A 223,768-nucleotide genomic window follows, 5' to 3' on the forward strand; every position below is an offset into this window, starting at 1 on the left:
AGGTGTTGCGCAGGATCGGCAGCAGTGAATAGAGGAACACCGCAGTGATCGCCGGCAGCGGGCCGAGGCCCTGGCCGAACTTGGAATAGAACGGCAGCAGCAGGCCGAACAGGGCGATGGACGGGATGGTCAGCAGCACCGTGGCGCTGGCTTGCAGCGGGCCGGCGACGGCCGGGAAGCGGGTCATCAGGATACCCATCGGCACGCCGACGAGGATCGCCAGGCTGACGGCGACACCCACCAGCATGATGTGCTGCCAGGTCAGCTGCAGCACCTGGGCCCAGTCAAGGTGGGCGAACGTCTCGAGCAGGTTCATGGGGTCACCTCCTTGAGGGGATGCTCACGCAGGAAGGCGGCAGCCACGGTGGTCGGGTTCTGGTGTTCGACGTCGACCTTGGCATTGAGCTGGCGCATGGTTTCGTCGTCGAGCTGCTCGGCCAGGGGCTTGAGCAGGCCGACCAGTTTCGGGTTGGCGTCGAGCACCTGTTTGCGCACCACCGGGGCGGCGGTGTAATCGGGGAAGTAGTGCTTGTCGTCTTCCAGCAGCTTGAGGTTGAACGCGCTCAGGCGGCCGTCGGTGGTGTACACCAGGCCGGCGAACACCTGGTTGTTGTGCATGGCGGTATAGACCAGGCCGGCATCCATCTGGCGGATGTTGGCGCGGCCCACTTGCAGGTCGTACATCGCTTTCAGGCCGACCAGGCCATCCGGGCGGTTGGCGAACTCGGTGTCCAGTGCCACCAGGTGCTTGCGCTGGCTTTCGTCACGCAGCACCTGGTTGAGGTCGCTGATGGTGTTGACCTGTGGATAAGCCTCGGCCACCTGCTTGGGCAGGCCCAGGGCGTAGGTGTTGCTGAACTTCGACGGGGTCAGCCAGATCAGGTCTTTCTTCGCGTCCAGTTCCTTGACCTTGGCGTAGGTGGCCTCGGCATTGGGCATGCGCTCGTCGATGTGGTTGTACGAGACCAGCGATACGCCGGTGTATTCCCACATCAGGTCGAGCTGGCCGGTTTCCTGGGCCTGGCGCGCGATGCTGCTGCCAAGGCCGGTGGTGACACGCACGTCGAAGCCGTTGGCGCGCAGGTATTGCGCGGTGATTTCGGCGAGTACGGTCTGTTCGGTGAACACCCGCGCGCCGATGCGGATCAGGGGTTTTTCGGCTGCCTGGGCAAATCCTGCGAACAGCAGGGCCGCGCCCAGCAGCAAGGCGATTCTCTTCTTCATGGGGTCCCTCTGGTTATCCGGCCAGGCCACGTTCCAGCCAGCGTTTGCTGGAGAAACTCAGCGCCGCGTCGAGCACCAGCGCCAGCAGTGCGGTGCAGGCAGCACCGAGCAGCAGTTGTGGCTGGTTGTTCAGGGCGATGCCGGGGAAGATCAGGCTGCCCAGGCTGTTGGCGCCGATCAGGAAGGCCAGTGGTGCGGTGCCGACGTTCAGCGCCAGGGCTACGCGCACGCCGCCGACGATGATCGGCACGGCGTTGGGCAGTTCCACCTGCCAGAGTTGCTGGCGCGGGGTCATGCCAATGCCGGTGGCGGCTTCCTTGAGCGAGGCGGGGACGTTTTTCAGGCCCTCGTAGGTGTTGCGCACGATGGGCAGGAGGGAGGCGAGGAACAGCGCGAAGATCGCAGGCCCGGCGCCGATGCCCAGGATACTCAGGGCGATGGCCAGCACGGCCAGGGGGGGAATGGTGTTGCCAACGTTGAAGAACTGCATGAAGCGCTCGGCTTTGTCGACCCGGTGCGGTCGACTGAGCGCAATGCCGGCGGGGATGCCCACGGCCAGCGCCGCCGCCATCGAAGCCAGCACCAGTATCAGGTGCGCTTGCAGGTAGAACCCAAGATCGTCGCGATAACGCGCGATCGTGTCGATGCCGATCCAGTGGATCAGCAGGGCCAGGATGACGAGCACGGTGGCGCATCCCAACAGCCCTTTACCGTAGCGTGTAGCCACAGGCGGACTCCTTGTGTTGTCGGCGAGCACACTTCTTGGTAGCCGGCCAGTGCTGGCGGCGGGTGGTGTGTTCGCGAGTAGCAGCGTGAAGCAGCCGAAGGCTGCGATCAGGCCATGAGCCGAACCCCGTCGGGCCCGAAAATGCTGATGACACTAGCCCCCAACCGAAGCGGGTTGCAGGGGGATGGACGTCTCCGTGGGCGTAAAGGTTCCCATCTGAGGCGGCATTTGGCCAGCGTTAATCACTGGGTGGGGTGAAGCATGGCGAGAAAAAACAGCGGCTTAATGCGCTGCAGGCGTTGAAATAACTGCCCTGTGGCCTTTTGTCGTGATAAAGCGATTGTCTGATGGATTTCTTTGCATCTACCGGCCTCTTCGCGGGGCAAGCCCGCTCCTACAGGTTGACGATATCTTGTAGGAGCGGGCTTGCCCCGCGAAGAGGCCGGACCTGCAGCCGCTGATGCGGCCGATTTTGGTCCAGGCCCAACTTCAGGTATGATATCGCCCCTTTTAAATCCCCCAGTCAGGCGATTTCCCATGACCAACCAGGCCGCCGAAGTCGCGAAGCGCCGCACTTTCGCAATCATTTCCCACCCCGACGCCGGTAAGACCACCATCACCGAGAAGCTCCTGCTGATGGGCAAGGCCATTGCCGTCGCCGGTACCGTGAAGTCGCGCAAGTCCGACCGCCACGCCACCTCCGACTGGATGGAAATGGAGAAGCAGCGCGGCATCTCCATCACCACCTCGGTGATGCAGTTCCCGTACCGCGAGCACATGATCAACCTGCTCGACACCCCCGGCCACGAAGACTTCTCGGAAGATACCTACCGCACCCTGACCGCGGTGGACTCGGCGCTGATGGTGCTCGACGGCGGTAAAGGTGTAGAGCCACGGACCATCGCCCTGATGGACGTGTGCCGCCTGCGCGACACGCCGATCGTCAGCTTCATCAACAAACTCGACCGTGACATCCGCGACCCGATCGAGCTGCTCGACGAGATCGAAGCCGTCCTGAAGATCAAGGCCGCGCCGATCACCTGGCCGATCGGTTGCTACCGCGACTTCAAGGGCGTGTATCACCTGACCGGCGACTACATCGTGGTCTACACCCCGGGCCACGGCCACGAGCGCACCGAAGCCAAGATCATCCAGAAGCTGGACTCCGACGAGGCCCGCGCCCACCTGGGCGACCAGTACGATTCGTTCGTCGAGCAACTGGAGCTGGTGCAGGGTGCCTGCCACGAGTTCAACCAGGAAGAGTTCATCAACGGTCAGCTGACCCCGGTGTTCTTCGGTACCGCGTTGGGCAACTTCGGTGTCGACCATGTGCTCGACGCTGTCGTCGACTGGGCGCCGCGCCCGCTGGGCCGCGTGGCCCACGAGCGGACCGTCGAGCCTGTGGAAGAGAAATTCACCGGCTTCGTGTTCAAGATCCAGGCGAACATGGACCCGAAACACCGCGACCGTATCGCCTTCATGCGCATCTGCTCGGGCAAGTACGAGAAGGGCATGAAGATGCGCCATGTGCGTATCAACAAGGACCTGCGCGTCGGCGACGCGCTGACCTTCTTCTCCTCCGAGCGTGAGCAGCTGGAAGAGGCCTATGCCGGCGACATCATCGGCCTGCACAACCACGGCACCATCCAGATCGGCGACACATTCACCGAAGGCGAGGCGCTGGGCTTCACCGGTATCCCGCACTTCGCCCCGGAGCTGTTCCGCCGCGTGCGCCTGAAGGACCCGCTGAAATCCAAGCAGCTGCGTCAGGGCCTGCAGCAGCTGGCCGAAGAGGGCGCGACCCAGGTGTTCTTCCCTGAGCGCAGCAACGACATCATCCTTGGAGCGGTCGGTGTGCTGCAGTTCGACGTGGTCGCCAGCCGCCTGAAGGAAGAGTACAAGGTGGAATGTGCCTACGAGCCGATCACCGTCTGGTCGGCCCGCTGGATCGGCTGCGACGACAAGAAGAAGCTCGAGGAATTCCAGAACAAGGCCATGGAAAACCTGGCCATCGACGGGGGCGGTCACCTGACCTACCTGGCGCCGACCCGTGTCAACCTGGCGCTGATGGAAGAGCGCTGGCCAGACATCAAGTTCCGCGCGACCCGCGAGCATCATTAATCGCTGAATTGGGGCCGCAAAGCGGCCCCATTTTCAATTCCCGGCCTTGATACTGGTCCAGATCCGGGTCCTGATGCGGTCGATCTTGGCCGGCATCGCCTCCAGGGCATATAGCTTGCCCATCACATCCTCGCTCGGGTAAATCATCGTATTACCCTTCATCGCCGGCTCCACCAGCCCGTCCGCCTTGAGGTTGCCGTTGGCGTACTGCACATGGTTGCTGATGTTGGCCATCACCTCCGGCTGCAACAGATAGTTCATGTAGGCATACCCGGCCTTCTCATCCGGCGCATCGGCCGGCATGGCCACCATGTCGAACCACATCGGCGCACCTTCCTTGGGGATCGAATACCCCACCTTCACCCCGTTCTTCGCCTCTTCGGCACGATTCTTCGCCTGCAGCACATCCCCCGAGAAGCCCACCACCACGCAGATATCGCCGTTGGCCAGGTCACCGGTGTACTTCGATGAATGGAAGTAGCTGATGTACGGCCGCACCTGCATCAGCAGCGCCTTGGCCTTGTCGTAGTCGGCCGGGTTCTGGCTATGGTGCGGCAGGCCCAGGTAGTGCAGGGCGATCGGCAACAGCTCGGGGCCGTTGTCCAGCACTGCGACGCCGCAGCTCTTCAGCTTGCTCATGTACTCGGGTTTGAAGATCAGGTCCCAGGAATCCACTGGCGCATGGTCGCCGAGCACCGCCTTGACCTTGTCGATGTTATAGCCGATGCCGGTGCTGCCCCACAGGTACGGGAAGCCGTACTGGTTACCCGGGTCGTTGACCTCCAGCGCCTTCATCAGCACCGGGTTGAGGTTGTGCCAGTTGGGCAGCTGCGACTTGTCCAGCGGCTTGAGGGCCTTGCCCTGGATCTGCCGGGCCATGAAGTGGTTGGACGGGAACACCACGTCGTAGCCGGAGTTGCCGGTCATCAGCTTGCCATCGAGGGTCTCGTTGCTGTCGTACACGTCGTAGGTCGGCACGATGCCGCTGGCCTGCTGGAAGTTCTTCAGCGTGTCGGGCGCGACATAGCTGGACCAGTTGTAGATCTTCACTGTTTCGGCGGCACTGGCGACGCTGGCGGCCAGCATCAGGGGAGCGAGAAGGAGCGTGCGCATGTCGGGTTTACCTTGCTTTGTCTGTTGTTATCGAAGGCAGGCGATCAGCGGATCAGAAAATCAGAACGTAGGTCTTGCGCACGGTCTCCTGGATGTCCCAGATGCCGGTGCTGTTGGCCGGTAGCATCAGTGCGTCTCCGGCTTCTATGACCAGGGGCTCGCCACCGTCGGGGGTGAAGGTGCAGCGGCCCTTGATGAAATGGCAGAACTCCTGTTGCACGATCTGCCGCCGCCAGCGCCCGGGGGTGCACTCCCAGATGCCGGTTTCGACGCCGTCGCTGCGTTCCACGCAGGTGACCGAAGCCACTGCCACGGGTTCGCCAAGTGGCACTGCAACCGGGGTGGAGCTTTCGAGCACAGCGGTGTCTGTGTGTTTGAACTGGGTGATGCTCATGACCGGTGGATCCTGTGTCGGGGAAAGGGAAGTCAGTGCATGAAGCCTTCCATGAAGTCCGCTAGCGAGCTGGCCAGGCGCCGCCTCCAGGGCGCGCTGGCGGGGTTGGCGAGGGTCCGGTCCTCGTGGACGAAGCTCTGGATGATCGCGTTGTAGCCGAGCCAGCGGCAGGGCTCGGGCGGCCAGCTGGCCAGGCTCGCAACCGGGCGGTTGTCGAGTACCCAGGGTTGCGCGGTCAGTTCGTTGTGTTGGTTGAGGATCAGCGCCGCTAACGTGCGCCCGCCGAGGTTGGTGGCACCGACACCTTCGCCGCCGTAGCCGCCGGCCAGGGCGATGCCGCGCTGGCGGTCGCACAGCATGTGCGGGCGGAAGCGCCGCGCCATGCCCAGATTGCCGCCCCAGGAGTGGGTGATGCGTGCATGCTTGAGCTGCGGGAACAGTTCGCCGAACAGGTAGCGGCGCAGCTCGATTTCATGCTCCTCGAGGTTGAAGTTCTCGCGCAGCCGGCCACCGAAGCGGTAGCCACCGCGGGCGCCGAACACCAGGCGATTGTCGGCGGTACGCTGGCCGTAGGTGACCTGGCGGCTGCTCTCACTGAAGGCCTGGCCCTGGCTGAGGCCGATCTGCTCCCAGGTCGATTCCGGCAACGGCTCGGTGGCCACCAGCAGGCTCTGCACCGGCAACTGATGCTTGCCCAGCGGCGGCAGGCTGGCGGCGTACCCTTCGACCGCCGGCACCATCCACTGGCAGCGGATGCGTGCCAGCGGTGAGCGTACTTCGCCGGGCTGCCAGTCGACGGCCGGGGTGTTCTCGTAGATCGTCACACCCAGCGCTTCCACAGCCCGGGCCAGGCCACGGGCCAGCTTGGCCGGGTGAATGGTTGCGGTGTGCGGGCTGTAGATCGCGCCATAGGCATTGCTGACCCGCAATTGCGCGTCCAGCTGCTCGGGGCGCAACCAGCGGTAGTCGTCCTCGGTCATGCCTTGGCGATACAGGTCGTCGAGGTAGGCGCGCAGGCTGCGTTCCTGCTCCGGGTAACGCGCGGCGCAATACAGCACGCCGCCCTTGCGGTAGTCGCAGTCGATGCCTTCACGTTGCAGCACGCTGTGCACTTCATCGGGAATGCCATGCAGCAGGTCGATGCTGGCGCGGCGCTGCTGCGGCGACAGGGTGGCGAGCAGGCGGTCTTCACCGAGCAGGTTGCCCATCAGCCAACCGCCATTGCGCCCCGAGGCGCCGAAGCCGGCGATGTTGGCCTCGATCACCGCGATGTTCAGTTGCGGCGCCTGGCGCTTGAGGTAGTAGGCGGTCCACAGGCCGGTGTAGCCGGCGCCGATGATGCACACATCGACCTCGAGGTCCTGGCGCAGCGCCGGGCGCGCGCACAGCGGCTCGTCGAGCTGGTCCATCCACAGGCTGAGCGTGCGCAGGGGTTGCATCGGGTTTTGCTCCACATCCGTCAAGGTCTGTGGGCGATGCTAGTGGTGTCGGCCAGTGCCTGTCTTACGTGCGTGCACGCAGGGAAATTTGCTTGAGATAGGCCTTGGGGGTGAGGCCGGTGTGTTCACGGAAGCACTTGTAGAACGCAGACAGCGAGTTGAAACCGGCGTTGAAGGCCAGGTCGTCGATCGGCGCCTCGACGCTGTCGTCGTCGAGGCTGGCCATCAGGTGTTGCAGGCGCGCCTGGTTGACATAGCGGTAGAAGCTTTGCCCGAGCACCTGGTTGAGCAGGTAGGAGATCTGGTTGCGGCTGTAGCCGCTGGCGTCGGCCACCTGCTGCAGGTCCAGTTCCGGGTCGAGGTAGGGGCGCTGGCGCTGGAAGTAGTGCTCCAGGTCCTGGGCCATGGTCGACAGCTGCCGTGGCGACAGGCCCAGGCGGCTGGTGGCCGGGCGCGGGCCACCACTGACCAGACTGTTGCCGTTCTGGCGAACCAGGGTGGCGTACTCGTTGACCCGCCAGATCAGGCCGTCCTTGACGGTGATCGCTTCGCTGGACTGGAACGCCACCAGGCCGTCGCCGCCCTGCACCGTGACCTGGTACTGGATGAAGGCCGTGCAGCCGTCGACGCGGATGCGGTCGCTGTGGACGATGTCCTCGCCAGCTTCATGGGGCAGGCAGGCGCGCACGTAGTCGCGCAGCTCGCGGTAGCCGAGTACGCGGTTCTGGAAGAAGTCGTGGTACTGGATGTCGGGGTGGTACAGCGCGATGACGCCGTCGAGGTCGCGGTGCTTCCAGCACAGGTGGTAGCGCAGCACGGTGTCGGCGGTCAGCGGGGTCTGCTCGGGGCCGTCGGGGAGGGTGGTGGCGGTCATGGGGTCGATAGTGCATTGCAGAACACCCAGGTGCAAGGGTGTCGATCAGGCGTTTTGCATGGTTCTATCAAGCGGCTAATAACATAACCTTTTGATTTTATTGGAAGTAATTTTTTGATACGAGTGGCATGGCGAGTGCACGGCCTTGTTCACCATCGAACAAGGAGAAAGGCCATGCGCTCGATACTGCTGTGGATGATTGGGGTGCCGATTCCCGTGATTATCCTGATCTGGTTCTTTATGCATTGAGATTGCCGGGGCCGCAAAGCGGCCCCAGCGATCTAAACCCTAGAGAAACTGCTCGGCATAGTGGCAAGCCACCTGCCGCGTACTCACCTGCCGCAGCGCCGGCACTTCCTTGGCACAGCGCTCGGTCGCATACGGGCAACGCTTGTGAAACGCGCACCCATCCGGCGGATTGAGCGGGTTGGGCAGTTCCCCGGCAATGCGGATCTTCGGTTTCAGCGGGTCCGGGTGAATCGCCGGGGTCGCCGACAACAGCGCCTGGGTATACGGATGCAGCGGCTTGTCGTAGATATCCTCCTTCGGCCCCATCTCCGCCGGCCGCCCGAGGTACATCACCAGCACCTGATCGGCCACGTGCCGCACCACCGCGAGGTTGTGCGAGATGAACACGTAGGCGGTGTTGAACTCCTTCTGCAAGTCCATGAACAGGTTCAGCACCTGGGCCTGGATCGATACGTCCAGCGCCGAAGTCGGCTCATCCGCCACCAGCACCTTCGGTTGCAGCATCATCGCCCGGGCCAGGGCAATCCGCTGGCGCTGACCGCCGGAGAACATGTGCGGGTAGCGCTGATAATGCTCGGGGCGCAGGCCGACCTGCTCCATCATCTTCTGCACTTTCTCGCGCCGCTCGGCCTTGCTCAGCGAGGTGTTGATCAGCAGCGGCTCGGCCAGCTGGTCACCAATCTTCTGCCGCGGGTTGAGTGAGGCATATGGGCTCTGGAACACCATCTGCACATCGCGGCGCAGTTGCTTGCGCTCGGACTTGCTGGCGCCCTTCACCTCGGTGCCAGCAATCTGCAGCGAGCCGGAGGAAGGCTCTTCGATCAGCGTCAGGGCACGGGCCAGGGTCGACTTGCCGCAGCCGGATTCACCGACTACGGCCAGGGTCTTGCCGGCCTCCAGTTCGAACGACACGCCATTGAGTGCGCGCACCAGGGCGTGGCCCTTGAACAGCCCGCGGGAGACTTCGTAATGCCGGGTCAGCTCCCGGGCAGTGAGAACGACGGCCATCACGCCACCTCCTGGTTCAACGGGTAGAAGCAACGCACCAGGCTGTGGGCCTGCGGGTCGAGGGGCGGGCGCTGGTGGCGGCAGTTGTCCTGCACGTACGGGCAGCGCGGCGACAGCAGGCAGCCGGCCGGGCGGTCATAGCGACCGGGGACGATGCCGGGCAGGGTGGCCAGGCGCTCGGCGCCGACGCTGTGCTCGGGGATCGCCGCCAGCAGCGCTTCGCTGTAGGGGTGGGCGGGTACGTCGAACAGCTCCGGCACCTGGCCGACTTCCACGGCCTGGCCGGCGTACATCACGCACACGCGTCTGGCGGTTTCGGCGACCACGGCCAGGTCGTGGGTGATCAGGATGAGCGCCATGTTGCGCTCCTTCTGCAGGTTGACCAGCAGCTCCATGATCTGCGCCTGGATGGTCACGTCCAGCGCGGTGGTCGGTTCGTCGGCGATCAGCAGCTTGGGTTCGCCGGCAATGGCCATGGCGATGGCGACGCGCTGGCTCATGCCGCCGGAGAGCTGGTGCGGATAGGCGTCCAGGCGGCTTTCGGCAGCCGGGATTTCGACTTTCTTCAACAGCTCAAGGGCACGCTGGCGCGCAGCCTTGCCTTTCAGGCCCAGGTGCTGGCGCAGCACTTCCTCGATCTGGTAGCCGACGGTGTAGCTGGGGTTGAGCGCGGTCATCGGGTCCTGGAAGACCATGGCGATGTCCTTGCCCACCACCTTGCGCCGCTGGCGACCGCTGAGCTTGAGCATGTCGGTGCCATCGAAGGTGAGCGAATCGGCGGTGATGCGCCCGGGGGCGTCGATCAGGCTCATCAGGGCCATCATGGTGACGGACTTGCCCGAGCCGGATTCGCCGACGATGGCCAGGATTTCGCCGGCCTCCACCGTCAGGTCCAGGCCGTCGACCACGGGCACGGCATTGGCGTCGCCGAAGCGCACGTTCAGGTTGTTGATCTGCAACAGTGACATGGCGTTCTCCTCAGGCGGCGTTCTTGAGTTTCGGGTCCAGCGCATCGCGCAGGCCGTCGCCCATCAGGTTGATTGCCAGCACACTGAGCAGAATGGTCAGGCCAGGCAGGCTCACCACCCACCAGGCGCGCTCGATGTAGTCACGGGCCGAAGCCAGCATGGTGCCCCACTCGGGGGTTGGCGGCTGCACGCCGAGGCCGAGGAAGCCCAGCGCGGCGGCGTCGAGGATCGCCGAGGAGAAGCTCAAGGTTGCCTGCACGATCAGCGGTGCCATGCAGTTGGGCAGCACGGTGACGAACATCAGCCGTGGCAGCCCGGCACCGGCCAGGCGTGCGGCAGTGACGTAGTCACGGTTCAGTTCGCCCATCACCGCAGCGCGGGTCAGGCGCACGTAGGACGGCAACGACACGATGGCGATGGCGATCACCGTGTTGATCAGGCCTGGGCCGAGGATGGCGACGATGGCCACCGCCAGTAGCAGCGACGGCAGGGCCAGCATCACGTCCATCAGGCGCATGATCGATGGGCCGAGCACCTGCGGGAAGAAGCCCGCCAGCAGGCCCAGCAGGATCCCCGGGATCAGCGACATCACCACCGATGACAGGCCGATCAGCAGCGACAGCCGCGCGCCCTGGATCAGCCGCGACAGCAGGTCGCGGCCCAGTTCGTCGGTGCCGAGGATGAACTGCCAGCTGCCGCCTTCAAGCCACACCGGTGGGGTCAGCAGGAAGTCGCGGTACTGCTCGCTCGGGTCATGGGGGGCGACCCACGGCGCGAACAGGGCGCAGAACACCACCAGGCACATGAAGGCCAGGCCCATCACCGCGCCCTTGTTGCGCGAGAAGGCGTGCCAGAATTCTTTGTACGGTGAGGGGTAGAGCAGGCTCTGGTCCACCGGGCTGGCCGGTGTGACGGATTTCGGAATCGGGCTAGTCATGGCGAAGGCCTCAGCGCTGATGACGGATGCGTGGGTTGGCCAGGCCGTAGAGGATATCCACGACGAAGTTGACCAGGATCACCAGGCAGGCGATCAACAGGATGCCGTTCTGGACCACGGGGTAGTCACGGGCGCCGATGGCTTCGATCAGCCATTTGCCGATGCCCGGCCAGGAGAAGATGGTTTCGGTGAGCACGGCGCCGGCCAGCAGCGTGCCGACCTGCAGGCCGAACACCGTCAGCACCGGGATCAGCGCGTTGCGCAGGCCATGCACGAACACCACACGGGCGGGCGACAGGCCCTTGGCGCGGGCGGTGCGGATGTAGTCTTCGCGCAGCACTTCGAGCATCGACGAACGGGTCATGCGGGCGATCACCGCCAGCGGGATGGTGCCGAGCACGATTGCCGGCAGGATCAGGTGCATCACCGCGTCCTTGAACGCGCCTTCCTCGTCGCTGAGCAGGGTGTCGATGAGCATGAAGCCGGTCTTCGGCTCGATGTCGTAGAGCAGGTCGATGCGCCCGGATACCGGGGTCCAGCCCAGGCTCACCGAGAAGAACATGATCAGGATCAGGCCCCACCAGAAGATCGGCATCGAATAGCCGGCCAGGGAAACCCCCATCACCCCGTGGTCGAACAGTGAACCGCGCTTGAGCGCGGCAATCACCCCGGCCAGCAGGCCGACCACGCCGGCGAACAGCAAGGCGGCCAGGGCCAGCTCCAGGGTGGCGGGGAACAGGGTGAGAAACTCGGTCCACACGCTCTCGCGGGTGCGCAGCGATTCACCGAGATCGCCCTGGGCCAGCTTGCCGACATAGTCCAGGTACTGGACCGGCAACGGCTTGTTCAGGCCCAGGCGCTCCATGGCCTGGGCGTGCATTTCGGGGTCGACCCTGCGCTCGCCCATCATCACTTCCACCGGGTCGCCGGGGATCAGGCGTATGAGCGCGAAGGTCAGCAAGGTGATACCGAAGAAGGTCGGTATCAGCAGGCCCAGGCGCCGGGCAATAAAACTCAACATTGTCGGGGTTACCTCATCAGCAGGTCACGCAGTGCCGCCGGTGCCCGTGTGGGGTCCCGGCGATCGTTGTTGTTCTACTTCACCTTGGTGGTGGCGAAGTTGTTGTTGGTCAGAGGGTTGATCACGTAGCCCTCCACGTTGTCACGCATGGCGGTGAACATCTTCGGATGGGCCATGCTGATCCAGGGTTGATCGTCATCGTACACCTTCAAAGCCTCGGCATAGAGCCTGGCGCGTTGGTCGTTGTCGATCACTTCGCGGGCGCGGGTGATCAGTTCCTGGAATTTGGGGTTGCACCAGCGCGCATAGTTCTCGCCGCTTTTTGCGGCATCGCAACTGAGCAGCGGGCTGAGGAAATTGTCCGGGTCGCCGTTGTCGCCGGCCCAGCCGGTGGACACCAGGTCGGCCTCGCCGTTCTTGGCGCGGCGCAGCATCTCGGCCCACTCCATCACGCGGATGTCCAGCTTCAGGCCGATCTGCTTGAGGTCGGCCTGGAGCATTTCGCCGGACAGGCGCGGGTTGGGGTTGGTCGCGCCGCCGCCGTTGCGGGTGAACAGGGTGATCACCGTGCCTTCCGGCACCCCGGCCTGCTTGAGCAGCTCGCGGGCCTTGGCCAGGTCGCGGGGCGGGTTCCTGTTCTCGGTGTTGAAGCCGATCATGGTCGGTGGGTAGGGGTTCACGCCGACCAGTGCGTTGCCCTTGCCGAACAGCTGGTCGACGTGGGTCTGGCGGTCAAAGGCCATGTTGATGGCTTTGCGCACCCGCACGTCGCTCAGGTACTTGTGTTCGGTGTTCATGGCGATGTAGCCGGTGACCAGGGCTTCGATTTCGTCGACCTTGAGTGTCGGGTCCTGCTTGATCGACGGTATGTCATCGGGCTTGGGGTAAAGCGCCACCTGGCATTCATTGGCACGCAGCTTCTGCAGGCGCACGTTGCTGTCGGTGGCGATGGCAAAGATCAGCGCGTCGGCCGGTGGCTTGCCGCGGAAGTAGTCCGGGTTGGGCTTGTAGCGAACCTGGGCATCCTTGTTGTAGCGCTGGAAAATGAACGGGCCAGTGCCGATCGGCTTGCTGTTGAGGTCGCCGGTCTTGCCGGCCTTGAGCAGCTGGTCGCCGTATTCGGCAGAGTAGATCGAGGTGAAGGCCATGGCCATGTCGCGCAGGAACGGCGCTTCGGGGCGGGTCAGGGTGATCACCACGGTGTGGTCGTCGGTCTTGGCTACCGATTTGAGCAGGTCCTTGAAGGCCATGCTCTCGAAGTACGGGTAGCCGACACTGCTTTTGTCGTGCCACGGGTGGTGCGGGTCGAGTTGGCGATTCAGGCTCCACAGCACGTCGTCGGCATTGAAGTCGCGGGTCGGCTTGAAGTAGTCGGTGGTGTGGAACTTCACCCCCTGGCGAAGGTGGAACGTGTAGGTCAGGCCGTCGGGCGAAATGTCCCAGCGTTCGGCCAGGGCCGGCTGGATGTCGGTGGTGCCGGGCTTGAAGTCGACCAGGCGGTTGAACACCGTTTCGGCCGAGGCATCGGCGGTCACGGCGGTGGTGTACTGGACGATGTCGAAGCCTTCCGGGCTGGCTTCGGTGCACACCACCAGCGGCTTGGCCGCAAGATTGCCGGCGGCGCCGAGGATGACCGCTGCCAGGGCAGCGCGGAGCGGTAGCGATGTCATGGAAACTCCCTGCATGCATTGATTCCAGCGTAGCCGCCACGGCCCGGGTTGAAGCGGGCCATGGCGCCAGCGGTCAGAGAATGTTGAATGGAATGGTGGTGACCACGCGGAACTCGTCCAGGCTGCCATCACCCTGGGCCTTGCTGGCGCGGTGCGCGGTGTAGGTGGCGCGGATGCTGGTGTCCTTGAACGGCCCGCTCTGCACGGCGTAGCTGGTGCCGATGCCCCACTCGTAGTGGGTTTCACCGTCCAGGCCGTTCACGTCGTAGGCAGTGCCACGGTAGTGGGTGCCGTCGATGCCCCAGCCGCGGGCGTTGTACAGGTTGAATTTCAGGCCCGGCACGCCGTAGGGCGCCATGTTCAGCACATAGGAAAGCTGCAGGGATTTCTCGTTGGGGCCGTTGAAGTCCGACAGCAGCGAGTTGGCCAGGTAGATGCCGTTGGTTTCGTGCAGGTAGTCGAAGTATTCGTTGCCGTTGACCTGCTGCCATGACGCCGTGAGGGTGTGCGCCTGGTGGGTCAGGCCGAACGACAGGCTGTAGGTGTCGTTGTCGATCTCGCCCATCTTCTTGCTGCCTTCGTCCACCGTCTTGTAGTAGTTCAGGCCGGTGGTCAGGGCGAGCACGGCGTTGTCGCCGAGTACGTGGTTGGCGCCAAAGTAGTACTGGTTCCAGAAGTCGTCGACCTTGGTGGCGTACAGGCTGGTGCTCAGGCTCTTGAACGGCTGGTAGTTGACCCCGGCGGTGCTGGCGCGGTCGGTCTCGACGCCGGTGGCGCTGTATTCGCTGCGGAACTTGCTCAGGCTCTGTTCGGTGCGCGGCGAAACGCGGTCGAAGGTACCCAGGTCGAGCGACAGGTTGTCGAACTCGGCACTGTGCAGGAACGCGCCCTGGAAGCTCGACGGCAGCGCACGGTTGCCGATGTAGGCGATCATCGGCGTGTCCACTGACTGGCGGCCAACGGTGAGGGTGGTGTTGGAGACGCGGGCCTTGACGTTGGCCAGGCCCATCTTGCTCCACTGGTCGACCGGGTCGCCGTCGCTGTGGGTGAGCGTTCGGTTGTTCGGCCCGGCGATCGCGGCGCGGCCCTGCTGGAGGGCGATGGCGTTGTAGCCGGCGGCCTCGACGGCAAAGCCGACAGTGCCCTGGGTAAAGCCCGAGCTGTAGTTGAGGATGGTGCCTTGTACCCAGTTGTCGCGGCTGTGGGTGTCGTGGCGGGTACCGTCGGCCTTGTAGTACTTCCACAGCGGTGCGCGGGTGGCGCGTTCGTGGGCGTACCAGTTGCGGGTGCTGCCGGACAGGCTCTGGCCGTCGATGAAACCGTTGGCCTGGTCCTGTTCGCTGGTGGATTTCAGGGTGATCGGGACAAAGTCCTGGCTCTGGGTGTCGGCCTCTGTCACGGCGGAAAAGGTGCCGATGGACAAGGCCAAAGCGGTCAAGGTGAATAGTCTCAAGGTTAAAGCTCCCTTTCTGTTCTTTTAGTTATTGCCTGGCCTTGTGGGCCGGGTTGCTTGCTGCGGTGTTGCCAGGGTTGCCCGGGGTCGCCGGGCCAAGTCGGGGGAGTTGTGTTGGCTGTCCGGGCCTCATCGCCGGCAAGCCGGCTCCCACAGGTAGGCCGCAAGTTCCGAACCTGTAGTGATCTTGTGGGCGCGGGTTTACCCGCGAAGAGGCCCCGGAGGGCTAAAGGTCAGTCAACACTCACACCGGAAAAGTCATTGCGCCCGAACGGGCTGACCTTGAAATCGGCCACCTTGATGCTCAGCGGCTGGTTCACCGTGGAGTGCGCCACCGGAGTGATCGGCACCTGCTGCTTCAGGCGCTGCTGGGCCTGCTGGTACAGCGCCGTGCGCTGTTCGCGGTCGGTGACCTGCTTGGCCTGCTTGACCAGGCTGTCGTACTGCGGGTCGCACCACAGCGAGTAGTTGTTGCTGCCGATGGCGTCGCAGTTGTAGAGAGTGCCGAGCCAGTTGTCCGGGTCACCGTTGTCGCCGGTCCAGCCGATCAGGGCAATGTCGTGCTCGCCGCTCTTCATGCGCTTGAGGTATTCGCCCCACTCGTAGCTGACGATGCGCACCTTGAAGCCAAGCTTGCTCCAGTCGGCCTGGAGCATCTCGGCCATCAGCTTGGCGTTGGGGTTGTACGGGCGCTGCACGGGCATGGCCCACAGGGTGACCTCGGTGCCCGGCTTGACCCCGGCCTGCTGCAGCAGCTGTTTGGCCTTTTCCGGGTCGAAGGGCGCGTCCTTGAGGCTGTTGTCATAGGACCACTGGGTCGGCGGCATGGCATTGACCGCCAGCTGGCCGGAGTCCTGGTACACCGCCTGGAGGATGGCCTGCTTGTTCACCGCCATGTCCATGGCCTGGCGCACTTCCAGGCGGTCGAACGGTGGGTGCTGGGTGTTGTAGGCGATGTAGCCGAGGTTGAAGCCCGGCTGCTGCAAGACCTGCAGTTTGTCGTCGGCCTTGAGCGCGGCCAGGTCGGCCGGGCGCGGGTGCAGGGTGACCTGGCACTCGTTGCGGCGCAGCTTCTGGATGCGCACCGACGGGTCGGTGTTGATCGAGAACACCAGGTTGTCGATCTTCACCTGCTCCGGTGCCCAATAGTCTTTGTTCCCCTTGAAGCGGATCTGCGAGTCCTTCTGATAACGCTGGAACACGAACGGCCCGGTGCCGATCGGTTGCTGGTTGATGTCGCTGGGGCGCCCGCTGGCCAGCAACGTTTCGGCGTACTCGGCCGACAGTATCGAGGCGAAGCTCATCGCCAGGTTCTGGATGAATGCGGCATCGACCTTGTTCAGGGTGAACACCACGGTCAGCGGGCCGGTTTTCTCGACCTTGGCGATGTTCTTGTCCAGGCCCATGCTGACGAAGTACGGGAATTCGGTGGGGTAGGCCTTACGGAACGGCTGGTCCTTGTCGAGCATGCGGTTGAAGGTGAACAGCACGTCGTCGGCGTTGAAATCACGGCTTGGTTCGAAGGCCTTGTTGGCGTGGAACTTCACGCCCTCGCGCAGGTGGAAGGTGTAACGCAGGCCATCGTCGGATACCTCCCATTTCGTCGCCAGCGCCGGGTGCACGGCCGTGCCGCCGCGTTCGAACTCCACCAGCCGGTTGTAGATCGGCTCGGCGGCGTCATTGTCGGTGGCACTGGTGTACTGGGCGGTATCGAAGCCGGCCGGGCTGCCTTCGGAGCAGAACACCAGGTTCCTGGCCTGAAGGGCAGGGGCCTGGCTCAGCAGGCCGAGGGCAAGCAGGGTCGAAAGGCAGGTGACGTGGCGCATGGCGGTTCCTTTTCCAGCTGTTCAAGCCGCTTCGGGGTATGAATGGCGGCAACAGTTTCCCGACACCGTCGCGGGTAGCGTCGGAGCGGGCGTGCAGTGCTTGGTTGCGGTGAAGTGGCCCCCGCCGCGGTCTGGCGGGGGCCGGGATCTACCCTATTTGTCCACGCTGACGCCGTAGAAGGCGTTCAACGCGAACGGGCTGATCTTGAAGTCCTTCACCTTGGCACTCATCGGCTGGTACACCGTGGAGTGGGCGATCGGGGTGATCGGCACCTGCTCCTTGAGGATGTGCTGGGCCTTCTGGTACAGCTCGGTCCGTTTGGCCTGGTCGGACGTGGCCTTGGCCTGCTTGATCAGGTCGTCGTAGGGCTTGTAGCACCACTTGGAGAAGTTGTTGCCGTCGATGGCGTCGCAGCCGTAGAGGGTGCCCAGCCAGTTGTCCGGGTCACCGTTGTCGCCGCTCCAGCCGATCAGCATGGCGCCCTGTTCGCCGCCTTTGGAACGCTTGATGTATTCGCCCCATTCGTAGCTGACGATCTTCGCCTTGATACCGATCTTGGCCCAGTCGGACTGCAGCATCTCGGCCATCAGCTTGGCATTGGGGTTATACGGGCGTTGCACGGGCATGGCCCACAGGGTGATCTCGGTGCCTTCCTTGATGCCGGCTTCCTTGAGCAGTTGCTTGGCCTTCTCTGGGTCGTACGGTGCGTCCTTGATACTGGTGTCATAGGACCACTGGGTGGGCGGCATGGCATTGACTGCCAGCTGGCCGGCACCCTGGTAGACCGACTCGATGATTTTCTTCTTGTCCACCGCCATGTCCAGCGCTTCGCGGACTTTCAGCTGGGCCATCGGGTTGGGCTCGTTGCTGCCCTTGATCTTGTCCATCACGTTGTAGGCGATGTAGCCGAGGTTGAAGCCGGCCTGTTGCGGCATCTGCAGGTTCTTGTCGGCCTTCAACGGCTCGATGTCGGCCGGCCGCGGGAACAGGGTGACCTGGCATTCGTTCTTCTTCAGCTTCTGCATGCGCACCGAGGCGTCGGTGGTGATGGCGAAGATCAGGTTGTCGATCTTCACGTCCTCGGGCTTCCAGTAGTCCTTGTTGCCCTTGAAGCGGATCTGCGCGTCTTTCTGGTACTTGCTGAACACGAACGGGCCGGTGCCGATCGGCTTCTGGTTGATATCGGCGGCCTTGCCGTCCTTGAGCAGCTGGTCGGCGTATTCGGCGGACTGGATGGAGGCGAAGCTCATGGCCAGGTTCTGGATGAATGCGGCGTCCACTTCGTTCAGGGTGAATTTCACCGTGTGATCGTCGAGCTTCTCCACCTTGGTGATGTTCTTGTCCATGCCCATGTCGGTGAAGTACGGGAATTCGGTGGGGTAGGCCTTACGGAACGGGTGATTCTTGTCGAGCATGCGGTTGAAGGTGAACAGCACGTCGTCGGCGTTGAATTCGCGGGTCGGCTTGAAGTAGTCGGTGGTGTGGAACTTGACCCCTCCGCGCAGGTGGAAGGTGTAGGTCTTGCCGTCGTCGGCCACGTCCCATTTAGTCGCCAGGCCAGGGATGACCGCGGTACCGCCGCGTTCGAACTGGGTCAGGCGGTTGAATACGGTCTCGGCCGAGGCGTCGAAGTCGGTTCCGGTGGTGTATTGCCCCGGGTCGAAGCCGGCCGGGCTGCCTTCGGAGCAGAACACCAGGTTGGACGCGGCCTGGGCCAGCGGAGCGCCGGCGAGCAAGCCTGCACCGAGCAGGAACGGAATGACTGCGTGTTTGAGCATGGTGGCCTCATTGTTGTCATTTTTGGTTTGAGGTGGCCTCGTGAGCCGACCTGCGGATACTTATGCAGGGGGTATTCCCAATGCAACAGGCAGAAGGATAGTTGGCGTCAGAAAAGTAGTACGAGCGTACATGGATGTCGCATTCGTATAACTTTCCGCGAAGTTGAACGTTTGCGAGGGCTAAATGATGGCTTTTTGCTGGATGTTTCGGGGCGGGGGAGGGTGTAGGGCGCACCTCTATAGTGCGTAGGAAATATCTGAATTTGGCGAAAGGGGGCGCGAAGCGCCCCTGGCGATCTTCAGGGCATCTGCACTTCGATCAGGCCATCGGCATTCATGCTGACTTCACTGGTACCCGCCTCGATATCCGGCGCAGGCGCCGCCTCGTCTGCACCCTTCGCCATCATCGCCATCGGCGCGCTACGCAGGTAAGGGCGCGGGTAGCCGGAACTGTTCAGGTTCAGGCTGACCACTTTATAGCCCTTGCCCCCCAACGCTTCGGTGGCCAGCTGCGCCCGGGCCTTGAACGCATTCACCGCATCCTTGAGCAGCTCGTCTTCGCTGGCCTTGCGCGTGGCCGGGGCAATGGAGAAGTCCATGCCACCCATCTTCAGGTCCTGTAGCAGGTCGGCGGTGAGCTGGGACAGGGCCGGGAAGTCGGCACCTTCCAGGCGCAGCTCGGCGCGCTCGCGCCAGCCGGTGATCTTCTGGCCCTTGCTGTCATACACCGGGTAGCTGTTGCGGCTGCCCTGGCTGATCTTCACGTCCTTGACCTGGCGCGCCTGTTGCACGGCCTTGTTCATGGTTTCGGTGATCTGCTTGGCGAGCTTGCCCGGGTCGGTATTCTGCGCTTCGCTGTAGAGGGTCACGACCATCAGGTCGCGAGCCACTTCCTTGCTGACTTCGGCGCGCAGCGATACCTGGTTGTAGCGCGGCTCGTCGGCCGCCAGCGCCGGCAGGCTGGCGAGCAGGCCGCAGGACAGGATCAGGGCCGCGCCGCGACGTGGGATGTGCATGTGTAACTCCTTGGCAATAGTGGGCGTGGATTGTGTTCATCCATTCCACGCATGGCCCATCAGACCGGGACCAGTGTAGTGGGTTCAAAAGTGCCATCATGAACTTGTGACAAAGTGTGGCGCTTTGCCGCATCGCTGCAGTGGGGCGCCCGGCTTCGGTATACTCCAGCCGATTTTCCTGGAGCACTCATCGGGAGAGCGCATGCTCGCCGCCGCACAACCGTTGTCCGCAACACGTCAGAACCTCTGGCGCCTGACTGTCATTCGCGTTCTGGTCCTGGCCGCCCAGGCAGGCTCCGTGGGCGTCGCCTACTGGACCGACCTGCTGCCGCTGCCGTGGCTCTCGCTGGCCGCGACCCTGGCCCTGTCGTCGCTGCTCTGCGCCTTTACCGCCTTGCGCCTGCGCCTGTCGCTGCCGGTCACCGAGACCGAATATGCCTTGCAGCTCGCCTGCGACCTGCTGATCCACAGTGCCTTGCTGTACTACTCGGGGGGCTCGACCAACCCGTTCGTGTCCTATTACCTGGTGCCGCTGGCCATCGCCGCGGTGACCTTGCCGTGGCTGTATTCGCTGATCCTCTCGGGCATCGCCCTGACGGCCTACAGCCTGCTGCTGGTGCAGTTCTACCCGCTCGAGGGGCTGCCGATGGCGCGGGACAAGATGCAGGTCTATGGCATGTGGCTGAGTATCGCCCTGGCCGCTGCGGTGATTACCTTCTTCGCCGCGCGCATGGCCGAGGAGCTGCGTCGCCAGGAGCAACTGCGTTCCGAGCGCCGCGAAGAAAGCCTGCGTGATGAACAGCTGCTGGCCGTGGCCACCCAGGCTGCTGGCGCGGCCCACGAACTGGGCACACCGCTGGCGACCATGAGCGTGCTGCTCAATGAGATGCGCCAGGATCACACCGACCCCCTGTTGCAGGAAGACCTGCAGATCCTTCAGGACCAGGTCAAGCTGTGCAAGGAAACCTTGCAGCAGCTGGTGCGCGCCGCCGAGGCCAACCGCCGCCTGGCCGTGGTCGAACAGGACGTCACCGCCTGGCTCGACGAGGCGCTGAACCGCTGGCACCTGATGCGCCCGGAGGCCAGCTACCGCTTCCAGCGCCTGCGCGACGGCCAGGTGCCGCGCCTGACGCCGCCACCGGACCTGACCCAGGCACTGCTGAACCTGCTGAACAATGCCGCCGATGCCTGCCCCGATGACCTGCAGGTGACCCTTGACTGGGATGCCCAGGACATCCTGATCAGCATCCGCGACCATGGCCCCGGCGTGCCGCCGGCCATTGCCGAAGCGATCGGCAAACCCTTCATTACCACCAAAGGCAAAGGCTTCGGCCTGGGCCTGTTCTTGAGCAAGGCCAGCGTGACCCGTGCGGGCGGTTCGGTGAAACTCTATAGTCATGAACAGGGTGGCACCCTGACCGAACTGCGCCTGCCCCATGGCAAGCGAGGAGATGAATGATGAGCGAAGAAAACCAGGTCGAAAGCGAAGAGCTGCCGCACCTGCTGCTGGTGGACGATGACGCCACCTTTACCCGGGTCATGGCCCGCGCCATGAGCCGCCGTGGTTTCCGCGTGAGCACTGCCGGTTCCGCTGAAGAAGGCCTGATCCTGGCCCAGCAGGACCTGCCGGACTACGCCACGCTGGACCTGAAGATGGAAGGCGACTCGGGCCTGGTGCTGCTGCCCAAGCTGCTGGAGCTGGACCCGGAGATGCGCGTGGTGATCCTCACCGGTTACTCGAGCATCGCCACCGCCGTCGAGGCGGTCAAGCGTGGTGCCTGCAACTACCTGTGCAAGCCGGCCGACGCCGACGACGTGCTGGCCGCGCTGCTGTCGGAGCATGCCGACCTGGACTCGCTGGTGCCGGAAAACCCGATGTCGGTGGACCGCCTGCAGTGGGAGCACATCCAGCGCGTGCTGAACGAGCACGAGGGCAATATCTCCGCCACCGCGCGGGCATTGGGCATGCACCGCCGGACCTTGCAGCGCAAACTGCAGAAGCGCCCGGTCCGCCGCTGATTCAGCGTTGGCTTGTTCGCGGGTAAGCCCGCTCCCACAGGTTCTGCGCAGCCCTCGGGCCTGTAGCAATTCCTGTAGGAGCGGGTTTACCCGCGAAGAGGCCGGTGCAGACAGAAACATGTTTAAAGTCCTGCTCGATCCCCGCATTTCCTGACGCGTTGGCGTATCATCAGCCGCCTAACGGCAACCTCATCAGGACCGCTTGCGCATGCTCGCCCTTCTCATCCAGACGCTGAACATCACGGCGCCCGTCTTCGCCATGCTGTTCATGGGCGTGCTGCTCAAACGCATCCACCTGATCGACGACAATTTCAACCGCGTCGCCTCGCAGCTGGTGTTCAACGTCTGCATGCCGGCGTTGCTGTTCCTCGGCATCTACCACGCCGACCTGGCCACAGCGGTGCAGCCCAAGGTCATCCTCTATTTCGTCGCCGCCACCCTGGTCGGCTTTGCCGTGTCCTGGGGCATGGCCATCTGGCGCAGCCCGCTGGCCGATCGCGGCATCTACACCCAGGGTGCGTTCCGCGGCAACAACGGTGTGATCGGCCTGGCCCTGGCCGCCAGTCTCTATGGCGATTACGGCATCTCCCTGGGGGCGGTGCTCGCCGGCCTGGTGATCCTCATGTACAACTCGCTGTCGTCGGTGGTGCTGGCGGTGTACAGCCCGGACCTCAAGTCCGACCCCTGGAGCATCTGCAAGAGCATCTTCAGCAACCCATTGATCATCAGCGTGCTGGTCGCCACGCCCATGGCTTACGGCCAGGTGCCGCTGCCCAACTGGCTGCTCACCTCGGGCGACTACCTGGCGCAGATGACCCTGCCGCTGGCGCTGATCTGCATCGGCGGTACCCTGTCACTGGCGGCGCTGCGCGACAGCGGCAAGCTGGCCATCGATGCCAGCCTGGTGAAGATGGTCTGGCTGCCACTGATCGGCACCCTGGGTGCCTGGTTGTGCGGTTTCCGTGGAGCCGAGCTGGGCATCCTGTTCCTCTACATCGGCAGCCCGACGGCGGCGGCCAGCTATGTCATGGCCCGCGCCGCCAACGGCAACCATGAGCTGGCGGCCTCGATCATCGTGATTACCACGCTAATGGCGGCGATCACCACCAACATTGGTATTTTCATCTTGCAGTGGGGCGGATGGATCTAGATCCTTGACTGCAAAACAACAGCAACAAGACTGCCTCACTGAGCCAAAGGACATTTCATGCAAGACCAGAGCACGCCCGAGCCGCTGAAGCGCGGGTTGAAGAATCGCCATATTCAGCTGATCGCGCTGGGTGGTGCCGTGGGCACCGGGCTGTTTCTGGGCATCGCCCAGACCATCCAGCTGGCTGGCCCCTCCGTTTTGCTGGGCTACGCCATCGCCGGTCTGATGGCCTTCTTCATCATGCGCCAATTGGGTGAGATGGTGGTCGAGGAGCCGGTCGCCGGCAGCTTCAGCCACTTTGCCCACCAATACTGGAGCGAGTTCGCCGGGTTCGTCTCCGGTTGGAACTACTGGGTGGTGTACGTGCTGGTCGGCATGGCCGAGCTCACGGCCGTGGGTATCTATGTGCAGTACTGGTGGCCGGAGTTCCCGACCTGGGCCACGGCGGCGATCTTCTTCGTGGTCATCAACCTGATCAACCTGACCCAGGTGAGGGTCTACGGCGAGATGGAGTTCTGGTTCGCCCTGGTCAAGGTGGTGGCTATCGTCAGCATGATCGGCTTCGGTGCCTGGCTGCTCGCCAGCGGCCACGGCGGACCGGATGCCAGCGTAGCCAACCTGTGGCAGTACGGCGGGTTCTTCCCCAATGGCGTGACCGGGCTGGTGATGGCGCTGGCGGTGATCATGTTCTCGTTCGGTGGCCTGGAGCTGGTCGGTATCACGGCCGCCGAGGCCGATAACCCGCGCCAGAGCATCCCCAAGGCGACCAACCAGGTGGTCTACCGCATCCTGATCTTCTACATCGGCGCGCTGGCGGTGCTGCTGTCGCTGTACCCCTGGCAGAAAGTGGTGCAGGGTGGCAGCCCGTTCGTGATGATCTTCCACGAACTGGACAGCGACCTGGTGGCGACGATCCTCAACATCGTGGTGCTGACCGCCGCGCTGTCGGTGTACAACAGCTGCGTGTACGCCAACAGCCGCATGCTGTTCGGCCTGGCCAGCCAGGGTGATGCACCGCGTCAGTTGCTGAAGGTGAGCCGCAGCGGCGTACCACTGACGGCGCTGGGGGTTTCGGCCTTTGCGACCGGCCTGTGCGTGCTGATCAACTACCTGATGCCCGGTGAGGCGTTCGGCCTGTTGATGGCGCTGGCGGTGTCGGCGCTGGTGATCAACTGGGCCAGCATCAGCATTACCCACCTGAAGTTCCGCAAGGCCAAGCTGGCGGCCGGGATTACCCCGTTCTACCAGAGCTGGGGGCACCCGCTGACCAACTACCTGTGCCTGGCGTTCATCGTGCTGATTCTGGTGGTGATGTACCTGACCCCGCCGATCCGCATCTCGGTGATGCTGATTCCGGGGTGGATTGCAGTGCTTTGGGTGGCCTTCAAGCTGAAGAAGGCTCGCCAGGTTCGCCGTTAGATTTTGATCGCCAATGAGACCGAGCGCCGCCCGCGCGGCGCTCGATCTCACTGGCGATGTAAGGCTACAGGCATGCGCTTGGTGGCCCTCCCGCAATCCCCTGCATGGCACTCCTTAATGTTGCCTGCGCCAAGCCCGCGCAGTCGTGTACAGCAGCACCGCACCCAATACAGGCAAAACGTAGAACAGCATCAACTGCTCGAGGCGGCCGGCCAGCGGCATGCCCATGGTAAAGGCCGCCACATGCAGGCCATAGACCAGATACAGGCAGAGGAAAACCAGTCCCTCGACACGGGTAATACGGTAGCCGGAATAGAACACTGGCAGGCTCAGGGCCGCGACACCCAGCATGACCGGCAGGTCGAACGCCAGCGCATTGGGCGAGATGGTCAGCGGCTCGGGGGTGATCAACGCCGTCAGGCCGAGCACTGCCAGCAGGTTGAACAGGTTGCTGCCGATCACCGTGCCGACTGCAATCTCCCGCTCGCCTCGAATGGCGGCGATCAGCGCGGCGGCAAGCTCGGGCAGGGACGTGCACACGGCGACCACGGTCAGGCCGATGACGCGTTCGGACAGGCCGAGATCGGTGGCTACTTCAATGGCTGCTTCCAATAGCAGGTGGCCGGCCAGGCTCAGCAGGCCAAGACCGAACAGTACTTGTAGCAGCGTCCCGGACCAGAAGCGTCCGGCGCTGGCCGCCCCGGCATGCTGGGCGGGATAGGTGCGGGCATAGTTGCGAGACTGGTGCCACAGCATGGCCAGGTAGCCCGCCAGGGCGAGCAGCAGCAGCAGCCCTTCGGCCCGGCCCAGGTGGCCATTGGCACAGAGCGCATAGACCACGCCGCTGGCGACGATCATCAACGGGATGTCCAGGCGCACCAGTTGGCGTGATACCCGCAGCGGGATGATCAACGCGGCCAGGCCGAGGATGACCAGCACATTGAAGATGTTGCTGCCGATCACGCTGCCCACGGCCACGTCGGGCGCACCTTGATAGGCGGCCTGCAGGCTCACGGTCAGCTGCGGTGCGGTACTGCCGAAGGCCACCAGGCTGAGGCCGATGATCAGTGGCCGCACGCGCAGGCGCTGGGCCAGGCGCAGGGCGGCACGCACCAGGAGTTCGGCTCCGGCGATCAGCAGCAGCAGGGCAACGCCCATTTGCAGCAGGCTGAAGGTGGGGAGGGTGGCCAGGTCGAAAATGATCAGACTCCTGTCAGGTCAGTCGCTCAGACCTTGTACCCGGACGCGCGCCGTTCCGCTACGGAGCATGCCGATTTTTTCTGCTGCAGCGCGTGACAGGTCGATCAGCCGGCCACGGGTATGCGGGCCGCGGTCGTTGATACGGACCACCACACTGCGATCGTTGGCCAGGTTGGTGACCAGCACCCGGCTGCCAAACGGCAGGCTGCGGTGGGCGGCGGTGAGGCCGTGCTGGTTGAACGGTTCGCCGCTGGCGGTGCGTTTGCCGTGGTGGCGCGAGCCGTAAAAGGAGGCGGTGCCGGTTTCGTTGTAACCGCGCGGGTCGATGTCGTGGCTGGCGCAGCCGGCCAGGAAAGAGAAGAGGGCTAGCGTACCTAGGGATCGTTTTAGCAATTCGGATGCTCCGGTGCATTGGGGCCGCTGCGCGGCCCATCGCGGATAAATCCGCTCCTACAGGCGTGACGCGATTCCTTGTAGGAGCGGATTCATCCGCGATCGAGGGCAAAGCCCTCGCCGCCTTTTTCAGCTCACCCTTCGAGCTTGGCCTTGAGCAATTGGTTCACCTGCCCCGGGTTGGCCTTGCCTTTGGACGCCTTCATCGCCTGGCCGACGAAGAAGCCGAACATCTTGCCACGCTTGGCCTCATCGGCGGCGCGGTACTGTTCGACCTGTTCGGCGTTGGCAGCGAGCATTTCGTCGAGCATCTTGTCGATCGCACCGGTATCGGTGACCTGCTTGAGGCCACGGCTTGAGATGATGCTGTCGGCATCGCCTTCACCGGCGGCCATGGCCTCGAACACGGTCTTGGCGATCTTGCCGCTGATGGTGTTGTCGCGAATGCGCAGCAGCATGCCGCCCAGGTGCGCGGCGCTGACCGGCGCCTGGTCGATCTCGATGCCCAGTTTGTTCAGCAGGCTGCCCAGCTCGACCATGACCCAGTTGGCGGCCAGTTTGGCGTCGCCACCGATCTTTACTACTTCTTCGAAGTAGTCTGCCTGTTCGCGGCTGGAAGCCAGCACGTTGGCGTCGTAGGCTGACAGGCCGTACTGGCTCTGGAAACGCTCGACCTTCTGTGGTGGCAACTCTGGCAGGCCGGCACGGACGGTTTCCAGGAAGCTGTCCTCGATCACCACCGGCAGCAGGTCCGGGTCGGGGAAGTAACGGTAGTCGTTGGCCTCCTCCTTGCTGCGCATGGAGCGGGTCTCGTCCTTGTTCGGGTCGTACAGCCGGGTTTCCTGCACCACCTTGCCGCCGTCCTCGATCAGGTCGATCTGGCGCTGGATCTCGCTGTTGATCGCGCGCTCGATGAAGCGGAACGAGTTGACGTTCTTGATCTCGCAGCGGGTGCCGAACTCGGCCTGGCCTTTCGGGCGGATCGACACGTTGCAGTCGCAGCGCAGCGAGCCTTCGGCCATGTTGCCGTCACAGATGCCCAGGTAGCGCACCAAAGCGTGGATGGCCTTGACGTAGGCCACGGCTTCCTTGGCGCTGCGCATGTCCGGCTCGGAGACGATTTCCAGCAGCGGCGTGCCAGCGCGGTTCAGGTCGATGCCGGTGGAGCCGCTGAAGTCTTCGTGCAGGCTCTTGCCGGCGTCTTCTTCCAGGTGCGCGCGGGTCACGCCGATGCGCTTGATGGTGCCGTCTTCAAGGGCGATGTCCAGGTGGCCCTTACCGACGATCGGCAGGTCCATCTGGCTGATCTGGTAGCCCTTGGGCAGGTCCGGGTAGAAGTAGTTCTTGCGTGCGAACACGTTGCGCTTGCCGATCTCGGCATCGATCGCCAGGCCGAACATGCAGGCCATGCGCACGGCTTCCTGGTTCAGCACCGGCAGTACGCCGGGCATCCCTAGGTCAACCAGGCTGGCCTGGGTGTTCGGCTCGGAGCCGAAGGTGGTGGCGCTGCCGGAGAAGATCTTCGACTGGGTGGCCAGCTGGGTATGAATCTCCAGCCCGATCACAACTTCCCATTGCATGTGTGAATTCCTCAGAAGCCGTTAGGGGCGCGGGTGTGCCAGTCGGTGACTTGCTGGTAACGGTGCGCGACGTTGAGCAGGCGGCCTTCCTGGAAGTACGGGGCCAGCAGCTGCACGCCGACCGGCAGGCCATCGACGAAGCCGGCTGGCATCGACAGGCCCGGCAGGCCCGCCAGGTTGGCGGTGATGGTGTAGACGTCTTCCAGGTAGGCGGCGACCGGGTCGCTGCTCTTGGCGCCAAGCTTCCAGGCCGGGTTCGGCGTGGTCGGGCCGAGGATCAGGTCGACGTCGTTGAAGGCGGCCATGAAGTCGTTCTTGATCAGGCGGCGGATCTGCTGCGCCTTGACGTAGTAGGCATCATAGTAGCCGGCCGACAGGGCGTAGGTGCCGACCATGATGCGGCGCTGCACTTCGGTACCGAAGCCTTCGCCACGGGAGCGCTTGTACAGGTCGGTCAGGTCCTTCGGCTCTGCGCAGCGGTAGCCGAAGCGCACGCCGTCGAAACGCGACAGGTTGGAGGAGGCTTCGGCCGGAGCGATCACGTAGTACGCCGGGATTGCGTGCTGCATGTTCGGCAGGCTGATTTCCTTGACCACCGCGCCGAGCTTTTCCAGCTCCTTGACGCTGGCCTGGACCAGCTCGGCGATGCGCGGGTCGAGGCCGGCACCGAAGTACTCCTTCGGCAGGCCGATGCGCAGGCCCTGCAGCGAACCGTTGAGGCCGGCGCTGTAGTCCGGTACCGGCTCGTCGATGCTGGTGGAGTCCTTGCTGTCGAAGCCGGCCATGCCTTGCAGCAGCAGGGCGCAGTCTTCGGCGGTGCGCGCCAGTGGGCCGCCCTGGTCGAGGCTGGAGGCGTAGGCGATCATGCCCCAGCGCGACACGCGACCGTACGTCGGCTTGAGGCCGGTAAGGTTGGTCAGTGCCGCCGGCTGGCGGATCGAGCCACCGGTGTCGGTGCCGGTGGTGGCTGGCAGCAGGCGCGCGGCCACGGCCGCGGCCGAACCGCCGGACGAACCGCCAGGCACGTGCTCGAGGTTCCACGGGTTCTTCACCGGGCCGTAGTGGCTGGATTCGTTGGCCGAACCCATGGCGAATTCGTCCATGTTGGTCTTGCCCAGGGTGACCATGCCGGCTTCGGCCAGCTTGGCGACCACGGTGGCGTTGTACGGCGCCTTGAAGTTGTCGAGCATCTTCGAGCCGCAGCTGGTGCGTACGCCGAGGGTGCAGAACAGGTCCTTGTGGGCGATCGGTGCACCGAGCAGCGCGCCGGTCTCGCCAGCGGCGCGACGGGCGTCGGCGGCACGCGCCTGGCCCAGCGCCAGTTCTTCGGTGACGCTGATGAAACTGTTGATCTGTGGGTCGATCTGCTTGACGCGCGCCAGCAGGGCGCCGGTCAGCTCTTCGGAGGAAAACGACTTGTCGGCGAGTCCGCGGGCGATCTCGGCCAGGGTCAATTCATGCATGGCAGGCTCTATCCCTTACTCGATGACTTTGGGAACCAGGTACAGACCGCTTTCGGTCGAGGGTGCGATGGCCTGGTAGGCGTCGCGCTGGTTGCTTTCGGTGACCTGGTCGGGGCGCAGGCGCTGGCTGGCCTCCAGGGGGTGGGCCAGGGGCTCGATGCCGTTGGTGTCGACCGCTTGCATCTGGTCGACCAGGCCGAGAATGCTGTTCAGGGCGTCAGTAATGCGTGGCAGTTCGCCTTCATTCAGGCCCAGGCGGGCCAGATGGGCGATCTTTTCCACGTCGCTGCGTTCAAGCGCCATGGTGATCTCCAGGGGAAACAAAGAACGGAACAGGGTCCGCAGTGAGGAACATGTCAGCATTTTGGCGGTCTAACGGCCGCGATCATCTGCTGGCGTGCTCGGAAAAACAGCCAATTTAACATATTGGCTCCTTGCCCAAAATCCCTGCCATTGTTAGAGTTTGCCGCACTTTTTTACCCACGCTTTCCCCAGGGTCACTTTCCCATGTTCAAGAAACTGCGTGGCATGTTTTCCAGCGATCTTTCCATCGACCTGGGGACTGCCAACACCCTTATTTACGTGCGTGAGCGCGGTATCGTCCTGAATGAGCCCTCGGTTGTTGCCATCCGTACCCACGGCAACCAGAAAAGCGTCGTCGCCGTCGGTACCGAAGCCAAGCGCATGCTGGGCCGCACGCCAGGTAACATTGCTGCCATTCGTCCGATGAAGGACGGCGTCATCGCCGACTTCAGCGTTTGTGAAAAGATGTTGCAGTACTTCATCAACAAGGTTCACGAAAACAGCTTCCTGCAGCCGAGCCCACGCGTGCTCATCTGCGTGCCGTGCAAATCGACCCAGGTAGAGCGCCGCGCCATTCGCGAGTCGGCCCTGGGTGCCGGTGCCCGTGAAGTGTTCCTGATCGAAGAGCCGATGGCCGCTGCCATCGGTGCCGGCCTGCCGGTCGAAGAAGCCCGCGGCTCGATGGTCGTCGATATCGGTGGCGGTACCACCGAAATCGCCCTGATCTCGCTGAACGGTGTGGTCTACGCCGAGTCCGTCCGCGTTGGCGGCGACCGCTTCGACGAAGCCATCGTCACCTACGTGCGCCGCAACTACGGCAGCCTGATCGGCGAGTCCACCGCCGAACGTATCAAGCAGGAAATCGGTACCGCCTACCCGGGCGGCGAAGTGCGCGAAGTCGACGTGCGCGGCCGCAACCTGGCCGAGGGCGTACCACGCGCCTTCACCCTGAACTCCAACGAAGTCCTGGAAGCCCTGCAGGAATCCCTGGCGACCATCGTCCAGGCGGTCAAGAGCGCCCTGGAGCAGTCGCCGCCGGAGCTGGCTTCCGACATCGCCGAGCGCGGCCTGGTGCTGACCGGTGGTGGCGCGCTGCTGCGTGACCTCGACAAGCTGCTGGCCCAGGAAACCGGCCTGCCGGTGATCGTCGCCGAAGACCCGCTGACCTGCGTCGCCCGTGGCGGCGGTCGCGCCCTGGAGATGATGGACAAGCACGCGATGGACCTGCTCTCCAGCGAGTGATCCCCGCTGCTTTCGATAGCCCGGTTTACAGGTAGCACGCGCAGTGCTACCTGTATGCGCTGGGCTGGCGTCCATCCGGGCGTCGTTTCCGTCAACCCGCAACCAGGCTGGTGCGTTGTCCCATGTCCAATGACCTCCTGAGTCGTCCACGAGGAACGGCCCATTAAACCGCTTTTCTCCAAGGGCCCTTCACTGGGCGTTCGCCTGCTGGTACTGGTGGTGCTGTCGGTCGCGTTGATGGTTGTCGACGCGCGTTTCGACGTGCTCAAGCCGGTGCGCAGCCAGATGGGCCTGGTGCTCATGGAATCGTACTGGATCACCGACCTGCCGCAGCGAGCGTGGCAAGGCGTGGCCGGCCAGTTCGGCAGCCGCACCGAGCTGATCGCCGAAAACGAAAAACTCAAGACCGAAGCCCTGCTGCTGCAGGGGCGCCTGCAGAAGCTGGCGGCCCTGACCGAGCAGAACGTGCGCCTGCGCGAGCTGCTCAACTCCTCGGCGCTGGTCAACGAGAAGGTCGAAGTGGCCGAACTGATTGGCGTCGACCCCAACCCGTTCACCCACCGCATCCTGATCAACAAGGGCGAGCGTGATGGCGTGTTCCTCGGCCAGCCGGTGCTCGATGCCCGTGGCCTGATGGGCCAGGTGGTCGAACTGATGCCGTATACCTCCCGCGTCCTGCTGCTGACCGACACGACCCACAGCATTCCGGTGCAGGTCAATCGCAACGGCCTGCGCGCCATCGCCAGCGGCACCGGCAACCCGGAGCGCCTCGAGCTGCGCCATGTCGCTGACACCGCCGACATCAAGGAAGGCGACCTGCTGGTGAGTTCCGGTATGGGCCAGCGCTTCCCGGCCGGCTACCCGGTGGCCACGGTCAATGAAGTGATCCACGATTCCGGCCAGCCGTTCGCCATCGTCCGTGCCATACCTACCGCCGCGCTCAATCGCAGCCGCTACATGCTGCTGGTATTCAGCGACCGGCGCACCCCGGAACAGCGCGCCACCGACGCAGCGATCGCCCAGGAAGAAGCCGACCGCAAGGGCGCTGGCCAACCGGCCGCCACTGCCGAGCATCCGGCAGCGGCCCCAGCGGTTCCAGCGGCAGCGGCCACTCCGGCTCAGCCACCTGCAGCTCCGGCCGCAGCGCCCGCCAGCCCAGCCGCCGCACCTGCGGCACCCGCCCATCCACGGAGGCAATGATGGCCAAGTCGCGCCGTAATCACGGTTGGGTCATCTGGCTGACGTTCGCCATCGGCCTGCTGCTCAGCGTTTCGCCCATGCCACAGTTCCTCGAAGTGTTCCGGCCCATGTGGCTGGCAATGCTGGTGTCGTTCTGGACCTTGAACGTGCCGAACAAGGTGGGCATGACCACCGCCTTCGTCCTGGGCCTGGCCGAGGACGTGCTGTATGGCACCTTGCTGGGGCAGAACGCGTTCATCCTCACCCTGATCACGTTCCTCGTGCTGTCGCTGCAGCAGCGCCTGCGCATGTTCCCGCTGTGGCAGCAGAGCCTGGTGATCCTGGTGATCTTCGGTATCGCCCAGCTGATCCAGCTGTGGCTCAGCGCGCTCACCGGCAATCGTCTGCCTACCCTGGCGCTGGTCTGGTCCGCCGTGATCAGTGCCTTGCTCTGGCCATGGATCAGCTTCGCCTTGCGCGACCTGCGCCGACGTTTGCATATCAACTGACGGCGCTGCCACTGACAGGGAGATGTCTGAATGAAACCCCTCTACCTCGCCTCCGGCTCACCGCGCCGGCGTGAACTGCTCGGCCAGATCGGCGTGCCGTTCACGGTCATCAGTGCACCCATCGATGAAACGCCGCTGCCAGGCGAAAGCGCCGAGGCCTATGTCGAGCGCCTGGCCCGGGCCAAGGCCGAAGCCGGCCTGGCCACGCTTCAGGGCCCTGCGGTGGCGCTTGGCGCCGACACCGCGGTGGTGCTCGATGGCCGTATTCTGGGCAAGCCGGAAAACCGCGAACAGGCCCTGACGATGCTGGCCGACCTGGCTGGCCGCGAGCATCAGGTGCTGACAGCGGTGGCCTTGAGCGATGGTCAGCACTGCGAGAGCCTGTGCGTCAGCAGCACCGTGCGTTTTCGCCCTGTCGATGCCAGCGAAGCCGAGCGCTACTGGGCCAGTGGGGAACCTGCGGACAAGGCGGGGGGCTACGCCATCCAGGGCCTGGGCGCGGTGTTCGTCACCGGGCTCGAAGGCAGTTACTCGGCAGTGGTCGGCCTGCCTTTGAGCGAAACGGCCGACATGCTTGCCCGGTTCGGTATCGCCTGCTGGCAGGTACCGGCGCTTTTGCCAGAGGTAACAAACCAGCGGTAGCCAGCCCGGCACACGCGATCCATCATTACCGAAGACCTTTGACGAGAGCCTGCCATGAGTGAAGAGATCCTGATCAACATCACCCCGATGGAATCGCGTGTGGCGGTGGTGGAAAACGGGGTGCTGCAGGAAGTGCACGTCGAGCGCACACAGCGCCGCGGCATCGTCGGCAATATCTACAAGGGCAAGGTGGTGCGGGTGCTGCCGGGCATGCAGGCGGCGTTCGTCGACATCGGCCTGGAGCGCGCGGCGTTCATCCATGCGTCGGAAATCTCCCAGCGCGAAGGCTCGGCGGTGGAGAACATCACCGCGCTGGTGCACGAGGGCCAGGCCCTGGTGGTGCAGGTAACCAAGGACCCGATCGGCACCAAGGGCGCACGCCTGACCACGCAGCTGTCGATTCCCTCGCGTTACCTGGTGTACATGCCGCGCAGCAGCCATGTCGGCATTTCCCTGAAGATCGAAGACGAAGCCGAACGCGAACGCCTCAAGCAGGTGGTCAGCGACTGCATGGACAGCGAGAACATCAAGGACGCCGGGGGCTTCATCCTGCGTACCGCCGCCGAGGGCGCGCGGGCCGAGGAAATCCTCCAGGACATCCGCTACCTGCGCCGCCTGTGGGAGCAGATCGGCAGCCAGATCAAGACCTGCGGCGCGCCCACGGTCATTTACGAAGACCTCGGCCTGGCCCTGCGCACGCTGCGCGACCTGGTCAACCCGAAGATCGAGAAGATCCGCATCGACTCACGGGAAACCTTCCAGAAAACCACGCAGTTCGTCGTCGAACTGATGCCTGAAATCGCCGATCGACTGGAGCATTACCCAGGCGAGCGGCCGATCTTCGACCTGTATGGGGTCGAGGACGAGATCCAGCGTGCCCTGGAGCGCAAGGTGCCGCTCAAGTCCGGTGGCTACCTGGTGGTCGACCCGGCCGAAGCGATGACCACCATCGACGTCAACACCGGTGCGTTCGTCGGCCACCGCAACCTCGAAGAAACCATCTTCAAGACCAACCTCGAGGCCGCCACAGCCATCGCCCGGCAGCTGCGCCTGCGCAACATCGGCGGGATCATCATCATCGACTTCATCGACATGGAAGACGAAGAGCACCAGCGTCAGGTGCTGCGGACCCTGGAAAAGCAACTGGAACGCGATCACGCCAAGACCAACATCATCGGCATCACCGAACTGGGCCTGGTGCAGATGACCCGCAAGCGCACCCGCGAGAGCCTCGAGCAGGTCCTGTGCGAACCCTGTGTCGCCTGCCAGGGCCGCGGCAAGCTGAAGACCCCCGAAACCATCTGTTACGAGATCTTCCGCGAAATCCTCCGCGAGGCCCGTGCCTACCAGGCTGAAGGATATCGCGTGCTGGCCAATCAGAAAGTGGTCGATCGCCTGCTGGACGAAGAGTCCGGCAACGTTGCCGAACTGGAAACCTTCATTGGCCGAACCATTCGCTTCCAGGTCGAGTCGATGTATTCGCAGGAACAATATGATGTGGTGCTGCTCTGAGGCTTTCTGATACCCGCCCTGGATGGTACTGGCTGGCAAAATCGGCACGTCGGGCCATCATGGATAAACGACCTGGAGGGCCATGGCCATGGGACGTCTGAACCGCGTTCTTGTCGCCTTGACCCGCTGGGGGCTGGGCATTTGCGCCCTGCTCGCGGTACTGGTGGCGTTGTATGTCAGCCTCGGCCGCGAGCTGGTGCCACTGGTGGCCGAATACCGTGCCGACGTCGAAAGCAAAGCCGAACAGGCGCTGGGCCTGCCCGTGCATGTCGGGGCGCTGGAGGGGCAGTGGAGTGGCCTGGCGCCTGTCTTGCGGGTGCGTGACCTGCAACTGGGGGAGGGGGCTTCGGCCCTGCGCCTGGATGACGTCAAGGTGGTGCCCGACCTGTGGGCCAGCCTGACCTCCCGTGAAGTGCGCCTGGCGCGCATCGAGCTCGGTGGCCTGCAGCTGATTCTGCGCGAAGACGAGCAGGGGGGCTGGGCCCTCGAAGGGCTGCCGAAAAAGGATGACGCGCCGCTGGACCCTGCCGAGCTGTTGCAGCGCTTGCGCCAATTGGGCCGCATCGATGTGTTCGACAGCCAGGTCACTCTGCAGCCCTGGCAGCGTGACCCGCTGACCCTTACCTATGTCAGCGTCGGCCTGCAGGCCGGCGCATCACGCCAGGCCCTGGACCTGCGGGCGACCTTGCCCGACGGCCAGCCGCTGGCGATCAATCTGCGCAGCCGGGCAAACGCCAAGGCCTGGCGCGACGGCGAGGTCGAGGCCTACCTGAGCCTGCCGCAAAGCGACTGGGCGCGGTGGCTGCCGCCTGCCTTGCTGGGCCAGTGGCGGGCTGAAGCGCTGAAGGCCGGTGGCGAGTTCTGGGTCGACTGGAGCAAGGGCCAGTTGCAGCAGGCAGTGGTCCGGCTCAACGCCCCGCAATTGCGCGGTGCTTACGCCGAGCGCAAGGCCGTGGCTCTGGACAATCTAGCCGTGGCGGCCTGGTTCAAGCGCCGCGATCAGGGCTTCGATGTGGTGGTGGATTCACTCGCGGCGAGCATCGGCAAGACGCGTTGGGAATCGCACCTGCAAGTGAACCAGCGCCTGGGCGATGACCCCGCGGACGAAACCTGGCTCGTGCAGGCCGACCGCCTTGACCTCACCCCCTTGACCCCGTTGATCGATGCCTTGGCCCCTTTGCCGGACAAGCTCATGACCGTGGTCGATGCGCTGAAAGTCACCGGGGCCCTGCGCAACGTTCGCCTGGAAGCCCGGCCAAAAGCCGAGGGTGACCAGCGCCTGCAGTTCGCTGCCAACCTGGAGCGGGTCGGTTTCGATGCCTATCATGGCGCTCCGGCGGCCGGTAATGTCAGCGGCAGCATCAGCGGCGACCTCGGGCATGGCGAGCTGCGCCTGGATACTGACGCTTTCATGCTGCATCTGTATCCGATCTTCGCCAAACCCTGGCACTACCAGAAGGCCAATGCGCGCCTGACCTGGGCGCTCGACAAGCACGGTTTTACCCTCATCGCGCCCTACCTCAAGGTGCTGGGCGAGGAAGGCAAGATTGCCGGCGACTTCCTGATTCGCCTGCTGTTCGACGAAGGCGCCGAAAGCTACATGGACCTGCGCGTCGGCCTGACCGAAGGCGATGGCCGTTACACCGCCAAGTACCTGCCGGAAGTACTGAGCCCGGCCCTCGACGAATGGCTGCGCAGCGCCATCGTCAAAGGCAACGTCGATCAGGGCTACTTCCAGTACCAGGGCTCGTTGAACCACGGCGCCACGCCGGAAGCCCGCAGCATCAGCCTGTTCTTCAAGGTCCACGACGCCGCACTGGACTTCCAGCCAGGCTGGCCGCAGGTGCAGCAGGTGGACGGTGATGTGCTGATCGAAGATAGCGGCGTGCGCATCAAGGCCAGCAAGGGCTTGCTGCTCGACACCAAGGTCAGCGACGTCAGCGTGAATATTCCCCATGTCGACAGCGGCCAGCACAGCCACCTGTACCTTGACGGCAATTTCGACGGCAGCCTCGGCGATGGCTTGAAGATTCTCAAGGAAGCACCGATCGGCACTGGCGAGATCTTCGCCGGCTGGGAAGGCGAGGGCCCGCTCACGGGCAAGGTCAAGCTCGATGTTCCCCTGGCCCACGGCGAGCGGCCAAAAGTGCTGGTGGACTTCGCCACTGCCGACGCACGCCTGAAGGTGGCCCCGCCCAGCCTGGACCTGACACGCCTGAAGGGTGACTTCAGCTTCGACATCGACAAGGGGCTGAGCGGCAAGAACATCAGCTTGCAGGTGTTCGGCAAGCCCGCCACCGCGCAGATCAGCGCCGAGGGCCAGCCCGGTCAGATGCAGACGCGCATCAACGCCAGTGGCCAGGTTTCGCTGAAGTCCCTGACCGACTGGCTGCAGTTCAAGCAGGCATTGCCCGCCTCCGGCGACCTGCCGTACCAGTTGCAGGTCAATCTGGGCAGCCGTGATAACAGCTTGAATGTCAGTTCTTCGCTCAAAGGGCTGACCATCGACCTGCCAGTCCCCTTCGGCAAGGCGGCGGCGGATACCCGCAACACGCGTTTCAGCATGAACCTGCATGGGCCTGAGCGACGTTTTGATGTGGCTTACGCCGACCTGGCCCGTTTCGCCTACGCTGCACCGGCCGACAAGCTGGGCCAGGGCCGCGGCGAATTGCTGCTCGGTGCCGGGCAGGCGCAACTGCCAGCGGCTCAGGGGCTGCGGGTGAAGGGGCGGCTGGAAAGCCTGGACCTGGGCCCATGGCAGGAGCAGGCCGCACGCTTTGCCGGTGACGACCCCGGCGGCAATGCCCGGCAGAACCTGCAGGGTGCCGACCTGAGCATCGGCCAGCTGAAAGCCTTCGGCATGAGCCTGAACCAGGCCGTGGTGCGCCTGACCCGGGGCGGCACCGCCTGGGACCTGCGCCTGGACAGCAAGGAAGTCATCGGTAACGCGCGCGTGCCGGATGCCAAGGCTGCGCCGATGGTCGTGCGCCTGCAGACCCTGCGCCTGCCGCCGGCCGACCCGGCAGAGACACAATCGGAAGAAGGCCCAGACCCGCTGGCCTCGTTCGACCCGCGCAAGGTGCCGGCCCTGGACCTGAGCATCGACAAGCTGTACCGCGGCGACGACCTGTTCGGCAATGCTGCGCTGAAGCTGCGCCCGACTGCACGGGGTGTGACGGCGCAGGACATCGACCTGGATTTCAAAGGCCTGCATGTCGATGGCAGTGGCGGTTGGGAAGGCGAAACCGGGGCTACCAGCAGCTGGTACAAAGGCCGACTCGATGGCAAGAACCTCGCCGATGTGCTCAAGGCCTGGGGTTTCGCCCCGACCGTGACCAGTCGCGATTTCCGCCTGGATGTCGACGGCCGTTGGCCCGGTTCGCCGGCCTGGGTCGGCCTCAAGCGCTTCTCGGGCAGCATGGATGCCGCCTTGCGCAGCGGTCAGTTCGTCGAAGTGGAAGGCGGCGCCCAGGCCCTGCGAGTGTTTGGCCTGCTCAACTTCAACTCGATTGGCCGGCGCCTGCGCCTGGACTTCTCCGACCTGTTCGACAAGGGCCTGGCCTACGACCGGGTCAAGGGCCTGCTGGTAGCCAGCAGCGGTGTCTACGTGACCCGCGAGCCGATCACCGTGACCGGGCCTTCGAGCAACTTCGAACTCGATGGCACCCTGGACCTGGTGCGCGATCGGGTCGCTGCCAACCTGCAGGTGACCCTGCCGGTGACCAACAACCTGCCGCTGGCTGCGCTGATCGTCGGTGCGCCAGCGGTCGGTGGCGCGCTGTTCCTGGTCGATCGGCTGATCGGCGACCGGGTGTCGCGTTTTGCCAGCGTGCACTATCGCGTCGAAGGCCCTGTGAAAGAGCCTAAAATCACCTTTGTGAAACCGTTCGATAAATAAATTCGGGAGTGCCCATGAAGGCAGCGGTCATCCAGATGGTCAGCCAGAACGATGTGCTGGCCAACCTGCAGCGTGCGGGCGCCCTGCTCGAACAGGCAGCCTTGGGCGGTGCACGGCTGGCGGTGCTGCCGGAAAACTTCGCGGCAATGGGGCGCAAGGATGCTGCTGCCATCGGCCGCGCCGAAGCCATCGGCGAAGGTCCGATCCTGCCATGGTTGAAACGCACCGCACGCGACCTCAGATTATGGATTGTTGCCGGCACCTTGCCGCTGCCGCCGCAAGGCCAGCCTGACGCCAAGGCCCATGCCTGTTCGCTGCTCATCGACGAACAGGGCGAAGTGGTAGCGCGCTATGACAAGCTGCATCTGTTCGACGTGGATGTGGCCGATAACCGTGGCCGCTACCGCGAGTCCGATGACTATGCCCATGGTGCCCGGGTGGTGGTGGCCGATACGCCGGTAGGGCGGCTGGGGCTCAGCGTCTGTTACGACCTGCGCTTCCCCGAGCTGTACAGCGCCTTGCGCAGCGCCGGCGCAGAACTGATCACGGCACCGGCCGCGTTTACTGCGGTCACAGGCGCTGCGCATTGGGAAGTGCTGATCCGTGCCCGGGCCATCGAGACCCAGTGCTATGTGCTGGCGGCGGCCCAGGGCGGTACCCATCCAGGCCCGCGGGAAACCCACGGGCATGCGGCGATCGTCGACCCTTGGGGGCGGATCGTCGCAGAACAGGCGCACGGCGAAGCGGTATTGCTCGCCGAGCGCGACATTGATGAACAGGCGTCCATCCGGGCGCGCATGCCGGTCGCCACGCACCGGCGCTTTTTCTCGCAGGACGCCTTGCGGCCTGCGCACACCTCGGAGTGACTATGAGCCAGATGTTATCCACCGTCAGCGAGCAGCTCCTGGCCCCGGGCGGACTCACCCTCGACAGCCTGCAGAGCGTGCTGGGCGAGCTGGCCGGCCCCGGCATCGATGCCGCGGACCTGTATTTCCAGGGCCAGATCTCGGAAACCTGGGCACTGGAGGACGGCATCGTCAAAGAAGGCAGCTTCAACCTTGACCAGGGTGTGGGTGTGCGTGCCCAGTCCGGCGAGAAGACGGGCTTCGCCTACAGCAATGCGATCAACCTCGAGGCGCTGACTTCGGCGGCCCGTGCTGCCCGTTCGATTTCCCGCGCCGGCCAGAACGGCACGGTGCAGGCGTTCCGTAGCCAGGACGTGAATGCGCTGTATGCGCCGGACAACCCGCTGGATGTGCTCAGCCGTGCCGAAAAGGTCGAGCTGCTCAAGCGTGTCGATGCCGCCACCCGTGCTCTCGACCCGCGTATCCAGCAGGTCAGCGTCAGCATGGCCGGGGTCTGGGAGCGCATCCTGATTGCTGCCGCCGACGGTAGCCTGGCCGCCGATGTACGCCCACTGGTACGTTTCAATGTCAGCGTCATCGTCGAGCAGAATGGCCGCCGCGAGCGTGGCGGGCAGGGCGGTGGCGGGCGTACCGACTACCGCTTCTTCACTGAAGACCGTGTCATGGGCTATGCCCGCGAAGCGCTGCGCCAGGCGCTGGTGAACCTTGAAGCCATCCCGGCCCCTGCCGGCACCTTGCCAGTGGTACTGGGCTCCGGCTGGTCGGGCGTGCTGTTGCACGAAGCGGTCGGCCATGGCCTGGAAGGCGACTTCAACCGCAAGGGTAGCTCGGCATTCAGCGGGCGGATTGGTGAGAAGGTCGCTTCGGAACTGTGCACCATTGTCGACGACGGCACCCTCGAAGGTCGCCGTGGCTCGCTGAGCGTCGATGACGAAGGCACGCCGACCGAATGCACCACGCTGATCGAAAACGGCATCCTCAAGGGCTACATGCAGGACAAGCTCAATGCACGCCTGATGGGCATGGCGGTTACCGGCAACGGTCGCCGCGAGTCCTATGCGCACTTGCCGATGCCGCGCATGACCAACACCTACATGCTGGCCGGCAAGAGCGATCCGCAAGAAATCATCGCTTCGGTGAAGAAGGGCATCTACTGCGCCAACCTCGGCGGTGGCCAGGTCGATATCACCAGTGGCAAGTTCGTGTTCTCGACCAGCGAAGCCTACCTGATCGAAGACGGCAAGATCACCGCACCCGTGAAAGGCGCAACCCTGATCGGCAACGGGCCGGAGGCCATGAGTCGGGTGTCGATGGTCGGTAACGACCTGGCCCTGGACAGCGGAGTGGGAACGTGCGGCAAGGATGGGCAATCGGTGCCGGTAGGCGTCGGGCAGCCGACCCTGAAGCTGGACGCGATTACCGTGGGCGGTACTGGCGCTTGAAGAATGTCCGGGGGCTGCAAGGCAGCCCCAGACGGCGGGAATCAGCGCAGACCGCGCTGCATCTCGTCGAGATCGCGGATGTACTTGAACACCTTGCGCGCAGCGGCAGGCGGTTTGTTCCGCGCCTTTTCGTGCTGGGCATGACGAATCAGCGAGCGCAGTTGCTGGCGATCGGTCTCGGGGTATTCGTTGACGAAACGCTCGAGGTCTTCATCGTTACCGTCGATCAGGCGGTCGCGCCAGCGCTCCAGGTTGTGGAAACGCTCGTTGTACTGGCGGCTGGAGCTGTCGATCTGCTCGAGCACGGCGTGGATGGCGTCCAGGTCCTGGTCGCGCATCAGCTTGCCGACGAACGACATGTGGCGCTTACGGGCGCCATGGGCGGTGTGCTTGCTGGCATCGGCCAAGGCCTTGCGCAGCTCGTCGGTCAGTGGCAGGCGCGCCAGGGTGTCGGCCTTGACCGTGGTCAGGCGCTCGCCGAGTTCGACCAGCGCATGCAGCTCGCGCTTGATCTGGGTTTTGCTTTTTTCGCCGTCGAAGGCGTCGTCGTATGAATCAACCATGGTGGCAGTCCGCTAGAAATCGCCGCCATGATAACCAGTCGGGGGCCGCTTGTCCGGCCCGGTCGTAGAATGACCCCAAGCCGTACGCAGAATTTGAGTGGAGAAAACCATGAGTGCAGTCCAGAGCGTAGGCCCCAAGGACCTGCCAGCGTTGCAGGAGCAGGTCGAAGCGATCATTGCAGAAGCACGCAAGCAAGGCGCCAGTGCCTGCGAAGTGGCCGTGTCGCTGGAGCAGGGCCTGTCCACCACGGTGCGCCAGCGCGAAGTCGAAACGGTCGAGTTCAACCGCGACCAGGGCTTCGGCATCACCCTCTACGTTGGCCAGCGCAAGGGTTCGGCCAGCACCTCGGCCAGTGGCCCGGATGCCATCCGTGAAACCGTGGCCGCCGCTTTGGCGATAGCCAAACATACGTCCGAGGACGAATGCTCGGGCCTGGCTGACGCCGCGCTGATGGCCCGCGAGATCCCGGACCTCGACCTTTATCACGACTGGGATATCGAGCCGGAGAAGGCCATCGAGATGGCGCTGATCTGCGAGGCGGCGGCCTTCGATGCCGACAAGCGCATCCTCAATGCCGATGGCACCACCCTGAACACTCACCAGGGTTGCCGCGTTTACGGCAACAGCCACGGCTTCATCGGTGGCTACGCCTCGACCCGGCACAGCCTGAGCTGCGTGATGATCGCCGAAGGCGAAGGCCAGATGCAGCGTGACTACTGGTATGACGTGAACCGCCAGGGCAATCTGCTGGCCGACCCGCGCAGCATTGGCGTGCGCGCCGCCCAGCGTGCCGCCAGCCGCCTCGGTGCGCGGCCGGTACCGACCTGCGAAGTCCCCGTGCTGTTCTCCGCCGAGCTGGCGGGTGGCCTGTTCGGCAGTTTCTTGTCGGCCATTTCGGGCGGCAACCTGTACCGCAAGTCGTCCTTCCTCGACGGCGCCATTGGTCAGCGCCTGTTCCCGTCCTGGCTGACCCTCGACGAGCGCCCCCACATTCCGCGCGCGCTGGGCAGCGCTGCATTCGACGGTGACGGGTTGGCGACTTACGCGAAGCCGTTCGTCGACAAAGGCGAGCTGGTGTCGTACCTGCTGGGTACCTACTCCGGGCGCAAACTGGGCTTGCCGAGCACTGCCAATGCCGGGGGCGTGCACAACCTGTATGTCACCCATGGCGTGGAAGACCAGGCAGCGCTGATCCGCCGCATGGGCCGTGGCCTGTTGGTGACCGAGCTGATGGGCCATGGCCTGAACATGGTGACCGGCGATTACTCGCGCGGAGCGGCGGGCTTCTGGGTCGAGAATGGCGAGATCCAGCATGCAGTGCAGGAAGTGACCATTGCCGGCAATATGAAGGACATGTTCCAGCAAATTGTCGCGATTGGCAGTGATCTTGAGACTCGCAGCAATATCCACACGGGGTCGGTGCTGATCGAGCGGATGACGGTCGCGGGCAGCTGATACCTGCCAGAACCGCCCAGTGATATTGAAACCCGGCCATCGCGCCGGGTTTTTCTTTCATCACGCCAAGCTTGAAGTGATTCTAGTTATCACTTAATAATGAATATCATTATCCAGTCACCCGGCGATGATGTTCATGAAACCCGTCCTCCGCGAACTGCCCTACCTGGAAAACTGGCGCTGGCTCAGCCGGCGCATCCGCTGCGCGCTCGAGCCCGACGAACCGCGCCTGATCGAGCACTACCTGGCCGAAGGCCGTTACCTGGTGTGCTGCACCGAAACGTCGCCATGGACCGTGGCACTGACCTCCTTCCGCCTGCTGCTGGATACCGCCTGCGACCGCATGTTGCCGTGGCATTGGCGCTGCCTGTGCCTGGATCAGGCCTGGCGCCCACTGCTCGACCTGCGCAACCTCGATCGCCGCGAGCAGAACCAGCGCTGGCAGCCCTATGCCTTGCAGCTGGCCAACTGCCGGCTGCTGCCGTCGATTTCTCCCGATGAACTGATGCAAGGATTTGAAGATGAGTGATACCCGTATCGAGCGTGACAGCATGGGCGAGCTGCAGGTCCCGGCCAAGGCCCTGTATGGCGCCCAGACCCAGCGCGCGGTCGACAACTTCCCGATCAGCGGCCAGCGCATGCCGGCCCAGTTCATCCGCGCCTTGTTGCTGGCCAAGGCCGCTGCGGCCAAGGCCAACATCGAGCTGGAACAACTGTCGGCAGGGCAGGGCCAGGCCATCGTCAAGGCGGTCGAGCAACTGCTGACCGAAGATTTCATCCAGCACTTCCCGGTTGATGTGTTCCAGACTGGCTCCGGCACCAGTTCGAACATGAACGCCAACGAGGTGATCGCCACCCTGGCCAGCCGCGTGCTCGGCGAAGCGGTCAATGCCAACGACCACGTCAACTGTGGGCAGAGCAGCAACGACATCATCCCCACCACCATTCATGTCAGTGCCGCGCTTGCGCTGCATGAGCAACTGCTGCCTGCGTTGAGCCACCTCGTTCAGGTGATCGAAGCCAAGTCGTCCCAGGTCCATCAGTATGTGAAGACTGGCCGTACCCACCTGATGGATGCCATGCCGGTGCGCATGAGTCAGGTGCTCGATGGCTGGGCTGCCCAGATCAATGGCGCCAAGGCACACCTCGAAGCGACCCTGCCGAGTCTGCAGGCACTGGCCCAGGGCGGCACTGCGGTGGGCACCGGGATCAACGCCCACCCGCAGTTCGCTGCTGGCTTCGCGCGCCAGCTGAGCAGTCTCACCCAGGTCGAGTTCACCCCCGGCCATAACCTGTTCGCGCTGATTGGCTCCCAGGACACCGCCGTGGCGCTGTCTGGCCAGCTCAAGACCACCGCCGTGGCGTTGATGAAGATTGCCAACGACCTGCGCTGGATGAACTCAGGCCCCCTGGCCGGCTTGGGTGAAATCGAACTTCAGGGCCTTCAGCCGGGCTCGTCGATCATGCCGGGCAAGGTCAACCCGGTCATCCCGGAAGCCACTGCCATGGTTGCTGCCCAGGTGATCGGCAATGACGCCACCATCGCGGTGGCCGGCCAGTCGGGCAACTTCGAGCTGAACGTGATGCTGCCGGTGATCGCCCGCAACCTGCTGGAGAGCATCGAGCTGATGGCCAATGCCAGCCGCCTGCTGGCCGACAAGGCCATTGCCAGCTTCAAGGTCAACGAGGGCAAGCTCAAGGAAGCCCTGGCACGCAACCCGATCCTGGTCACCGCGCTGAATCCGATCATCGGCTACCTCAAGGCTGCTGAAATCGCCAAGACCGCTTACCAGCAGGGCCGCCCGATCATCGACGTGGCACTGGAGCACACCGACCTGTCGCGCGATCAGCTCGAAGCACTGCTGGACCCGGAAAAGCTCACCGCTGGCGGCATCTGACACGCCACGGCGCCCAGAGGAAACATCGTCATGCAGCACTGGAAACGCACGACCGAGACGGCCAACCGCCTGTTCGAACAGGACGAGCTGGTCGACGCCCGGGAGCACTACCTGCAAGCACTGGCCCTGGCTCAGGTGCTGTTCGAGCGCTGGCATGACGTCGATGAGGCGGTGGCCGCTCTGGTCATCGCCCATCACAACCTGGCCGACCTGCACTTGCGCCTGAATCAGCCGCACGAGAGCGCCGACTACCTGTGTGCCGCACATCAGCGATTGCTCCAGGCCAGCCAGGAAGCCCGCTTGCCGCAGGCGCTGCGTGATGCCGCGCTGCGCCACAGTGGGCGCACGTACACCGAACTGCTGAGTTTCATAGCCGAGTACGGCCAGTACCCGCGTACCGAGCGCCTGCTCAACCGCCACGTCGCCGACACCGGCGAGCTCGCTACCGCGCCGAACATGGCGCCCAGAACCCATGCCTACGGAATCCATTGATATGCCGCATACCTTGCCTGCACTGCCTTACGCCTACGATGCGCTGGAACCGCACATCGACGCGCAAACCATGGAAATCCACCACACCAGGCACCACCAGACCTACGTCAATGGCCTGAACGCGGCCATCGAGGGCACCGAGTGGGCCGAATGGCCGGTCGAGAAACTGGTCGGTGCGGTCCGGCAGCTGCCTGAGAACCTGCGCGGGCCGGTCACCAACCATGGTGGTGGTCATGCCAACCACAGCCTGTTCTGGACGGTCATGTCGCCGCAGGGTGGGGGGCAACCGCAGGGTGAGCTGGCCAAGGCCATCGACGCCGAGCTGGGTGGTTTCGAGGCGTTCAAGGAGGCCTTCACCAAAGCGGCGCTGACCCGTTTCGGCAGCGGCTGGGCGTGGCTCAGCGTGACCCCGCATAACAAGCTGGTGGTGGAAAGCAGTGGTAACCAGGACAGCCCGCTGATGCATGGCAATACGCCGATCCTCGGCCTGGACGTGTGGGAGCACGCCTATTACCTGAAGTATCAGAACCGTCGCCCGGAATACATTGGCGCCTTCTACAACGTGATCGACTGGGCGGAAGTGGATCGCCGCTATCACGAAGCCCTGAAGTGAGTCGGCCCGGTATGCGCTCTGAGGTGATGTCTGTCAGCAGTGTGCGCCTGTTCCGGTTGGCGCTGGGAACCTTGCTGCTGCTGGCCGGCACAGCGCTGCTGCTGGCTCGCGGCATTGCCTGGCTGGACCTGGAGCCGCGCATGTTGCGTGCCCTGGAGGGCGGTGCATTGTGCGCATTGGGGACGGCGCTGGGCGCAGTACCGGTGCTGGTGATTCGCAATATGCCGGTGGCCTTGGCCGATACCTTGCTGGGCTTCGGGGCGGGGGTGATGTTGGCGGCCACGGCCTTCTCACTGATCATCCCCGGGCTGGATGCCGCCCAGGCCATCGGTTTCAGCCCTTGGGGCGCCGGTGGCCTGATCAGCTTCGGCCTGATGCTCGGCGCCCTGTGCCTGTTCCTGGTTGATCTCAAGGTCTCCGGTGCTTCGCCGGAGGCGCTGGTTGGCAGCGAGAACCAGCCGGTGATCGCTGCAAGGATCTGGTTGTTCGTGATTGCCATCATCGCCCACAACATTCCTGAAGGCATGGCCATCGGTGTGTCTGCCGGCGGTGGTATGGCCGACGCCGACAGCCTGGCCATGGGCATAGCCTTGCAGGATGTGCCTGAGGGGCTGGTGATAGCCCTGGTGCTGGCAGGAGCGGGGATGCCACGGTTCAAGGCGTTCCTGATCGGTGCCGCCTCTGGCCTGGTCGAGCCATTGGCTGCCGTGATCTGTGCCTGGCTGGTGAATATGGCGGAGTTGCTGTTGCCGGTCGGCCTGGCCTGTGCAGCTGGGGCGATGCTGTTGGTGGTGACTCAGGAGATCATTCCCGAGTCGCGCAGCAACGGGAATCACCGCCTGGCCAGCCTTGGGCTGTGCATCGGCTTTTGCCTGATGATGGTGATGGATACGGCAATGTCGTGATTCGCCGTGAGCCTGGCAAGGCCGCTCCTGCAGAGACCAACCGTCTTTTGGGCTACTCGCCTTCGTCGAAGAAGTTGTTGATCAATGCCACCAGCGCTTCCAGCGCATCGCTATCCTGCTCCCCTTCGGTCAGCAAGTGCACCTGGGTGCCTTTGCCCGCCGCCAGCATCATCACCGCCATGATGCTCTTGCCGTCCACCATCTTGTCGGGAGCGCGGCCGACGCGGACCTGGCACGGGTATTTGCCGGCCACGCCGACGAACTTGGCTGCCGCCCGGGCATGCAGCCCCAGCTTGTTGATGATGGTGATTTCGCGGGCGGGCATCGTGCGGTGGATCCTGTGGGCTAGAGGTCGCGGTGGCGAACCTGGACGTTTTTCAGGGATTGCTGCAACAGCTGGCCGAGGCGTTCGGTGATGTAGACCGAGCGGTGGTGGCCCCCTGTGCAGCCAATGGCGATGGTGACATAGGCGCGGTTGCTGGCAGCAAAGCGTGGCAGCCATTTGAGCAGGTAGCCGGAAATATCGTTGAACATTTCTTCGACGTCCGGCTGTGCGGCCAGGTAGTCGATGACCGGTTGCTCCAGGCCGGAATGTTCGCGCAGCTCCGGTTTCCAGTACGGGTTGGGCAGGCAGCGTACATCGAACACCAGGTCGGCATCGACCGGCATCCCGCGCTTGAAGCCGAACGACTCGACCAGAAAGGCAGTACCGGGCTCGGGCTGGTTGAGCAGGCGCAGTTTTATCGTGTCGCGCAGCTGGTAGAGGTTGAGGCTGGTGGTGTCGATCTTCAGGTCGGCAAGGTCGGCAATCGGCCCCAGCAGTTCGCTTTCGACGCGGATTGCTTCGGCCAGCGAGCGGTCGGCGTTGGTCAGCGGGTGACGTCGACGGGTTTCCGAGAAGCGCTTGAGCAGGGTGTCTTCGTCGGCATCGAGAAACAGCACGTCACACTGGATGTGGCGCCCACGGGCCTCCGCCAGCAGTTCGGGGAAGCGCGAAAGGTGGCTGGGCAGGTTGCGCGCATCGATCGATACCGCCACCTTGGGTTGCAGCAGTTCGGTATTGATCAATGCATTTTCCGCCAGCTGCGGCAGCAGCCCGGCGGGCAAGTTGTCGATGCAGTAGAAACCGTTGTCTTCCAGTACGTCGAGGGCGGTGCTCTTGCCGGAGCCGGAGCGGCCGCTGACGATGATCAGGCGCATGTTCAGTGCTCGTTCTGTGCGTCCAGGACAACCTGGAACAGGGCCTCGCTGCTACCGGCGGCACGCAGGCGATCACGGACCTCCTTGCGATCGAGCATGCTGGCGATCTGGCGCAGCAGTTCAAGATGGGCATCGGTGGCCGCCTCTGGCACCAGCAGGACGAACAGCAGATCCACCGGGGCGCCATCGATGGCGTCATAGTCGATCGGCGCATCCAGGTGCAGCAGTGCACTTACCGGGGCAGCGCAGCCTTCAAGTCGGCAGTGGGGAATGGCAATGCCATTGCCAAAGCCGGTCGAGCCCAGTTTTTCGCGAGCGATGAGCTTTTCGAAGACGTCTTGCATCGCAAGCTCGGGTACTTGCTCGGCAATCAGGTTGGCGACCTTTTCCAGGGCGCGCTTCTTGCTGCCGCCCGGCACGTTCACCAGGGAACGGCCGGGGGTCAGGATGGTTTCAAGTCGGATCATGGATGAGAGGGATCAGCGGGCGGCTGCACCTTGCAGCAGGCTTTGCTGTTTTTCCTTGTGTTTTTTCAGTTGGCGGTCGAGCTTGTCGGCCAAGGCGTCGATCGCTGCATACATGTCTTCGTGTTCCGCGTTGGCAACCACTTCACCGCCAGGAATCTGCAGGGTCGCCTCGACCTTCTGCTGCAGCTTCTCGACTTTCATGATGACCTGCACGTTGGTGATCTTGTCGAAGTGACTTTCCACGCGAGCGAGCTTTTCAAGCACATAATCGCGCAGTGGCTGGGTGACTTCTACATGCTGTCCACTGATATTGACTTGCATACAGCTTCTCCTTTGTTGCCCGTGCATAAAGAGGCAGGTATTGCACCTGCCCCACAAACGCTGTGGCACATCCGGGGGCTACATCAGTCGCTTGCGCTCGCTCGACGGTGCGATGCCGAGGGACTCGCGGTACTTGGCGACGGTGCGACGGGCTACCTGGATGCCTTGTGCCTCCAGTAAACCAGCGATCTTGCTGTCACTCAATGGCTTTTTCTGATTTTCCGCAGCAACCAGTTTCTTGATGATCGCGCGGATCGCCGTAGACGAGCATTCTCCGCCTTCGGCAGTGCTGACGTGGCTGGAGAAAAAGTATTTCAGTTCGTAGATACCACGCGGGGTGTGCATGTATTTCTGCGTGGTCACCCGTGAAATGGTCGACTCATGCATGCCCACCGCTTCGGCGATGTCATGCAGGACCAGCGGCTTCATCGCTTCGTCGCCGTGGTCGAGGAAGCCGCGCTGGTGTTCGACGATCTGCGTGGCGACCTTCATCAGCGTTTCGTTGCGGCTTTGCAGGCTCTTGATGAACCAACGTGCCTCTTGCAGCTGGTTGCGCATGAAGGTGTTGTCGGCGCTGGTATCGGCGCGGCGAACGAAGCCGGCGTACTGCGGGTTGACCCGCAGGCGAGGGATCGCCTCCTGGTTCAGCTCGACCAGCCAGCGGTCGCTGTCCTTGCGCACGATCACGTCAGGCACCACGTATTCCGGTTCGCTCGACTCGATCTGCGAACCGGGCCGCGGGTTGAGGCTTTGCACCAGCTCGATCACCTGGCGCAGTTCGTCTTCCTTGAGCTTCATGCGGCGCATCAGCTGGCTGTAGTCGCGGCTGCCGAGCAGGTCGATGAAGTCGGTGACCAGGCGCTTGGCTTCGCTCATCCAGGGCGTGCTGGCAGGCAGTTGACGCAATTGCAGCAGCAGGCACTCGCCCAGGGAGCGGGCGCCGACACCGGCTGGCTCGAACTGCTGGATGCGGTGCAGTACCGCTTCTACCTCGTCGAGTTCGATGTCCAGCTCCGGGTCGAAGCCTGCGCAGATTTCTTCGAGGGCATCTTCCAGGTAGCCCTGGCCGTTGATGCTGTCGATCAGGGTGATGGCGATCAGGCGGTCGGTATCGGACATCGGTGCCAGGTTCAGCTGCCACAGCAAGTGGCTCTGCAGGCTTTCGCCGGCCGATGTGCGAGTGGTGAAGTCCCACTCGTCGTCATCGTTGCTCGGCAGGCTGCTGGCGCTGGTCTGGTAGATATCTTCCCAGGCGGTGTCGACCGGAAGCTCGTTGGGGATTCGCTCGCTCCACTCACCGTCTTCGAGGGTTTCGGCAGTGGTGGTGCTTTCCTGGAAGCTGTTGTCCTGGACTTCGGCGGCCGGCTTGTTCTCGGCGTTGTCCGCCATCGGGTCGCTGTTGTCGAAGTCGTCGCCGTCTTCCTGACGTTCGAGCATCGGATTGGACTCCAGCGCTTCCTGGATTTCCTGCTGGAGGTCCAGGGTGGAGAGCTGAAGTAGGCGGATGGCCTGTTGCAACTGCGGGGTCATCGTCAGTTGCTGGCCCATTTTTAGGACGAGCGATGGTTTCATGGCTGGGGCTTAATACCTTGTTCGCCGGCGCGCATGCGCCATCCACTACACGAGGGCGCCGGAGCGCCAAATTCAAGCAAGTTTTATGCCTCAAATTGTAGCGTTTGCCTAGAGCACTGTAACAACTTAAGCCCCGACCGGGCGTTAATGCCAGTGCTCCAGGCAGGTTCCGGGGGTCAGAGTCGGAACTCGTGCCCCAGGTAGACCTCCTTGACCAGGTCGTTGGCGAGGATGGTCTCGGCGTCGCCTTCGGCGATCAGTCGACCGTCGTTGACGATGTAGGCGGTCTCGCAGATATCCAGGGTTTCACGGACGTTGTGGTCGGTGATCAGTACACCGATACCCTTGGCCTTGAGGTGGTGGATGATCTGCTTGATGTCGCCCACGGAGATCGGGTCGACACCGGCAAACGGTTCGTCCAGCAGGATGAACTTCGGTGCGGTAGCCAGGGCGCGGGCAATTTCGACGCGGCGGCGCTCGCCACCGGAAAGGCTCATGCCGAGGTTGTCGCGGATGTGGCTGATGTGGAATTCCTGCAGCAGGCTTTCCAGTTCCTTGCGCCGGCCTTCGCGGTCGAGGTCCTTGCGGGTCTCGAGAATGGCCATGATGTTGTCGGCCACCGACAGCTTGCGGAAGATCGAGGCTTCCTGCGGCAGGTAGCCGATACCGGCGCGGGCGCGGCCGTGCATGGGCTGGTGGCTGACATCGAGGCTGTCGATCAGTACGCGCCCCTGGTCGGCCTGGACCAGCCCCACGATCATGTAGAAGCAGGTGGTCTTGCCGGCGCCGTTGGGGCCGAGCAAGCCGACGATCTGCCCGCTGTCGATCGACAGGCTGACATCACGCACGACTTGCCGCCCCTTGTAGCTCTTGGCCAGGTGCTGGGCTTTGAGGGTTGCCATTTACTCGGCCTTCTTCTTCGGCTGGATCACCATGTCGATGCGCTGACGTGGTTGAGTCACGTTGCCGCCACGACCGGCGGTCGCAACCTGGGTCTTGGTGTTGTAGATGATCTTCTCGCCTTCGGTGGTGTTGCCTTCATTCTCGACCTTGGCGCGGTCGGTGAGGATCACCGTGTCTTTCTGCGCCTGGTACTGGATGGTCACCGCCCAGCCTTTCATCTTGTCGGGCTTGGCCGTGCTCTGTTGCTGCTCGAAGTAGGCCAGGTTGCCCACCGAGGTCACCACGTCGATGTCGCCATTGGCGGCACGTGTCATGGTCACGGTGTTGCCTTTGATCATCATGGAGCCCTGGGTGATGATCACGTCGCCGGTGTAGGTGGCCACGCCCTGCTTGTCGTCCAGGTGTGCGTTGTCGGCCTGGATGCGGATAGGCTGGTCACGGTCGGTCGGCAGGGCGAAGGCGCTCGCGCTTCCCAGTGCTGCGCTCAGGCTGAGCAAAAGGGGGAGGGTTTTAACGAGCCTCATACTGTCCTCTTACGTTAGAGAGCAAGTCCATCTTGCCTTCTTTCAAATACGCTTTCATTCCTTTACCCGTAGTTGTGCCACCGGCACCGTCGATTCTAACGGCTTGCTCGGTCTGCGCATATTGCTTCTGCGGGAATACGGTCATGCGGGAGCTGGTAACGACGAGTTCACGCTGCTTTTCGTCGATGCGCTGCACGCGGACGTTGTCGATCAGCTCGACTTCGGTGCCATCCGGGTTCACCTCGGCACGTTCGCTCTGCACGTGCCAAGGGTACTCGGTGCCCCGGTACAAGTGCAGGTCGGGCGTGGTCAGCAGGGTGACATCGCTGGCCCTGAGGTGCTCGACCTTGTCGGCGGTCATTTCGTATTGCAGCTTGCCGTCGGGCATGAACTGCACACTGTGCGCGTTGATCGCGTAATAGTCGATGGCACTTTCGTCAACCTGGGCCACCGGCTTTTCGAGGAAGCTCTCGGGGCTGACATTCCAGTAGCCGATTGCCGCCAGCAGGGCGGCAATCACCGCGAGCAGCGCAATATTGCGGGCTTTCTTGCTGAACATGGGCAGCCTTAAAGGTAGTTGGCGTTGGCAGCGTCCAGGGTGTCCTGGGCCTGCATGATCAGTTCGCAGAACTCGCGTGCAGCACCCTCGCCGCCGCGGGCCTGGGTTACGCCGTGGGCATGCTGGCGAACAAACGGCGCGGCATTGGCCACGGCAATACCCAGGCCTACACGGCGGATCACCGGCAGGTCGGGCAGGTCGTCGCCCAGATAGGCGACCTGTTCATAGCTTAGGCCCAGTTCGGCGAGCAGGCCGTCGAGCACGACCAATTTGTCTTCGCGACCCTGGTAAAGGTGAGGGATGCCGAGGTTCTTTGCCCGGCGCTCTACCACTGGGGTCTTGCGTCCGCTGATGATCGCCGTGGTGACGCCCGAGGCCATGAGCATTTTGATGCCTTGGCCATCAAGGGTGTTGAAGGTCTTGAATTCGCTGCCATCTTCGAGAAAGTAGAGGCGGCCATCGGTCAGTACGCCGTCGACATCGAAAACGGCGAGCTTGATCGCCTTGCCGCGTTGCATGAGATCTTGGGTCATCGGTTCGTTCTCCTTTACATCACGCCGGCGCGCAGCAGGTCGTGCATGTTCAGGGCGCCGGTCGGGCGGTCGTCCTTGTCCACGACCACCAGGGCGCTGATCTTGTGGTCTTCCATGATCTTCAGGGCCTCGGCGGCAAGCATCTCGGCGCGAGCAGTCTTGCCATGCACGGTCATTACCTGATCAATCAGCGTGGTGTGCACGTCGATATTGCGGTCCAGGCTGCGGCGCAGGTCGCCGTCGGTGAAGATCCCGGCCAGCTTGCCATCGGCGTCCACGATCACGGTCATGCCCAAGCCTTTGCGGGACATTTCAAGGAGTGCGTCCTTGAGCAGTGTGCCGCGCTGCACCTGAGGCAGCTCGTCACCGGCGTGCATGACGTTCTCGACCTTGAGCAGCAAGCGGCGGCCCAGGGCGCCGCCAGGGTGCGAGAAGGCGAAGTCCTCGGCGGTGAAACCGCGGGCTTCGAGCAGGGCGATGGCCAGCGCGTCACCCAGCACCAATGCGGCAGTGGTGGAGGAGGTCGGGGCGAGGTTCAGCGGGCAGGCTTCCTGGGTGACGCTGGCGTCGAGATTGACCTCGGCGGCCTGCGCCAGGGGCGAGTCCGGATTGCCGGTCAGGCTGATCATCTGGATCCCCAGGCGCTTGATCAGCGGCAGCAGGGTCACGATCTCGGCGGTGCTGCCGGAGTTGGACAGGGCCAGAATGACGTCATCGCGGGTGATCATGCCCATGTCGCCATGGCTGGCTTCAGCCGGATGCACGAAAAATGCCGGCGTGCCGGTGCTGGCCAGGGTGGCGGCGATCTTGTTGCCGATATGCCCCGATTTGCCCATGCCGACCACCACGACCCGACCCTTGCTCGCCAGGATCAGCTCGCAGGCCTTGACGAAATTGGCGTCGATGCGGGCCACCAGGCCTTCTACGGCCTCGAGTTCCAGGCGCAGGGTGCGCTGGGCGGAGTGGATCAGCTCGCTGGATTGGCTCATGTCGAAAAGCAATGCCTGATTAAAAGGCGGCGATTATAGCCGCAATACAAGAAAGCCTCATCCTTTCGATTCCCTCTCGAATGTCATCAAAGCCTGTCGATGGCCTGAACGACCTGTTTCCATACCCTTGGGGACGCGCGGTCAGCGGTGCTATAGTTCGCCGCTATTCGGCCTGCCAGGGGTGTGTGTGCCTTCACGATGAGGGCCGGCGTCCATTAGTGCGAGGCTGCACTAGCAAGGAGTCTAGATGAGTGTGGATAGCGCCTACGCGGTCGAGTTGAAGGGAGTCACCTTCAAGCGCGGTTCGCGCAGCATTTTCAGCAATGTCGACATCCGTATCCCGCGTGGCAAGGTCACCGGGATCATGGGGCCGTCGGGTTGCGGCAAGACCACGCTGCTGCGCCTGATGGGCGCGCAGCTAAGGCCGTCGAGCGGTGAAGTGTGGGTGGCGGGGCAGAACCTGCCGAGCCTTTCGCGCAGCGACCTGTTCGACGCACGCAAGCAGATGGGCGTACTGTTCCAGAGCGGTGCGCTGTTCACCGATCTCGATGTGTTCGAGAACGTCGCTTTTCCTTTGCGCGTGCATACCCAGCTTTCGGACGAAATGATCCGTGACATCGTGTTGATGAAACTGCAGGCGGTCGGCCTGCGCGGTGCCATCGACCTGATGCCGGACGAGCTGTCCGGCGGCATGAAGCGCCGGGTGGCGCTGGCCCGGGCGATTGCCCTGGACCCGCAGATCCTGATGTACGACGAACCGTTCGTCGGCCAGGACCCGATTGCCATGGGTGTGCTCGTGCGCTTGATCCGTCTGCTCAACGATGCCCTGGGCATCACCAGCATCGTGGTCTCTCACGACCTGGCCGAAACCGCCAGTATCGCCGATTACATCTATGTGGTCGGCGATGGCCAGGTGCTGGGCCAGGGTACGCCGGACGAGCTGATGGGCTCGGACAATCCGCGCATTCGCCAGTTCATGAAAGGCGACCCGGACGGCCCGGTGCCATTCCACTTTCCCGCGCCTGACTACCGCGCCGATCTGCTGGGGGCGCGGTAATGCGCAGAAAATCCTTACTCGAACGTATCCGCCTGCTCGGGCGCTCGGCGATCGACGTGCTGGCCGTGCTCGGGCGCTCGTGCCTGTTCCTGTTCCATGCGCTGATCGGCCGTGGCGGCATTGGCGGTGGTTTCCAGCTGCTGACCAAACAGCTGTACTCGGTGGGCGTGCTGTCGCTGGCGATCATTGTCGTTTCCGGCGTGTTCATCGGTATGGTGCTGGCCTTGCAGGGTTACAGCATCCTGACCAAGTACGGTTCCGAACAGGCGGTCGGGCAGATGGTCGCCCTGACCCTGCTGCGTGAGCTTGGCCCGGTGGTCACCGCGCTGCTGTTCGCTGGCCGCGCAGGTTCTGCGCTGACCGCCGAAATCGGCAACATGAAGTCCACCGAGCAGCTGTCGAGCCTGGAAATGATCGGCGTCGACCCGCTCAAGTACATCGTCGCGCCACGCCTGTGGGCCGGCTTCATCTCGCTGCCGCTGCTCGCGCTGATCTTCAGCGTGGTCGGCATCTGGGGTGGTTCATGGGTTGCAGTCGACTGGCTGGGCGTTTACGAAGGCTCGTTCTGGGGCAACATGCAGAACAGCGTTTCCTTTACCGACGACGTGCTCAACGGGCTGATCAAGAGCCTGGTGTTCGCCTTCGTCACGACCTGGATTGCCGTATTCCAGGGGTACGACTGCGAACCCACCTCAGAGGGGATCAGCCGTGCCACCACCAAGACCGTGGTCTACGCCTCGTTGGCTGTGCTGGGTCTGGACTTTATTTTGACCGCCTTGATGTTTGGAGATTTCTGATGCAAAACCGCACCCTGGAAATCGGTGTCGGCCTGTTCCTCCTGGCCGGGATCCTGGCACTGCTGCTCCTGGCCCTGCGTGTCAGCGGGCTGTCGGCCAGCCCGAGCAGCGATACCTATAAAGTTTATGCGTACTTCGACAATATCGCCGGTTTGACGGTCAGAGCTAAAGTGACCATGGCCGGTGTAACGATCGGCAAGGTCACCGCCATCGATCTGGACCGTGATTCCTACACCGGTCGGGTGACGCTGCAGCTGGACAAGGCGGTCAACAACCTGCCGACCGACTCCACTGCTTCGATCCTGACCGCCGGCTTGCTTGGCGAGAAGTACATCGGTATCAGCGTGGGCGGTGAGGAAGACGTGCTCAAGGACGGCTCGACCATCCATGACACTCAGTCGGCGCTGGTACTGGAAGATCTGATTGGCAAGTTCCTGCTCAACTCCGTTGGCAAGGAACCCAAAGAAGCGCAACCGGCTAATTAAGGAGTTTCCATGATTTCGATCCTGCGACGTGGCCTGCTGGTGCTACTGGCGGCCTTTCCCCTGTTTGCCCTGGCCGCGCAGTCGCCGCACGATGTGGTTCAGAGCACGACCACCGAGCTGCTGGGTGAGCTCAAGGCCAACAAGGAGCAATACAAGTCCAACCCGCAAGCTTTCTACGACGCGCTTGACCGGATCCTCGCGCCGGTGGTCGATGCCGACGGTATTTCCAAGAGCATCATGACCGTCAAGTATTCGCGCAAGGCCACGCCCGAGCAGATGCAGCGCTTCCAGGAAAACTTCAAGCGCAGCCTGTTCCAGTTCTACGGTAACGCACTGCTTGAGTACAACAACCAGGGCATCGTCGTAGACCCGGCCAAGGCCGATGACGGCAAGCGCGCCTCTGTAGGCATGAAGGTCACCGGCAACAATGGCGCCGTGTACCCGGTGCAGTACACCCTGGAAAACCTGGGTGGCGAGTGGAAGGTGCGTAACGTTATCGTCAACGGCATCAACATCGGCAAGCTGTTCCGCGACCAGTTCGCCGACGCCATGCAGCGCAACGGCAACAACCTGGACAAGACCATCGACGGCTGGGCCGGCGAAGTGGCCAAGGCCAAGGAAAAGGCCGATGAATCGCCAGAGAAGACCGTCAAATGAGTGAGACCGCTGTAACCATGGCCGAGCCGGGCGTGTTGTGCCTGGCCGGCGAACTGGATTACCGCAGCGGGCCGGCCCTGCGCAAGCAGGGCAAGGCGCTGATCGGCGCCTGCCGTGAGGCGCGTCTGGTGCTGGATTGTTCGGCCGTGGCGCGCTCTACCAGTGTTGGCCTGTCGCTGCTGCTGGCGTTCATCCGTGACGCCGAGGCCGTCGGCAAGGCCGTCGAGGTGCGTGGCATGCCCGACGACATGCGGGAAATCGCCGGGGTCTATGACCTTGACGAGGTGCTGGCAAGCTGATGGCTTGGCAGTAATGAGAGGCCCCTCGGTCGCGTGCCCCTTCGTTGGGCTTCGCAGGCGAGGGGCTTTTTTGTATGATGGCCGACCCGTGCGCATCGGGCGCCGATTGAGGTTGAGCATGCAGGCCGTAGAAGTTAAGAGCTTCCTTGAAGAGAAATTGCCGGGATCCCGGGTCGAAGTTGAAGGCGAAGGCTGCAACTTCCAGTTGAACGTGATCAGCGACGAGTTGGCTGGCCTGAGCCCGGTCAAACGTCAGCAGGCGATCTATGCTCACCTGAATCCGTGGATCGCCAATGGCAGCATCCATGCGGTAACCATGAAATTTTTCAGCAGCGCAGCCTGGGCTGAGCGCACCTGAGCCAACTTGGCGGCGAGACACCAATGGACAAACTGATTATTACTGGCGGCGCTCGTCTCGACGGCGAGATCCGCATTTCCGGCGCGAAGAACGCGGCCCTGCCGATCCTGGCGGCGACCCTGCTGGCCGATGGCCCGGTCACCGTGGGCAACCTGCCGCACTTGCACGACATCACCACCATGATCGAGCTGTTCGGGCGCATGGGCATCGAGCCTGTGATCGACGAAAAGCTGGCGGTGGAAATCGACCCGCGCACCATCAAGACCCTGGTAGCCCCCTACGAGCTGGTCAAGACCATGCGCGCCTCGATCCTGGTGCTCGGGCCCATGGTCGCGCGCTTCGGTGAAGCCGAAGTGGCCCTGCCTGGTGGCTGCGCCATCGGTTCGCGCCCGGTCGACCTGCACATCCGCGGCCTTGAAGCCATGGGTGCGAAGATCGAAGTCGAAGGCGGCTATATCAAGGCCAAGGCGCCTGAAGGCGGCCTGCGCGGCGCGCACTTCTTCTTCGACACCGTCAGCGTGACCGGTACCGAGAACATCATGATGGCCGCTGCCCTGGCCAAAGGCCGCAGCGTGCTGCAAAACGCAGCGCGCGAGCCTGAAGTGGTCGACCTGGCCAACTTCATCAACGCCATGGGCGGCAAGGTCCAGGGCGCCGGTACCGACACCATCACCATCGATGGCGTCGAGCGCCTGGACAGCGCCCACTACCGCGTCATGCCCGACCGCATCGAGACCGGCACCTACCTGGTCGCCGCTGCCGTGACCGGCGGTCGCGTCAAGGTCAAGGACACCGACCCGACCATCCTTGAAGCCGTGCTGGAAAAGCTCAAGGAAGCGGGCGCCGACCTCACCACCGGTGAGGACTGGATCGAGCTGGACATGCACGGCAAGCGGCCGAAAGCCGTCAACCTGCGCACCGCCCCGTACCCGGCGTTCCCGACCGACATGCAGGCGCAGTTCATCTCGCTGAACGCCATCGCCGAAGGCACTGGCGCGGTCATCGAGACGATCTTCGAAAACCGCTTCATGCACGTGTACGAAATGCACCGCATGGGCGCGCAGATCCAGGTCGAAGGCAACACCGCGATCGTCACCGGCGTGCCGGCACTCAAGGGTGCTCCGGTCATGGCCACAGACCTGCGTGCATCCGCCAGCCTGGTACTGTCGGCGCTGGTCGCCGAAGGCGATACCCTGATCGACCGCATCTACCACATCGACCGTGGTTACGAGTGCATCGAAGAAAAACTGCAGATGCTCGGCGCGAAAATCCGCCGCGTACCGGGCTAGTCGCCCGCTGGCACAAGGACGTGCCATTCGAATTGAATGCGGTCGGGCTGTAGCAGCCCGGCCGGCAGTAGCCGCTTAAGGACCGACGTTCCAATGTTGACCATCGCGCTTTCCAAAGGCCGTATCCTCGACGATACCCTGCCGTTGCTGGCCGAGGCCGGTATCGTGCCGACCGAGAATCCGGACAAGAGCCGCAAGCTGATCATCCCCACCACGCAGGACGACGTGCGCCTGCTGATCGTGCGTGCCACCGACGTGCCGACCTATGTCGAGCATGGCGCCGCCGACCTCGGTGTGGCCGGCAAGGACGTGCTGATGGAGTACGGCGGCCAGGGCCTGTATGAGCCGCTGGACCTGCAGATCGCCAAGTGCAAGCTGATGACCGCGGGTGTCACTGGCGCGCCTGAGCCCAAGGGCCGCCTGCGTGTCGCCACCAAGTTCGTCAATGTGGCCAAGCGTTACTACGCCGAGCAAGGTCGCCAGGTCGACATCATCAAGCTGTACGGCTCGATGGAACTGGCCCCGCTGATCAACCTCGCCGACAAGATCATCGACGTGGTCGACACCGGCAACACCCTGCGCGCCAACGGCCTGGAACCCCAGGAACTGATCGCCACGATCAGCTCGCGCCTGGTCGTCAACAAAGCCTCCATGAAGATGCAGCACGCGCGCATCCAGAGCCTGATCGACACGCTGCGCAAAGCGGTCGAATCGCGACACCGCGGCTGAGTCCTGCGCGCGACCTCCGCTGTCGCGCCCGTCTATCCGCGTCATAGCCACTTTTCTCGGGTGCCCGCGCGGATGGACTGGTAGCCTAGGGCGCCTGAGCATTCGCTAATAATCGAGGCCCTCGCCATGACCGTGTCCACTGCAATTGCCCGTCTCAACGCTGCTGATCCGGATTTCGCCCGACATCTGGATCATCTGCTGAGCTGGGAAAGCGTGTCCGATGACGCGGTCAACCAGCGCGTGCTCGACATCATCAAGGCCGTGCGCGAGCGTGGCGATGCTGCGCTGGTGGAATTCACCCAGCGCTTCGACGGTGTTGACGCCAAAAGCATCGATGACCTGATCCTCGGGCGCGAGCGTCTGGAACTGGCCCTGACTCGCATCACTGACGCCCAGCGTGAAGCCCTGGAGAAGGCCGCCAACCGTGTTCGCCTGTACCACGAGCGGCAGAAGCAGGACTCCTGGCAGTACACCGAAGCCGACGGCACCGTGCTCGGCCAGAAAGTCACCCCGCTGGACCGTGCCGGCTTGTACGTGCCGGGCGGCAAGGCGTCGTACCCGTCGTCGGTGCTGATGAACGCCATTCCGGCCAAGGTCGCCGGCGTCGCCGAAGTGGTGATGGTGGTGCCGACCCCGCGTGGTGAGGTCAACGAACTGGTGCTGGCCGCTGCCTGCATTGCCGGTGTCGACCGGGTGTTCACCGTCGGTGGTGCCCAGGCCGTGGCCGCCCTGGCCTATGGCACCGAAAGCGTGCCTCAGGTAGACAAGATCGTCGGCCCCGGCAACATCTACGTGGCGACCGCCAAGCGCCACGTGTTCGGCCAGGTCGGTATCGACATGATCGCTGGGCCGTCGGAAATCCTCGTGGTCTGCGATGGCCAGACCGACCCGGACTGGATCGCCATGGACCTGTTCTCCCAGGCCGAGCACGACGAAGATGCCCAGGCCATCCTGGTCAGCCCGGATGCCGCCTTCCTTGACCGTGTGGCCGCCAGCATCGACAAGCTGCTGCCGACCATGGAACGTGCCGAGATCATCGAGAAGTCGATCAACGGCCGTGGTGCGCTGATCCAGGTGCGCGACATGCAGCAGGCCGTCGAAGTGGCCAACCGCATTGCCCCCGAGCACCTCGAACTGTCGGTCGCCGACCCGCAGGCCTGGCTGCCGCAGATTCGCCACGCCGGTGCGATCTTCATGGGCCGCCACACCAGCGAAGCGCTGGGCGACTACTGCGCCGGCCCCAACCACGTGCTGCCGACCTCTGGTACCGCGCGCTTCTCTTCGCCACTGGGGGTGTATGACTTCCAGAAGCGCTCGTCGATCATCTTCTGCTCCGAACAGGGCGCATCCGAACTCGGCCACACCGCCTCGGTCCTGGCCCGTGGCGAGTCGCTGACCGCCCACGCTCGCAGTGCTGAATACCGTATCCTGACCCAAGACAAGGGGAACTGAGCATGAGTCGATTCTGGAGCCCCTTCGTCAAGGCCCTGGTGCCTTACGTGCCGGGCGAGCAGCCCAAGCTGGCCCGCCTGGTCAAGCTGAACACCAACGAGAACCCGTATGGCCCGTCGCCCAAGGCGCTGGAAGCCATGCGCACTGAGCTGAACGACAACCTGCGCCTGTACCCGGACCCGAACAGTGACCGGCTCAAGCAGGCGGTGGCCGAGTATTACGGCGTCACCCCGGCCCAGGTATTCGTCGGCAACGGCTCGGACGAGGTGCTGGCGCACATCTTCCACGGCCTGTTCCAGCACGCTCGCGGCCCGCTGCTGTTCCCGGATGTCAGCTACAGCTTCTATCCGGTCTACTGCGGCCTGTACGGCATTCCATTCGAGCAGGTGGCGCTGGACGAGCAGTTCCAGATCCGCATCGCCGACTACGCCAAGGCCAACGCCGGGATCATCTTCCCCAACCCCAACGCGCCAACCGGCTGCCTGCTGCCGCTGCAAGCGATCGAGCAGTTGCTGCAGGCCAACCGTGACTCGGTGGTGGTGGTGGATGAGGCCTACATCGACTTTGGTGGCGAGACGGCTATCAGCCTGGTGGACCGCTACGACAACCTGCTGGTGACCCAGACCTTGTCGAAATCGCGCTCGCTGGCCGGGCTGCGGGTCGGCCTGGCCGTCGGCCACCCGGACCTGATCGAAGCACTGGAGCGGATCAAGAACAGCTTCAACTCCTACCCGCTGGACCGCATGGCCATCGTGGGTGCAGCGGCGGCGTTCGAAGATCAGGCCTATTTCGAGGAAACCTGCCGCAAGGTGATCGACAGCCGTGAAGCGCTGGTCGAGCAGTTGGTTGCAAAAGGCTTCGACGTGCTGCCATCGGCGGCCAACTTCATCTTCGCGCGCCACCCGCAGCAGGATGCCGCGCAACTGGCGGCGCGCCTGCGTGAGCAAGGGGTGATCGTGCGTCACTTCAAGCAGGAGCGGATTGCGCAGTTCCTGCGTATCACCATTGGCACGCCGGAGATGAACCAGGCGTTGATCGATGCGCTGAACTGAGCCCGGCGTGCTGCAGGGGCGGGTAAGCTCGCCCCTGCAGGCCGTGTCGCGCACATCAGTAGCTGCTTTCTTCGAGGACGAACGGTTTGCTCACAGGCCGGGTGCGCACCGCTATCGGTGTGTCATCCAGTTCGAGCACATAGTCGTTGGCCTGGCGCATGCCCTGCGGATCGGTCCATTGCTGCAGGTAGGCTGGCACGTTCGCGGCGAGCTGGCCATTGCGGTGAATGATCACAGTGCCTTGCGAGTCGCTGTTCCACAGCAACTTGGCGTCGCCTTCAATGGCCCGTGCCTTGCGCACTCCCGTAACGCCCAGCAGTGGCGTGCCATCGAGCCGCCATTCCGGTAGCAGGTCGAGCCCCATGTGCCTGAGCACGGTCGGGGCCACCGACGTCTGCGCCGCGTAGCCATACAAGTTGTTGGGCCCCGGGTTGTCCTCTGGAATGCTCGGTTGGTTCAACTCTTCGTTCAAGGGCTTGTTGCTGGCAATGAAGACCGTCTTCTCCTGTTCGGTCACGCCACCATGGCCTGAGCCCCAATAATCACGTCCGTGGTCGGTGCAGACGATTACCAGCCAGTCCTCCTGCGGGTTCTTGTGGGCACGCGCCTCGACTTTGTCCAGCAGGCGCCCCAGCCTGTCGTCAGCTTCGCGCAAGGCGAACTGGTAAGCCGGGCCGAAACCGCTGGCATGGCCTGCTTCGTCGGGTTCGTCGAGCTGGATGAAGGTGAAGTCGGCAGGTGTGTTTTCGAGGATCTCCAGGGTTCGCACGGTGACTTGCTCATCGCTCAGGCCGCTTTCGCGCACATTGTTGCCTTGAGCATCCTCCAGCAGGAAGGCCGTGTTGATCGGCGACCAGTTGACGATGCTGGAGAGGTAGGCGTTCGGCAGGGCTTCACGCAGCCGTTTGAACAAGCTGGGGAACTCGGGGGCGACCCGCAACGACTCGGCATTGGAAATGACCCCATGCTTGTTGGCCCATACGCCAGTGAGCAAGGTCATCCAGCCCGGCCCACTGATAGTCGCCTGTTCGCTGGCGCGGCCGCTGATGCCTCCGGCATAGGCTTTGCCATGGAACAGGCGCTTCTGCAGGTTGGTATCGCCGCCCAGTTGTTCATAGTGTTGCAATTGCACGCCGTCCATTCCGATGATCAGCGTCTTGGGTTGCATTGGCGGCTGTCGGGCGTCGCACCCTTTGAAAAGCAGGACGAGCAGCAGGCCGGCTGCAATCAGGGCAAACGACCGCAATACTTTGGACATGGACATGAATTGGAGCCTTGATGGAGTCGTGCCAAGCGTTGCAACAGGACACTCGGATGGCAACTGATAGAAATGTCAGTTGAATTGATGCCCGGAAGCTGTTCCATTAAGCTTTGCAAATTCATCGGATGATTGGTTGAGTGAAATGAGCAGCGAATTGACCAAGCGCTCCCTGGTCGAACTTGCGGTCGAACGCATGCGTGAGCGCATCCTGCAAGGCGACTGGCAAGTCGGCCAGCGCCTGCCGACCGAGCCTGAGCTGGCGCTGGAGTTGGGCATCAGCCGCAATACCGTGCGTGAAGCCATGCGCGTGCTGGCATTCAGCGGCCTGGTGGAGATTCGCCAGGGTGACGGCAGTTACCTGCGCACCTGCCAGGACCCGCTGCAGGCTGTGCAGGCGCTATCGCGCTGCACCCTGGAGCAGGCCCGCGAGACACGGCACATCCTCGAATCCGAGGCGATCGGCCTTGCGGCGTTTCGCCGTACCGACGAGGACCTGCAAGGCCTGCGTGCAGCCCTGACGGGCAGTGCCGAGCACTTTCACGGTGATGTCGATGCCTATGTCCGCTGCGACCTGGTGTTTCACCAGCGCCTGATCGACGCTGCGCACAACCCGGCGCTGAGTGAGCTGTACCGCTACTTTTCCGGCGTGGTGGCCGCAGCGCTGCAACACAACATGGCGACCGTGCCGCGCAGCCAGGCGACCTTTGACCTGCACGGGCAGATCCTCGACGCCATCGAACAACGCGATCCGGAACGGGCCAAGGCCCTGAGCCGGACCCTCATCGAATCCTGAAGACGAGAAGGCCATGGCTGAACCAATGACCCGAGACGCGCCTGCCCGCGAGCGAGAGCTGGAAGAATTGCTGATTGATGCCGAAGCCGACGATGCCCAGGTGCGGCAACAACCACCGGCCCTGCAACGGCCCTGGCTGTTGCTGCTGGGCCTGGTGCTGGTGGCATTGAACCTGCGCCCGGCGTTGTCGAGCATGGCGCCGGTGCTTGGGCAGGTCTCTGCAGGGCTGGGCCTGAATGCCTCCGAGGCCGGCCTGCTGACCACCTTGCCGGTGCTCTGCCTTGGGCTGTTCGCATCGCTGGCACCGGTCCTTGCGCGCCGATTCGGCAGTGAGCGGGTGATCCTGGGCATTCTGCTCACCCTCGCGCTGGGGATCGTGGTGCGCAGCGCCTTGGGGGCTGTCGGCGTGTTCATCGGCAGCGTCATGGCTGGGGCCAGCATCGGCATCATCGGCGTGCTGCTGCCCGGTATCGTCAAGCGCGATTTCCCGCAGCATGCGGGCACCTTGACCGGGGTCTACACCATGGCCCTGTGCCTAGGGGCGGCCATGGCGGCGGGGGCTACCGTGCCGCTGACCCAGCATTTCGATGACAACTGGGCTCTGGGCCTGGGCTTCTGGATGCTACCGGCGCTATTGGCCATGCTCGTCTGGTTACCGCAGGCGCGTCAGGGGCACGGCCTGCACAAGGCCGCCTACCGGGTGCGCGGGTTGTGGCGTGACCGGTTGGCATGGCAGGTCACGTTGTACATGGGGCTGCAGTCGTCGCTGGCGTACATCGTCTTTGGCTGGTTGCCATCGATCCTCATCGGCCGTGGCCTGAGCCCGACCGAAGCCGGCCTGGTGCTGTCAGGCTCGGTCATCGTGCAACTGATCAGCTCGCTGGGAGCCCCTTGGCTTGCGACCCGCGGCAAGGACCAGCGGCTGGCCATCGTGATCGTGATGCTGGTGACCTTGGCGGGGCTGTTCGGTTGCCTGTATGCCCCCATCGGCGGGCTGTGGGGCTGGGCGGTACTGCTGGGGCTGGGGCAGGGCGGTACATTCGCCTTGGCCCTGACGTTGATCGTGCTGCGCTCGAAGGATGCCCATGTGGCGGCGAACCTGTCGAGCATGGCGCAGGGCGTGGGTTATACATTGGCGTCCATGGGCCCGTTCGCGGTCGGCCTGGTGCATGACCTGACCGGGGGCTGGGCGGCGGTAGGCTGGATCTTCGCGGTGCTGGGTGTCGGCGCGATCGTGTTCGGGCTTGGCGCCGGGCGGGCTTTGCATGTGCAGGTGACCAGCGAAAAACTCTGAGGCCTGTGCTGGCATATGCCGGCGGGGCAGATTATCGTGCAGCTTCCCACTCCCAGGACGGATCTGCTTCCATGACCGACGCCAACCGCGACCTGATCACGCGCTTCTACCAAGCTTTCCAGCGCCTGGATGCCGAGGCCATGGTGGCCTGCTACAGCGACGATATCGTTTTCAGCGACCCGGTGTTCGGCACCCTGCGCGGCCGCGACGTGGGTGACATGTGGCGCATGCTGACCACCCGCGCCAAGGATTTCTCGCTGACCTTCGACCAAGTCCGTGCCGATCCGCGCAGCGGCTGCGCGCACTGGGTTGCAACCTACCTGTTCAGCCAGACCGGCCGGACCGTGGTCAACGATATCCAGGCGCGATTCGTCATCCGTGACAACCTGATCTGCCAGCATGACGACAGCTTCGACCTGTGGCGCTGGTCGCGTCAGGCGCTGGGCACGCCAGGTTTGTTGCTGGGGTGGTCGCCGATGCTGCAGAACAAGGTGCGCCAGCAGGCTTTCAAAGGGCTGCGAGCGTTCCAGCAAGCGCATTGAGCGGTTAAGCTGTCGGCCATGAGCATCGTCAACGAAGTCGCCGAAACCCCGCTGTGCAAACCGTGGTACGTGTACCTGGTACGGGCTGCCAATGGCTCGCTGTACTGCGGTATCAGCGATGACCCGCAGCGGCGTTTCACTGCCCATCAGAAGGGGCAGGGCGCCCGTTATTTCAAGACCAGCCCGGCACAGGCGCTGGTCTATGTCGAGCAGTGGCCGGACAAGGGCGAGGCGCTGCGCCAGGAGCGCCTGGTGAAAAAGTTGCGCAAGTCGGCCAAGGAGGCGCTGGTCGCCTCCTATGTGGCCGTCTGATCAGTCCTTGCGGCGCTTGAGCTGATCCACCAGCGTGGTCGGCAAGCCTTTGATGATCAGGGTGCCCGCGGCCTCGTCATACTCCACCTTGTCACCCAGCAGGTGCGCTTCGAAGCTGATCGACAAACCTTCGGCGCGCCCGGTGAAGCGGCGGAACTGGTTGAGGGTGCGTTTGTCTGCGGGGATTTCTGGCGACAGGCCGTAGTCCTTGTTGCGGATATGGTCGTAGAACGCCTTCGGGCGGTCCTCGTCGATCAGGCTCGACAGTTCTTCCAGGGTCACCGGTTCACCCAGCTTGGTCTGGGTGGTGGCGTACTCGACCAGGGTCTGGGTCTTCTCGCGTGCTGCCTCTTCCGGCAGGTCCTCGCTTTCGACGAAGTCGCTGAAGGCCTTGAGCAGGGTGCGCGTCTCGCCCGGGCCGTCGACGCCTTCCTGGCAGCCGATGAAGTCACGGAAGTAGTCCGAGACCTTCTTGCCGTTCTTGCCCTTGATGAACGAGATGTACTGCTTGGAGTTCTGGTTGTTCTTCCACTCCGAGAGGTTGATGCGCGCCGCCAGGTGCAACTGGCCGAGGTCGAGGTGGCGCGATGGCGTCACGTCCAGCTCGGCGTTCACCGCCACGCCTTCGCTGTGGTGCAGCAGGGCGATGGCCAGGTAGTCGGTCATGCCTTGCTGGTAGTGGGCGAAGAGGATGTGGCCGCCGGTGGAGAGGTTGGACTCTTCCATCAGCTTCTGCAGGTGCTCGACCGCTACCCGGCTGAAGGCGGCGAAGTCTTTCTCGTCTTCCAGGTACTGCTTCAGCCAGCCACTCAGTGGGTAGGCACCGGATTCGCCGTGGAAGAAGCCCCAGGCCTTGCCTTGCTTGGCGTTGTAGCTGTCGTTGAGGTCGGCCAGCAGGTTTTCGATGGCGTCGGAGGCGCCCAGCTCGGTATCCCGTGCATGCAGCACGGCGGGGCTGCCATCGGGCTTCTTGTCGATCAGGTGAACGATGCAATGACGGATTGGCATGGAATTCTCGGTGAGTCTGGGGCGGCCACAGGCCGCGCTGCAAAAGTCGTCCAGTTTACCCCAGACAACAGGCGCCGCAGTGGCCGGATGTTGGCAGAAATGCCAGTTGTTCGTTTTTTGTTCAAATTTGTCGGTTTTCGGCTGAAACCCCCGAAAAACCTGCACTAAATCGAAGCGGGTAGCGGATATTTATCCATTCCTGTGGTAGCTTTGCGCGGTCTTGCGCCCCGTGTGTGGCGCATTGCTGGCAGCGTGCTCATGCCGTGTCGAACCAAACGCCGATTTGCGCATCTACATTCGCGATTGGCGCGGCCCTCCATCATCAGGGGCTGGCCCGATAACGTCGTAGAACGCTGCATAACCACTGATTTAGATAGGGAAGGAACACCACCATGGCATTGACCAAAGACCAACTGATTGCCGATATCGCTGAAGCCATCGACGCGCCAAAAACCACCGCTCGTAACGCACTGGAGCAACTGGGCCAGATCGTTGCCGACCAACTGGAAAACGGCGCTGAAATCACCCTGCCAGGCATCGGCAAGCTGAAAGTCTCCGAGCGTCCTGCCCGCACCGGCCGCAACCCTTCGACTGGCGCTGCCATCGAAATCGCTGCCAAGAAAGTCGTCAAGTTCGTTCCGGCCAAAGGCCTGACCGACGCTGTCAACAAGTAATCTGTTGACGCACTGACGAAACCGCGCCCGGCTTGCCCGGGCGCGGTTTTTTCATGCCTGCGATTTGCGCCGGGCGTTCCAGGCCTGGCGTGCGATGTCGTCGTGGAAGCTCCAGGCGACCATGCGGCTCTGCTTCTGGCCCTGGCCCATCTCGGCGATGCGCACCGCCTTGGCACCGGCCTTCTTCAGCGCCGCCTCGATGCCAGGCAGGTTGCTGGCCTTGGACACCAGGCTGGTGAACCACAGCACCTGTTGCGCGTACTGCACGCTCTCCTCGACCAGCTGGGTGACGAAGCGGATCTCGCCGCCCTCGCACCAAAGCTCATTGTTCTGCCCGCCGAAATTGAGCACCGGCAGCTTGCGCTTGGGGTCTTGCTTGCCGAGGTTCTTCCACTTGCGCTGGCTGCCACGGGTGGCTTCCTCGCGCGAGGCATGGAAGGGCGGGTTGCACAGGGTCAGATCGAAACGCTCATCCGCTTGCAGCAGGCCGCTGAGGATATGCTTGCGATTGGCTTGCTGACGCAGGCTGATGCCCTTGCTCAGGCCGTTGGCCTGGACGATCGCCTTGGCCGAGGCCAGCGCCACCGGGTCGATGTCCGAGCCGAGGAAGCGCCAACGGTAATCGCTATGGCCAAGCAGTGGGTAGATGCAGTTGGCGCCTACGCCGATATCCAGTGCACGGACCTGGGCGCCCTTGGGCACTTCGCTGGCATTGTCCTCGGCCAGCAGGTCGGCGGCCACGTGGATGTAGTCGGCGCGGCCGGGGATTGGCGGGCACAGGTAGTCGGCAGGGATGTCCCAGTGCTGGATGCCGTATTGCGCCTTGAGCAGGGCACGGTTGAACACGCGCACGGCTTCGGGGTTGGCGAAGTCGATGCTGGGTTTGCCGTGGGGGTTGGTGATGGTGAAGCGGGCCAGATCAGGGTGGGCCTTGATCAGGCTGGGGAAGTCGTAACGACCCTGGTGGCGGTTGCGCAGGTGCAGGGTGGGTTTGTCGGTCATGATCGGATCCGGTGTTGCAGGCCGTGGGGCTGCTTTGCAGCCCATTCGCGACACAAGGCCGCTCCTACAGGATAGCGGCGCCTCTCAAACCGGCGCCGTCCCTGTAGGAGCGGCCTTGTGTCGCGAAAGGGCCGCAACGCGGCCCCAGCGGTCTATCAGGTTGTTACAGCGCTGCAATCCGCGCGTGCTGCTCGGTGAAGTTGGCCAGGGCCTGCTCGGACTCGGCCAGCTTGGCGCGTTCCTTCTCGATCACCGCAGGCGGTGCCTTGTCGACGAAGGCGGCGTTGGACAGCTTGCCACCCACGCGCTGGACTTCACCCTGCAGGCGCTGGATTTCCTTGCTCAGGCGCGCCAGTTCGGCGTCCTTGTCGATCAGGCCGGCCATTGGCACCAGCACTTGCAAGTCGCCTACCAGGGCGGTGGCCGACAGCGGTGCTTCGTCGGCATCGCCAAGCACGGTGAACGACTCGACCTTGGCCAGCTTCTTCAGCAGGGCTTCGTTTTCCTGCAGGCGACGCTGGTCGTCGGCGTTGGCGTTCTTCAGGAACAGCGGCAGCGGCTTGCCCGGGCCGATGTTCATCTCGGCGCGGATGTTGCGCAGGCCGACCATCAGCTCTTTCAGCCACTCGATATCACCTTCGGCGGCGGCATCGATGCGGCTTTCATTGGCCACCGGCCACGGCTGCAGCATGATGGTCTTGCCTTCGATGCCGGCCAGCGGCGCGATGCGCTGCCAGATTTCTTCGGTGATGAACGGCATGAACGGGTGCGCCAGGCGCAGCGCCACTTCCAGCACGCGCACCAGGGTGCGACGGGTGCCGCGGGCGCGCTCGACCGGAGCGTTCTCGTCCCACAGCACCGGCTTGGACAGCTCCAGGTACCAGTCGCAGTACTGGTTCCAGATGAACTCGTACAGCGCCTGGCTGGCCAGGTCGAAGCGGAACTGCTCGAGCTGGCGGGTCACTTCGGCTTCGGTGCGCTGCAGTTGCGAGATGATCCAGCGGTCGGCCAGCGACAGTTCGTAGGCTTCGCCGTTCTGGCCGCAGTCCTCGCCCTTGTCCAGCACATAGCGGGCGGCGTTCCAGATCTTGTTGCAGAAGTTGCGGTAGCCTTCGACGCGGCCCATGTCGAACTTGATGTCGCGGCCGGTGGACGCCAGCGAGCAGAAGGTGAAGCGCAGGGCGTCGGTGCCGTAGCTGGCGATACCTTCCGGGAACTCGGCCTTGGTCTGCTTGGCGATCTTCTCGGCAAGCTTGGGCTGCATCATGCCGCTGGTGCGTTTTTCCAGCAGGGCGTCGAGGGTGATGCCGTCGACGATGTCCAGCGGGTCGAGCACGTTGCCCTTGGACTTGGACATCTTCTGGCCCTGGCCATCACGCACCAGGCCGTGCACGTACACGGTCTTGAACGGAACCTGCGGGGTGCCGTCTTCGTTCTTGATCAGGTGCATGGTCAGCATGATCATGCGCGCAACCCAGAAGAAGATGATGTCGAAGCCGGTCACCAGCACGTCGGTGGAGTGGAACTTCTTCAGGAATTCGGTCTGCTCCGGCCAGCCCAGGGTGGAGAAGGTCCACAGGCCCGAGCTGAACCAGGTGTCGAGCACGTCGTCGTCCTGGCGCAGGTTCACTTCGCTGCCGAGCTTGTGCTTGGCGCGGACTTCTTCTTCATTGCGGCCGACATAGACCTGGCCGGCCTCGTCGTACCAGGCCGGGATGCGGTGGCCCCACCACAACTGGCGGCTGATGCACCAGTCCTGGATGTCACGCATCCAGGAGAAGTACATGTTCTCGTACTGCTTGGGCACGAACTGGATGCGGCCATCTTCCACGGCTTCGATGGCAGGTTCTGCCAGCGGCTTGGTGGAGACGTACCACTGGTCGGTCAGCCATGGCTCGATGACAGTGCCCGAACGGTCGCCTTTCGGCACTTTCAGGGCGTGGTCGTCGATGCTCACCAGCAAGCCCTGGGCGTCCAGATCGGCAACGATCTGCTTGCGCGCGACGAAACGGTCGAGGCCGGCGTACTGGGCTGGCAGGGAGGTGTCGAATTGCTCGTTGACGCTGCCGTCGAGGTTGAAGGCCTGGGCGGCGGACAGCACCAGGGCGTTCTTGTCGAAGATGTTCAGCAACGGCAGGTTGTGGCGCTTGCCGACTTCGTAGTCGTTGAAGTCGTGCGCCGGGGTGATCTTCACGCAGCCGGTGCCGAATTCCGGGTCGCAGTAGTCGTCGGCGATGATCGGGATGCGGCGGCCGACCAGCGGCAGTTCGACGAACTTGCCGATCAGCGCCTGGTAGCGCTCGTCGGTCGGGTTGACGGCAACGGCGGCGTCACCCAGCAGGGTTTCCGGACGGGTGGTGGCGACCACCAGGTAGTCCTTGCCCTCGGCGGTCTTGGCGCCGTCGGCCAGCGGGTAGCGCAGGTTCCACAGGTGGCCCTTCTCGTCGTGGTTCTCCACTTCGAGGTCGGAAATGGCCGTGTGCAGCTTGGTATCCCAGTTGACCAGGCGCTTGCCGCGGTAGATCAGGCCGTCCTCGTGCAGGCGCACGAAGGCTTCCTTGACCGCCTCGGAGAGGCCGTCGTCCATGGTGAAGCGCTCGCGGCTCCAGTCGACCGACGAGCCCAGGCGGCGGATCTGGCGGCTGATGTTGCCACCCGATTGATCCTTCCACTCCCAGACCTTCTCCAGGAACTTCTCACGACCCAGGTCGTGACGGTTCTGGCCCTTGGCCTCGAGCTGGCGCTCGACCAGCATCTGCGTGGCGATACCGGCGTGGTCGGTACCTGGCTGCCACAGGGTGTCGCGGCCTTGCATGCGGCGGAAACGGATCAGGGCGTCCATGATCGCGTTGTTGAAGCCGTGGCCCATGTGCAGGCTGCCCGTCACGTTCGGTGGCGGGATCATGATGGTGTAGGACTCACCTGCACCTTGTGGAGCGAAATAGTTTTCGGACTCCCAGGTGTTGTACCAGGAAGTTTCGATGGCGTGCGGCTGGTAGGTCTTATCCATGCGCGGCGGGACCCTGTGCATTTATTCGGGAAAGCCGAAAAGTATAACGAAGGCACAGGGTTTAGGCGACAGGAGCGGACAGAAGACCGTGATTTCCTGTAGGAGCGGCCTTGTGTCGCGAAAAGGGCGCAAAGCGCCCTCAGGGTTTACTCGGAACGCTTGATCAACCGCTCGATCCGCGCATCCAGCCGGCGCTTGATCTCGTTCTCGATATGCGGGGTGAAGTCGTTGATCACGTCCTGCATGATCATTTGCGCCGCAGCGCGCAACTCGCTCTCCAGGTGCAGCAGGGTGTCCTGGCGGCGGGTCTGCGGATCATCCTCGGGCTCGGCTGCCGCGGGCTCGGCTTCAGGCGCAGGCGCCGCGTTACCGGCAGGCAGGTCGAGCAACAGGGGAATCTGCTCGACCGTTTCGGTCAGCAGCGGCGGCTGCAGGTCGGCATCGCCGAGCAGTTGGCGAATCGATTCCAGATCATCCAGCAGATGGGCGGAATCGGGTAGGGCGGAAGGCTTGTCCATCGTCGTTAAAGTCGCTGTAAGCGGTGGTCTTGCAGAGCATAGCCCTGTTCACGGTAGAAACGGAACCGCTCGCGGGCCGATTGGCGAATGCCGGACTCCTCGACAACGATCTCGGCAACCCGCTCGAACTGGCCGACGAACCCGGGTACACCGGCCCCCAGGTTGATCAGCAGGTCGCGGTGCTCGCCGGCATCGTCCCCCAGGCCCAGGGCCACTGAGGCCTGCGCGTGCACCTCAGCCAGGTCATGGGGCACGAAGGCCTCGCCCTTGAAGCGCCACAGGCGCTCATCCAGCTCGGCACGCTGCTCGGCGTCCTGGCAGTGCAGGTAGACCCGGTGGCCGAGGCGCCAGGCCTTCTCGCACAGCTTGCAGGCGAAGTCCAGCCGCGCCGACAGCGAGTCGGTGGGCAGGATATAGAAATCGACTTTGCTCATGGTGTGGTCTGCCAGCCGGCGGCGCCTGGGGCGCCGCCAGCATCACGGCATCAGGCGCCGGCGCGGTCCAGCAGGTACTGGGTCAGCAGTGGGACCGGGCGACCGGTAGCGCCCTTGTCCTTGCCGCCACTGATCCAGGCCGTGCCGGCGATGTCCATGTGCGCCCAGTTGTAAGCCTTGGCGAAGCGCGACAGGAAGCAGCCGGCGGTGATGGTGCCGGCCTTCGGCCCACCGATGTTGCCCATGTCGGCGAACGGGCTGTCCAGTTGCTCCTGGTATTCGTCGAACAGCGGCAGCTGCCAGGCACGGTCGTCGGCACGCTTGCCGGCATCGAGCAGTTGGCCGACCAGCTCGTCGTTGTTGCCCATCAGGCCCGAGGTGTGGCTGCCCAGGGCGACGATGCAGGCGCCGGTCAGGGTGGCGATGTCGATCACTGCCTGTGGCTTGAAGCGTTCGGCGTAGGTCAGGGTGTCGCACAGCACCAGGCGGCCTTCGGCGTCGGTGTTGAGGATTTCGACGGTCTGGCCACTCATGGTGGTGACGATGTCGCCCGGGCGGGTGGCGCCGCCGCTCGGCATGTTCTCGGCACAGGCCAGCAGGCACACCAGGTTGATCGGCAGTTGCAGCTCGAGGACCGCGCGCAGGGTGCCGAACACGCTGGCGGCGCCGCACATGTCGTACTTCATTTCATCCATGCCGGCGCCTGGCTTGAGGCTGATGCCGCCGGTGTCGAAGGTGATGCCCTTGCCCACCAGCACGAACGGCTTGTCGGCCTTCTTGCCGCCCTGGTAATTGAGCACGATCAGGCGTGGCGGCTGGTCGCTGCCCTGGCCCACGGCGTAGAACGCGCCCATGCCCAGGTCCTTGATCTTCTTCTCGTCCAGCACTTCGACCTTCAGGCCCTTGTGGGCCTTGCCCAGTTCCTTGGCTTGCTCGGCCAGGTAGCTTGGGTGGCACAGGTTGGGCGGCAGGTTGCCCAGGTCGCGGGTGAAGGCCATGCCGGAGGCGATGGCGCTGGCATGCTTGACGGCACGCTCGACCTCGGCCACGCCGGCCTTGTCGGCCAGCAGGGTGACCTTCTTCAGGGCGCGCGGTTCGGCCTTCTGGCTCTTGAAGCGGTCGAACACGTATTCAGCGTCGAGCAGGGTCTCGGCCAGCAGGCGGTATTTGCCGTAATGGGCGTCGCGGTTGCTGACCGCGATGTCGTCCAGCGCCAGCACGGCATCGCTGCCGCTCAGGCCTTTGAGCACACCGGCCACGCTGGCGACCAGCTTGCGCCAGGCGCGGTCACCGAGGGCTTCGTCCTTGCCGCTGCCGACCAACAGCACGCGCTCGGCCTTCAGGCCCGGCAGGCTTTGCAGCAACAGGGTCTGGCCAGGCTTGCCGGCCAGGTCGCCGCGTTTGAGCACCGCGCTGATGGCGCCTTCGCTGGCTTGGTCGATGGCCTTGGCAACGGTACCGAGCTTGCGCCCTTCACCGACCGGTACGACCAGAGTGGCGGTTTTTACGGATGCAGCGGCTACGCTTTTTACAACCAGTTCCATGTCAGGGTCCCCGAATGATCTATGCAGTTGGCGCTATGCGATTTCGCGCTCTGGACGGGCCTGGCCGCGTTGCCGCGTGCCAGTGGAAAAGCTGCCAGTTTGAGCCTCTGGCAAGCGTGATGACAAGCCCGATGTGGGCCTTCATGCGCGGCCAAGTGACAGGCGCGGCCAATCACAGGATAATGCGCGCACTTCATATGGAGGTTCGCCGTTGGCGAACCGGCTTTGGTCCTGGCTGTCACAGGCCAATGTTTGGCAGTCCGCCCCTGACAACCCAGGAGTGTCTGGTTTGATCGTCTTTCGTTATCTGTCCCGCGAGGTCCTGGTGACCTTGAGCGCCGTCAGCGCCGTGCTGCTGGTGATCATCATGAGCGGGCGCTTCATCAAGTACCTGGCCCAGGCGGCCCAAGGCATCCTCGACCCAGGGGTGCTGTTCCTGATCATGGGCTTTCGCATGCCAGGGTTCCTGCAGCTGATTCTGCCGCTGGGCCTGTTCCTCGGTATTCTCCTGGCATACGGCCGGCTGTACCTGGAAAGCGAAATGACCGTTCTGTCGGCGACCGGCATGAGCCAGCAGCGTCTGCTGGGCCTGACCATGGCGCCAGCGGCGCTGGTCGCCCTGCTGGTGGCCTGGCTGAGCCTGAGCCTGTCGCCACTGGGCGTTGCCCAGGTGCAGAAGATCGTCGCCCAGCAGGATGCCATGACCGAATTCGACACCTTGGTGCCGGGTCGCTTCCAGACCCTGCGCGACGGTTCACGGGTCACCTACACCGAGCAGCTGTCGGACGACCGCGTCAAGCTGGCCGGGGTGTTCATTTCCGAGAAGCGCTTCAACCAGGACAAGACCAAGGACCGTGCGCCTTCGGTGCTGGTCGCCGAAAGAGGCCATCAGGAAATACAGGCCGATGGCAATCGCTACCTGGTGCTGGAAAACGGCTACCGCTACGACGGTAACCCGGGCCAGGCCGATTACCGTGCCATCAAGTACGACACCTATGGTGTATTGCTGCCAAAGCCGGAAGTCGCCGAGGACGTGACCGATCGCGAAGCGATCCCGACCATGGAGCTGTTCGGCAAGACCGACCTGCGCGAGCGTGCCGAGCTGCAATGGCGCCTGTCGCTGCCGATTCTGGTATTCATCGTGACTTTGATGGCAGTGCCGCTGGCCAGGGTCAACCCGCGCCAGGGCCGTTTCCTCAAGCTGCTGCCGGCGATTCTTCTGTACATGGCTTACCTGACAATGCTGATTTCCGTACGCGGCGCCCTGGAGAAGGGCAAATTGCCGATTGGCCTGGGCATCTGGTGGGTGCATGGCCTGTTCCTGCTGATCGGCCTGGCCCTGATGTATTGGGAACCGCTGCGCCTGAAAATGGCTGCCCGTCGCGCGGAGGTGGCCCATGGCTAAGCTCGACCGCTACATCGGCATGAGCGTGCTGCTGGCCATTCTGGCCGTGCTGGGGATCATCCTTGGCCTGGCCTCGCTGTTCGCCTTCATCGACGAGATGGGTGAACTGAGCGACACCTACACCTTGCTGGACGCGGGCAATTTCGTCCTGCTGACGGCACCTCGGCGTCTGTACGAAATGCTGCCGATGGCGGCACTGATCGGCTGCCTGATCGGCCTCGGCAGCCTGGCCAGCAACAGTGAACTGACCATCATGCGCGCCGCTGGTGTCTCCATCGGCCGTATCGTCTGGGCGGTGATGAAGCCGATGCTGGTGCTGATGCTGGTCGGCCTGCTGATCGGTGAATATGTCGCCCCGGTGACCGAGAACAAGGCCCAGGCAGACCGCTCCCTGGCGCAAGGTGGGGGTGAGGCGCAAAGTTCCAGGCATGGCATGTGGCACCGCCAGGGCGAGGAATTCGTGCACATCAACTCGGTGCAGCCCAATGGCCTGCTACTGGGCGTGACGCGCTACCGCTTCGACAACGAGCGCAAGATCCAGACCTCAAGCTTTGCCCGTCGTGCCCAGTACATCGACGATCACTGGACGCTCAGCGATATCAGCACCACCTACTTCCACGGTGACCGCACCGAAGTGGTGAAGGCACCGACCGAACTCTGGGATGTATCGCTGACGCCGCAACTGCTCAATACCGTGATCATGGCCCCCGAGTCGTTGTCGATCACCGGGCTGTGGGACTACATCCACTACCTGTCCGAACAGGGCCTGAACAACGCCCGCTACTGGCTGGCGTTCTGGACCAAGGTGATGCAACCGATAGTGACCGCGGCACTGGTGCTGATGGCGATTTCCTTCATCTTCGGCCCGCTGCGTTCGGTTACCCTCGGCCAGCGCGTGTTCACCGGCGTGCTGGTGGGTTTCGCGTTCCGCATCGGCCAGGACCTGCTGGGCCCGTCGAGCCAGGTGTTCGGTTTCCCGCCGCTGCTGGCGGTGGTGATACCGGCAGGCATCTGTGCCTTGGCTGGCGTGTGGTTGTTGCGCCGGGCGGGTTGATGGCTTGAACAGTTGAAAAAACCGACCCAAGGGTCGGTTTTTTTGTGCCTACTTTTTCTGCTTCGGCACCCGCACCAGCTGGGTTTCCGAATAGATGTCGTGCCACCCGCGCTTGCGCTTGTCGATCAGTGACCAGAAGAACCCAAGGCCCAGGCACAGCCAGGAGGCAATCGACACCACGAAGCGCAGCAGTGCCTGCCACAGGCTGATCGCGCTGCCATCGGCGTTCTGTACGCGCACGCCCCACACCTGCATGCCCAGAGTCTGACCGCCATGGGTCCAGAACTTGGCAAAGAAGCCGAACAGGGCAAACAGCAGAACGGTCGAGAGCAGCGGGTCGCCATCCAGCGCGCCGGCCTCGGTCAGTTCACGCATGCGGGCTTCGCCGATGATCGCCATCTGGATCAGCTTATAGGCCCCGGCGGTGACGATCAGCAGCGCCGTGCACAGCAGGCAGTCGTAGAACATCGCCGCCAGGCGTCGGCCCAGGCCGACCGGTGGGAAATCACCCTGGGGGGAGAGCAGAGGCTTGGACATGCAGAACAGCTCCGAATGGCGAAGCCGCTATTCTACGGGCAAAAAAAAACCCCTGCACATGGCAGGGGCTTTTTAGGAGTCTGGCTTGTACTTAGACAGGCTGGACTTTGTCAGCCTGCATGCCTTTCTGGCCTTGGACTGCTTCGAAGGTGACCTTCTGGCCTTCTTTCAGGCTCTTGAAGCCGTTGCCTTCGATGGCACGGAAGTGCACGAACAGATCCGGACCGCTTTCTGGGGTGATGAAGCCGTAACCTTTTTCGTCATTGAACCACTTGACGGTACCGTTCTGACGCTCAGCCATTGTCTTATTTCCTATGAAGCTTGAATTTTGATGACAGTTTCTTTCACGTTATATATGAGTGAAAGATTACTGGGCTGGGTTGCAGGAAAGTAAGAGACGTCGAACGGGTTGTAGCAAATCTCGGCTACTGGCCCAGGTCACGAACTGTTGCGACCCATGCAAACACAGTGCAGTGACTCTACGCCAACTCCCGAGAAAAAAACAAGCCCTTGGTCGTATAGAAAATCGGCGTTTTGCCGATAACCGACAGATTTGTCGGAAACGGCATGGCGCCTGGCCTGGCGCCATGTTCAAAAGTTATTGGGCAGGTTCGAAATCGAATATGTAGGACCTGCCCGCACACCTCAGACGCTACCTTCAGCCACGGTAGTAACGCTGTGCAACGAAAGGCATTTTGCTGACTTTCAAGGCAACCTTCTTGCCGCGTACCACGGCAAACAGTGGCGTGTCGATTGCCGCATGTTCACTATCGATATAACCCATTGCTACGGGTGCGCCGAGTGTCGGGCCAAAGCCACCACTGCACACTTTTCCTACTGGTTTATCGTCAGCATCGACAATATCCGCGCCTTCACGAACTGGCGTACGTTCCTGCGGCAACAAGCCCACACGTTTGCGCGCCACGCCATCGCGCTGATGGGCAAAGATGGCATCGGCGCCCGGGAAGCCTGCGGCACGCGCGCCATCGGCACGGCGCACTTTGGAGATCGCCCACAACAGGCTGGCTTCGACCGGGGTGGTTTCGCTGTTCATGTCGTGGCCATACAGGCACAGGCCGGCTTCCAGGCGTAGCGAGTCGCGAGCACCCAGGCCGATAGGCTGCACCTCAGGCTCGGCCAGCAGGCGACGAGCCAGGGCTTCGGCAGCACCGACCGGCACCGAGATCTCGTAGCCGTCTTCGCCGGTATAACCCGAGCGGCTGACGAAGCAGTCTTCGCCCAGCAGTTTTACCGGGCGGAACTGCATGAAGGTCATGCCTGCCACTTCCGGCGCCAGGCGCTCAAGCACCTTGACCGCCGCCGGGCCCTGCAGGGCGAGCAGGGCCCGCTGTTCGAACAGTGGCAGTACTTCACAACGGTTGCCGATGTGCTTCTGCAGGTGAGCCAGGTCCTGGTCCTTGCACGCCGCGTTGACCACCAGGAACAGGGTGTCGTCACCCAGGTTGGCGACCATCAGGTCGTCGAGGATGCCGCCGTGCTCGTTGGTGAACATGGCATAGCGCTGCATCCCCACCGGCAGGTCGATGATGTCCACCGGTACCAGGGACTCCAGGGCCTTGGCTGCATCGGCGCCACGCAGGACGATCTGGCCCATGTGCGAGACGTCGAACAGGCCGGCTTGCTCGCGGCTATGCAGGTGTTCCTTGAGCACGCCCAGCGGGTACTGCACCGGCATGTCGAAGCCGGCGAACGGCACCATGCGCGCGCCCAGTTCCAGGTGCAGGGCGTGCAGCGGGGTCTTTTGCAGTGTTTCGGACATCGATGACTCCTTGGTTTTTTATCGGGTCAACATTCGATGATGTTGACGGCCAGACCGCCGCGGGCGGTCTCCTTGTATTTGCTTTTCATGTCGGCGCCGGTCTGGCGCATGGTGCGGATCACCTTGTCGAGCGACACGTAGTGCTGCCCGTCACCGCGCAGGGCCATGCGCACGGCATTGATGGCCTTCACCGAGCCCATGGCGTTGCGCTCGATGCAGGGCACCTGGACCAGGCCGCCAATCGGGTCGCAGGTCAGGCCGAGGTTATGTTCCATGCCGATTTCAGCGGCGTTCTCCACTTGTTGCGGGGTACCGCCCATCACTTCGCACAGGGCGCCTGCGGCCATCGAACAGGCCACGCCGACCTCGCCCTGGCAGCCGACTTCGGCTCCGGAAATCGAGGCGTTTTCCTTGTACAGGATGCCGATCGCGGCAGCGGTGAGCAGAAAACGCACCACGCCGTCCTCGCTGGCGCCAGGGACAAAGCGCATGTAGTAGTGCAGCACCGCAGGGACAATGCCCGCCGCGCCGTTGGTCGGTGCAGTGACCACGCGCCCGCCGTAGGCGTTTTCCTCGTTGACTGCCAGGGCGTAGAGGTTGACCCAGTCGAGTACCGACAGGGCATCGCGCAGGCTGGCTTCCGGATGGCGGCTGAGCTGGCGGTACAACGCCGGTGCGCGGCGCTTGACCTTGAGCCCGCCGGGCAGGATGCCCTCATGGCGGCAGCCGGCCTCGACGCAGTCCTGCATGACCTGCCAGATGCGCAGCAGCCCGGCGCGGGTTTCGGCCTCCGGGCGCCAGGCCGCTTCGTTTGCCAGCATCACCTGGCTGATCGACAGGTGCTGCGCGGTGCAGTGGCCGAGCAGTTCCTTGGCGGTCTTGAACGACAAGGCCAGCACGGTGCTGTCCTCGACGATGCGGTCCTGGCCGGCGGCGTCTTCGTCGACCACGAAACCGCCGCCCACCGAGTAGTACTCGCGGCTGCGGATTTGCAAGCCGGTGGCATCGAAGGCACGAAAGATCATGCCGTTGGGGTGATAGGCCAGGGGTTTGCGGATCATCGCCAGGTGCTGCTTCTCAACGAAGGCAATGGTCTGCTCACCCAGCAGGCTGAGCTGGCCGCTGCTGCGGATGGCCTGCAGGCGGGCGGGGATCGATTCGGTGTCGACGGTATCTGGGTGCTCGCCTTCCAGGCCGAGCAATACCGCCTTGTCGCTGCCGTGGCCTTTGCCGGTGGCGCCGAGCGAGCCGTACAGCTCGGCCTTGACGCAAACGGTGCTGGCCAGCAGGCCGTCGCGGCGCAGCCCTTCGGCGAAGCGTGCGGCGGCGCGCATCGGGCCGACCGTGTGGGAACTGGAGGGGCCGATGCCGATCTTGAACAGGTCGAAGACGCTCAGTGACATGGTGGTACCTCCTGAACACCTGGGGGCCGCTTTGCGGCCCTTTCGCGACACAAGGCCGCTCCTGCAGGGATCAATGCCGTCCGTGTAGGAGCGGCCTTGTGTCGCGAAAGGGCTGCGCAGCAGCCCCAGCTGTCTACAGCGCGCCTCAGGCGTCCTGATAGCTCTCGATCGACGGGCAGGCGCAGACCAGGTTGCGGTCGCCGAACACGTTGTCGACCCGGCCGACCGGCGGCCAGTACTTGCCTTCCACCAGGCTCGGCAGCGGGTACACCGCCTGCTCGCGGCTGTAGCCATGGGCCCATTCGCCAACCAGCTCGGCCGCGGTGTGCGGGGCGTTCTTCAGCGGGTTGTCGTCCTTGTCCAGGCTGCCGGTTTCCACCGCGCGAATTTCCTCGCGGATCTGGATCATCGCGTCGCAGAAGCGATCCAGTTCTTCCTTGGACTCGCTCTCGGTCGGTTCGATCATCAGCGTGCCGGCCACCGGGAACGACATGGTCGGCGCATGGAAACCGAAGTCGATCAGGCGCTTGGCCACGTCATCGACGCTGATGCCGCTGGTGTCCTTGAGCGGACGCAGGTCGAGGATGCACTCGTGGGCGACCAGGCCATTGCCACCGGTGTACAGGACAGGATAGTGCTCTTCCAGGCGGCGGGCGATGTAGTTGGCGTTGAGGATCGCCATCTGCGAAGCACGCTTGAGGCCGGCACCGCCCATCATGCGAATGTACATCCAGGTGATCGGCAGGATGCTGGCGCTGCCGAACGGCGCGGCGCACACCGCGCCCTCGGTGTTTTCCAGTTGCGCGTGGCCTGGCAGGAATGGCGCCAGGTGCGACTTGACGCCAATCGGGCCGACACCCGGGCCGCCACCGCCGTGGGGGATGCAGAAGGTCTTGTGCAGGTTCAGGTGCGACACGTCTCCACCGAACTTGCCTGGGGCGCAGAGGCCGACCATGGCGTTCATGTTGGCGCCGTCGATGTACACCTGGCCACCATTGTCGTGGATGATCGCGCAGATCTCGCCGATCGCTTCCTCGAACACGCCGTGGGTCGACGGGTAGGTGATCATGATCGCGGCCAGGCGCTCGCGGTGTTCGATGGCCTTGGCGCGCAGGTCCTCGACATCGACGTTGCCACGGGCGTCACAGGCGGTGACCACCACGCGCATGCCGGCCATGTGCGCGGTGGCCGGGTTGGTGCCGTGGGCCGAAGACGGGATCAGGCAGATGTCGCGGTGACCTTCGCCACGGCTGCGGTGGTAGGCACGGATGGCCAAGAGGCCTGCGTACTCACCCTGGGAGCCGGCGTTGGGCTGCAGCGACACGGCGTCGTAGCCGGTGGCGGCGCAGAGCATGGCTTCCAGCTCGGTGGTCATCTGCAGGTAGCCCTGGCTTTGCGCGGCCGGGGCGAACGGGTGCAGGTTGCCGAATTCGGCCCAGGTCACCGGGATCATTTCGCTGGCAGCGTTGAGCTTCATGGTGCACGAGCCCAGCGGGATCATGCTGCGGTCCAGCGCCAGGTCCTTGTCGGCCAGGCGGCGCAGGTAGCGCATCAGCTCGGTTTCGCTGTGGTAGCGGTTGAACACCGGGTGCTCGAGGATGGCCGACTGACGCAGCAGGGCGGCCGGCAGGCGCGAGCCGGTGCTGGCGGCCAGGGCGGCGAAGTCCGGCTGGGCCTGGTCGGCGCCGAACAGCTGCCAGAGGGCTTCGACGTCGGCCTGGGTGCTGGTCTCGTCGAGGGACAGGCCCAGGTGAGCGGCGTCGATCTGGCGCAGGTTGATGCGCTGGGCGCGGGCCTTGTCATGCAGGCTGGCGGTGGCGCTGCCGGTGGCCAGGGTCAGGGTATCGAAGGCGGTTTCGCCAACCACTTCGAGGCCCAGGGTTTTCAGGCCGGCAGCCAGAATCGCGGTCAGGGCGTGGGTGCGTTCGGCAATGCGCTTGAGGCCGGCCGGGCCGTGGTACACGGCGAACATGCTGGCGATGTTGGCCAGCAGCACCTGGGCGGTGCAGATGTTGCTGGTGGCCTTCTCGCGGCGGATGTGCTGTTCGCGGGTCTGCATGGCCAGGCGCAGGGCGGTCTTGCCGAAGCGGTCGATCGACACGCCGACCAGGCGGCCCGGCATGTCGCGCTTGAAGGCATCACGGGTGGCGAAGTAGGCCGCGTGCGGGCCACCGAAGCCCAGTGGCACGCCGAAGCGCTGGGCGCTGCCAATGGCCACGTCGGCGTCGAACTCGCCCGGCGGGGTCAGCAGGGTCAGGGCCAGCAGGTCGGCGGCAACGGCGACCAGGGCGTTGGCGGCGTGGAAACGCGCGACCACTTCGCGGTAGTCGAACACTTCACCATTGCTGGCCGGGTATTGCAGCAGGGCGCCGAAGAAGGCGCTGACATCGCCCAGCTCACGCTCGTCGCCGACCACGATCTCGATGCCCAGTGGCTCGGCACGGGTGCGCAGCACGTCGAGGGTCTGCGGGTGGCAGTGCACGGAGGCGAAGAAGGCGTGGCTGGCCTTGTTCTTCGACAGGCGCTTGCAGAAGGTCATGGCTTCGGCAGCGGCGGTGGCTTCGTCGAGCAAGGATGCGTTGGCGATCGGCAGGCCGGTGAGGTCGCTGATCAGGGTCTGGAAGTTCAGCAGCGCTTCCAGGCGGCCCTGGGAGATTTCTGGCTGGTATGGGGTGTAGGCGGTGTACCAGGCCGGGTTTTCCAGCAGGTTGCGCAGGATCGGTGCCGGCGTGTGGGTGTTGTAGTAGCCCTGGCCGATGTAGCTCTTGAACAGTTCGTTCTTGCCGGCGATGGCCTTCAGCGCGGCGAGGGCATCGGCCTCGCTCTGGCCGTCTTCCGCGCCGAGCACGCTGGTGCCCTTGATGCTGTCGGGGATGACGGCGGCGCTCATGGCTTCCAGCGAGTCGAAGCCCAGGGTGGCGAGCATGGCCTGCTCGTCAGCGGCGCGCGGGCCGATGTGACGGGCGATGAATTCGTTGGCGGTGCCGAGGTTGATGGTCATGGTCGGATTCCTCAGGCGTCGTCGTTGGCTTTGATCAGTCGGTCGTAGGCGTCCTGGTCGAGCAGGGCTTCGACTTCGGCCATGTCGGCAGGCTTGAAGCGGAAGAACCAGCCTTCGCCCAGCGGGTCTTCGTTGACCAGCTCGGGGCTGTCGTTGAGGCCTTCGTTGACGGCGACCACTTCACCGGTCAGGGGCATGTACACGCCGCTGGCGGCTTTCACCGATTCGACGGTGGAGGCTTCGGCACCTTTGTCGTAAGCCTGCAGCTCAGGCAGTTGCACATAGACCACATCGCCCAGGGCGTTCTGGGCGTAGGCGGTGATGCCCACGGTGACGCTACCGTCGGCTTCGACGCGCAGCCATTCGTGATCTTCGGTGAAACGCAACTCGCTCATGGGGAATCCTCGGGAAGCAGGGCGTTGGGCGCGGTGGGTCCGCGCTCTTGGGTTGGGATTCCCTTAGCAATAATGCGGCCAGTAGTAAAAAATCCTTATAAATCAATAGTTTGAACTATTTATGTAATCAATTTGTCATTCCTGTGGAATGAAAACGCTACAGCTATTCGCGACGGGAAAAGGTTTGATGGATCAAACCCTTGAACAGACGCGTCAGAATAGGACTGTATCGAATTAATTACAGTGTAATGAATTCGTTCCGATCTCAATTTCTGGTTGTTATACCGTACTTGCGCAAACGCTGGGCAATGGCTGTATGCGAGGTCTGCAGCCGCCCCGCCAACTGCCGGGTGGAGGGATAGCTGGCGTACAGCCGCTGCAGCAATTCACGCTCGAAATCCCCCACCGCCTGCTCCAGGCTCGCCACGTCACCATCCTGCCCACGCGCGACCGATGTCCCGGCGATGTCCAGATCACCGATATCCACCAGGTTGCCCTCGCAGATCGCCGCCGCACGGAAGATCACGTTCTGCAGCTGGCGCACGTTGCCTGGCCAGGGGTTGGCCAGCAGCGCCGAATGGGTGGTCGGGGTGAGGCGGCAGGGAGGCCGCTGGATCTGCGTGCAGGCCTGCTGCATGAAGTAATGCGCCAGCATCAGGATGTCCTGGCCACGCTCGCGCAGTGGCGGTACCTGCAGGTTGAGCACGTTGAGGCGGTAGAACAAGTCTTCACGGAAGGTGCCTTCGGCGACCATGCGTTCCAGGTCGCGGTGGGTGGCGCTGATGATGCGCACATCCACCTTGACCTCGCGGTCGCCACCGACGCGGCGGAAGCTGCCATCGCTGAGAAAGCGCAGCAGCTTGGCCTGCAGGTACGGCGACATTTCGCCGATCTCGTCGAGAAACACCGTGCCTTGGTTGGCCAGCTCCATCAGCCCCGGCTTGCCACCCCGTTGGGCGCCGGTGAAGGCGCCGGGGGCGTAGCCGAACAGCTCGCTCTCGGCCAGGCTCTCGGGCAGCGCGGCGCAGTTCAGGGCGAGGAACGGCGCGGCATGGCGGCTGCTGATGGCATGGCAGGCGCGGGCCACCAGTTCCTTGCCTGTGCCGGTTTCACCGTGCACCAGCAACGGCGCGTCGAGGGCCGCCACGCGCAGGGCGCGGGCCTTGAGCGTGCGGATCGCCGGTGACTCGCCCAGCAGTGCATCGAAGCCTTCGGCGTGGTCGTGGTGCAGGGCCGACAGGCGCTCGCCCATGCGGTTGGGCGGGTACAAGGTCAGCAGGCCGCCTGCGTTGGTGATCGGCGAGGCGTCCAGCAGCAGGCTCTGGCCGTTGAGCTGCATCTCACGCATCGGCAGGTGGAAGTTGTTGTCCAGCAAGGCCTGCAGCAGGCCGGGGTCGTTGAACAACTCTCCCACCGAGCGCCCGGCGGATTCACGGCCGCACAGGGCGATCAGCGCCGGGTTGGCCAGCAGCACCTTGCCGGCGCTGTCCACCGCCAGCACCGGGTCGCTCATGGCAGCGAGCAGGGCATCGAGCTGCAGGTGGCGGCGCTGGCCGGGGAGGATGTCGACCACGTCCACCGACTGCACGCCATGGACTTCGAACAGCGCGTCGTGGAGTTCTTCGAGCACGGCGGGGCTGAGGGTCGGGGCGTCGATGTAGACGTTCGGCGGGACCATCTCCACGGCGTCCAGGTTGAGGTTGCGGGCACCGAGCAGGGCGAGGACTTCCTGGGTGATGCCGACGCGGTCGATGAAGCTGACGTGGATGCGCATGGGGAGGCGGGGGTTGTGGCCGGGGAGTGCAGTAGTATGCCTCAACATCGCCGGGGCCGCTTTGCGGCCCTTTCGCGACACAAGGCCGCTCCCACAGGTACAGCGTGGATTTCACAGGCTGTGCTGAACCTGTGGGAGCGGCCTTGTGTCGCGAAAGGGATGCGAAGCAGCCCCAGGTTCTCGAATCACTCCAGATGTTCAGGCTTGATCGGGTCGCCCGACTTCACATCGAGCTTTTCGCGAATGTCCTTGAACATCCAGTCATAGATCTTGTGCGGCGAACCGAGGTTCTCGAATTTCTTCGGGGGCGGCAGGTATGACTGGGCTCTGCGAGACAATTGCATGAGGAAACTGGGTAGTACTTGATCCTTGGCCAGGAAGAACTTTTCTTCTACCGACTTGCCTTCGATGCTGCCGTGCATGTGGAACTGGATACCCCTGCCTTCCTTGGGGTCCGAGACCGCTTCGTAATCGACCTTGAGGTCGTAACTGTGATCAGCCGGGTTCAGCGCGGTGCGCTCGATGTGTACATGACCTGGCTCGTACTTGGCCATGGCAGACTCCTTGGAAAGGTGAAAATGGCGGGCCTGGTAAGCCCGCCCACTGCAATCAACGGTAGCTGATACCCGGCTTTTCGGTACTCACGCGGGTACCGGCGACACCTTTGACGATGCCCTCGATATTCTCCAGCGAGCTGATCACCGCCACTTTGCCGGTGTGACGGGCAAAGTCGCAGGCCGCCTGCACCTTCGGCCCCATGGAGCCAGCGGCGAAGCCGAGGCGTTCGAGCTCGTCGGGGTGGGCCTGGGCGATGGCTTTCTGCGTCGGCTTGCCCCAGTCAATGTAGGCGCCATCGACGTCGGTGGCGATTACCAGAAGGTCGGCTTCCAGTTGTTCGGCCAGCAGCGCCGAGCACAGGTCCTTGTCGATCACCGCCTCGATGCCTTTGAGCTTGCGGTTTTCATCGTACAGGGTGGGGATGCCGCCACCGCCGGCGCAGATCACGATGCTGCTCTTTTCCAGCAGCCACTTGATCGGGCGGATCTCGAAGATGCGCTTGGGTTTCGGGCTAGCGACCACGCGGCGATACTTGTCGCCGTCGGCCTTGACCACCCAGCCTTTTTCCTTGGCCAGGCGCTCGGCCTCTTCCTTGCTGTAGACCGGGCCGATGAACTTGCTCGGGTCCTTGAAGGCCGGGTCGTTGGCGTCCACTTCCACCTGGGTCAGCAGGGTGGCGAACGGTACTTCGAAGGCCAGCAGGTTGCCCAGCTCCTGTTCGATCATGTAGCCGATCATGCCTTCGGTTTCGGCACCGAGCACATCGAGCGGGTAGGCTTCGTCAGGCTTGTACGACAGCCCTTGCAGTGCCAGCAGGCCAACCTGGGGGCCGTTGCCGTGGGCGATGACCAGCTCGTTGCCGGGGTGAATCTTGGCGATCTGCTCGGTGGCGGTGCGAATGTTGGCGCGCTGGTTGTCAGCGGTCATGGGCTCGCCACGGCGCAGCAGGGCGTTGCCGCCCAATGCAACAACGATACGCATGGGGAATGTCCTTTAACGAAGAGGGAAGGGCGCCGCCCCATGGGCAAGGGCGGCGCGGCCGGCTTACAGGTCAGCCAGGGTCGAAACCAGGATCGCCTTGATGGTGTGCATGCGGTTTTCCGCCTGCTCGAAGGCGATGCACGCTGGCGACTCGAACACGTCATCGGTCACTTCGATGCCGTTGGCCAGGTCCGGATACTGTTCGGCAATCTGCTTGCCGACCTTGGTCTCGGAGTTGTGGAAGGCTGGCAGGCAGTGCATGAACTTGGTCCGTGGGTTGCCGCTGGCCTTCATCAGCTCCTTGTTCACCTGGTAGGGCTTGAGCAGCTTGATGCGCTCGCCCCAGGCTTCGATTGGCTCGCCCATCGATACCCAGACGTCGGTGTGGATGAAGTCGACGCCCTTGACCGCAGCCTTGGGGTCTTCGGTCAGGGTGATGCGCGCACCGCTCTCTTCGGCGTACTTGTGGCACCGCTCGACCAGGTCCTCATGTGGCCACAGCGCCTTGGGCGCGGCGATACGCACGTCCATGCCGAGCTTGGCGCCGATCAGCAGCAGCGAGTTGCCCATGTTGTTGCGGGCATCGCCCAGGTAGGCGTAGCTGATGTCGTGCAGCGGCTTGTCGCTGTGCTCACGCATGGTCAGCACGTCGGCGATCATCTGGGTCGGGTGGTATTCATCGGTCAGGCCGTTGAACACCGGCACCCCGGCGAACTTGGCCAGCTCTTCGACGATTTCCTGCTTGAAGCCGCGGTACTCGATGGCGTCGTACATGCGCCCGAGCACGCGGGCGGTGTCCTTCATGCTTTCCTTGTGGCCGATCTGCGAGGAGTTGGGGTCGATGTAGGTGACGTTGGCACCCTGGTCATAGGCGGCGACTTCGAAGGCGCAACGGGTGCGGGTCGAGGTCTTCTCGAAGATCAGGGCGATGTTGTTGCCCTTCAGGTGCTGCTGCTCGGTGCCGGTGTACTTGGCGCGCTTGAGGTCGCGGGACAAGTCCAGCAGGTACTTCAGCTCGCGGGTGCTGTGGTGTTCGAGGCTGAGCAGGTTGCGGTTGTGAATGTTGAACGCCATGACTTTTCTCCTTGAATTCGGTGATGTCCCGGCCGCTGCTTCGTGAGTGCGGCCGGGTGTGCGATGGGCGTTAGTAGTCGATTGGGTCGCGTACGATCGGGCAGGTCATGCAGTGGCCGCCGCCCCGGCCCCGGCCCAGTTCGCCGGCGCTGATGGTGATGACCTCGATGCCGGCCTTGCGCAGCAGGGTGTTGGTGTAGGTGTTGCGGTCGTAGCCGATGACCACGCCTGGCTCGATGGCCACCACGTTGTTGCCGTCATCCCACTGTTCGCGCTCGGCGGCGAAGCTGTTGCCGCCGGTCTCGACCACGCGCAGCTTGACCCCCAGCTGCTCGCCGACCACCTCGATGAACGACTTGTTGATGCGGCGCACGTCCATGCCGTAGGGCTTTTTCTCGTCCGGACGGATGATGAACGGTACGATTTCGTTGACCACTTCCGGGAAGACCGTGACCAGGTCGCGGTCGCAGAAGCTGAACACGGTGTCCAGGTGCATGGCGGCGCGAGACTTCGGCAGGCCGGCGACGATGACCTCCTTGACCGCGCCCTTGGCGAACAGGTTGCGGGCCAGCTGGCCGATGGCCTGGCGCGAGGTGCGCTCGCCCATGCCGATCAGCACGATGCCGTTGCCGATCGGCATCACGTCACCGCCTTCGAGGGTGGACTGGCCGTGATCCTTGTCAGGGTCGCCATACCAGACTTCGAAGTCGGCGTTGGTGAACTCCTTGTGGAACTTGTAGATGGCGGTGGTCAGCAGGGTTTCCTGGCGACGCGCCGGCCAGTACATCGGGTTCAGCGTCACACCGCCGTAGATCCAGCAGGTGGTGTCGCGGGTGAACTGGGTGTTGGGCAGCGGCGGCAGGATGAAGCTGGAGTGGCCCAGGTAGTCGTTGTACATCTTGACCACATCGGCACCTTCGCTCTGCGGCAGGTCCTGGCCCGCCACGCCACCGATCAGGAACTCGGCCAGGTGACGAGGCTCCAGGCCTTCGAGCCAGCTGCGCACTTCGTTGTTCAGGCCTACGCCGACGGTGTCATCGGTGATCTTGCGGTCGAGGATCCACTTCAGTGCGTCCGGCTGCTGGACGATGTCGGTCAGCAGGTTGTGCATCTCCAGCACATCGACGCCGCGCTCACGCATCTTGGTGACGAAGTCGAAATGGTCACGCTTGGCCTGGTCGACCCAGATCACATCGTCGAACAGCAGCTCGTCACAGTTGCTTGGCGTCAGCCGCTTGTGCGCCAGGCCTGGCGCGCAAACCATCACTTTGCGCAGCTTGCCGGCTTCGGAGTGGACACCGTACTTCTGTTTTTCAGCGGACATGGTTTCATTCCTCCAATTGAACGAAGACGTGGGTCAAAGGGTCAGGAAGCCGTCATACAGGCCGAAAGCTGCCACCAGGGCGCCGATGACCACGGCTGCGAAGATCAGTTTTTCCACGTTGGTAAAGATCGGCTGGCCCACCTCGCGCTTGGCCTTGGCGAACAGGATCGCGCCAGGGGCATAGAGCAGGGCCGAGAGCAGCAGGTATTTCACGCCGCCGGCATACAGCAGCCAGATGGCGTACAGCAGGGCGATGGCGCCGATGAACAGGTCTTTCTTGCGTTCTGCCAAGGCTTGTTCGTAGGTTTCGCTGCGCAGCGCCAGCAGGAACGCATAGGCCGCCGACCACAGGTAGGGCACCAGGATCATCGAGGTGGCGAGGTAGATCAGCGACAGGTAGGTACTGCTGGAGAACAGCGTGATGACCAGGAAGATCTGCACCATGGCGTTGGTCAGCCACAAGGCGTTGGCCGGCACCTGGTTGGCGTTCTCGCGGCGCAGGAACTCCGGCATGGTGTGGTCCTTGGCGGCGGCGAACATGATCTCGGCGCACAGCAGCACCCACGACAGCAGGGCACCGAGCAGCGAGATGATCAGGCCGACGCTGATCAGCACCGCGCCCCAGTGGCCGACCACGTGCTCCAGCACTGCGGCCATCGACGGGTTCTGCAGCTTGGCCAGTTCCGGTTGGGTCATGATGCCCAGCGACAGCACGTTGACCAGCACCAGGAACAGCAGCACGGTGACGAAGCCGATGACGGTGGCCTTGCCCACGTCGGAGCGTTTTTCCGCCCGTGAGGAGAAGATGCTCGCACCCTCGATGCCGATGAATACCCACACGGTGACCAGCATCATGTTGCGCACCTGGTTCATCACGCTGCCCAGGTCTGGAGTGCCCACCGCCCAGATGTCGGCGGTGAAGATGTCGAGCTTGAAGGCGAACAGGCAGATCAGCGCGAACAGCAGCAGCGGCACGACCTTGGCCACGGTGGTGACCAGGTTGATGAACGCTGCTTCCTTGATGCCACGCAGGACCAGGAAGTGCACGGCCCAGAGCAGCACCGAGGCGCCGATGATCGCCGCCGGGGTGTTGCCTTCACCGAAGATCGGGAAGAAGTAACCGAGGGTGCTGAACAGCAGCACGAAGTAGCCGACGTTGCCCAGCCAGGCACTGATCCAGTAGCCCCAGGCTGAAGAAAAGCCCATGTAGTCGCCAAAGCCGGCCTTGGCATAGGCGTATACACCGCCGTCCAGGTCAGGCTTGCGATTGGCCAGGGTCTGGAACACGAAGGCCAGGGTCAGCATGCCCACGGCCGTGATGGCCCAACCGATCAGTACCGCACCGACACCGGCGCTGGCGGCCATGTTTTGCGGCAGCGAAAAGATCCCGCCACCGATCATCGAGCCGACCACAAGTGCAACTAACGCGCCGAGTTTTAGTTTTCCGGAAGAATCAGACATTTAACAACTCCTGCCAGGAGAAAGTTGACGACAGAATAAATCTGACGCCGTGGCCATGAGCTGACATGGGTCATTTCATGGCTACGTGAGGGTAGGAAATTTCCCACACGTGACTCCTGGAGAGTGCCGACAGCTCTGCTGCAGGCCTTGTGCGCTGGCACCTCCATGTCTTACTAGAGCAACCGCTCTGTTTGGCCTGCGAACTCTGAAACTAGCCGCTTTTGCTGCTTTCGCAAATTTTTCACAAGAATTTCGAGTTTTATCGGATTCTTTTCTAGTTGCTTGGCAGCTGCTAGTTTTTACAGAGGCGGGTCGATAGACATTATGGTTATTAATGCTATAGGTTTAATGGTCTTGGCTATATAAGTAACAGCATTTATATGGCGCTCATCTCTGTTGCAAACGCATGACAGCTCGGAAAAAAGGAAGCCCCATGAGCGAACCGGGACAAAAGCTGCGTCTGGGTGCACTGATCGCACTGGTGGTCGGTTCGATGATCGGCGGCGGGATCTTCTCGCTGCCGCAGAACATGGCAGCCCGTGCCGATGTCGGCGCGGTGCTGATCGGCTGGGCGATCACGGCGGTGGGCATGCTGGCACTGGCCTTCGTGTTCCAGACCCTGGCCAACCGCAAGCCCGAGTTGGATTCGGGGGTGTACGCCTACGCCAAGGCTGGCTTCGGCGAGTACATGGGCTTCTCGTCCGCCTGGGGTTACTGGATCAGCGCCTGGTTGGGCAACGTCGGCTATTTCGTGCTGCTGTTCAGCACCCTGGGCTTCTACTTCCCGGTGTTTGGCGAAGGCAACACGCCCATTGCCATCGGCTGCGCCTCGTTGCTGCTGTGGGCGGTGCACTTTCTGGTGCTACGTGGCATCAAGGAAGCCGCGTTCATCAACCAGGTGACCACCGTGGCCAAGGTGGTGCCATTGCTGATCTTCGTGGTCATCGCCGCCTTCGCCTTCCGTGCCGATATCTTCACCCGTGATATCTGGGGCCTGAGCAACCCGCAGTTCGGCAATGTGCTCGACCAGGTGCGCAACATGATGCTGGTCACGGTGTTCGTGTTCATCGGTATCGAGGGCGCCAGCGTGTATTCCGGGCGGGCGCAGCGCCGCGCCGACGTCGGCAAGGCCACCGTGATCGGCTTTCTCGGGGTGCTGGCGCTGCTGGTGCTGGTCAACGTGCTGTCGCTGGGGGTGATGACCCAGCCGGAGCTGGCCGGGTTGCAGAACCCGTCACTGGCCTCGGTGCTGGAGCATATCGTCGGCCCCTGGGGCGCCTTGCTGATCAGCATTGGCCTGGCGGTATCGCTGCTCGGTGCCTTGCTGTCCTGGGCTCTGCTATGTGCGGAAATTCTTTATGCCACGGCGCGCGACAAGACCATGCCGCGCTTTCTGGCCAAGGAGAACGCCAACCACGTGCCGGCCAATGCCCTGTGGCTGACCAACTGCATGATCCAGGGCTTCCTGCTGATCACACTGGTTTCAGAGGGCACCTATACCAGCCTGATCTACCTGGCATCGTCGATGATTCTGGTGCCTTATCTGTGGTCGGCGGCCTATGCCGTGCTGCTGGCCTGGCGCGGGGAAAGCTACGAAGGCCAGGCAAGGCTGAGGCGCAAGGACCTGCTGGTGGCCGCGCTGGCGCTGCTGTATGCGGTATGGCTGCTTTACGCAGGCGGCCTCAAGTACCTGCTGCTGTCGGCACTGCTCTATGCCCCGGGGGTCATCCTCTTTGCCCGGGCCAAGCACGAGCAAGGGCAGACGCTGTTCACCGCCTGGGAGAAGCTGATTTTCGCCGCAGTGCTGGCGGGCGCGGCACTGGCTGCCTACCTGCTTTATTCAGGGCTGTTGAGCTTGTGAGGCAGCGGGGCCGGGCTGTTCAGGGCGCGACCAGATCCACAGGTTGCCCAGGGTCATGCCGGCAATCGCCAGAAAAACCGGCCAGTGGTGTTCGAGGAAAACCAGCATCAAGCCTGCGCACAGCAGCATGCTGACGGTGGCACTGACCTTGGCGCGGCGCTGGATCACTTTGCCGTTGCGCCAGTTGTACAGGATCGGCCCGAACAGGCGATGGTTCTCCAGCCAGGCAGACAGGCGCGGCGAACTGCGCGTGGCGGCCCAGGCGGCCAGCAGGATGAACTCGGTGGTCGGCAGGCCGGGGATGACGATCGCGACCAGGCCTATCCCCAAGCTTACGTAAGCCAGGATGCCATACAGCAGGCGGGACAGTTTCGAGCGGGCGGGTCGGGTCATGGTCTCACTGCAAAAAACGTCCGGCCACCGGAGAGGCGGCCGGTTGATGCGTCTCAGGCCAGCGCGGCATCCGCGGCGTAGGCATGCTTGAGCAGTTCGGTGAAGCGCTCGAAGGCGGCAACCGCTGCGCGCTCGGCGGCGGCGTCTTCCTCGGGCGACAGCTCAAGGCCATCGAGAATACGGGTGAACTGCTTCCAGCCTTCGGCACGGCCACCGGCCGGCTCGCCGAGGTGGCGGGCACCGAAGCGGTCGGACAATTCCAGGGCCACGGCACGCTTGATCAGAAACGCAGCGCCAAGTTTGGAGCCTTCCGAGACGAAGATCCAGCCCATGGCTTCACCCAGGGTCGGATTGTGCAGGGCACCGGGCACGGCGGCCGGGACTTCGGTGTTGAGGTCGGCGAGGTCCAGGCGGGCCTGTTCGGCGCGGCAGCGCTCGGCCAGGTCGGGAACGATGGCGATCAGTTGCGGGTCGTTGTACAGGGCCTGCAGTTCGGCCTGGAACAGGTACTGGGCGACGACGAAGCGGGCGAAGCTTTCGCGGCTGTCGAATGGCGCGTGGGATTTGACCAGGGCGTCGAGCTCGCTGTGCGGAGCGTGGGTGGCCTGGTTGAGGCGTTGCGAGCGCAGGGCTGGGCGGTCGGTCATGGAGGTGTCCTTGGTAAATGAGGGCGTCTAGTGACAAGACGAAATAGCGGGCTTGAGACAGTAAAAAAATTGGCGTTTGTCTTGAGTGGTTCAGCGCCTGTGAAATCGAGCGCCGCGCGGGCGGCGCTCGGTCTCACAGGCGCTACAACGCTATAGCCCTACATCAGATATCCCACACCACATTGACGGCGAAGTTGCGCCCCGGCATGGTCAGGCGGTCGAGGTTGGCCGGCTGGGTCACACCCGCTTCACCCTGGCCGTCGTAACCGCGCACCGAATCCCACTGCCAGTACTTCTTGTCGGTCAGGTTGTAGAGCCCGGCGTTGACAGTGACGTCGTCGGTCACTTTGTAGAAGCCACTCAGGTCAAGCACGCCATAACCCGGTGTGCGGAACTGCGAGCTCTGCCCGTCCGGTGCGAAGAACGTGGTGTCGTCGACGCGGGTCTTGCGCTTGACCAGAGTCCAGCTCAGCAGGCCACCATAGTTCGGCTGCTCGTAACCCAGGCCGAACACGCCGGTCAGCGGGTTGACGCTGTTCAGCGGCTGGCCGTTGTCATCGTTGCGGCCATGGGCATAGGCGATCGAACCCTGGGTGTACAGGCCCTGCGGCGCACCGAAGTGGTCGAGGTTCAGGCGGCCCTTGACCTCGGCGCCCTTGATGGTGGCGTGCTTGATGTTGTTGGCCTGGAACGTGGTTTCCAGGTTGGCCGACTGCACGGCGTCTTCGTCGATGAAGTCGCGGTACTTGTTGTAGAACACCGCCACGTCGAAGTTGCCGGCGTCGAAGTTGCCGCGCAGGCCGGTTTCGTAGCTCTTGCTCTTTTCCGGTTCGAGCCCGGGGTTGCCCTGCACGCTGTAGCCCAGGGTCGGGTTATCGAAGCGCCCGTACATCGACTTGGCCGTCGGGGTGCGGAAGCCTTCGGCGTACTGGCCGTACCAGGTGTAGTTGTCATTGAAGGCGTAGGTCAGGCCGAACTTGGGCGAGACGCGGTGCCATTTCTTGTCCGAGTCGTCGAGGCTGCTCGGGGCGGTGCCTGAGCCCTGGATGCCACGCAGGAACGCCTCGGTGAACTTCGGCTCCATGCGCGTGTAGTCGTACCGCGCGCCGGGCATGAAGGTCCAGTTGTTCCAGCGGATTTCATCCTGGACGAACAGGCTGTAGGTATTCACGGTCGGGTCCGGGAAGTCGCTGACCAGCGCCTGGGCATCGCTGGTGCTGACCTGGCCGATGGTGCGGCAGGCACCTCCGACTGCCAGGCAGGTGCCGGTGCCGCTGCGCGAGCCGGTGACCTTCTCGTGCTTGAGGGTGGTGCCGTAGGTCAGCAGGTGGTCGGTGGCACCGACGCTGAAGGCCTTGTCCAGCTGCGCGTCGAACACCCACTGGCGATCCTTGTAGGTGGTGTCGCGGGTGCGCAGTACGGTGCGGCTGAACGGGAAGTAGACTTCCTCGGTGCTCTGGTCGGTCTTGGCGACTTGGTAGTTCAGGCTCCACTTGACGTGGTCGGCGACCAGCGAATCCAGGCCGAATTCATGGGTGATGCCGAAGCGTTCACGGGTCACGGTGTCGTTGCCGGTGCGGCTGCGGTACATGCCCAGGCCGGCGCCGTTGGTGAACGGGCCACCGACGGCACTGAGGATATTCTGGTCGCGGTCATCCTTGTAACGCTCGTAGGTCAACCCCAGGCGGGCATCGTCGGCGTAGTTCCAGCCCAGCTTGGCCAGGACGTTGGTGGTGCGCACGTCTTCCGGGTTGGCCTCGGTGCGCGACAGGCCGGTGCCACCATGGCTTCCGTAGGATTCGGTCTCGTGGCCGTTGCGCTGGCTCAGGTGCAGCAGGCCATCGAAATCACCCGTGCGGCCAGCCACGGTAGCCGAGGTCAGCCAGCTCTCATCGGCCGAACTGTAGCCGGTCTTCAGCCGCGCGCCGACGTCCTTGCCAGGCTTGATGATGTCGTCCGGGTCGAGGGTGAAGTAGCTCACCGCGCCGCCGATGGCGTTGCTGCCGTACAGCACCGAAGCCGGGCCGCGGAGGATTTCCACGCGTTTGACGATCTCGGGGTCGACGTAGTTGCGCTGGGTCTGGGCGTAGGGGCCATAGAAGAAGCTGTCGGGGATCGACACGCCATCGACCTGGGTGAGGACGCGCTCGCCGTCGATGCCGCGGATGTTGTAGCCGTTCAGGCCGCTGCGCTGGCCGGTGCCTCCCACCGATACACCCGGTTCGTAACGCACCAGCTCCTGGATGTTGTTGACGTTCTGCCGGTCCAGTTGCTCGCGGGTCTGCACGCTCACGGTGCTCGGCACCTGGCTCACGTCCTGGGCGCTGCGGGTGGCGCTGACGGTCACCTGTTGCAGGGCAACGACGTTGCCCGCCGATTGGCGTTCGAGCACCACATTGCCGTTGCCGATCTTGCGCAAGACCAGGCCGGTGCCCTGGAGCAGGCGCTTGAGTGCGGCCTCCGGCGCCAGCAAACCCTGAACACCCGGCGATGCCACGCCGTCGGCCAGCTCGGCGCTGAAGCCGACCTGCCAGCCAGTGACCTTGCTGAAGGCATTGATCGCCTCGACCAGCGGCTGCTGGGCGATGCTGAAGCGGTAGTCGCCCATGCGCGGGCTGCTGGCCTGGGCCGGTTCTGCGGCCAGTGCTGGCAAGCTGCAGGCACCGCTGGCGAGGAGCGCCAAGGTCAGCAGGGACAGCTGACCGGTACGGTGGGGAAGGGTAGACGGGCGAGATGGACCTGTGGACATCGAAAGCGCTCCCTGACGCGCGAACTGTTATAGGTGATGACCGTTCTTGTTTTCAAACAAGAATCAGTTGCATTGGCTATAACGAGACGGGCGGGGTTGCGCGATCGCGTAAAAAAACTTGTCGCTCAGTTGATGATGACCACGGCGGGGAATTCGTGCAGTTGCGCCGACGTGATGTGGGCCAGGGCGCGCAGGGTTTCCAGCGGCTGATCGAGGCGGTAGTTGCCGGTCACCGCCATGTCGTCGAGCTGGTCGTTGCGGTTGATGATCCAGCCGGGGTAATAGCGCCGCACTTCGGCCAGCACCTGGCTCAACGGGCAGTTCTCGAACACCAGGCGGCCGTCGACCCAGGCCAGGTCCTTGTGCATGTCCGGGCGCTGGCGCTGGCCGAAGCCCTGCGGGCCGACACTGATGCTGTCGCCGGCACTGAGGCGGATGCGCTGGTCGCGGGCTCCCTGCAGGTCGACGTCGCCGCGCTGCACGCGAACCTGTGCCTCGCCGTCGAGGTAGCGCACGGCAAAATCGGTGTCGCGCACCTGGGCACGCACGGGGCCTGCCTGCACTTCCAGCGGCAGCTGGGCGCCACCGGGTACCTGGAAGTACGCCTCGCCTTGCAGCAGGCGTGCAACCTGGCGGCCGCCCTGCTGGTCGCTGGCGAAGGCGGAGTTGGTGTTGAGCAGGACCTTGGCGCCATCATCCAGCTCCAGGCGCTGGCGTTCACCGACCACGGTCAGGTGGTCGGCCTGCAGGCGCACCGGCAGGTTGCCGAAGGTGAACAGCCCGACCAGCAGCACGGCGGCGGTCGCCAGTGGCTTCCAGTGCGCGCGCAGGCGCCCGCGCAGCGAGCGGCGCTGGTGCTGGTGCATGTGCAGGGCGGCCTGGCGCAGCGGGGCGCCATTCCACAAGGCTTCGGCCTCGACATAGGCTTCGGCGTTTTCCGCGGCTGCGCTGAGCCATTGCTCGAAGGCGAGGGTGTCGGCCTCGTTGGCGCACTGCAGGCGCACGAGCCACTCCAGTGCCTCGTCCAGCGCACGGGCGCGGGCGTCGGGCCCGGTAGCTGGCGGGCGAGGGACGGGGCTGTCGGTCACGGTGTGTCCTTGCAGGTATTTTTGCGAATGATCAAGGCTCGGGCGAAGCATGGCAAGGGCCACGCCGCATTCGGCACGCCTGCGCTCGGCTCATTTGAGGCGGTCGGCCACGCCCATGCAGATGGCCATGATCAGTTTCAGTTCCTTCTGTACCGTGCTGGCCGAGACCTGCAGCTGCTCGGCAATTTCCAGGTAGCTGGCGCCGTGCAGGCGGCTGAGGATGAAGATGCGCTGCTGGCGCTCGCTCAGCTGGTTGAGGCTGATGCTCAGGTGCTTGAGCAGTTGTTCGGCGTGCGCGGCGTCCTCGCTGCTGCCCAGCGGGGACGCGACATTGTGCAGCACCTCGTCGGGCACATCGTCGACCAGCATGCGTGACTGCACCCGCCGCGTGCGCAAGTGGTCCAGTGCCAGGTTGCGGGCGGTCTGGAACACGAAGGGTTCGAGGTGCTCGATGGGCCGCTCGCCCAGGGCGCGGGATACCCGCAGGTAGGTTTCCTGCAGCAGGTCCTCGGCGGTGCTGGGGTTACCCACCATGCGTTGCAGGGTGCGCAGCAGGGAAAGACGCTGGACGAGGAAGACGGAGTTGAACCGGGACTGACTCACGGGGGGACCTGGCCGACGAAAGGTTAATGATAATGCTTATCATCTTTCGGTCAGGTCAAGCCTGGAATTGTTAGGAAAAGGTAAAGATTGTGAGTTCTTCATCCTTGCACGGTCCCGTGTAGGAGCGGCCATGTGTCGTGAAAGGGCTGCAGAGCAGCCCTAGGGGTATCTGCACCAGCCCTGAAATCCGGGGGCCGCTCTGCGGCCCTTTCGCGACACAAGGCCGCTCCTACAAATGACGCGGTCAGCCCTGCTTCAGCGGGCGTTGGCCAATGCCAGGCAGTTGTCCAGCATCCGGTTGGAGAACCCCCACTCGTTGTCATACCAGGCCAGCACCTTGAGCATCCGCCCGTTGGCGCGGGTATGGTTGGCGTCGAAGATCGACGACAGCGGGTTGTGGTTGAAGTCGCACGACACCAGCGGCAGGGCGTTGTAGCCAAGCACCTTGGAGTGTCGGCTGGCTTCGAGGAACAGCTGGTTGACCTGCTCGGCGGTGGCCTCGCGCTTGAGGTTCACGGTCAGGTCGACCAGCGACACGTTGATCACCGGCACCCGCACGGCCATGCCGGTAAGCTTGCCGGCCAGCTCCGGCAGCACCAGGCCCACGGCCTCGGCGGCGCCGGTCTTGCTCGGGATCATCGACTGGGTGGCCGAGCGGGCGCGGTACGGGTCGCTGTGATAGACGTCGGTCAGCACCTGGTCGTTGGTGTAGGCATGGATGGTGGTCATCAGCCCCTGCTCGATGCCGAACTCGCGGTGCAGCACCTGGGCGATCGGTGCCAGACAGTTGGTGGTGCACGAGGCGTTGGAGATGATCTGGTGCGAAGCCCGCAGGATATCGTGGTTCACCCCGTACACCACGGTGGCATCGACGCCCTTGCCCGGTGCCGAGACGATCACCTTGCCGGCACCCGCAGCCAGGTGTGCAGCGGCCTTGGCGCGGTCGGTGAACAGCCCGGTGCATTCGAACACCACGTCGATCGCTTCGGCCTTCCAGGGCAGTTCGGCCGGGTTGCGGATGGCGCTGACCGCGATACGGTCACCATTGACCGTCAGGCTTTCATGGTCGGCCTCGACCACCGCATCGAACGTGCCGTGTACGCTGTCATATTTGAGCAGGTGGGCGTTCATCGCGCTGTCACCCAGGTCGTTGATGGCGACGACCTGCAGGTCCTGGCGGTAGCCTTGGGTATACAGTGCGCGAAGGACATTGCGCCCGATGCGGCCGAATCCATTGATGGCGATACGTAGGGTCATGGCAGTACCTCTGGCGGTCCGAGTGAAACCTGTGGCAAAAAGGCGCTTCACTGAAACGGTTTTGTTGTTGGAATTACAAGATTATTCACTGGGCGATAGAAAACAAGCCTTTTTGATGGCAGTATTTTGTTTAAACATACAACGAGTGGTTGGGCACAGTGCCTTCCCCGATATCGTGAGCCCCTCTACCTTGAGCCTAGGCCGCAATCGTTTGGAGGGGAAATGCCCGGTAAACCGCCCTTACAATTAGCCTGGAGTCCAGTACATGCATCCGCGCATCCTTGAGGTCACCCAGCGGCTGATCGAACGCAGCCGTGCCACCCGCGAACGCTATCTGCAGCTGATTCGTGGCGCGGCCAGTGACGGGCCCATGCGTGCCAGCCTGCAATGCGCCAACTTCGCCCATGGCGTGGCCGGTTGTGGTGCCGAGGACAAGCAGACCCTGCGGTTGATGAACGCGGCCAACGTTGCCATCGTCTCGTCCTACAACGACATGCTCTCGGCGCACCAGCCGTATCTGCATTTCCCTGACCAGATCAAGCAGGCCCTGCGTGAGGTCGGCTCGGTCGGCCAGTTCGCCGGTGGCGTGCCGGCCATGTGCGACGGCGTGACTCAAGGCGAGCCAGGCATGGAGCTGGCCATCGCCAGCCGCGAAGTGATCGCCATGTCCACGGCGGTAGCGCTGTCGCACAACATGTTCGACGCTGCGCTGATGCTCGGCATCTGCGACAAGATCGTCCCCGGCCTGATGATGGGGGCGCTGCGCTTCGGCCACCTGCCGACCATCTTCGTACCGGGCGGGCCGATGGTTTCCGGTATTTCCAACAAGCAGAAGGCCGACGTGCGCCAGCGCTATGCCGAAGGCAAGGCCAGCCGCGAGGAACTGCTGGAATCGGAAATGAAGTCCTACCACAGCCCCGGCACCTGCACCTTCTACGGCACCGCCAACACCAACCAGCTGGTGATGGAAGTCATGGGCCTGCACCTGCCAGGCGCCTCGTTCGTCAACCCATACACCCCGCTGCGCGATGCCCTGACCGCCGAGGCGGCGCAACAGGTCACGCGCATGACCAAGGCCAGCGGCAGCTTCATGCCGCTGGGCGAGATCGTCGACGAGAAGGCACTGGTCAACTCGATCGTGGCTTTGCACGCTACCGGTGGCTCGACCAACCACACCCTGCACATCCCGGCGATCGCCCAGGCGGCCGGCATCCAGCTGACCTGGCAGGACATGGCCGACCTCTCCGAAGTGGTGCCGACCCTGTCCCACGTCTACCCCAACGGCAAGGCCGACATCAACCACTTCCAGGCCGCTGGCGGCATGGCCTTCCTGATCCGTGAACTGCTCGATGCCGGCCTGTTGCACGAAGACGTCAACACCGTGGCCGGCCACGGCCTGCGCCGCTATACCCAGGAGCCGTTCCTCGACAACGGCAAGCTGGTGTGGCGCGAAGGGCCGCAGCAGAGCCTGGACGAGAGCATCCTGCGCCCGGTGGCACGGCCGTTCTCGGCCGAAGGCGGCCTGCGGGTGATGGAGGGCAACCTGGGCCGTGGCGTGATGAAGGTTTCTGCAGTAGCGCCTGAGCATCAGGTGGTCGAAGCCCCGGCACGGGTGTTCCATGACCAGCAGTCGCTGGCCGATGCCTTCAAGGCCGGTGAGCTGGAGTGCGATTTCGTTGCCGTGGTGCGCTTCCAGGGCCCGCGCTGCAACGGCATGCCCGAGCTGCACAAGCTGACGCCGTTCCTCGGCGTGCTGCAGGACCGTGGCTACAAGGTTGCACTGGTGACCGACGGGCGCATGTCGGGCGCCTCGGGCAAGATCCCGGCGGCCATCCACGTCTGCCCCGAAGCGTTCGATGGTGGCCCGCTGGCACGGGTGCGCGATGGTGATATCGTGCGGGTCGATGGCGTCGAAGGCACGCTGCGGGTGATGGTGTCGGCAGAAGCGCTGGCCAGCCGTGACCTGCCGCCCGCGCCCCAGGGCAACGACCTGGGCTGCGGCCGTGAGCTGTTCGGCTTCATGCGCATGGCGTTCAGCCCGGCAGAGCAGGGCGCGAGCGCCTTCACCTCGGCCCTGGAGAACCTCAAATGAAGGACCTGCTGGTTGGCGACATCGGTGGCACCAATGCCCGCTTTGCGTTGTGGCGTGACAACCAGCTGTACCAGGTGAAGGTCTTTGCCACGGCGGACTACACCAGCCCGGAACAGGCCATCGAGGCTTACCTGCATAGCCACGGCATTGCCCGTGGCGGCCTCGCGGCAGTGTGCCTGGCGGTGGCCGGGCCGGTGGATGGCGATGAATTCCGCTTCACCAACAACCACTGGCGGCTCAGCCACAAGGCGTTTTGCCAGACCTTGCAGGTCGAGCGGTTGCTGCTGATCAACGACTTTTCGGCCCAGGCCCTGGGCATGACTCGCCTGCAACCCGGTGAGTACCTTGAGGTCTGCCCAGGCAACGCGGACCTGGCGCGGCCCGCGCTGGTGATCGGCCCGGGCACCGGCCTGGGGGTCGGCAGCCTGTTGCGCCTGGGTGAGCAGCACTGGCAGGCGCTGCCGGGTGAAGGCGGGCATGTCGACCTGCCGGTGGGCAATGCCCGCGAGGCGGCGATCCATCAGCAGATCCATAGCCAGATCGGCCATGTCAGCGCCGAGACCGTACTCAGCGGCGGTGGCCTGGTGCGCTTGCATCAGGCCATGTGCGCGCTGGACGGCGACATTCCCCGACACACAACGCCTGCGCAGATCACCGATGCGGCCCTGGGCGGCGAGCCACGGGCGCTGGCGGTGATCGAGCAGTTCTGCCGCTTCCTCGGGCGCGTGGCTGGTAACAATGTGCTGACCCTGGGCGCGCGCGGCGGGGTCTATATTGTCGGCGGCGTGATCCCGCGCTTTGCCGAGTTGTTCCTGCGCAGCGGCTTTGCCGCCAGCTTTGCCGACAAGGGCTGCATGAGCGGTTATTTCGAGGGCGTGCCGGTGTGGCTGGTGACAGCGGAATTTTCTGGACTGCTGGGGGCAGGGGTGGCATTACAGCAGGCGCTGGATCACTGACTGAGGCCGCTTTGCGGCCCTGATAGCAGGCGACGAAGACCTGTGACAAAACACGAGGGCGGGATACCTTGAACACTGCCGGAAAGTCCATCCTGATGGTCGACGACGATCAGGAAATTCGTGAACTGCTGCAAACCTACCTGAGCCGTGCCGGCTTCCAGGTCCACGCCGAAGCCGATGGCCAGGGTTTTCGCCGCGCCTTGGAAAACACCCCCTGCGACCTGGTGATCCTCGACGTCATGCTGCCCGACGAAGACGGCTTCAGCCTGTGCCGCTGGGTGCGCCAGCATCCGCGCCAGTCACGGGTGCCGATCATCATGCTGACCGCCAGCTCCGATGAAGCCGACCGCGTCATTGGCCTGGAACTGGGCGCCGATGACTACCTGGGCAAGCCGTTCAGCCCACGTGAGCTGCAGGCGCGTATCAAGGCCCTGTTGCGCCGCAGCGAGTTTGGCCAGGCCGCGCCAGCCAGTGCCGTGCTGGCCTTCGACGACTGGCGTCTGGATACCGTCAGCCACCGGCTGTTCCACCGCGATGGTGAAGAGGTGATTCTGTCCGGTGCCGACTTTGCCCTGCTCAAGCTGTTTCTCGACCACCCGCAGCAGATCCTCGACCGCGACACCATCGGCAACGCCACCCGAGGCCGCGAGCCGATGCCGCTGGACCGCATCGTCGACATGGCGGTCAGTCGCCTGCGCCAGCGCCTGCGCGACACCGACAAGCCACCGCGGCTGATCCGCACCGTGCGCGGCAGTGGTTACCTGCTGGCTGCCCATGTCTGCTGCGCTTCCTGAGCGGCGCTGGCGCCTGCTGCCGCGCTCGCTGCTGGGGCGCATGCTGCTGCTGACCTTGCTCGTGGTGCTGTTGGCCCAGGGCCTGTCGAGCCTGATCTGGGTTGCCCAGCTGCGTGCCAGCCAGTTGCAGGGCCTGCGCGCCAGTGCCGGGAGCCTGGCCCATTCCATGAGCGCCAGCGTCAGCTACTTCCGCTCGCTGCCGGTGGCCTATCGGCCCATGGTGCTCGATCAATTGCGCAGCATGGGTGGCACGCGCTTCTTCGTGTCGCTCAATGACAAGCCGCTGGACATGCCGGTGTTGCCGATCACGCCACGCAAGCAGGCGGTGATCGATGTGTTCCAGCAGGTGCTGCACGAGCGCCTCGGCGAGCAGATGGAAATCTCCGTCGAGTTCGTCGCCCCCGATGACCTGCGCATCTTCAACAGTGGCCTGAAGCTTGATGAGCTGCCGCGCTCGTGGGCGCATTACTCGTTGACCCTGGAGCCGCTCAACCCGCCGGTGCTGGTGACCCAGATCCGTCTGGACCAGGGCGAATGGCTGTACATCGCCTCGTTGCTGCCCGAACCCTATACCAGCCTTGAAGCCGAACGCCTGCCGCGCCAGCAGATCGGCTTCATCATCCTGACCACCGCTTTGCTGCTGCTGTTCATCGGTTTGCTGGTGCACTGGCAGAGCTGGCCGCTCAAGCGCCTGGCACGCGCCGCGCGCGAACTGTCATTGGGCGCCGATGTGGCGCCGGTGGCCGAAGGCGGCGGCAGCGAGGTGGTGGAAGTGGGGCGAGCGTTCAACAACATGCGTGAGCGCATCAGCCGTTACCTGACCGAACGCTCGCAATTGTTCAGCGCCATTTCCCACGACCTGCGCACACCGATCACGCGTTTGCGCCTGCGCGTCGAACTGCTTGAGGACGAGCGGCTGCAGGCCAAGTTCAGCCACGACCTCGACGAACTGGAGCTACTGGTCAAAGGGGCGCTGCAGTGCGTGAAGGACACCGACATCCACGAGAACATCGAGCCGATCGACCTCAACCAGGTGCTGGAGATTCTCGCCGAGCCGTACCTGGGTGACGGCCGTATCACCGTCGAAGGGCGAGCCCTGTCGCCGTACCCGGGCAAGCCACTGGCCCTGCGCCGCTGTATCGGCAACCTGATCGACAATGCCATCAAGTACGGCGAACGGGCACACCTGCGGATCATCGACAGCGCCGAGGGCTTCGTGCTGCAGGTGGATGACCAGGGCCCGGGTGTGCCGCAACAGCAGATGGAGCAGGTGTTCGAGCCGCATTTTCGCCTGGCCGGCAAGCAGCAGGGCTACGGGCTGGGCCTGGGGATCGCACGCAACATCGCCCATAGCCACGGGGGCGAGGTGAGCCTGCTCAACCTGCGCGAAGGTGGTTTGCGGGTGACGCTCTATCTACCAAGAGGCGTGGATTGAGCTGTGTCACAGCTTGGTGACACAACCGACCCCCTTCGTGACATCCCGGCCAGGACGGCTGGCTAGACTTCACCGACGATACGCAAGGAACGCGCTGGCCCATGAATACCCCTGAACTGGCACCTGGCACTTGGCTGGGTTCAACTGCACATGCCGCCTGGCTGCAGGCCGAAGGGCAACGCCTGCTGGCATTCGCCAAGGCTTCGCAGTTGCCTGACGGTTTCGGCTGCCTCAATGCCCAAGGCTGCCTGCCGCCTGCTGCTGGCAGCGAAACCCTGCAGACCACGCGCATGACCCACTGCTTCGCCCTGGCTCATCTGCAGGGTGAGCCAGGCTGCCTGCCATTGGTCGAGCACGGTGTCAGCGCCTTGCGCGGTGCCTTGCACGACACCCGTCACGGCGGCTGGTTCGCGCAACCACAAGGGCAGGGCGACTCCACCAAGGCCTGCTACCTGCATGCCTTCGTCGCGCTGGCCGCGAGCTCTGCAGCCGTCGCCGGCGTCGTGGGTGCCCAGGGCTTGCTGGTGGATGCCATCCATACCCTTGAAGCGCGGTTCTGGAGCGAGGAACAGGGTGCCCTGCGCGAGTCGTTCTCCAGCGACTGGCAGCAGGCCGAGGCCTATCGCGGCGCCAACAGCAACATGCACGCCACCGAGGCATTCCTGGCCCTGGCCGATGTCACCGGCGATACGCTGTGGCTCGATCGCGCCCTGCGTATCGCCCAACGCATCATCCACACCCATGCCGCCGCCAACGACTATCGGGTCGTCGAGCATTTCGACGCGCACTGGCAGCCACTGCCGCACTACAACCGCGAGGATCCCGCCGACCACTTCCGGCCTTTTGGCACCACGCCCGGCCATGCCTTCGAGTGGGCGCGGTTGCTGCTGCATCTGGAGGCCGCTCGCGAGCTGGCCGGCTTGCCTGCACCGGGCTGGTTGCTGAGCAGCGCCCGTGGCCTGTTCGACAGCGCTTGTCGCGATGCCTGGAACGTCGATGGCAACGAAGGCATCGTCTACACCCTGGACTGGGACAATCGCCCGGTGGTACGCGAGCGCCTGCACTGGGTGCATGCCGAGGCTTGCGCCAGTGCGGCAGCCCTGCTGCGGCGTACCGGCGAAGCGCAGTACGAGCGCTGGTACCGCTGCTTCTGGGGCTTCATCGACGGCCATTTCATCGACCGGGTGGCCGGCAGCTGGCATCACGAACTCGACCCGGGCAACCGGCCGGCCGCAACCATCTGGGCGGGCAAGCCGGACCTCTATCACGCCTATCAGGCAGTACTGGTGCCGAGGCTGCCGTTGGCGCCGAGCCTGGCAACTGCTGTTTCAGGTTATGTAACCAAACGATGACATTCGCGCATCGCTTCGTTACCTGACGGGGCGACCGCGCTGATTAGACTTCATGCAATGCAAGCGACCGACTTGCCCCGCATAACAACAAGAAAGGTACTCCGATGAATCCGACGCTCCGCCTCGCCGCCGCGATCTCCCTCGCCTCGCTCCTGCCGCTCAGCGCCTGCGCCGCCGAATCCAAAGGCAGCGTCGAGGTGGTGCACTGGTGGACCTCCGGTGGTGAAAAAGCCGCAGTGGATGTGCTCAAGGCCCAGGTCGAGAAAGATGGCTTCACCTGGAAAGACGGCGCTGTCGCAGGTGGCGGCGGTGCCACGGCCATGACGGTGCTCAAGAGCCGCGCAGTGGCTGGCAACCCACCTGGCGTCGCGCAGATCAAGGGGCCGGACATCCAGGACTGGGCCGCTACCGGACTGCTCGATGCCGACGTGCTCAAGGACGTCGCCAAGGAAGAGAAGTGGGATTCGCTGCTCGACAAGAAGGTCGCCGACACCGTGAAGTACGACGGTGACTATGTCGCGGTACCGGTCAACATCCACCGCATCAACTGGTTGTGGATCAACCCTGAGGTATTCAAGAAGGCCGGCATCGACAAGGCGCCGACCACCCTCGACCAATTCTACGCCGCTGCCGACAAGCTCAAGGCTGCCGGTTTCATTCCGATCGCCCATGGCGGCCAGCCCTGGCAGGACAGCACGGTCTTCGAGAGCGTGGTGTTGGCGGTGATGGGGGTGGAAGGTTACAAGAAAGCGTTGGTCGATCTGGATGAAAAAGCCCTGACCGGCCCCGAGATGGTCAAGTCGCTCGCCGAACTCAAGAAAGTCGCTACCTACATGGACCCTGACGGCAAGGGCCAGGACTGGAACCTCGAAGCGGCCAAGGTCATCAACGGCAAGGCCGGCATGCAGATCATGGGCGACTGGGCCAAGAGCGAGTGGACCCTGGCGAAGAAGACCGCCGGCAAGGATTACCAGTGCGTACCGTTCCCCGGCACTGACAAGGCATTCCTGTACAACATCGACTCGCTGGTGGTGTTCAAGCAGAACGACAAGGGCACTGCCGCCGGGCAGCAGGACATCGCCCGCAAGGTGTTGGGCGAGGACTTCCAGAAGGTCTTCAGCATCAACAAGGGCTCGATCCCGGTGCGCAACGACATGCTTGCCGACATGGGCAAGTACGGCTTCGACGCCTGCGCCCAGACCTCCGCCAAAGACTTCCTCGCCGACGCCAAGAGCGGCGGCCTGCAGCCGAGCATGGCGCACAACATGGCCACCACGCTGGCCGTACAGGGCGCATTCTTCGATGTGGTAACCAACTACATCAACGACCCCAAGGCCGACCCGGCCGATGCGGCGAAGAAGCTGGCGGCGGCGATCAAGGCAGCCAAGTAAAGGCTGGCGCGATCTCTGTAGGAGCGGCCTTGTGTCGCGAAAGGGCTGCACAGCAGCCCCAATCCGGTGCGCTCGATCTGTCAGGTAGGTGATGGTTTTGAGTCCGTGGGGGCTGCTGTGCAGCCCTTTCGCGACACAAGGCCGCTCCTACAGCCAGTGTGGCAGTGCCTGAAAGGTGACCCATGACAACAGCAACCGCCCAACTGCGGGCCTCCCCCCTGGACGCGCTGCAGCGCTGGCTACCAAAACTGGTGCTGGCGCCGAGCATGTTCATCGTCCTGGTGGGCTTCTACGGCTACATCCTGTGGACCTTCGTCCTCTCCTTCACCACCTCGACCTTCCTGCCGACCTACAAGTGGGCGGGCCTGGCGCAGTACGCCCGGCTGTTCGACAACGACCGCTGGTGGGTGGCAAGCAAGAACCTGATGCTGTTCGGTGGCCTGTTCATCGCCATCAGCCTGGCCATCGGCGTGCTGCTGGCCGTGCTGCTGGACCAGCGCATCCGCCGCGAAGGCTTCATTCGTACGATCTACCTGTACCCCATGGCGCTGTCGATGATCGTCACCGGTACCGCCTGGAAGTGGCTGCTCAACCCCGGCATGGGCCTGGACAAGCTGCTGCGCGACTGGGGCTGGGAGGGCTTTCGCCTGGACTGGCTGATCGACCCTGACCGGGTGGTGTACTGCCTGGTGATCGCCGCGGTGTGGCAGGCCTCGGGCTTCATCATGGCGATGTTCCTCGCCGGCTTGCGTGGGGTCGACCAGTCGATCATTCGCGCCGCGCAGATCGACGGCGCCAGCCTGCCATGCATCTACTGGACCGTGGTGCTGCCCAGCCTGCGCCCGGTGTTCTTCAGTTCGCTGATGATCCTTGCGCACATCGCCATCAAGAGCTTCGACCTGGTAGCTGCAATGACGGCCGGTGGCCCGGGCTACTCCTCCGACCTGCCGGCGATGTTCATGTACGCCTTCACCTTCAGCCGCGGCCAGATGGGCATGGGCTCGGCCAGTGCCATCCTGATGCTTGGGGCGATCCTGGCGATCCTCGTGCCGTACCTGTACTCGGAACTGCGGAGCAAGCGCCATGCATAGTCCAACGGATAGACCGACGCTGAGCCTGAGTCGAGTTGCCATCCACGCCGTGCTGCTGATCGCCGTGCTGCTCTACCTGGTGCCGCTGGTGGTGATGCTGCTGACCAGCTTCAAGTCCCCGGAAGACATCAGCACCGGCAACCTGCTGAGCTGGCCCGCGGTGATCACCGGCATCGGCTGGGTCAAGGCCTGGGGCACGGTCAGTGGCTATTTCTGGAACTCGATCATGATCACCGTGCCGGCGGTGCTGATCTCCACCACCATCGGTGCGCTGAATGGCTATGTGTTGTCGATGTGGCGCTTCCGCGGTTCGCAGCTGTTCTTCGGCCTGCTGCTGTTCGGCTGCTTCCTGCCGTTCCAGACCGTCCTGCTGCCGGCCTCGTTCACCCTCGGCAAGCTGGGCCTGGCCAGCACCACCAGCGGCCTGGTGCTGGTGCACGTGGTCTACGGCCTGGCGTTCACCACGCTGTTCTTCCGCAACTTCTACGTAAGCATTCCCGATGCCCTGGTCAAGGCCGCGCGCCTGGACGGCGCCGGTTTCTTCACCATCTTCCGCCGCATCATCCTGCCGATGTCGACACCGATCATCATGGTCTGCCTGATCTGGCAGTTCACCCAGATCTGGAACGACTTCCTGTTCGGCGTGGTGTTCTCCAGCGGTGATTCACAACCGATCACCGTGGCCCTGAACAACCTGGTCAACACCAGCACCGGGGCCAAGGAATACAACGTCGACATGGCGGCGGCGATGATCGCCGGCCTGCCAACGCTGCTGGTCTACGTGGTGGCAGGCAAATATTTCGTCCGCGGGCTCACGGCCGGCGCGGTCAAGGGGTAAGTCATGGCAACGCTCGAACTTCGCAATGTGAACAAGACCTACGGCAGCGGCCTGCCAGACACTCTCAAGGACATCCAGTTGTCCATCAAGGATGGTGAGTTCCTGATCCTGGTCGGCCCCTCGGGCTGCGGCAAGTCGACCCTGATGAACTGCATCGCGGGCCTGGAGAACATTACCGGCGGCGCGATCCTCATCGACGACCAGGACGTCAGCGGCATGAGCCCCAAGGATCGCGACATCGCCATGGTGTTCCAGTCCTACGCGCTGTACCCGACCATGAGCGTGCGCGAGAACATCGAATTCGGCCTGAAGATCCGCAAGATGCCGCAGTCGGCTATCGACGAAGAAGTGGCGCGGGTGGCCAAGCTGCTGCAGATCGAGCACCTGCTCGCACGCAAGCCGGCGCAGCTGTCCGGTGGCCAGCAGCAGCGTGTGGCCATGGGCCGGGCGCTGGCGCGGCGGCCGAAGATCTACCTGTTCGACGAGCCGCTGTCCAACCTCGACGCCAAGCTGCGGGTCGAGATGCGCACTGAAATGAAACTGATGCACCAGCGCCTGAAGACCACCACGGTGTATGTCACCCACGACCAGATCGAGGCCATGACCCTGGGCGACAAGGTGGCGGTGATGAAGGACGGCATCATCCAGCAGTTCGGCACGCCACAGCAGATCTACAACGACCCGGCCAACCAGTTCGTCGCCAGTTTCATCGGTTCGCCGCCGATGAACTTCATTCCAGTGCGCCTGGCCAGGCAGGACGGGCGCCTGGTGGCGGTGCTCGACAGCGGCCAGGCGCGCTGCGAGCTGCCGTTGGGGCCGGCCAACGATGACCTCGACGGTCGCCAGATCATCCTCGGCATCCGCCCCGAGCAGATCGCCCTGGGCGCAGGCGAGGGCAACGGCCTGCCCGGTATCCGCGCCGAAGTGCAGGTGACCGAGCCCACCGGGCCGGATCTGCTGGTGTTCGTCACCCTCAACCAGACCAAGGTCTGCTGCCGCCTGGCGCCGGACATCGCCTGCCGGGTCGGCGACAGCCTGAACCTGCAGTTCGACCCGGCACGGGTGCTGCTGTTCGATGCCGACAGCGGCGAACGTTTGCACCTGGCCAGCAGCAATACCGCGGTAAAGGACAATGTGGCTCACTTCAAGGGCCGCTAATTCGTCTACACCATCAATAAGAAAAAAGAGGACGCAAAGGGATGGAACAGCGTAATCGCATCAGGACCTTGGGTTCACTGGCCCTGCTCGCCGTGGTTGGCAGCAGCGGCGTGCAGGCTGCCGAGGCATTTTCCAGCGAGTCGAAATGGATGACCGGCGATTGGGGCGGTACCCGCACCGAGCTGCTGGACAAGGGCTACGACTTCACCCTCGACTACGTCGGCGAGGTGGCCGGTAACCTGCATGGCGGCTACAACGACGACAAGACCGCACGCTACAGTGACCAGTTCGCGCTCGGTGCGCACCTGGACCTGCAGAAGATCCTCGGTTGGCACGATGCCGAGTTCAAGCTGGCGATCACCGAACGCAGTGGCCGCAACCTATCCAACGATCGCATCAGCGACCCGCGCGCCGGGCAGTTCAGCTCGGTGCAGGAGGTGTGGGGCCGCGGTCAGACCTGGCGCCTGACGCAGATGTGGGTCAAGCAGAAGTACTTCGACGGCGCGCTGGACGTGAAAGTGGGCCGCTTCGGTGAGGGTGAGGACTTCAACAGTTTCCCCTGTGACTTCCAGAACCTGGCCTTCTGCGGTTCGCAGGTGGGCAACTGGGTCGGTGGCATCTGGTACAACTGGCCGGTCAGCCAGTGGGCACTGCGGGTCAAGTACAACATCACCCCGGAATTCTTCGTGCAAGTCGGCGCCTACGAGCAGAACCCGTCGAACCTGGAGACCGGCAACGGCTTCAAGCTCAGTGGCAGCGGCACAAAAGGTGCAATCCTGCCGGTGGAGATGGTCTGGTCGCCCAAGGTCAATGACCTGCCGGGTGAATACCGCCTGGGCTACTACTACAGCACGGCCAAGGCCGATGACGTGTTCGAGGACGTCAACGGCAACCCGCAGGCGCTCACCGGCCAGGACTTCAAGTCACACTCGAGCAAGCACGGCTGGTGGGTCGTGGCGCAGCAGCAGGTCACTGCCCATGGCGGCGACATCAATCGCGGCCTGAGCCTGTTCGCCAACTTCACCGTGCACGACAAGGCCACCAACGTGGTGGACAACTACCAGCAGGTCGGCCTGGTCTACAAAGGCGCCTTCGATGCCCGGCCCAAGGATGACATCGGCTTTGGCGTAGCGCGCATCCACGTCAACGATGACGTGAAGAAGCGCGCCGAGTTGCTCAATGCCCAGAGCGGCATCGACGACTACGACAACCCGGGCTTCGTGCCGCTGCAGCGCACCGAGTACAACGCCGAGCTCTATTACGGCTTCCATGTCACCAACTGGCTGACCGTGCGGCCCAACCTGCAGTACATCAAGAGCCCGGGCGGTGTGGACGAAGTCGACAATGCGCTGGTCGCAGGATTGAAGATTCAGTCGTCTTTCTAAGCGAACTTGTTGTAAATTTACGCCAATCCAAATTTGGCTCCCGGCACCCACTGGCTTGCAGTGGTTGTCGGGGACAGGCCGAGACAGCGCTATCTCAAACAACAAGAGCTTGGAACCATGCCCGAACATCCGCTACATCGCTTCTTTTCCTCGCAGCGGCCCCGGCCGACATTCGAGTGGGAGCGTTACCAGCAGCGCGATGTGCTGATCATCGACCATCCCCGTTGCCAGGCGGTGTTCAGCCGCCAGGGCGCGCAACTGCTGCACTTCCAGCCAGCCGGTGAACGGCCCTGGTTGTGGTGCGCCGAGCAATGGCCGCAAGTGGGCGCCATTCGCGGTGGTGTGCCGGTGTGCTGGCCCTGGTATGGCCGCCATCCCAGTGAAGACCTGTGGCCGGCCCATGGCTGGGCGCGCTTGCTGGACTGGAAGCTGGTGGACAGCCGCGAGGACGAGGAGGGCGTCAGCCTGAAGTGGCGGCTGGACCTGTGCGACTGGCAGGTAGACCTGCACGCCAGGCTCGGCAGCCGCATGGAATTGAGCCTGAGCACCGAGCACCAGGACAGCGAACCTTGCCAGCTGAGCCATGCGCTGCTGGCCTACTGGCGTATCAGTGACGTGTCCGAGATAGCGCTGTCCGGGCTCGAGGACATCGAAGGCTATGACCGCCTGAGCCGCCAGGCCTGCCGTGAAGACGGCGCGCTCAAGCTCAAGGGTGGCTGCCAGAAGGTCTACCCCGGCACGCCACGGGTGCAGTTGCAGGACCCGGCCTGGGAGCGGGAGCTGTGCATCGACACCGGCGACAGCGACGATACCGTGGTCTGGCACCCGGGCAATCGGCCGCTGATGGGCGTCAGCGGCCGTGAATGCCAGGGTTTCGTCTGCGTCGAGGCAGCCAGTGGCAGTGGCGAGGGCCTGAGCCTGGCGCCGGGGCAGCGCGCGCATCTGCGGTTGCAGGCGCACCGGCTCAGTTGAGCTCGTCGTCCTCGATCGGGTAGCGGCTGGCATTGAGGCTTTCCTTGATCTTGCGCAGGTGCGGCTGGAAGTCCACGCCGCGGCGCAGGGTCATGCCGGTGGCCAGCACGTCGAGCACGGTCAGCTGGATGATTCGCGAGGTCATCGGCATGTAGATGTCGGTGTCCTCCGGCAGCGGGATGTGCAGGCTCAGGCTGCAGGCCTGGGCCAACGGCGAGCCGGCAGCGGTCAGGCCGAGCACCGAAGCGCCGTTTTCCCGGGCCAGGCGTGCTACTTCGACCAGCTCGCGGGTGCGCCCGGTGTAGGAAATGATCACGAACAGGTCGCCGGTGTGCGCCACCGAGGCGAGCATGCGCTGCATCAGCACGTCGGCATGGGCCGATACCGCGAGGTTGAAGCGGAAGAACTTGTGCTGGGCATCGAGGGCCACCGGCGCCGAGGCGCCGAGGCCGAAGAAGTGGATCTGCCGGGCCTGGATCATCATGTCCACGGCGCGGCTGACCTGTTGCGGGTCCAGTTGCTGGCAGGCGCTGTCGAGCGAGGCGATGGCACTGCCGAAGATCTTCTGGGTGTAGGCTGCCGGGTCGTCGTCGGCTTCCACCGCACGGCTGACATACGCGGCGCCGCTGGCCAGGCTTTGCGCCAGTTGCAGCTTGAGTTCCGGGTAGCCGCTGACGCCGAACGAGCGGCAGAAGCGGTTGACGGTCGGTTCGCTGACCTTGGCCGCCTGGGCCAGCGCGGCGATGCTGAAGCGGGTGGCTTGTTGCGGGTTGAGCAGGATGACTTCGGCGACTTTGCGTTCGGCCTTGTTCAGCTCGTCGAGGCGTCCCTGGATCTGTTCCAGGAGGTTTCGCACGCGGTCCATGGGTGTGTCCTTGGGTCGAGAAGACAGCCGGCTGTGGGAGCAGCAGGCTTTTTGCACGGTCGTCTATCGTACTGTCGGTGCGATTGGCGTACCACTTGTCTGTAATGCTTGTGTGTAATGTTGTGGTTTTTACTACATTATCCCTTGAAAACCGTGTGTGAAAGCGGTATTCCTAGACCAACTTTAGGAAAGAACCAACATCATGGCTGCGATCAGTGTCGAACCTTGCACATTTGCCCTGTTTGGCGCCCTTGGCGACCTGGCACTGCGCAAGCTGTTTCCTGCGCTCTACCAGCTCGACCGTGCCAACCTCCTGCACGCGGACACCCGCCTGCTGGCGCTGGCCCGCGAGGCCGGCAGCGCCGAGGATCACCTGAATACCATCGAAACGCACCTGCGCCGGCATGTGGCCGAGGCTGAAATCGAGCCCGCCGCGTTGGGGCGTTTCCTGGGTCGCCTGCGTTACCAGCACCTGGACTTCCTGCAGCCCGAGGGCTACCAGGCCCTGGCCGAACAGCTGAGCGCCGAGCAGCCGCTGATCGCCTACTTCGCCACGGCGGCGGCCGTCTACGGCGCCATCTGCGAGAACCTCGACAAGGCTGGCCTGGCCGCCCGCACCCGGGTGGTGCTGGAAAAACCCATCGGCCATGACCTGGAGTCGTCGCGACGGGTCAACGATGCCGTGGCGCGTTTCTTCCCGGAAAGCCGGGTCTATCGCATCGACCATTACCTGGGCAAGGAAACGGTGCAGAACCTGATTGCCCTGCGTTTTGCCAACAGCCTGTTCGAAACCCAGTGGAACCAGAATTCCATCTCCCACGTGGAGATCACCGTGGCGGAGAAGGTCGGCATCGAGGGCCGCTGGGGCTACTTCGACAAGGCCGGCCAGCTGCGCGACATGATCCAGAATCACCTGTTGCAACTGCTCTGCCTGATTGCCATGGACCCGCCCAGCGAGCTGTCGGCCGACAGCATCCGTGACGAGAAGGTCAAGGTGCTCAAGGCGCTGGCACCGATCACCGGCGAAGGCTTGAGCACCCGCGTGGTGCGCGGTCAGTACATCGCCGGCTACAGCGACGGCAAGCCGGTGCCTGGTTATCTGGAAGAAGACAATTCCAACGCGCAGAGCGACACCGAAACCTTTGTCGCCCTGCGCGCCGACATCCGCAACTGGCGCTGGTCGGGCGTGCCGTTCTACCTGCGCACCGGCAAGCGCATGCCGCAGAAGCTGTCGCAGATCGTCATCCACTTCAAGGAGACGCCGCACTACATCTTCGCCCCGGAACAGCGTTTGCAGATCGGTAACAAGCTGATCATCCGCCTGCAACCGGACGAAGGCATATCCTTGCGGGTGATGACCAAGGAGCAGGGCCTGGACAAGGGCATGCAACTGCGCAGTGGCCCGCTGCAGCTGAATTTTTCCGACACCTGGCGCAGCGCGCGGATTCCGGATGCCTACGAGCGCTTGCTGCTCGAAGTGATGCGTGGCAACCAGAACCTGTTCGTGCGCAAGGACGAGATCGAGTATGCCTGGAAGTGGTGTGACCAGTTGATCGCCGGTTGGCGTAACGCGGGCGATGCGCCCAAGCCATACGCGGCGGGGTCGTGGGGGCCGATGAGTTCGATTGCATTGATCACGCGTGATGGGAGGGCGTGGTATGGCGATATCTGAATTGAAGCTGCCAGCAGCCGTGCAGGTGCACGACCTGGCGGATGCCAGGGCACTGGCCGCAACCCTGGCCCATGACGTGGCCGAGCGCCTGCGTGCAGCCATTGCTGCCAAGGGCCAGGCCTGCGTGGTGCTGTCCGGCGGTCGCAGCCCGGTGCCGTTCCTCGAGACGCTGGCCGGCGAACAGCTGGACTGGGCCAAGGTCACCGTCAGCCTGGCCGATGAGCGCTGGGTGCCGGTGGAGCACGCCGACAGCAATGCCGGATTGCTGGCCCGCCACCTGCTCAAGGGCGCTGCCGGCAAGGCCCGTTTCGTCGGGCTCTATCAGCAGGCCGAAAGCCTCGACACGGCCGCAGACAGCGCCGATCAGGCCCTGGCGGCGCTGCCGCTGATCGATGTGCTGGTGCTGGGCATGGGCGACGATGGCCATACCGCCTCGCTGTTCCCAGGCAGCCCCAACCTTGCCGAAGGCCTGGACCTGAACAGCCCGCGCCGTTGCCTGCCGATGCTGGCCCCGAGTGTACCGCACCAGCGCCTGTCGATGACCCGTTCTCTGCTGGCCGGCGCGGCATTCATCGCGCTGTCCGTGCAAGGCTCGGGCAAACTCGCTACCCTGCGCGCCGCGCTGGCGGGCAACGAATTTTCCGAAATGCCGATTCGCGCCTTTCTTCACGACCCCCTGGACATCTACTGGTGCCCATGAGCCAAGGATCCACTGTCATGACCACCCTTGAACGCCCACAGCCCAAGCTTTCGATGGCGGATAAAGCCGCCCGGATCGATGCCATCTGCAAACAGGCGCGCATCCTGCCGGTAATCACCATCGCCCGTGAGGAAGACATCCTGCCATTGGCTGACGCCCTGGCTGCTGGCGGTATCCGCACCCTGGAAGTGACCTTGCGTTCGCAGCATGGCCTGAAGGCCATCCAGGTGCTGCGTGAGCAGCGTCCAGAGCTGTGTGTCGGCGCTGGCACCGTGCTCGACCGCAGCATGTTCGCAGCGGTGGAAGCCGCTGGCGCGCAGTTCGTCGTCACGCCGGGCATCACCCAGGACATCCTCGAAGCCGGCGTCGACAGCGAGATCCCGCTGCTGCCTGGCATCAGCACGCCGTCCGAAATCATGATGGGCTATGCCCTGGGCTACCGTCGCTTCAAGTTGTTCCCGGCGGAAATCAGCGGCGGCGTGGCCGCGATCAAGGCCTTTGCCGGCCCGTTCGGCGACATTCGCTTCTGCCCGACTGGCGGCGTGAACCCGGCCAACGTGCGCAACTACATTGCGCTGCCCAACGTGATGTGCGTGGGCGGCACCTGGATGCTCGACAGCAGCTGGATCAAGAACGGTGACTGGGCGCGGATCGAGGCGTGCAGCGCCGAGGCGATGGCGCTGCTGGACGCCAACTGAATCTGTTGTGTGCTTTACGGCTTATGGGGCGCTTGGTCGGCGCCCTTTTTTTTGCCTTGCTTTACTGGGCCGCCTTGGTCAGCAGGTTGGAGAAGGCGCGCTTGGCGTCTTCGACGGCATTGGCGATGTCCTGCGCGGCCTTGGTCGACTCGGCACGGTAGGTCTCGGTCAGGCCTTTCATGTCGTTCTGGAAGTCCAGGGTGGCCTGGGCCAGCGCACGCACCGATTCGACCCGCAGGGTTGAGCCATAGCTGGCTTTCATTGCTGCGCCGAGCTGCTTGTTGCCCAGCTCGCCCAAGGCCTCGAGGCCTTTGTTGATGCCGTCAGTGGTGGCGTTGAGGGTGTGGGTGGCCTCGGCCATGCCCTGGTTGGCGGTGAACGACACGGCCAGGCTGGTGAGCACCACTTCGTTGGTGGAGAAGAACGAGATCATGCGCTGGTACTGGCGCTCCTTGACCACGTGCACCTGGCTGATGCGGGCGAACACCATTTCGGCGGTGTTGTAGCCGACCCGCAGGTCGTCGGCGATGTCCTTGACGATCTGGTAGCTCTTGTCTTCATTCTGCAGGGCGCGTATCGCCTCGTCGCGGGCCAGTTCCAGGGCTGCGCGCTGGGCCGCGTCCTGCCCTTCGGCGGCGGCCACGGCAGCGTTGGCGGCATCCAGGGCCTGGGTGCGCTGCTGCAGCGACTGCCCGGCGAGGGTCAGCACCTGCTGGGCGTCGACCTCGGCATTCTTCATGGCCAGGCGGAAGTCCATGTACGACTCGAGGATCAGGCCTTCCCGGGTGATCTGGTCACTGGCGGCTTCGCACACGTCCAGGTAGTGCTTGCGGATGTCCTCGAAACGGCTGGGGATCGAGCCGCGGCGCATGTTCATCCAGGCCATCTTGAGGCGTTCGACGGTGTCCAGGCGCCCGTCGTCCATCCATGAGGCCATCGCAGCAGCATCCTCGCGAATCGAGGTGAAGCTGTCGGTGATGTTCATGTAGCGGTGCGAGATGTCCATGCCGGCGATCTGTTCGCGCACGGTCTGGTTGAACAGGGTTGCTTGTTGCAGCACCGCGGCAATGCCGGTGATGCGCTGTTCGTCGTAGTGCGCAACCTTGTCCAGCAGTACCAGCACCGGGGCTGGTTGGGTCGGCTGGCTGAAGGAGATACCGAGTTGGCGCAGGCCATCGAGGGCGCGTTGGAGGTATTGGCTCATGGGTGTCCTTGCCTGAGTGATTGTCTGGGGTGGCTGGGGAGTGCGTCAGAAACTGTCGGTAGTGCGGAAGCCGCCGCCGCCTGAACTCTGGGTGGTTTTGAAACCCCCGCCACCTGAACTGCTGGAAGTTTGGAAGGTACCGCCAGACGAGCTGCGCGAACCGGCAAAGCCGCCCGAGGTGTAGGTCGAGGCGGTACCCCACTGGTGGTTCCTGGCATCGCCACGACGGTGCAGCGGCACGTACTGGCGGTTTTCGTCGAGGAGCTTCTGCACGGCGTAGGTGTCGAACTGGCCTTGCATGTAGCCCGCCAGCACCTGCTCGATCGGCTGGGGCAACTCGTATTCGTTGCTCGGATCGCGGTAATGGTCGTCACGCAGTGCGTACTCGAGGGTCTTGGCGCGTTCGTAGAGGCGGCGCTGGCGGGCGGCCTCGTCGCGCACGGCCGTCAGGCGCTGCTGCAGTTCGCGCAGGCGAGCGTGCAGCAGTTGCAGATCGCCGACCAGCACATCGTCACGCTGGTCTGGGGTCTTGGCCGCCTCGACGATCAGTTCGGCCAGTGGCCGCTCCTTGAGTCGCTCGGCGATCGCCTGGCGCAGTTGCTGCAGGTGCGGGTCACGCTGCTCGTTGAAGGCTGCCAGCTGCGCGTGCAGCGCGCTGGCCTGGGCCTTGGCCTCGCCAAGCAACGTGTCGAGGTCTTGCTCCTGGCTCATCGACGCCTGCATGCCGAGGCTCTCGCGCGCCTTGTCCAGTTGCTGCTGGTGTTGTGCCTGCAACTGCTGCCGCGCCTCGCCGAGGGACTGGGCGAGGTTCTCGTTGCGGGCCTGCATGGCCAGCAGGATCTGCTCGTTGGCGTGGTTGACGCGAAAGTCCACCTTGCGTGCCAGGTAGTCGTCCAGCGCACGCTGGAAAAGCTTGGGGCGGTACTGCTCGGTACCGTACTGGCGCGCCTTGAGGAAGCCGTAGAGGGGGTGGGTGGCGTAGCCTTGCAGCTTGCTGGCGCATTCGTCACGGATTTCCGTGTAGCCGGCCTGGGCTTGCCGTTCGGCCAGGTCGGCGGCGTCCAGCTGCTCGAGCAGAAGACGATGTGCCGGGTCCTGCTCCAGCAAGGCCTGGGCCTTGGCATCCAGTTGGCCGAGTTCCTGGCGTATCGCCTGCTGCTGCGCCAGGCTGCTGGCGATGGACCGTTCGACCTGTTCGAGTTGCTGGTCGAGCGCCGCACGCGCCAGTTCACGCTGTTCGAGCAGGTGTCGGGTGTGTTGGTCCTGCGCGGGGTTGGCTTCCAGTTGCAGGCCGGCGATTTCGCTCAGTTTCGACGCGATCAGGTGTTCGAGCCGGGTTTCCTGGTCGGCCTCGGCATACAAGGCCTGCTCGGCCTGGCGCAGGTGGTTTTCGGCCTTGCGCGAGTTCTTCTCAAGTGCTTTGGCGAGAGCGGTCGGGGTCATGGCGTCACCATTGCAAGATCATGTCAGGGTTTGAGCTGGTGCGCTGGGTAAAGCGTAGGGCCAGGGTGTTGGCGGGCTTGTCGCCGATGACCCGTTGGCTGATGTGGCCATCGTCGAGCTTGTCCTGGCGCAGCTTCTGGTACTCGTCATGGCTGACCCGCACGCCGAACTGGTCGGCCCAGCGGGTCTTGCCGTCCTCGATGCTGGTCACTGGCACCTGGGTCGGTTCACCAGTGGCGTCCAGGGCCTCGACGATCAGGTACCAGCTCTTGCCACGCAGGCTGTCCGGGCTGCAGCCGGCCGCTTCGTAGCAGCGCTCCACGCCGGATTTGACGCCGGGGCGGTCGACCAGTGAGAGGGTCAGGGGCTCGGCGGCATAGTCCAGGTAGTCATCCAGCACTCCGAGCGTGTTTTCTGCCGCTTTCAGCTTTTGGCTGGCGATATCCTTCCCGGCCTGAACGGCCCAGGCCATCAGTGCCTGGCGATCCGCTTCGGGCAGTGTCACTGCCTTCAGGCGCTCAAGCATCTGCTGTTGCCGTTGCTGCAAGGCCTGGCTGTGCGTTGCCAACTGCGCGGCATCTCTTTGCGCGCGGATGTTCTCGGACCAGTTCAGGCCCAGCAGCAGGGCCAGCGCCACGGCGCCGATGGCAGTGACCTTCAGCAGCGTGCCGCGGGCCATGTTCAGGCGTACCAGCAGACGCTGGGCCAGGTTCAGCGTGGGGGCCTCGAACACCAGGCGGCGCGAGAAGAACAGGCGCACGCCTTCTTCGATCGTTGGGTCATCGAAGGCGATGCCATTGTTCTGGTAATAGCTGCGGATGCGCTCGGCCACTTCGGCGCGACGCCGGGGCAGGTCCAGGTGTTCCTGGATTTCCATCTCGCGATGACGCAGCTGGTCGACAAGGCCCATGGCCCCGATCTGTTCGCTCAGCGGGACGCTCATCGGTTGCATTCCTGACGGCGGCTCATGGTGCTCCTTGCATGAGTTGAAGAGGGCTGGCGCAGTATACCCAAACCGCAAGGCACAATAGTGGCTAGCCGCTGGTCGCTGGCAAACAGGCAAAAAAAAGCCCGCATCGAGGATGCGGGCCTGGTTTGCCGCGGGCTGCTTATGCGGCCTTGGCTTCCTGTTGGCTCAGCGAGCGGTTCAGTGCGCTGAACAGGGCTTTGAAGCTGGCAGTGGTGATGTTCTCATCGATACCCACACCATGCACCGGACGGCCACCGGCCACGCGCAGTTCGATGTAGGCTGCGGCCTTGGCATTGGTGCCGGCACCGATGGCGTGCTCGTTGTAGTCCATGATCTCCACCGATACCGGCAGGCCGGCGACCAGGGCTTCCAGGGCGCCATTGCCCTTGCCGCGCCAGTGCAGGGTGGTTTCGCCTTCACCGGCGACTTCCACTTCCACGGCGCTGTTGCCGTTTTCTTCCTGCAGGCGGTGGCTGACCAGCGCATACGGGGCGTTGGCCTGGAGGTATTCCTTGTGCAGCAGGCTGTAGATCTGCTGGGCGGTCATTTCCAGGCCCAGGCGGTCGGTTTCACCCTGCACCACCTGGCTGAACTCGATCTGCATGCGGCGTGGCAGGCTGATGCCGTATTCCTGCTCGAGCAGGTAGGTGATGCCGCCTTTGCCCGACTGGCTGTTGACCCGGATCACTGCCTCGTAGCTGCGGCCGATATCGGCCGGGTCGATCGGCAGGTACGGCACTTCCCACAGCTCGCCTTCTTGCTGCTTGGCGAAGCCCTTGCGGATGGCGTCCTGGTGCGAGCCGGAGAACGCGGTGTGGACCAGGTCGCCGACATACGGGTGACGTGGGTGCACCGGCAGCTGGTTGCACTCTTCGACCACCTTGCGCACGCCGTCGATGTCGGAGAAGTCCAGCAGCGGGTCGATGCCCTGGGTGTAGAGGTTCAGCGCCAGGGTCACCAGGTCGACGTTGCCGGTGCGTTCGCCATTGCCGAACAGGCAGCCTTCGGCGCGGTCGGCGCCGGCCATCAGGCCCAGCTCGGTGGCGGCGATGCCGGTGCCACGGTCGTTGTGGCAGTGCAGGCTGATGATCACGCTGTCGCGACGGCTGACATTGCGGCAGAACCACTCGATCTGGTCGGCGTAGATGTTCGGCGTGGACACTTCCACGGTGGCCGGCAGGTTGAGGATGATCTTGTGCTCGGGGGTCGGGTTCCACACCTCGATGACCGCGTCACAGACTTCCTTGGCGAATTCCATTTCGGTGGCGCTGAAGGTTTCTGGCGAGTACTGGAAGGTCCACTGGGTTTCTGGCTGCTGGGCGGCATATTTGACGAACAGCTTGGCCGCGTTCACCGCGATGTCCTTCACGCCTTGCTTGTCCTGGTTGAAGACAATACGGCGGAACGACGGGCTGGTGGCGTTGTACAGGTGGACAATGGCCTTCTTCGCGCCGCGCAGAGACTCGAAGGTACGGGCGATCAGGTCTTCACGGGCCTGGGTGAGCACCTGGATGGTGGTGTCGTCCGGGATGTGGCCGTCTTCGATCAGCATGCGCACGAAGTCGAAGTCGGTCTGCGAGGCCGACGGGAACGAGGCTTCGATTTCCTTCACGCCAACCTGCACCAAGGTCTTCCAGAAGCGCAGCTTCTTCTCCGAGTCCATCGGCTCGATCAGCGACTGGTTGCCATCACGCAGGTCGGAACTGCACCAGATCGGCGCCGCGGTGATGGTCTTCGACGGCCAGGTACGGTCAGGCAGGTCGATGGTCGGGAAAGCGCGGTATTTCTTCGATGGGTCTTTGAGCATGGTCATGGAAGCAATCCTTTTGTGTGCGGCCGAGATCGGGCCTGCCGAGCTGTAACGAGATGAAAAGGCGAGGCGACGCGAATCAGCCTGGTAGTCGGGCGCTGACCAGGCAGAGGCTGCGATGTTGTCGGAGCAGGATGAGGGTGCTGAAGGTTTTCATGCACTCAACCCTAACCAGTGGGCTGGGGGATGGCAAGCGTTCGAAAAAAATTGAGAGGAATGCTTAAAAAAAGCCAGATTGCGAGATTTTATGGCTGATATCTGGTTTTTGTTTTGTATTCATTGCCCAGTATTTTTCGATGGCGCAACACAGTGGAAGTGATGTTGGCTGTGCTGGCCCCTTCGCGGGTAAACCCGCTCCTACAGGGTTTCACGGTCCCTGTAGGAGCGGGTTTACCCGCGAAGCAGGCACCGCCGATTTCAGGGCTGGAACGCGCCAATGAAGATCGCCGGATCCACCCGCGCATCGTTCAGGCTGACATTCCAGTGCATGTGCGGCCCGGTGGCCCGCCCGGTCGAACCCACGCGCCCGACCACATCGCCGCGGCGCAGCTGCTGGCCAACCTGCACATCGATCTTCGACATATGGCAGAACATGCTGATGAATCCCTGCCCATGGTCGACGAACACCGTACGGCCATTGAAGAAGTAGTCACCCACCAGGATCACCTTGCCGTTGGCCGGGGTCTTGATCGGCGTACCGGCCGGCACTGCAAAGTCCAGCCCGGCATGCGGGTTGCGCTCCTCGCCATTGAAGAAGCGACGCACGCCGAACTTGCTCGACAACGGCCCGCTGACGGGTTTGTCGAGGATCAGGTTGCTCGGCAGCGCCGGGCTGAAACTGCGATACGCCTTGATCTGCTCGGCCAGTTCGCGGTCGATGCGCTTGAGGTCGTCCGGGTTCGGGTTGACCTGGCGGGTGTTCTTCAAGGTGATGTGCTGCTCGGGGTACTTCTTGCTGCCAACGCTGAAAGGCAGGCTGCGGCTGCCCTGGGTCAGCACGGCGGGGCCAGGCTTCTGGGTCAGCGGGATGCCGACGATGGCCAGCCAGTTGTCCTGCTCCTTGACCACCAGTACCGGCTTGCCCTCGAAGCGCGCGCTCGGCGCCGTGGTCGCCGGACCGAGGTCGACCACGGCTACACCACCCGGCACCGGCTTGTTCAGGGTGCGGGTGATGTAGCTGGCCTGGGCGCCTGCGGCCAGCAGCATGAGGGAGAGGGCGAGCAGGGGCGCGAACAGGCGGGGCATGTGTCAGTCCAGTAAAGAGAGGGTGACCGGGGTCAGGTGATTGTCTTCGACGCGGACCAGCAGCTCGCCTTCGTTCAGGCGCGCGGTCAGGCGCTGGCCATTGCGGGTCTGCTCGGCACTGCGAATGGCCTGGCCCTGCTCGTCGAGGAGGATGCTGTAGCCGCGCGCCAGGGTCGCCAGCGGGCTGACCACCTGCAGCGTCTGCAGTTGTGCCTGGAAGCGCTGGCGGCGGTCCTTGAGCACCTCGCGCATGGCCCGTGGCAGGCGTTCGGCGAGGCTGTCCAGGCGCTGCCCGAGCAGCTTCAGCGTGCGCCCAGGGTGCTGCGCGGCCAGGCGCGTATCGAGGCGCGCCAGGCGCTCGCGACGCTGGTTGAGGTTGAGCAGGAAGGCTCGGCGCAGGCGCATGTCCAGGTCATCCAGGCGCTGCGCCTGCTGGCGCAGGCGTTCGCCGGGATGGCGCAGGCGCCGGGTCAGCGAATCCAGGCGCAGGCGGTCGTGGGTCAGGCGGTTCTGCATGCGCAGCAGCAGGCGCCGCTGCAGGCCGTCGAGGCGCTGTTGCAGGCCACTGTTGTCGGGAGCCAGCAGTTCGGCAGCCGCCGAAGGCGTGGGCGCGCGCACGTCAGCGACGAAGTCGCTGATCGACACATCGGTCTCGTGGCCGACGGCGCTGACGATTGGCGTCACGCAAGCGGCCACGGCGCGCGCCACGGCTTCTTCGTTGAAGCACCAGAGGTCTTCCAGCGAGCCACCACCCCGGGCCAGGATCAGCGCGTCGAAGCCCAGCCGGTCAGCCTGTTGCAAGGCGCGGACGATCTGGTTGATCGCCTCGCGGCCCTGCACGGCGGTGGGGATCAGGTTCAGCTCGACCTGCGGTGCCCGGCGGCCGAACACGCTGATGATGTCGCGGATCACCGCGCCAGTGGGCGAGGTGATGATGCCGATGCGTTGCGGATGGGCCGGCAGCGGTTTCTTGCGCTCGGCACTGAACAGCCCTTCGGCGCCGAGCTTCTCCTTCAGCGCCTCGAAGGCCAGGCGCAGGGCGCCATCACCGGCCGGTTCGACCGTGTCGAGGATCAGCTGGTAGTCGCCACGCCCTTCGAACAGCGAGACCTTGCCGCGCACGCGCACCGCCAGGCCGTCACGCAGGGCCTGGCGCACGCGGGTGGCGTTCTGCCGGAACAGTGCGCAACGCACCTGGGCGCCGCTGTCCTTGAGGGTGAAGTACATGTGGCCGGAGGCCGGGCGGGCGAGGTTGGATATCTCGCCTTCCACCCAGACGCTACGGAACACGTCTTCCAGCAGAACGCGGGCGCGGCCGTTGAGCTGGCTGACGGTGAGGACCTCGCGGTCCAGGCCGAGTCGTTCGAAAGGGTCTCTGATCATGGCGGGCATGATACGGGGCTGTGCGAGTGCATGTCTTGGGTTTTGTAGCGCCTGTGAGATCGAGCGCCGCCCGCGCGGCGCATCGCAGGCAAGCCTGCTCCTACTTTTGCTTCGGGCCAATAAAGCCTGTGCCATTGGCGCGCGTACCCTTGCCGCATGATTCAATATTGCGTCGTACAAACAAGGGGCGCGCGCCATGGATGCAGGAGATACTGGCCCGAAACAGATGTAGGAGCAGGCTTGCCTGCGATGCGCCGCGCGGGCGGCGCTCGATCTCACAGGCGCTATAACTTGCAAGGCATGCACCTGTCCGCCGCCCCACAACCTCGCGACGATTACCCCAAGGACACTCAGGACTCCAGCACGATGCTCCCCCAACTCTCTCTCACACCCTACGAATGGCTCCCTATCCTGCTCGCCATCGCCGCCGCCTACATCGTCTTCGGCATCGCTGGCTTCGGCACAGCTTTGGTGGCCGGCCCGGTGCTGATCCACTTCATGCCCCTGTCGCGGATCATCCCGTTGCTGGTGCTGCTGGACTTCGTCGCCGCCTTCGGCAACCTGTTGCCGTCACGTCGCGACGTGGTGCGCGGCGAGCTGCTGCGGCTGTTGCCCTGCATGGCCGTGGGCTGCACCCTGGGCGTGGTGTTCCTGCTGCACCTGAAGTCCGAGCTGCTGTTGCTGCTGATGGGCCTGTTCGTCACCGCCTATGCGGTCTACGGCCTGGCGGTGAAGGTGCGCCCGGCCAGGTTGTCCGGCCTCTGGGCGGTGCCCATGGGCACGGTTGGCGGGTTGTTCGGTGCGTTGTTCGGCAGCGGCGGTTTCCTTTATGCGATCTACCTGAGCGCGCGCCTTGAAGTGAAGGAGCAGGTGCGCGCGACCCAGAGCGCGTTGATCAGCTGCAGCACCCTCGTGCGCCTGTCGCTGTTCCTGCTGGCCGGCGTGTATGCCGATACCCGCCTGTTGCTGCTCGCCGCCTGCCTGCTGCCGGTGATGTTCATCGGTCTCTGGGTGGGCCGCCGACTGACCCTCAAGCTCTCCCGCGAAGCCTTCGTGCGCCTGGTCACCTGGCTGGTGCTGGCCAGCGGCCTGGCGCTGATCGGTCGCTACCTGAGCGGCTGAGCTGTAGAATTGCAGGATTACCGCAGTCCGCAGGCCCGCTTCGTTCATGAACACCCAGAGCATCATCGTCCCCAAACTGTCCACCGTGCCTTCGCATGAAGCCCGTTCGCGGGCCATCCTGCGCTGGCTGGTGCGCGAGAAGATCGTCGAAGAACAACTGACCACTTGCGGGCGCACCGGCAACCGCATGGGGCACGCCTTGGCCGAGGGCGCGCGCAAGGTCGCCCTGCACCCTGAAAAGCTGCCGTTCGGCGAGCAGGTCAATGGCCTGGAAGTGATGCTCAAGCGTTGCATCTATACCCCGACCGAGGGGTTCCTCGAGGAGGCCGGCTGCCCGGAATGCCGGCGTGAGGTCGGCGAGCCGCTGTTCGAGAGCCTGGAAGAGTGGATGCCGGCGGTGAGCGACAACTTCACCTGCCCGCTGTGCGGCCATGAGGACGACATCAATGGCTTCATTTACCTGCAGCCATGTGCCTTTTCCAACCTTGGGTTCATCTTCAACAACTGGGGCGAGGCCGGGTTCACCCAGGCCTTTCTCGACAGCTTTGCCGACTGGCTCGACCAGCCAGTGGCAGTGGTGCAGGTAAAACTGCCATCACGCTGACCGAAGGCCCTTATTTTGCATTGAGCGGCGCGCCGTGCATGAGTATAATGGCGCGCTTCCATTTTTCCCGCCCGGGAGCCCCCGCGATGCTGCGTATCAGCCAAGAAGCCCTGACCTTCGACGATATCCTCCTTGTACCTGGCTACTCCGAGGTACTGCCCAATGAAGTCAGTCTCAAGACCCGTTTGACTCGTGGCATCGAGCTGAACATTCCGCTGGTTTCCGCTGCCATGGATACCGTGACCGAAGCGCGCCTGGCCATTGCCATGGCCCAGGAAGGCGGCATCGGCATCATCCACAAGAACATGACCATCGAACAGCAGGCCGGCGAAGTGCGCAAGGTCAAGAAGTTCGAGGCTGGCGTGGTCAAGGACCCGATCACCATCGACGCCGACGCCACCGTGCGCGACCTGTTCGAGCTGACCCGCCTGAACAACATCTCCGGCGTTCCAGTACTGGCGAACGGCGACCTGGTCGGCATCGTCACCTCCCGTGACGTGCGCTTCGAAAACCGCTTGGACGCCAAGGTCCGCGACGTGATGACGCCGAAAGAGCGTCTGGTCACCGTCCGCGAAGGCGCCGACAAGAACGAAGTCCGCGAGCTGCTGCACAAGCACCGCCTGGAAAAAGTCCTGATCGTTGACGACAAGTTCAGCCTCAAGGGCATGATGACCGTCAAGGACATCGAAAAGGCCAAGGCCTACCCGCTGGCCAGCAAGGACGACCAGGGTCGCCTGCGCGTCGGCGCTGCGGTCGGCACCGGCAAGGACACCGGCGAGCGCGTTGCCGCCCTGGTTGCCGCCGGCGTTGACGTGGTGGTTGTCGACACCGCTCACGGTCACTCCAAAGGCGTTATCGACCGCGTTCGCTGGGTCAAGGAAACCTACCCGCAAGTGCAGGTGATCGGCGGCAACATCGCCACCGGCGCTGCGGCCAAGGCCCTGGCCGAAGCTGGCGCCGACGCCGTCAAGGTCGGTATCGGCCCAGGCTCGATCTGCACCACCCGCATCGTTGCCGGTGTCGGCGTGCCGCAGATCAGCGCCATTGCCAACGTCGCCGCTGCACTGGAAGGCACTGGCGTGCCACTGATCGCCGACGGCGGTATCCGCTTCTCCGGTGACCTGTCCAAGGCCATCGTTGCCGGTGCTTCCTGCGTGATGATGGGTTCGATGTTCGCCGGTACCGAAGAAGCACCGGGCGAAGTCGAGCTGTTCCAGGGCCGTTCCTACAAGGCCTACCGCGGCATGGGCTCGCTGGGTGCCATGGCACAGGCGCAAGGCTCGTCCGACCGTTACTTCCAGGACTCCTCGGCCGGCGCCGAGAAGCTGGTACCGGAAGGCATCGAAGGCCGCGTTCCTTACAAGGGCGCCCTGGCCGCGATCATCCACCAGCTGATGGGCGGCCTGCGTTCGTCCATGGGCTACACCGGCAGCGCGACCATCGAAGAGATGCGCACCAAGCCGGAATTCGTGCGCATCACCGGTGCCGGCATGGCCGAGTCCCACGTGCATGACGTGCAGATCACCAAAGAAGCCCCTAACTACCGCGTAGGCTGAGGCTTCCAGCAAAACTTGCAAGCGGGGCTGTCATGACAGCCCCGCGTCGTTTCCGATTTCCACTGACGAGATTGAGTCATGGCCCTCGACATTCACGCTCACCGTATCCTGATCCTCGATTTCGGTTCCCAGTACACCCAGCTGATCGCCCGCCGCGTGCGCGAAATCGGCGTGTACTGCGAGCTGCACCCGTTCGACATGGACGATGAAGCGATCCGCGAATTCAACCCGCGCGGCATCATCCTCGCCGGCGGCCCCGAGTCGGTCCACGAAGCCAACAGCCCGCGTGCCCCGCAGGCGGTGTTCGACCTGAACGTGCCGGTGCTGGGTATCTGCTACGGCATGCAGACCATGGCCGAGCAGATGGGCGGCAAGGTCGAAGGTTCCGACCTGCGTGAGTTCGGTTATGCCCGCGTTGATGTGGTCGGCAAGAGCCGCCTGCTCGACGGCATCGAAGACCACGTTGACGATGACGGCGTGCTGGGCCTGGACGTGTGGATGAGCCACGGCGACAAGGTCACCCAGATGCCAGGCAACTTCCACGTGCTGGCCAGCACTCCGAGCTGCCCGATCGCCGGCATGTTCGACGATTCGCGCGGCTACTACGGCGTGCAGTTTCACCCGGAAGTGACCCACACCAAGCAGGGCGGTCGCATCCTGTCCCGCTTCGTGCAGGACATCTGCGGCTGTGAAGCCCTGTGGACCCCGTCCAACATCGTCGAAGACGCCATCGCCCAGGTGCGTGAGCAAGTCGGCTCGGCCAACGTCCTGCTGGGCCTGTCCGGCGGCGTTGACAGCTCGGTAGTTGCCGCGCTGCTGCACCGCGCCATCGGCGACCAGCTGACCTGCGTCTTCGTCGACAACGGCCTGCTGCGTCTGCACGAAGGCGACCAGGTGATGGCCATGTTCAAGGAGAACATGGGCGTCAAGGTCATCCGCGCCGACGCTGAAAAGCAGTTCCTCGACAACCTGGAAGGCGAAGCGGACCCTGAGAAGAAGCGTAAGATCATCGGCCGCACCTTCATCGACATCTTCGATGCCGAAGCCAGCAAGCTGGAGAACATCCAGTTCCTCGCCCAGGGCACCATCTACCCGGACGTGATCGAGTCGGCCGGTGCCAAGAGCGGCAAGGCCCACGTGATCAAGTCGCACCACAACGTCGGTGGCCTGCCGGAGGAAATGAACCTCAAGCTGGTCGAGCCGCTGCGTGAACTGTTCAAGGACGAAGTGCGCAAGATCGGTCTGGAACTGGGCCTGCCGTACGACATGGTCTACCGCCACCCGTTCCCGGGCCCGGGCCTGGGCGTGCGTATCCTGGGTGAAGTGAAGAAGGAATACGCCGACATCCTGCGTCGTGCCGACCACATCTTCATCGAGGAACTGCGCAAGGCTGACTGGTACCACAAGACCAGCCAGGCATTCGTGGTGTTCCAGCCGGTCAAGTCGGTCGGTGTCGTTGGCGACGGCCGTCGCTACGCCTGGGTCGTTGCCCTGCGTGCCGTCGAGACCGTGGACTTCATGACCGCGCGCTGGGCGCATCTGCCATACGAGCTGCTGGAAACCGTCAGCGGCCGTATCATCAACGAAATCGACGGTATCTCCCGCGTTACCTACGACGTGTCGAGCAAGCCGCCAGCCACCATCGAGTGGGAATGAGTTGAGCCACAAGGGCGCCGCAAGGCGCCCTTGTCGTCTCTGGCGTCGTGATCACCTGAGCTTGTAGTGCAAGCCGTGATGTTGGAGCGCTGTACGCAATTCACTCAAGTCGCGCAAGCGTCGCCCGCTGACCCATGGCCAGCCGGGTCGGGTGATGTAGACATGCTGACCATCCTGGATGATCGGTGTGTACTTCAATTGCCCATCGTTGCTGCGATGGATGAGTGCCAGTCGATCCTCGATGATGTCGAAGGCAAATGCGCCTTTGCTGGCCAGCACGGTTTCCAGGTTGCCTTTGGCGGGTGGGCCCACGGCGATCGGGACTTGCAGGCGCAGGTCGCCTTTCACGCTACGCACACTCAAGTCGTCCTGCAGGACCGTCAGGCCAGGGTCGATCTCGATACCGCCGACATGGCCTAGCTGGATATCCTCCACACGCAGACCGATCGCGCCCTGGAGTTCACTTACGCCCAACACGCCCTCGAACGTATTGCCATGGGAGTTGCCCATCAGGGCGACCCATTTGCTCGAACCCCGGATTGCCTGATCAGCCTGAATGATTTCGTGAGCATAGAAGTTCATCATCTGTTGGCGGATCACTGATGACGGGGCGTATTCCCACGCTTGCCGGTAACTGGCCATGCAGTCTATGGATTGGATGCGGATGCCAAGTTTCTGAGCGGCCCGCAATACGCTCTCGAACGAGTACCGACTGGCCTGGTCAATACCGTAGCCTCTGTCAAGGTCTCGGACATAACGCTGTAATTCAGTGGGCATCTTGCCGCTGCGCTGAAACGCCTCCAGGCCGGCCTGATTGAAGTCGGTCATGAAGTGCTCGACGTACAGCACCTTGACTTTGGCTTTCTTGAGCGCCGACATATTGTCAATCAAGAACCGTTTGCTCCCCAGCTGCGAATGACTCTCACCAATAACCATCCCGTCGCTGCTTTCATACAGGCTACGGATTATCTCTTTTGCCGACGCATTACGAGCGAGCGCTGGTATGTCCGGGCGGGCGGGTGGCTCCACCGAGGCGAGGTATTGCTGCGCATCCTTGGCCAGTATATCGCGCAGGTTTCTGAACTCGGCGGTTGCAGGGTCTATCCGGGTATCCATCGATATCTTGATGCCGCTCAGCACCTGCTCATGGCCGGGGTTTTCTGCATAGGGTTTCAATATCGGTTGCAGCTCTTCCGGTACTTCGTATGGCGTGGGCGGTAATGGCGTCGGCGCTGCTCCCGACGAATGTTTTCCCCACAGTCTGAGCATGTCATCTGTCAGGCCGCCACCGCGCAGCACGGCCCGCTCCAGTGGCTGCCAGCCGCCCTCGGCAGTTCTGCGCAGCGGCACGTTGCGATAAAAGGAAAAAGGGTTTTCCGGGTCGATGACTACCCAGGTCTTCATTTCAGCGATAAGGCGGACCTGGTAGGGTTGATCGTCGATCAGCACATAGAAATGACCATTCTGAGAGTAGATACCTGCAAGATCACCGCTACCAGGTTCGACGCTGAGTACTTCGTTGCTGCCGAACGGTGACAGGATCGAATCGGCAGGTGTCGCCTGATATGGCTTGGGAATCCAGGCCTGGATATCTGCGGGCGATGCCGGCCCGGGGTTAGGCTCGGCCGGTGTGACAGGGGCAGGTTGCGGTTCGGCGAGGGTGCCGGGGAGCTCACCCTCTGCGACGCCTGCACCCGCACTGGCCAGCAGCGTTGCGTTGAACAAGGTGTCGACCGCCGCGAAAATTGCTCCGACCGTTCCGGTATGGCGTTCACTGGTGGTGTGGCCATTGACCGCCTGATCAATGTTCAGCCCGGTTTCGGCAAGCCCTGCACCCACGGCGGCCAAGGCTATCGGCCAATCCAGCGCGGCAAGTGGTGCGGCGATCTGGCCAAAGGCTTTCAGGTAACCAATCCACATCTGTTTGCGCAGATCGCCGTTGGAGCGCAAGGTGAAGTGTGCGTCGTCAATCATGCGCTGTCGCATGCTGTCGCGCAGAGCGCTGAAAGCATCACCTGAGAGCTCGCGGTCCAGTTGGTTGAGGGCGTGATGGTCATCACCGCCCCAATTGAAGAACAGCAAGTCGATCAAGTGGTTCAAGCCAGCGCTGTCTGCCTTCTGTGCATGGGTCTCGGCCGGGAAATGACTGAGGAACCGGGCTCGATTACCCGCTTGATTGGTGTTGATCAGCACCCACCAGTACAGTTCCTTGCGCGTGGCGAACAGATGCAGGCACTCGTCATCGCCGCAGGTGTAGAGCAATTGCCGGCCATCCTCCATCTCGATGCGCAGGAAGTCACTGGCCACGTAGCCGCCAATGTCGAACGTACAGACACGGATGCCGGTATCGGGCACATGCTGCTCAAGGAGTTGTTCTAGCGTGAGCGGGCCTGGAGCATGGCCGGTGAGGGCCTGAGCCACCTGGCGCGCGCAATCGGCCAGGGCGCTGTGCGGGACATGCGCACAGACCTCCAGAACTTTACTGAGAAAATTGATCTTGGCAAGGGTGCGGTAGTCCTGGGCATGGTTTTGCCAAAAGTCCGCAAGCCGCTGGTGGTACTGACTGCTGAAGTCGATTTGCCAGAAGTCATCCAGCACATCCTTGGGGGCGATGGGCACTTCGTTGTGCTCGTCATAAACCTCGGCGCCCGGCCCTTGCAGGTAAAAGCCTGCAAGATAGCTGAGCAGGTCGCTGTTGTCCTGATCCTCGACATTGAAGCGGTGCATGACCAGTTGCGGCAAACTATAGGATTCGAAAGGGGCGTCATGGTGTTGCCAGCCGCTGAAGGTGTAGGGGCTGCTTTGCGCTGCCATGAAGCGGTTGAGGTAGACATCATCCGGGTCGAGTTCAGCGTGCCCGTGCTTCCTCAGAATGCGTTTTGCCACATCCCGTGCCAGTTGGCGCATGTCAGGGCAGGCGTTGACTAGTGGCAGGACCAATGCGCGCAGTTGCTGTTCTGCGACAGGGATCAGTAGGTGCTGTGCCATGAGGAATTCCTTGAACTGAGAGTCGCCTGCCGTTGGCAGGCGGGACGAACGCCTAACTCAAGCGCGGCCAGACGGAACCGACAGCAAGAGGTCGCTCTGCACGAACTCTTCGTCAATCTCAAGGCCTGGATCGACGCCGATACTCAAGCGACTGGGGCGGGGCACACCCACCACACGCAGGCCGATGCAGCCCTGCAGTTCGCTCACCCCGGGCACGCGCTCGAATGTGTTGGCGTGTGTGTTGCCCATCAGCGCCACCCATTTCGATGGGCCGCGTTGGGCTTGGTCGGCCGTCATGATCCGCTGGGCCGTGTAGTTCATCATGCGCTGGCGAGCAGCGTTGAAAGGAGGGCCCATCTCCCAGCCCATGCGGTAGCCGACCATGGTGTCGATGCCTTGCACCCGAATGTTCTGGGCATAGGCTTCGTACAGCACTCGCTTGAGGGTGTACCTGATCGTCCGGGTGGTCTCTCGCAACTGCGCTTCTGCATCCCAGGCTTCGACATAGGTTTTCAGTTCGGCTGGCAGTACCCCGGTTCGATTGAACACGTCCATGTCGGCCTGCTGGTAGTCGATCATGAAGTGCTCCGAGTACAACACGTTCACGCCCCGGCGTTTGAGCTGTCGCATGTTCTGAGTCAGGAACTGTCTGGCGCACTCTTCGTTGTGGGACTCACCGAGTACCAGTCCCTGGTTTTCTTCATACAGGCTGGCGATGATTTGCCGGGCATTGGCGCTGGGCGCGAAAGCCGGTAATGCAGGACGTATTGGCAGTTGTACCTGATCGTAGAACGCATTGACGTCACGGGTCATTTGCCCGAGCGCTCGGTGATACGGCCTGGTCAAGGGGGTATCGGAGTACTGCATGAGGCCGGAAGGGTTCTCGTTTTCCAGTGCGAATGGCTTGAGTTGCAAGCGCTCGTCTTCAGTCAGGGTGTAAAGCTCCAGCCCCAATGGCGCCAGTGCCGGTCGGGGCTGCAGGCGCCCCCATGCCTTGAGCAGGAATCTTGGCGTGCCGCCTTTGAGCCCGAGGGTAGGCTGTGGTTTCCAGGAGCCGTCGGCATCCCGAATGATGGGTACACTCTGACGGAAAGCGAAGGGGTTCTCGGGGTCGACGATGACCCAGGTCTTCAACTCGCCGACATAGCGCACTTGGTAGGTCAGGTCGGCGACCATCACATAGAATTTGCCATCCTGGGTGTGAATGCCCTCCAGCGTTGCGCTGCCGGGTGTGCTGGTGACGATGTCGTTGCTCTGCAGTGCCGCAAGTGGGTCGTTCAGTTCGCCTGGCTGAAAGGCCTTGGGTACCCAGATGTCGATTTCCTCCTGGGTCGCAGGCTCCAGTTCTGCAGGCGGAACCGGTTCGACCGGGGTCTCCATGGGCGGAACGACATCGCCCGCTTCCGGGGTAACTGCGCCGGCACCGCTGACGGCGGCTAATCCGAACTGCAAGGTGTCGATGATATCGAAGAGGGCATTCTCCACGGCGGCCTGGCGTTCAGCGCTATTGTGGCCGTTGTATGCCTCGTCGATATCCAGGGTGATCAGGGCGGCCCCGGCACCCGCGCATGCCAGTGCTACCGGCGAGGCCAGCACCGTGAGCGGGCCGAACACCTTCAGGCCGGCCCTCAGGTAGCCGCGCAGCATGTCCTTGCGGATATCCCAGTTGGAGTGCAACGCAAACTGTGCATCGTCGGTCATTCGCTGCTGTGCAGCTTGGCTTAAGTGGCTGAAGGCGTCGATGTGCAGGGGCGTATCCGGTTTGTCGACACCGCCGATCTCGGCGGCATTCCACTGTCGCCGCATGATCTCGAACAGGCCGCCCAGGCCTATGGCCGCATAGTGGGAGAAGAAATCCACCGTCTTGTGGGCAGCACTGGGCTGATGCTCGGCTAGCGGAAAATGGCTCATCAGCCGCGCTTTCTGCAAAGGCTCGAGGGTGTTTGCCAGGACCCAGGCGTGAAGCTCGCGATCGCTGACGAACAGGTGAAATGCCTGCAGTTGGCTCGGCACGTAGAGCAGTTGCTGGCCATCTGCAAAGACGATTCTCAGGATATCGCTGGAGATGCGCTCACCGATGCTGAACGCGTAGACACTTACGCCGTGGGCTGGCAGTGTCGACTGGCGAAGATATTGCAGGGTGACTGCGCCGTCGTGCTCACCGGCCAAGGCCTTGGCGGCTTGCTGGACGCGTGTGGCCAGCGCACTATTGCCGGCGTGCTTGCAGATTTGCAGCGCCTCTGCGAGGAATGTGGCTTTCGCCATGGTGCGCAAGTCGTCGCCGTGTTTGGCGCAGAATTCGCTGGCGCGTAGCTCGAAGCGGCTACGGAAATCGATTTCCCAGAAGTAGTCGAGTGCATCTTTTGGCAACAGCCGTATTTCGTTGTGCTCGTCATAGATAGCTTCGCCAGGCCCCTTGGCGTAGAAGCCCGAATAGGTACTCAGCAAGTCGCTTGCATCTTGCTCGGCAGCGGTAAAGCGGTACATGACCAGTTGCACGAGCGTCATCGATTCGAAGGGTGGGGTGAAATGCTGCCAGCCAGTGAAGGTGCGCGGGCTGCTGACGGCTTCATGGAAACGATGCAAGTAGACCTGGTCAGGTTCCAACGTGTCGAGCCGGTGACGGGCTAGCAGTGCCAAGGCGGCTTCACGTGCCATTTGTACCATGTCGGGGCAAGCGACATTCAGCGCTGTGGCAATGCGTTTCAACGCAACCTGGTCTTGTTGCTGCTGTTCGGTGAGGGCCATGGTTTGTCTCGCGGGGCTTGATGATGCGCCAGCGTGATCTACATGCTCGACCGAGAGGCCATAAATATTGCTGTGAAACCCGGCGTCCAGCACACTTCACTTAATATTTCTCAATTGCAGGTGTATCGTATTCGCCCTTCATCGCCAGCCACTGCTGGCAGCTTGATTGCGCAGAATATGAGGTACCCGCAGCGATGTCCTTCACCCGTCGACAAATGCTCAAGGGCCTGACCGGCCTGGTTGTAGTTGGCCTGGGCGCCGGTGGCGCGGCACGTTACTGGCTGGGCAAGGTCGAGGACGACAATGCCGGGCATGACTACGAGCTGATCGCCGCGCCGCTGGACGTCGAGCTGGTACCGGGCTTCAAGACCGAAGCCTGGGCCTTCGGCCCGTCGGCACCGGGTACCGAGCTGCGGGTGCGTCAGGGCACCTGGTTGCGGGTGCGCTTCATCAACCACCTGCCGGTGGAAACCACCATCCACTGGCATGGTATCCGCCTGCCGCTGGAAATGGACGGCGTGCCCTACGTTTCGCAGCTGCCGGTAAAGCCGGGCGAATACTTCGACTACAAGTTCCGTGTGCCGGATGCCGGCAGCTACTGGTACCACCCCCATGTCAGCAGCTCCGAAGAGCTTGGCCGTGGCCTGGTCGGCCCGCTGATTGTCGAGGAGCGCGAGCCCACCGGGTTCAACCACGAGCGCACCCTGAGCCTGAAGAACTGGCACGTCGACGAGCAGGGCGCCTGGCTGCCCTTCAGCATCCCCCGCGAGGCCGCGCGCAACGGCACCGCCGGGCGGCTGATTACCATCAATGGGCAGGCCGACTCGGTCACCGAGTTGCCGGCCGGGCAGGTGGTGCGCGTGCGCCTGCTCAACCTGGACAACACCTGGACCTACCGCCTCAACCTCAAGGGCAACTGCGAGGCGAAAATCTATGCCCTCGACGGTAACCCGGTGACCCCGCGTCCGCTGGATGACGAATACTGGCTCGGCCCGGGCATGCGCATCTGCCTGGCCATCCGCATTCCCCAGGCGGGCGAGGAAATTTCCCTGCGCGACGGTTTCGTGCGCCTGGGCACCTTGCGCTCGGTGGCCAGCAACGAAGCACCGGGCGAGTGGCCCAAGGCCCTGCCGGCGAACCCGATTGCCGAGCCGGACCTGGAGAATGCCGAGAAGCTGAACTTCAATTTCGAATGGGCGGCGACTGTCTCGGTCACCGGCGATCCGGACAAACCGTCGAGCATGTGGCAGATCAACGGCCAGGCCTGGGACATCACCGACAAGACCTGCGCCGACCGGCCGATCGCCACGCTGAAAAAGGGCAAGAGCTACATCTTCGAGCTGAAGAACATGACCCAGTACCAGCACCCGGTGCACCTGCACGGCATGAGTTTCAAGGTGATCGGCTCCAATCGCCGGCAAATCCCCGAACCTTATTTCACCGATACCTACCTGCTGGGCAAGAACGAGCGTGCCCAGGTTGCACTGGTGGCGGATAACCCGGGCACCTGGATGTTCCACTGCCACGTCATCGACCACATGGAAACCGGCCTGATGGCCGCGATCGCGGTGGTCTGATGCGGCCGCAGATCATCGATCGCAGCCGCGATCAGGAATTCATGCGCCTGGCCCTGGCCCTGGCCGCCGAGGGCGCGGCCATGGGCGAGGTGCCGGTGGGCGCCTTACTGGTGCAGCATGGGCAGGTGATCGGCCAGGGCTTCAACCGGCCAATCGTCGACAGCGACCCCAGCGCCCACGCCGAAATGGTGGCCATTCGCGCGGCGGCCAAGGCTGCCAGCAACTACAGGCTGCCAGGCAGCACCCTCTACGTGACATTGGAGCCGTGCAGCATGTGTGCGGGGCTGATCGTGCATTCGCGCGTGGCCAGGGTGGTGTTCGGTGCGCTGGAGCCCAAGGCGGGGATCGTGCAGAGCCAGGGGCAGTTCTTCGGGCAGGGCTTTCTCAACCATCGGGTGATGGTGGAGGGCGGGGTGCTGGCGGAAGAGTGTGGGCAGATCCTGAGCGACTTCTTCAAGGCCCGCCGGGCAAAAAATCCATGAAGTTTGCCACTCCCTGCTCTTGCCTGATGACGGAGCAGGGAGTGCTCGCGCTTAACTGGCAGGTTGCGTATCTACGCAAGAAAGTTTCCCTGCAATGTTACCGTGGTCGTATTGGTTCTTCTGCATTTTAAGGCCTGGGAGAACATCATCACCGGTTCTTTTAAATCTCAAACTCTCAATTGAAATCCAGTCGGTGACCAGTGGCGCATCACTGGTCACCTCCAGGTGGAAGAGCCAGTCATCGAGCGGACAGTCCTTGGCACCTTTAGGGTTATCTGCACCCAGCACGATTACCGAACCCTTGACTGCCTGCTCCAGCTTGAAGTCGTAAACTTCATCATTCTTGCAAGGGTAGTTACCCATGTAGGCCGCGTCACGCTCCTGAATGTCCAGCGTCGCGCAGGCATACATTTCGTTCTTCTTCTTAAGCTGCACTTGGCCATTGGTACTTTGCGATACTTCGGCATGGGCCAGGTTGCTGATCAGTAGCGCGCACAGTAAACAGGTCAATTTGCTCATGTTCATCCCCATGATTGAATGCACAAGTGTGCTGACGTGTTTTAAACAAATATCAGTCGTGGCGTAACTGGCAATTATGCCAGTAGCGATACTTGTGATTTCTTGCTCGGCGTGATGGAGTCGGCTGCAATCATGTCATTCGTGTGTTCAGGCGAGGGCAAGCTGCAATCGGTTATTACATCGGCGGCGACTGATCCGCCGGCTTGTCCTTGTTCACCCCGGGCACATGCAGGTTGCCCTCGGCCACTTGGCCTTCGAGCTGCGGCTGGGTCACCCAGGTGAGGATGTCGTAGTAACGGCGGATGTTTGCCACGAAGTGCACGGGCTCGCCGCCGCGGGCATAGCCGTACTTGGTCTGCCGATACCACTGCTTCTGCGCCAGGCGCGGCAGCATCTTCTTCACGTCCAGCCACTTGTTCGGGTTGAGCTTTTCGCGCTTGGCCAGGGTGCGGGCGTCTTCCAGGTGGCCGGTGCCGACGTTGTAGGCGGCCAGGGCGAACCAGGTGCGGTCCGGCTCCTGGATGCTGTCGTCGAGCTCTTCCTTGATCTTCATGAAGTACTTGGCACCGCCCTGGATGCTCTGCTTCGGGTCCAGGCGATTGGACACGCCCATGGCTTGGGCGGTGCGCTGGGTCAGCATCATCAGGCCCCGCACGCCGGTCTTGGAGGTGACTTCCGGCTGCCACATCGATTCCTGGTAGCCGATGGCTGCCAGCAGGCGCCAGTCGACCTGTTCGACCTTGGCGTAGCTCTTGAAGTGCTTCTCGTACTTGGGCAGGCGCTGTTGCAGGTGCTGAGCGAAGGTGTAGGCGCCGACGTAGCCAAGGACGTCGACATGGCCGTAGTAACGGTCCTTCAGGCGCTGCAGGGTGCCGTTCTTCTGTGCCTTGTCGAGGAATGCGTTGATCTCGTTGAGCAGGCTGTTGTCATCACCGGCCGCCACCGCCCAGCGTTGGTCGCGGGTGTCGCCCAGGTCGAAGGCGACCCGCACGTTGGGGAAGTACACTTGGTTCATGGCCAGTTCATTGGAGTCGACCAGGGTCAGGTCGATCTGCCCTTCGTCGACCATGCGCAGCAGGTCGACCACTTCGACCGCGTCGGATTCCTCGTATTCAAGGCCCGGATACTGCTTTTTCAGTTCGGCCAGCTGGTCGGCGTGGCTGCTGCCCTTGAGCACCATGATCTTCTTGCCAACCAGGCCCTTGGCATCGGTGGGGCGCGGACGGCCGTTGCGGTAGATGACCTGCGGGGTCACTTCCAGGTAAGGGTGCGAGTACCTGACCTGGGCCTTGCGCCGGTCACTGCTGACCAGCCCGGCCGCTGCCAGCACCGGGCCGGAAGGCTTGCCGAGCGAGTCGTACAGTTCGTCGAGGTTGTCGGCGGTCTCGATCTGCAGCTTGACGCCGAGATCCTCGGCGAAATGCTGGACCAGCTCGTACTCGAAGCCGGTTTCGCCGTTGCGGTCCTGGAAGTAGGTGGCCGGGCTGTTGCGGGTGATCACGCGCAGCACGCCGTCCTCCTTCACGCGCTCGAGGGTGCTGGGTTTTTCAACGCAGGCACCAAGCAGCAGAAAGAGTCCGGTTGCGATTAGCCATCTGGCGCAACGTTGGCGCAAAGCAGTGTGGGCGAACATAGGTTGCAGTATACGCAAAGGACTGGCCTAGCCATATCTCGACAACAGATAGCTTGTCTGGTAGCAGGGTTGTGTGGTGGGGCGGGTGGATTGCATCAAGGCCACCAGGTGCCCGCCTCGACACATTCAGCGCCTGTGAGATCGAGCGCCGCCCGCGCGGCGCTCGATCTCACAGGCGCTGAATGACTAAAGGCGAACCCTCTGAAATCTGACCCCGAAGTCCGGTTCCGCCGCCCGGCAGCCATGGCTTAGAGCGGGTGCCGAAAGCCGTCGAATTAGGCTAGAATGCACGGCCTCTAAGCACACCCCTTCCTGAGGCTGTCCCGACGATGTTGATCCTGCGCGGCGCTCCTGCCCTTTCTGCCTTTCGCCACGGTAAATTACTCGAGCAACTGAGCCAGAAAGTCCCCGCTGTTACTGGTTTGTATGCCGAATTCGCCCACTTCGCCGACGTTGACGGCGAGCTGACCGCCGACCAGCAGCAGGTGCTGGGCCGTCTGCTCAAATACGGCCCGAGCGTGCCGGTGCAGGAGCCGACCGGCCGCCTGTTCCTGGTCGTACCGCGCCTGGGCACCATCTCGCCATGGGCCAGCAAGGCCAGCGATATCGCCCACAACTGCGGCCTGCAGTCGATCCAGCGCCTGGAGCGCGGCATCGCCTACTACGTGGCCGGCAACCTGAGCGACGCCGACGCCGAGCTGATCGCCGCCGAACTGCACGACCGCATGACCCAGCGCGTGCTGGCCAAGCTGGAGCAGGCAGCCGACCTGTTCAGCCACGCCCAGCCCAAGCCGATGACCTCGGTCGACATCCTCGCCGGTGGCCGCGCCGCCTTGGCCCAGGCCAACATCGACCTGGGCCTGGCCTTGGCCGAAGACGAGATCGACTACCTGGTCAACGCCTTCCAGGGGCTCAAGCGCAACCCGAACGACATCGAACTGATGATGTTCGCCCAGGCCAACTCCGAGCACTGCCGCCACAAGATCTTCAACGCCAGTTGGGACATCGACGGCCAGGCTCAGGAAAAGAGCCTGTTCGGCATGATCAAGAACACCTACCAGATGCACAACGAAGGCGTGCTGTCGGCCTACAAGGACAACGCCTCGGTGATCGTCGGCAGCGTTGCCGGGCGCTTCTTCCCGAACCCTGAAACCCGCCAGTACGGCGCGGTGAAGGAGCCGGTGCACATCCTGATGAAGGTCGAGACGCACAACCACCCGACCGCCATCGCCCCGTTCTCCGGCGCCTCCACCGGCTCCGGCGGCGAAATCCGCGACGAAGGCGCGACCGGCCGTGGCGCCAAGCCAAAAGCCGGCCTGACCGGCTTCACCGTGTCCAACCTGCGCATCCCTGGCTTCGAACAGCCATGGGAGCAGGCCTACGGCAAGCCTGAGCGCATTGTCGACGCCCTCGACATCATGATCGAAGGCCCACTGGGTGGCGCCGCGTTCAACAACGAATTCGGCCGTCCGGCCCTGACCGGCTACTTCCGTACCTTCGAGCAGGCCATCGACACCCCGCACGGTGAAGAAGTGCGCGGCTACCACAAGCCGATCATGCTTGCCGGCGGCATGGGCAACATCCGTGAAGACCACGTGCAGAAGGGTGAGATCACTGTCGGCGCCAAGCTGATCGTGCTCGGCGGCCCGGCCATGCTGATCGGCCTGGGCGGCGGCGCCGCTTCGTCGGTGGCCACCGGTGCCAGCTCGGCTGACCTGGACTTCGCCTCGGTGCAGCGCGAAAACCCGGAAATGGAGCGCCGTTGCCAGGAGGTCATCGACCGCTGCTGGCAGCTGGGCGACAAGAACCCGATCGCCTTCATCCACGACGTCGGCGCCGGTGGTATCTCCAACGCCTTCCCGGAGCTGGTCAACGACGGTGGCCGCGGTGGCCGCTTCGAACTGCGCAACGTGCCCAACGACGAGCCGGGCATGGCCCCGCACGAAATCTGGAGCAACGAATCGCAGGAACGCTACGTGCTGGCGGTCAGCGCCGTCGATTTCGAGCGCTTCCAGGCCATCTGCGAACGCGAGCGTTGCCCGTTTGCCGTGGTCGGTGAAGCGACTGAAGAACCGCACCTGACCGTCAGCGACAGCCACTTCGGCAATACCCCGGTGGACATGCCGCTCGACGTGCTGCTGGGCAAGCCGCCGCGGATGCACCGTTCGGTCACCCGCGAAGCCGAGCTGGGCGATGATTTCGACCCGAGCCAGCTGGACCTGGACGCTGCCGTGCAGCGCGTGCTCAGCCACCCGGCCGTGGCCAGCAAGAGCTTCCTGATCACCATCGGCGACCGCACCATCACCGGCCTGGTTGCCCGCGACCAGATGGTCGGCCCGTGGCAGGTTCCGGTGGCCGACTGCGCCGTCACCGCCACCAGCTTCGACGTCTACACCGGCGAAGCCATGGCGATGGGCGAGCGTACCCCGCTGGCGCTGCTGGATGCCCCGGCCTCCGGCCGCATGGCGATTGGCGAGACCATCACCAACCTGGCCGCTGCACGCATCGACAAGCTGTCCGACATCAAACTGTCGGCCAACTGGATGTCCGCCGCCGGCCACCCCGGCGAAGACGCCCGCCTGTACGACACCGTCAAGGCTGTCGGCATGGAGCTGTGCCCGGAGCTGGGCATCACCATTCCGGTCGGCAAAGACTCGATGTCGATGAAGACCAAGTGGAGCGAAGAGGGCGTCGAGAAGAGCGTCACCTCGCCGATGTCGCTGATCATCACCGGCTTCGCCCCGGTCACCGACATTCGCCAGACCCTGACCCCGCAGCTGCGCATGGACAAGGGCGAGACCGACCTGATCCTGATCGACCTGGGCCGTGGCAAGAACCGCATGGGCGCCTCGATCCTGGCCCAGACCTACGGCAAGATCGCTGCCCAGGCACCGGACGTCGACGACGCCGAAGACCTCAAGGCATTCTTTGCCGTGATCCAGGGCCTGAACGCCGACGGCCACCTGCTGGCCTACCACGACCGTTCCGACGGTGGCCTGCTGACCACCGTGCTGGAAATGGCCTTCGCCGGCCACTGCGGCCTCGACCTGCAACTCGACCCGCTGACCGACAGCAAGGCCGACGTCGCCGCCATCCTCTTCAACGAAGAGCTGGGCGCGGTCATCCAGGTTCGCCAGGATGCTACCCCGGACGTGCTGGCACAGTTCAGCGCCGCCGGCCTGGGCGAAGAATGCGTTGCGGTGATCGGCAAGCCGATCAACAACGGCGAAGTCTCCATCAGCCTCAACGGCGAAGTGCTGTTCGACGACGACCGTCGCATGCTGCAGCGCCAGTGGGCCGAAACCAGCTACCAGATCCAGCGCCTGCGCGACAATGCCGACTGCGCCGACCAGGAATTCGACCTGCTGCTCGAGGAAGAAAACCCTGGCCTGTCGGTCAAGCTGGGCTACGACGTCAACGATGACATCGCCGCGCCGTACATCAAGAAGGGCGTGCGCCCGCAAGTGGCGATCCTGCGCGAGCAGGGCGTCAACGGCCAGGTCGAGATGGCTGCCGCCTTCGACCGTGCAGGCTTCGCCGCCATCGACGTGCACATGAGCGACATCCTCGCCGGCCGTGTCGACTTCGAAGCCTTCAAGGGCCTGGTCGCCTGCGGTGGCTTCTCCTACGGTGACGTGCTCGGCGCTGGTGAAGGCTGGGCCAAGTCGGCGCTGTTCAACAGCCGCGCCCGCGATGCCTTCCAGGCCTTCTTCGAGCGTACCGACAGCTTCGCCCTGGGCGTGTGCAACGGTTGCCAGATGATGTCCAACCTGCACGAGCTGATTCCGGGTACCGAGCACTGGCCGCACTTCGTGCGCAACCGCTCGGAGCAGTTCGAGGCGCGTGTGGCCATGGTCGAGGTGCAGAAGTCCAACTCGATCTTCCTGCAGGGCATGGCCGGTTCGCGCATGCCGATCGCCATCGCCCACGGTGAAGGCCATGCCGAGTTCGCCAGCGAAGAGGCACTGCTGGCGGCCGACCTGTCCGGTTGTGTGGCCCTGCGCTACGTCGACAACCACGGCAAGGTCACCGAAGCCTACCCGGCCAACCCGAACGGCTCGCCGCGTGGTATCACCGGCCTGACCAGCCGCGACGGCCGCGTGACCATCATGATGCCGCACCCGGAGCGTATGTTCCGCGCCGTGCAGAACTCCTGGCGCCCTGATGAGTGGCAGGAAGATGCCGCGCTGATGCGTATGTTCCGCAATGCGCGGGTGTGGGTTAACTAAGGCGTGTACAAGTTCGCCTTCTTCGTCCCGGCCAGCCACGTTGAAGTGGTCAAGGCCGCCGTGTTCGCCGCCGGTGGCGGGCGTATCGGCGACTACGACCACTGCGCCTGGCAGACCCTGGGCCAGGGCCAGTTCCGCCCGTTGGGCGGCAGCCAGCCGTTCATCGGGCAGGCTGGCCAGGTCGAGGTGGTCGAGGAGTGGAAGGTGGAACTGGTGGTGGCTGACGACCTGATCGCTCAGGTCGTCGCTGCGCTCAAGCAGAGCCACCCGTACGAGACGCCGGCCTATGAGGTCTGGCGGCTCGAGGCGTTCTGACGGTTCAGCCGAAGGGAAACGCGTTGCTGATGATATCCGAAACGCTATTTGGGGCGTTTCGGAAGCTTTCTCCAAACACCCTCACTCTTTCCTGCTCTTCTCTTTCAAGTTGCGCCTGCAGCTCTGCCAGTTCACCGAGATTGCTGCCCAGGCGGATGTTGCGCCTTGAACGCTCGCGATCCATTGCCTCCCAAGCGGCGACGATGTCGTCATGCCAATCATCATCGTTGGGATGAAGGATGAAGCCCATCGCCACGGAAGCCGGGTCTCGCTCACTGTCGCCTTGCCAGTACTGGTACATCGATCGGCCAACCTCCTGCACCGCATGGGTAGCCAAATAGACTGCCAACTCATGAAATGGGTGGGTGTCGTGGTCTTTCGCCAACTGCGAGTGGGTCGGGTGCAAGCCAGCTATCTCGTTGGGATTGTGGCCTGAAAGCGTCTGAAGCTCGTCAATACCGTCGCCTACCCATCCGAGTATGCCCTGAAGGGTGGTATTGATTGCATTCTGCAACAGCGTCAGGGGAAGCCCGGCTAGCCAACTGGCAGCCTGGTACAAACCAAACAGCGGATCTGCTGCCGCCTCGTCGCGCCATTCAAGATAGGTTTTTAGCCACGTAAGTGGTTTATCACTCTGATGTTCTTCAAGCAGTATCAGCAACACTTGCTCTGCTTCACTGCGATATCCCGGACTCGTGCGTTTGAAGTCTAGGGTTTTCACTTCGAAAAGAATCTTGCTCACAGGCTCGGCAATGCTGGCGATCACGTCCAGGCCGCCGAACATGCCGGTCACTACCGGCAAACCATGCTTGCACTCTGCTCGGGTAATCCAGGGTAATACGTCATGCTGCCTTTTGCGCAGGCACAGTTCGACGAAGTTTGAATGGGCGAAGTAATCCTCCAGTAAATGCAGCGCCTCGCCGAAGTAGCGCCTGCCCTCGATGGTATTGCCCGCTTGCATGGCGTCTATCAGCTTTTCATACATATAGCGTGCAGCGCTGGCAATGTAGGCAGGCATCGAGCGTTGCGGGTCGACCTCCAGCAGTGCGTGGCCGTGGGTTACCAGGGGCTCGAAATCCTCATCGATGGCTTGCGGATCGCTCGCATCGGTGGCCGGATTCAGTGGGTTGTCGATATGCTCGGAGGGGCGATATACCCCTAGCATGTCTGGCTTTACGGTGTAGGCGCTGCGACGTTCCGGCGTATCTTGCAGGTCGTGGAATTCTTTCAGTGCCAGAAGATCGACCAGTTGGGTCAGCGCATGGCGGGACAGAAGGGCCGGAAAGTTCTTGGGTGCGTCCGGATGGCGAACCAGCTTGGGGTCAAGCAGCTGGGAGAAATCCCGTAGCCAGTTGCCAAAATAGATGCTCCTGCGTTCTTCATCGGTGAAACCGATACTGGCCAATCCTTTTTCCAGGGATGCGTGGCCGAAAGAACCGGGTTTGCCCCCACCATCGCCGGCAGAGAACGGTTCTTTCTGGGGAGCAGGCTCAAGGTTCGGTCGGGTCAGGCGTATTTCGTCGCCCGCGAAAGTCGCGAACGCGGTGCCGTCTGCCGTCTTCGACCCACAGAAAAATATCATCGCGGCATAAGCGACCCCGTGACTTGGCCTTTCGGCTGGTTCCAGCGCAGGGGTATCAACGCCCTGCCTTATGATGCTGCTGAGGTATTCACCAAATGCCCTGATCATGGCGGCGTGCAAGTTGACGCTTTCGTAGTCATGGGTTCTTGCCTGCTCGATTGCAGCCTCGGACACCAGGATCGCGTGGGTGGTCTCGTCGAACCGGGCAGCTGCATCGGGCTGCGTTGCAACCTGATGCAGCGGGTTGGCGAGGTTCCCTTCATGCAGATCAGACTGCAGTTTCAGGTAGACCTCAACAGGCACATCTGTGCCAAATGCGGACATGAACAGCGAGATAAACAGGCTTGTTTCGGTGTCCAGGGCAAAGGTACGAAGTTGCTCTAGCGCATGGGTACTTTCCAGAAGCGGGGTGTTGGCGTCGTTTTCAGGAGGCATGGGCGTCGTTCCATTCAGAGGTGAGCGCCCAGCGTGATGGGGGGGCCAACCAGATAGCATCTTGCAGCTTTACCTGCGTAGGAATACCTCCCCTGCTGTGGACGCGGCCGGTGCTACCACAGGCTTGGCAACCAGTTTGCCGGCTAGCAGCCCCACTTCGAACAGCAGCCACATCGGCACCGCCAGCATGGTCTGCGAGAACACATCGGGTGGGGTGAGGATCATCCCAGCCACGAAGCACCCGACGATCACGTATGGCCTGCTGCGCCGTAACGTGGCCACATCGGCCAGCCCCACCCACACCACGATGAAGGTCGCCACCGGGATCTCGAAGGCCAGGCCGAACGCCAAGAACAGCGCCATGATGAAGTCCAGGTACTGGCTGATGTCGGTCATCATGGCCACACCATCCGGTGTCACGCTGGCAAAAAAGCCGAACATCATCGGGAACACCAGGTAGAACGCGAAGGCCATGCCGGCATAGAACAGCACGATGCTCGATACCAGCAACGGCAGGGCGATGCGCCGCTCGCGGCGGTACAAGCCCGGAGCGAGAAAGCCCCAGGCCTGGTGCAGCAACAGCGGCATGGCCACGAACAGCGCACACATCGCCGTCAGCTTGAACGGTGTGAGGAACGGGGAGGTGACGCTGGTGGCAATCATGCTGGCGCCTTCCGGCAGGAAGCGGCGCAGCGGTTCCGAGATCACGGTGTAAAGCTGCTGGGCAAAGGGGAACAGCCCAGCGAACACGGCGGCCAGCAGCAACAGGCAGCGCACCAGGCGCTTGCGCAGGTCGCGCAGGTGGTCGGTCAAGGGCATGGGGGCTGCCGGGTCCTGGGCAATGCTCATGGGGTGCCCTCGCGGGAAACGGTGGTAGGGGCTGCAGTATTGGCCGGTTCCGCGGTGAGGCTGATGCCCTGGCGGATCTCCTGTTCCAGGCGTTGCAGGCGCGCGCTGTCGAGGTTGGGCATATCGAGCTCTCGCTGCATCTGCGCGCGCAAGCCATGCATCGCCCGGCGTGCCTGCCCCAGGCCGCGGCCCAGGGTGCGCGCCGCGACCGGCAGGCGTTCCGGGCCAAGCACCAGCAGCGCGACGATGCCGACCAGCAAGAGTTCGCTGAAGCCAATCTCGAACATCAGGCCTGGCGATCCGCTTGTGGCTGCTGCGTGGCCTGAGTGGCTACGGGTGGCTGTTGCTGCACTTGAGCGGCGCCTGGCGCGTTGACGTCATGGTCGCCGCCCATGGATTTGCGAAAGCCCTGGATCGCTTCGCCGACATCGCTGCCCAGGCCTTTGAGGCGCTTGGTGCCAAACAGCAGAAACACGATCAGCAGTACGATCACCATTTGCCAGATTCCGATGCCACCCATTTCGACCACTCCTGTAAGGTCATGAAAATGAAGGCCAATCCTGCCGGTTGCAGATGACGCCCAGATGACTGCAAGGCCATTGCAACCTGGCTGCAACAACCCGCGTGTTGACTGGCGCCTTTCATCGATTGAAAAGGGGACGCGGGATGGGAAACAGGCGGCAGCAGGGCGCGGCACTGCTGATGGTGATGGTGGTGCTGGCCATGCTCGCCGCAGGCATGGCCTGGCTGGTGGAGGATGGCCGCCGTCAGGTGGATGAGGTGCAGCTGTTGCGCCAGCGGGTACAGGTGCGAGCCATGGAGCAGGCCGGCCTGGCCTATGCCGAACAGGCCCTGCGTGACCCGTCCTGGCGGATCAGCCCGTTGTTCTGGCAAGCCTTGCGCGGGCAACCGCTGAACTACGATTTCGGTGCCGGGCAGGCGCAGTTGCGGGTGCGCGACCAGCACACCTGCTTCAATGTGAATGCGCTGCTGGGGGCCGATGGCGAGCGTGCCGAGCGACAGCTGAAGCACCTGCTGGGTGACGACATGGCCGCCGAGCGCCTGGTCGATGCGCTGGCAGACTGGCTCGACAGTGACAGCGATGCCCGTCTGCAAGGCGCCGAGAGCGCCCAATACCTGCGCCAGCAACCGCCGCGGCTGGCCGCCAACCAGGCGATGCTCGATAGCAGCGAGCTGAATCTGTTGCTCGAACCGGACGCTACCCGCCAACGCCGCTACCCGATGCTGTGCGCCTTGCCGCAGACCACTGGCTGGCGCCTGAATGCCAATGCCTTGGGACTGGAGCACCTGCCGTTGCTCGATGCGCTGTATGAGGGGCGTTATCCGCGCTCGTTGCTCAGCCGCATCATCAGTGGCCGGCCGGCGTCGGGGTATGAAGATGCCTCGGCGTTGCGCCAGGCGCTGGGGGCGGTGGATGACGAGACGTTCGAACGGTTGAGCGAGGGGTTGCTGCTCAACAGTGGGCATTACCTGTTGCAGCTGTCGTTCGAGGAGCAGGGCAGGGTGATGCGCAGTGAGTTTCAGGTGGAGGCGTTGGGGGTGGTGCAATGGCATGCACGGGTGCCGGCGCAGCAGGTGAGAATTCGCAGTCGTGAGCCAAAACTCTAAACGCGTGATGTGCCATTATTTTCTGGGCCTCGACGAAGCAATCTAGCTGCGGCGTAAACCATCGGAACCAGCGTAATGGTTTCCGTGAGGATTCCAGCCAACATACCCACGACGTATCTGGTGCTTATCTGGCTGGCATGGATATTGGCTGGGTACATGATACCGGTAGCTACCTCATACGAAAGCCATAAGCTGAGTCCTGCGTACGCAGGGGCTGCCACTGCAATTTGTGCTTTTTCACGGGTAGTCAGAGGGCGCAATCGGCTTGGTCGTGGCGGCTGCATCTGCTGGTAGTTCAGGCTGGTAGCACCCCAGTGCGGGTTTCCTGAGTTGAAGCTTTGGCTGGAGCTGTCTGTCGTTACCAACTGATTGTAGGGGGTCGTATCGTTGTCCAAATTTCTTGCGAGGACGATGTCGGGTTGATGCGGGCTGTTGAATAACCTCTCTGACAACCAGTTGAACGGCTTTTTCATCCAGGTGGGCACGGATGGCCAGCGTCCGTTCAGGTCGACTCTATTGACCGGATCGCCCAGGCAGTAGCCGTAGCCATTCAGCCCGCCTTTACCAAACGGGGAAAATGCATCCGGCTGAGTAAATCGCATGAGTCCCGGATGATAGGTACGGTATCCATTGCCTAGTGGATAGCTCCCCGTAATCACCTCCAGCCTTTGTCCGGCAAAAGCCAACAGGGTCGTCGCTAAGTCAGTCCGAATGAAGCCATACGGTGAGTAATTTTGCGGGGAGCCACTTCCTTGAATACTCATCACGGTATTCCGTTGATTGGCTTTCAAAGATCTCGCCGATATGCGCATGAGGCTTGTGCTCTGGGCCAGGATTTTTTCCATGGTTTCTCCCTTTGCGTTCACAAATCAACTGTCAATTGTGCCAGTTGACCCAAGCGTTTGTTCCTGGATCTTAAGCAAGAAATGAACACGTTGTGCGGGGTGTGGCGCCATGCGAGTGATTCTTTGGAAGGGTCTTATACCTATTAGCGAAACTTTGGGAACTCGACACCTGCAATGATGACGCTACAGTCAGCACGAAGCTGCCTGTAGCGTCGCTGAATCAAGCTGTACCGATCTCCCCACCATCATCCCGCTGAATCACCACGGTCGTAGCCCGCGGCCTGACCTTGGCCCCGGCCGGGGTCGCATCGGTCGCCTTGTCGGTATACGGCCAGTTGTCCGGGTGCTGGATATTGATGAACAAGGTCTTGTTGTCCGGCGTGAAGCTGATGCCCGTCACCTCGCAACCATTCGGCCCGACGAAGAAGCGGCGCAGGGCCGTCTGGTTCTGGGCATTGACCGGCACCTGCTTGCCACTGGCATCGACCAGGTCGTTGGGGATCACTGCCAGTAGCTGGTCGTTGGTGTAGTCGGTGAGTGTGGTTTCGCCGTTGTCGGTCTCGAACCACAGCACGCCACGGCTATCGAAGCTCATACCGTCAGGGCTGGCGAACTGGTTGAGTTCGGTCAGGCCGGAGCGGTTGATGTCTGCAGTACCGGCAGCGTTGGCGCCGAACACGAAGATGTCCCAGGTGAAGCTCAGCTGGTCGTCGCTGTCGTGCCAACGGATGATGTGGCCGTGGCGGTTCGGGCCGCGCGGGTTGGCTGCATCGACCTTTTCCGGGGTGCGTGCGCTGTTGTTGGTCAGCGTCAGGTAGGCGTCGCCGTTTAGCGGGTTGACGGTCGTCCACTCCGGGCGGTCCATCGGCGTGGCGCCCACGGCATCGCCGGCACCCCGGGTGTTGAGGATGATGCCTGCCAGGTCACCGTACAGCGCACCCAGGGTGCTGCCGGCGGCGGTGGCGGTGTTCACGTCGAGCAGCAGCCACACGCCGGTGCCGTCGGCATTGAAGCGGGCGACGTACAGCTTGCCCTGGTCCAGGTACTTGGCGCCGGTGGCCAGGCGGTCGGCCGGGTTGGCGTCGGCGGCGTCCCACACGGCAGTGGACACCCACTTGTACAGGTATTCGTTGTTGGAGTCGTCGCCCATGTACCAGACCAGCGGCTTGCCGGCCACCGGCAGGCCCGGGCAACAGCCTTCGTGGCGGAAGCGGCCCAGGGCCGTGCGCTTGGTGGCCAGGGTGCTGCTGTTGTACGGGTCGATTTCGACGATATAGCCATAGGTGCTGGCTTCGTTGCGGTAGTCATCGGTGGCGCCGGCACCTTTGACCGTCACGTCGAAACGGGCGAATTCATCGGCCACTTCACTGCTGTCACCGGCAGCGCTTTCCCACTTGTACTGGCCACTGGAGGTGCCTACGCCGATGCGGCGCTGGTCTTCCGGGCGGGTGCCCTTGTTGACGAAGATGCCTGGCCAGTTCTCTTCGCAGGTCAGGTAGGTGCCCCATGGGGTGTAGCCATTGCCGCAGTTGTTGTTGGTGCCGCGACAGTGGGTGCCGTCGACCGAGTACTTGGTCTTGACGTGGTCGGTGCCGCGCAGTGGCCCGGTGAGTTCCATGCGCGAAGCCGTGGTGAAGCGGCGGTTGAGCGGGTCGTTGTCGATCACCTGCCAGCGGCCGTTGACCTTCTGCAGGCGCACCACCCCAGCACCGTGGGCGTTGATCTCCTTGCGCACTTCTTCGGCCGGGCGCTTGCCGCTGGTGTCGGTGGTCGGGCCGTTGGGGTGCAGGGCCGCAGTGTCGATGTACTCGAAGTTGATCGCCAGCAGGCCGTCTTCGGAGCTGCCGTTGATCGGGAAGAAGTGCATGCCGTCGTGGTGCATGCCCATGGCATTGGCCTGGTCGCTCGAGGTGTTGCTGCCGTCCGGTTTCCACGGGTTGCCGTTGCTGTTGATCGGCGTGCCCCAGGGCGCCAGCACGTAGGCGCTGTAGCCGGCAGCGACCACACAGGCGTCGGTGCGCGAGCCAGGGATGGACTGGAAGCCCAGGGCCAGTTTCGGCTCTTCGGGTTCGGTCACGGGTGGTTCGGTCACCGGCGGTTGCGGTGCCGGATCGGCATCGGAACCACCACTGCTGTCGAAGCAGCCGGTCAAGCCGGTACCGGCAATCATGGCGATGGCGGCGCCCAGGCTGCCGCGCATCACGCTGCGACGGCTCAGGTAAGCGTCCATGACGCTGGCCATCGGCAGGTTGCCGCTCTGGTTGCGGTCCAGGTTATCGCCGGTATCTCGACTCATCAGGGTGTCCTTATAGTGGCTGAGTTAGAGGAAACCGCGACTTTAGGGCGCGACTGTGATGATTCATTGGCAAAAATATTAACGGGTTTTTAAAACTGTAAATTCTTATTACAAACACCGACAGATCGATTTGGAATGATTGTCGGATTTTTGCCATTAAACTGTCATGCCTACGCCGCAACATCCGGGGCCCAACGAGAACTCGGATAAGGATGGCGGGCCCGATGGCAAGCAGTGTGAACAGGCGCGAATTGATCAGCTGGATGGGTGTCGGTGCGCTGGCACCGCTGCTTGGCGCCTGCTCTGCATTGCCGGGCCAACGTGGTGGCAGCGCCAGTGTCGATCTGCTGTACGTCGCCGACACGCTGGATGCGCGTCAGCCCGGTCTGCCGGTAGTGCCGGCCACGCGCCTGGGCCCGGTCAGCCACCTGGGCCGGGCACCGTGGATGACCGGAGCCAGTGCCAGCCTGGCGCATCCGCAGCTGGCACCGTTGCTCGATGCCAACCAGGCGGCGGGCGTCAGGCTGGGCGGCTACGCCGTGCTGGGGGCGCTGCTGGAGCAACTGCGTAGCGAAGCCGGGGCGGGCAACAGCCTCACCCTGGAAAACGGTCAGGGCTGGAACGGCAGCGGCCTGGCCTACCTCACCCAGGGCGAAAGCGGCGTGCAGGGCAGCCAGTTGCTGGGCAGCGAAGCGCGGGTCAGCAGCGATGAGCGTGTGCTCTGGCCCCAGCGCAGCGCAGCGCTCTACCGACAGTCTTCCGCCATCACTCTCGGCGCCGGGCTGGCGGACGATCTACGCAAGTCGTTGAACCTTGAGCCGCTGCGTGTCTTCGAGCGCGGCGGAGCGCGCATCGCCGTGGTGGGGGTCACCGACCCCTACGCCCAAGACCAGAAGGCCTCCCTCAAACAGTGGTACCAATCCTTGCTGCCGACCTTCGAGCAGGCGCGGCGCGAGGCCGACCTGGTCGTGGCGATGGCCGATGTCGGTACCGGGCCGGGCCTGTGGCTGGCCGAGCGGCTGGCTGACGTCGACGTACTGCTCTGCGCCCGCGGCCAGGACCTGTGGCCGACACCGGTTCAAGCCACCCAGGCCAGTGGCCGACGGGTGCCGGTGCTGTTTGCCGGCTGCCGCGGCAGTGGCGCATTTCGCCTGCGTTGCCAGCAGGTCGCCGGGCAATGGCAGTTCGACGGGCAGTTCTTTCCGGCCTTTGAACGCTACCTGTCGCCGGCTGCACAGATGCGTGCCAGCCAGTTGCGGGATGAATTGCGCCAGCAACGAGCCGGCCATGCGGCGTGGCTCGACCAGCCACTGGCGCGCGCACCGCAGGCGCTGTGGCGCCGGGATACCCGTGGCGGCAGCTGGGACCGCCTGCTGCACCAGGCCTTGGCCGATGACGGCCGCATGCCGGTGCTGCTGCCGGGCCTGCGCTACGACTGCCCCCTGGCGGCAGGCGAAGCGATTACCCGCGAACACCTGATCAGCCTGACCGGTGGCTACCCGGCGCCGGTGGTCGAGGCCCCGGCCAGGCAGGTCGAACAAGTGCTGGAGAACGCTGCCGAGCAACTGTTCGGCGACCCACTGCTGCTCGACAACAGCCAGGACCTGCCGCGCTGGCAGGGCCAGGCCTGGCACGTCAGTTACAGCCCGCAAGGCAAGCGCGTCAGCGGTATCGAAGCGGTACAGGGCCCGTGTCGCACCTTTGGCCTGCAATTCGAAGCCCGGGCTGGCGAACCGCTATGGCAGCGGGTCGAGGCCTGGCTGGCACGGCAGAAGGCCGATTGGCAATTGGCATCGCTGCAACTGCCCGAGGTGCGCTATGTGCAGGGCCACCCAGCCTGGCACCCGCGGCAGGCCGTTTCGTGAGCCTGGCTTCACGCCTGATGACTGGCGGCCTGCTGACGCTGGCCGGCTGGCTGGCCGCCCAGTGCGTGCTGCAATCGGGGCGCCAGCCGCAACCGGCCAGCCCGGTGCTGGTCGCCGCTGCCCCACTGCCGGGCCTGCTGATCGGGCACTGGCAGCCCGCGGTCGATGACGGCGCGATCGCCATCACCCGCCTGCCGTTGCAGTACCTCGGCGGCCTCAAGGCCCAGCCGTTGTCGGCCAGCGTGGTGGTGCTGCGCTACGGCCAGCAGGTCCGCACCCTCGGCCGTGGTCAACGCCTGGCGCCGGGCATCGTATTGCAGGACATCGACGCCGATGGCCTGATTTTCGACAACCAGGGGCGGCGCGAACGCCTGCCCTGGCCGCCACGCCCCGCCGTGACCGGCTTCAAACGGCAAGGATGAACGATGTTCGCCAGATACTGCGTGGCTGCAGCCTTGAGCCTGGGCCTGTCACTCGCCTGGGCAGAAGCGCCGGAAACCTTCGACGACAACGGCACGCCGCTGTACGAGGTGAACTTCGTCGACACCGAACTGGGCGAATTCATCGACAGTGTGTCGCGCATCACCGGCACCACCTTCATCGTCGACCCGCGGGTCAAGGGCAAGGTCACCGTGCGCACCGTCGACCGCCACGACGCCGATGCCATCTACGACATCTTTCTCGCCCAGCTGCGGGCCCAGGGCTATGCCGCCGTCGACCTGCCCAACGGCAGCGTGAAGATCGTCCCCGACCAGGCCGCGCGCCTGGAGCCGGTGCCGGTCGAGCCTGCGGGTAAACAGAGCGATGGCAGCGATGGCGTGGCTACCCGGGTATTCAATGTGCGCAATGCCGCCAGCGAACAGATGCTCGGCATCCTCAAACCGCTGATCGACCCGCGCGTCGGTGTGATTACACCGTATCCGGCGGCCAACCTGCTGGTGGTCACCGACTGGCGCAGCAACCTCGAACGCATCGACAGCCTGCTGCGCCAGCTTGACCAGGTGAGCGACGAGCCGCTGCAAGTCATGCCGTTGCGCCATGCCAGCGCTGCCGACACCGCGCAGTTGCTCACCCGCTTGCTGGCCCGCGAGCAGGGCGCCGACAGCACCCAGGTGGTCGCCGACCCGCGCAGCAATGCCTTGCTGGTACGTGGCAGCACCGAGCGGGTGCGGGCGTTGCTCGGCCAGCTCGACCGCCCCAGCGACAACCAGCACAACAGCAATACCCAGGTCATGTACCTGCGCCACGCCAATGCCGCCGAAGTGGTCAAGGTGCTGCGCGGCCTCAGCCAGGAAGGCGCTGTGCCCGGCGAAGCGGCTGGCGAAGGGGAGGGCAAGGACCGGCCGGTGATGGCGGCCGCCAGCGACTCCGGCATCCGCCTGGAATACGAAGAGGGCACCAACGCCGTGGTCATGGTCGGCCCCGACAGCGAACTGGCGGCCTACCGCTCGATCATCGAACAGCTGGATATCCGCCGTGCCCAGGTGGTGGTCGAGGCGATCATCGCCGAGGTGTCCGATATCCAGGCCCAGGAACTGGGCGTGCAGTGGCTGTTCGCCGACGAAAAGTTCGGCGCCGGTATCGTCAACTTCGGCAGCAACGGGGTGAACATCGCCAACATCGCCGGCGCTGCCGCCAGTGGTGACAACGAGGCGCTGGGCGATCTGCTGTCGTCCACCACGGGTGCCACGGCCGGCTTTGGCCATATCGGCGGCGGTTTCAACTTCGCCATGCTGATCAACGCCCTCAAGGGCAAGAGCGGCTTCAACCTGCTGTCGACGCCAACCCTGCTGACTCTGGACAACGCCGAGGCGTCGATCCTGGTTGGCCAGGAGGTACCTTTTGTGACCGGGTCGGTGACCCAGAACAACGCCAACCCTTACCAGACCATCGAGCGCAAGGAAGTCGGGGTGAAGCTGCGTATCAAGCCGCAGATCAACGTCGACAACAGCGTACGCCTGGACATCGTCCAGGAGGTTTCGTCGATTGCCGACTCCCGTGCCGCCAGCGACGTGATCACCAACAAGCGCGAGATCAAGACCAAGGTCATGGTCGAGGACAATGGCCTGGTCATCCTCGGCGGCCTGATCAGCGACGAGCTCAGCACCAGCGACCAGCGTGTGCCGTTGCTCGGTGACATCCCCTACCTGGGTCGGCTGTTCCGTTCCGATGCCAGCAAGAACACCAAGCAGAACCTGATGGTGTTCATTCGCCCGCGCATCCTGCGCGACGGTCCGAGCCTGGCAGGCCTCAGCGAGGACAAGTACCGCACCCTGCAGCAGACTACGCCGCTGCAGTTGCCCGACCTGGTCGAAGGCACCCCGTTGCTGCAGGTATTCCCCGCCAGCCGCGCACGCCTCGAAGGCGGTAACTGGTGATGCTGCCTTATCGCCTGGCCCGCCAGGCCGGGTTGGCCATGGCCCCGGCCGAGGACGGCTGGCGCCTGTGGTTGCGCTGCGACGCCGACAGCGACCAGCTGCAGGAACTGCTGCGCGTGCATGGCCGGCCCATGACGCTGGAATACCTGGAACCTGCGGCGTTCGATGAGCGCCTTGGCCAGCTCTATGAGGCGGGTGCAGGTGCGACCGAAGCGCTGATCGAAGGTATTGGTGAACAGGTCGACCTGGACAGCCTGATGAGCGAGATGCCGCGCATCGAGGACCTGCTCGAAAGCGACGACGAAGCCCCGGTGATCCGCCTGATCAACGGCCTGTTCGGCCAGGCGCTGCGCCTGCGTGCGTCGGACATCCATATCGAAACCTTCGAGCAGAGCCTGGTGGTGCGCCTGCGCGTCGATGGCCACCTGCGCGAGGTGCTGCGCCCGCCACGGGCACTGTCGGCCATGCTGGTGTCGCGGATCAAGGTCATGGCGCGGCTGGACATCGCCGAGAAGCGCCAGCCTCAGGATGGCCGCATCACCTTGCGCGCGGCGGGCAGGGAAGTGGACGTGCGAGTGTCGACGTTGCCTGGCATCCATGGCGAGCGCGTGGTGATGCGGGTGCTCGACAAACAGGCCAGCCTGCTGGCGCTGGCCAACCTGGGCATGCCCGCCGCCGTGCTGCAGGGCCTGCGCAGCTGCCTGGCGCGGCCCAACGGTATTGTCCTGTCCACCGGCCCGACCGGTTCGGGCAAGACCACCACGCTGTACGCCAGCCTCAACAGCCTGAACGATGGCAGCCGCAATATCCTCACCGTCGAAGACCCGGTCGAATACGCCATCGCCGGCATCGGCCAGACCGCCATCAATCCGCGTGCCGGGCTGACCTTCGCCAGTGGCTTGCGCGCCATCCTGCGCCAGGACCCGGACGTGATCATGCTGGGTGAAATCCGCGATCAGGAGACCGCGCAGATCGCCGTGCAAGCCAGCCTCACCGGCCACCTGGTGCTGTCGACGCTGCACACCAACAGCGCGGTGGGCGCCGTCACGCGCTTGCGCGACATGGGCATCGAACCGTTCCTGATCGCCTCGTGCCTGCGCGGGGTACTGGCCCAGCGCCTGGTCAGGCGGCTGTGCCCGTGCGCGGTCGCACAGCCGTTGCAGCCGGCCGAGCGGGCCCTGTGGCCGGAACTGGCGACGCTGCACAGCAGCTATCACGCGGTCGGTTGCGAGCAGTGCCAGGGCAGTGGTTATGTCGGGCGCCTGGGGCTCTATGAATTCATCGAACTGGATGCTGGGCTGGTCGGCCTGCTGTACGACGGCGCCAGCGAACTGGCCATGCAGGGCTACCTGGCCGAGCGCAGGCAAAGCCTGGTGGCGATGGCCAGCGATTGCCTGGCCCGCGGCGAAACCAGCCTTGCCGAAGTGCTGCGTGTGGTGCAGGGCTGACCGATGCCGACCTTCCTCTACCAGGCCGTCGACCTCGCCGGCAAGACCCACAAGGCCAGCCTGCAGGCCGACAGCGAACGCCATGCGCGCCAGTTGTTGCGCGAGCAAGGCCTGTTCCCGCGCCAGCTGCAACGCCATGAGACTGGCAGCCGCCAGCCGCGCCGCCAGCGCCTGAGCCGTGCCCAGCTGTGCGAGTTGACCCGCCAGCTGGCGACCCTGACCGGTGCCGGTATTGCGCTGGTCGATGCGCTGGCCACGCTCGAACGGCAACTGCGCGAACCGGCCCTGCATGGCGTGCTGGCAGCCTTGCGCGGTTCGCTTGCCGAAGGCCTTGGGCTGGCCCGCAGCCTCGCCCGGCAGGGGGCGCCATTCACCGGTTTGTACTGCGCGCTGGTCGAGGCCGGGGAGCGTTCCGGGCGCCTGGCCCAGGTGCTGACCCGGCTGGCCGACCATTTGGAGCAGGTGCAGCGCCAGCAGCACAAGGCGCGCACTGCGCTGATCTACCCCTGCGTGCTGATGGGGGTGTCGCTGGCGGTGGTGGTCGGCCTGATGACCTTCGTCGTGCCCAAGCTCACCGAACAATTCGCCCACGCCGGGCAGAGCCTGCCGCTGATCACCTCGCTGCTGATCGGCCTGAGCCAGGGCCTGGTGCACGCCGGCCCCTGGCTGCTGGGGCTGGCGCTGGTGTCCGGCGTGCTGGGCAGTTGGCTGCTGCGCAAGCCGCACTGGTGCCTGCGTCGCGATGAACTGCTGCTGCGCCTGCCGCGTATCGGCGTGCTGCTGCAGGTACTGGAAAGCGCCCGCCTGGCGCGAAGCCTGGCAATCCTCACCAGCAGTGGCGTGGCCCTGCTCGAAGCCCTGCAGGTGGCCACCGAGACCGTCGGCAACCGGCGCATCCGCCTGGCCATGGAGCAGGTGCGCCAGCACGTGCAGGGCGGCACCAGCCTGCACCGCGCTCTGGATGCCAGCCAGCAGTTCCCGCCGTTGCTGGTGAACATGGTCGGCAGCGGCGAGGCCAGCGGCACCCTGGCCGACATGCTCGAACGCGTGGCCGACGACCAGGAGCGTGGCTTCGCCCGCCAGGTGGACACCGCCATGGCGCTTTTCGAACCTCTGATGATCCTGGTGATGGGCGCCGTGGTGCTGTTCATCGTGCTGGCGGTGCTGCTGCCGATCATGCAACTCAACCAGGGCCTGCAACTGTGATGACAAGGAGTACGTACATGCAGCATCGACGCAACCGCCAGCGCGGCTTCACCCTGATGGAAATCATGGTGGTGATCTTCATCATCGGCCTGCTGATCGCCGTGGTCGCGCCCAGCGTGCTGGGCAACCAGGACAAGGCCATGAAGCAGAAGGTCATGGCCGACCTGGCGACCTTGGAGCAGGCGCTGGATATGTACCGCCTGGACAATCTGCGCTTCCCCAGCAACGAACAGGGCTTGGCCGCGCTGGTGAAAAAGCCGACCCAGGAACCGCTGCCACGCAGCTGGCGCAGCGACGGTTACGTGCGCCGCCTGCCGGAAGACCCATGGGGCACCCCGTATCAATACCGCATGCCCGGTGAGCATGGGCGGGTCGATGTGTATTCGCTGGGGGCCGATGGTGTGCCTGGTGGCGAAGGCCAGGATGCCGACCTGGGCAACTGGGCCCTCTAGACCATGGCTGGCCAGCGCGGCTTCAGCCTGCTCGAATTGCTCGTGGTACTGGCCATCGCCGGGCTCATGACGGGCCTGGCGGTGGCCTGGCTCGACAGCGGCAAGTCCAGTGTCGACCAGGCGCTGCAGCGCCTGGCCACGGAAACCCGCACCCAAGCCGCGTTGGCCCGGCACGCCGGGCAGCTGCGTGGATTGCGCTGGACCGGCCAGCGGCCTGAGTTCGTGCGCCGAGATGGCGATGGCTGGGTGGTCGAGGCTGGTGCCCCGGTCGACTGGCCAAAGGGCCTGCGCCCGGACTGGTCGGCCAGTGCCATGCCCCGTGTGCTGTTCACACCGCAGGGCTGGGCGCAACCAGGCTCGGTGCACTGGCGCTGGACAGACGGTAGCCAGCGCTGGGAGTGGGGCCGTGACGGCCAGTTGCGCGTGGCGATGGCGCCATGAAGCGCAAGCAGCACGGGTTTACCTTGCTGGAAGTGACCGTGGCCCTGGCGATAGCTGCGGTGCTGGCGGTCATCACCAGCCAGGTGCTGCGCCAGCGCCTGGCGGTGCAGGACAACGTCCAGCAGCATCGCCTCGGCGTGCTCTGCGCCCGGGAGCTACAGGCGCGCTTTACCGTCGAACAGTACTGGCCGGCCAGCAACCAGGTCGATGGTGTGCTCAGCCAGGGCGGCCAAGCCTGCCACTGGCAGATGCAGTTGCGCCGTACCGGTGTACGCGACCTGCGTCGTGGTGAATTGCAGTTGTACGCCGACCGCGACCAGCGCCTGCCGCTCGGGCAGTACACCCTTTTTCTGGAGCAGCCATGAAACGGCGCCAGGCGGGTTTGACTCTGATCGAGCTGATGGTCGCCATGGCCCTGACTGCGCTGCTCGGGGTCATGCTGTCGGCGCTGGTCAATGGCTGGCTCAAGGTACGCGAGCGGCTGCAGGTGAACACACAGGAAACCCGCGTGCTGGAGTTCTGCCTGGCCCTGGAGCGGCGCTTCGACAGCCCTGTGCTGCGCCGCCTGTACGAACAGCGCCTGCCCCTGGCCAGCCGCTGGCTCGACTGGCAGGCCGACCGCCAGCAGTTGCTGTGGGTGGCCGCCGCTGCATTGCCCGAAGCCGAAGGTGGCTCGCGCCTGCAACGCCAGCGCCTGCGATTCGATGCGCGTGACCAGCGCCTGCTGCTGGAAACATCGGCGGACCTGTACGCCGCCAGCGAACCGCGCTGGGTGCTGCGCGAACAGCTGCCGCGGGTCAGCGCGATCAATGTGCTTTACCACCAAGGTGGCCGCTGGTTGCCCTGGCCCTCCGACCAACCCGCGCACCCCGGCCGTGGCGTGCGTCTGGAATTGCAGCGTGATGGAGCACCGTATGTCTGCACCTTTGTTCTGCCCTGGGGGCGCTCATGAAGTTTGAATGGCGCCGAACTGCGCCAGCTCGACCCTGGTTGTTGCTGCGCCCGGGCGAGGTCTGGGACTGGTTGCTGGTCGAGGCGGGTGGCGCCCAACGCCAAGGGCAGGGGGAGCCTCCGGCGAACGTGCAGGCACGAGTGGCGCTGATCGTGCCCGGGGAATGCTGTAGCCATTTTCAACTGGCGGCGCCGCCGGGCCTCAAGCGCGACGAGTGGCCGCTGTTGCTGGAGGACCGCTTGTTGCAGAACCCGGACGAGGTTCTGTGTGCCTGCCTGTCCCGTCAGGCCGGTCAATTGCACCTGATGGCGGTGGAGCGGCAGTTGCTGGAGCCGTGGCGCGAACAATGTGCCGAATGGGGGCTGCAGGTCGAGTGTTGCTGGGCCGAGTTCCAGTTATTGCCGACGCCCGAGCCGGGCAGTGCCTGGCAGTGGCAGCGCACGCCGGACGTCTCGCTGTGCAAAGGGTTGGGCGAGGACGGGCCTGAACACTGGTTGGCCTGGCCAGCTGAATTGGGCGAGTTGCCACCGCAACCTTGGTCGGGCCTGCATCAGCAATTGATGACCGGCACCTGGCCAATCGCGTTGGCGCCGCTCGACCACCTGCCCAGCCTGCTTGAGCGGCCACGACGGGCGCGCTCGTTGCCGGCTGTGTCGCGGCAACAGCAGCGCCTGCTTGCGGCTTGCCTGGTGTTGGCCACCGTATGGGGCGGCCTGTGGCTGACCCAGCAATGGCGCCAGGTACAAACCTGGCGTACGCAGGTGTTGGCGGTCACCGGTGAACAGGCCAGCCCCCGGCACGCCGCGCAGGCCCTGAAGCGTCTGCGGGAGAGCGGACTGCAACAGCAACTGCGCGAGCGTCAGCTCGAAGACTTGCAGGCACGCCTGCAAGCCTGGCTGCGTGAGCATCCCGCCTGGCGCCTGCAAGCCGTGCGTTTCGATGGTCAACGCTGGCACCTGCGCCTGTACGGCGAGGGCGCTGCGCCGCCGTGGACCGAGATGGCCAGCGCTATCGGCGCTGCCGTGCAGGTACAGGACGGGCAGGTAGTGTTCGACCTGGGAGCGGCCTCATGAATCGGGACTGGATGCAGCGTTATCGGTTGTGGTTTGCCTGGGGACTGATCGGCGTGCTGCTGGCCTTCCTGGCCATGCGCGAAGGCCTGGCACTATGGCGTGAACTCAGCCAATGGCGTGAGCTGGCAGCGCAGGCCGCAAGCTTGCAGGGCGCTCCGGGCGTGAGCCTGGAGCGCGTGCGGCAGTCGGCTCAGGCGCGGCGAATCGAACTGGCCGATGTCGATGTGCAAGGCAAAAGTTGGCAGCTGCGGGGGCTGGTGGCGGATGAGCGCGTGTTGCAGGGCTGGTTGCAGAGCCTGCGCGCGGAAGGGGTACAGCCACTGCAATGGGGGCTGGAGCAGGATGCCAAGGGCCTGCGCTTCGAGTTGGTGGTGCAGCCATGAGCCGTCGCGGACTGCTGTGGTGTGCGGTGGTTTTCACACTGACATTGCTGGTGGAGTTGCCAGCTGCTTGGGTGGCACGTGGCATTGGTCTGCCGGTACGTGATGTCAGCGGTAGCCTGTGGCAAGGCCAGGCACAGCAAGTGGGGCCGGTCGGGGCGGTGCGTTGGGCCTTGCAGCCATGGCGCATGCAGGCCGATGCACAGCTCGGTTTCCAGGGTCAGGCCTGGCAATTGCGCGCGGAAGGCTGGCCTTGGCGCTGGCGGCTGGAAGCTTCGGCTTTGGCCCCTCAGGCGACGGTTCTGGCGGACTACCGCCTGGCCGGACAGTGGCATGGGGCGTTACGCATGCAGGGTTCGGGGCGCCAGTGTCGAAGCAGCGAAGGGCGGGTGAGCGTGACTGACCTGGCCTTGAGTGAACCGTGGTCGCTGGGGTTGGGGCAGGGTTGGGTAGAGATGGATTGCCATGCAGGCTGGCGCTTGCGTGGGCAATTGGTGCAGCAGGGGCAACATGAATTGAAGCTGGATGCTGATCTGGAGGAGCGCAGGGCGCAGGTGGCTTTCGACTTGCAGAATGAGTCCGTTCTGACGCCGTTGTTGCGCGGCGCCCAGTGGCTGGGGCCGCAGGCGCTGGCGGGGCAGCGGGAGGTGCGTTGGTAGGGCGGGAGATTGGGGCTGGGCTGCCCATGTGCCCGCCATCACAATTTCTGCGCCTGGGAGATCGAGCGCCGCCCGCGCGGCGCTCGGTCTCACAGGCGCTGAACTTCTCAAGGCAGGTACTCCTGAACCAACCCCTTATTCCGCCTTACCCTGCACGCTCGAAACCCACTGCTCACTCCGACTATGCCCACTGGTCCTCAACAACCCGAGGTCCAGCGCATTCTCGCCATCCGCCGCGCCTTTGCCCTTGGCCATCTCGGCAATCGCCGTACCCAGGTCCACCGGCGAATTGGAGGCATCGACCGACACATCCCGACGGTAGTCATTGCCACTCAGGGTTTCCCGGCTCACCGAGCCGGCATCGAGCGCGACCGCGCCCTTGGCCGATTGCAGGCGGGCGCCGACCAGCTGGGCATCACCGCCCACCTTCAGCTGGATACCGTCACTGCCCTTGAGCACCGCTTGCTGGCCCACGCTGTCGCGCTGCACGTGCGACACATCAAGGCTGAAGGTCGGCGAGAAGCCTGGGTCGGCCTTGCTCAAGGTAGACCCGGCCTTGTCCTTGACTTTGCCACCCAGTGGCCCGGCCAGCGAGGTGGCGGCATTGACGTAACCCTGCGGGTTCTTCTCCTGGCTCAGGCGTGCATCGCCCTTCACGGTCAGGGTATCGACGCTGTCCTTGCGGCTGGCGATTCGCAGGTCACCATCGACTGTTCCGGTGATACGCCCGGCTTCGAGGCTGGCGCCTTCGATGCGGGTATCACCACGGCTTTGCAGGTTGATGGTTTCGGCGCGCAGGTTGCTGGCGTTCCAGGTCTGGTTGTCGCGCTTGTCCAGCTCGACCTTGGCCCGGCCATGCAGGCCACGGGTGTCGGTGGTGCCTGCGGTCATGTTGAAACCGGCACCGGCGGTGATCTCGAGATTGTTGCGCTGCTCCTGATTGGAAGAGGCCTCGATCAGCATGCCGCCGTTGGAGGCGTTGATCTCGATCTGCTCGGCGGATGCCTGCAGGCCCTCCAGGTGCAAGGCAATGTCCTCGCGAGCAGTGCTGCCGAGGGTCAGCTTGCCGGCGCTGGCGAACTGGGCGTCGACGGCCTGGCGGGCGTTTTCATCCTGCGTGCCATGGGTGAAATGGCCACCGATGCCGCCGCCTTTTGTCTCACCCATCTTGGCTGCCAGCTCCATGCCTCCGCCGAGTTTGCCGCCGCTGGCTTGCTGGGTGTCGTTGCCTGCCTTGACCTGCAGGCGGCCGTCGCTGTGCAGGCGAATATCGCCCACCTTGGCTTCGCGGCTGCCGATACGAGTGCCTTCCAGCAACAGGTCACCCGCGCTGCTCAGGCGCACTTCACCCTTGGCATCGACCTGTGCGACGTGCGCCTTGGTTTGTACGGTTTGCAGCTGCGCGTGGTCAAGGTAGCCACGGCCATCGAAGCCGGTGCTGCCGGGGCGGTTGCCGACCTTGGCCCAAGCATTGCCGTCAAGCTGGCGGGTCAGCTCTTCGGTGCGGTCGTTGGCCTGGGGCAGCGACAGGCTGCCTTCGCTGTGGATGACCACCTCACCTTCGCCACCATCGATGCGTGTTCCCTCATATTGACCATCGCTACCCAGCTGAACCTGAATGCCCTGTTGCCCATAAAGGCTGCCGGGTACTGCAGTGTTTGCCGTTGCCTGCTTGTCCAGCGAACCACCCTTGCCCGCAGCGCGCACGTTCAGGTCGCTGCCAGAGCTGGTATCGACGCGCAGGTCACCTCCGTAGGCCAGGCGCTGCACGCTGTCCTCCTGGCTATTTTCGGCGGCACGCACGGTGTGCCGTTGGGCATCGATCTGCAGCTTGCCGGCATTGGCACGCCAGGCGGTACCTTGGTCGTCGATGGTGTCGGCCTTGACCTCGACCTTGGCACCCGACAGCTCACTCACCTGGGCAATGCCACGGCGCTGGTTTTCCAGGCGTTTGAGGTGCTCGACGGTCATGTCGGCGCCGATGCTGGGCGCCACCATGGCGTCTTCGGGTGATGCCTGCTGGAAGCGCGCGGCCTCTTCGCCCTGTACCAGGCGTTCGATCGGCCGGGTCAGGTCGCGGTATTCGACGCTGGCGCCGAGGCTGCCGGACCACTCGTTGCGAAGCTCTTCACGGTCATGGTTGTCCACAACAGCACGGTTGTCGATGCGCTTGGCAGTGACCTTGAGGGTATCGCCGGCAGTGACGCGTGCGGCTTCGGTCACCAGTTCGTCAGCTTCAAGGTTCAGGTTGTCACTGGCCTGCAGCTCGCTGCGTTGGGCCCTGCTGTCGCGTTCGGTCACCACGGTGCTGTTGTGATGGCCTTCGAACAGACTGCCCAGGCGGTCGATGCCACCGGTGACGGTCAAGCCACCGCCGCTCTGGCTTTCACCCGTGGTAGTTTCGTGTTCATTGCGGGTGGCGCCCAGTGTCACTTGCCTGGCCTTCACATCAAGGTCGCCGGCACTGGCCTGGACCTTGGAACCGTTGACTTGCAGGTGGTCCTCGCTGCTCAGGCCAACCGTGGCCCCCTTCAGCTCGCTGGCCACCTGCGTGGTGTCGCGCAGCTTTTCACTGCCGGTGACCACTTCATAGGCCACGCCCGCCGCATACTGGCGCGACTCCGGTTTGCCGTCTTCGGCTACCTGGGTTTGCCGGGCACTGGCTGTCAAACCCCGTTGCTGATCGCGGCTGTCGCTTTCGTTGACCGCTTGCGTGCTGCCGATCAGCACGTCGCCCTTGGCTTCCACTTGCAGGTGCTGCCCGGCTTCCACCCTGGCGCCCTGTATACGCAGCTCTTCGGCACTGGCCAGGCGCAGGTTGCTGGACGAGCTGACGTCGCTGACCAGCACCTCTTGCTGACGTGTGGTGCTCTCGTGATCACTGCCGAACAGACCGAACAGCTTGCTGTCGCTTTTGCGCTCGGTGGAACGGCTACTGCCATGGTCCGCTTCGATCGCCAGCGCGCCTTTTTCGCTGTACAGCACGGCATCCTCATTGCCGTGCACCTTGCTGCCCCTGATGCTGACCTGGTCGGCACGCACACTCAGCTTGCCATCAGCGGTGACGCTGCTGCCGGCAACGCTTTGGCCTTCGGTGTCGTTGCCCTTGCGATCGCCGAAGAAGGCCCCGGAAACCAGGTCGCCACGGTAGTTGCCGTCGTTGCTGCGTTGCTGCAGGGCGGTGGTGCCGACCTCGACCTGCGTGGCGCTGATGTCCATGTCGCCGCGGCTATGCAGGGTGCTGCCCTCGACCTTGAGTGTGCCTTTGGCGTTGAGCGTCATGCGTTGGGCACTCAGCGTGCTGGGCCGTGCGGTTTCCGTGTACGTGTCGGTATCGCTGTCGCCGCGCCAGAGGTCCTTGCGATGGCGCACCTGCTCTTTGAGTTGCGTGCTGTCGATGCCGGCGGCGATGTCCAGATTGGCGCCGCTGTCGAGGGTCAGCTCGCCACCTGCGCTCACCTCGGCGGCGACCAGGCGCATGTCGGCGCCGGATTGCAAGGTGACACTGTCGCTGCCTTTCAGCTGCACACCGCGTTGCTGGCGTTCGGTGGTGGTGCTGTCGCGGTTGTACGTTTCGCGGGTGACGAACAGGAATTTCTTGTTCCAGTTGTCGCGGTCATGGTCAATTTTTTCGCGGGTCTTGGCGTCCAGGGTGAGCGTGTTGCCGGCCTTGGCTTCGATACGCTGAGCCATACCGTCGACTGCACTCATTGTCAGATCATCGGCGGCAGTAAGTTGCAAGGCGCCGCGCTCGCTTTGCAGTTCGGCAGGCTTGTCAGCTTCACCGCTGACGTGCAGCCAACCTGACGAATGGATTTCGATGCCGCTGTCGGCAATGGCGCTCACCGGCCCCATGCGAACCCCGGCCCCTTCGGCTGTGCTGAGCACGCGGATACGCCCGGCGCGCATGGCACCGAACAGGCTGGCATCGATGCTCGACGGCGTGCCTGGCAGGTGTTCGAGGACCTGGCCATCGGCATGGCTGATGCGGTTGCGGCCAGCTGTCACGTTCAGGTCGCCCTTGGCCAGCAGCAGGCCTTGGCTGTGCACGCGCGGTGCGATCAGCTCAAGTGCGCCTTCGACATTGCTCTGGCCACCTTCGAGCACCTGCAGGGCGCCACCGGCATTCAAGGTGTTGAAGTTGCGCAGTTGCTCGTCCTGAAGCTCAGGCGTGCCGACCACGAACCCGGCGCGGGTGGTGTTGATGAAACTGCCACCATTGAGGGTGATGCCGTTGGGGTTGGCGAGGATGTAGTCGGCAGGGCGGCCGAAGATTTCCTGCGGGCCTTCGATCAGCGAGGCGTTGCGGCTGACCACCTCGTTGAGAATGGTCGATGCTGCCTGGCCGTGGAACTGCGGGTTGGCGGCCAGTGCTCCAGCCAGTTGCGACTGGCCCTCCTGCAGGGCGTTGTTCAGCACCACCCCCGGGCGGGCGACGTTGTAGTCGAGGAATTGGTTATGCGACAGGCCACTGGCGTTGGGTGGGACGATGTCGATCACCGGTACGCCATGATCGTTGTTGATGATGGGGGTGCCTGCCGGGCCACTGGCGGCCTCCAGCCCACCCTGCGCGAAAGCGCTGGTTGGGCCGAGCAGGGCGAGGAAGATGGCCCAGCGCAAGGTATCCGGGCGGGTAGATGGCAATGGCGAGAGTATCTGCATGTTCTCGTTCTCTTTGTTGTGGGTGAATCAGAGGCTCAGGGCGCACTCCAGTACCCAGAAGCCAGGCTCCAGGCGGGAGTGGGGCAGGTCGCTGGTGTAGAGGGCGCGTTGGTAGTCGAGGCGCAGCCGGGCGCTTGTCAGGCTCAGCTCGATGCCGGCGGCTGCGCCTGCCAGGCGTTGCGAGGGCTTGCCAGTGGCTGGCCGGGTGTAGCCGATATCCAGGCCGAGGTAAGGGCGTAGCTGCAGGGGGTGAGCCCAGCTGGCTGGCAGCGGTTGGCTGAAGGTGTTGCGCCAGGCCGCGCCGCTGGCACCGGCGTAGGTGTTCAGGCGAAAGCCCCGTACGGTCGAATCGTCACTGACCAGCAGTTGCTCGACGGCGGGCAACGCGTGTTCGCTGTACTGCAAGGCCAGTTCGCTTTGCCAGCGCCAAGGTGTGTCTGCCGGCCCCTGGCGAAGATGCAGCAGGCTGGCGCGGTACTTGCGAAAATCCGGGCGCAGACGTTCCACGCCCAGGGGCGACGAGTCTGCAGCGAACCAGTCCACGCCCTGGGCAATGCCCATATGGCCGTGCCATAGCCCGCCCTGGAGCCACAGCAGGTTGATACCGGCCTCGACGCTGGTGAGCGTCGGGCTCTGCTGGGTGACGACGGCGCCGCCGCTGCGGTTGATCAGCTGCTTGCGGTCCAGCCGCGCGCTGGCGCTGAGCATGCCTTGCCGGTTGCGCCACAGTACCCGCTCGATGCTCAGGCCCTGATAGCTGCTGCTGCCGTCGCTGGTCTGCCGACTGTGCGGCAGCGGCGCGTCGTAGGTCAGTTGGCTGGCGTTGAGGGCAAAGGTCCAGGGGCCGTAAGGAACGCTGTAGTACAAGGTGATGCCTTGCACCTGGCCGGGGGCGTGGAAGACGCTGGAGAGCAACGACACGCGCAGGTCGTCATTCAGCCCCAGCGGGCTGTCCAGGCCGAGGCCCAGGTTCAGGCGGTGGCGGCCGGTCAGCTCGCTGCCGCGGTTGTCCAGGCGGCTGTCGAGGTGCCAGCGCGAGCCGACCGGCTGCGGTTGCAGCACAACCCGGGTGCCGCCCTGCAGTTCGCCGGGCAGCAGGTCCATGCTCAGGTCATAGGCGCGCAGGCGATTGAGTTGGTCCAGGCCCTGCTCGAGGGCGGGCAGGTAAAGGGGCTCGCCTAGCACCCCAGGGAAGGCGCCGGGCAAGGACAATGGCAGTTCGGGGTCGGCGAGCTCGATGGATTCGACAAAACCTTCGACGATGACAATGTCCAGTGGCTGCCCATGCCGAGGCTGCTGGCGCAGGTAGGGGCGGCTGGTTGGAAAACCCGCGCTGACATACAGCTGGGTGATGCGCTTGAGCAGGCCATTGATGTCATCGATGCCCATGCAGGGCAGGATGCGCTCGCGCAGAGCGGACTCAAGCGCCTGATCGGCAAGTTGGCGGTTGCCGATGATGCGCAGGCCGGACACGCCCCAGCACTGACTGTCGCCTGCGTGGACGGGGGCTTGTTCGCCGCTCCCGGGCAAGGGTGGCTGCTGCCAGCGCTCGAGCCGCTGTTGTTGTTCGAAATGCCGCAGGGATTGCTGCTGGTCGCGCAGTTGCTGGCTGGCGGGGTCATCAGCCAGCGCCGCAACAGTGGCCAGCAGGCCTGCCAGGCACCCGGTTAGCAGCCTGCTGGCCAAGAGGCAAATTCGGCATGGCATGGAACATCCCCGCAAATGGCGTACGGATTACGTACTCGTTTGCGTGGATGCTAAAAATTCATGCTGCCGGTTGGATGCAGTCTGCGGCCTCAGCAGGGCGTAGGGCAGGTGTGTATTTGAAGTATGAAAGGTCCTACAAGCTCAATCTGAATGTAGGACTATCAAGGGCGAATCTCGATCAGGGTGCCATCGCGGACCAGGTCCCACACTTCCTGCATGTCGCGGTTGCGCATGGCGATGCAGCCATCGGTCCAGTCGAGGGTGTGGAAGTACCACTCGGGATAGTTATCGTCGACCGGCGTGCCGTGGATCATGATCATGCTGCCGGCGCTCCAGCCTTCGCGGGTGGCGCGGGCGGCGTCGCTGATGTTCGGGTAGGTGATGTGCATGGCCAGGTTGAAGCGGTCGCTTTCCTTGCGCCAGTCCAGCCAGTACAGGCCTTCGGGGGTCTTCTTGTCGCCTTCGCGCTCCTTGGCGCCCTTGGGCTGCTTGCCCAGGGAGATGCGGTAGGTCTTCAGCGGCTCGCCGCGGCTGATCAGCTGCAGGCGCCGCTCGGACTTGATCACCAGCACCTTGTCGATCAGCGGCTGCATGGCGGCCTGGGACTGCGACTGTACCGGCGCGGGCGGTTGCGGCTTGCGAATGATGACTTCGGTGAAGGCCGCCTGGGACACCGTGGTAACGCAAAGGCAGAAAAGGGCGAACAACCAACGCATGAAGCAGTACCTGCAAGCTTAAGTGGTGGGCGAAACATTCATCGGCGGCAGGTATTCATGGCCAATCGGGTAGTGCTGCCTGATGCGGTCGCGATAATAGCATTCTAGTGTGCGAGTGACGGTGCGGAAAGCCAGCTCGCCCCACGGTATTTCGTGTTCCTCGAACAAGCGCACCTCCAGGCTCTCGACACCGACGGCGAAATCAAGGTCGGCCAGCTCGGCACGGAAGAACACATGCACCTGGTTGATGTGCGGGAGGTCGAACAGCTGGTACAGGGCCATGTCCCCGACCTGGGCGCAGGCTTCCTCGACCGTTTCGCGACGGGCGGCCTGGTCGAGGGTTTCGCCGTTTTCCATGAAGCCCGCCGGTAGCGTCCAGAAGCCGCGGCGCGGCTCGATGGCGCGGCGGCACAGTAGCACCTGGCTGCCCCAGGTGGGCAGCACCCCGGCGACGATGTTGGGGTTCTGGTAATGGATGGTCTGGCAATACTCGCAGACGAACCGCAGGCGGCTGTCGCCCTCGGGGATCCGCTGAATGACCGGCTGGCCGCACGCGCTGCAAAATTTCATGCTGTTCTTCCCTATTGACCGGGTTATCTTGGCGCGCCACGCGGGGTTGCCGCAAGCGCACGGGGCTTGGGTGCTTCGCGGCTTTGGTGCATCATGCAAGGCAGGCCTTGGAAACGAGAGTGCGCAATGCTGGACGAGCTACTTCGCCGTATGAGCAACCACCAACCCGCTTCACTGGAAACCGACCGACGGTTCCCCGAGGCGGCGGTACTTTTGCCCATCACCCGCAGCGAAGCGCCCGAGCTGGTCTTGACCCTGCGTGCCAAGGGGCTGTCGACCCACGGTGGCGAAGTCGCCTTTCCGGGCGGGCGCCGCGACCCGGAAGACCCGGACCTAATGTTCACCGCCCTGCGCGAGGCCGAGGAGGAAATCGGCCTGCCGCCAGGCCTGGTGGAGGTGATCGGCCCGCTCAGCCCGCTGATCTCCCTGCACGGCCTGAAAGTGACCCCGTTCGTCGGCTTGATCCCGGATTTCGTCGAATACCGCGCCAATGATGCCGAAATCGCGGCAGTCTTCAGCGTGCCGCTGGAGTTTTTCCGCCAGGACCCGCGTGACCACACCCACCGTATCGATTATCAGGGCCGCAGCTGGTACGTGCCCAGCTATCGCTATGGCGAGTACAAGATCTGGGGGTTGTCGGCGATCATGATCGTCGAGCTGGTCAACCTGTTGTATGACGCCGGTATCAGCCTGCATCAACCCCCTGAGCGCTACATCGAAATCTGAGCGGGGCACACCCCGCCGTCTGCGTGAACCTCTGAGGAGCGAACATGAAATACCGCCTGGGCGACCATCGGGTCGAATGCCACCCCACCAGCTGGGCTGCACCCAACGCCACCCTGATTGGCAAAGTGCGCCTGCAGGCCCGTGCCAGCGTGTGGTTCGGTGCGGTGCTGCGGGGCGACAACGAACTGATCGACATCGGCGAGGACAGCAACGTCCAGGACGGTACCGTGATGCACACCGACATGGGCTCGCCGCTGACCCTGGGCAAGGGCGTGACCATCGGCCACAACGCGATGCTGCATGGCTGCTCGGTTGGCGACTACAGCCTGATCGGCATCAACGCCGTCATCCTCAACGGTGTGCGCATCGGCAAGCATTGCATCATCGGCGCCAACGCGCTGATCCCGGAGGGCAAGGAAATTCCTGATGGTTCGCTGGTGATGGGTTCGCCGGGCAAGGTGGTGCGCGAACTGACCGAACAGCAGAAGCGCATGCTCGAAGCCAGCGCCGCGCACTATGTACACAATGCCGAGCGCTATGCGCGGGAGCTGGTGGTTGACGATGAGTGACGTTGCAACAGAACGGCCGGTGGCTTCGCCGTGCGTGAGCATCTGCGCACTGGACGAGCAGGATATCTGCACCGGTTGCCAGCGCACCGTGGCCGAGATTGGCCGCTGGGGGCGGATGGACAATACCGAGCGCCGGGCGGTGCTGAAGCTCTGCCATGAACGAGCGGTGGCCGCAGGTCTGATTCTGTAGGCTGTCGCCAACCCTGTGGGAGGTGTTGTACCTGTGGGAGCGGGTTTACCCGCGAAGAAGCCAGCGGTAATCTGTCAGGCTTGCCCACAGACAACCTGCCCATGTTCTATCTCATTGCCTATATCAGCAGCGTAGTGCTGATCAACTACGCCTTCTCCAGCGCCCCGCACCTGGACATCATCTGGTCCTGCTGGGGTGGCCTGGTGTTCATCCTGCGCGACATGGTGCAGACCCGCTACGGTCATGGCGCGCTGATCGCCATGCTGTTGGCACTGGTGCTGTCGTACGCCACCTCGGAGCCGGCCATCGCCCTGGCCAGCGCCACTGCGTTCTTCGTTTCCGAGCTGATCGACTGGCTGGTGTTCAGCATCACCCGCCGGCCGCTGCGTGACCGCCTGTGGCTGAGCTCGGCGCTGAGCATTCCGGTGGATACCTTCATCTTCTTCGGCATGATCGGCGCACTCACCCCGGCGGTGATCGGCACCGCCATGGCCTCGAAATTCGCCGGTGTCACAGCTGTCTGGCTGGCCATGGCATTTCGTGCACGGCGGGCCGCCGTAGCGGGTTGATGGTGTAGAATACGGGTCCTTTTTCAGCGGGCCGTGCCAAGCCTGGTGCGGCCCCGGACGCCTTCGAGGACCTGAAATGACCCGTATCGGAACCCCATTGTCGCCAACCGCGACCCGTGTACTGCTCTGCGGCTGTGGCGAGCTGGGCAAGGAAGTGGTGATCGAGCTGCAGCGCCTGGGCGTCGAGGTGATCGCCGTCGACCGCTACGCCAATGCCCCGGCGATGCAGGTGGCGCACCGCAGCCATGTGGTCAACATGCTCGATGGCGTTGCCCTGCGGGCGATCATCGAAGCGGAAAAACCGCACTACATCGTGCCGGAAATCGAAGCCATTGCCACCGCCACGCTGGTCGAGCTGGAGAACGAAGGCTTCAACGTGGTGCCGACCGCCCGCGCCACCCAGCTGACCATGAACCGTGAAGGCATCCGCCGCCTGGCCGCCGAGGAGCTCGACCTGCCAACCTCGCCGTACCACTTCGCCGACACCTTCGAGGACTACGCCAAGGCCGTGGCCGATGTCGGTTACCCGTGCGTGGTCAAGCCGGTAATGAGCTCTTCGGGCAAGGGCCAGAGCCTGCTGCGCAGCGATGCCGACCTGCAGAAGTCCTGGGACTACGCCCAGGAAGGCGGCCGTGCCGGCAAGGGCCGGGTGATCATCGAGGGCTTCATCGACTTCGAATACGAAATCACCCTGCTGACCGTTCGCCATGTGGGCGGCACCACCTTCCTCGAACCGGTTGGCCACCGCCAGGAGAAGGGCGACTACCAGGAATCCTGGCAGCCACAGGCGATGAGCGCGAAAGCCCTGGCCGAGTCGCAGCGCGTGGCCAAGGCGGTCACCAATGCACTGGGTGGTCGCGGCCTGTTCGGCGTGGAACTGTTCGTCAAGGGCGATCAGGTGTGGTTCAGCGAAGTCTCGCCGCGCCCGCATGACACTGGTCTGGTGACCCTGATTTCCCAGGACCTGTCGCAGTTCGCCCTGCACGCCCGCGCCATTCTTGGCCTGCCGATCCCGGTGGTGCGCCAGTTCGGGCCATCGGCTTCGGCGGTGATCCTGCCGGAAGGCCAGTCGCAGCAGACCAGCTTCGCCAACCTGGGGGCAGCGCTGAGCGAGCCTGACACCGCCATTCGCCTGTTCGGCAAGCCGGAAATCAACGGCACCCGCCGCATGGGTGTGTGCCTGGCGCGTGATGAATCGGTCGAAGCGGCGCGGGCCAAGGCGACCCGTGCTTCGCAGGCGGTCAAGGTCGAGTTCTGATTCGAGATCGTACGGGGCTGCGCAGCAGCCCCAGTTGCTTACAGCTCGGTATTACGGGTTTCCTTCAGGCACAGCACGGCAATCAGGCTGATCACCGCCGCCGCCGACACATAGCCCCCCACCCAGCTCAACCCACCCATGCTCACCAGCTTCTGGGCAAAGAACGGTGCCGCCGAGGCCCCGACGATGCCGCCCAGGTTGTACGCCGCCGAAGCGCCGGTGTAACGCACGTGGGTCGGGAACAGCTCCGGCAGCAGCGCCCCCATCGGCGCGAAGGTCACGCCCATCAGGAACAGCTCGATGGCCAGGAACAGCGCCACGCCCGTGGTCGAGCCTGAAGTCAGCAGCGGTTCCATGGTAAAGCCCGACGCCACCGCCAGCAGGCCGCCGACGATCAGCACCGGCTTGCGCCCGTAACGGTCACTGAGCCAGGCCGACAGCGGCGTGGCCAACGCCATGAACACCACGGCGAAGCACAGCAGGCCGAGGAAGGTCTCGCGGCTGTAGCCCAGCGTGGTCACGCCGTAGCTGAGCGAGAACACCGTCGAGATGTAGAACAGCGCATAGCACACCACCATGGCCGCTGCGCCCAGCAGGGTAGGCACCCAGTATTTGCCGAACAGGTCCACCACCGGCAGCTTCACGCGTTCGTGGCGGGCGACGGCCTTGGCGAATACCGGGCTTTCTTCAAGCTTCAGGCGTACATACAACCCCACCATCACCAGCGCGGCACTGAGCAGGAACGGAATGCGCCAGCCCCAATCACGGAACTGCTCGTCACTGAGCAGCATGGCCAGGGTCAGGAACAGGCCGTTGGCCGCGAGGAAACCGATCGAAGGGCCAAGTTGCGGGAACATGCCGAACCAGGCGCGTTTGCCTTCTGGCGCGTTCTCGGTGGCCAGCAGTGCTGCGCCGCCCCATTCGCCACCCAGGCCCAGGCCTTGGCCGAAACGTAGCAGGCAGAGCAGGATCGGTGCCCATACGCCAATGCTGTCATACCCCGGCAGCACACCGATCAGCGTGGTCGAAACGCCCATCAGCAGCAGCGAGGCGACCAGGGTCGACTTGCGCCCGATGCGGTCGCCAAAATGGCCGAACAGTGCCGAGCCCAGCGGGCGGGCAAGGAAGGCGATGCCGAAGGTGATGAAGGCCGCGAGCATTTGCGCGGTGCCCGACCCGGACGGGAAGAACACCGGGCCGATCACCAGGGCGGCGGCGGTGGCGTAGACGTAGAAATCGTAGAACTCGATGGCGGTGCCGATGAAGCTGGCAGTGGCGACCCGCGTTGGCGAATTGACCGGCGCGGCAGACGCTTCGGCATAGGTGCTGGTTGTCATTAAGTAGGTCCCTAACAGTCTGGTCCGCTCCATGGCAGTGTCCGCGACCTGTGCAGGCGTTGAAGGCAGGCACGGCTTGGCGGACGCCGGAGCGTATTGTTGTTGTGTTCGCGCGACTGACACCAGCCCAGGAGGTAGGGGTGGGAGCGGGCACTGTTCGGGGTGTTGAAGCAGGACCGCGGGGCGTGTCAGTGGAGCGGACTGGCCGTGTGGCGCCGGGTGCGGGTAGCGGGCGGAACGGCGGGGCTGGGTAAGCGTGACCCGAGTATAGCTAGCGGGTCACGGTCCACACCAGTACCTTGCTGGCGCAATTGTCCTCTGTTTCGAGGATTTCCAGGCGATAGCGGCCGATCTTCAGGCAAACGGCGCTTTCCGGAATGCTTTCAAGGGCTTCGGTGACCAGTCCGTTGAGGGTTTTCGGGCCGCCGTCGCAGGGCAGGTGCCAACCCAGGGTACGGTTGATTTCGCGCAGCGAGGCGGTGCCTTCGATGACGAAGGTACCATCGGGCTGCGGGTGTACGTGCGGGTTGTCCAGGCTCTGTTCGTCCTCGAACTCGCCGACGATCTCCTCGAGGATGTCTTCCAGGGTGACGATGCCCAGCACCTCGCCGTACTCGTCCACCACCACGCCGAGGCGCCGCTGTTGCTTGTGGAAGTTCAGCAGCTGCATCTGCAGTGGCGTGCTTTCCGGCACGAAGTAGGGTTCGTAGCAGGCGCCCTGCAATTGCTCCAGGGTCAGCTCGGCCTTGGGCAGCAGGTGGCTGATGAGCTTGGTGTTGAGGATCGCTTCGACCTGGTTGATGTCGCTGTGGTACACCGGCAGGCGCGTGTGCCGGCTGACGATCAGTTGCTCGATGATGTGCGCGATGGGGTCGTCGAGGTTGATGCCGTCGACTTCGTTGCGTGGCACCAGGATGTCGTTGACGGTGATCTTGTCCAGCGACTGCAGGCCGTCCAGCAGGCCGTGGCGCGGTACTTCGTGCTCGTCGTCGGCGTCGAAGCCGTCATCCTCCTGCGGATGCAGGGCCACCGCCGTGGGCTGCACGCGGAACGGCCGCAGGATCAGCTTGGCGATGCCGTCGAACAGGCAGGCCAAGGGTTGCAGCAGGGCGAGAGGAAACGGGCGCAGGCTCCGGCCAAGGCTGATGAAGGCCTGCGGGTTGCGCCGGGCCAGGCGCCGCGGCAGGAACTCGGCGAACACCAGCAGGGCCGCCACGGCGGCCAGGCCAGCCAGCCAGAAGCCATGTTCGCCGTTCTGGCGTTGGCCGATCAGGCACGCCAGGCCCAGCACCAGCAGTTTGCCCAGGCTGGCGCACAGCACCAGGGCCTGGGCTGGCAGCAGCGGCTGGCCGTCATCGCCGTTGCGCAGCGAACCATTGAGTTGCAGGCGGGCGGCGTCGACGGCGGTGAACAACGCCGACCACAGTAGCGCCAGTGCCAGAATGCCGAGTAGCGGTGCGTACGGCAGGTTGTCCATGGTCAGCCGTCAGATGTGCAGGATGAATTCGCGAACCAGCTTGCTGCCGAAGTAGGCCAGCATCAGCAGGCAGAAACCGGCCAGGGTCCAGCGGATCGCCTTGTGCCCGCGCCAGCCCAGGCGGGTGCGGCCCCACAGCAGTACGCTGAACACGATCCAGGCGATGCAGGCCAGCGAGGTCTTGTGTACCAGGTGCTGGGCGAACAGGTTCTCGAGGAACAGCCAGCCGGAAATCAGCGACAGCGAGAGCAGGCACCAGCCCGCCCAGAGGAAGCCGAACAGCAGGCTTTCCATGGTCTGCAGCGGCGGGAAGTTGCGGATCAGCCCGGACGGGTGCTTGTTCTTCAGCTGGCGGTCCTGCAGTAACAACAGCAGCGACTGGAACACCGCGATGGTGAACAGGCCATAAGCCAGGATCGACAGCAGGATGTGCGCGAGGATGCCCGGCTCTTCGTCGATCAGCGGCACCGTGCCGGGTGGCGCGAACTGCGCCAGCAATGCGGTGACGGCGCCGAGCGGGAACAGCAGCACCAGGAGGTTTTCCACCGGGATGCGCAGGCAGGCCACCAGCGTCAGGGCGATGACCGCCACGGCGATCAGGCTGGCGGCGCTGAAGAAGTCCAGGCTCAGCCCCAGCGGGGTGATCAGCTGGAAGAACAGTGCGCCACCCTGGGCGACCACGGCGAGTGCGCCGAGCAGGCCAAGCAGGCGTTTGTCGGCCTTGCGGCCCTGGGCCAGGTAGGTGCCCTGATAGATGGCCGCAGCTATATATAAGCCAGCGGCGATCAGGTTGGGGATGAGGCTGGGTGAGGAAACCATAAGTCCTGGTTGCAGAGCCCTGAAAGAGACGGAGTTTGGCATAGAACGCCACCGGCCATCCAGACCGATCGGCAGCGAGGTGTGCGCCGCCGTCGCACTTCGTTATAATCGCCGCCTTGCTGTGCCTGGCGGGTGTGCATTTCCCCCGCGGGCGCCTGACAAACCTCGGCTTTTACTGGGCCTGAAAGGATCACCATGTTCGAAAACCTGACCGACCGCCTGTCACAGACGCTGCGCCATGTCACCGGCAAGGCCAAGCTGACTGAAGACAACATCAAGGACACGTTGCGCGAAGTGCGCATGGCCCTGCTCGAGGCCGACGTTGCCCTGCCGGTGGTCAAGGATTTCGTCAACAGCGTCAAGGAACGTGCGGTCGGCACCGAGGTATCGCGCAGCCTGACCCCGGGCCAGGCGTTCGTGAAAATCGTCCAGGCCGAGCTGGAAAGCCTGATGGGCGCGGCCAACGAAGACCTCACACTGAACGCCGCGCCGCCTGCCGTGGTACTGATGGCCGGCCTGCAGGGCGCCGGTAAGACCACCACCGCTGGCAAGCTGGCGCGCTTCCTCAAGGAGCGCAAGAAGAAGAGCGTGATGGTGGTGTCCGCCGACGTCTATCGCCCGGCGGCGATCAAGCAGCTGGAAACCCTGGCCAACGACATCGGCGTGACCTTCTTCCCGTCCGACATCAGCCAGAAGCCGGTGGCCATCGCTGAGGCGGCGATCCGCGAAGCCAAGCTGAAGTTCATCGATGTGGTCATCGTCGACACCGCCGGCCGCCTGCACATCGACGCCGACATGATGGCTGAGATCAAGGCGCTGCACGCCGCCGTCAAGCCGATCGAGACCCTGTTCGTGGTCGACGCCATGACCGGCCAGGACGCCGCCAACACCGCCAAGGCGTTCGGTGAAGCGCTGCCGCTGACCGGTGTGGTACTGACCAAGGTCGACGGTGACGCCCGTGGCGGTGCTGCGCTGTCGGTGCGCGCCATTACCGGCAAGCCGATCAAGTTCATCGGTATGGGCGAGAAGACCGAAGCCCTCGAACCCTTCCACCCGGACCGTGTCGCTTCGCGCATCCTCGGCATGGGCGACGTGCTCAGCCTGATCGAGCAGGCCGAGCAGACCATCGACAAGGCCAAGGCCGACAAGCTGGCCAAGAAGCTGAAGAAGGGCAAGGGCTTCGACCTCGAAGACTTCCGCGACCAGCTGCAGCAGATGAAGAACATGGGCGGCCTGGGCGGCCTGATGGACAAGCTGCCGAGCATCGGCGGGGTCAACCTGTCGCAGATGGGCAATGCCCAGGGCGCGGCCGAGAAGCAGTTCAAGCAGATGGAAGCGATCATCAACTCGATGACCCCGGCCGAACGTCGCGACCCTGACCTGATCAGCGGTTCGCGCAAGCGCCGCATCGCCCTCGGCTCCGGCACCCAGGTGCAGGACATCGGCCGGCTGATCAAGCAGCACAAGCAGATGCAGAAGATGATGAAGAAATTCTCTGCCAAGGGCGGCATGGCCAAGATGATGCGCGGCCTGGGCGGGATGCTGCCGGGCGGCGGCATGCCGAAGCTGTAACCCCTATTTTGGGCGCCTGCTTTTAGATGAGCGGGCGCCCGGAACCCCCGCTCCGGCGGGGCAACGGCCACGGATTCCGTGGCTCAACCGGCAAATCTGGACGGTAGGGCAGGGCTCTGCCGAAAAAGGCATTTGCAAATGTCCGTGTATTCCCCGAGAATATGCGGCCTTTTGGGCACCCGTGTGCCTATTTGGCATTCAGATTTGCAGCACCGACTATAGGAACAATGTTCACATGGTAACCATTCGTCTTGCCCGTGGCGGCTCGAAAAAGCGCCCATTCTACCACCTGACCGTGACCAACTCGCGTAACGCCCGTGACGGCCGTTTCGTTGAGCGCGTAGGCTTCTTCAACCCGATCGCATCGGGCGCCGAAGTCAAGCTGTCGGTCAACCAAGAGCGCGTTTCCTACTGGCTGAGCCAGGGCGCACAGCCGTCTGAGCGCGTTGCTCAGCTGCTGAAGGACGCTGCCAAGGCTGCCGCCTAAACAGTATGAACGCGACGCCAGAAAAGGCTGACGACCTCATCGTCGTTGGCAAGATTTTTTCGGTTCACGGCGTTCGCGGCGAGGTGAAGGTGTATTCCTTTACCGATCCGATTGAAAACCTGTTGGATTATCCGCGCTGGACGCTTCGGCACGAAGGCAAGGTAAAGCAGGTCGAGCTGGTCAGCGGTCGTGGCTCCCAAAAGGGCCTGGTCGTGAAGCTGAAAGGTCTCGACGATCGCGATGAAGCCCGTCTTCTGAGCGGTTACGAAATCTGCATCCCGCGGAGCCTTTTGCCCAACCTGGCTGCCGACGAGTACTACTGGTACCAGTTGGTGGGTCTGAAGGTCATCAACCAGGACGAACAACTGTTCGGCAAGGTCGATCACCTGTTGGAGACCGGTGCGAACGATGTAATGGTGGTCAAGCCCTGCGCAGGCAGCCTGGATGATCGCGAGCGTCTGTTGCCCTATACGGCGCAATGCGTGCTCGATATCGACCTGGAAGCAGGCGTGATGCGGGTTGAATGGGACGCGGACTTCTAAACGATGGGTAACCTTCGCGTAGACGTCATCACGCTGTTCCCCGAGATGTTCTCGGCCATCACGGAGTACGGCATTACCAGCCGCGCGGTGAAACAGGGGTTGCTTCAGGTGACTTGCTGGAACCCGCGGGACTACACCACAGATCGTCACCACACGGTAGATGATCGGCCGTTTGGCGGTGGTCCGGGCATGGTGATGAAAATCAAGCCTCTGGAAGACGCCCTGGTTAGCGCCAGGCAAGCGACCGGAGCAGCGGCGAAGGTGATCTACCTGTCGCCACAAGGCCGCAAGCTGACTCAGCAGGCGGTCAAAGGCCTGGCCGAACAGGAATCGTTGATCCTGATCGCCGGTCGTTATGAAGGCATCGACGAGCGCTTTATCGAGGCTCATGTCGATGAGGAGTGGTCGATTGGTGACTATGTGCTTTCCGGTGGCGAGCTGCCGGCCATGGTACTGATCGATGCGGTTACGCGGCTGCTGCCCGGAGCTTTAGGGCATGTGGACTCGGCGGAGGAAGACTCTTTCACCGACGGTCTGCTGGATTGCCCGCACTACACCCGACCTGAGGTGTATGCGGATCAGCGTGTTCCCGACGTGTTGCTAAGTGGCAACCATGCACATATCCGGCGATGGCGGATGAAGCAGTCCCTTGGTAGGACCTTCGAACGACGCGCCGATCTTCTGGAAAGTCGCTCGCTTTCTGGAGAAGAGAAGAAGCTGCTCGAGGAATATCTCCGCGAGCGGGACGATAGTTAAACGTATCGATGGTGGATCAAGTATCCATCTTAGGAGCACAGCATGACCAACAAGATCATCCAGCAGCTCGAAGCCGAGCAGATGAGCAAGGAAATCCCGACCTTCGCACCAGGCGACACCATCGTCGTCCAGGTTAAAGTGAAGGAAGGTGATCGTTCCCGTCTGCAGGCGTTCGAAGGCGTTGTCATCGCCAAGCGTAACCGCGGTCTGAACAGCGCCTTCACCGTGCGCAAGATCTCCAGCGGCGTAGGCGTTGAGCGTACCTTCCAGACCTACAGCCCGCAGATCGACAGCCTGGCCGTGAAACGTCGTGGTGACGTGCGTAAAGCCAAGCTGTACTACCTGCGCGACCTGTCCGGCAAAGCCGCTCGCATCAAGGAAAAACTGTCCTGAGTGCAGTTTGCCCGGTGGCCAAGGCCGCCTAGCGAGAAAAAAAGCAGCCTTCGGGCTGCTTTTTTGCATTCTGAAACCTGTGAAAAGTGACGGATATGACCAGCCGAGACCAGGAAATCCAGCGCCGCACCGAGCTGTCGGTGACCCGCGTGACCAAAGCGGTGTTCCCCAACACCACGAACCACCACAACACCCTGTTCGGCGGCACCGCGCTGGCCTGGATGGACGAAGTGTCGTTCATTGCCGCCACGCGCTTCTGCCGGCTGCCGCTGGTGACCGTGTCCACCGACCGCATCGACTTCAAGCACCCGATCCCGGCGGGTTCGATCGTCGAGCTGGTCGGCTCGGTGGTCAAGGTGGGCAATACCAGCTTGCAGGTGCAGGTGGATGTGTTCGTCGAGAACATGTACCTGGATGGCCGCGAGCGGGCGATCCACGGGGTGTTCAGCTTTGTCGCCATCGACGAGGACAAGCGCCCGGTGCCGGTGCTGCCCCAGGCCTGAGCTCCCCCTGCTCTGGCCCTATCGCGGCTAAAGCCGCTCCTGCAGGTGCTGCGCGCTCCCTGTAGGAGCGGCTTTAGCCGCGAAGAGGCCAGTACAGACAACCCACAAGCTGCTGTGAAACACTAATCCCAACTCCAGAACCCAGCAGCCCCGCATGCCCGCCCTAGACCACCCCCTGATCGACCAGTTCCTCGACGCCCTGTGGCTTGAAAAAGGCCTGTCCGACAACACCCGCGTTTCCTATCGCAGCGACCTGGCCCTGTTCAACGGCTGGCTCCAGGAGCATTCGGTGACACTGCCCGACGCTGGCCGCGAATTGATCCTCGACCACCTGGCCTGGCGTCTCGACCAAGGTTACAAGCCGCGCTCCACTGCGCGCTTTCTCTCAGGCCTGCGCGGCTTCTTCCGCTACCTGCTGCGGGAGAAGCTGATTGCTGTCGACCCGACCCTGCAGGTCGACATGCCGCAACTGGGTCGGCCCTTGCCCAAATCCCTGTCGGAGGCCGACGTCGAAGCCCTGCTGCAGGCCCCGGACCTGGCCGAAGCCATCGGCCAGCGCGACCGCGCCATGCTCGAAGTGCTTTACGCCTGTGGCCTGCGCGTGACCGAACTGGTCAGCCTGACCCTCGACCAGGTCAACCTGCGCCAGGGTGTGCTGCGGGTAATGGGCAAGGGCAGCAAGGAGCGCCTGGTGCCGATGGGCGAGGAGGCGGTGGTTTGGCTGGAGCGCTACCTGCGTGATGGCCGCGCCGAACTGCTCAACGGTCGCCCCAGCGATGTGCTGTTCCCCAGTCAGCGCGGCGAGCAGATGACCCGCCAGACCTTCTGGCACCGCATCAAGCACCAGGCGCGGGTGGCCTGCATCGACAAGCCGCTGTCGCCGCATACCCTGCGCCACGCCTTCGCCACGCACCTGCTCAACCATGGCGCCGACCTGCGAGTGGTGCAGATGCTGCTGGGTCACAGCGACCTGTCGACCACGCAGATCTACACCCACGTGGCCAAGGCGCGCCTGCAGCAATTGCACGCCCAGCACCATCCGCGTGGATGAATGTTTTTCATGTTCCGCCGACTGGTCCTTGCAGGCCCCTTCACCAGCAGCGTGATGTGGTAGGCTTGGGCGGTTTGCATCAAGGGCCGCACGGTCGCCGCGATTTTTTTGCAGGTGACACCCTCCGGCCCCTGTCCGCCTCCAGGAGTTCCCCATGCGCGTGACCCAGATTTTCGCCGCCGCCGTGTTGGCGCTGGCCAGTACCTTTGCCGTTGCCGCGGCCGACAGCAATGCCAGCGCCGAGCAGGCCATCCGCAAGTCGTTGCAGAACCTCGAACTCGAAGTACCGGTGGAAAGCGTCGGCAGCAGCCCGCTCAACGGCCTCTATGAAGTCAAGCTGCAGGGCGGTCGTGTGCTGTATGCCAGCGCCGATGGCCAGTACGTCATGCAGGGCTACCTGTACCAGCTGCAGGACGGCAAGCCGGTCAACCTCACCGAGAAAACCGAGCGTCAGGGTGTCGCCAAGCTGATCAACGGCATTCCAGCCGCCGAGACCGTTGTTTATCCTGCCAAGGGCGAGACCAAGTCGCACATCACCGTCTTCACCGACACGACCTGCCCGTATTGCCACAAGCTGCACGCCGAAGTGCCGGAGCTCAACCGCCGCGGTATCGAAGTGCGCTATGTCGCCTTCCCGCGCCAGGGCCTCGGTTCGCCAGGTGATGAGCAGCTGCAGGCCGTCTGGTGCTCCAGCGACCGCCGCGCGGCGATGGACAAGATGGTCGAAGGCAAGGAAATCAAGGCCGCCAAGTGCGCCAACCCGGTCAGCAAGCAGTTCCAGCTGGGCCAGCAGATCGGCGTCAACGGTACGCCGGCCATCGTGCTCGAGAACGGCCATGTGATTCCGGGTTACCAGCCGGCACCGCAAGTGGCCAAGTTGGCCCTGGACGGCCAGCAGCAGGCTGCCAAGTAATCAATTCAATACGCCGTCGTCATGGGGTGACGGCATGTTTCACGGTCGGTGAAGGCGCCGGCCGTTCAATGGGGAGTTCACAGTGAAACCGGTCAAAGTAGGCATCTGTGGGTTGGGGACCGTCGGTGGCGGAACCTTCAATGTACTTCAGCGCAACGCCGAGGAGATTGCCCGCCGTGCCGGGCGCGGTATTGAAGTGGCACAGATTGCCATGCGCTCGCAGAACCCGAACTGCCAGATTACCGGTACCCCCATTACCGCTGACGTATTCGAAGTTGCGAGCAACCCGGAAATCGACATTGTCATCGAGCTGATTGGTGGCTACACCGTGGCGCGTGACCTGGTGCTCAAGGCGATCGAGAACGGCAAGCACGTGGTCACCGCCAACAAGGCGCTGATTGCCGTGCACGGTAACGAGATCTTCGCCAAGGCGCGCGAGAAGGGCGTCATCGTCGCCTTCGAAGCCGCGGTGGCCGGCGGTATCCCGGTGATCAAGGCGATCCGTGAGGGTCTGTCGGCCAACCGCATCAACTGGCTGGCCGGCATCATCAACGGCACCGGCAACTTCATCCTCACCGAAATGCGTGAGAAGGGCCGCGCTTTCCCCGACGTGCTGGCTGAAGCCCAGGCGCTGGGCTATGCCGAAGCCGACCCGACCTTCGACGTCGAAGGCATCGATGCCGCGCACAAGCTGACCATCCTGGCGTCCATCGCCTTTGGTATCCCGCTGCAGTTCGACAAGGCCTACACCGAAGGCATCACCCAGCTGACCACTGCTGACGTGAACTACGCCGAAGCGCTGGGCTATCGCATCAAGCACCTGGGCGTGGCCCGCCGCACCGCCGAAGGTATCGAGCTGCGCGTGCACCCGACGCTGATCCCGGCCGACCGCCTGATCGCCAACGTCAATGGCGTGATGAACGCAGTCATGGTCAATGGCGATGCCGCCGGTTCCACCCTGTACTACGGTGCAGGCGCCGGCATGGAGCCAACCGCTTCGTCGGTGGTGGGTGACCTGGTCGACGTGGTCCGTGCCATGACCTCCGACCCGGAAAACCGCGTGCCGCACCTGGCCTTCCAGCCGGACTCGCTGTCGGCCCACCCGATCCTGCCGATCGAAGCCTGCGAAAGCGCCTACTACCTGCGCATCCAGGCCAAGGACCACCCGGGCGTGCTGGCCCAGGTGGCGAGCATCCTGTCGGTGCGCGGCATCAACATCGAGTCGATCATGCAGAAGGAAGCCGAGGAGCAGGACGGCCTGGTGCCGATGATCCTGCTGACCCACGGTGTGGTCGAGCAGCGCATCAACGATGCCATCGTCGCCCTGGAAGCCCTGCAGGACGTGGTCGGCAAGGTCGTGCGCATCCGCGTCGAACAGCTCAATTAATTTGCCAATCGGGCCGCTCGCGCGGCCCTAGCATCGAAGGTTTGCACCCATGCGCTATATCAGTACCCGCGGTCAGGCTCCGGCCCTGAATTTCGAAGACGTGCTGCTGGCTGGCCTGGCCAGCGACGGCGGCCTGTACGTTCCTGAAAACCTGCCTCGCTTCACCCAGGAAGAAATCGCCTCCTGGGCCGGCCTGCCGTACCACGAGCTGGCCTTCCGGGTGATGCGCCCGTTCGTCGAAGGCAGCATCGCCGATGCCGACTTCAAGAAGATCCTCGAAGAAACCTACGGCGAGTTCGCCCACGCGGCGGTCGCCCCGCTGCGTCAACTGAACAGCAACGAGTGGGTGCTGGAGCTGTTCCACGGCCCGACCCTGGCGTTCAAGGACTTTGCCCTGCAACTGCTCGGCCGCCTGCTCGACCACGTGCTGGCCAAGCGCAACGAGCGCGTGGTGATCATCGGTGCCACCAGCGGTGACACCGGCTCTGCTGCCATCGAAGGCTGCCGCAGCTGCGAAAACGTCGACATCTTCATCCTGCACCCGCACCAGCGTGTGTCGGAAGTGCAGCGTCGGCAGATGACCACCCTGTTCGGCGACAACGTCCACAACATCGCCATCGAAGGCAACTTCGACGACTGCCAGGAAATGGTCAAGGCCAGCTTCGCCGACCAGTCGTTCCTCAAGGGCACCCGCCTGGTTGCGGTCAACTCGATCAACTGGGCGCGGATCATGGCCCAGATCGTCTACTACTTCCACGCGGCCCTGCAGTTGGGCGGCCCGGCCCGTTCGGTGGCGTTCTCGGTACCGACCGGCAACTTCGGCGACATCTTCGCCGGTTACCTGGCGCGCAACATGGGCCTGCCGGTCAGCCAGCTGATCGTCGCCACCAACCGCAACGACATCCTGCACCGCTTCATGAGCGGCAACCAGTACGTCAAGGAAACCCTGCACGCGACCCTGTCGCCGTCCATGGACATCATGGTGTCGTCCAACTTCGAGCGCCTGCTGTTCGACCTGCACGGCCGCAACGGCGCCGCGCTGGCCGAACTGATGGCGACCTTCAAGCAGGGTGGCGGCTTCAGCGTCGAGCAGGACCGCTGGACCGAAGCGCGCAAGTTGTTCGATTCGCTGGCGGTCAGCGACGAGCAGACCTGCGAGACCATCGCCGAGGTGTTTGCCACCACCGGTGAAGTGCTTGACCCGCACACTGCGATCGGCGTCAAGGCCGCCCGCGAGTGCCGCCGCAGCCTGGACACGCCGATGGTGGTGCTGGGTACCGCGCACCCGGTCAAGTTCCCGGAAGCGGTGGAGAAGGCCGGTGTCGGCAAGGCGCTGGAGCTGCCAGCGCACCTGAGCGACCTGTTCAGCCGTGAAGAGCGTTGCACCGTTCTGGCCAATGACCTGAAGGCTGTTCAGGCCTTTGTCAGCCAGCATGGTAACCGCGGCAAGCCGTTGTAATCGCATTGCAGTCGGGGACCGCTTTGCGGCCCCGACTGCGGCGGTTTCTTCAGCTATTTGCAGAATTGTCCTATATAAGGCGAGAGAAGCCTTACCTAGAGTGACCGGTCCTTCCCCCAAGGAGCGGCACATGCGACAGCCCTACGTGTTGATCCATCCGGCACGCCCATCCCACCAGATCCTCCTGCACCAGGCCTGCAACGCCCAGGGCCTGTTCAACGTGCGCGTCACCCACGACCTGGCCGACCTCGACACCTGCCTGGCCCGTAAGCCGCGCGCCGACTTGCTGATCCTCGAGCATGCCGTGAGCGATGGCCTGGCCCTGCTCGATCGGGCCAGTGCCATGCGTGCCGTGCTGTTCGTCGGCTACCCCAACGCAGGCTGCCTGAACCTCGCCCAAGAGGCCCGGCGCCAAGGCCTGTGGGTTCTTGCCGACCTCCCTTGGCCCCTGCCAGTAGAGCGCTGGCAGCAAGCCCTGCAACGTATTCAAACTGTCACGTCACCCACGCATGCTCACTAGCACAGCCGTGGCGTAACGAACTTTTCGCCGCCCTTGCTGGTCAGTTCCTTCATGTCCCATTACAAGCGAGTGATCCGGATGGAAAGAATCTGCAGACTGCTCAACGACGCCCTTACCCCTTACCAAGCCAGGCTAGGCGCCACGGATGCCAGCGGCAACCGCCAATTGACCGTGTACGACAGCCTCGGCGGCAAGGCCTTGCGCCGCACGGTCAGCCAGCGCCAGTTGCAGGAGCAAAGCCTGTTGATCGACCTGGTAGACGGCCTGCACCGTGACCTGCAGATTGTCGAAGGGCGCTTGCAGCCCTGTGTGATTGCGGCTTTGCAACAGCGCCAACAGCCGCAGGGAACCTTTGCCTGAGTGGCCTATCTTAATCATCAAGGGCAGCCGGCCAGTGCACCGCTCCGGTACTGGCAGGTTGCCGCGGGAAGTCCATGAGGGCTTCCGATTGGCCCCGGGCGTCTTCCCCAGCGTCCGGGGTTTCTTTTTGTGCGCTGGCTAGCGGTTTTCGAAGAAGTGCTTGCTCTCTTCCAGGTAGGTCGTGCGCAGCTCGGGGTCAAGCCAGTGTGCATAAAGGGCGGGCAGGGTATTCAGGCGCAGGGCCGGTAGCAACTGGTCGATGTGGCTGATGGCGGCGCGGCCCAGTGGTGTGTCCGAGCAGCCTACGTGCAGGAACTGGTAGCGGTTCACGCCCTGGATCGGATGGAACTGATAGTCCGCCGGCGAGCCGCCATGTTGCTGAATCAGGTAACGCACCTCCGGCCAGTAGCCCAGCACCAGTTGCAGGCGCCCGAGCTGTTGCATCTGCAGCAGGTTGGCGGTGGCATCGTTGCCGTAATGGCGGCTGAACGCCGAGTCGGGCAGCTCGCGCAGGATCGCGTCGACCTGGTTGCTGTAGCTGCGCTCGGCGACAATGCCCAGCTTCAGCCGGGTATTGCCGAGCAGGCCTTTGAGGTCGACCTGCTGGCCGTCGAGGTAGGGGGCCAGCAGCGCCTGCCCGGTCTTGCGCACCACCACACCGCTGCTCATCACGCCGAGCGTCGGTTGCGAGAAGTGCACGAACTTTGCCCGCTCGGCAGTCCACAGCAGCGTCGGGTCGCAGGTAAAGCTGGTCGGGTCCTGGAGCATCTGGATCCCGCGTGCCCGGTTGACCCGGATGATGCTGTGCTCGTACTCGGGCATCTGCTCGATCAGCAGCGGCAGCATCTGGTCGATAACCCCTTGGCCTTTATCCGTACCTTCGAACACGGTGAAAGGCGGCAGGTCGCGCACCAGCCACAGCAGGCGTTCCTTGGCCTGCGCCGGAGCTGCCAGCAGGGCAAGCAGCAGCGCGCAGCACAGGGCCAGACAACGCATCGGCAGCAACCTCAGACCGTGCCAGCCTGGCGCAGGCTGGCGATCGCCGCCTGGTCATAGCCCAGGGAAGTCAGCACGGTATCGGTATGTTCACCTAGCGCTGGGCCAACCCATTCGGCAGAACCCGGGGTTTGCGAGAGCTTGGGGACGATGCCTGGCATCTTGAACGGCTTGCCGTCCGGCAGGCGCGCCTGCAGGAACATCTCGCGGGCCAGGTACTGCGGGTCGTTGAACATGTCCTCGGCCGAGTAGATCCGGCTGGCCGGGACTTCGGCGTCGGTGAGCACCTGCATCAGCTGGTCCAGCGGCAGGCTGTTGGCCCAGCGGTCGATCACCCCGTACAACTCGTCGCGCCGGGCATCGCGGCCATCGTTGCTGGCCAGGCTCGGGTCGTCGGCCAGGTCGGTGCGGCCGATGGCCTGCATGAAACGCTTGAAGATGGCGTCACCGTTGGCGCCGATCTGCACGTGCTTGCCGTCGGCGCTGGTGTGGATGGAGGAGGGTGTGATGCCCGGCATGATGTTGCCGGTGCGCTCACGGATGAAACCGAACACGTCGAACTCCGGGACCATGCTTTCCATCATGGCGAAGATCGCCTCGTACAGCGCCACGTCCACCACTTGGCCCTGGCCGCCGTTGACTTCGCGATGACGCAGTGCCATCAGCGCGCCGATCACGCCCCACAGCGCAGCAATCGAATCACCGATGGAAATCCCGGTGCGCACGGGCGGGCGGTCGTCGAAGCCGGTGATGTACCGCAGCCCGCCCATCGACTCACCGACTGCACCGAAGCCCGGTTGGTCCTTCATCGGCCCGGTCTGGCCAAAGCCGGACAGGCGCACCATTACCAGGCGCGGGTTGAGGGCGTGTAGCACGTCCCAGCCCAGGCCGAGCTTTTCCAGCACGCCGGGGCGGAAGTTCTCGATCAGGATGTCGGCCTCGCTCAGCAGGCGCTTGAGCACTTCACGGCCTTCGGGGTGCTTGAGGTTGAGCGTCAGCGACTGCTTGTTGCGCGCCTGCACGAACCACCACAGTGACGTGCCCTCGTACAGCTTGCGCCATTTGCGCAGCGGGTCGCCGCCGTCTGGCGACTCGACCTTGATCACTTCAGCGCCGAATTCGGCGCAGATCCGCGAGGCGAACGGCCCGGCGATCAGGGTGCCGAGCTCGATGACTTTCAGGCCGGCGAGGGGTTTGCTGGGCGTAGACATGAGGCATCCGTGGCAACTGGTCAGAGCCGTGGTTTTAGCATAGGTGCGGGGCGGCCGATACTGCTCCGGCGCAAGCAAAGGCCGGATCGGTTAGACTAGGTGACTTTTCTCTACGCACGAAGCCCACTCGACCATGGCCCAGCCGTCCACCACCTACAAATTCGAACTGAACCTGACCGATCTTGATCGCGGCGTGTACGAAAACGTTCGCCAGACCATCGCCCGTCACCCTTCGGAAACCGAAGAGCGCATGGCCGTGCGCCTGCTGGCCTATGCCCTGTGGTACAACGAGAATCTGTCGTTCGGCCGTGGTCTGTCCGATGTGGATGAGGCGGCGCTGTGGGAAAAGAGCCTGGACGACCGCATCCTGCACTGGATCGAAGTCGGCCAGCCGGACGCTGATCGCCTGACCTGGTGCTCGCGCCGCACAGAGCGCACCAGCCTGCTCGCCTACGGCAGCCTGCGGGTGTGGGAAGGCAAGGTGGTGAGCGCGGTCAAGGGCCTGAAGAACCTGAGCATCGCCGCCGTGCCACAGGAGGTGCTGGAAGTGCTGGCCACCGACATGCCGCGCACCATCAAGTGGGATGTGATGATCAGTGAAGGCACCGTGTTCGTCACCGACGACCGTGGCCAGCACGAAGTGCAGCTGCAGTGGCTGCTTGGTGAGCGCGGCTGAAGCACCCTATGCGTATCGAACCCCGCCCGCTGCCGCCGACCCTGCCATTCCTGGGTAACCTGCCACCCTTGCTGACCCGCCTGTATGCCGCCCGCGGCGTGCAATCCGAGGCCGAGCTGGACAAGAGCCTGGCGCGCCTGCTGCCGTACCAGCAGCTCAAGGGCATCGAGGCGGCAGTGGACCTGCTGGTCGAGGCCCTCGACCAGCGCCAGCGCATCCTCATCGTCGGCGACTTCGACGCTGACGGCGCCACCGCCAGCACCGTCGGCATGCTCGGCCTGCGCCTGCTGGGCGCGGCTCATGTCGATTACCTGGTGCCCAACCGCTTCGAATACGGCTACGGCCTGACGCCGGAGATCGTCCAGGTGGCGCTCGAGCGCCAGCCAGACCTGCTGGTGACCGTCGATAACGGTATCTCCAGTGTCGAAGGTGTGGCGGCGGCCAAGGCGGCCGGGCTCAAGGTGTTGGTCACCGACCACCACTTGCCGGGCCAGCAGTTGCCGGATGCCGACGCCATCGTCAACCCGAACCAGCCAGGTTGCGACTTCCCGAGCAAGTCGCTGGCCGGCGTCGGGGTGATCTTCTACGTGCTCATGGCCCTGCGCGCACGCCTGCGCAGCCTGGGGCGTTACGAAGCGCAGCCGCAGCCAAACATCGGAGAACTGCTCGACCTGGTCGCCCTGGGTAGTGTCGCCGACGTGGTGCCGCTGGATGCCAACAACCGCATCCTCGTGCACCAGGGCCTGGAGCGTATCCGCGCCGGCCGCGCGCGGCCAGGCCTCAAGGCCATTCTGGAAGTGGCGCGGCGCGACCATCGGCGCATCACCTCCACCGACCTTGGCTTCATCCTCGGTCCACGGCTCAATGCCGCCGGGCGTCTGGACGACATGAGCCTGGGTATCGAATGCCTGCTGTGCGAAGACGAAGCCTTGGCCCAGGACATGGCCCAGCAGCTGGATGACCTGAACCAGGACCGCAAGTCGATCGAGCAGGGCATGCAGCGCGAGGCCCTGGCCCAGCTCAAGGATCTGCCGGTCGAGTCCATGCCTTATGGCCTGTGCCTGTTCGATGCCGATTGGCACCAGGGCGTGATCGGGATCCTCGCATCACGCCTGAAGGAGCGCTATCACCGACCGACCATTGCCTTCGCCGATGCCGGCGACGGCATGCTCAAGGGCTCGGCGCGTTCGGTGCCGGGTTTCCATATTCGCGACGCGCTGGATGCGGTGGCGGCGCGCCAGCCGCAACTGATCAGCAAGTTCGGCGGGCATGCCATGGCGGCGGGGCTGTCCCTGCCGGAAAGCAACTTCCCGGCGTTTGCCGAAGCCTTCGATGAAGAAGTTCGGCGCCAGCTGCGCGAAGAGGACCTGACCGGTCGTCTGCTGTCGGACGGCAGCCTGGCGGTGGAGGAGTTCCACCTCGACCTGGCCAAGGCCCTGCGCAATGCCGGGCCTTGGGGGCAGCACTTCCCCGAGCCGCTGTTCCATGGGGTGTTCCAGTTGGTGGAGCAGCGCGTGGTCGGTGAGCGGCACTTGAAGGTGGTGCTCAAGAGTGAGTGCGGGTCGGTGCGGCTGGATGGCATTGCCTTTGGCATTGACCGGGATGTATGGCCGAACCCTACGGTGCGTTGGGTTGAGCTGGCGTACAAGCTGGATGTGAACGAGTTTCGTGGGAATGAGAGTGTGCAGTTGATGATTGCCCACATGGAGCCGCGCTGAGGGGCTGCGAGGTGCATGCCTCGGGTTTTGCAGGGTGGCGGAAATCGAGCGCCGCCCGCGCGGCGCATTGCAGGCGAGCCTGCTCCTACATCTGTTTCGGGCCAGTCAGGCCTGTGCGATTGGCGCGCGTACCCTTGGTGCATGGCTCGATATCGCGTCGTACAAACAGGGGGCCGCGCGCCAATGCCTCAGGAATAACTGGCCCGAAACAGATGTAGGAGCAGGCTTGCCTGCGATGCGCCGCGCGGGCGGCGCTCGATCTCACAGGCGCTGCAAATCTACCGGCGAACGTCTGTCTGCCCTGACTCAGTTAACGCGTCATGCCCAACTCGGCATCATCCATCAGTGCCTTGGCCATGGCACTCAGGTAATGGGATGCCCAGATCATCATCGGTTTTTCATCCATCAGGCCGATGATGGTCAGTTCTCTTACATAGCCCATCAACTCCGAGGCCTGCTCGCGGGCATCCCGGCATGGAATGCCTGGTTCGATGCGGAACAGGGGGTGGGTCTGGTGTTCGCCTTGGAAAAACGTAGTTTTACCGACAGTGAATTGGGTGTCGTCTGTGGTCATGAATTTCCCCTCAATGCAGGCTGGTAGTCCGCTCCAGGGCCAGTGACAGCGCATCCGCCTGGCCCCAGGCAATCTGCATGGCACGCAGCCCATTCACCAGTGATTCCCGGGTGCTTTCATCTTCGATGGCATCGAGGGTTCGGTGGCAATGGTTATAGGCAAGCATCAGGTAGTGGGTGACGTTCATCACCACGTGGTCGATGGGCACGATGCCCTCGCTGACGGCGTTGGTGAGTGTCTTGTCGGAGGGAAGGTCGAAATGATGGGGTGGGTCGGGGACGATCTTTTTCATGAAGACTCCTGAACGCTTGGGACTGCCGCTTCCGTTTCCACAGGAAGGGTGGCAGCTGTACACGGAGTGGAAACCCGAGTGCATTCAGGAAAACTCGGTAGGCACGAGGCCTTCCGGGTACAGCCGCCATTAACGACAAACCCGAAATGCTTGATGCGGGTTTCCACACCCGATCGCTGAACTACCAGCGACCCAGAGAGGCTAGAGGGCAGCGTATTCAGGAACAATCAGACGCGAGTCGACAGGGTTTGTAGGATATTTTCCTTGGCCATGCGCCGCCAGTTCATATGGGTAGGAAACATCTGATACATACGTCGGACCAGTCGGAAATCCCAGGGCCGAGCTAAGGCCATTAAGCGTCCGCCTTGGTTCTTGCAGGGTGGCGGAAATCGAGCGCCGCCCGCGCGGCGCATCGCAGGCAAGCCTGCTCCTACATCTGTTTCGGGCCATTTATTCCTGAGGCATTGGCGCGCGGCCCTTGTTTGTATGACGCGATATCGAGCCATGCACCAAGGTACGCGCGCCAATGGCACAGGCCTGACTGGCCCGAAACAGATGTAGGAGCAGGCTTGCCTGCGATGCGCCGCGCGGGCGGCGCTCGATCTCACAGGCGCTGCAAACCTTTCGGCGAACCCCTCGCCATCCCACAGAACCTTCCCCCCCACCAATCTGGTCTAGTCTGATTAATGACCGGCACCGGGCCAGGGATGTGCATTTGAGTGTCCGGACCGGATCACCATTGGAGTCCTTGGGAGGTGCCCTCATGAGCCTGCTGCTCGAGCCTTACACCCTGCGTCAGCTGACGCTGCCCAACCGCATCGCGGTCTCGCCGATGTGCCAGTATTCCGCTATCGATGGCCTGGCCAACGATTGGCATCTCGTTCACTTGGGCAGCCGCGCCGTGGGTGGCGCTGGCCTGGTCATCAGCGAAGCCGTCGCGGTGACGGCCGATGGTCGCATCACCGCCGAAGACCTCGGCTTGTGGAACGATGACCAGATCGCCCCGTTGCAGCGCATCACCCGTTTCATTACCGCGCAAGGCGCCGTGCCGGGTATCCAGCTGGCCCACGCCGGGCGCAAGGCCAGTACCTATCGGCCCTGGCTGGGCAAGCAGGGCAGTGTGAAGCTCGAGGACGGCGGCTGGCAGCCCGTGGGCCCGTCGAAGATCGCCTTTGACCCGCAGCACACACCGCCACGCGAGTTGAGCAAGGACGAGATCCAGGACGTGATCAATGCTTTCGTCGCCTCGACCGAGCGGGCGCTCAAGGCCGGCTTCAAGGTGGTCGAGATCCATGCCGCCCATGGTTATCTGTTGCACCAGTTTCTCTCACCGCTGAGCAACCAGCGCCGTGACGAGTACGGCAGCTGCTTCGAGAACCGCGTCCGTCTGACCCTGCAGGTGGTCGAAGCGGTGCGCAAGGTCTGGCCGGCCGAATTGCCGCTGTTTGTCCGGGTATCGGCCACCGACTGGGTCGAGGACGGCTGGAACCCCGATGAAACCGTCGAACTGGCTCGTCGCCTGCGGGTGCTGGGTGTCGACCTGATCGATGTGTCCTCCGGTGGTACCTCGGTCAACGCCGAAATTCCTACAGGCCCTGGCTATCAGACGCGCTTTGCAGAGCGCGTGCGCAAGGAAGCAGAGATCGCCACCGGCACCGTCGGCATGATCACTGAACCTGCCCAGGCCGAGCACATTCTACGTACCGGTCAGGCCGACGTGATCTTCCTGGCGCGGGAGCTGCTGCGCGATCCTTACTGGCCGTTGCATGCCGATGATGATCTGGGAGGCAACAAGGCCACTTGGCCGGCGCAGTATCAGCGGGCGACCAGCCGGGCAAACCCGATTCACGAGTCGGATCTGCGGGATTAGAGTGTTGGGGCATGGCGGCAGCCGTGTGGTGTGGCTGAGATCGAGCGCCGCCCGCGCGGCGCTCGATCTCATAGGCGACAAACAACTAAAGGCGTACCCCACCAGCCCCCCTCAATGCTTGATCATCACATGCCGCACACAGGTGTAATCCTCCAGCCCATACATCGACATGTCCTTCCCATACCCCGAATGCTTCTGCCCGCCATGGGGCATTTCACTCACCAGCATGAAGTGGGTATTGACCCAGGTGCAGCCATACTGCAACCGCGCCGCCATGCGGTGGGCGCGGCCGGTGTCGCGGGTCCAGACCGATGATGCCAGGCCATATTCGGAATCGTTGGCCCATTCCAGCGCCTGCTCCTCGCTGCTGAAGCGGGTCACCGAGACCACCGGGCCGAACACCTCGTTGCGCACGATCTCGTCATCCTGCAAGGCGTTGGCCAGCACGGTCGGTTCGAAGAAGAAGCCATCCCCCGCAATCACCTTGCCGCCCGTCACCAGGCGGATGTGCGGCTGGGCGATGGCGCGCTGGACCAGGCCGGCCACCTTGTCGCGGTGCTGGGCGCTGATCAGTGGGCCGAGTTCGGTGTCTTCGGCATCCTGCAGGCCGGCCTTGAGGCTGGAAACCGCCTTGCCCAGGCGCTCGACGAAGCGGTCATAGATACCCGCCTGCACATACAGGCGACAGGCTGCAGTACAGTCCTGGCCCGCGTTGTAGAAACCGAATGTGCGGATGCCGTCAATGGCCGCGTCGATATCGGCGTCGTCGAACACCAGCACCGGCGCCTTGCCGCCCAGCTCCATGTGCATGCGCTTCACGCTGCTGGCGGTGGCGCCGATGATGTGCGCGCCGGTGGGGATGGAGCCGGTCAGCGAGACCATGCGCACCTTGGGGTGGGTGACCAGCGGGTTGCCTACCGTCTGCCCGCGGCCGAACAGGATATTGAGCACGCCGGGCGGCAACAGGTCCTTGGCCAGTTCGCCCAGGCGCAGGGCGGTCAGCGGTGTCAGTTCGGAGGGCTTGATGACCACGGTGTTGCCAGCTGCCAGGGCCGGGGCGACCTTCCATGCCAGCATCATCAACGGGTAGTTCCACGGCGCGATCGAGGCCACCACGCCCAGTGGGTCGCGGCGGATCATCGAGGTGTGGCCCGGCAGGTATTCACCCGCCGCCGAGCCGCCCAGGCAGCGTGCGGCACCGGCAAAGTAACGGAACACGTCGGCGATGGCCGGGATTTCGTCGTTCAGGGCGGCGGCAAACGGTTTGCCGCAGTTCTGTGATTCCAGCCGGGCCAGTTCATCGCCATGGGCTTCAATGATGTCGGCCAGGGCCAGCAGCGCCAGCGAGCGCTCCTTGGGGCTGGTCTGGGACCAGCTGTCGAAGGCCTGGTCGGCGGCGCGCACGGCAGTATCGACCTGGGCTTCGGTGGCTTCGTTGATCTGCGCCAGGGCGCTGCCTTCGGCCGGGTTGAGCACGGTCCAGGTCGGGCCATCGCCCGCGACCAGCTTACCGTTGATCAGCATTTTGCTTTGCATGGGGACTCCTTGAGGGTCATTTGCCGCTGCCCGCAACGCTTTCGCCGCCACGGGTCAGGTAATAGGCGCCGAGGATCGGCAGCATGGTCACCAGCATCACCAACATGGCCACTACGTTGGTCACCGGCACGTCGCGCGGGCGGCTGAGCTGGTTGAGCAGCCAGATCGGCAGGGTTCGCTCGTGGCCGGCGGTGAAGGTGGTGACGATGATTTCGTCGAACGACAGGGCGAACGCCAGCATGCCGCCGGCCAGCAGGGCCGAGCCGAGGTTGGGCAGGATGATGTAGCGGAAGGTCTGCCAGCCATCGGCACCGAGGTCCATGGACGCCTCGATCAGGCTCTGCGAGGTGCGCCGCAGGCGGGCGATCACGTTGTTGTAGACGATCACCACGCAGAACGTGGCGTGGCCTACCACGATGGTGAACACGCCGGGCTCGATCCCCAGGCGCTTGAATGCCGAGAGCAGGGCGATGCCGGTGATGATGCCGGGCAGGGCAATCGGCAGGATCAGCATCAACGAGATGCTCTCCTTGCCAAAAAAGCTGCGTCGGTACAGCGCCGCCGAGGCCAGGGTGCCGAGCACCAGCGCGATCAGCGTGGCCAGGCAGGCGACCTGCAACGACAGCTTGATGGCTTCGAGCACGTCGGGGCGGGCGAAGGCCACGGCGAACCAGTTGAGGGTAAAGCCCTTGGGCGGGAAGCTGAACGCCGCGTCTTCGGTGTTGAAGGCGTACAGGAAGATGATCAGGATCGGGAAGTGCAGGAACAGCAACCCGCCCCAGGCCGCCAGGCGCAGGCCGACAGACGCTTTTTCAGAGTGCATCGAAAGCCCCCAGGCGCTTGACGATGGACAGGTACACCGCGATCAGCACGATCGGCACCAGCGTGAAGGCCGCCGCCATCGGCATGTTGCCGATCGCCCCTTGCTGGGCGTAGACCATGCTGCCGATGAAATAGCCCGGTGGGCCGACCAGCTGCGGCACGATGAAGTCGCCCAGGGTCAGCGAGAAGGTGAAGATCGAGCCGGCGGCAATGCCGGGGATCGACAGCGGCAGGATTACCTGCAGGAACGTTTGCCCCGGCCTGGCCCCCAGGTCTGCCGAAGCCTGCAGCAACGACGGCGGCAGGCGCTCCAGCGAGGCCTGGATCGGCAGGATCATGAACGGCAGCCAGATGTACACGAACACCATGAAGCGCCCCAGGTGCGAGGTCGACAACGTGCTGCCGCCGACCCCGGGCACCGCCAGCACGGCCTGCAGCAGGGCATCCAGGTGCAGCTGCTGGACGAACCACTGGGCCACGCCGCCCTTGGCCAGCAGCAGGGTCCAGGCATAGGTCTTGACGATGTAGCTGGCCCACATCGGCATCATCACCGCGATGTAGAAGAACGCCTTGGTCTTGCCGCTGGTGTAGCGCGCCATGTAATAGGCGATCGGGAAGGCCAGCACCGCGCTGGCCAGCGATACCGCCACGGCCATGGCCAGGGTGCGCAGGATGATGTCGAAGTTGGACGGGTTGAACAGCGCGGCAAAGTTGCCCAGGGTCAGCTCCGGGGTGACCGCCATGGTGAAGTCGTCGAAGGTGTAGAAACCTTGCCACAGCAAGCTGAGCAACGAGCCCAGGTAGATGGCGCCGAACCAGGTCAGCGGTGGGATCAGCAGCAGTGCCAGGTAGAGGTTGGGGCGCCGGTACAGCAGGTCGGATACGCGGCGCATGTCAGCGGGCCTCGGCCAGGACGGTTTCCTGCAGCGCGGTCATCGCTTCGCGTGGCCAGCGCACCTGCACCTGCTGGCCGGCCTGCCAGGGCTGCGGCTGCTCCTGCCAGCGGTCATTGGCGTGGCTCACGGCGAGTAGCTGGCCGCTGGCCAGCTGGACTTCATAGCGGGTGGCGCTGCCCTGGTACTGGATGTCACGCAGCAGGCCGCTGACCTGGACGTCTTGTGGCTGGCTGGTCTGATCCACCAGGCGGATATGCTCGGGGCGGATGGAGAAAGGTGAGCGATTGCCGCTGAGCTGCTGTGCGAGGTCACCGCGGATGACGTTGGAGGTGCCAACGAATTCGGCGACGAACGTGGTCGCGGGTTTCATGTACAGGTTACGTGGCGTGTCGACCTGCTCGATGCGCCCACGGTTGAACACCGCCACCCGGTCCGACATCGACAGCGCTTCGGTCTGGTCGTGGGTGACGAAAATGAAGGTGATGCCCAGTTGACGCTGCAGCTTCTTCAATTCGCCCTGCATCTGTTCGCGCAGCTTCAGGTCGAGTGCGCCCAGTGGTTCGTCGAGCAGCAGCACCCGTGGCCGGTTGACCAGGGCGCGGGCCAATGCCACGCGCTGGCGCTGGCCGCCGGAGAGTTGCGCCGGTTTGCGTTCGCCGTAACCGGCCAGGGCGACCATGGCCAGCGCTTCTTCGGCGCGGGCATGGCGTTCGGCCTTGGCCACGCCCTTGACCTTGAGGCCGTAGGCGATGTTGTCGCGCACGTTCATGTGCGGGAACAGCGCGTAGTCCTGGAACACGGTGTTGACGTCGCGCTGGTACGGCGGCACGCCAGCGGCCTCGATGCCATGGATGCGGATCGAGCCGCTGTTCGGTTGCTCGAAGCCGGCGATCAGGCGCAGGCAGGTGGTCTTGCCCGAGCCGGAGGGGCCGAGCATGGAGAAGAATTCGCCGTCATCGATATCGATGCTGACCTGGTCGACGGCCTTGACCTCGCCAAAGGTGCGGGAAACCTGGGTGAACTGGACGGCTAGGGGCATGGATAACTCCAAGGTAGAATTGGGGCGCTCTGCGCCCCTTTCGCGACACAAGGCCGCTCCTACAGGAGCCCGCGTTTCCTGTAGGAGCGGCCTCGCCGGGGCGCCGGACCGGTCGGAAAGGGCTGCGCAGCAGCCCCAAGTCAGGCAACACATCTGCTACAGGCCGGTGCTAGCGCCCGCCCATGATCGCTATGTAATCCTGGGTCCAGCGGCTATAGGGCACGAACTTGCCCCCCTGGGCCTGTGGCGTCTTCCAGAAGGCGATCTTGTCGAAGTTGTCGAAGCCGTTGGTCTTGCACCCTTCCGCCCCCAGCAACTCACTGCCGGTGCAGGCCGCCGGCACTGCCGGCAACGAGCCGAACCAGGCCGCGACATCGCCCTGCACCTTGGGTTGCAGCGACCAGTCCATCCACTTGTAGGCGCAATTGGGGTGCTTGGCCTCGCTGTGCAGCATGGTGGTGTCGGCCCAGCCGGTGGCGCCTTCCTTGGGAATGGTCGAGGCCACCGGCTGGTTCTCGGCCTTCAGGCCATTGACCATGTAACCCCACGAACTGGAGGCGACCACGCCTTCGTTCTTCACGTCGCTCATCTGCACCGTGGCGTCGTGCCAGTAACGGTGGATCAGCGGTTGCTGCTGACGCAACAGTTCGAGCACGGCCTTGTACTGTGCTTCATTGAGCTCGTACGGGTCCTTGATGCCCAGCTCGGGTTTGGCCGACTTCAGGTACAGCGCCGCGTCGGCGATGTAGATCGGCCCGTCATACGCCTGCACGCGGCCTTTGTTCGGCTTGCCATCGGGCAGGTCTTGGGGCTCGAACACCACGCTCCAGCTGGTCGGTGCCTGCTTGAAGGTATTGGTGTTGTACAGCAGCACGTTCGGGCCCCATTGGTACGGCGTGCCATACACCTGTTTGTCGACCACGTACCAGCCACCGTTCTGCAGGCGCGGGTCGATGTTCTTCCAGTTAGGGATCAACGCAGTGTTGATGGGTTGTACGCGCTTGCCAACGATCAGGCGCAGCGAGGCGTCGCCGGACGCGGTGACCAGATCGTAGCCACCCTTGGTCATCAGGCTGACCATCTCATCGGAGGTGGCAGCGGTCTTGACGCTGACCTTGCAGCCGGTTTCCTTTTCGAAGCCCGTGACCCAGTCGTAGGCCTTGTCGCTTTCACCGCGCTCGATGTAGCCGGGCCAGGCAACGATATCCAGCCGGCCTTCGCCGGCGCCCAGGGCCTTGGGCAACTCGGCGGCCTGCAGGCCGGCGCTGGCCAGCAGCGCGCCGGTCACGGCGCCGAGCAATGCGGTCTTGTGCACTGACATGGTGTTCCCTCTTCTTGGAGATTTTGGTCGGGGCAGTGGTCGAGTCTAGTTGGCTTTTTGCCAGCTAATGCAACATCCAGAAGCAAATCGGGGCACGGCCTGTAAACGGCCAAGGCTTACTCTGTCGGCTGACTACCAACGCGTGGAGACCTGCACATGAACACCCGTGGCTTGCTCGATCAACTGCTGAAATCTGGCCAGGAGCTGCTGAACAAGCCATCCGCTCCCGGCAAACCTGCGCCGGGAGCGAATGGCCTGGGCGGCCTGCTTTCCGGGGCGGGTGGTGGGCTGCTGGGTGGCGGTGCGCTGGGCTTGCTGCTGGGTAGCAAGAAGGCCCGCAAATATGGCGGCAAGGCCCTCACCTATGGCGGTCTGGCCGCACTCGGTGTGCTGGCCTACAAGGCCTATGGCAACTGGCAGGCGCGTCAGCAGGTGGCCGCAAGCGAACCGCAGACCCTCGATCGCCTGCCGCCCGCCCAGGCCGAGCAGCACAGCCAGGCGGTGCTGCGCGCACTGGTGGCGGCGGCCAAGTCCGATGGCCATATCGACGAGCGCGAACGGGCCCTGATCGAAGGCGAGTTCACCCGCCTGGACAGCGACCGCGACCTGCAGCGCTGGTTGCACGACGAGCTGAACAAGCCGCTGGACCCGGCCGAAGTTGCCCGCGCCGCACAAACACCGGAGATGGCTGCCGAGATGTACCTGGCCAGCGTGATGATGGTCGACCAGGAGAACTTCATGGAGCGTGCCTACCTCGACGAACTGGCCCGGCAGCTTCGCCTTGACCCCGCCCTGCGTCAGGAACTGGAGAACCAGGTACGGCTTGCCGCAGGTCAATGAACTGGCAAATGGCCTGTCCGTCAGGGATAGCGGCCTGAATACCTCGCATGTCAGCCGCAAAAGCGTAGGAAGCCTGGGCTATACTTCGGCAATTTTTCCCGCTCGTTGTGAATTCCTGAGGGCTGAATGTGAAGAACTGGACCTTGCGCCAACGGATCCTGGCAAGTTTCGCCGTGATCATCGCCATCATGCTGCTGATGATCGTAGCCGCCTACTCGCGGCTGGTGACGATCGAAACTGCCGAGGAAGCGGTGGGGACAGACAGCATTCCAGGGGTCTACTACAGCTCGATGATCCGCAGTGCCTGGGTCGACAGCTACGTCACCACCCAGCAGCTGGTGGGCCTGTCCAACCACCGCGAAATCACCTCGGCCGACATGGAGCTGTACAAGAGCTTCGACGATCGCCTCAAGCAGTACATGGCCAGCTACCAGGGCACCATTCAGGACACCGACGACCAGGAGCGCTTCGACACCTTCGTCAAGCTCGAGGAAAACTACCTCAAGGTGGTCGGGGAGGTGCTCGATGCCTACCGTCAGCGCAACTACAGCGAAGCCGAACGGCTGATCGGCGAAGTGCTTACCCCGGCCTGGGTGAACGGGCGCAAGCACCTCAACACGGTGATCGAGCACAACCGCGAGTCGGCAGACGCCGCCACCCATGAAATCGTCAGTGCCGTAAGCACCGCCAAGGGCAGCATGATGGTCTCGCTGCTGCTGGCGATCGTGGCTGCCGGTATTTGCGGCTTGCTGTTGATGCGCGCCATTACCGCACCGGTACAGCGCGTGGTGCACGCCCTCGACAAACTGCGTTCGGGCGACCTGAGCATGCGCCTGAGCCTGGACCGCAAGGATGAATTCGGCGCCATCGAAAGCGGCTTCAACGAAATGGCCGAAGCCCTGGCCAACCTGGTGGCCCAGGCACAGCGCTCGTCGGTGCAGGTGACCACCTCGGTCACCGAGATTGCCGCCACCTCCAAGCAACAGCAGGCCACCGCCACCGAAACGGCCGCCACCACCACCGAGATCGGCGCCACCTCGCGTGAAATCGCCGCCACCTCGCGCGACCTGGTACGCACCATGACCGAGGTTACCTCCGCCGCTGACCAGGCCTCGAGCCTGGCCGGCTCCGGCCAGCAGGGCCTGGCGCGCATGGAAGAGACCATGCACCAGGTGATGGGCGCCGCCGACCTGGTCAACGCCAAGCTGGGGATCCTCAACGAAAAGGCCAGCAACATCACGCAGATGGTGGTGACCATCGTCAAGGTGGCCGACCAGACCAACCTGCTCTCGCTCAATGCCGCCATCGAGGCGGAGAAGGCCGGTGAATATGGCCGCGGTTTTGCCGTGGTCGCCACCGAGGTGCGGCGCCTGGCCGACCAGACGGCCGTGGCCACCTACGACATCGAGCAGATGGTGCGCGAGATCCAGTCGGCGGTGTCGGCCGGGGTGATGGGCATGGACAAGTTCTCCGAAGAAGTGCGCCGCGGCATGTTCGAGGTTCAGCAGGTGGGCGAGCAACTGAGCCAGATCATTCACCAGGTCCAGGCCCTGGCACCGCGGGTGCTGATGGTCAACGAGGGCATGCAGGCCCAGGCCACCGGAGCCGAGCAGATCAACCAGGCGCTGGCCCAGCTCAGCGATGCCAGCACGCAGACGGTGGAGTCGCTGCGTCAGGCCAGCTTTGCCATCGATGAGTTGAGCCAGGTGGCGGCTGGCCTGCGCGGTGGTGTATCGCGCTTCAAAGTCTGATTACCATGACCGACCTGCATTCCTACCCGGCAGCGGCGGCAAGCGCCAAGGGCACGCTGTATCTGCAGTTTCGCCTCAACCAGCAGCGCTTCGCCCTGGACGTGCGCGACGTGATCGAGGTGCTGCCACGGCGGCCGCTTAAGCCGATTGCCCAGGCGCCGGCCTGGGTGGCCGGCATCCTGGCGCATCGCGGTGTGCTGGTGCCGGTGGTCGACCTGAGTGCGCTGAGCTTTGCCCAGCCGGCCGCCGAGCGCACCAGCACGCGCCTGGTGCTGGTGCGATACCGTCACGCACAGGTGCTGGGGCTGATCCTCGAGCAAGCCACCGAAACCCTGCGTTGCATGCCGGACGAGTTCCAGCCCTATGGCCTGGACAACGGTGAAGCGCGGTACCTGGGCCCGGTCCGCCAGGACGCCCAGGGCCTGCTGCAACGGATCGAGGTGGACGAATTGCTGCCAGATAGCGTCCGCGAGCTGCTGTTCCCACACCCGTCGGGGCAGGTGGCGCCATGAGCGAGCAACGTTTCTTCCGCTACCTGCAGGAGCGCATCGGCCTGGATGTCGAGTCGGTTGGCGTGCCGATGGTGGAGCGGGCCTTGCGCCAGCGCTGTGTCGCCCTGAATGCCGCTGATCTGGATGACTACTGGGTCCGCCTGCAGCAATCGCCGGATGAGCAACTGGCGCTGATCGAGGCCGTGATCGTTCCGGAAACCTGGTTTTTCCGCTACCCGGAGTCGTTCACCGCGCTGGTCGGCCTGGCCCAGAAGCGCCTGCCCGAACTGGCCGGAGAGCGGCCGTTGCGCCTGCTCAGCTTGCCGTGCTCCACCGGCGAGGAGCCATACTCGCTGGCCATGGCCTTGCTCGATGCCGGTATGAACCCGGCCGCTTTCCGCATCGACGGTATCGATATCAGCCCCAGCTCGGTGGCCAAAGGCATACAGGGCGTGTATGGGCGCAACTCGTTCCGCGGCGCCGAACTTGGGTTTCGCCAGCGGCATTTCCAAGAAGGTGAGGACGGCCACACGCTGGATGAGCAGGTACGCCAGCCGGTGAACCTGGAAGTGGGCAATGTGCTCGACCCGGCGCTGGCCGCCCGCAACGGCCTGTACGATTTCGTGTTCTGCCGCAACCTGCTGATCTATTTCGATGTGCCGACCCAGCAGCGTGTGTTCGAGGTGCTCAAACGCCTGACGCAGCCGCAGGGCGTGCTGTTCATCGGCCCTGCCGAAGGCAGCCTGCTGGCGCGGTTGGGCATGCGGCCGCTGGGCATTGCCCAGTCGTTTGCCTACGTTCGTCAACCCGCCGATGTGCCGGCTGTGCCCGTTCTGCCACCACTGCAGCGGCCCACCACGGTGGTTTCCAGCCGCCCGCGGCCGCCATCTGTGCCACCTGCGCGGCCCTTGCGCGTGGTGCCTCCTGCGGCCCCGGCAGCCGAACCGCGAGAGAGCGAAAGCGAGTTGCTGGCCAGCATCGCGCGCCAGGCCAATGCCGGCGACAGTGCCCAGGCCCGCGCCAGTTGCCAGCGCTATCTGCGCCAGTTCGCGCCCAAGGCCCAGGTCTACTTCTGGCTGGGGCTGTTGTGCGATACCGAAGGTGATGCGCAACAGGCGCTGAACCTTTACCGCAAGGCGCTGTACCTGGAGCCTCAGCATCCTGAGGCATTGTTGCACCTGGCCACGCTGCTGGCGGCCCAAGGCGACGAAGCCGGTGCACGCCGCCTGCAGGAGCGGGCGGCACGGGTTGGTCGGGAGTCTGAACGATGAAAGCCGAACACGCGATCGCGCTGCTGGCCCAGGACGATGAGCGCATCGACGACTGCTGGAACCGTATTGGTGTACACGGCAACAAGGACTGCCCGTTGCTGGAGCGGCATATCCATTGTCGCAACTGCGAAGTCTACGCGGCGGCGGCCACGCGCCTGCTCGACCGCTACGCGCTGATTGACGCGGACCTGGCACACGAAACCGCCCCCGTCGAGACCTCGGCCGGGCGTTCGCTGCTGCTGTTCCGTCTGGGCGAGGAATGGCTGGCCCTGGCCACTGCTTGCCTGGCCGAGATCGCCCCGCTGCAACCGGTGCATTCGTTGCCGCATCAGCGCTCCCGGGTACTGCAAGGGGTCGCCAACGTGCGCGGTGCGCTGGTGCCGTGCCTGTCGCTGGGCGATCTGCTGGGCGTGGCGCGTTTGCCCGAGCAGGCGCGCAGCGGTCGGGCGATGCCGCGCATGCTGATCCTGGCGGCGTCGGACGGGCCAGTGGTCATGGCGGTGGATGAGATCGATGGCATTCACCGCCTCGATGCCACATTGCAGGGGGTTGCCGAAGATGCCGCACCGTTCACCGCCGCAGTCTTGCAGTGGCGCGGGCGCAGCGTGCGGGTGCTGGACGATCAACACTTACTGTCTGCCGTGCAGCGGAGCCTGTCATGACCCCAGAGCAAATGCGCGACGCATCGCTGCTCGAACTGTTCAGCCTGGAGGCCGAGGCGCAAACCCAGGTGCTGAGCACCGGGCTGATGGCACTGGAACGCAACCCGACCCAGGCCGACCAGCTGGAAGCCTGCATGCGTGCGGCACATTCGTTGAAAGGTGCGGCTCGCATCGTCGGCATCGATGCCGGGGTCAGCGTCGCCCATGTCATGGAAGACTGCCTGGTGGCGGCCCAGGAAGGCCGGCTGCTGTTGCGCGCCGAGCACATCGATGCGTTGCTGCGCGGCACCGACCTGCTGATGCACATCGCCACGCCCGGCGATCCGAACGGCGAAGCACTGGTGCCGGCGTTTCTGGTGCAGATGGCCAGTTTGCTCGACCCCGGCGCCGCGCCAGTACCCACTGCGGTTACGCTCGAACCCGCGTTGCCGGTGGTTCCGCCAGCCCAGCCCGAGCCGGTGGCGCCAGCCGCTGAAGCCGAGGTGGAGCCCGCTGTGCCGCGCAAGGCCGGCAAGCGCGCGGGCGAGGGTGGTGAGCGGGTCTTGCGGGTGACCGCCGACCGCCTGAACAGCCTGCTCGACCTGTCGAGCAAGTCGTTGGTCGAGACCCAGCGCCTCAAGCCCTATCTGGCCACCTTGCAGCGCCTAAAGCGCATGCATGGCCAGGGCATGCGAGCGCTCGACGGCCTGAAAACCCAGCTCGAAGACAGTGGCCAGAGCCCTGAAGTACTCGACGCCCTGGCCCAGACCCAGCGCCTGTTGCTGGAAACCCAGCAGATCCTGCAGCAGCAGGCCGCCGACCTCGACGAGTTCGGCTGGCAGGCCAGCCAGCGTGCCCAGTTGTTGTATGACACGGCACTGGCTTGCCGCATGCGCCCGTTTGCCGACGTGCTCACCGGCCAGAGCCGCATGGTTCGTGACCTCGGGCGTTCGCTTGGCAAGCAGGTGCAATTGCAGATCGAAGGCGAGAAGACCCAGGTCGATCGCGACGTGCTGGAAAAGCTCGAAGCGCCGTTGACCCACTTGCTGCGCAATGCCGTCGACCACGGCATTGAACTGCCCGAGCGGCGCCTGCTGGCGGGCAAGCCGGAGGAAGGCACGATCCGCCTGCGTGCTTCACACCAGGCCGGGCTGCTGATCCTTGAGCTGAGCGATGACGGCGCTGGCATCGACCTTGAGCGCCTCAAGCGCAACATCGTCGAGCGCGGCCTGTCGCCGGCCGACACCGTCGCGCAGATGAGCGAGGCCGAGTTGCTGACCTTCCTGTTCCTGCCGGGCTTCAGCCTGCGCGACAAGGTCACTGAAGTGTCTGGCCGTGGGGTTGGCCTGGATGCGGTGCAACACATGGTCCGCGACCTGCGCGGTTCGATCGAGCTGACCCAGGCGCCCGGCCAGGGCTGTCGTTTCCACCTCGAGGTGCCGCTGACCCTGTCGGTGGTGCGCAGCCTGGTGGTGGAAGTGGGCGGTGAGGCCTATGCGTTCCCGCTGGCGCATATCGAGCGCACCCTCGAGGTGGCGGCCGATGAAATCGTGCAGATCGAGGGCCGCCAGCACTTCTGGCACGAAGGCCGGCATATTGGCCTGGTAGCTGCCAGCCAGTTGCTCAACCGGCCGGCAGGGCAGGGTGAGGCCAGCAGCCTGCGGGTGGTGGTGATCCGTGAGCGTGAGCAGCTTTACGGGGTGGCCGTGGAGCGCCTGATCGGTGAGCGGGTGCTGGTGGTCATGCCGCTCGACCCGCGTCTGGGCAAGGTCCAGGACATCTCCGCAGGGGCCTTGCTGGACGATGGCTCGGTGGTGCTGATCATCGATGTCGAAGACTTGCTGCGCTCGGTCGAAAAGCTGCTCAGCACTGGCCGCCTGGAGCGTATCGAGCGCGGCGCGCAAGGGGCGCGAGGTGCCAGCCGCAAGCGCATCCTGGTGGTCGACGACTCGCTCACCGTGCGCGAACTGCAACGCAAGCTGCTGAGCAATCGTGGCTACGACGTCGCGGTGGCGGTGGATGGCATGGATGGCTGGAACGCCCTGCGTGGCGAGGACTTCGACCTGCTGATCACCGACATCGACATGCCGCGCATGGACGGCATCGAACTGGTCACCCTGGTGCGCCGCGACCAGCGGTTGCAGTCGCTGCCGGTGATGGTGGTGTCGTACAAGGACCGTGAAGAAGATCGCCGACGTGGCCTGGACGCTGGGGCCGACTACTATTTGGCAAAGGCCAGCTTCCACGATGATGCGTTGCTGGATGCCGTGGTGGAACTGATCGGAGGTGCTCAGGGATGAAGGTCGCCATCGTCAATGATATGCCCATGGCAGTAGAGGCGTTGCGCCGGGCCCTGGCTTTCGAGCCCGCGCACCAGGTGATCTGGGTAGCCAGCAATGGCGCCGAAGCGGTGCGCATGTGCGCCGAGGATACCCCCGACCTGATTCTCATGGACCTGATCATGCCGGTGATGGATGGCGTCGAGGCGACCCGGCGGATCATGGCCGAAACGCCGTGTGCCATCGTCATCGTCACGGTCGACCGCAAGCAGAACGTGCACCGGGTGTTCGAGGCCATGGGCCATGGCGCCCTGGATGTGGTCGATACCCCCGCGCTGGGCGCGGGTGACGCACGTGAGGCAGCGGCGCCGCTGCTGCGCAAGATCCTCAACATCGGCTGGTTGATCGGCCAGCAGCGGCCCGGTGCGAGCAAGTCGCTCGCCGCCCCCCTGCGCGAGGCCTCCCAGCGCAGGGGCCTGGTGGCGATTGGCTCATCCGCAGGTGGCCCAGCCGCGCTCGAAGTGCTGCTCAAAGGCCTGCCGCGTGGCTTTCCGGCCTCGATCGTGCTGGTCCAGCATGTTGACCAGGTGTTTGCCGCCGGCATGGCCGAGTGGCTCGCCAGCGCCTGCGGCTTGCCGGTGCGCCTGGCCCGCGAAGGCGAGCCGCCACAACCCGGGCAGGTGCTGCTGGCCGGCACCAATCACCATATCCGCCTGCTACAGGGCGGCCAGTTGGCCTACACTGCCGAACCTGTCAACGAAATCTACCGGCCCTCGATCGACGTGTTCTTCGAGAGTGTGGCGCGTTACTGGAGCGGCGATGCGGTGGGCGTGCTGCTCACCGGCATGGGGCGCGATGGCGCCCAGGGCCTGAAGCTGATGCGCCAGCAGGGTTTTCTGACAATTGCCCAGGACCAGTCCAGCAGTGCGGTGTATGGCATGCCCAAGGCCGCTGCGGCAATCGATGCAGCGGTAGAAATCCGCCCGCTTGAGCGCATTGCCGGGCGCTTGATGGAAATCTTTGCAAAATGACGATATGTATAGAATCGCGCCGCATGGACGGCCGTGATCAGGTGAATTCGAATGACTGATCTACCGATCGAAGGCTTCGCGACGCCCAACGAGAATTCGGCAATGGTCCTGCTGGTCGATGACCAGGCGATGATCGGCGAAGCAGTGCGACGTGGCCTGGCCCACGAAGAGAACATCGACTTCCACTTCTGTGCCGATCCGCACCAGGCGGTGGCCCAGGCCATGCGCATCAAGCCTACGGTGATCCTCCAGGACCTGATCATGCCCGGCCTGGACGGCCTGACTTTGGTGCGTGAATACCGCAACAACCCGGCCACCCAGGACATCCCGATCATCGTCCTGTCGACCAAGGAAGACCCGCTGGTCAAGAGCGCGGCCTTCGCCGCCGGGGCCAACGATTACCTGGTCAAGTTGCCGGACTCCATCGAGCTGGTGGCGCGCATCCGCTACCACTCGCGCTCCTACCTGACCCTGCTGCAGCGCGACGAGGCCTACCGCGCCCTGCGCGTGAGCCAGCAGCAACTGCTCGACACCAACCTGATGCTGCAGCGGCTGATGAATTCCGATGGCCTCACCGGCCTGTCCAACCGCCGTCACTTCGACGAGTACCTGGAGCTGGAGTGGCGCCGGGCCATACGTGAGCAGCAGCAATTGTCGTTGCTGATGATCGATGTCGATTACTTCAAGGTGTTCAACGACAGCTTTGGCCACCTGGCCGGCGACGAGGCCTTGCGCCAGGTGGCCGAGGCCATTCGCGGTTCCTGCTCGCGGCCGACCGACCTGCCGGCGCGCTACGGCGGCGAGGAGTTCGCCCTGGTGCTGCCCAACACCTCGCCCGGCGGCGCACGCCTGGTCGCAGAAAAACTGCGCCAGACCGTGCTCGGCCTGAACATCGCGCACAGCGCGCCGACCGCTGACTCGCACCTGACCGTGAGCATCGGCCTGGCGACCCAGACGCCGGCCATCGGCAGCCATTGCCGGCAGCTGATTTCGGCGGCGGACAAGGGGCTCTATCTGGCCAAGAACAACGGGCGCAACCAGGTCGGCATCGCCTGAGGCCGATGCGGCTGCCCAACGGGCTGCCGCCGCTCCGTGGATGGGTTATACTCGCGGGCTTTTCACCGAATTCGCACGAGAGCTGCCCGCCCATGGAAATCCAACCGATTCTGAACACCATCAAGGACCTCACCGAGCGTTCCCTGTCCATTCGGGGGTATCTTTGACTACGATCACAAGCATGACCGCCTGATCGAAGTCAACCGCGAGCTGGAAGACGCTGCCGTCTGGAACAAGCCCGAGTACGCCCAGGCCCTGGGCCGCGAGCGTGCCATGCTGGCGCAGGTCGTCGAGACCCTGGACAAGATGGCCAACGGCCTTGCCGACTGCAAGGACCTGCTCGACATGGCCGTCGAAGAAGGTGACGAAGGCGCTGTCAGCGATGTCGAGACCGAGCTGCAGGCCCTGGAAGAATCCCTGGCCCAGCTTGAGTTCCGTCGCATGTTCAGCGGCGAGATGGACATGAACAACGCCTACCTGGACATCCAGGCCGGCTCCGGCGGCACCGAGGCCCAGGACTGGGCCAACATCCTGCTGCGCATGTACCTGCGCTGGGCCGACAAGCGTGGCTTCGACGCCACCATCATCGAGCTGTCCGAAGGTGAAGTCGCCGGCATCAAGGGCGCCACCGTGCACATCAAGGGCGAGTACGCCTTCGGCTGGTTGCGCACCGAAATCGGCGTGCATCGCCTGGTGCGCAAGAGCCCGTTCGACTCCGGCGCGCGTCGCCACACCTCGTTCTCGGCGGTGTTCGTGTCCCCCGAGATCGACGACAAGGTCGAGATCGAGATCAACCCGTCCGACCTGCGCATCGACACCTACCGCTCCTCCGGTGCCGGTGGTCAGCACGTGAACACCACCGACTCGGCGGTGCGTATCACCCACGTACCGACCAACACCGTGGTGGCCTGCCAGAACGAACGCTCCCAGCACGCCAACAAGGACACCGCCATGAAAATGCTGCGGGCCAAGTTGTACGAGCTGGAAATGCAGAAGCGCAACGCCGCCTCCCAGGCGCTGGAAGACAGCAAGTCGGACATCGGCTGGGGCCACCAGATCCGCTCCTACGTGCTCGACGACTCGCGCATCAAGGACCTGCGCACCGGCGTCGAGCGCAGCGACTGCAACAAGGTGCTGGACGGCGACATCGACCAGTACCTGGAAGCGAGCCTCAAGCAGGGCCTGTAAGCCGTACACCACTGCCGCGCTACCAGGCCACCCGCCGGTAGCGCGTGCCCTGCCCGGAACGGGCAACGAATACCTGATGGAAAGAATGACGACATGAGCGACCTCAAGACCGAATCGCAAGACCTGCAACAGGAAGAAAACGCCCTGATCGCCCTGCGCAAGGAAAAACTTGCCGCCGAGCGTGCCAAGGGCAATGCCTTCCCCAACGACTTCCGTCGCGACAGCTACTGCAACGACCTGCAGAAACAGTACGCGGACAAGACCAAGGAAGAGCTGGAAGCAGCCGCGATCCCGGTCAAGGTTGCCGGCCGCATCATGCTCAACCGCGGCTCGTTCATGGTCATCCAGGACATGACCGGCCGCATCCAGGTCTACGTCAACCGCAAGACCCTGCCGGAAGAAACCCTGGCTGCGGTCAAGACCTGGGACCTGGGCGACATCATCAGCGCCGAAGGCACCCTGGCCCGTTCCGGCAAGGGCGACCTGTACGTCGAGATGACCAACGTGCGCCTGCTGACCAAGTCGCTGCGCCCGCTGCCGGACAAGCACCACGGCCTGACCGACACCGAGCAGCGCTACCGTCAGCGCTACGTCGACCTGATGGTCAACGAAGAGACCCGCCACACCTTCCGTGTGCGTTCGCAGGTGATCTCGCACATCCGCAAGTTCCTCATCGAGCGCGACTTCCTCGAAGTCGAGACGCCGATGCTGCAGACCATCCCTGGCGGCGCCGCGGCCAAGCCGTTCGAAACCCACCACAACGCCCTGGACATGGCCATGTTCCTGCGTATCGCGCCGGAGCTGTACCTCAAGCGCCTGGTGGTTGGCGGCTTTGAAAAAGTGTTCGAGATCAACCGCAACTTCCGTAACGAAGGCGTTTCGACTCGTCACAACCCTGAATTCACCATGCTCGAGTTCTACCAGGCCTACGCCGACTACCGCGACAACATGGACCTCACCGAGGAACTGTTCCGCGAGCTGGCGCTGCTGGTACTGGGCACCACCGACGTACCGTACGGCGACAAGGTGTTCCACTTCGGCGAGCCGTTCGCCCGCCTGTCAGTGTTCGACTCGATCCTCAAGTACAACCCGCAGCTGACCGCTGCCGACCTGCAGGACGTCGACCGCGCCCGCGAGATCGCCAAGAAGGCCGGCGCCAAGGTGCTGGGCCACGAAGGCCTGGGCAAGCTGCAGGTGATGATTTTCGAAGAGCTGGTCGAGCACAAGCTGGAGCAGCCGCACTTCATCACCGAGTACCCGTTCGAAGTGTCGCCGCTGGCCCGTCGCAACGACGACAACCCGGCCGTGACCGACCGCTTCGAGCTGTTCATCGGTGGCCGCGAGATCGCCAACGCCTACTCCGAGCTCAACGATGCCGAAGACCAGGCCGAGCGCTTCCTGGCCCAGGTGGCCGAGAAGGACGCCGGTGACGACGAGGCCATGCACTACGACGCCGACTTCGTCCGCGCCCTGGAGTACGGCATGCCGCCGACCGCCGGTGAAGGCATCGGCATCGACCGCCTGGTGATGCTGCTGACCAACTCGCCGTCGATTCGCGACGTGATCCTGTTCCCGCACATGCGCCCACAGGCCTGAGTGACCTGAACAAGCCGCCTTTCGGGGCGGCTTTTTCTTGCCTGAAGCTTTATGTTGTCTGTGTCGGCCCTATCGTGGCTGAAGCTGCTCCTACAGGTATTCGATGTCCTGTAGGAGCGGCTTCAGCCGCGATAGGGCCGGTACAGGCAGCAGATGACTCGAACCATGAGGTACCGCCCCGTGACACCCGTAATGGCCCAACAAGGCGCCGCCGGCATTGCCACCGCCGTCGCCGAGAGCGTGCAGTACCAGGGTCGCAAGACCGCCCGTCAAGGCAGCGAGCAGCGCCGCCAACTGATCCTCGACGCCGCCATGCGCATCGTCGTGCGCGATGGCGTGCGTGGCGTGCGCCACCGTGCCGTGGCCGCCGAGGCGGGTGTGCCGCTGTCGGCCACCACCTACTACTTCAAGGACATCGAGGACCTGCTCACCGATACCTTCGCCCAGTACGTCGAGCGTAGCGCCGCCTACATGGCCAAACTCTGGGCCAACACTGAAGTGGTCCTGCGCCAGATGCTGGCCCAGGGCGATGGCAGCGTGCGGTCACGGGCGCGGCTGGCCGACGAAATCGCCCGCATGACCGCCGACTATGTCCAGCGTCAGCTACTCAACCGCCGCGATTTCATGATGGCCGAGCAGGCCTTCCGCCAGGAGGCCTTGTTGTGCCCGCGCCTGGCCGAGCTGGTGTGTGCGCATGAGCAGATTCTGCTGCACGGTGCCCGCCAGCTGCTGCAGGTGGTCGGCTCGCAGCAACCGGAGCAGGACGCCCAAATGTTGACGGCGATTATCGAGCAGATGGAATATCAGGGCCTGCTCAAGGATGCCGATGCGCAAGCCGATGGGCAGATGCTCGCTATGCTTACCCGTTACCTGCACCTGGTGTTGGCATCGGCCTGAGCTGAGACCGAACTTTCAAGGAGAACCTGATGAAAGCCTGGCGTGTGGTGCTGTTGACGTTGTCATTCCTCCTGCTGGGCGGTTGTCTGGTGACCTTTCATGAGCCGCTGCCGAGCAATCAGGCTGCGCCCAAGGCCCTGCTCGGCAAGTGGAGCAGCAAGGACGCCTGGGGCGAGCCGCTAAAGCTGACCATCAGCCGCAGCGGTGGCGATGCCTACAAGGCAGTGGCCACGGCCAAGGGCAAGGCGCCGGAGGAGTACACCTTCACCGTGTCGCGTCATGGCAACCGCTGGTACCTGTCGGCCGGGGTGCCCAAGCGCCTGGGTGGCAACTTCCTGATCGGCGGTTTCGACATCGTCGATGGCAAGGAACTGGTGGTCTACAACCTCGACGTCGAGCAGGTGCAGCAGGCGGTCGCGAAGAAGGAACTGACCGGGCGCAGCATCGAGGTGCCGGAGGACAACGGCGATGGCGTGCTGATCGACAGCCCGTCGCCGCGGGTGCTGGCGTATCTGGATGACCCGGCCAACTCCGACCTGTTCGTCGAAGTGGCGCGCTTCCAGCGCAGCGGCAAATAGCGGATACCGCGAATAGGCCCTTACAAGGAGTCCCCTGTGGACGAATACCAGCAAACCATCCGCGCCCTGTCCGACCGCATCGTCGCGGCGCAGACCCCGATCCGGGTCCTGGACGCGGTGAAATGGGACGACAACATTCGCCAGGGCTTTCTCAAGGCCAAGGGCAAGGAGCCGCCCGCCGTTGACCGCGCCTACTACCAGGCGCGCCCGCTGTCGTTCGACTCCAGCGCGGTGAAGGCCGAGTTCCAGGCCATCGAGCGCGACATCATTCGCCAGCTCGGCCAGTTCAACCCGGTCGGGCAGATCATGAAGCGCATGTGCCGCGAGTACCGCATGGTCGTGCGCATGCTCGAAGCCCGCGGTACCGAAGACTTCGGGCTGATCTCCCAGGAGCTGTACGGCGCGGCTTCCGACGCCTTTCACGCCGGTGACCCGACCCTGGCCGACCTGGGGCTGATGCTCTCGGACTACCTGAACAACATCGACGGGCGTGGCGACCTCAAGGACGAGCCGAAGAACCTGACCGCCAAGGAGGCCGTGGACATCCTCCAGCGCCGTCTGAACAAGGTGTTCGGCGAGGCCGAGGAAACCATCCGCGTGTTCGAATCGGACGGTATCGTCGCCGATGCCGCAGCCGGTGCCGACTACATCAAGGTGCGCGCCGATGCCATGTTCAACAACCGTGACGTGCGTGCGCTGGAGGTGCATGAAGGGCTGGTGCACGTGGGCACCACCCTCAACGGCCTGAACCAGCCGATCTGCACCTTCCTGGCCAAGGGCCCGCCCTCGTCGACGGTGACCCAGGAAGGCCTGGCAATCCTCATGGAAGTGATCGCCTTTGCTTCCTACCCCAGCCGCCTGCGCAAGCTGACCAACCGCACCCGCGCCATCCACATGGTCGAGGAGGGCGCCGATTTCCTGCAGGTGTTCGACTTCTTCCGCGAGCAGGGCTTCGAGATGGCGCAAAGCTACAGCAACGCCAGCCGAGTGTTCCGCGGCTCGGTGCCCAATGGCCTGCCATTCACCAAGGACTTGTCCTACCTCAAGGGCTTCATCATGGTTTACAACTACATTCAGTTGGCCGTGAAGAAGGGCAAGCTCGAGCAGATTCCGTTGCTGTTCTGCGGCAAGACCACCCTGGAAGACATGCGCACCCTGCGCCAACTGGTCGAGGAGGGGCTGGTGGAGCCGCCCAAGTACCTGCCGGAGCAGTTCCGCGACCTCAACGCGCTGTCGGCCTGGATGTGCTTCTCCAACTTCCTCAACCACCTGAGCCTGGATCGCATTGAAGCCGACTACGCGAACATTCTCTGAGCGCTGCCGCCTGCTGGTCCTGGGCTTGCTCCTGCTAGGTCTGGGTGGCTGCAGCAGCCTGCTGTTCTACCCGGAGCCGGGCCAGCCGTTCACTCCGCAGCGGGCCAAGCTGGAATACCGCGATATCAGCCTGACCACCGCCGATGGCGTGCGCCTGCACGGTTGGTGGCTGCCGGCCAAGGCAGGGGTGCAGGTGAAGGGTACGGTGCTGCACCTGCACGGCAATGGCGGCAACCTGCCGGGCCACCTGGGCGGCAGCTACTGGTTACCGGAGCAGGGCTACCAGGTGCTGATGATCGATTACCGCGGTTATGGCCTGTCCGAGGGCTCGCCGAGCTTGCCCGAGGTCTATCAGGACATCGACGCAGCAATGGCGTGGCTGGCCCAGGCTCCCGAGGCCAAGGGCAAGCCCCTGGTGCTGCTTGGCCAGAGCCTCGGTGGAGCGATGGCGATCCACTACCTGGCGCAGCACCCCGAGCAGCGCCAGCGCTTCAGTGCCCTGGTGTTCGACGGCGTGCCAGCCAGTTACCGTGCGGTCGGCCGTTACGCCCTGAGTACCTCGTGGATGACCTGGCCGCTGCAGGTGCCGCTGTCCTGGCTGGTACCGGACGGCGACAGTGCAATCCATTCGATCGAGCAACTTAGCAGCCCGCCGAAGCTGTTCTTCCACAGTATCGACGACCATCTGGTGCCGATGGACAACGGCATCAGCCTCTACCAGCACGCACCGCCACCGCGGGTGCTGCAGTTGACCCGTGGGGGGCATGTGCAGACCTTCGCCGACCCGGTGTGGCGCCAGGTGATGCTGCGCTTCCTCGATGACCCCAGCCATTTCAACGGCCTGCGGCGGCTTGCCGAAGTGCCCAACTACCCTGACGAGAAGAACAAGCAATGAGTGAAGAACGCAACGCCATCCCGCTGATCCTGACCGGTGTCGGCAGCATCATCGTGACGGTGGGAGCCCTCTGGTATTACGGCTACCTGCATTTCGCCAAACCCGAGGATGCGCTGCTGCTGCAGGACTTCACCATGCTCAAGACGATTCCTGGCGAGGACTACAAGGTCTCCCTGGACCCGGCGCCGCAGGTGGCCCAGTGCGTGGATGGCGTATTGGTGCTGTTCGATACCGAGCAGAAGGGCCTGACCGGCGTGCTGGTGGACAGCCGCAAGCGCGCGGTGCGCTGCATGGGCCAGGAAACCCCGCAGCAGGTGCAATGAGCCGAACACCTGCACTGGCCTCTTCGCGGGCAAGCCCGCACCTACAGGATAGCGCCTGATTCGAGCCTGCGCGGTACCTGTGGGAGTGGGCTTGCCCGCGAAGAGGCCGGAACAGGCGAAAGAAAAGCCCCGCTTCGAGCGGGGCTTTCTCATTTCTGCTGACCGGCCTTATTGCTGAATCTGGCTCACCGTACGCGGTGCCACTGGCTGGTTGTCGTTGGAGATGGTCACCTCCACCCGACGGTTCTGCGCGCGGCCCGAGTTGCTGCCGTTGTCCGCCACCGGATACTCCTTGCCGTAGCCCTGGGCGACGATGCGCGCCGGGTCCACACCTGCGCGTACCAGCGCCGTGCGCACGCTGGTAGCGCGGCGTTCGGACAGGCCCTGGTTGTAGTTGGCCGAGCCGACGCTGTCGGTGTAGCCCTCGACGATCACCTTGCGCTCCGGGTTCTCCTGAAGGAACTGGGCCAGTTTGGTGATGTTCGGGTAGGCGTTGCCCTTGAGGGTGGCCTTGTTGAAGTCGAACAGCACGTCACCGAAGGTCACCAGGGTGCCGCGGTCTGTCTGCTTGGCGTTGAGGCTGTCCTGCAATTTGGCGATCTGCGCGTCGCGGGCATCGAGCTTGGCCTGGGCACGCTGGGCCGAAGCATTCTTCAGCTCGTTTTCGGCGGTACGCAGGGCGATGGTCTGCTTGGCCACCTCGATACGCTGGTTGGTCAGGTAGGCCAGTTGATCCACTTTCTTGCTGTCTTCACGCTCCATGAAGGCCTTGTCGGACTTGTTCAGCCAGTCTTGGGCATCCTTGGTCTCGAGCGCAGCGACCTTGCTCGACTGTGGATCGCTCTGCAGTGCCGAGAAGTTGGTGCGGGCCGATTCCAGGTTGGGGTTCGGGTCGTGGGAGCAGGCAGCAAGGCCGACACTCAGGGCCAACAGGGCGGGGATCATGACGTAGTTGCGCATAGTGTTCATCCTTTGATCAGTTGCGAAGGCTTGGGTTGGCTTGGCGGCGCTCATTCAACGCTGCGCAGGCCTTCCTGACGTACGTCCTGAACGCCCTGGCGGGCATCCTGCACGGCCTTCTGGGCTTTGCCTGCCTGGGCCTTGCGTTCGGCGACACGTGCATCCCACTCGGCCTGCTCGGCCAGCAGTTTGGCTTCGTCGTACTTCTTGTCGTGCATGGCGATTTCGGCCTGCTTGAACTTGTCTTGCGCCGATTTCATCTCCACAGCGGCGAACTCGGTACCGCCAGCGCTGACGGCGGAGTTCACGGCGGACTGGGTCACGGCATATTGCTCGGTGGGTGGGTTGCCCGCACAGCCGGCCAGGACCAGGCTACTGCCCAGGGCCAGCGCGGCCAGTTTGAACCCGCGCACGGAAGTGTATGAGGCGTTCGAGGTGCGGGTCTTGATGGTGGTCAGTTCCATTGGATCACTCCTGATAACGACGATGTCCGTAGCAGTCCATCGCTCAATCCCTGGCATCGCCTGCGCTTGCGCTCAACGATGCACCACGGCAAGTGTGCAGGGTTTTAGCGTGATGGCTATTGGCTGGGACTTGAGCGTTTTTTGAATGGTTCAGAAAAAAATGCTCATTTTGCTATTTATTTCTGACTAATCGGTCAGCGAAATTTGCCCGGAACTTTCGACGCCTGGAATGGTTCCGGGCCTGTTGCAGGCCCGGAGAATCGTGTTGTGCACTCAGTTGCCGCTGTCGTCGGCGGTGTTGCTGAGGTCGTGCAGATGGCGCCGTGAAAGGGCCAGAAAACGCGGGGTCGGGCCGATGTCTTCGAACAGCGGGTCACCTTCCTCGTCAGTGGCGATGACCTTCCGGCCCTGTACATAGGGGAAGCTGGCTTCCAGCTCCTCCAGTGCGGCAGCGACCAGTTCGCCGAGCAGTTCCTCGGCGGTGCGCTTGGGGTACATGTCGATCAGGGCAGCCAGGCGTGCCTCGGACTCGAGGTCCAGGTGCAAGGCGTGGCCGGTGGGGCTCAGGGTGCCGGCGGCATTCTGTTCCCAGTGCTGGGCGAGTTCGCGGATTTTCATGATGACCTCTGTCAACGCCAGTAAAGGCTGCATTGCGTCGGACTGCTGTGCCTTAACTTTAGTTTGCTTTGCGCGATCGCGGCTTGCCATCGCGCCCCGGCAGTGGGCACTCTTGGGCCAGTGCTGTTTCCTGAGCCGAGCGCGGCGAACCGCGCCGAAGAGAGGGCCAATGACTGATATCGATGTGCGCCTGCGTGAAGATGTCCATGTGTTGGGGGAGTTGCTCGGCGAGACCATTCGCCAGCAGCACGGTGATGCGTTCCTGCAGAAGATCGAGGACATCCGCCACAGCGCCAAGGCCGATCGCCGTGGTGCTGGCGAGCAATTGAGCTCGACCCTGGCCGACCTTGCCGAAGAAGACCTGCTGCCGGTGGCGCGAGCCTTCAACCAGTTCCTCAACCTGGCCAACATGGCCGAGCAGTATCAGTTGATCCGCCGTCGCGATGTTGGGCAGGCAGAGCCCTTCGAGGCGCGGGTCTTGCCTGAACTGCTCGCTCGCCTGAAGCAGGCCGGGCACAAGGATGACGCCCTGGCCCGGCAACTGGCCAAGCTCGATATCCAGCTGGTGCTGACCGCGCACCCGACCGAAGTGGCGCGGCGCACGTTGATCCAGAAATACGATGCCATCGCCGGTCAGCTGGCCGTGCAGGACCATCGCGACCTGACCCCCGCCGAGCGCGAACAGGTGCGTGAGCGCCTGCGCCGGCTGATTGCCGAGGCCTGGCACACCGAAGAAATCCGCCGCACCCGGCCAACCCCGGTGGACGAGGCCAAATGGGGCTTCGCGGTGATCGAGCATTCGCTGTGGCATGCCATTCCCAACCACTTGCGCAAGGTCGACAAGGCGTTGTTCGACGCCACCGGGCTGCGCTTGCCGCTGGAAGCCGCACCCATTCGCTTCGCCTCGTGGATGGGCGGTGACCGCGATGGCAACCCCAATGTCACCGCCGCCGTGACCCGAGAGGTGCTGCTGCTGGCGCGCTGGATGGCCGCCGACCTGTTCCTGCGCGATGTCGATGCGCTGGCGGCCGAATTGTCCATGCAGCAGGCCAGCAGTGCCTTGCGCGAGCGAGTGGGTGACAGTGCTGAGCCCTACCGGGCGCTGCTCAAGCAGCTGCGCGACCGCCTGCGGGCGACCCGCGCCTGGGCCCAGGTGGCATTGATCAGCAGCCAGCCGGCCAGTGCCGAGGTGCTGGTGGACAACCGCGACCTGATCGCCCCGCTGGAGCTGTGCTATCAGTCGCTGCATGAGTGCGGCATGGGCGTGATCGCCGATGGGCCGCTGCTCGACAGCCTGCGCCGGGCGGTCACCTTCGGCTTGTTCCTCGGCCGCCTGGATGTGCGCCAGGACGCCGCCCGGCACCGTGATGCACTGGCGGAAATTACCGATTACCTGGGCCTGGGCAGTTATGCCGACTGGGACGAGGAACAGCGCATCGCCTTCCTCCAGGCCGAACTGAAGAACCGCCGGCCGTTGCTGCCGGCGCACTTCAAACCCCAGGCAGAGACCGCAGAAGTGCTGGCCACCTGCCGCGAGATCGCTGCGGCGCCGGGCGCATCGCTGGGCTCCTACGTGATCTCGATGGCGGGTGCTGCCTCTGATGTGCTGGCCGTGCAACTGCTGCTCAAGGAGGCCGGCCTGACCCGGCCGATGCGCGTGGTGCCCCTGTTCGAAACCCTGGCCGACCTGGACAACGCCGGGCCGGTGATGGAGCGCCTGCTTGGCCTGCCGGGCTACCGCACCAGCCTGCGCGGGCCGCAGGAGGTGATGATCGGCTATTCCGATTCGGCAAAGGACGCGGGCACCACGGCGGCCGCCTGGGCCCAGTACCGCGCCCAGGAAAACCTGGTGCGCATCTGCCGCGAGCATCAGGTCGAGCTGTTGCTGTTCCATGGCCGTGGGGGGACGGTCGGCCGTGGCGGCGGCCCGGCCCATGCGGCGATCCTGTCGCAGCCACCAGGCTCGGTGGCAGGGCGGTTCCGCACCACCGAACAGGGCGAGATGATCCGCTTCAAGTTCGGCCTTCCGGGCATCGCCGAGCAGAACCTCAACCTTTACCTGGCCGCCGTGCTCGAGGCCACCTTGCTGCCGCCGCCACCACCAGAACCCGCCTGGCGCGTGCTGATGGACCAGCTGGCGGCCGATGGCCTCAAGGCCTATCGCGGCGTGGTGCGGGAAAACCCCGACTTCGTCGAGTACTTCCGCCAGTCCACTCCCGAGCAGGAACTGGGCCGCCTGCCGCTGGGCAGCCGCCCGGCCAAGCGCCGGGCTGGTGGCATCGAAAGCCTGCGAGCGATCCCGTGGATCTTCGGCTGGACCCAGACACGCCTGATGCTGCCGGCCTGGCTGGGTTGGGAAACGGCCCTGAGCAATGCCCTGGCGCGGGGCCAGGGCGAGTTGCTGGGGCAGATGCGCGAGCAATGGCCGTTCTTCCGCACCCGCATCGACATGCTGGAGATGGTCCTGGCCAAGGCCGATGCGCAAATCGCCGAGGCCTACGACCAACGTCTAGTGCAACCGGGCTTGCTTCCTTTAGGTGTGCAGCTGCGCGACCTATTGTCGCAGTCGTGCCAGGTGGTCCTGGGCCTGACCGGGCAGCCGGTGCTACTGGCGCACAGCCCCGAGACCCTGGAATTCATCAGCCTGCGCAACACCTATCTGGACCCGCTGCACCGCCTGCAGGCCGAGCTGCTGGCCCGTTCGCGCAGCCGCGAAGCCGCTCTGGACAGCCCGTTGGAGCAGGCCTTGCTGGTGACCGTGGCAGGAATTGCCGCAGGCCTGCGCAACACCGGCTGAAGCCTGCGGGTGCGGCCCTTGCCCGTCAGCAGGGCATGGGCCGGAACCTGGCGAGGAGGGTGGTTGCGCCGGGCGCAACCCGGTGCAGTTCTGCTGACAAATGACGCAATGCTGCAACTTTGGGACGCTTGTCTGGCTGCCGGGCGCTGTGTATCTTGAGCAGCCTTCTGACCGATTTAATGGTCATACCCGATTTTCCGGACTTGGCCTCGATTGCCGAATCCATTGAATTTCATAAAAAAATTTGAGGAGCACGAGATGCGCGTAATTCTGCTGGGAGCTCCCGGGGCCGGTAAAGGTACTCAGGCAAAGTTCATCACCGAGAAGTTCGGTATTCCACAGATCTCTACCGGTGACATGCTGCGTGCCGCCGTCAAGGCCGGTACCCCACTGGGCCTGGAACTGAAGAAAGTCATGGATGCCGGCCAGCTGGTTTCCGACGAGCTGATCATCAGCCTGGTCAAGGAGCGCATCGCCCAGCCGGATTGCGCCAATGGCTGCCTGTTCGACGGCTTCCCGCGCACCATTCCGCAAGCTGAAGCCATGGTTGCCGCCGGCGTGGGCATCGACGCCGTGGTCGAAATTGCCGTCGACGACGAAGAAATCGTCGGCCGCATGGCAGGTCGCCGCGTGCACCTGGCCTCGGGCCGCACCTACCACATTCAGTACAACCCGCCGAAAGTGGAAGGCAAGGACGACGTCACCGGCGAAGACCTGATCCAGCGCGACGACGACAAGGAAGAAACCGTGCGTCACCGCCTGTCGGTCTACCACAGCCAGACCAAGCCACTGGTGGACTTCTACCAGAAGCTGTCGGCCGCCAACGCCGGCAAGCCGAAGTACAGCCACATCGAAGGCGTCGGCTCGGTCGAGTCGATCACCGCCAAGGTGCTGGCAGCCTTGAGCTGATCCAACGCCATGCGTCACGACGGCCCGCTTGCGGGCCGTTGTCGTTTATACTGCCGCTCTTTTTCCTAGCACCTGGATACCCGTTCGATGACCACCCTGCTGGCCCTGGATACCGCCACCGAAGCCTGTTCCGTCGCGTTGCTGCATGACGGCAAGGTAACCAGCCATTACGAGGTGATCCCGCGCATGCATGCGCAGAAGCTGCTGCCGATGATCAAGCAACTGCTGGCGGACTCCGGCGTGGCGCTGAATGCACTGGATGCCATCGCCTTTGGCCGTGGCCCGGGCGCGTTCACCGGGGTGCGCATCGCCATCGGTGTGGTGCAGGGCCTGGCTTTTGCGCTGGAGCGCCCGGTACTGCCGGTGTCCAACCTGGCCGCGCTGGCCCAGGGCGCATTGCGCGAGCACGGCGTGCAGCAGGTGGCCGCTGCCATCGATGCGCGCATGGATGAGGTGTACTGGGGTTGCTACAAGGCCGAAGCCGGTGAAATGCGTCTGCAGGGGCAGGAGGCCGTGCTGCCGCCTGAGCGCGTAGCCCTGCCTGAAGGCAGCAGCGGTGACTGGTTCGGTGCCGGTACCGGCTGGGGCTATGCCGAGCGCCTGGCGGTGCAGGCCAGTGCCAGCAACGCTGCGGCACTGCCCAATGCACTGGACATCCTCAGCCTGGCCAATTTCGCCTGGGCCCGTGGCGAGGCAATCGTCGCCGAACAGGCGCAACCGGTTTACTTGCGCGATAATGTAGCCACACCCAAGGCGCGCTGAGTGCTGTTCGTCGGTTATCGCGGTTGACGATAAAACCTTCGGCGCAAACTGTGGTCCAGTTATCACTCGAGCATTAGCGACGGAACTCTGATGCTGCTAAATTGCCATCATTGGTCCTGAGTGCTCACGCCATGCGTATCGACGGTTTCTCATCGCAGTCCTACCCGATCAAGCGCACACCGCGCAAGGCAGCGGTGCGCGACGAAAGCGTCGATGATGCCGAGCTGATCGAGGAAAGCGAAGTCACCCAGGAGGCCGCAGTACGTCGTCGCCCGTCGGGCCTGCCGGCTCGCCAGCAGGACATGGTGTTTCCCCGCGCCCGTGACCGGCGCACTGCCACTGCGCTGGCCAGCTACCTCAGCACGGCCGGTTTTACCGACTGGGACATGGAAGTACTGGGGCTTGACCTGTACATTTGATGGATGGATCCATTACCCCTCCCATATTTTGTAGGTTGCCCGTCCTGGAGCGAGAACGCCTGGCGCGACTACCTGTATCCCGCCGACGCCAGCACTAACGAAATGCTTGGCTACTACAGCCAGGTATTCAACGCCGTAGAGGGCAACACCACGTTCTATGCGCGCCCCGCGCCCAGCACCATCGCCCGCTGGGCGCAGGCGATGCCTGAGCACTTCCGCTTCACTGCCAAATTTCCCAGGGATATCAGCCACGAAGGCGACCTGCGTGATCAGCTTGA

At 63.8% G+C, this 223,768-nt stretch carries 204 protein-coding genes and 1 pseudogene (2 of these 205 running past the window's edge); 112 read left to right on the forward strand and 93 right to left on the reverse strand.

Annotated features, from left to right (window positions below; translation table 11 throughout):
* The 3 genes in view from ACIPZ8_RS07445 to ACIPZ8_RS07455 are tightly spaced (at most 13 nt apart) and all read right to left on the reverse strand, a layout consistent with a single transcriptional unit that may run on beyond the window.
* Positions 1-316, reverse strand: partial view of an ABC transporter permease gene (locus tag ACIPZ8_RS07445; protein WP_400721018.1) — the beginning only. 338 nt of this gene lie to the left of the window's left edge; only the first 316 of its 654 coding nucleotides appear in the window; its start codon is at positions 314-316; its stop codon lies off the left edge, out of view.
* Positions 313-1,224: a glycine betaine ABC transporter substrate-binding protein gene (locus ACIPZ8_RS07450; RefSeq protein ID WP_400721021.1), complete on the reverse strand. Its 912-nt coding sequence runs from the start codon at positions 1,222-1,224 to the stop codon at positions 313-315. Before ACIPZ8_RS07450 ends, ACIPZ8_RS07445 begins: the two co-directional genes overlap by 4 nt.
* 13 nt (positions 1,225-1,237) lie before the next feature.
* Positions 1,238-1,951, reverse strand: coding sequence for an ABC transporter permease (locus ACIPZ8_RS07455; protein WP_400721024.1), 714 nt, complete (start codon positions 1,949-1,951; stop codon positions 1,238-1,240).
* A gap of 537 nt (positions 1,952-2,488) precedes the next feature.
* Here ACIPZ8_RS07455 and ACIPZ8_RS07460 point away from each other — a divergent pair.
* Entirely contained in the window at positions 2,489-4,072 is a 1,584-nt protein-coding gene (locus ACIPZ8_RS07460) for a peptide chain release factor 3 (RefSeq protein ID WP_085673665.1), read from the forward strand.
* Positions 4,073-4,105: 33 nt separating this feature from the next.
* Here the strand turns inward: ACIPZ8_RS07460 and ACIPZ8_RS07465 are convergent, their stop codons facing one another.
* The 13 genes from ACIPZ8_RS07465 to ACIPZ8_RS07525 form a co-directional block, all read right to left on the reverse strand.
* Positions 4,106-5,185, reverse strand: coding sequence for a polyamine ABC transporter substrate-binding protein (locus tag ACIPZ8_RS07465; protein WP_400721027.1), 1,080 nt, complete (start codon positions 5,183-5,185; stop codon positions 4,106-4,108).
* 52 nt (positions 5,186-5,237) lie between these two features.
* A complete protein-coding gene (locus tag ACIPZ8_RS07470; protein ID WP_400721030.1) occupies positions 5,238-5,579 on the reverse strand; it encodes a cupin domain-containing protein in 342 nt (113 codons plus the stop codon).
* A 32-nt stretch (positions 5,580-5,611) separates the two neighbouring features.
* Positions 5,612-7,018: an NAD(P)/FAD-dependent oxidoreductase gene (locus ACIPZ8_RS07475; protein ID WP_400721033.1), complete on the reverse strand. Its 1,407-nt coding sequence runs from the start codon at positions 7,016-7,018 to the stop codon at positions 5,612-5,614.
* A gap of 64 nt (positions 7,019-7,082) precedes the next feature.
* The gene (locus ACIPZ8_RS07480) at positions 7,083-7,892 is read right to left on the reverse strand and encodes a helix-turn-helix domain-containing protein (protein WP_400721036.1); all 810 of its coding nucleotides are present in this window, start codon (positions 7,890-7,892) and stop codon (positions 7,083-7,085) included.
* Positions 7,893-8,180: 288 nt separating this feature from the next.
* Complete coding sequence (locus tag ACIPZ8_RS07485; protein ID WP_400721039.1) at positions 8,181-9,149, reverse strand: peptide ABC transporter ATP-binding protein; 969 nt, start codon at positions 9,147-9,149, stop codon at positions 8,181-8,183.
* Complete coding sequence (locus ACIPZ8_RS07490) at positions 9,149-10,117, reverse strand: ABC transporter ATP-binding protein (RefSeq protein ID WP_400721042.1); 969 nt, start codon at positions 10,115-10,117, stop codon at positions 9,149-9,151. Before ACIPZ8_RS07490 ends, ACIPZ8_RS07485 begins: the two co-directional genes overlap by 1 nt.
* Before the next feature lie 10 nt (positions 10,118-10,127).
* A complete protein-coding gene (locus ACIPZ8_RS07495) occupies positions 10,128-11,054 on the reverse strand; it encodes an ABC transporter permease subunit (RefSeq protein WP_103445594.1) in 927 nt (308 codons plus the stop codon).
* Positions 11,055-11,064: 10 nt separating this feature from the next.
* Positions 11,065-12,075: an ABC transporter permease subunit gene (locus tag ACIPZ8_RS07500; protein ID WP_060511353.1), complete on the reverse strand. Its 1,011-nt coding sequence runs from the start codon at positions 12,073-12,075 to the stop codon at positions 11,065-11,067.
* A 74-nt stretch (positions 12,076-12,149) separates the two neighbouring features.
* Complete coding sequence (locus ACIPZ8_RS07505; RefSeq protein ID WP_400721046.1) at positions 12,150-13,745, reverse strand: ABC transporter substrate-binding protein; 1,596 nt, start codon at positions 13,743-13,745, stop codon at positions 12,150-12,152.
* A gap of 73 nt (positions 13,746-13,818) precedes the next feature.
* Positions 13,819-15,198 carry an OprD family porin gene (locus tag ACIPZ8_RS07510; RefSeq protein WP_400721049.1) on the reverse strand — a complete coding sequence of 460 codons (1,380 nt, stop codon included), beginning with the start codon at positions 15,196-15,198 and terminating at the stop codon, positions 13,819-13,821.
* A 233-nt stretch (positions 15,199-15,431) separates the two neighbouring features.
* Positions 15,432-17,024 carry an ABC transporter substrate-binding protein gene (locus ACIPZ8_RS07515; RefSeq protein WP_400721052.1) on the reverse strand — a complete coding sequence of 531 codons (1,593 nt, stop codon included), beginning with the start codon at positions 17,022-17,024 and terminating at the stop codon, positions 15,432-15,434.
* Positions 17,025-17,177: 153 nt separating this feature from the next.
* Positions 17,178-18,803, reverse strand: a complete 1,626-nt coding sequence (locus tag ACIPZ8_RS07520) for an ABC transporter substrate-binding protein (protein ID WP_400721055.1) — start codon at positions 18,801-18,803, stop codon at positions 17,178-17,180.
* Between the two features lie 299 nt (positions 18,804-19,102).
* On the reverse strand, positions 19,103-19,819 hold the full coding sequence (locus ACIPZ8_RS07525; protein ID WP_400721058.1) for an SIMPL domain-containing protein: 717 nt from the start codon (positions 19,817-19,819) through the stop codon (positions 19,103-19,105).
* 202 nt (positions 19,820-20,021) lie between these two features.
* On the opposite strand from ACIPZ8_RS07525, the gene ACIPZ8_RS07530 reads away from it, so the two are divergent.
* The 4 genes from ACIPZ8_RS07530 to ACIPZ8_RS07545 all read left to right on the forward strand — a co-directional run bounded on the left by ACIPZ8_RS07530 (position 20,022) and on the right by ACIPZ8_RS07545 (position 24,407).
* Positions 20,022-21,278 carry an ATP-binding protein gene (locus ACIPZ8_RS07530; protein WP_027920241.1) on the forward strand — a complete coding sequence of 419 codons (1,257 nt, stop codon included), beginning with the start codon at positions 20,022-20,024 and terminating at the stop codon, positions 21,276-21,278.
* Positions 21,278-21,838: a response regulator transcription factor gene (locus ACIPZ8_RS07535; RefSeq protein WP_294336280.1), complete on the forward strand. Its 561-nt coding sequence runs from the start codon at positions 21,278-21,280 to the stop codon at positions 21,836-21,838. Before ACIPZ8_RS07530 ends, ACIPZ8_RS07535 begins: the two co-directional genes overlap by 1 nt.
* Before the next feature lie 208 nt (positions 21,839-22,046).
* Positions 22,047-22,988 (forward strand): AEC family transporter, encoded by a 942-nt coding sequence (locus ACIPZ8_RS07540; protein WP_159412001.1) that lies wholly within the window; start codon positions 22,047-22,049, stop codon positions 22,986-22,988.
* Between the two features lie 57 nt (positions 22,989-23,045).
* The gene (locus ACIPZ8_RS07545) at positions 23,046-24,407 is read left to right on the forward strand and encodes an amino acid permease (protein ID WP_400721062.1); all 1,362 of its coding nucleotides are present in this window, start codon (positions 23,046-23,048) and stop codon (positions 24,405-24,407) included.
* A 114-nt stretch (positions 24,408-24,521) separates the two neighbouring features.
* On the opposite strand, the gene ACIPZ8_RS07550 is transcribed toward ACIPZ8_RS07545, so the two are convergent.
* The 5 genes from ACIPZ8_RS07550 to gatC form a co-directional block, all read right to left on the reverse strand.
* On the reverse strand, positions 24,522-25,565 hold the full coding sequence (locus tag ACIPZ8_RS07550; protein WP_400721065.1) for a calcium/sodium antiporter: 1,044 nt from the start codon (positions 25,563-25,565) through the stop codon (positions 24,522-24,524).
* Between the two features lie 60 nt (positions 25,566-25,625).
* Complete coding sequence (locus ACIPZ8_RS07555; RefSeq protein ID WP_156340905.1) at positions 25,626-26,000, reverse strand: septal ring lytic transglycosylase RlpA family protein; 375 nt, start codon at positions 25,998-26,000, stop codon at positions 25,626-25,628.
* 134 nt (positions 26,001-26,134) lie between these two features.
* A complete protein-coding gene (gene gatB / locus ACIPZ8_RS07560) occupies positions 26,135-27,580 on the reverse strand; it encodes an Asp-tRNA(Asn)/Glu-tRNA(Gln) amidotransferase subunit GatB (protein ID WP_027920235.1) in 1,446 nt (481 codons plus the stop codon).
* 11 nt (positions 27,581-27,591) lie between these two features.
* Complete coding sequence (gene gatA / locus ACIPZ8_RS07565) at positions 27,592-29,043, reverse strand: Asp-tRNA(Asn)/Glu-tRNA(Gln) amidotransferase subunit GatA (RefSeq protein ID WP_400721069.1); 1,452 nt, start codon at positions 29,041-29,043, stop codon at positions 27,592-27,594.
* A gap of 15 nt (positions 29,044-29,058) precedes the next feature.
* Complete coding sequence (gene gatC / locus ACIPZ8_RS07570) at positions 29,059-29,346, reverse strand: Asp-tRNA(Asn)/Glu-tRNA(Gln) amidotransferase subunit GatC (protein ID WP_313201347.1); 288 nt, start codon at positions 29,344-29,346, stop codon at positions 29,059-29,061.
* A 204-nt stretch (positions 29,347-29,550) separates the two neighbouring features.
* Between gatC and mreB the strand changes: the two genes are divergently transcribed.
* The 8 genes from mreB (at position 29,551) to tldD (ending at position 40,636) form a co-directional block, all read left to right on the forward strand.
* Positions 29,551-30,588: a rod shape-determining protein MreB gene (gene mreB / locus ACIPZ8_RS07575; protein WP_003255163.1), complete on the forward strand. Its 1,038-nt coding sequence runs from the start codon at positions 29,551-29,553 to the stop codon at positions 30,586-30,588.
* Between the two features lie 207 nt (positions 30,589-30,795).
* Positions 30,796-31,788, forward strand: a complete 993-nt coding sequence (mreC, locus tag ACIPZ8_RS07580) for a rod shape-determining protein MreC (RefSeq protein WP_400721560.1) — start codon at positions 30,796-30,798, stop codon at positions 31,786-31,788.
* A complete protein-coding gene (mreD, locus tag ACIPZ8_RS07585; RefSeq protein ID WP_103445582.1) occupies positions 31,788-32,276 on the forward strand; it encodes a rod shape-determining protein MreD in 489 nt (162 codons plus the stop codon). Before mreC ends, mreD begins: the two co-directional genes overlap by 1 nt.
* A gap of 30 nt (positions 32,277-32,306) precedes the next feature.
* Positions 32,307-32,918, forward strand: coding sequence for a Maf family protein (locus ACIPZ8_RS07590; RefSeq protein ID WP_400721073.1), 612 nt, complete (start codon positions 32,307-32,309; stop codon positions 32,916-32,918).
* Between the two features lie 54 nt (positions 32,919-32,972).
* Positions 32,973-34,430: a ribonuclease G gene (gene rng / locus ACIPZ8_RS07595; protein ID WP_400721076.1), complete on the forward strand. Its 1,458-nt coding sequence runs from the start codon at positions 32,973-32,975 to the stop codon at positions 34,428-34,430.
* Between the two features lie 82 nt (positions 34,431-34,512).
* Positions 34,513-38,328 (forward strand): YhdP family protein, encoded by a 3,816-nt coding sequence (locus tag ACIPZ8_RS07600; RefSeq protein ID WP_400721078.1) that lies wholly within the window; start codon positions 34,513-34,515, stop codon positions 38,326-38,328.
* Between the two features lie 14 nt (positions 38,329-38,342).
* On the forward strand, positions 38,343-39,194 hold the full coding sequence (locus ACIPZ8_RS07605) for a carbon-nitrogen hydrolase family protein (RefSeq protein ID WP_400721081.1): 852 nt from the start codon (positions 38,343-38,345) through the stop codon (positions 39,192-39,194).
* A 2-nt stretch (positions 39,195-39,196) separates the two neighbouring features.
* Positions 39,197-40,636 carry a metalloprotease TldD gene (gene tldD / locus ACIPZ8_RS07610; RefSeq protein ID WP_400721084.1) on the forward strand — a complete coding sequence of 480 codons (1,440 nt, stop codon included), beginning with the start codon at positions 39,197-39,199 and terminating at the stop codon, positions 40,634-40,636.
* A gap of 41 nt (positions 40,637-40,677) precedes the next feature.
* Here the strand turns inward: tldD and yjgA are convergent, their stop codons facing one another.
* Positions 40,678-41,199, reverse strand: coding sequence for a ribosome biogenesis factor YjgA (yjgA, locus tag ACIPZ8_RS07615; protein WP_027920225.1), 522 nt, complete (start codon positions 41,197-41,199; stop codon positions 40,678-40,680).
* Positions 41,200-41,308: 109 nt separating this feature from the next.
* Between yjgA and pmbA the strand changes: the two genes are divergently transcribed.
* From pmbA to ACIPZ8_RS07645, 6 genes are all read left to right on the forward strand, one after another.
* The gene (pmbA, locus tag ACIPZ8_RS07620; RefSeq protein WP_400721087.1) at positions 41,309-42,655 is read left to right on the forward strand and encodes a metalloprotease PmbA; all 1,347 of its coding nucleotides are present in this window, start codon (positions 41,309-41,311) and stop codon (positions 42,653-42,655) included.
* Between the two features lie 127 nt (positions 42,656-42,782).
* Positions 42,783-43,184 carry a hypothetical protein gene (locus tag ACIPZ8_RS07625; RefSeq protein ID WP_060484655.1) on the forward strand — a complete coding sequence of 134 codons (402 nt, stop codon included), beginning with the start codon at positions 42,783-42,785 and terminating at the stop codon, positions 43,182-43,184.
* The gene (locus ACIPZ8_RS07630) at positions 43,177-44,553 is read left to right on the forward strand and encodes a class II fumarate hydratase (protein ID WP_400721090.1); all 1,377 of its coding nucleotides are present in this window, start codon (positions 43,177-43,179) and stop codon (positions 44,551-44,553) included. Before ACIPZ8_RS07625 ends, ACIPZ8_RS07630 begins: the two co-directional genes overlap by 8 nt.
* A 30-nt stretch (positions 44,554-44,583) precedes the next feature.
* Complete coding sequence (locus ACIPZ8_RS07635) at positions 44,584-45,045, forward strand: hypothetical protein (RefSeq protein ID WP_400721093.1); 462 nt, start codon at positions 44,584-44,586, stop codon at positions 45,043-45,045.
* A gap of 1 nt (position 45,046) precedes the next feature.
* On the forward strand, positions 45,047-45,658 hold the full coding sequence (locus ACIPZ8_RS07640; RefSeq protein WP_400721563.1) for a superoxide dismutase: 612 nt from the start codon (positions 45,047-45,049) through the stop codon (positions 45,656-45,658).
* 11 nt (positions 45,659-45,669) lie between these two features.
* Entirely contained in the window at positions 45,670-46,563 is an 894-nt protein-coding gene (locus ACIPZ8_RS07645) for a ZIP family metal transporter (protein WP_400721096.1), read from the forward strand.
* Positions 46,564-46,615: 52 nt separating this feature from the next.
* Here the strand turns inward: ACIPZ8_RS07645 and ACIPZ8_RS07650 are convergent, their stop codons facing one another.
* From ACIPZ8_RS07650 to ACIPZ8_RS07695, 10 genes are all read right to left on the reverse strand, one after another.
* Positions 46,616-46,888: an HPr family phosphocarrier protein gene (locus tag ACIPZ8_RS07650; RefSeq protein WP_400721099.1), complete on the reverse strand. Its 273-nt coding sequence runs from the start codon at positions 46,886-46,888 to the stop codon at positions 46,616-46,618.
* A gap of 20 nt (positions 46,889-46,908) precedes the next feature.
* A complete protein-coding gene (rapZ, locus tag ACIPZ8_RS07655; RefSeq protein ID WP_400721102.1) occupies positions 46,909-47,763 on the reverse strand; it encodes an RNase adapter RapZ in 855 nt (284 codons plus the stop codon).
* A gap of 2 nt (positions 47,764-47,765) precedes the next feature.
* Positions 47,766-48,230 carry a PTS IIA-like nitrogen regulatory protein PtsN gene (ptsN, locus tag ACIPZ8_RS07660; protein ID WP_400721105.1) on the reverse strand — a complete coding sequence of 155 codons (465 nt, stop codon included), beginning with the start codon at positions 48,228-48,230 and terminating at the stop codon, positions 47,766-47,768.
* A gap of 12 nt (positions 48,231-48,242) precedes the next feature.
* Entirely contained in the window at positions 48,243-48,551 is a 309-nt protein-coding gene (gene hpf / locus ACIPZ8_RS07665; RefSeq protein ID WP_003255135.1) for a ribosome hibernation-promoting factor, HPF/YfiA family, read from the reverse strand.
* A gap of 78 nt (positions 48,552-48,629) precedes the next feature.
* On the reverse strand, positions 48,630-50,123 hold the full coding sequence (locus ACIPZ8_RS07670) for an RNA polymerase factor sigma-54 (RefSeq protein WP_400721108.1): 1,494 nt from the start codon (positions 50,121-50,123) through the stop codon (positions 48,630-48,632).
* A 176-nt stretch (positions 50,124-50,299) separates the two neighbouring features.
* The gene (gene lptB, locus ACIPZ8_RS07675) at positions 50,300-51,025 is read right to left on the reverse strand and encodes an LPS export ABC transporter ATP-binding protein (protein ID WP_400721111.1); all 726 of its coding nucleotides are present in this window, start codon (positions 51,023-51,025) and stop codon (positions 50,300-50,302) included.
* The gene (gene lptA / locus ACIPZ8_RS07680; protein ID WP_079229603.1) at positions 51,026-51,550 is read right to left on the reverse strand and encodes a lipopolysaccharide transport periplasmic protein LptA; all 525 of its coding nucleotides are present in this window, start codon (positions 51,548-51,550) and stop codon (positions 51,026-51,028) included. It abuts the gene before it with no gap.
* Complete coding sequence (gene lptC / locus ACIPZ8_RS07685; RefSeq protein ID WP_400721114.1) at positions 51,537-52,109, reverse strand: LPS export ABC transporter periplasmic protein LptC; 573 nt, start codon at positions 52,107-52,109, stop codon at positions 51,537-51,539. Before lptC ends, lptA begins: the two co-directional genes overlap by 14 nt.
* 8 nt (positions 52,110-52,117) lie before the next feature.
* Positions 52,118-52,642 carry a KdsC family phosphatase gene (locus ACIPZ8_RS07690; protein ID WP_400721117.1) on the reverse strand — a complete coding sequence of 175 codons (525 nt, stop codon included), beginning with the start codon at positions 52,640-52,642 and terminating at the stop codon, positions 52,118-52,120.
* Between the two features lie 14 nt (positions 52,643-52,656).
* Positions 52,657-53,631 carry a KpsF/GutQ family sugar-phosphate isomerase gene (locus ACIPZ8_RS07695; RefSeq protein WP_400721119.1) on the reverse strand — a complete coding sequence of 325 codons (975 nt, stop codon included), beginning with the start codon at positions 53,629-53,631 and terminating at the stop codon, positions 52,657-52,659.
* 247 nt (positions 53,632-53,878) lie between these two features.
* Between ACIPZ8_RS07695 and ACIPZ8_RS07700 the strand changes: the two genes are divergently transcribed.
* The 10 genes from ACIPZ8_RS07700 to hisC all read left to right on the forward strand — a co-directional run bounded on the left by ACIPZ8_RS07700 (position 53,879) and on the right by hisC (position 61,806).
* Positions 53,879-54,688 carry an ATP-binding cassette domain-containing protein gene (locus ACIPZ8_RS07700; RefSeq protein WP_043213285.1) on the forward strand — a complete coding sequence of 270 codons (810 nt, stop codon included), beginning with the start codon at positions 53,879-53,881 and terminating at the stop codon, positions 54,686-54,688.
* The gene (mlaE, locus tag ACIPZ8_RS07705) at positions 54,688-55,485 is read left to right on the forward strand and encodes a lipid asymmetry maintenance ABC transporter permease subunit MlaE (RefSeq protein ID WP_054885955.1); all 798 of its coding nucleotides are present in this window, start codon (positions 54,688-54,690) and stop codon (positions 55,483-55,485) included. Before ACIPZ8_RS07700 ends, mlaE begins: the two co-directional genes overlap by 1 nt.
* Positions 55,485-55,970 (forward strand): outer membrane lipid asymmetry maintenance protein MlaD, encoded by a 486-nt coding sequence (gene mlaD / locus ACIPZ8_RS07710; protein ID WP_054885956.1) that lies wholly within the window; start codon positions 55,485-55,487, stop codon positions 55,968-55,970. Before mlaE ends, mlaD begins: the two co-directional genes overlap by 1 nt.
* A gap of 9 nt (positions 55,971-55,979) precedes the next feature.
* Positions 55,980-56,627, forward strand: coding sequence for a phospholipid-binding protein MlaC (locus ACIPZ8_RS07715; RefSeq protein ID WP_400721121.1), 648 nt, complete (start codon positions 55,980-55,982; stop codon positions 56,625-56,627).
* Entirely contained in the window at positions 56,624-56,926 is a 303-nt protein-coding gene (locus tag ACIPZ8_RS07720) for a lipid asymmetry maintenance protein MlaB (protein ID WP_400721124.1), read from the forward strand. The genes ACIPZ8_RS07715 and ACIPZ8_RS07720 overlap by 4 nt, the downstream gene beginning before the upstream one ends.
* 118 nt (positions 56,927-57,044) lie before the next feature.
* Entirely contained in the window at positions 57,045-57,284 is a 240-nt protein-coding gene (locus ACIPZ8_RS07725) for a BolA family protein (RefSeq protein WP_003255121.1), read from the forward strand.
* Positions 57,285-57,307: 23 nt separating this feature from the next.
* Entirely contained in the window at positions 57,308-58,573 is a 1,266-nt protein-coding gene (murA, locus tag ACIPZ8_RS07730) for a UDP-N-acetylglucosamine 1-carboxyvinyltransferase (protein WP_313712238.1), read from the forward strand.
* A 93-nt stretch (positions 58,574-58,666) separates the two neighbouring features.
* The gene (gene hisG, locus ACIPZ8_RS07735; RefSeq protein WP_400721127.1) at positions 58,667-59,302 is read left to right on the forward strand and encodes an ATP phosphoribosyltransferase; all 636 of its coding nucleotides are present in this window, start codon (positions 58,667-58,669) and stop codon (positions 59,300-59,302) included.
* 126 nt (positions 59,303-59,428) lie between these two features.
* Positions 59,429-60,754 carry a histidinol dehydrogenase gene (gene hisD / locus ACIPZ8_RS07740; protein WP_400721130.1) on the forward strand — a complete coding sequence of 442 codons (1,326 nt, stop codon included), beginning with the start codon at positions 59,429-59,431 and terminating at the stop codon, positions 60,752-60,754.
* Between the two features lie 2 nt (positions 60,755-60,756).
* Positions 60,757-61,806, forward strand: coding sequence for a histidinol-phosphate transaminase (hisC, locus tag ACIPZ8_RS07745; RefSeq protein ID WP_400721132.1), 1,050 nt, complete (start codon positions 60,757-60,759; stop codon positions 61,804-61,806).
* 55 nt (positions 61,807-61,861) lie between these two features.
* Here hisC and ACIPZ8_RS07750 read toward each other — a convergent pair whose 3' ends face one another.
* On the reverse strand, positions 61,862-62,974 hold the full coding sequence (locus ACIPZ8_RS07750; RefSeq protein ID WP_400721135.1) for an alkaline phosphatase family protein: 1,113 nt from the start codon (positions 62,972-62,974) through the stop codon (positions 61,862-61,864).
* 235 nt (positions 62,975-63,209) lie between these two features.
* On the opposite strand from ACIPZ8_RS07750, the gene ACIPZ8_RS07755 reads away from it, so the two are divergent.
* The 4 genes from ACIPZ8_RS07755 (at position 63,210) to ACIPZ8_RS07770 (ending at position 66,008) form a co-directional block, all read left to right on the forward strand.
* Entirely contained in the window at positions 63,210-63,860 is a 651-nt protein-coding gene (locus ACIPZ8_RS07755; protein WP_400721138.1) for a FadR/GntR family transcriptional regulator, read from the forward strand.
* Between the two features lie 13 nt (positions 63,861-63,873).
* Positions 63,874-65,154, forward strand: coding sequence for a CynX/NimT family MFS transporter (locus ACIPZ8_RS07760; RefSeq protein ID WP_400721141.1), 1,281 nt, complete (start codon positions 63,874-63,876; stop codon positions 65,152-65,154).
* A gap of 71 nt (positions 65,155-65,225) precedes the next feature.
* On the forward strand, positions 65,226-65,696 hold the full coding sequence (locus ACIPZ8_RS07765) for a nuclear transport factor 2 family protein (protein WP_400721144.1): 471 nt from the start codon (positions 65,226-65,228) through the stop codon (positions 65,694-65,696).
* 18 nt (positions 65,697-65,714) lie between these two features.
* Entirely contained in the window at positions 65,715-66,008 is a 294-nt protein-coding gene (locus ACIPZ8_RS07770) for a GIY-YIG nuclease family protein (protein WP_400721147.1), read from the forward strand.
* On the opposite strand, the gene yejK is transcribed toward ACIPZ8_RS07770, so the two are convergent.
* A complete protein-coding gene (gene yejK, locus ACIPZ8_RS07775) occupies positions 66,009-67,016 on the reverse strand; it encodes a nucleoid-associated protein YejK (protein WP_060511262.1) in 1,008 nt (335 codons plus the stop codon).
* 392 nt (positions 67,017-67,408) lie between these two features.
* Here yejK and ACIPZ8_RS07780 point away from each other — a divergent pair, with 392 nt between their 5' ends.
* The gene (locus ACIPZ8_RS07780) at positions 67,409-67,690 is read left to right on the forward strand and encodes an HU family DNA-binding protein (protein ID WP_027920195.1); all 282 of its coding nucleotides are present in this window, start codon (positions 67,409-67,411) and stop codon (positions 67,688-67,690) included.
* Positions 67,691-67,741: 51 nt separating this feature from the next.
* Here ACIPZ8_RS07780 and rlmF read toward each other — a convergent pair whose 3' ends face one another.
* The 5 genes from rlmF to ACIPZ8_RS07805 all read right to left on the reverse strand — a co-directional run bounded on the left by rlmF (position 67,742) and on the right by ACIPZ8_RS07805 (position 74,198).
* Positions 67,742-68,692, reverse strand: a complete 951-nt coding sequence (rlmF, locus tag ACIPZ8_RS07785) for a 23S rRNA (adenine(1618)-N(6))-methyltransferase RlmF (RefSeq protein WP_400721151.1) — start codon at positions 68,690-68,692, stop codon at positions 67,742-67,744.
* Positions 68,693-68,855: 163 nt separating this feature from the next.
* Positions 68,856-71,702, reverse strand: a complete 2,847-nt coding sequence (locus ACIPZ8_RS07790; RefSeq protein ID WP_400721154.1) for a valine--tRNA ligase — start codon at positions 71,700-71,702, stop codon at positions 68,856-68,858.
* A gap of 146 nt (positions 71,703-71,848) precedes the next feature.
* Positions 71,849-72,220: a DNA polymerase III subunit chi gene (locus ACIPZ8_RS07795; RefSeq protein WP_400721157.1), complete on the reverse strand. Its 372-nt coding sequence runs from the start codon at positions 72,218-72,220 to the stop codon at positions 71,849-71,851.
* 5 nt (positions 72,221-72,225) lie between these two features.
* Positions 72,226-72,654 (reverse strand): DNA polymerase III subunit chi, encoded by a 429-nt coding sequence (locus tag ACIPZ8_RS07800; protein WP_400721160.1) that lies wholly within the window; start codon positions 72,652-72,654, stop codon positions 72,226-72,228.
* 50 nt (positions 72,655-72,704) lie between these two features.
* Positions 72,705-74,198 (reverse strand): leucyl aminopeptidase, encoded by a 1,494-nt coding sequence (locus tag ACIPZ8_RS07805; protein ID WP_400721163.1) that lies wholly within the window; start codon positions 74,196-74,198, stop codon positions 72,705-72,707.
* Positions 74,199-74,487: 289 nt separating this feature from the next.
* Between ACIPZ8_RS07805 and lptF the strand changes: the two genes are divergently transcribed.
* Positions 74,488-75,603: an LPS export ABC transporter permease LptF gene (lptF, locus tag ACIPZ8_RS07810; RefSeq protein WP_400721164.1), complete on the forward strand. Its 1,116-nt coding sequence runs from the start codon at positions 74,488-74,490 to the stop codon at positions 75,601-75,603.
* Positions 75,596-76,657, forward strand: coding sequence for an LPS export ABC transporter permease LptG (gene lptG, locus ACIPZ8_RS07815; protein ID WP_400721166.1), 1,062 nt, complete (start codon positions 75,596-75,598; stop codon positions 76,655-76,657). Before lptF ends, lptG begins: the two co-directional genes overlap by 8 nt.
* A 48-nt stretch (positions 76,658-76,705) precedes the next feature.
* Here lptG and ACIPZ8_RS07820 read toward each other — a convergent pair whose 3' ends face one another.
* The 12 genes from ACIPZ8_RS07820 to arcD (ACIPZ8_RS07875) all read right to left on the reverse strand — a co-directional run bounded on the left by ACIPZ8_RS07820 (position 76,706) and on the right by arcD (ACIPZ8_RS07875) (position 90,945).
* Positions 76,706-77,194: an RDD family protein gene (locus ACIPZ8_RS07820; RefSeq protein WP_400721168.1), complete on the reverse strand. Its 489-nt coding sequence runs from the start codon at positions 77,192-77,194 to the stop codon at positions 76,706-76,708.
* Positions 77,195-77,285: 91 nt separating this feature from the next.
* On the reverse strand, positions 77,286-77,495 hold the full coding sequence (locus tag ACIPZ8_RS07825) for a cold-shock protein (RefSeq protein WP_016392187.1): 210 nt from the start codon (positions 77,493-77,495) through the stop codon (positions 77,286-77,288).
* A 357-nt stretch (positions 77,496-77,852) separates the two neighbouring features.
* Positions 77,853-78,974, reverse strand: a complete 1,122-nt coding sequence (gene gcvT / locus ACIPZ8_RS07830) for a glycine cleavage system aminomethyltransferase GcvT (RefSeq protein ID WP_400721171.1) — start codon at positions 78,972-78,974, stop codon at positions 77,853-77,855.
* 26 nt (positions 78,975-79,000) lie between these two features.
* A complete protein-coding gene (locus ACIPZ8_RS07835) occupies positions 79,001-80,377 on the reverse strand; it encodes an L-serine ammonia-lyase (RefSeq protein ID WP_400721173.1) in 1,377 nt (458 codons plus the stop codon).
* A gap of 145 nt (positions 80,378-80,522) precedes the next feature.
* On the reverse strand, positions 80,523-83,378 hold the full coding sequence (gene gcvP / locus ACIPZ8_RS07840; protein WP_400721176.1) for an aminomethyl-transferring glycine dehydrogenase: 2,856 nt from the start codon (positions 83,376-83,378) through the stop codon (positions 80,523-80,525).
* An 11-nt stretch (positions 83,379-83,389) separates the two neighbouring features.
* On the reverse strand, positions 83,390-83,773 hold the full coding sequence (gene gcvH, locus ACIPZ8_RS07845; RefSeq protein WP_103445535.1) for a glycine cleavage system protein GcvH: 384 nt from the start codon (positions 83,771-83,773) through the stop codon (positions 83,390-83,392).
* Between the two features lie 265 nt (positions 83,774-84,038).
* Entirely contained in the window at positions 84,039-85,547 is a 1,509-nt protein-coding gene (locus ACIPZ8_RS07850; protein WP_400721179.1) for a sigma-54-dependent transcriptional regulator, read from the reverse strand.
* Between the two features lie 185 nt (positions 85,548-85,732).
* On the reverse strand, positions 85,733-86,101 hold the full coding sequence (locus ACIPZ8_RS07855) for a DUF5064 family protein (RefSeq protein ID WP_110637406.1): 369 nt from the start codon (positions 86,099-86,101) through the stop codon (positions 85,733-85,735).
* Positions 86,102-86,156: 55 nt separating this feature from the next.
* The gene (gene arcC / locus ACIPZ8_RS07860) at positions 86,157-87,086 is read right to left on the reverse strand and encodes a carbamate kinase (RefSeq protein WP_400721182.1); all 930 of its coding nucleotides are present in this window, start codon (positions 87,084-87,086) and stop codon (positions 86,157-86,159) included.
* Between the two features lie 63 nt (positions 87,087-87,149).
* Positions 87,150-88,160 (reverse strand): ornithine carbamoyltransferase, encoded by a 1,011-nt coding sequence (locus ACIPZ8_RS07865; RefSeq protein WP_400721185.1) that lies wholly within the window; start codon positions 88,158-88,160, stop codon positions 87,150-87,152.
* A 70-nt stretch (positions 88,161-88,230) separates the two neighbouring features.
* Positions 88,231-89,484, reverse strand: coding sequence for an arginine deiminase (gene arcA, locus ACIPZ8_RS07870; RefSeq protein ID WP_400721187.1), 1,254 nt, complete (start codon positions 89,482-89,484; stop codon positions 88,231-88,233).
* 33 nt (positions 89,485-89,517) lie between these two features.
* Positions 89,518-90,945, reverse strand: coding sequence for an arginine-ornithine antiporter (gene arcD, locus ACIPZ8_RS07875; RefSeq protein ID WP_400721190.1), 1,428 nt, complete (start codon positions 90,943-90,945; stop codon positions 89,518-89,520).
* 433 nt (positions 90,946-91,378) lie between these two features.
* On the opposite strand from arcD (ACIPZ8_RS07875), the gene arcD (ACIPZ8_RS07880) reads away from it, so the two are divergent.
* Positions 91,379-92,806 (forward strand): arginine-ornithine antiporter, encoded by a 1,428-nt coding sequence (gene arcD, locus ACIPZ8_RS07880; protein WP_400721193.1) that lies wholly within the window; start codon positions 91,379-91,381, stop codon positions 92,804-92,806.
* On the opposite strand, the gene ACIPZ8_RS07885 is transcribed toward arcD (ACIPZ8_RS07880), so the two are convergent.
* The 6 genes from ACIPZ8_RS07885 to gap form a co-directional block, all read right to left on the reverse strand.
* Positions 92,786-93,199, reverse strand: a complete 414-nt coding sequence (locus ACIPZ8_RS07885; RefSeq protein WP_400721195.1) for a YbaN family protein — start codon at positions 93,197-93,199, stop codon at positions 92,786-92,788. The two genes, arcD (ACIPZ8_RS07880) and ACIPZ8_RS07885, sit on opposite strands and share 21 nt — an antisense overlap.
* Positions 93,200-93,252: 53 nt before the next feature.
* Entirely contained in the window at positions 93,253-93,846 is a 594-nt protein-coding gene (locus ACIPZ8_RS07890; protein WP_400721198.1) for a biliverdin-producing heme oxygenase, read from the reverse strand.
* Positions 93,847-94,009: 163 nt separating this feature from the next.
* Positions 94,010-96,595, reverse strand: a complete 2,586-nt coding sequence (locus tag ACIPZ8_RS07895; protein ID WP_400721200.1) for a TonB-dependent receptor — start codon at positions 96,593-96,595, stop codon at positions 94,010-94,012.
* Between the two features lie 125 nt (positions 96,596-96,720).
* The gene (locus ACIPZ8_RS07900; RefSeq protein ID WP_400721203.1) at positions 96,721-97,683 is read right to left on the reverse strand and encodes a FecR family protein; all 963 of its coding nucleotides are present in this window, start codon (positions 97,681-97,683) and stop codon (positions 96,721-96,723) included.
* 90 nt (positions 97,684-97,773) lie between these two features.
* Positions 97,774-98,286 (reverse strand): RNA polymerase sigma factor, encoded by a 513-nt coding sequence (locus ACIPZ8_RS07905; protein ID WP_400721205.1) that lies wholly within the window; start codon positions 98,284-98,286, stop codon positions 97,774-97,776.
* 255 nt (positions 98,287-98,541) lie between these two features.
* The gene (gene gap, locus ACIPZ8_RS07910) at positions 98,542-99,543 is read right to left on the reverse strand and encodes a type I glyceraldehyde-3-phosphate dehydrogenase (protein WP_400721208.1); all 1,002 of its coding nucleotides are present in this window, start codon (positions 99,541-99,543) and stop codon (positions 98,542-98,544) included.
* A gap of 265 nt (positions 99,544-99,808) precedes the next feature.
* Here gap and edd point away from each other — a divergent pair, with 265 nt between their 5' ends.
* The 11 genes from edd to ACIPZ8_RS07965 all read left to right on the forward strand — a co-directional run bounded on the left by edd (position 99,809) and on the right by ACIPZ8_RS07965 (position 113,007).
* The gene (gene edd / locus ACIPZ8_RS07915; protein ID WP_400721211.1) at positions 99,809-101,635 is read left to right on the forward strand and encodes a phosphogluconate dehydratase; all 1,827 of its coding nucleotides are present in this window, start codon (positions 99,809-99,811) and stop codon (positions 101,633-101,635) included.
* Positions 101,632-102,591 (forward strand): glucokinase, encoded by a 960-nt coding sequence (locus ACIPZ8_RS07920; protein WP_400721214.1) that lies wholly within the window; start codon positions 101,632-101,634, stop codon positions 102,589-102,591. The genes edd and ACIPZ8_RS07920 overlap by 4 nt, the downstream gene beginning before the upstream one ends.
* Before the next feature lie 95 nt (positions 102,592-102,686).
* On the forward strand, positions 102,687-103,385 hold the full coding sequence (gene gltR, locus ACIPZ8_RS07925; RefSeq protein WP_400721566.1) for a two-component system response regulator GltR: 699 nt from the start codon (positions 102,687-102,689) through the stop codon (positions 103,383-103,385).
* Positions 103,366-104,820 carry an ATP-binding protein gene (locus ACIPZ8_RS07930; protein WP_400721216.1) on the forward strand — a complete coding sequence of 485 codons (1,455 nt, stop codon included), beginning with the start codon at positions 103,366-103,368 and terminating at the stop codon, positions 104,818-104,820. The genes gltR and ACIPZ8_RS07930 overlap by 20 nt, the downstream gene beginning before the upstream one ends.
* A 101-nt stretch (positions 104,821-104,921) precedes the next feature.
* A complete protein-coding gene (locus ACIPZ8_RS07935; RefSeq protein WP_400721219.1) occupies positions 104,922-106,172 on the forward strand; it encodes an AGE family epimerase/isomerase in 1,251 nt (416 codons plus the stop codon).
* A 104-nt stretch (positions 106,173-106,276) separates the two neighbouring features.
* Positions 106,277-107,563, forward strand: a complete 1,287-nt coding sequence (locus ACIPZ8_RS07940) for an ABC transporter substrate-binding protein (RefSeq protein ID WP_400721221.1) — start codon at positions 106,277-106,279, stop codon at positions 107,561-107,563.
* A 182-nt stretch (positions 107,564-107,745) separates the two neighbouring features.
* The gene (locus ACIPZ8_RS07945) at positions 107,746-108,654 is read left to right on the forward strand and encodes a carbohydrate ABC transporter permease (RefSeq protein ID WP_400721224.1); all 909 of its coding nucleotides are present in this window, start codon (positions 107,746-107,748) and stop codon (positions 108,652-108,654) included.
* A complete protein-coding gene (locus tag ACIPZ8_RS07950) occupies positions 108,647-109,492 on the forward strand; it encodes a carbohydrate ABC transporter permease (protein WP_400721227.1) in 846 nt (281 codons plus the stop codon). The genes ACIPZ8_RS07945 and ACIPZ8_RS07950 overlap by 8 nt, the downstream gene beginning before the upstream one ends.
* Positions 109,493-109,495: 3 nt before the next feature.
* Positions 109,496-110,650, forward strand: coding sequence for an ABC transporter ATP-binding protein (locus tag ACIPZ8_RS07955; RefSeq protein WP_400721230.1), 1,155 nt, complete (start codon positions 109,496-109,498; stop codon positions 110,648-110,650).
* Between the two features lie 41 nt (positions 110,651-110,691).
* Positions 110,692-112,035 (forward strand): carbohydrate porin, encoded by a 1,344-nt coding sequence (locus ACIPZ8_RS07960; RefSeq protein WP_400721233.1) that lies wholly within the window; start codon positions 110,692-110,694, stop codon positions 112,033-112,035.
* A gap of 117 nt (positions 112,036-112,152) precedes the next feature.
* Positions 112,153-113,007 (forward strand): D-hexose-6-phosphate mutarotase, encoded by an 855-nt coding sequence (locus tag ACIPZ8_RS07965; protein ID WP_085673486.1) that lies wholly within the window; start codon positions 112,153-112,155, stop codon positions 113,005-113,007.
* Here the strand turns inward: ACIPZ8_RS07965 and hexR are convergent.
* On the reverse strand, positions 113,000-113,863 hold the full coding sequence (hexR, locus tag ACIPZ8_RS07970) for a DNA-binding transcriptional regulator HexR (RefSeq protein WP_177326722.1): 864 nt from the start codon (positions 113,861-113,863) through the stop codon (positions 113,000-113,002). The two genes, ACIPZ8_RS07965 and hexR, sit on opposite strands and share 8 nt — an antisense overlap.
* A 211-nt stretch (positions 113,864-114,074) precedes the next feature.
* Between hexR and zwf the strand changes: the two genes are divergently transcribed.
* The 3 genes from zwf to ACIPZ8_RS07985 are packed head-to-tail and all read left to right on the forward strand — an operon-like array spanning position 114,075 to position 116,942.
* Entirely contained in the window at positions 114,075-115,544 is a 1,470-nt protein-coding gene (zwf, locus tag ACIPZ8_RS07975) for a glucose-6-phosphate dehydrogenase (protein ID WP_400721236.1), read from the forward strand.
* Positions 115,531-116,244: a 6-phosphogluconolactonase gene (gene pgl, locus ACIPZ8_RS07980; RefSeq protein ID WP_400721239.1), complete on the forward strand. Its 714-nt coding sequence runs from the start codon at positions 115,531-115,533 to the stop codon at positions 116,242-116,244. Before zwf ends, pgl begins: the two co-directional genes overlap by 14 nt.
* 17 nt (positions 116,245-116,261) lie before the next feature.
* Entirely contained in the window at positions 116,262-116,942 is a 681-nt protein-coding gene (locus tag ACIPZ8_RS07985; RefSeq protein ID WP_400721242.1) for a bifunctional 4-hydroxy-2-oxoglutarate aldolase/2-dehydro-3-deoxy-phosphogluconate aldolase, read from the forward strand.
* A 61-nt stretch (positions 116,943-117,003) separates the two neighbouring features.
* On the opposite strand, the gene ACIPZ8_RS07990 is transcribed toward ACIPZ8_RS07985, so the two are convergent.
* The 6 genes from ACIPZ8_RS07990 to xseA form a co-directional block, all read right to left on the reverse strand.
* On the reverse strand, positions 117,004-118,146 hold the full coding sequence (locus ACIPZ8_RS07990; RefSeq protein WP_400721245.1) for a merozoite surface protein 3b: 1,143 nt from the start codon (positions 118,144-118,146) through the stop codon (positions 117,004-117,006).
* A 45-nt stretch (positions 118,147-118,191) separates the two neighbouring features.
* Positions 118,192-119,589 carry a hypothetical protein gene (locus ACIPZ8_RS07995; protein ID WP_400721248.1) on the reverse strand — a complete coding sequence of 466 codons (1,398 nt, stop codon included), beginning with the start codon at positions 119,587-119,589 and terminating at the stop codon, positions 118,192-118,194.
* A gap of 4 nt (positions 119,590-119,593) precedes the next feature.
* Positions 119,594-120,532, reverse strand: coding sequence for a DUF6384 family protein (locus ACIPZ8_RS08000; protein ID WP_400721251.1), 939 nt, complete (start codon positions 120,530-120,532; stop codon positions 119,594-119,596).
* Between the two features lie 166 nt (positions 120,533-120,698).
* A complete protein-coding gene (gene leuA, locus ACIPZ8_RS08005) occupies positions 120,699-122,372 on the reverse strand; it encodes a 2-isopropylmalate synthase (protein WP_400721254.1) in 1,674 nt (557 codons plus the stop codon).
* Between the two features lie 414 nt (positions 122,373-122,786).
* The gene (locus ACIPZ8_RS08010; RefSeq protein WP_400721257.1) at positions 122,787-123,614 is read right to left on the reverse strand and encodes a peptidoglycan DD-metalloendopeptidase family protein; all 828 of its coding nucleotides are present in this window, start codon (positions 123,612-123,614) and stop codon (positions 122,787-122,789) included.
* A 3-nt stretch (positions 123,615-123,617) separates the two neighbouring features.
* Entirely contained in the window at positions 123,618-124,997 is a 1,380-nt protein-coding gene (xseA, locus tag ACIPZ8_RS08015) for an exodeoxyribonuclease VII large subunit (RefSeq protein WP_400721260.1), read from the reverse strand.
* Positions 124,998-125,363: 366 nt separating this feature from the next.
* Between xseA and ACIPZ8_RS08020 the strand changes: the two genes are divergently transcribed.
* The 4 genes from ACIPZ8_RS08020 (at position 125,364) to guaA (ending at position 129,935) form a co-directional block, all read left to right on the forward strand.
* Positions 125,364-126,119 carry a sulfite exporter TauE/SafE family protein gene (locus ACIPZ8_RS08020; RefSeq protein WP_400721263.1) on the forward strand — a complete coding sequence of 252 codons (756 nt, stop codon included), beginning with the start codon at positions 125,364-125,366 and terminating at the stop codon, positions 126,117-126,119.
* Positions 126,120-126,165: 46 nt separating this feature from the next.
* Positions 126,166-126,723: a sugar ABC transporter ATPase gene (locus ACIPZ8_RS08025; protein ID WP_400721265.1), complete on the forward strand. Its 558-nt coding sequence runs from the start codon at positions 126,166-126,168 to the stop codon at positions 126,721-126,723.
* Between the two features lie 86 nt (positions 126,724-126,809).
* A complete protein-coding gene (guaB, locus tag ACIPZ8_RS08030; RefSeq protein WP_392523648.1) occupies positions 126,810-128,279 on the forward strand; it encodes an IMP dehydrogenase in 1,470 nt (489 codons plus the stop codon).
* 78 nt (positions 128,280-128,357) lie between these two features.
* On the forward strand, positions 128,358-129,935 hold the full coding sequence (gene guaA, locus ACIPZ8_RS08035; RefSeq protein WP_105946886.1) for a glutamine-hydrolyzing GMP synthase: 1,578 nt from the start codon (positions 128,358-128,360) through the stop codon (positions 129,933-129,935).
* Between the two features lie 51 nt (positions 129,936-129,986).
* Here guaA and ACIPZ8_RS08040 read toward each other — a convergent pair whose 3' ends face one another.
* Entirely contained in the window at positions 129,987-132,923 is a 2,937-nt protein-coding gene (locus tag ACIPZ8_RS08040; RefSeq protein WP_400721268.1) for a dermonecrotic toxin domain-containing protein, read from the reverse strand.
* A gap of 57 nt (positions 132,924-132,980) precedes the next feature.
* Positions 132,981-135,671, reverse strand: a complete 2,691-nt coding sequence (locus tag ACIPZ8_RS08045; protein ID WP_400721271.1) for a dermonecrotic toxin domain-containing protein — start codon at positions 135,669-135,671, stop codon at positions 132,981-132,983.
* 194 nt (positions 135,672-135,865) lie between these two features.
* On the opposite strand from ACIPZ8_RS08045, the gene ACIPZ8_RS08050 reads away from it, so the two are divergent.
* Positions 135,866-137,248, forward strand: coding sequence for a multicopper oxidase family protein (locus tag ACIPZ8_RS08050; RefSeq protein ID WP_400721273.1), 1,383 nt, complete (start codon positions 135,866-135,868; stop codon positions 137,246-137,248).
* The gene (gene tadA, locus ACIPZ8_RS08055) at positions 137,248-137,730 is read left to right on the forward strand and encodes a tRNA adenosine(34) deaminase TadA (RefSeq protein ID WP_400721276.1); all 483 of its coding nucleotides are present in this window, start codon (positions 137,248-137,250) and stop codon (positions 137,728-137,730) included. Before ACIPZ8_RS08050 ends, tadA begins: the two co-directional genes overlap by 1 nt.
* 51 nt (positions 137,731-137,781) lie before the next feature.
* Here the strand turns inward: tadA and ACIPZ8_RS08060 are convergent, their stop codons facing one another.
* A complete protein-coding gene (locus tag ACIPZ8_RS08060; RefSeq protein ID WP_400721279.1) occupies positions 137,782-138,249 on the reverse strand; it encodes a hypothetical protein in 468 nt (155 codons plus the stop codon).
* 175 nt (positions 138,250-138,424) lie between these two features.
* The gene (gene mltF, locus ACIPZ8_RS08065; RefSeq protein ID WP_400721282.1) at positions 138,425-139,882 is read right to left on the reverse strand and encodes a membrane-bound lytic murein transglycosylase MltF; all 1,458 of its coding nucleotides are present in this window, start codon (positions 139,880-139,882) and stop codon (positions 138,425-138,427) included.
* A gap of 329 nt (positions 139,883-140,211) precedes the next feature.
* On the opposite strand from mltF, the gene purL reads away from it, so the two are divergent.
* Positions 140,212-144,111, forward strand: coding sequence for a phosphoribosylformylglycinamidine synthase (purL, locus tag ACIPZ8_RS08070; protein WP_400721285.1), 3,900 nt, complete (start codon positions 140,212-140,214; stop codon positions 144,109-144,111).
* Between the two features lie 3 nt (positions 144,112-144,114).
* Positions 144,115-144,426 carry an NGG1p interacting factor NIF3 gene (locus ACIPZ8_RS08075; protein ID WP_400721288.1) on the forward strand — a complete coding sequence of 104 codons (312 nt, stop codon included), beginning with the start codon at positions 144,115-144,117 and terminating at the stop codon, positions 144,424-144,426.
* Positions 144,427-144,430: 4 nt separating this feature from the next.
* Here ACIPZ8_RS08075 and ACIPZ8_RS08080 read toward each other — a convergent pair whose 3' ends face one another.
* The 4 genes from ACIPZ8_RS08080 to tatA form a co-directional block, all read right to left on the reverse strand.
* Entirely contained in the window at positions 144,431-146,443 is a 2,013-nt protein-coding gene (locus ACIPZ8_RS08080) for an HET-C-related protein (RefSeq protein WP_400721291.1), read from the reverse strand.
* A 69-nt stretch (positions 146,444-146,512) separates the two neighbouring features.
* A complete protein-coding gene (gene tatC / locus ACIPZ8_RS08085) occupies positions 146,513-147,292 on the reverse strand; it encodes a twin-arginine translocase subunit TatC (protein ID WP_400721294.1) in 780 nt (259 codons plus the stop codon).
* A complete protein-coding gene (gene tatB / locus ACIPZ8_RS08090; RefSeq protein WP_400721297.1) occupies positions 147,289-147,579 on the reverse strand; it encodes a Sec-independent protein translocase protein TatB in 291 nt (96 codons plus the stop codon). Before tatB ends, tatC begins: the two co-directional genes overlap by 4 nt.
* Positions 147,579-147,812: a twin-arginine translocase TatA/TatE family subunit gene (gene tatA, locus ACIPZ8_RS08095; protein ID WP_400721300.1), complete on the reverse strand. Its 234-nt coding sequence runs from the start codon at positions 147,810-147,812 to the stop codon at positions 147,579-147,581. Before tatA ends, tatB begins: the two co-directional genes overlap by 1 nt.
* Positions 147,813-147,958: 146 nt before the next feature.
* Here tatA and gspK point away from each other — a divergent pair, with 146 nt between their 5' ends.
* Positions 147,959-148,921 carry a type II secretion system minor pseudopilin GspK gene (gene gspK / locus ACIPZ8_RS08100; RefSeq protein WP_400721302.1) on the forward strand — a complete coding sequence of 321 codons (963 nt, stop codon included), beginning with the start codon at positions 147,959-147,961 and terminating at the stop codon, positions 148,919-148,921.
* Here gspK and ACIPZ8_RS08105 read toward each other — a convergent pair.
* Together ACIPZ8_RS08105 and ACIPZ8_RS08110 are read right to left on the reverse strand one after the other, a co-directional pair.
* On the reverse strand, positions 148,918-149,766 hold the full coding sequence (locus ACIPZ8_RS08105; RefSeq protein WP_400721305.1) for an RHS repeat-associated core domain-containing protein: 849 nt from the start codon (positions 149,764-149,766) through the stop codon (positions 148,918-148,920). The genes gspK and ACIPZ8_RS08105 overlap by 4 nt on opposite strands.
* 220 nt (positions 149,767-149,986) lie before the next feature.
* Entirely contained in the window at positions 149,987-152,062 is a 2,076-nt protein-coding gene (locus tag ACIPZ8_RS08110) for a PhoX family protein (RefSeq protein ID WP_400721308.1), read from the reverse strand.
* A 224-nt stretch (positions 152,063-152,286) separates the two neighbouring features.
* Between ACIPZ8_RS08110 and ACIPZ8_RS08115 the strand changes: the two genes are divergently transcribed.
* Genes ACIPZ8_RS08115 through ACIPZ8_RS08170 form a run of 12 tightly spaced genes read left to right on the forward strand, consistent with a single transcriptional unit; the run spans position 152,287 to position 162,916 of the window.
* Positions 152,287-153,927 (forward strand): lipoprotein UxpA, encoded by a 1,641-nt coding sequence (locus ACIPZ8_RS08115; protein WP_400721311.1) that lies wholly within the window; start codon positions 152,287-152,289, stop codon positions 153,925-153,927.
* Positions 153,924-154,349, forward strand: a complete 426-nt coding sequence (locus tag ACIPZ8_RS08120; RefSeq protein ID WP_400721314.1) for a pilus assembly protein PilZ — start codon at positions 153,924-153,926, stop codon at positions 154,347-154,349. Before ACIPZ8_RS08115 ends, ACIPZ8_RS08120 begins: the two co-directional genes overlap by 4 nt.
* 3 nt (positions 154,350-154,352) lie before the next feature.
* Entirely contained in the window at positions 154,353-156,305 is a 1,953-nt protein-coding gene (gene gspD / locus ACIPZ8_RS08125) for a type II secretion system secretin GspD (RefSeq protein ID WP_400721317.1), read from the forward strand.
* Entirely contained in the window at positions 156,305-157,753 is a 1,449-nt protein-coding gene (locus ACIPZ8_RS08130) for a GspE/PulE family protein (RefSeq protein WP_400721320.1), read from the forward strand. The genes gspD and ACIPZ8_RS08130 overlap by 1 nt, the downstream gene beginning before the upstream one ends.
* A 3-nt stretch (positions 157,754-157,756) precedes the next feature.
* Positions 157,757-158,959, forward strand: a complete 1,203-nt coding sequence (gene gspF / locus ACIPZ8_RS08135) for a type II secretion system inner membrane protein GspF (RefSeq protein ID WP_400721323.1) — start codon at positions 157,757-157,759, stop codon at positions 158,957-158,959.
* Between the two features lie 17 nt (positions 158,960-158,976).
* Positions 158,977-159,411 (forward strand): type II secretion system major pseudopilin GspG, encoded by a 435-nt coding sequence (gspG, locus tag ACIPZ8_RS08140; RefSeq protein WP_060485699.1) that lies wholly within the window; start codon positions 158,977-158,979, stop codon positions 159,409-159,411.
* 3 nt (positions 159,412-159,414) lie between these two features.
* A complete protein-coding gene (gspH, locus tag ACIPZ8_RS08145) occupies positions 159,415-159,852 on the forward strand; it encodes a type II secretion system minor pseudopilin GspH (protein ID WP_400721326.1) in 438 nt (145 codons plus the stop codon).
* A complete protein-coding gene (locus tag ACIPZ8_RS08150) occupies positions 159,849-160,217 on the forward strand; it encodes a type II secretion system protein GspI (protein WP_400721329.1) in 369 nt (122 codons plus the stop codon). The genes gspH and ACIPZ8_RS08150 overlap by 4 nt, the downstream gene beginning before the upstream one ends.
* Positions 160,214-160,804: a type II secretion system protein J gene (locus ACIPZ8_RS08155; RefSeq protein WP_400721332.1), complete on the forward strand. Its 591-nt coding sequence runs from the start codon at positions 160,214-160,216 to the stop codon at positions 160,802-160,804. Before ACIPZ8_RS08150 ends, ACIPZ8_RS08155 begins: the two co-directional genes overlap by 4 nt.
* A complete protein-coding gene (locus ACIPZ8_RS08160; RefSeq protein ID WP_400721334.1) occupies positions 160,801-161,877 on the forward strand; it encodes a type II secretion system protein GspL in 1,077 nt (358 codons plus the stop codon). Before ACIPZ8_RS08155 ends, ACIPZ8_RS08160 begins: the two co-directional genes overlap by 4 nt.
* Entirely contained in the window at positions 161,874-162,260 is a 387-nt protein-coding gene (gene gspM / locus ACIPZ8_RS08165) for a type II secretion system protein GspM (RefSeq protein ID WP_400721337.1), read from the forward strand. Before ACIPZ8_RS08160 ends, gspM begins: the two co-directional genes overlap by 4 nt.
* Entirely contained in the window at positions 162,257-162,916 is a 660-nt protein-coding gene (locus ACIPZ8_RS08170; RefSeq protein WP_400721340.1) for a hypothetical protein, read from the forward strand. Before gspM ends, ACIPZ8_RS08170 begins: the two co-directional genes overlap by 4 nt.
* A gap of 135 nt (positions 162,917-163,051) precedes the next feature.
* On the opposite strand, the gene ACIPZ8_RS08175 is transcribed toward ACIPZ8_RS08170, so the two are convergent.
* The 4 genes and pseudogenes from ACIPZ8_RS08175 to ACIPZ8_RS08190 form a co-directional block, all read right to left on the reverse strand.
* Complete coding sequence (locus ACIPZ8_RS08175) at positions 163,052-167,578, reverse strand: hemagglutinin repeat-containing protein (protein ID WP_400721343.1); 4,527 nt, start codon at positions 167,576-167,578, stop codon at positions 163,052-163,054.
* Between the two features lie 27 nt (positions 167,579-167,605).
* Positions 167,606-169,285, reverse strand: coding sequence for a ShlB/FhaC/HecB family hemolysin secretion/activation protein (locus ACIPZ8_RS08180; RefSeq protein ID WP_400721346.1), 1,680 nt, complete (start codon positions 169,283-169,285; stop codon positions 167,606-167,608).
* A gap of 161 nt (positions 169,286-169,446) precedes the next feature.
* Positions 169,447-169,866 (reverse strand): annotated as a pseudogene (locus ACIPZ8_RS08185) (murein L,D-transpeptidase family protein); the annotation flags it as partial.
* Positions 169,867-170,019: 153 nt separating this feature from the next.
* A complete protein-coding gene (locus tag ACIPZ8_RS08190) occupies positions 170,020-170,571 on the reverse strand; it encodes an NUDIX hydrolase (RefSeq protein ID WP_400721349.1) in 552 nt (183 codons plus the stop codon).
* A gap of 126 nt (positions 170,572-170,697) precedes the next feature.
* Here ACIPZ8_RS08190 and ACIPZ8_RS08195 point away from each other — a divergent pair, with 126 nt between their 5' ends.
* From ACIPZ8_RS08195 to purT, 5 genes are all read left to right on the forward strand, one after another.
* Positions 170,698-171,297, forward strand: a complete 600-nt coding sequence (locus tag ACIPZ8_RS08195) for a CoA pyrophosphatase (protein WP_400721351.1) — start codon at positions 170,698-170,700, stop codon at positions 171,295-171,297.
* 44 nt (positions 171,298-171,341) lie between these two features.
* Positions 171,342-171,866, forward strand: a complete 525-nt coding sequence (locus ACIPZ8_RS08200; protein WP_400721354.1) for a gamma carbonic anhydrase family protein — start codon at positions 171,342-171,344, stop codon at positions 171,864-171,866.
* Positions 171,859-172,056, forward strand: a complete 198-nt coding sequence (locus ACIPZ8_RS08205) for a DUF1289 domain-containing protein (RefSeq protein ID WP_400721357.1) — start codon at positions 171,859-171,861, stop codon at positions 172,054-172,056. Before ACIPZ8_RS08200 ends, ACIPZ8_RS08205 begins: the two co-directional genes overlap by 8 nt.
* A gap of 101 nt (positions 172,057-172,157) precedes the next feature.
* A complete protein-coding gene (locus ACIPZ8_RS08210; RefSeq protein ID WP_060512569.1) occupies positions 172,158-172,625 on the forward strand; it encodes a VUT family protein in 468 nt (155 codons plus the stop codon).
* 76 nt (positions 172,626-172,701) lie between these two features.
* Positions 172,702-173,883, forward strand: coding sequence for a formate-dependent phosphoribosylglycinamide formyltransferase (gene purT / locus ACIPZ8_RS08215; RefSeq protein ID WP_400721360.1), 1,182 nt, complete (start codon positions 172,702-172,704; stop codon positions 173,881-173,883).
* A gap of 38 nt (positions 173,884-173,921) precedes the next feature.
* Here purT and ACIPZ8_RS08220 read toward each other — a convergent pair whose 3' ends face one another.
* The 3 genes from ACIPZ8_RS08220 to ACIPZ8_RS08230 all read right to left on the reverse strand — a co-directional run bounded on the left by ACIPZ8_RS08220 (position 173,922) and on the right by ACIPZ8_RS08230 (position 177,516).
* Complete coding sequence (locus tag ACIPZ8_RS08220; protein ID WP_400721363.1) at positions 173,922-175,220, reverse strand: MFS transporter; 1,299 nt, start codon at positions 175,218-175,220, stop codon at positions 173,922-173,924.
* 271 nt (positions 175,221-175,491) lie between these two features.
* Complete coding sequence (locus ACIPZ8_RS08225) at positions 175,492-176,697, reverse strand: transporter associated domain-containing protein (RefSeq protein WP_400721366.1); 1,206 nt, start codon at positions 176,695-176,697, stop codon at positions 175,492-175,494.
* A 9-nt stretch (positions 176,698-176,706) separates the two neighbouring features.
* The gene (locus tag ACIPZ8_RS08230) at positions 176,707-177,516 is read right to left on the reverse strand and encodes an inner membrane protein YpjD (protein ID WP_294337772.1); all 810 of its coding nucleotides are present in this window, start codon (positions 177,514-177,516) and stop codon (positions 176,707-176,709) included.
* 195 nt (positions 177,517-177,711) lie between these two features.
* On the opposite strand from ACIPZ8_RS08230, the gene ffh reads away from it, so the two are divergent.
* The 12 genes from ffh to ACIPZ8_RS08290 all read left to right on the forward strand — a co-directional run bounded on the left by ffh (position 177,712) and on the right by ACIPZ8_RS08290 (position 187,459).
* Positions 177,712-179,088 (forward strand): signal recognition particle protein, encoded by a 1,377-nt coding sequence (gene ffh, locus ACIPZ8_RS08235; protein ID WP_400721369.1) that lies wholly within the window; start codon positions 177,712-177,714, stop codon positions 179,086-179,088.
* A gap of 235 nt (positions 179,089-179,323) precedes the next feature.
* Entirely contained in the window at positions 179,324-179,575 is a 252-nt protein-coding gene (rpsP, locus tag ACIPZ8_RS08240; protein ID WP_027920106.1) for a 30S ribosomal protein S16, read from the forward strand.
* Between the two features lie 5 nt (positions 179,576-179,580).
* On the forward strand, positions 179,581-180,117 hold the full coding sequence (gene rimM / locus ACIPZ8_RS08245; protein WP_294337780.1) for a ribosome maturation factor RimM: 537 nt from the start codon (positions 179,581-179,583) through the stop codon (positions 180,115-180,117).
* A 3-nt stretch (positions 180,118-180,120) separates the two neighbouring features.
* Complete coding sequence (gene trmD / locus ACIPZ8_RS08250) at positions 180,121-180,873, forward strand: tRNA (guanosine(37)-N1)-methyltransferase TrmD (RefSeq protein ID WP_003252146.1); 753 nt, start codon at positions 180,121-180,123, stop codon at positions 180,871-180,873.
* Between the two features lie 42 nt (positions 180,874-180,915).
* Positions 180,916-181,266, forward strand: a complete 351-nt coding sequence (rplS, locus tag ACIPZ8_RS08255; RefSeq protein ID WP_023629812.1) for a 50S ribosomal protein L19 — start codon at positions 180,916-180,918, stop codon at positions 181,264-181,266.
* Between the two features lie 95 nt (positions 181,267-181,361).
* On the forward strand, positions 181,362-181,769 hold the full coding sequence (locus ACIPZ8_RS08260; RefSeq protein ID WP_400721373.1) for an acyl-CoA thioesterase: 408 nt from the start codon (positions 181,362-181,364) through the stop codon (positions 181,767-181,769).
* Between the two features lie 154 nt (positions 181,770-181,923).
* Positions 181,924-182,820 (forward strand): site-specific tyrosine recombinase XerD, encoded by an 897-nt coding sequence (xerD, locus tag ACIPZ8_RS08265; protein WP_400721375.1) that lies wholly within the window; start codon positions 181,924-181,926, stop codon positions 182,818-182,820.
* Between the two features lie 154 nt (positions 182,821-182,974).
* Positions 182,975-183,733 (forward strand): thioredoxin fold domain-containing protein, encoded by a 759-nt coding sequence (locus ACIPZ8_RS08270; RefSeq protein ID WP_110639411.1) that lies wholly within the window; start codon positions 182,975-182,977, stop codon positions 183,731-183,733.
* 82 nt (positions 183,734-183,815) lie between these two features.
* Positions 183,816-185,120, forward strand: a complete 1,305-nt coding sequence (locus ACIPZ8_RS08275) for a homoserine dehydrogenase (RefSeq protein WP_400721378.1) — start codon at positions 183,816-183,818, stop codon at positions 185,118-185,120.
* A 49-nt stretch (positions 185,121-185,169) separates the two neighbouring features.
* Positions 185,170-186,579 carry a threonine synthase gene (thrC, locus tag ACIPZ8_RS08280; protein ID WP_400721381.1) on the forward strand — a complete coding sequence of 470 codons (1,410 nt, stop codon included), beginning with the start codon at positions 185,170-185,172 and terminating at the stop codon, positions 186,577-186,579.
* Positions 186,580-186,709: 130 nt separating this feature from the next.
* Entirely contained in the window at positions 186,710-187,099 is a 390-nt protein-coding gene (locus tag ACIPZ8_RS08285; RefSeq protein ID WP_400721384.1) for a histidine kinase, read from the forward strand.
* Between the two features lie 78 nt (positions 187,100-187,177).
* A complete protein-coding gene (locus ACIPZ8_RS08290) occupies positions 187,178-187,459 on the forward strand; it encodes a DUF3509 domain-containing protein (protein ID WP_400721387.1) in 282 nt (93 codons plus the stop codon).
* Between the two features lie 138 nt (positions 187,460-187,597).
* On the opposite strand, the gene ACIPZ8_RS08295 is transcribed toward ACIPZ8_RS08290, so the two are convergent.
* Together ACIPZ8_RS08295 and ACIPZ8_RS08300 are read right to left on the reverse strand one after the other, a co-directional pair.
* Positions 187,598-188,464, reverse strand: coding sequence for a TIGR02285 family protein (locus ACIPZ8_RS08295; protein ID WP_400721390.1), 867 nt, complete (start codon positions 188,462-188,464; stop codon positions 187,598-187,600).
* Positions 188,465-188,466: 2 nt separating this feature from the next.
* Complete coding sequence (locus ACIPZ8_RS08300) at positions 188,467-189,666, reverse strand: CaiB/BaiF CoA transferase family protein (RefSeq protein ID WP_400721391.1); 1,200 nt, start codon at positions 189,664-189,666, stop codon at positions 188,467-188,469.
* Positions 189,667-189,799: 133 nt separating this feature from the next.
* Here ACIPZ8_RS08300 and ACIPZ8_RS08305 point away from each other — a divergent pair, with 133 nt between their 5' ends.
* Positions 189,800-190,342 (forward strand): YaeQ family protein, encoded by a 543-nt coding sequence (locus ACIPZ8_RS08305; protein WP_103445451.1) that lies wholly within the window; start codon positions 189,800-189,802, stop codon positions 190,340-190,342.
* An 8-nt stretch (positions 190,343-190,350) separates the two neighbouring features.
* Positions 190,351-192,060, forward strand: a complete 1,710-nt coding sequence (gene recJ, locus ACIPZ8_RS08310) for a single-stranded-DNA-specific exonuclease RecJ (RefSeq protein ID WP_400721394.1) — start codon at positions 190,351-190,353, stop codon at positions 192,058-192,060.
* 310 nt (positions 192,061-192,370) lie between these two features.
* On the opposite strand, the gene ACIPZ8_RS08315 is transcribed toward recJ, so the two are convergent.
* Complete coding sequence (locus ACIPZ8_RS08315; protein WP_159411560.1) at positions 192,371-192,634, reverse strand: DUF3077 domain-containing protein; 264 nt, start codon at positions 192,632-192,634, stop codon at positions 192,371-192,373.
* A 10-nt stretch (positions 192,635-192,644) separates the two neighbouring features.
* The gene (locus tag ACIPZ8_RS08320) at positions 192,645-192,926 is read right to left on the reverse strand and encodes a hypothetical protein (protein ID WP_400721397.1); all 282 of its coding nucleotides are present in this window, start codon (positions 192,924-192,926) and stop codon (positions 192,645-192,647) included.
* A gap of 763 nt (positions 192,927-193,689) precedes the next feature.
* On the opposite strand from ACIPZ8_RS08320, the gene ACIPZ8_RS08325 reads away from it, so the two are divergent.
* Entirely contained in the window at positions 193,690-194,796 is a 1,107-nt protein-coding gene (locus ACIPZ8_RS08325; RefSeq protein WP_400721400.1) for an NADH:flavin oxidoreductase/NADH oxidase, read from the forward strand.
* Positions 194,797-194,907: 111 nt separating this feature from the next.
* Here the strand turns inward: ACIPZ8_RS08325 and ACIPZ8_RS08330 are convergent, their stop codons facing one another.
* From ACIPZ8_RS08330 to ydcS, 5 genes are all read right to left on the reverse strand, one after another.
* Complete coding sequence (locus ACIPZ8_RS08330; RefSeq protein WP_400721403.1) at positions 194,908-196,332, reverse strand: gamma-aminobutyraldehyde dehydrogenase; 1,425 nt, start codon at positions 196,330-196,332, stop codon at positions 194,908-194,910.
* Positions 196,333-196,348: 16 nt separating this feature from the next.
* Entirely contained in the window at positions 196,349-197,155 is an 807-nt protein-coding gene (locus tag ACIPZ8_RS08335) for an ABC transporter permease (RefSeq protein ID WP_294341074.1), read from the reverse strand.
* A complete protein-coding gene (locus ACIPZ8_RS08340) occupies positions 197,145-198,047 on the reverse strand; it encodes an ABC transporter permease (RefSeq protein WP_400721406.1) in 903 nt (300 codons plus the stop codon). The genes ACIPZ8_RS08335 and ACIPZ8_RS08340 overlap by 11 nt, the downstream gene beginning before the upstream one ends.
* A 1-nt stretch (position 198,048) precedes the next feature.
* Entirely contained in the window at positions 198,049-199,089 is a 1,041-nt protein-coding gene (locus ACIPZ8_RS08345; RefSeq protein WP_400721409.1) for an ABC transporter ATP-binding protein, read from the reverse strand.
* Positions 199,090-199,258: 169 nt separating this feature from the next.
* Positions 199,259-200,410: a putative ABC transporter substrate-binding protein YdcS gene (gene ydcS / locus ACIPZ8_RS08350; protein WP_400721412.1), complete on the reverse strand. Its 1,152-nt coding sequence runs from the start codon at positions 200,408-200,410 to the stop codon at positions 199,259-199,261.
* Positions 200,411-200,566: 156 nt separating this feature from the next.
* On the opposite strand from ydcS, the gene ACIPZ8_RS08355 reads away from it, so the two are divergent.
* The 15 genes from ACIPZ8_RS08355 to ACIPZ8_RS08425 all read left to right on the forward strand — a co-directional run bounded on the left by ACIPZ8_RS08355 (position 200,567) and on the right by ACIPZ8_RS08425 (position 216,561).
* Positions 200,567-201,250 carry a tellurite resistance TerB family protein gene (locus tag ACIPZ8_RS08355; protein ID WP_400721415.1) on the forward strand — a complete coding sequence of 228 codons (684 nt, stop codon included), beginning with the start codon at positions 200,567-200,569 and terminating at the stop codon, positions 201,248-201,250.
* Positions 201,251-201,378: 128 nt separating this feature from the next.
* Positions 201,379-203,001: a methyl-accepting chemotaxis protein gene (locus tag ACIPZ8_RS08360; RefSeq protein ID WP_400721418.1), complete on the forward strand. Its 1,623-nt coding sequence runs from the start codon at positions 201,379-201,381 to the stop codon at positions 202,999-203,001.
* A gap of 5 nt (positions 203,002-203,006) precedes the next feature.
* Positions 203,007-203,513, forward strand: a complete 507-nt coding sequence (locus ACIPZ8_RS08365) for a chemotaxis protein CheW (RefSeq protein WP_400721421.1) — start codon at positions 203,007-203,009, stop codon at positions 203,511-203,513.
* Positions 203,510-204,763 (forward strand): CheR family methyltransferase, encoded by a 1,254-nt coding sequence (locus ACIPZ8_RS08370; protein ID WP_400721424.1) that lies wholly within the window; start codon positions 203,510-203,512, stop codon positions 204,761-204,763. Before ACIPZ8_RS08365 ends, ACIPZ8_RS08370 begins: the two co-directional genes overlap by 4 nt.
* Positions 204,760-205,425 carry a chemotaxis protein CheW gene (locus ACIPZ8_RS08375; protein ID WP_400721426.1) on the forward strand — a complete coding sequence of 222 codons (666 nt, stop codon included), beginning with the start codon at positions 204,760-204,762 and terminating at the stop codon, positions 205,423-205,425. Before ACIPZ8_RS08370 ends, ACIPZ8_RS08375 begins: the two co-directional genes overlap by 4 nt.
* Positions 205,422-207,704: a hybrid sensor histidine kinase/response regulator gene (locus ACIPZ8_RS08380; RefSeq protein WP_400721429.1), complete on the forward strand. Its 2,283-nt coding sequence runs from the start codon at positions 205,422-205,424 to the stop codon at positions 207,702-207,704. The genes ACIPZ8_RS08375 and ACIPZ8_RS08380 overlap by 4 nt, the downstream gene beginning before the upstream one ends.
* Positions 207,701-208,714: a chemotaxis response regulator protein-glutamate methylesterase gene (locus tag ACIPZ8_RS08385; protein ID WP_400721432.1), complete on the forward strand. Its 1,014-nt coding sequence runs from the start codon at positions 207,701-207,703 to the stop codon at positions 208,712-208,714. The genes ACIPZ8_RS08380 and ACIPZ8_RS08385 overlap by 4 nt, the downstream gene beginning before the upstream one ends.
* A 51-nt stretch (positions 208,715-208,765) precedes the next feature.
* The gene (gene wspR / locus ACIPZ8_RS08390) at positions 208,766-209,770 is read left to right on the forward strand and encodes a Wsp signal transduction system regulator diguanylate cyclase WspR (RefSeq protein ID WP_400721435.1); all 1,005 of its coding nucleotides are present in this window, start codon (positions 208,766-208,768) and stop codon (positions 209,768-209,770) included.
* Positions 209,771-209,862: 92 nt separating this feature from the next.
* Positions 209,863-210,958, forward strand: a protein-coding gene (gene prfB, locus ACIPZ8_RS08395; RefSeq protein WP_103445435.1) for a peptide chain release factor 2 whose coding sequence is annotated in 2 segments (ribosomal slippage) — positions 209,863-209,934 and positions 209,936-210,958 — 1,095 coding nt in all. Because the reading frame shifts where the segments join, the coding sequence is not laid out codon by codon here.
* A 93-nt stretch (positions 210,959-211,051) separates the two neighbouring features.
* Complete coding sequence (gene lysS / locus ACIPZ8_RS08400) at positions 211,052-212,554, forward strand: lysine--tRNA ligase (protein ID WP_400721438.1); 1,503 nt, start codon at positions 211,052-211,054, stop codon at positions 212,552-212,554.
* Between the two features lie 192 nt (positions 212,555-212,746).
* Entirely contained in the window at positions 212,747-213,451 is a 705-nt protein-coding gene (locus ACIPZ8_RS08405) for a TetR/AcrR family transcriptional regulator (RefSeq protein WP_400721441.1), read from the forward strand.
* 29 nt (positions 213,452-213,480) lie between these two features.
* Positions 213,481-214,029 carry a hypothetical protein gene (locus ACIPZ8_RS08410; RefSeq protein WP_400721444.1) on the forward strand — a complete coding sequence of 183 codons (549 nt, stop codon included), beginning with the start codon at positions 213,481-213,483 and terminating at the stop codon, positions 214,027-214,029.
* A 36-nt stretch (positions 214,030-214,065) separates the two neighbouring features.
* Positions 214,066-215,343 (forward strand): flavohemoglobin expression-modulating QEGLA motif protein, encoded by a 1,278-nt coding sequence (locus tag ACIPZ8_RS08415; protein WP_400721446.1) that lies wholly within the window; start codon positions 214,066-214,068, stop codon positions 215,341-215,343.
* On the forward strand, positions 215,315-216,238 hold the full coding sequence (locus tag ACIPZ8_RS08420) for an alpha/beta hydrolase (protein WP_400721449.1): 924 nt from the start codon (positions 215,315-215,317) through the stop codon (positions 216,236-216,238). The genes ACIPZ8_RS08415 and ACIPZ8_RS08420 overlap by 29 nt, the downstream gene beginning before the upstream one ends.
* On the forward strand, positions 216,235-216,561 hold the full coding sequence (locus ACIPZ8_RS08425; protein WP_261942911.1) for a hypothetical protein: 327 nt from the start codon (positions 216,235-216,237) through the stop codon (positions 216,559-216,561). The genes ACIPZ8_RS08420 and ACIPZ8_RS08425 overlap by 4 nt, the downstream gene beginning before the upstream one ends.
* A 168-nt stretch (positions 216,562-216,729) precedes the next feature.
* Here the strand turns inward: ACIPZ8_RS08425 and ACIPZ8_RS08430 are convergent, their stop codons facing one another.
* From ACIPZ8_RS08430 to ACIPZ8_RS08440, 3 genes are all read right to left on the reverse strand, one after another.
* Positions 216,730-217,521, reverse strand: a complete 792-nt coding sequence (locus ACIPZ8_RS08430; protein WP_400721452.1) for an OmpA family protein — start codon at positions 217,519-217,521, stop codon at positions 216,730-216,732.
* Positions 217,522-217,571: 50 nt separating this feature from the next.
* Positions 217,572-217,985 (reverse strand): DUF4398 domain-containing protein, encoded by a 414-nt coding sequence (locus ACIPZ8_RS08435; protein ID WP_400721455.1) that lies wholly within the window; start codon positions 217,983-217,985, stop codon positions 217,572-217,574.
* Between the two features lie 273 nt (positions 217,986-218,258).
* The gene (locus tag ACIPZ8_RS08440; protein ID WP_400721457.1) at positions 218,259-218,603 is read right to left on the reverse strand and encodes a pilin assembly protein; all 345 of its coding nucleotides are present in this window, start codon (positions 218,601-218,603) and stop codon (positions 218,259-218,261) included.
* Between the two features lie 169 nt (positions 218,604-218,772).
* Between ACIPZ8_RS08440 and ppc the strand changes: the two genes are divergently transcribed.
* The 5 genes from ppc to ACIPZ8_RS08465 form a co-directional block, all read left to right on the forward strand.
* Positions 218,773-221,400, forward strand: a complete 2,628-nt coding sequence (gene ppc / locus ACIPZ8_RS08445; protein ID WP_400721459.1) for a phosphoenolpyruvate carboxylase — start codon at positions 218,773-218,775, stop codon at positions 221,398-221,400.
* A gap of 258 nt (positions 221,401-221,658) precedes the next feature.
* Positions 221,659-222,309, forward strand: a complete 651-nt coding sequence (gene adk / locus ACIPZ8_RS08450) for an adenylate kinase (RefSeq protein ID WP_400721462.1) — start codon at positions 221,659-221,661, stop codon at positions 222,307-222,309.
* A gap of 87 nt (positions 222,310-222,396) precedes the next feature.
* A complete protein-coding gene (gene tsaB / locus ACIPZ8_RS08455; RefSeq protein ID WP_400721465.1) occupies positions 222,397-223,071 on the forward strand; it encodes a tRNA (adenosine(37)-N6)-threonylcarbamoyltransferase complex dimerization subunit type 1 TsaB in 675 nt (224 codons plus the stop codon).
* Positions 223,072-223,202: 131 nt separating this feature from the next.
* Positions 223,203-223,490, forward strand: coding sequence for a hypothetical protein (locus ACIPZ8_RS08460; RefSeq protein ID WP_400721468.1), 288 nt, complete (start codon positions 223,203-223,205; stop codon positions 223,488-223,490).
* 3 nt (positions 223,491-223,493) lie between these two features.
* Positions 223,494-223,768, forward strand: partial view of a DUF72 domain-containing protein gene (locus ACIPZ8_RS08465; protein ID WP_400721470.1) — the beginning only. 595 nt of this gene lie beyond the right edge of the window; 275 of the gene's 870 nt are visible here — the first part of the coding sequence; its start codon is at positions 223,494-223,496; its stop codon lies beyond the right edge, outside the window.

The sequence above is a fragment of the Pseudomonas sp. NPDC089422 genome (assembly GCF_044749405.1).
GTDB lineage: Bacteria > Pseudomonadota > Gammaproteobacteria > Pseudomonadales > Pseudomonadaceae > Aquipseudomonas.

What these genes read in the sequence shown, in the direction of transcription:
- recJ (WP_400721394.1), top strand. Translation starts at nt 190,351, where the DNA reads ATGCGTATCGAACCCCGCCCGCTGCCGCCGACCCTGCCATTCCTGGGT.
- murA (WP_313712238.1), top strand. Translation starts at nt 57,308, where the DNA reads ATGGACAAACTGATTATTACTGGCGGCGCTCGTCTCGACGGCGAGATC.
- ACIPZ8_RS08405 (WP_400721441.1), top strand. Translation starts at nt 212,747, where the DNA reads ATGGCCCAACAAGGCGCCGCCGGCATTGCCACCGCCGTCGCCGAGAGC.
- ACIPZ8_RS07450 (WP_400721021.1), bottom strand. Translation starts at nt 1,224, where the DNA reads ATGAAGAAGAGAATCGCCTTGCTGCTGGGCGCGGCCCTGCTGTTCGCA.
- ACIPZ8_RS07800 (WP_400721160.1), bottom strand. Translation starts at nt 72,654, where the DNA reads ATGAGCAAAGTCGATTTCTATATCCTGCCCACCGACTCGCTGTCGGCG.
- leuA (WP_400721254.1), bottom strand. Translation starts at nt 122,372, where the DNA reads ATGACCATGCTCAAAGACCCATCGAAGAAATACCGCGCTTTCCCGACC.
- ACIPZ8_RS07890 (WP_400721198.1), bottom strand. Translation starts at nt 93,846, where the DNA reads ATGACCGACCGCCCAGCCCTGCGCTCGCAACGCCTCAACCAGGCCACC.
- ACIPZ8_RS07535 (WP_294336280.1), top strand. Translation starts at nt 21,278, where the DNA reads ATGAGCGAAGAAAACCAGGTCGAAAGCGAAGAGCTGCCGCACCTGCTG.
- ACIPZ8_RS08175 (WP_400721343.1), bottom strand. Translation starts at nt 167,578, where the DNA reads ATGCAGATACTCTCGCCATTGCCATCTACCCGCCCGGATACCTTGCGC.
- ACIPZ8_RS07550 (WP_400721065.1), bottom strand. Translation starts at nt 25,565, where the DNA reads ATGGGCGTTGCCCTGCTGCTGCTGATCGCCGGAGCCGAACTCCTGGTG.
- ACIPZ8_RS08180 (WP_400721346.1), bottom strand. Translation starts at nt 169,285, where the DNA reads ATGCCATGCCGAATTTGCCTCTTGGCCAGCAGGCTGCTAACCGGGTGC.
- ACIPZ8_RS07795 (WP_400721157.1), bottom strand. Translation starts at nt 72,220, where the DNA reads ATGGACAAGCCTTCCGCCCTACCCGATTCCGCCCATCTGCTGGATGAT.
- ACIPZ8_RS08330 (WP_400721403.1), bottom strand. Translation starts at nt 196,332, where the DNA reads ATGCAAAGCAAAATGCTGATCAACGGTAAGCTGGTCGCGGGCGATGGC.
- ACIPZ8_RS08435 (WP_400721455.1), bottom strand. Translation starts at nt 217,985, where the DNA reads ATGGAACTGACCACCATCAAGACCCGCACCTCGAACGCCTCATACACT.
- ACIPZ8_RS07725 (WP_003255121.1), top strand. Translation starts at nt 57,045, where the DNA reads ATGCAGGCCGTAGAAGTTAAGAGCTTCCTTGAAGAGAAATTGCCGGGA.
- ffh (WP_400721369.1), top strand. Translation starts at nt 177,712, where the DNA reads ATGTTCGAAAACCTGACCGACCGCCTGTCACAGACGCTGCGCCATGTC.
- ACIPZ8_RS08105 (WP_400721305.1), bottom strand. Translation starts at nt 149,766, where the DNA reads ATGGAAAAAATCCTGGCCCAGAGCACAAGCCTCATGCGCATATCGGCG.
- ACIPZ8_RS08110 (WP_400721308.1), bottom strand. Translation starts at nt 152,062, where the DNA reads ATGAGTCGAGATACCGGCGATAACCTGGACCGCAACCAGAGCGGCAAC.
- ACIPZ8_RS07760 (WP_400721141.1), top strand. Translation starts at nt 63,874, where the DNA reads ATGGCTGAACCAATGACCCGAGACGCGCCTGCCCGCGAGCGAGAGCTG.
- ACIPZ8_RS08210 (WP_060512569.1), top strand. Translation starts at nt 172,158, where the DNA reads ATGTTCTATCTCATTGCCTATATCAGCAGCGTAGTGCTGATCAACTAC.
- ACIPZ8_RS08045 (WP_400721271.1), bottom strand. Translation starts at nt 135,671, where the DNA reads ATGGCCCTCACCGAACAGCAGCAACAAGACCAGGTTGCGTTGAAACGC.
- ACIPZ8_RS07470 (WP_400721030.1), bottom strand. Translation starts at nt 5,579, where the DNA reads ATGAGCATCACCCAGTTCAAACACACAGACACCGCTGTGCTCGAAAGC.
- ACIPZ8_RS08025 (WP_400721265.1), top strand. Translation starts at nt 126,166, where the DNA reads ATGAACACCCAGAGCATCATCGTCCCCAAACTGTCCACCGTGCCTTCG.
- zwf (WP_400721236.1), top strand. Translation starts at nt 114,075, where the DNA reads ATGGCTGCGATCAGTGTCGAACCTTGCACATTTGCCCTGTTTGGCGCC.
- mreB (WP_003255163.1), top strand. Translation starts at nt 29,551, where the DNA reads ATGTTCAAGAAACTGCGTGGCATGTTTTCCAGCGATCTTTCCATCGAC.
- gspM (WP_400721337.1), top strand. Translation starts at nt 161,874, where the DNA reads ATGAATCGGGACTGGATGCAGCGTTATCGGTTGTGGTTTGCCTGGGGA.
- ACIPZ8_RS07485 (WP_400721039.1), bottom strand. Translation starts at nt 9,149, where the DNA reads ATGGCCGTCGTTCTCACTGCCCGGGAGCTGACCCGGCATTACGAAGTC.
- lptB (WP_400721111.1), bottom strand. Translation starts at nt 51,025, where the DNA reads ATGGCAACCCTCAAAGCCCAGCACCTGGCCAAGAGCTACAAGGGGCGG.
- ACIPZ8_RS08020 (WP_400721263.1), top strand. Translation starts at nt 125,364, where the DNA reads ATGCTCCCCCAACTCTCTCTCACACCCTACGAATGGCTCCCTATCCTG.
- ACIPZ8_RS07755 (WP_400721138.1), top strand. Translation starts at nt 63,210, where the DNA reads ATGAGCAGCGAATTGACCAAGCGCTCCCTGGTCGAACTTGCGGTCGAA.
- edd (WP_400721211.1), top strand. Translation starts at nt 99,809, where the DNA reads ATGCATCCGCGCATCCTTGAGGTCACCCAGCGGCTGATCGAACGCAGC.
- ACIPZ8_RS07695 (WP_400721119.1), bottom strand. Translation starts at nt 53,631, where the DNA reads ATGAGCCAATCCAGCGAGCTGATCCACTCCGCCCAGCGCACCCTGCGC.
- ACIPZ8_RS08050 (WP_400721273.1), top strand. Translation starts at nt 135,866, where the DNA reads ATGTCCTTCACCCGTCGACAAATGCTCAAGGGCCTGACCGGCCTGGTT.
- xerD (WP_400721375.1), top strand. Translation starts at nt 181,924, where the DNA reads ATGCCCGCCCTAGACCACCCCCTGATCGACCAGTTCCTCGACGCCCTG.
- gatA (WP_400721069.1), bottom strand. Translation starts at nt 29,043, where the DNA reads ATGCATGAATTGACCCTGGCCGAGATCGCCCGCGGACTCGCCGACAAG.
- ACIPZ8_RS07885 (WP_400721195.1), bottom strand. Translation starts at nt 93,199, where the DNA reads ATGACCCGACCCGCCCGCTCGAAACTGTCCCGCCTGCTGTATGGCATC.
- ACIPZ8_RS08160 (WP_400721334.1), top strand. Translation starts at nt 160,801, where the DNA reads ATGAAGTTTGAATGGCGCCGAACTGCGCCAGCTCGACCCTGGTTGTTG.
- ACIPZ8_RS08060 (WP_400721279.1), bottom strand. Translation starts at nt 138,249, where the DNA reads ATGAGCAAATTGACCTGTTTACTGTGCGCGCTACTGATCAGCAACCTG.
- ACIPZ8_RS07465 (WP_400721027.1), bottom strand. Translation starts at nt 5,185, where the DNA reads ATGCGCACGCTCCTTCTCGCTCCCCTGATGCTGGCCGCCAGCGTCGCC.
- ACIPZ8_RS08010 (WP_400721257.1), bottom strand. Translation starts at nt 123,614, where the DNA reads ATGCCCCGCCTGTTCGCGCCCCTGCTCGCCCTCTCCCTCATGCTGCTG.
- ACIPZ8_RS08080 (WP_400721291.1), bottom strand. Translation starts at nt 146,443, where the DNA reads ATGCCTCCTGAAAACGACGCCAACACCCCGCTTCTGGAAAGTACCCAT.
- ACIPZ8_RS08285 (WP_400721384.1), top strand. Translation starts at nt 186,710, where the DNA reads ATGCGACAGCCCTACGTGTTGATCCATCCGGCACGCCCATCCCACCAG.
- ACIPZ8_RS08385 (WP_400721432.1), top strand. Translation starts at nt 207,701, where the DNA reads ATGAAGGTCGCCATCGTCAATGATATGCCCATGGCAGTAGAGGCGTTG.
- ACIPZ8_RS07820 (WP_400721168.1), bottom strand. Translation starts at nt 77,194, where the DNA reads ATGTCCAAGCCTCTGCTCTCCCCCCAGGGTGATTTCCCACCGGTCGGC.
- gltR (WP_400721566.1), top strand. Translation starts at nt 102,687, where the DNA reads ATGGTCGACGACGATCAGGAAATTCGTGAACTGCTGCAAACCTACCTG.
- ACIPZ8_RS08155 (WP_400721332.1), top strand. Translation starts at nt 160,214, where the DNA reads ATGAAACGGCGCCAGGCGGGTTTGACTCTGATCGAGCTGATGGTCGCC.
- ACIPZ8_RS07670 (WP_400721108.1), bottom strand. Translation starts at nt 50,123, where the DNA reads ATGAAACCATCGCTCGTCCTAAAAATGGGCCAGCAACTGACGATGACC.
- ACIPZ8_RS07640 (WP_400721563.1), top strand. Translation starts at nt 45,047, where the DNA reads ATGCCGCATACCTTGCCTGCACTGCCTTACGCCTACGATGCGCTGGAA.
- ACIPZ8_RS07790 (WP_400721154.1), bottom strand. Translation starts at nt 71,702, where the DNA reads ATGGATAAGACCTACCAGCCGCACGCCATCGAAACTTCCTGGTACAAC.
- ACIPZ8_RS07690 (WP_400721117.1), bottom strand. Translation starts at nt 52,642, where the DNA reads ATGACCCAAGATCTCATGCAACGCGGCAAGGCGATCAAGCTCGCCGTT.
- ACIPZ8_RS08000 (WP_400721251.1), bottom strand. Translation starts at nt 120,532, where the DNA reads ATGAGCGTCCCGCTGAGCGAACAGATCGGGGCCATGGGCCTTGTCGAC.
- arcC (WP_400721182.1), bottom strand. Translation starts at nt 87,086, where the DNA reads ATGCGTATCGTTGTTGCATTGGGCGGCAACGCCCTGCTGCGCCGTGGC.
- ACIPZ8_RS08410 (WP_400721444.1), top strand. Translation starts at nt 213,481, where the DNA reads ATGAAAGCCTGGCGTGTGGTGCTGTTGACGTTGTCATTCCTCCTGCTG.
- yjgA (WP_027920225.1), bottom strand. Translation starts at nt 41,199, where the DNA reads ATGGTTGATTCATACGACGACGCCTTCGACGGCGAAAAAAGCAAAACC.
- ACIPZ8_RS07490 (WP_400721042.1), bottom strand. Translation starts at nt 10,117, where the DNA reads ATGTCACTGTTGCAGATCAACAACCTGAACGTGCGCTTCGGCGACGCC.
- lptG (WP_400721166.1), top strand. Translation starts at nt 75,596, where the DNA reads ATGGCTAAGCTCGACCGCTACATCGGCATGAGCGTGCTGCTGGCCATT.
- ACIPZ8_RS08270 (WP_110639411.1), top strand. Translation starts at nt 182,975, where the DNA reads ATGCGCGTGACCCAGATTTTCGCCGCCGCCGTGTTGGCGCTGGCCAGT.
- ACIPZ8_RS07770 (WP_400721147.1), top strand. Translation starts at nt 65,715, where the DNA reads ATGAGCATCGTCAACGAAGTCGCCGAAACCCCGCTGTGCAAACCGTGG.
- ACIPZ8_RS08325 (WP_400721400.1), top strand. Translation starts at nt 193,690, where the DNA reads ATGAGCCTGCTGCTCGAGCCTTACACCCTGCGTCAGCTGACGCTGCCC.
- tatA (WP_400721300.1), bottom strand. Translation starts at nt 147,812, where the DNA reads ATGGGTGGCATCGGAATCTGGCAAATGGTGATCGTACTGCTGATCGTG.
- ACIPZ8_RS07835 (WP_400721173.1), bottom strand. Translation starts at nt 80,377, where the DNA reads ATGTCACTGAGCGTCTTCGACCTGTTCAAGATCGGCATCGGCCCCTCC.
- ACIPZ8_RS07590 (WP_400721073.1), top strand. Translation starts at nt 32,307, where the DNA reads ATGAAACCCCTCTACCTCGCCTCCGGCTCACCGCGCCGGCGTGAACTG.
- tldD (WP_400721084.1), top strand. Translation starts at nt 39,197, where the DNA reads ATGAGCCAGATGTTATCCACCGTCAGCGAGCAGCTCCTGGCCCCGGGC.
- ACIPZ8_RS08190 (WP_400721349.1), bottom strand. Translation starts at nt 170,571, where the DNA reads ATGAAATTTTGCAGCGCGTGCGGCCAGCCGGTCATTCAGCGGATCCCC.
- ACIPZ8_RS08040 (WP_400721268.1), bottom strand. Translation starts at nt 132,923, where the DNA reads ATGGCACAGCACCTACTGATCCCTGTCGCAGAACAGCAACTGCGCGCA.
- ACIPZ8_RS07895 (WP_400721200.1), bottom strand. Translation starts at nt 96,595, where the DNA reads ATGTCCACAGGTCCATCTCGCCCGTCTACCCTTCCCCACCGTACCGGT.
- thrC (WP_400721381.1), top strand. Translation starts at nt 185,170, where the DNA reads ATGCGCTATATCAGTACCCGCGGTCAGGCTCCGGCCCTGAATTTCGAA.
- ACIPZ8_RS07625 (WP_060484655.1), top strand. Translation starts at nt 42,783, where the DNA reads ATGATGTTCATGAAACCCGTCCTCCGCGAACTGCCCTACCTGGAAAAC.
- ACIPZ8_RS08195 (WP_400721351.1), top strand. Translation starts at nt 170,698, where the DNA reads ATGCTGGACGAGCTACTTCGCCGTATGAGCAACCACCAACCCGCTTCA.
- ACIPZ8_RS08380 (WP_400721429.1), top strand. Translation starts at nt 205,422, where the DNA reads ATGACCCCAGAGCAAATGCGCGACGCATCGCTGCTCGAACTGTTCAGC.
- tadA (WP_400721276.1), top strand. Translation starts at nt 137,248, where the DNA reads ATGCGGCCGCAGATCATCGATCGCAGCCGCGATCAGGAATTCATGCGC.
- ACIPZ8_RS08200 (WP_400721354.1), top strand. Translation starts at nt 171,342, where the DNA reads ATGAAATACCGCCTGGGCGACCATCGGGTCGAATGCCACCCCACCAGC.
- ACIPZ8_RS07920 (WP_400721214.1), top strand. Translation starts at nt 101,632, where the DNA reads ATGAAGGACCTGCTGGTTGGCGACATCGGTGGCACCAATGCCCGCTTT.
- ACIPZ8_RS08375 (WP_400721426.1), top strand. Translation starts at nt 204,760, where the DNA reads ATGAAAGCCGAACACGCGATCGCGCTGCTGGCCCAGGACGATGAGCGC.
- ACIPZ8_RS07805 (WP_400721163.1), bottom strand. Translation starts at nt 74,198, where the DNA reads ATGGAACTGGTTGTAAAAAGCGTAGCCGCTGCATCCGTAAAAACCGCC.
- ACIPZ8_RS07645 (WP_400721096.1), top strand. Translation starts at nt 45,670, where the DNA reads ATGCGCTCTGAGGTGATGTCTGTCAGCAGTGTGCGCCTGTTCCGGTTG.
- ACIPZ8_RS08170 (WP_400721340.1), top strand. Translation starts at nt 162,257, where the DNA reads ATGAGCCGTCGCGGACTGCTGTGGTGTGCGGTGGTTTTCACACTGACA.
- ACIPZ8_RS08260 (WP_400721373.1), top strand. Translation starts at nt 181,362, where the DNA reads ATGACCAGCCGAGACCAGGAAATCCAGCGCCGCACCGAGCTGTCGGTG.
- gatC (WP_313201347.1), bottom strand. Translation starts at nt 29,346, where the DNA reads ATGGCGCTTGAACGCAGCGACGTGGAAAAGATCGCCCATCTGGCCCGC.
- ACIPZ8_RS08335 (WP_294341074.1), bottom strand. Translation starts at nt 197,155, where the DNA reads ATGCACTCTGAAAAAGCGTCTGTCGGCCTGCGCCTGGCGGCCTGGGGC.
- rapZ (WP_400721102.1), bottom strand. Translation starts at nt 47,763, where the DNA reads ATGCGCCTGATCATCGTCAGCGGCCGCTCCGGCTCCGGCAAGAGCACC.
- mlaE (WP_054885955.1), top strand. Translation starts at nt 54,688, where the DNA reads ATGCGCAGAAAATCCTTACTCGAACGTATCCGCCTGCTCGGGCGCTCG.
- ACIPZ8_RS08220 (WP_400721363.1), bottom strand. Translation starts at nt 175,220, where the DNA reads ATGACAACCAGCACCTATGCCGAAGCGTCTGCCGCGCCGGTCAATTCG.
- rlmF (WP_400721151.1), bottom strand. Translation starts at nt 68,692, where the DNA reads ATGACCGACAAACCCACCCTGCACCTGCGCAACCGCCACCAGGGTCGT.
- ACIPZ8_RS07865 (WP_400721185.1), bottom strand. Translation starts at nt 88,160, where the DNA reads ATGGCGTTCAACATTCACAACCGCAACCTGCTCAGCCTCGAACACCAC.
- ACIPZ8_RS07605 (WP_400721081.1), top strand. Translation starts at nt 38,343, where the DNA reads ATGAAGGCAGCGGTCATCCAGATGGTCAGCCAGAACGATGTGCTGGCC.
- ACIPZ8_RS07855 (WP_110637406.1), bottom strand. Translation starts at nt 86,101, where the DNA reads ATGGCCAAGTACGAGCCAGGTCATGTACACATCGAGCGCACCGCGCTG.
- ACIPZ8_RS07825 (WP_016392187.1), bottom strand. Translation starts at nt 77,495, where the DNA reads ATGGCTGAGCGTCAGAACGGTACCGTCAAGTGGTTCAATGACGAAAAA.
- lysS (WP_400721438.1), top strand. Translation starts at nt 211,052, where the DNA reads ATGAGCGACCTCAAGACCGAATCGCAAGACCTGCAACAGGAAGAAAAC.
- lptA (WP_079229603.1), bottom strand. Translation starts at nt 51,550, where the DNA reads ATGAGGCTCGTTAAAACCCTCCCCCTTTTGCTCAGCCTGAGCGCAGCA.
- gspK (WP_400721302.1), top strand. Translation starts at nt 147,959, where the DNA reads ATGGGAAACAGGCGGCAGCAGGGCGCGGCACTGCTGATGGTGATGGTG.
- ACIPZ8_RS07515 (WP_400721052.1), bottom strand. Translation starts at nt 17,024, where the DNA reads ATGCGCCACGTCACCTGCCTTTCGACCCTGCTTGCCCTCGGCCTGCTG.
- ACIPZ8_RS07985 (WP_400721242.1), top strand. Translation starts at nt 116,262, where the DNA reads ATGACCACCCTTGAACGCCCACAGCCCAAGCTTTCGATGGCGGATAAA.
- wspR (WP_400721435.1), top strand. Translation starts at nt 208,766, where the DNA reads ATGACTGATCTACCGATCGAAGGCTTCGCGACGCCCAACGAGAATTCG.
- ACIPZ8_RS07600 (WP_400721078.1), top strand. Translation starts at nt 34,513, where the DNA reads ATGGCCATGGGACGTCTGAACCGCGTTCTTGTCGCCTTGACCCGCTGG.
- ACIPZ8_RS07635 (WP_400721093.1), top strand. Translation starts at nt 44,584, where the DNA reads ATGCAGCACTGGAAACGCACGACCGAGACGGCCAACCGCCTGTTCGAA.
- ACIPZ8_RS07520 (WP_400721055.1), bottom strand. Translation starts at nt 18,803, where the DNA reads ATGCTCAAACACGCAGTCATTCCGTTCCTGCTCGGTGCAGGCTTGCTC.
- ACIPZ8_RS08290 (WP_400721387.1), top strand. Translation starts at nt 187,178, where the DNA reads ATGGAAAGAATCTGCAGACTGCTCAACGACGCCCTTACCCCTTACCAA.
- rpsP (WP_027920106.1), top strand. Translation starts at nt 179,324, where the DNA reads ATGGTAACCATTCGTCTTGCCCGTGGCGGCTCGAAAAAGCGCCCATTC.
- gspF (WP_400721323.1), top strand. Translation starts at nt 157,757, where the DNA reads ATGCCGACCTTCCTCTACCAGGCCGTCGACCTCGCCGGCAAGACCCAC.
- ACIPZ8_RS08345 (WP_400721409.1), bottom strand. Translation starts at nt 199,089, where the DNA reads ATGCCCCTAGCCGTCCAGTTCACCCAGGTTTCCCGCACCTTTGGCGAG.
- ACIPZ8_RS08130 (WP_400721320.1), top strand. Translation starts at nt 156,305, where the DNA reads ATGCTGCCTTATCGCCTGGCCCGCCAGGCCGGGTTGGCCATGGCCCCG.
- gap (WP_400721208.1), bottom strand. Translation starts at nt 99,543, where the DNA reads ATGACCCTACGTATCGCCATCAATGGATTCGGCCGCATCGGGCGCAAT.
- purL (WP_400721285.1), top strand. Translation starts at nt 140,212, where the DNA reads ATGTTGATCCTGCGCGGCGCTCCTGCCCTTTCTGCCTTTCGCCACGGT.
- mltF (WP_400721282.1), bottom strand. Translation starts at nt 139,882, where the DNA reads ATGTTCGCCCACACTGCTTTGCGCCAACGTTGCGCCAGATGGCTAATC.
- guaA (WP_105946886.1), top strand. Translation starts at nt 128,358, where the DNA reads ATGGCCCTCGACATTCACGCTCACCGTATCCTGATCCTCGATTTCGGT.
- ACIPZ8_RS08430 (WP_400721452.1), bottom strand. Translation starts at nt 217,521, where the DNA reads ATGCGCAACTACGTCATGATCCCCGCCCTGTTGGCCCTGAGTGTCGGC.
- gspH (WP_400721326.1), top strand. Translation starts at nt 159,415, where the DNA reads ATGGCTGGCCAGCGCGGCTTCAGCCTGCTCGAATTGCTCGTGGTACTG.
- pgl (WP_400721239.1), top strand. Translation starts at nt 115,531, where the DNA reads ATGGCGATATCTGAATTGAAGCTGCCAGCAGCCGTGCAGGTGCACGAC.
- ACIPZ8_RS07940 (WP_400721221.1), top strand. Translation starts at nt 106,277, where the DNA reads ATGAATCCGACGCTCCGCCTCGCCGCCGCGATCTCCCTCGCCTCGCTC.
- pmbA (WP_400721087.1), top strand. Translation starts at nt 41,309, where the DNA reads ATGAGTGCAGTCCAGAGCGTAGGCCCCAAGGACCTGCCAGCGTTGCAG.
- rng (WP_400721076.1), top strand. Translation starts at nt 32,973, where the DNA reads ATGAGTGAAGAGATCCTGATCAACATCACCCCGATGGAATCGCGTGTG.
- gcvP (WP_400721176.1), bottom strand. Translation starts at nt 83,378, where the DNA reads ATGACCATCAACCTCGGCACCGCCAACGAATTCATCGCCCGTCACATC.
- gspD (WP_400721317.1), top strand. Translation starts at nt 154,353, where the DNA reads ATGTTCGCCAGATACTGCGTGGCTGCAGCCTTGAGCCTGGGCCTGTCA.
- ACIPZ8_RS07720 (WP_400721124.1), top strand. Translation starts at nt 56,624, where the DNA reads ATGAGTGAGACCGCTGTAACCATGGCCGAGCCGGGCGTGTTGTGCCTG.
- adk (WP_400721462.1), top strand. Translation starts at nt 221,659, where the DNA reads ATGCGCGTAATTCTGCTGGGAGCTCCCGGGGCCGGTAAAGGTACTCAG.
- ACIPZ8_RS08115 (WP_400721311.1), top strand. Translation starts at nt 152,287, where the DNA reads ATGGCAAGCAGTGTGAACAGGCGCGAATTGATCAGCTGGATGGGTGTC.
- ACIPZ8_RS07540 (WP_159412001.1), top strand. Translation starts at nt 22,047, where the DNA reads ATGCTCGCCCTTCTCATCCAGACGCTGAACATCACGGCGCCCGTCTTC.
- ACIPZ8_RS07495 (WP_103445594.1), bottom strand. Translation starts at nt 11,054, where the DNA reads ATGACTAGCCCGATTCCGAAATCCGTCACACCGGCCAGCCCGGTGGAC.
- ACIPZ8_RS07650 (WP_400721099.1), bottom strand. Translation starts at nt 46,888, where the DNA reads ATGCCCGCCCGCGAAATCACCATCATCAACAAGCTGGGGCTGCATGCC.
- ACIPZ8_RS07955 (WP_400721230.1), top strand. Translation starts at nt 109,496, where the DNA reads ATGGCAACGCTCGAACTTCGCAATGTGAACAAGACCTACGGCAGCGGC.
- tatB (WP_400721297.1), bottom strand. Translation starts at nt 147,579, where the DNA reads ATGTTCGAGATTGGCTTCAGCGAACTCTTGCTGGTCGGCATCGTCGCG.
- ACIPZ8_RS08320 (WP_400721397.1), bottom strand. Translation starts at nt 192,926, where the DNA reads ATGAAAAAGATCGTCCCCGACCCACCCCATCATTTCGACCTTCCCTCC.
- ACIPZ8_RS07850 (WP_400721179.1), bottom strand. Translation starts at nt 85,547, where the DNA reads ATGCGCATCCACGTCAGCTTCATCGACCGCGTCGGCATCACCCAGGAA.
- rimM (WP_294337780.1), top strand. Translation starts at nt 179,581, where the DNA reads ATGAACGCGACGCCAGAAAAGGCTGACGACCTCATCGTCGTTGGCAAG.
- tsaB (WP_400721465.1), top strand. Translation starts at nt 222,397, where the DNA reads ATGACCACCCTGCTGGCCCTGGATACCGCCACCGAAGCCTGTTCCGTC.
- tatC (WP_400721294.1), bottom strand. Translation starts at nt 147,292, where the DNA reads ATGAGCATTGCCCAGGACCCGGCAGCCCCCATGCCCTTGACCGACCAC.
- yejK (WP_060511262.1), bottom strand. Translation starts at nt 67,016, where the DNA reads ATGCCAATCCGTCATTGCATCGTTCACCTGATCGACAAGAAGCCCGAT.
- ACIPZ8_RS08305 (WP_103445451.1), top strand. Translation starts at nt 189,800, where the DNA reads ATGGCCCAGCCGTCCACCACCTACAAATTCGAACTGAACCTGACCGAT.
- ACIPZ8_RS08315 (WP_159411560.1), bottom strand. Translation starts at nt 192,634, where the DNA reads ATGACCACAGACGACACCCAATTCACTGTCGGTAAAACTACGTTTTTC.
- ACIPZ8_RS07965 (WP_085673486.1), top strand. Translation starts at nt 112,153, where the DNA reads ATGCCCGAACATCCGCTACATCGCTTCTTTTCCTCGCAGCGGCCCCGG.
- ACIPZ8_RS07460 (WP_085673665.1), top strand. Translation starts at nt 2,489, where the DNA reads ATGACCAACCAGGCCGCCGAAGTCGCGAAGCGCCGCACTTTCGCAATC.
- ydcS (WP_400721412.1), bottom strand. Translation starts at nt 200,410, where the DNA reads ATGTCAGTGCACAAGACCGCATTGCTCGGCGCCGTGACCGGCGCGCTG.
- ACIPZ8_RS08225 (WP_400721366.1), bottom strand. Translation starts at nt 176,697, where the DNA reads ATGGACAACCTGCCGTACGCACCGCTACTCGGCATTCTGGCACTGGCG.
- hisC (WP_400721132.1), top strand. Translation starts at nt 60,757, where the DNA reads ATGAGTCGATTCTGGAGCCCCTTCGTCAAGGCCCTGGTGCCTTACGTG.
- gatB (WP_027920235.1), bottom strand. Translation starts at nt 27,580, where the DNA reads ATGCAATGGGAAGTTGTGATCGGGCTGGAGATTCATACCCAGCTGGCC.
- ACIPZ8_RS08365 (WP_400721421.1), top strand. Translation starts at nt 203,007, where the DNA reads ATGACCGACCTGCATTCCTACCCGGCAGCGGCGGCAAGCGCCAAGGGC.
- ACIPZ8_RS08440 (WP_400721457.1), bottom strand. Translation starts at nt 218,603, where the DNA reads ATGAAAATCCGCGAACTCGCCCAGCACTGGGAACAGAATGCCGCCGGC.
- ppc (WP_400721459.1), top strand. Translation starts at nt 218,773, where the DNA reads ATGACTGATATCGATGTGCGCCTGCGTGAAGATGTCCATGTGTTGGGG.
- ACIPZ8_RS07700 (WP_043213285.1), top strand. Translation starts at nt 53,879, where the DNA reads ATGAGTGTGGATAGCGCCTACGCGGTCGAGTTGAAGGGAGTCACCTTC.
- ACIPZ8_RS07505 (WP_400721046.1), bottom strand. Translation starts at nt 13,745, where the DNA reads ATGACATCGCTACCGCTCCGCGCTGCCCTGGCAGCGGTCATCCTCGGC.
- xseA (WP_400721260.1), bottom strand. Translation starts at nt 124,997, where the DNA reads ATGATCAGAGACCCTTTCGAACGACTCGGCCTGGACCGCGAGGTCCTC.
- ACIPZ8_RS07780 (WP_027920195.1), top strand. Translation starts at nt 67,409, where the DNA reads ATGGCATTGACCAAAGACCAACTGATTGCCGATATCGCTGAAGCCATC.
- mreD (WP_103445582.1), top strand. Translation starts at nt 31,788, where the DNA reads ATGGCCAAGTCGCGCCGTAATCACGGTTGGGTCATCTGGCTGACGTTC.
- arcD (WP_400721190.1), bottom strand. Translation starts at nt 90,945, where the DNA reads ATGTCTGATTCTTCCGGAAAACTAAAACTCGGCGCGTTAGTTGCACTT.
- ACIPZ8_RS08355 (WP_400721415.1), top strand. Translation starts at nt 200,567, where the DNA reads ATGAACACCCGTGGCTTGCTCGATCAACTGCTGAAATCTGGCCAGGAG.
- ACIPZ8_RS07765 (WP_400721144.1), top strand. Translation starts at nt 65,226, where the DNA reads ATGACCGACGCCAACCGCGACCTGATCACGCGCTTCTACCAAGCTTTC.
- ACIPZ8_RS07530 (WP_027920241.1), top strand. Translation starts at nt 20,022, where the DNA reads ATGCTCGCCGCCGCACAACCGTTGTCCGCAACACGTCAGAACCTCTGG.
- ACIPZ8_RS08340 (WP_400721406.1), bottom strand. Translation starts at nt 198,047, where the DNA reads ATGCGCCGCGTATCCGACCTGCTGTACCGGCGCCCCAACCTCTACCTG.
- hisG (WP_400721127.1), top strand. Translation starts at nt 58,667, where the DNA reads ATGTTGACCATCGCGCTTTCCAAAGGCCGTATCCTCGACGATACCCTG.
- ACIPZ8_RS07960 (WP_400721233.1), top strand. Translation starts at nt 110,692, where the DNA reads ATGGAACAGCGTAATCGCATCAGGACCTTGGGTTCACTGGCCCTGCTC.
- mlaD (WP_054885956.1), top strand. Translation starts at nt 55,485, where the DNA reads ATGCAAAACCGCACCCTGGAAATCGGTGTCGGCCTGTTCCTCCTGGCC.
- gspG (WP_060485699.1), top strand. Translation starts at nt 158,977, where the DNA reads ATGCAGCATCGACGCAACCGCCAGCGCGGCTTCACCCTGATGGAAATC.
- ACIPZ8_RS07950 (WP_400721227.1), top strand. Translation starts at nt 108,647, where the DNA reads ATGCATAGTCCAACGGATAGACCGACGCTGAGCCTGAGTCGAGTTGCC.
- trmD (WP_003252146.1), top strand. Translation starts at nt 180,121, where the DNA reads ATGGGTAACCTTCGCGTAGACGTCATCACGCTGTTCCCCGAGATGTTC.
- hpf (WP_003255135.1), bottom strand. Translation starts at nt 48,551, where the DNA reads ATGCAAGTCAATATCAGTGGACAGCATGTAGAAGTCACCCAGCCACTG.
- ACIPZ8_RS08425 (WP_261942911.1), top strand. Translation starts at nt 216,235, where the DNA reads ATGAGTGAAGAACGCAACGCCATCCCGCTGATCCTGACCGGTGTCGGC.
- ACIPZ8_RS07475 (WP_400721033.1), bottom strand. Translation starts at nt 7,018, where the DNA reads ATGCAACCCCTGCGCACGCTCAGCCTGTGGATGGACCAGCTCGACGAG.
- ACIPZ8_RS07750 (WP_400721135.1), bottom strand. Translation starts at nt 62,974, where the DNA reads ATGCAACCCAAGACGCTGATCATCGGAATGGACGGCGTGCAATTGCAA.
- ACIPZ8_RS07545 (WP_400721062.1), top strand. Translation starts at nt 23,046, where the DNA reads ATGCAAGACCAGAGCACGCCCGAGCCGCTGAAGCGCGGGTTGAAGAAT.
- ACIPZ8_RS07930 (WP_400721216.1), top strand. Translation starts at nt 103,366, where the DNA reads ATGTCTGCTGCGCTTCCTGAGCGGCGCTGGCGCCTGCTGCCGCGCTCG.
- ACIPZ8_RS08230 (WP_294337772.1), bottom strand. Translation starts at nt 177,516, where the DNA reads ATGGTTTCCTCACCCAGCCTCATCCCCAACCTGATCGCCGCTGGCTTA.
- ACIPZ8_RS07500 (WP_060511353.1), bottom strand. Translation starts at nt 12,075, where the DNA reads ATGTTGAGTTTTATTGCCCGGCGCCTGGGCCTGCTGATACCGACCTTC.
- ACIPZ8_RS08150 (WP_400721329.1), top strand. Translation starts at nt 159,849, where the DNA reads ATGAAGCGCAAGCAGCACGGGTTTACCTTGCTGGAAGTGACCGTGGCC.
- ACIPZ8_RS08300 (WP_400721391.1), bottom strand. Translation starts at nt 189,666, where the DNA reads ATGTCTACGCCCAGCAAACCCCTCGCCGGCCTGAAAGTCATCGAGCTC.
- gcvT (WP_400721171.1), bottom strand. Translation starts at nt 78,974, where the DNA reads ATGTCCGAAACACTGCAAAAGACCCCGCTGCACGCCCTGCACCTGGAA.
- arcD (WP_400721193.1), top strand. Translation starts at nt 91,379, where the DNA reads ATGAGCGAACCGGGACAAAAGCTGCGTCTGGGTGCACTGATCGCACTG.
- ACIPZ8_RS07995 (WP_400721248.1), bottom strand. Translation starts at nt 119,589, where the DNA reads ATGACCCCGACCGCTCTCGCCAAAGCACTTGAGAAGAACTCGCGCAAG.
- ACIPZ8_RS08370 (WP_400721424.1), top strand. Translation starts at nt 203,510, where the DNA reads ATGAGCGAGCAACGTTTCTTCCGCTACCTGCAGGAGCGCATCGGCCTG.
- gcvH (WP_103445535.1), bottom strand. Translation starts at nt 83,773, where the DNA reads ATGAGCGAGTTGCGTTTCACCGAAGATCACGAATGGCTGCGCGTCGAA.
- ACIPZ8_RS08460 (WP_400721468.1), top strand. Translation starts at nt 223,203, where the DNA reads ATGCGTATCGACGGTTTCTCATCGCAGTCCTACCCGATCAAGCGCACA.
- lptC (WP_400721114.1), bottom strand. Translation starts at nt 52,109, where the DNA reads ATGTTCAGCAAGAAAGCCCGCAATATTGCGCTGCTCGCGGTGATTGCC.
- ACIPZ8_RS07715 (WP_400721121.1), top strand. Translation starts at nt 55,980, where the DNA reads ATGATTTCGATCCTGCGACGTGGCCTGCTGGTGCTACTGGCGGCCTTT.
- ACIPZ8_RS08205 (WP_400721357.1), top strand. Translation starts at nt 171,859, where the DNA reads ATGAGTGACGTTGCAACAGAACGGCCGGTGGCTTCGCCGTGCGTGAGC.
- arcA (WP_400721187.1), bottom strand. Translation starts at nt 89,484, where the DNA reads ATGTCCGCTGAAAAACAGAAGTACGGTGTCCACTCCGAAGCCGGCAAG.
- ACIPZ8_RS07630 (WP_400721090.1), top strand. Translation starts at nt 43,177, where the DNA reads ATGAGTGATACCCGTATCGAGCGTGACAGCATGGGCGAGCTGCAGGTC.
- hisD (WP_400721130.1), top strand. Translation starts at nt 59,429, where the DNA reads ATGACCGTGTCCACTGCAATTGCCCGTCTCAACGCTGCTGATCCGGAT.
- guaB (WP_392523648.1), top strand. Translation starts at nt 126,810, where the DNA reads ATGCTGCGTATCAGCCAAGAAGCCCTGACCTTCGACGATATCCTCCTT.
- ACIPZ8_RS07525 (WP_400721058.1), bottom strand. Translation starts at nt 19,819, where the DNA reads ATGCACATCCCACGTCGCGGCGCGGCCCTGATCCTGTCCTGCGGCCTG.
- ACIPZ8_RS07935 (WP_400721219.1), top strand. Translation starts at nt 104,922, where the DNA reads ATGAATACCCCTGAACTGGCACCTGGCACTTGGCTGGGTTCAACTGCA.
- ACIPZ8_RS07990 (WP_400721245.1), bottom strand. Translation starts at nt 118,146, where the DNA reads ATGAGCCAATACCTCCAACGCGCCCTCGATGGCCTGCGCCAACTCGGT.
- ACIPZ8_RS07480 (WP_400721036.1), bottom strand. Translation starts at nt 7,892, where the DNA reads ATGACCGCCACCACCCTCCCCGACGGCCCCGAGCAGACCCCGCTGACC.
- purT (WP_400721360.1), top strand. Translation starts at nt 172,702, where the DNA reads ATGACCCGTATCGGAACCCCATTGTCGCCAACCGCGACCCGTGTACTG.
- ACIPZ8_RS07945 (WP_400721224.1), top strand. Translation starts at nt 107,746, where the DNA reads ATGACAACAGCAACCGCCCAACTGCGGGCCTCCCCCCTGGACGCGCTG.
- ptsN (WP_400721105.1), bottom strand. Translation starts at nt 48,230, where the DNA reads ATGATCCGACTTGAAACCATCCTGACCCCCGGCCGTTCCCTGGTGAAC.
- rplS (WP_023629812.1), top strand. Translation starts at nt 180,916, where the DNA reads ATGACCAACAAGATCATCCAGCAGCTCGAAGCCGAGCAGATGAGCAAG.